The 230686-nt window shown below is 44.4% G+C and carries 239 protein-coding genes, 4 pseudogenes, 1 riboswitch and 2 other annotated features (1 of these 246 only partly in view); of the genes and pseudogenes, 185 read left to right on the forward strand and 58 right to left on the reverse strand.

The genetic code is table 11. From position 1 onward, the window contains the following. The first annotated feature begins 148 nt into the window (after window positions 1-148). The 7 genes from ACXAFV_RS10705 (at window position 149) to ACXAFV_RS10735 (ending at window position 6557) form a co-directional block, all read left to right on the forward strand. On the forward strand, window positions 149-694 hold the full coding sequence (locus ACXAFV_RS10705) for a sigma-70 family RNA polymerase sigma factor (RefSeq protein WP_475126394.1): 546 nt from the start codon (window positions 149-151) through the stop codon (window positions 692-694). Next, window positions 687-1313 carry a hypothetical protein gene (locus ACXAFV_RS10710; RefSeq protein WP_475126396.1) on the forward strand — a complete coding sequence of 209 codons (627 nt, stop codon included), beginning with the start codon at window positions 687-689 and terminating at the stop codon, window positions 1311-1313. The genes ACXAFV_RS10705 and ACXAFV_RS10710 overlap by 8 nt, the downstream gene beginning before the upstream one ends. Window positions 1314-1361: 48 nt before the next feature. Next, window positions 1362-1607, forward strand: a binding site (T-box leader). Window positions 1608-1722: 115 nt separating this feature from the next. Then, window positions 1723-2940 (forward strand): MFS transporter, encoded by a 1218-nt coding sequence (locus ACXAFV_RS10715; RefSeq protein ID WP_475126398.1) that lies wholly within the window; start codon window positions 1723-1725, stop codon window positions 2938-2940. Window positions 2941-2989: 49 nt separating this feature from the next. Beyond that, window positions 2990-3183: a binding site (T-box leader), on the forward strand. 74 nt (window positions 3184-3257) lie between these two features. Beyond that, entirely contained in the window at window positions 3258-4688 is a 1431-nt protein-coding gene (proS, locus tag ACXAFV_RS10720; protein ID WP_475126400.1) for a proline--tRNA ligase, read from the forward strand. Between the two features lie 407 nt (window positions 4689-5095). Further along, the gene (locus tag ACXAFV_RS10725; RefSeq protein ID WP_446245325.1) at window positions 5096-5278 is read left to right on the forward strand and encodes a hypothetical protein; all 183 of its coding nucleotides are present in this window, start codon (window positions 5096-5098) and stop codon (window positions 5276-5278) included. Window positions 5279-5412: 134 nt separating this feature from the next. Next, on the forward strand, window positions 5413-5904 hold the full coding sequence (locus ACXAFV_RS10730) for a hypothetical protein (protein ID WP_475126401.1): 492 nt from the start codon (window positions 5413-5415) through the stop codon (window positions 5902-5904). Window positions 5905-5993: 89 nt separating this feature from the next. Continuing rightward, complete coding sequence (locus ACXAFV_RS10735) at window positions 5994-6557, forward strand: GNAT family N-acetyltransferase (protein WP_475126403.1); 564 nt, start codon at window positions 5994-5996, stop codon at window positions 6555-6557. Window positions 6558-6565: 8 nt separating this feature from the next. Here ACXAFV_RS10735 and ACXAFV_RS10740 read toward each other — a convergent pair whose 3' ends face one another. The 11 genes from ACXAFV_RS10740 to ACXAFV_RS10790 form a co-directional block, all read right to left on the reverse strand. Continuing rightward, entirely contained in the window at window positions 6566-7045 is a 480-nt protein-coding gene (locus tag ACXAFV_RS10740) for a DinB family protein (protein WP_475126404.1), read from the reverse strand. Between the two features lie 174 nt (window positions 7046-7219). Then, window positions 7220-8899 (reverse strand): hypothetical protein, encoded by a 1680-nt coding sequence (locus tag ACXAFV_RS10745; protein ID WP_475126405.1) that lies wholly within the window; start codon window positions 8897-8899, stop codon window positions 7220-7222. A 519-nt stretch (window positions 8900-9418) separates the two neighbouring features. Next, on the reverse strand, window positions 9419-10219 hold the full coding sequence (locus ACXAFV_RS10750) for an endonuclease/exonuclease/phosphatase family protein (RefSeq protein ID WP_475126407.1): 801 nt from the start codon (window positions 10217-10219) through the stop codon (window positions 9419-9421). 3 nt (window positions 10220-10222) lie between these two features. Continuing rightward, window positions 10223-11860: a PTS transporter subunit IIBC gene (locus ACXAFV_RS10755; protein ID WP_475126408.1), complete on the reverse strand. Its 1638-nt coding sequence runs from the start codon at window positions 11858-11860 to the stop codon at window positions 10223-10225. Window positions 11861-12530: 670 nt separating this feature from the next. Then, entirely contained in the window at window positions 12531-13451 is a 921-nt protein-coding gene (locus ACXAFV_RS10760) for an NAD-dependent epimerase/dehydratase family protein (RefSeq protein WP_475126410.1), read from the reverse strand. 45 nt (window positions 13452-13496) lie between these two features. Continuing rightward, a complete protein-coding gene (locus ACXAFV_RS10765) occupies window positions 13497-14768 on the reverse strand; it encodes a glycosyltransferase family 4 protein (protein ID WP_475126920.1) in 1272 nt (423 codons plus the stop codon). A gap of 31 nt (window positions 14769-14799) precedes the next feature. Continuing rightward, window positions 14800-15861 (reverse strand): phosphotransferase, encoded by a 1062-nt coding sequence (locus ACXAFV_RS10770; RefSeq protein ID WP_475126412.1) that lies wholly within the window; start codon window positions 15859-15861, stop codon window positions 14800-14802. A 6-nt stretch (window positions 15862-15867) separates the two neighbouring features. Beyond that, window positions 15868-17040: a carboxylate--amine ligase gene (locus tag ACXAFV_RS10775; RefSeq protein ID WP_475126414.1), complete on the reverse strand. Its 1173-nt coding sequence runs from the start codon at window positions 17038-17040 to the stop codon at window positions 15868-15870. Window position 17041: 1 nt separating this feature from the next. Continuing rightward, window positions 17042-18382, reverse strand: a complete 1341-nt coding sequence (locus ACXAFV_RS10780) for a glycosyltransferase family 4 protein (protein WP_475126415.1) — start codon at window positions 18380-18382, stop codon at window positions 17042-17044. Beyond that, the gene (locus ACXAFV_RS10785) at window positions 18379-19035 is read right to left on the reverse strand and encodes a PIG-L deacetylase family protein (RefSeq protein ID WP_475126416.1); all 657 of its coding nucleotides are present in this window, start codon (window positions 19033-19035) and stop codon (window positions 18379-18381) included. The genes ACXAFV_RS10780 and ACXAFV_RS10785 overlap by 4 nt, the downstream gene beginning before the upstream one ends. Window positions 19036-19134: 99 nt before the next feature. Then, window positions 19135-22407 carry a hypothetical protein gene (locus ACXAFV_RS10790; RefSeq protein WP_475126418.1) on the reverse strand — a complete coding sequence of 1091 codons (3273 nt, stop codon included), beginning with the start codon at window positions 22405-22407 and terminating at the stop codon, window positions 19135-19137. 220 nt (window positions 22408-22627) lie between these two features. On the opposite strand from ACXAFV_RS10790, the gene ACXAFV_RS10795 reads away from it, so the two are divergent. The 3 genes from ACXAFV_RS10795 to ACXAFV_RS10805 all read left to right on the forward strand — a co-directional run bounded on the left by ACXAFV_RS10795 (window position 22628) and on the right by ACXAFV_RS10805 (window position 24319). Further along, window positions 22628-23653, forward strand: coding sequence for a hypothetical protein (locus ACXAFV_RS10795; RefSeq protein WP_475126419.1), 1026 nt, complete (start codon window positions 22628-22630; stop codon window positions 23651-23653). Window positions 23654-23765: 112 nt separating this feature from the next. Next, window positions 23766-23975: a hypothetical protein gene (locus ACXAFV_RS10800; RefSeq protein ID WP_475126421.1), complete on the forward strand. Its 210-nt coding sequence runs from the start codon at window positions 23766-23768 to the stop codon at window positions 23973-23975. A 155-nt stretch (window positions 23976-24130) separates the two neighbouring features. After that, window positions 24131-24319, forward strand: a complete 189-nt coding sequence (locus tag ACXAFV_RS10805) for a hypothetical protein (protein WP_175987007.1) — start codon at window positions 24131-24133, stop codon at window positions 24317-24319. 333 nt (window positions 24320-24652) lie between these two features. Here ACXAFV_RS10805 and ACXAFV_RS10810 read toward each other — a convergent pair whose 3' ends face one another. The 5 genes from ACXAFV_RS10810 to ACXAFV_RS10830 form a co-directional block, all read right to left on the reverse strand. After that, window positions 24653-25207 carry a kinase gene (locus ACXAFV_RS10810; protein WP_475126423.1) on the reverse strand — a complete coding sequence of 185 codons (555 nt, stop codon included), beginning with the start codon at window positions 25205-25207 and terminating at the stop codon, window positions 24653-24655. A 422-nt stretch (window positions 25208-25629) separates the two neighbouring features. Further along, window positions 25630-25926 carry a putative quinol monooxygenase gene (locus ACXAFV_RS10815; protein ID WP_475126425.1) on the reverse strand — a complete coding sequence of 99 codons (297 nt, stop codon included), beginning with the start codon at window positions 25924-25926 and terminating at the stop codon, window positions 25630-25632. 114 nt (window positions 25927-26040) lie between these two features. After that, the gene (locus tag ACXAFV_RS10820) at window positions 26041-26676 is read right to left on the reverse strand and encodes a nitroreductase family protein (RefSeq protein ID WP_475126426.1); all 636 of its coding nucleotides are present in this window, start codon (window positions 26674-26676) and stop codon (window positions 26041-26043) included. Window positions 26677-26696: 20 nt separating this feature from the next. Next, complete coding sequence (locus tag ACXAFV_RS10825; protein WP_475126428.1) at window positions 26697-27119, reverse strand: MarR family winged helix-turn-helix transcriptional regulator; 423 nt, start codon at window positions 27117-27119, stop codon at window positions 26697-26699. A 178-nt stretch (window positions 27120-27297) separates the two neighbouring features. Further along, the gene (locus ACXAFV_RS10830; protein ID WP_446245344.1) at window positions 27298-27657 is read right to left on the reverse strand and encodes a winged helix-turn-helix transcriptional regulator; all 360 of its coding nucleotides are present in this window, start codon (window positions 27655-27657) and stop codon (window positions 27298-27300) included. Window positions 27658-28333: 676 nt separating this feature from the next. Between ACXAFV_RS10830 and ACXAFV_RS10835 the strand changes: the two genes are divergently transcribed. The 5 genes from ACXAFV_RS10835 (at window position 28334) to ACXAFV_RS10855 (ending at window position 31762) form a co-directional block, all read left to right on the forward strand. After that, on the forward strand, window positions 28334-29539 hold the full coding sequence (locus ACXAFV_RS10835; RefSeq protein ID WP_475126429.1) for an MFS transporter: 1206 nt from the start codon (window positions 28334-28336) through the stop codon (window positions 29537-29539). 285 nt (window positions 29540-29824) lie between these two features. Beyond that, on the forward strand, window positions 29825-30391 hold the full coding sequence (locus ACXAFV_RS10840; protein WP_475126430.1) for an ATP-binding protein: 567 nt from the start codon (window positions 29825-29827) through the stop codon (window positions 30389-30391). A 21-nt stretch (window positions 30392-30412) separates the two neighbouring features. After that, on the forward strand, window positions 30413-30841 hold the full coding sequence (locus tag ACXAFV_RS10845) for an ester cyclase (RefSeq protein ID WP_475126432.1): 429 nt from the start codon (window positions 30413-30415) through the stop codon (window positions 30839-30841). Between the two features lie 35 nt (window positions 30842-30876). After that, on the forward strand, window positions 30877-31161 hold the full coding sequence (locus ACXAFV_RS10850; protein ID WP_475126433.1) for a hypothetical protein: 285 nt from the start codon (window positions 30877-30879) through the stop codon (window positions 31159-31161). 61 nt (window positions 31162-31222) lie between these two features. Next, window positions 31223-31762: a DUF1572 family protein gene (locus tag ACXAFV_RS10855; protein ID WP_475126435.1), complete on the forward strand. Its 540-nt coding sequence runs from the start codon at window positions 31223-31225 to the stop codon at window positions 31760-31762. Window positions 31763-31862: 100 nt separating this feature from the next. Here the strand turns inward: ACXAFV_RS10855 and ACXAFV_RS10860 are convergent, their stop codons facing one another. After that, window positions 31863-33785 (reverse strand): heavy metal translocating P-type ATPase, encoded by a 1923-nt coding sequence (locus ACXAFV_RS10860; protein WP_475126436.1) that lies wholly within the window; start codon window positions 33783-33785, stop codon window positions 31863-31865. Between the two features lie 219 nt (window positions 33786-34004). Then, the gene (locus ACXAFV_RS10865) at window positions 34005-35186 is read right to left on the reverse strand and encodes an MFS transporter (RefSeq protein ID WP_475126438.1); all 1182 of its coding nucleotides are present in this window, start codon (window positions 35184-35186) and stop codon (window positions 34005-34007) included. Between the two features lie 126 nt (window positions 35187-35312). Between ACXAFV_RS10865 and ACXAFV_RS10870 the strand changes: the two genes are divergently transcribed. After that, window positions 35313-35699: an OsmC family protein gene (locus ACXAFV_RS10870; protein WP_475126439.1), complete on the forward strand. Its 387-nt coding sequence runs from the start codon at window positions 35313-35315 to the stop codon at window positions 35697-35699. Between the two features lie 231 nt (window positions 35700-35930). On the opposite strand, the gene ACXAFV_RS10875 is transcribed toward ACXAFV_RS10870, so the two are convergent. Next, on the reverse strand, window positions 35931-36350 hold the full coding sequence (locus tag ACXAFV_RS10875) for a pyridoxamine 5'-phosphate oxidase family protein (protein ID WP_475126441.1): 420 nt from the start codon (window positions 36348-36350) through the stop codon (window positions 35931-35933). Between the two features lie 140 nt (window positions 36351-36490). On the opposite strand from ACXAFV_RS10875, the gene cax reads away from it, so the two are divergent. The 3 genes from cax to ACXAFV_RS10890 all read left to right on the forward strand — a co-directional run bounded on the left by cax (window position 36491) and on the right by ACXAFV_RS10890 (window position 39090). After that, a complete protein-coding gene (gene cax, locus ACXAFV_RS10880) occupies window positions 36491-37549 on the forward strand; it encodes a calcium/proton exchanger (RefSeq protein ID WP_475126443.1) in 1059 nt (352 codons plus the stop codon). 356 nt (window positions 37550-37905) lie between these two features. Beyond that, window positions 37906-38721, forward strand: coding sequence for a YfkD family protein (locus ACXAFV_RS10885; protein WP_475126445.1), 816 nt, complete (start codon window positions 37906-37908; stop codon window positions 38719-38721). Window positions 38722-38907: 186 nt separating this feature from the next. Next, window positions 38908-39090, forward strand: coding sequence for a hypothetical protein (locus ACXAFV_RS10890; RefSeq protein WP_475126447.1), 183 nt, complete (start codon window positions 38908-38910; stop codon window positions 39088-39090). A gap of 165 nt (window positions 39091-39255) precedes the next feature. Here the strand turns inward: ACXAFV_RS10890 and yfkAB are convergent, their stop codons facing one another. Continuing rightward, complete coding sequence (yfkAB, locus tag ACXAFV_RS10895) at window positions 39256-40383, reverse strand: radical SAM/CxCxxxxC motif protein YfkAB (protein ID WP_475126448.1); 1128 nt, start codon at window positions 40381-40383, stop codon at window positions 39256-39258. A 116-nt stretch (window positions 40384-40499) separates the two neighbouring features. Between yfkAB and ACXAFV_RS10900 the strand changes: the two genes are divergently transcribed. The 8 genes from ACXAFV_RS10900 (at window position 40500) to pdaA (ending at window position 46072) form a co-directional block, all read left to right on the forward strand. Then, entirely contained in the window at window positions 40500-40682 is a 183-nt protein-coding gene (locus ACXAFV_RS10900) for an SE1561 family protein (RefSeq protein ID WP_032085683.1), read from the forward strand. Between the two features lie 322 nt (window positions 40683-41004). After that, window positions 41005-41451: a GNAT family N-acetyltransferase gene (locus tag ACXAFV_RS10905; RefSeq protein WP_475126450.1), complete on the forward strand. Its 447-nt coding sequence runs from the start codon at window positions 41005-41007 to the stop codon at window positions 41449-41451. 97 nt (window positions 41452-41548) lie between these two features. Further along, entirely contained in the window at window positions 41549-43102 is a 1554-nt protein-coding gene (locus ACXAFV_RS10910) for a fumarate hydratase (RefSeq protein WP_475126922.1), read from the forward strand. A 154-nt stretch (window positions 43103-43256) separates the two neighbouring features. Continuing rightward, window positions 43257-43694 carry an NUDIX hydrolase gene (locus ACXAFV_RS10915; RefSeq protein ID WP_475126451.1) on the forward strand — a complete coding sequence of 146 codons (438 nt, stop codon included), beginning with the start codon at window positions 43257-43259 and terminating at the stop codon, window positions 43692-43694. Window positions 43695-43737: 43 nt separating this feature from the next. Further along, the gene (locus ACXAFV_RS10920) at window positions 43738-43920 is read left to right on the forward strand and encodes a hypothetical protein (RefSeq protein ID WP_475126452.1); all 183 of its coding nucleotides are present in this window, start codon (window positions 43738-43740) and stop codon (window positions 43918-43920) included. 24 nt (window positions 43921-43944) lie between these two features. Next, the gene (locus tag ACXAFV_RS10925; protein ID WP_475126454.1) at window positions 43945-44322 is read left to right on the forward strand and encodes a DUF4181 domain-containing protein; all 378 of its coding nucleotides are present in this window, start codon (window positions 43945-43947) and stop codon (window positions 44320-44322) included. A gap of 153 nt (window positions 44323-44475) precedes the next feature. After that, window positions 44476-45036 carry a DUF4825 domain-containing protein gene (locus ACXAFV_RS10930; RefSeq protein ID WP_475126455.1) on the forward strand — a complete coding sequence of 187 codons (561 nt, stop codon included), beginning with the start codon at window positions 44476-44478 and terminating at the stop codon, window positions 45034-45036. Window positions 45037-45298: 262 nt separating this feature from the next. Continuing rightward, window positions 45299-46072 (forward strand): delta-lactam-biosynthetic de-N-acetylase, encoded by a 774-nt coding sequence (pdaA, locus tag ACXAFV_RS10935; protein WP_475126457.1) that lies wholly within the window; start codon window positions 45299-45301, stop codon window positions 46070-46072. 68 nt (window positions 46073-46140) lie between these two features. Here the strand turns inward: pdaA and ACXAFV_RS10940 are convergent, their stop codons facing one another. Further along, window positions 46141-46584, reverse strand: coding sequence for a DUF4362 domain-containing protein (locus ACXAFV_RS10940; protein WP_475126458.1), 444 nt, complete (start codon window positions 46582-46584; stop codon window positions 46141-46143). 116 nt (window positions 46585-46700) lie between these two features. On the opposite strand from ACXAFV_RS10940, the gene ACXAFV_RS10945 reads away from it, so the two are divergent. From ACXAFV_RS10945 to ACXAFV_RS10970, 6 genes are all read left to right on the forward strand, one after another. After that, window positions 46701-47570 (forward strand): DNA-3-methyladenine glycosylase family protein, encoded by an 870-nt coding sequence (locus ACXAFV_RS10945; RefSeq protein WP_475126459.1) that lies wholly within the window; start codon window positions 46701-46703, stop codon window positions 47568-47570. A gap of 15 nt (window positions 47571-47585) precedes the next feature. Further along, the gene (gene rlmD, locus ACXAFV_RS10950; protein WP_475126460.1) at window positions 47586-48992 is read left to right on the forward strand and encodes a 23S rRNA (uracil(1939)-C(5))-methyltransferase RlmD; all 1407 of its coding nucleotides are present in this window, start codon (window positions 47586-47588) and stop codon (window positions 48990-48992) included. Between the two features lie 135 nt (window positions 48993-49127). Then, window positions 49128-49667, forward strand: coding sequence for a sigma-70 family RNA polymerase sigma factor (locus tag ACXAFV_RS10955; RefSeq protein WP_475126461.1), 540 nt, complete (start codon window positions 49128-49130; stop codon window positions 49665-49667). Then, complete coding sequence (locus ACXAFV_RS10960; RefSeq protein ID WP_475126462.1) at window positions 49660-51075, forward strand: DUF4179 domain-containing protein; 1416 nt, start codon at window positions 49660-49662, stop codon at window positions 51073-51075. The genes ACXAFV_RS10955 and ACXAFV_RS10960 overlap by 8 nt, the downstream gene beginning before the upstream one ends. 349 nt (window positions 51076-51424) lie before the next feature. After that, complete coding sequence (locus tag ACXAFV_RS10965; RefSeq protein ID WP_475126464.1) at window positions 51425-52390, forward strand: quinone oxidoreductase family protein; 966 nt, start codon at window positions 51425-51427, stop codon at window positions 52388-52390. A gap of 33 nt (window positions 52391-52423) precedes the next feature. After that, window positions 52424-53083: a YdbC family protein gene (locus ACXAFV_RS10970; RefSeq protein WP_475126465.1), complete on the forward strand. Its 660-nt coding sequence runs from the start codon at window positions 52424-52426 to the stop codon at window positions 53081-53083. Between the two features lie 38 nt (window positions 53084-53121). Here the strand turns inward: ACXAFV_RS10970 and ACXAFV_RS10975 are convergent, their stop codons facing one another. After that, on the reverse strand, window positions 53122-54489 hold the full coding sequence (locus ACXAFV_RS10975; protein WP_475126466.1) for a YjiH family protein: 1368 nt from the start codon (window positions 54487-54489) through the stop codon (window positions 53122-53124). A gap of 15 nt (window positions 54490-54504) precedes the next feature. After that, window positions 54505-55833: an aspartate aminotransferase family protein gene (locus ACXAFV_RS10980; protein ID WP_475126467.1), complete on the reverse strand. Its 1329-nt coding sequence runs from the start codon at window positions 55831-55833 to the stop codon at window positions 54505-54507. Window positions 55834-56153: 320 nt separating this feature from the next. On the opposite strand from ACXAFV_RS10980, the gene ACXAFV_RS10985 reads away from it, so the two are divergent. Then, entirely contained in the window at window positions 56154-57053 is a 900-nt protein-coding gene (locus ACXAFV_RS10985) for a LysR family transcriptional regulator (protein ID WP_475126468.1), read from the forward strand. Window positions 57054-57447: 394 nt separating this feature from the next. Here the strand turns inward: ACXAFV_RS10985 and ACXAFV_RS10990 are convergent, their stop codons facing one another. After that, the gene (locus ACXAFV_RS10990) at window positions 57448-58002 is read right to left on the reverse strand and encodes a TetR/AcrR family transcriptional regulator (protein ID WP_475126470.1); all 555 of its coding nucleotides are present in this window, start codon (window positions 58000-58002) and stop codon (window positions 57448-57450) included. Window positions 58003-58183: 181 nt separating this feature from the next. On the opposite strand from ACXAFV_RS10990, the gene ACXAFV_RS10995 reads away from it, so the two are divergent. From ACXAFV_RS10995 to ACXAFV_RS11010, 4 genes are all read left to right on the forward strand, one after another. Continuing rightward, complete coding sequence (locus tag ACXAFV_RS10995; protein WP_475126471.1) at window positions 58184-60241, forward strand: efflux RND transporter permease subunit; 2058 nt, start codon at window positions 58184-58186, stop codon at window positions 60239-60241. A gap of 1 nt (window position 60242) precedes the next feature. Next, window positions 60243-62033 carry a YhgE/Pip domain-containing protein gene (locus ACXAFV_RS11000; protein ID WP_475126473.1) on the forward strand — a complete coding sequence of 597 codons (1791 nt, stop codon included), beginning with the start codon at window positions 60243-60245 and terminating at the stop codon, window positions 62031-62033. A gap of 353 nt (window positions 62034-62386) precedes the next feature. Beyond that, window positions 62387-62722 carry an ArsR/SmtB family transcription factor gene (locus tag ACXAFV_RS11005; protein ID WP_475126474.1) on the forward strand — a complete coding sequence of 112 codons (336 nt, stop codon included), beginning with the start codon at window positions 62387-62389 and terminating at the stop codon, window positions 62720-62722. A 234-nt stretch (window positions 62723-62956) separates the two neighbouring features. Beyond that, the gene (locus tag ACXAFV_RS11010; RefSeq protein ID WP_475126924.1) at window positions 62957-65407 is read left to right on the forward strand and encodes a heavy metal translocating P-type ATPase; all 2451 of its coding nucleotides are present in this window, start codon (window positions 62957-62959) and stop codon (window positions 65405-65407) included. 83 nt (window positions 65408-65490) lie between these two features. Here ACXAFV_RS11010 and ACXAFV_RS11015 read toward each other — a convergent pair whose 3' ends face one another. Further along, window positions 65491-66048: a CBO0543 family protein gene (locus ACXAFV_RS11015; protein ID WP_475126475.1), complete on the reverse strand. Its 558-nt coding sequence runs from the start codon at window positions 66046-66048 to the stop codon at window positions 65491-65493. 272 nt (window positions 66049-66320) lie between these two features. On the opposite strand from ACXAFV_RS11015, the gene ACXAFV_RS11020 reads away from it, so the two are divergent. From ACXAFV_RS11020 to ACXAFV_RS11055, 8 genes are all read left to right on the forward strand, one after another. Beyond that, the gene (locus ACXAFV_RS11020) at window positions 66321-66584 is read left to right on the forward strand and encodes a hypothetical protein (protein ID WP_475126476.1); all 264 of its coding nucleotides are present in this window, start codon (window positions 66321-66323) and stop codon (window positions 66582-66584) included. Window positions 66585-66829: 245 nt separating this feature from the next. Then, window positions 66830-67270, forward strand: a complete 441-nt coding sequence (locus tag ACXAFV_RS11025; protein ID WP_475126477.1) for a cell wall hydrolase — start codon at window positions 66830-66832, stop codon at window positions 67268-67270. Window positions 67271-67511: 241 nt separating this feature from the next. After that, window positions 67512-67817 (forward strand): PadR family transcriptional regulator, encoded by a 306-nt coding sequence (locus ACXAFV_RS11030; RefSeq protein ID WP_475126478.1) that lies wholly within the window; start codon window positions 67512-67514, stop codon window positions 67815-67817. An 11-nt stretch (window positions 67818-67828) separates the two neighbouring features. Further along, on the forward strand, window positions 67829-69037 hold the full coding sequence (gene chrA, locus ACXAFV_RS11035) for a chromate efflux transporter (RefSeq protein WP_475126480.1): 1209 nt from the start codon (window positions 67829-67831) through the stop codon (window positions 69035-69037). Window positions 69038-69363: 326 nt separating this feature from the next. After that, a complete protein-coding gene (locus ACXAFV_RS11040; protein WP_475126481.1) occupies window positions 69364-69762 on the forward strand; it encodes a DoxX family protein in 399 nt (132 codons plus the stop codon). A 49-nt stretch (window positions 69763-69811) separates the two neighbouring features. Beyond that, the gene (locus ACXAFV_RS11045) at window positions 69812-70750 is read left to right on the forward strand and encodes a ring-cleaving dioxygenase (RefSeq protein WP_475126483.1); all 939 of its coding nucleotides are present in this window, start codon (window positions 69812-69814) and stop codon (window positions 70748-70750) included. A 482-nt stretch (window positions 70751-71232) separates the two neighbouring features. Beyond that, a complete protein-coding gene (locus ACXAFV_RS11050) occupies window positions 71233-72354 on the forward strand; it encodes an NADH-dependent flavin oxidoreductase (protein WP_475126485.1) in 1122 nt (373 codons plus the stop codon). Between the two features lie 169 nt (window positions 72355-72523). Next, window positions 72524-72790: a hypothetical protein gene (locus ACXAFV_RS11055; RefSeq protein WP_475126486.1), complete on the forward strand. Its 267-nt coding sequence runs from the start codon at window positions 72524-72526 to the stop codon at window positions 72788-72790. Between the two features lie 195 nt (window positions 72791-72985). Here the strand turns inward: ACXAFV_RS11055 and ACXAFV_RS11060 are convergent, their stop codons facing one another. Next, entirely contained in the window at window positions 72986-73762 is a 777-nt protein-coding gene (locus ACXAFV_RS11060; RefSeq protein WP_475126488.1) for a TerC family protein, read from the reverse strand. A gap of 854 nt (window positions 73763-74616) precedes the next feature. On the opposite strand from ACXAFV_RS11060, the gene abc-f reads away from it, so the two are divergent. Continuing rightward, window positions 74617-76248, forward strand: coding sequence for a ribosomal protection-like ABC-F family protein (gene abc-f, locus ACXAFV_RS11065; protein ID WP_475126489.1), 1632 nt, complete (start codon window positions 74617-74619; stop codon window positions 76246-76248). Between the two features lie 330 nt (window positions 76249-76578). Then, window positions 76579-77418, forward strand: a complete 840-nt coding sequence (locus ACXAFV_RS11070) for an aldo/keto reductase (protein ID WP_475126491.1) — start codon at window positions 76579-76581, stop codon at window positions 77416-77418. A gap of 302 nt (window positions 77419-77720) precedes the next feature. Here the strand turns inward: ACXAFV_RS11070 and ACXAFV_RS11075 are convergent, their stop codons facing one another. The 4 genes from ACXAFV_RS11075 to ACXAFV_RS11090 form a co-directional block, all read right to left on the reverse strand. Continuing rightward, complete coding sequence (locus tag ACXAFV_RS11075) at window positions 77721-77945, reverse strand: hypothetical protein (RefSeq protein ID WP_475126492.1); 225 nt, start codon at window positions 77943-77945, stop codon at window positions 77721-77723. Window positions 77946-78059: 114 nt separating this feature from the next. Beyond that, window positions 78060-78413, reverse strand: coding sequence for a Fe3+-siderophore ABC transporter permease (locus ACXAFV_RS11080; protein ID WP_475126494.1), 354 nt, complete (start codon window positions 78411-78413; stop codon window positions 78060-78062). 365 nt (window positions 78414-78778) lie between these two features. Continuing rightward, on the reverse strand, window positions 78779-79144 hold the full coding sequence (locus ACXAFV_RS11085; protein ID WP_475126495.1) for a hypothetical protein: 366 nt from the start codon (window positions 79142-79144) through the stop codon (window positions 78779-78781). A gap of 413 nt (window positions 79145-79557) precedes the next feature. Further along, window positions 79558-80265 (reverse strand): DNA alkylation repair protein, encoded by a 708-nt coding sequence (locus tag ACXAFV_RS11090; RefSeq protein ID WP_475126497.1) that lies wholly within the window; start codon window positions 80263-80265, stop codon window positions 79558-79560. A gap of 159 nt (window positions 80266-80424) precedes the next feature. Between ACXAFV_RS11090 and ACXAFV_RS11095 the strand changes: the two genes are divergently transcribed. Then, a complete protein-coding gene (locus ACXAFV_RS11095) occupies window positions 80425-80664 on the forward strand; it encodes a hypothetical protein (protein ID WP_475126498.1) in 240 nt (79 codons plus the stop codon). A gap of 530 nt (window positions 80665-81194) precedes the next feature. Here ACXAFV_RS11095 and ACXAFV_RS11100 read toward each other — a convergent pair. Next, the gene (locus tag ACXAFV_RS11100; protein WP_475126499.1) at window positions 81195-82163 is read right to left on the reverse strand and encodes a helix-turn-helix transcriptional regulator; all 969 of its coding nucleotides are present in this window, start codon (window positions 82161-82163) and stop codon (window positions 81195-81197) included. Window positions 82164-82274: 111 nt separating this feature from the next. On the opposite strand from ACXAFV_RS11100, the gene ACXAFV_RS11105 reads away from it, so the two are divergent. From ACXAFV_RS11105 to ACXAFV_RS11135, 7 genes are all read left to right on the forward strand, one after another. Further along, window positions 82275-83108 (forward strand): SDR family NAD(P)-dependent oxidoreductase, encoded by an 834-nt coding sequence (locus ACXAFV_RS11105; protein WP_475126501.1) that lies wholly within the window; start codon window positions 82275-82277, stop codon window positions 83106-83108. Between the two features lie 457 nt (window positions 83109-83565). After that, complete coding sequence (locus tag ACXAFV_RS11110; RefSeq protein ID WP_475126503.1) at window positions 83566-83994, forward strand: DUF6526 family protein; 429 nt, start codon at window positions 83566-83568, stop codon at window positions 83992-83994. Between the two features lie 159 nt (window positions 83995-84153). After that, window positions 84154-85080: an ABC transporter ATP-binding protein gene (locus ACXAFV_RS11115; RefSeq protein ID WP_475126504.1), complete on the forward strand. Its 927-nt coding sequence runs from the start codon at window positions 84154-84156 to the stop codon at window positions 85078-85080. After that, window positions 85077-86168, forward strand: coding sequence for an ABC transporter permease (locus ACXAFV_RS11120; RefSeq protein WP_475126506.1), 1092 nt, complete (start codon window positions 85077-85079; stop codon window positions 86166-86168). The genes ACXAFV_RS11115 and ACXAFV_RS11120 overlap by 4 nt, the downstream gene beginning before the upstream one ends. Window positions 86169-86295: 127 nt before the next feature. Beyond that, on the forward strand, window positions 86296-86973 hold the full coding sequence (locus ACXAFV_RS11125) for a YdeI/OmpD-associated family protein (RefSeq protein ID WP_475126508.1): 678 nt from the start codon (window positions 86296-86298) through the stop codon (window positions 86971-86973). Window positions 86974-87114: 141 nt separating this feature from the next. Continuing rightward, complete coding sequence (locus ACXAFV_RS11130) at window positions 87115-87369, forward strand: zinc ribbon domain-containing protein (RefSeq protein WP_475126509.1); 255 nt, start codon at window positions 87115-87117, stop codon at window positions 87367-87369. A 154-nt stretch (window positions 87370-87523) separates the two neighbouring features. Continuing rightward, complete coding sequence (locus ACXAFV_RS11135) at window positions 87524-89335, forward strand: sulfatase family protein (protein WP_475126511.1); 1812 nt, start codon at window positions 87524-87526, stop codon at window positions 89333-89335. 199 nt (window positions 89336-89534) lie between these two features. Here the strand turns inward: ACXAFV_RS11135 and ahpF are convergent, their stop codons facing one another. After that, complete coding sequence (ahpF, locus tag ACXAFV_RS11140) at window positions 89535-91067, reverse strand: alkyl hydroperoxide reductase subunit F (protein WP_475126926.1); 1533 nt, start codon at window positions 91065-91067, stop codon at window positions 89535-89537. 12 nt (window positions 91068-91079) lie between these two features. Beyond that, the gene (gene ahpC, locus ACXAFV_RS11145; protein ID WP_341984479.1) at window positions 91080-91643 is read right to left on the reverse strand and encodes an alkyl hydroperoxide reductase subunit C; all 564 of its coding nucleotides are present in this window, start codon (window positions 91641-91643) and stop codon (window positions 91080-91082) included. A gap of 848 nt (window positions 91644-92491) precedes the next feature. Between ahpC and ACXAFV_RS11150 the strand changes: the two genes are divergently transcribed. The 3 genes from ACXAFV_RS11150 (at window position 92492) to lysA (ending at window position 94585) form a co-directional block, all read left to right on the forward strand. Further along, a complete protein-coding gene (locus ACXAFV_RS11150; protein ID WP_475126513.1) occupies window positions 92492-92620 on the forward strand; it encodes a hypothetical protein in 129 nt (42 codons plus the stop codon). A gap of 59 nt (window positions 92621-92679) precedes the next feature. Beyond that, on the forward strand, window positions 92680-92886 hold the full coding sequence (locus ACXAFV_RS11155) for a hypothetical protein (RefSeq protein ID WP_475126515.1): 207 nt from the start codon (window positions 92680-92682) through the stop codon (window positions 92884-92886). A 119-nt stretch (window positions 92887-93005) separates the two neighbouring features. Next, window positions 93006-93181, forward strand: a riboswitch (Lysine riboswitch). 117 nt (window positions 93182-93298) lie between these two features. After that, window positions 93299-94585: a diaminopimelate decarboxylase gene (gene lysA / locus ACXAFV_RS11160; RefSeq protein ID WP_475126516.1), complete on the forward strand. Its 1287-nt coding sequence runs from the start codon at window positions 93299-93301 to the stop codon at window positions 94583-94585. A gap of 102 nt (window positions 94586-94687) precedes the next feature. On the opposite strand, the gene ACXAFV_RS11165 is transcribed toward lysA, so the two are convergent. Next, entirely contained in the window at window positions 94688-95479 is a 792-nt protein-coding gene (locus ACXAFV_RS11165; RefSeq protein ID WP_475126518.1) for a class I SAM-dependent methyltransferase, read from the reverse strand. A 324-nt stretch (window positions 95480-95803) separates the two neighbouring features. Here ACXAFV_RS11165 and ACXAFV_RS11170 point away from each other — a divergent pair, with 324 nt between their 5' ends. Then, window positions 95804-96199 (forward strand): VOC family protein, encoded by a 396-nt coding sequence (locus ACXAFV_RS11170; RefSeq protein WP_475126520.1) that lies wholly within the window; start codon window positions 95804-95806, stop codon window positions 96197-96199. A gap of 193 nt (window positions 96200-96392) precedes the next feature. Here the strand turns inward: ACXAFV_RS11170 and ACXAFV_RS11175 are convergent, their stop codons facing one another. Then, window positions 96393-96584: a hypothetical protein gene (locus tag ACXAFV_RS11175; RefSeq protein ID WP_475126521.1), complete on the reverse strand. Its 192-nt coding sequence runs from the start codon at window positions 96582-96584 to the stop codon at window positions 96393-96395. 165 nt (window positions 96585-96749) lie between these two features. Here ACXAFV_RS11175 and ACXAFV_RS11180 point away from each other — a divergent pair, with 165 nt between their 5' ends. The 11 genes from ACXAFV_RS11180 (at window position 96750) to ACXAFV_RS11230 (ending at window position 106048) form a co-directional block, all read left to right on the forward strand. Continuing rightward, window positions 96750-97997: a M24 family metallopeptidase gene (locus ACXAFV_RS11180; protein ID WP_475126523.1), complete on the forward strand. Its 1248-nt coding sequence runs from the start codon at window positions 96750-96752 to the stop codon at window positions 97995-97997. Between the two features lie 269 nt (window positions 97998-98266). After that, window positions 98267-99862: a sensor domain-containing diguanylate cyclase gene (locus ACXAFV_RS11185; protein ID WP_475126524.1), complete on the forward strand. Its 1596-nt coding sequence runs from the start codon at window positions 98267-98269 to the stop codon at window positions 99860-99862. A gap of 91 nt (window positions 99863-99953) precedes the next feature. After that, a complete protein-coding gene (locus ACXAFV_RS11190; RefSeq protein WP_475126526.1) occupies window positions 99954-100439 on the forward strand; it encodes a hypothetical protein in 486 nt (161 codons plus the stop codon). Continuing rightward, window positions 100432-100947, forward strand: a complete 516-nt coding sequence (locus tag ACXAFV_RS11195) for a hypothetical protein (protein ID WP_475126527.1) — start codon at window positions 100432-100434, stop codon at window positions 100945-100947. The genes ACXAFV_RS11190 and ACXAFV_RS11195 overlap by 8 nt, the downstream gene beginning before the upstream one ends. Before the next feature lie 153 nt (window positions 100948-101100). Then, on the forward strand, window positions 101101-102051 hold the full coding sequence (locus ACXAFV_RS11200; protein WP_475126528.1) for a cation diffusion facilitator family transporter: 951 nt from the start codon (window positions 101101-101103) through the stop codon (window positions 102049-102051). A gap of 244 nt (window positions 102052-102295) precedes the next feature. Further along, window positions 102296-103174 (forward strand): peptidoglycan-binding domain-containing protein, encoded by an 879-nt coding sequence (locus ACXAFV_RS11205; protein ID WP_475126529.1) that lies wholly within the window; start codon window positions 102296-102298, stop codon window positions 103172-103174. 244 nt (window positions 103175-103418) lie between these two features. Beyond that, window positions 103419-103778, forward strand: a complete 360-nt coding sequence (locus ACXAFV_RS11210) for a YkvA family protein (RefSeq protein WP_475126927.1) — start codon at window positions 103419-103421, stop codon at window positions 103776-103778. Between the two features lie 154 nt (window positions 103779-103932). Beyond that, the gene (locus tag ACXAFV_RS11215; protein ID WP_475126531.1) at window positions 103933-104358 is read left to right on the forward strand and encodes a DMT family transporter; all 426 of its coding nucleotides are present in this window, start codon (window positions 103933-103935) and stop codon (window positions 104356-104358) included. Between the two features lie 18 nt (window positions 104359-104376). Further along, window positions 104377-105072, forward strand: a complete 696-nt coding sequence (locus ACXAFV_RS11220; RefSeq protein ID WP_475126532.1) for a Crp/Fnr family transcriptional regulator — start codon at window positions 104377-104379, stop codon at window positions 105070-105072. Between the two features lie 12 nt (window positions 105073-105084). Then, window positions 105085-105567: a DMT family transporter gene (locus ACXAFV_RS11225; protein ID WP_475126534.1), complete on the forward strand. Its 483-nt coding sequence runs from the start codon at window positions 105085-105087 to the stop codon at window positions 105565-105567. A 151-nt stretch (window positions 105568-105718) separates the two neighbouring features. Further along, window positions 105719-106048 carry a hypothetical protein gene (locus ACXAFV_RS11230; protein ID WP_475126536.1) on the forward strand — a complete coding sequence of 110 codons (330 nt, stop codon included), beginning with the start codon at window positions 105719-105721 and terminating at the stop codon, window positions 106046-106048. A gap of 72 nt (window positions 106049-106120) precedes the next feature. Here ACXAFV_RS11230 and ACXAFV_RS11235 read toward each other — a convergent pair whose 3' ends face one another. Continuing rightward, a complete protein-coding gene (locus ACXAFV_RS11235; protein WP_475126929.1) occupies window positions 106121-106594 on the reverse strand; it encodes a GerAB/ArcD/ProY family transporter in 474 nt (157 codons plus the stop codon). Beyond that, a pseudogene (locus ACXAFV_RS11240) lies at window positions 106557-107186 on the reverse strand (spore germination protein); the annotation flags it as partial. The pseudogene ACXAFV_RS11240 and the gene ACXAFV_RS11235, both read right to left, overlap by 38 nt. 381 nt (window positions 107187-107567) lie before the next feature. On the opposite strand from ACXAFV_RS11240, the gene ACXAFV_RS11245 reads away from it, so the two are divergent. The 3 genes from ACXAFV_RS11245 (at window position 107568) to ACXAFV_RS11255 (ending at window position 109254) form a co-directional block, all read left to right on the forward strand. Beyond that, window positions 107568-108005: a DUF2975 domain-containing protein gene (locus ACXAFV_RS11245; protein WP_475126931.1), complete on the forward strand. Its 438-nt coding sequence runs from the start codon at window positions 107568-107570 to the stop codon at window positions 108003-108005. Window positions 108006-108015: 10 nt separating this feature from the next. Then, window positions 108016-108237, forward strand: coding sequence for a helix-turn-helix domain-containing protein (locus tag ACXAFV_RS11250; protein WP_475126538.1), 222 nt, complete (start codon window positions 108016-108018; stop codon window positions 108235-108237). 225 nt (window positions 108238-108462) lie between these two features. Then, window positions 108463-109254 (forward strand): DUF817 domain-containing protein, encoded by a 792-nt coding sequence (locus ACXAFV_RS11255; protein ID WP_475126540.1) that lies wholly within the window; start codon window positions 108463-108465, stop codon window positions 109252-109254. Window positions 109255-109298: 44 nt separating this feature from the next. Here ACXAFV_RS11255 and ACXAFV_RS11260 read toward each other — a convergent pair whose 3' ends face one another. The 3 genes from ACXAFV_RS11260 to ACXAFV_RS11270 form a co-directional block, all read right to left on the reverse strand. Then, window positions 109299-110060: a DUF3891 family protein gene (locus ACXAFV_RS11260; RefSeq protein WP_475126542.1), complete on the reverse strand. Its 762-nt coding sequence runs from the start codon at window positions 110058-110060 to the stop codon at window positions 109299-109301. A gap of 434 nt (window positions 110061-110494) precedes the next feature. Continuing rightward, entirely contained in the window at window positions 110495-110989 is a 495-nt protein-coding gene (locus ACXAFV_RS11265) for a DUF4367 domain-containing protein (RefSeq protein WP_475126544.1), read from the reverse strand. A gap of 3 nt (window positions 110990-110992) precedes the next feature. Further along, entirely contained in the window at window positions 110993-111676 is a 684-nt protein-coding gene (locus tag ACXAFV_RS11270) for a hypothetical protein (protein WP_475126545.1), read from the reverse strand. Between the two features lie 200 nt (window positions 111677-111876). On the opposite strand from ACXAFV_RS11270, the gene ACXAFV_RS11275 reads away from it, so the two are divergent. From ACXAFV_RS11275 to ACXAFV_RS11295, 5 genes are all read left to right on the forward strand, one after another. Then, window positions 111877-112095, forward strand: a complete 219-nt coding sequence (locus ACXAFV_RS11275) for a hypothetical protein (RefSeq protein ID WP_475126547.1) — start codon at window positions 111877-111879, stop codon at window positions 112093-112095. A gap of 219 nt (window positions 112096-112314) precedes the next feature. After that, on the forward strand, window positions 112315-112653 hold the full coding sequence (locus ACXAFV_RS11280; protein WP_475126548.1) for a Dph6-related ATP pyrophosphatase: 339 nt from the start codon (window positions 112315-112317) through the stop codon (window positions 112651-112653). Then, window positions 112650-112997: a Dph6-related ATP pyrophosphatase gene (locus tag ACXAFV_RS11285; RefSeq protein WP_475126550.1), complete on the forward strand. Its 348-nt coding sequence runs from the start codon at window positions 112650-112652 to the stop codon at window positions 112995-112997. Before ACXAFV_RS11280 ends, ACXAFV_RS11285 begins: the two co-directional genes overlap by 4 nt. 335 nt (window positions 112998-113332) lie before the next feature. Continuing rightward, window positions 113333-114379, forward strand: a complete 1047-nt coding sequence (locus tag ACXAFV_RS11290; RefSeq protein WP_475126551.1) for a lactonase family protein — start codon at window positions 113333-113335, stop codon at window positions 114377-114379. 177 nt (window positions 114380-114556) lie between these two features. Further along, complete coding sequence (locus tag ACXAFV_RS11295; RefSeq protein ID WP_475126553.1) at window positions 114557-115048, forward strand: hypothetical protein; 492 nt, start codon at window positions 114557-114559, stop codon at window positions 115046-115048. 706 nt (window positions 115049-115754) lie between these two features. Here ACXAFV_RS11295 and katG read toward each other — a convergent pair. Continuing rightward, window positions 115755-117971: a catalase/peroxidase HPI gene (gene katG / locus ACXAFV_RS11300; protein ID WP_475126554.1), complete on the reverse strand. Its 2217-nt coding sequence runs from the start codon at window positions 117969-117971 to the stop codon at window positions 115755-115757. 302 nt (window positions 117972-118273) lie between these two features. Here katG and ACXAFV_RS11305 point away from each other — a divergent pair, with 302 nt between their 5' ends. From ACXAFV_RS11305 to ACXAFV_RS11315, 3 genes are all read left to right on the forward strand, one after another. Continuing rightward, window positions 118274-118696: an SRPBCC family protein gene (locus tag ACXAFV_RS11305; RefSeq protein WP_475126555.1), complete on the forward strand. Its 423-nt coding sequence runs from the start codon at window positions 118274-118276 to the stop codon at window positions 118694-118696. 156 nt (window positions 118697-118852) lie between these two features. Continuing rightward, window positions 118853-119323, forward strand: coding sequence for an SRPBCC family protein (locus ACXAFV_RS11310; RefSeq protein WP_475126556.1), 471 nt, complete (start codon window positions 118853-118855; stop codon window positions 119321-119323). A gap of 111 nt (window positions 119324-119434) precedes the next feature. Beyond that, the gene (locus ACXAFV_RS11315; RefSeq protein WP_475126557.1) at window positions 119435-120019 is read left to right on the forward strand and encodes a Crp/Fnr family transcriptional regulator; all 585 of its coding nucleotides are present in this window, start codon (window positions 119435-119437) and stop codon (window positions 120017-120019) included. Here ACXAFV_RS11315 and ACXAFV_RS11320 read toward each other — a convergent pair. Next, entirely contained in the window at window positions 120016-120726 is a 711-nt protein-coding gene (locus ACXAFV_RS11320) for a DUF4386 domain-containing protein (RefSeq protein ID WP_475126559.1), read from the reverse strand. The genes ACXAFV_RS11315 and ACXAFV_RS11320 overlap by 4 nt on opposite strands. Window positions 120727-120974: 248 nt before the next feature. Here ACXAFV_RS11320 and ACXAFV_RS11325 point away from each other — a divergent pair, with 248 nt between their 5' ends. The 4 genes from ACXAFV_RS11325 (at window position 120975) to ACXAFV_RS11340 (ending at window position 123220) form a co-directional block, all read left to right on the forward strand. Continuing rightward, the gene (locus ACXAFV_RS11325) at window positions 120975-121514 is read left to right on the forward strand and encodes a DinB family protein (protein WP_475126560.1); all 540 of its coding nucleotides are present in this window, start codon (window positions 120975-120977) and stop codon (window positions 121512-121514) included. Between the two features lie 100 nt (window positions 121515-121614). After that, window positions 121615-122109 carry a GNAT family N-acetyltransferase gene (locus tag ACXAFV_RS11330; RefSeq protein ID WP_475126562.1) on the forward strand — a complete coding sequence of 165 codons (495 nt, stop codon included), beginning with the start codon at window positions 121615-121617 and terminating at the stop codon, window positions 122107-122109. A gap of 132 nt (window positions 122110-122241) precedes the next feature. Beyond that, entirely contained in the window at window positions 122242-122664 is a 423-nt protein-coding gene (locus ACXAFV_RS11335; protein WP_475126563.1) for a hypothetical protein, read from the forward strand. Between the two features lie 49 nt (window positions 122665-122713). Continuing rightward, window positions 122714-123220, forward strand: a complete 507-nt coding sequence (locus ACXAFV_RS11340) for a DUF1648 domain-containing protein (protein WP_475126565.1) — start codon at window positions 122714-122716, stop codon at window positions 123218-123220. Window positions 123221-123280: 60 nt separating this feature from the next. Here ACXAFV_RS11340 and ACXAFV_RS11345 read toward each other — a convergent pair whose 3' ends face one another. Then, on the reverse strand, window positions 123281-123490 hold the full coding sequence (locus ACXAFV_RS11345; RefSeq protein ID WP_475126566.1) for a hypothetical protein: 210 nt from the start codon (window positions 123488-123490) through the stop codon (window positions 123281-123283). Between the two features lie 204 nt (window positions 123491-123694). Here ACXAFV_RS11345 and ACXAFV_RS11350 point away from each other — a divergent pair, with 204 nt between their 5' ends. Together ACXAFV_RS11350 and ACXAFV_RS11355 are read left to right on the forward strand one after the other, a co-directional pair. After that, window positions 123695-125266, forward strand: coding sequence for a fatty acid--CoA ligase (locus ACXAFV_RS11350; protein WP_475126568.1), 1572 nt, complete (start codon window positions 123695-123697; stop codon window positions 125264-125266). Window positions 125267-125638: 372 nt separating this feature from the next. Then, a complete protein-coding gene (locus tag ACXAFV_RS11355; RefSeq protein ID WP_475126570.1) occupies window positions 125639-127114 on the forward strand; it encodes an alkaline phosphatase family protein in 1476 nt (491 codons plus the stop codon). A 191-nt stretch (window positions 127115-127305) separates the two neighbouring features. Here ACXAFV_RS11355 and ACXAFV_RS11360 read toward each other — a convergent pair whose 3' ends face one another. Beyond that, a complete protein-coding gene (locus ACXAFV_RS11360; RefSeq protein ID WP_475126571.1) occupies window positions 127306-128088 on the reverse strand; it encodes an alpha/beta fold hydrolase in 783 nt (260 codons plus the stop codon). A 499-nt stretch (window positions 128089-128587) separates the two neighbouring features. Here ACXAFV_RS11360 and ACXAFV_RS11365 point away from each other — a divergent pair, with 499 nt between their 5' ends. From ACXAFV_RS11365 to ACXAFV_RS11375, 3 genes are all read left to right on the forward strand, one after another. Further along, window positions 128588-128947: a hypothetical protein gene (locus ACXAFV_RS11365; protein ID WP_475126572.1), complete on the forward strand. Its 360-nt coding sequence runs from the start codon at window positions 128588-128590 to the stop codon at window positions 128945-128947. A 330-nt stretch (window positions 128948-129277) separates the two neighbouring features. After that, window positions 129278-129832, forward strand: coding sequence for a nitroreductase family protein (locus tag ACXAFV_RS11370; RefSeq protein WP_475126573.1), 555 nt, complete (start codon window positions 129278-129280; stop codon window positions 129830-129832). Window positions 129833-130145: 313 nt separating this feature from the next. Then, window positions 130146-130691 (forward strand): CBO0543 family protein, encoded by a 546-nt coding sequence (locus tag ACXAFV_RS11375; protein ID WP_475126574.1) that lies wholly within the window; start codon window positions 130146-130148, stop codon window positions 130689-130691. 364 nt (window positions 130692-131055) lie between these two features. Here ACXAFV_RS11375 and ACXAFV_RS11380 read toward each other — a convergent pair whose 3' ends face one another. Then, window positions 131056-131673 (reverse strand): GntR family transcriptional regulator, encoded by a 618-nt coding sequence (locus tag ACXAFV_RS11380; protein ID WP_475126576.1) that lies wholly within the window; start codon window positions 131671-131673, stop codon window positions 131056-131058. Between the two features lie 224 nt (window positions 131674-131897). On the opposite strand from ACXAFV_RS11380, the gene garR reads away from it, so the two are divergent. From garR to ACXAFV_RS11440, 12 genes are all read left to right on the forward strand, one after another. Then, entirely contained in the window at window positions 131898-132791 is an 894-nt protein-coding gene (gene garR, locus ACXAFV_RS11385) for a 2-hydroxy-3-oxopropionate reductase (RefSeq protein ID WP_475126578.1), read from the forward strand. Then, entirely contained in the window at window positions 132791-134221 is a 1431-nt protein-coding gene (locus ACXAFV_RS11390; RefSeq protein WP_475126933.1) for a four-carbon acid sugar kinase family protein, read from the forward strand. The genes garR and ACXAFV_RS11390 overlap by 1 nt, the downstream gene beginning before the upstream one ends. Before the next feature lie 100 nt (window positions 134222-134321). After that, window positions 134322-135665 (forward strand): GntP family permease, encoded by a 1344-nt coding sequence (locus ACXAFV_RS11395; protein WP_475126580.1) that lies wholly within the window; start codon window positions 134322-134324, stop codon window positions 135663-135665. Window positions 135666-135888: 223 nt separating this feature from the next. Beyond that, a complete protein-coding gene (locus tag ACXAFV_RS11400) occupies window positions 135889-136086 on the forward strand; it encodes a helix-turn-helix transcriptional regulator (protein WP_475126581.1) in 198 nt (65 codons plus the stop codon). Beyond that, the gene (locus tag ACXAFV_RS11405) at window positions 136086-136541 is read left to right on the forward strand and encodes a DUF3278 domain-containing protein (protein ID WP_475126582.1); all 456 of its coding nucleotides are present in this window, start codon (window positions 136086-136088) and stop codon (window positions 136539-136541) included. The genes ACXAFV_RS11400 and ACXAFV_RS11405 overlap by 1 nt, the downstream gene beginning before the upstream one ends. A gap of 54 nt (window positions 136542-136595) precedes the next feature. Further along, a complete protein-coding gene (locus tag ACXAFV_RS11410; protein ID WP_475126583.1) occupies window positions 136596-136937 on the forward strand; it encodes a hypothetical protein in 342 nt (113 codons plus the stop codon). A 155-nt stretch (window positions 136938-137092) separates the two neighbouring features. Next, window positions 137093-137596, forward strand: coding sequence for a phosphoribosylanthranilate isomerase (locus tag ACXAFV_RS11415; protein ID WP_475126584.1), 504 nt, complete (start codon window positions 137093-137095; stop codon window positions 137594-137596). 4 nt (window positions 137597-137600) lie between these two features. Further along, window positions 137601-138050, forward strand: coding sequence for an N-acetyltransferase family protein (locus tag ACXAFV_RS11420; RefSeq protein WP_475126934.1), 450 nt, complete (start codon window positions 137601-137603; stop codon window positions 138048-138050). A gap of 100 nt (window positions 138051-138150) precedes the next feature. After that, window positions 138151-138474 (forward strand): hypothetical protein, encoded by a 324-nt coding sequence (locus ACXAFV_RS11425; RefSeq protein ID WP_475126585.1) that lies wholly within the window; start codon window positions 138151-138153, stop codon window positions 138472-138474. A 24-nt stretch (window positions 138475-138498) separates the two neighbouring features. Beyond that, entirely contained in the window at window positions 138499-138696 is a 198-nt protein-coding gene (locus ACXAFV_RS11430; RefSeq protein WP_475126587.1) for a DUF6440 family protein, read from the forward strand. A gap of 210 nt (window positions 138697-138906) precedes the next feature. Beyond that, window positions 138907-139275 carry a PH domain-containing protein gene (locus ACXAFV_RS11435; protein WP_475126588.1) on the forward strand — a complete coding sequence of 123 codons (369 nt, stop codon included), beginning with the start codon at window positions 138907-138909 and terminating at the stop codon, window positions 139273-139275. A 15-nt stretch (window positions 139276-139290) separates the two neighbouring features. After that, the gene (locus ACXAFV_RS11440) at window positions 139291-139557 is read left to right on the forward strand and encodes a hypothetical protein (protein WP_475126589.1); all 267 of its coding nucleotides are present in this window, start codon (window positions 139291-139293) and stop codon (window positions 139555-139557) included. A gap of 98 nt (window positions 139558-139655) precedes the next feature. On the opposite strand, the gene ACXAFV_RS11445 is transcribed toward ACXAFV_RS11440, so the two are convergent. After that, window positions 139656-140765, reverse strand: coding sequence for an oxidoreductase (locus ACXAFV_RS11445; RefSeq protein ID WP_475126590.1), 1110 nt, complete (start codon window positions 140763-140765; stop codon window positions 139656-139658). Between the two features lie 261 nt (window positions 140766-141026). Continuing rightward, window positions 141027-141707, reverse strand: coding sequence for a Crp/Fnr family transcriptional regulator (locus ACXAFV_RS11450; RefSeq protein WP_475126591.1), 681 nt, complete (start codon window positions 141705-141707; stop codon window positions 141027-141029). A 91-nt stretch (window positions 141708-141798) separates the two neighbouring features. Between ACXAFV_RS11450 and ACXAFV_RS11455 the strand changes: the two genes are divergently transcribed. The 6 genes and pseudogenes from ACXAFV_RS11455 to ACXAFV_RS11480 all read left to right on the forward strand — a co-directional run bounded on the left by ACXAFV_RS11455 (window position 141799) and on the right by ACXAFV_RS11480 (window position 146674). Then, window positions 141799-142038, forward strand: coding sequence for a glutaredoxin family protein (locus tag ACXAFV_RS11455; protein WP_475126593.1), 240 nt, complete (start codon window positions 141799-141801; stop codon window positions 142036-142038). 186 nt (window positions 142039-142224) lie between these two features. Beyond that, window positions 142225-142652: pseudogene (locus ACXAFV_RS11460) on the forward strand (OsmC family protein). A 181-nt stretch (window positions 142653-142833) separates the two neighbouring features. Continuing rightward, complete coding sequence (locus ACXAFV_RS11465) at window positions 142834-144063, forward strand: ABC transporter substrate-binding protein (protein WP_475126594.1); 1230 nt, start codon at window positions 142834-142836, stop codon at window positions 144061-144063. Beyond that, the gene (locus tag ACXAFV_RS11470; protein WP_475126596.1) at window positions 144041-144907 is read left to right on the forward strand and encodes an ABC transporter permease; all 867 of its coding nucleotides are present in this window, start codon (window positions 144041-144043) and stop codon (window positions 144905-144907) included. Before ACXAFV_RS11465 ends, ACXAFV_RS11470 begins: the two co-directional genes overlap by 23 nt. A 12-nt stretch (window positions 144908-144919) precedes the next feature. Continuing rightward, window positions 144920-145708 carry an ABC transporter permease gene (locus ACXAFV_RS11475; RefSeq protein WP_475126598.1) on the forward strand — a complete coding sequence of 263 codons (789 nt, stop codon included), beginning with the start codon at window positions 144920-144922 and terminating at the stop codon, window positions 145706-145708. A gap of 6 nt (window positions 145709-145714) precedes the next feature. Continuing rightward, window positions 145715-146674, forward strand: coding sequence for an ABC transporter ATP-binding protein (locus ACXAFV_RS11480; protein ID WP_475126600.1), 960 nt, complete (start codon window positions 145715-145717; stop codon window positions 146672-146674). Window positions 146675-146697: 23 nt separating this feature from the next. Here the strand turns inward: ACXAFV_RS11480 and ACXAFV_RS11485 are convergent, their stop codons facing one another. Continuing rightward, window positions 146698-147771 carry an FAD-dependent oxidoreductase gene (locus tag ACXAFV_RS11485; protein ID WP_475126601.1) on the reverse strand — a complete coding sequence of 358 codons (1074 nt, stop codon included), beginning with the start codon at window positions 147769-147771 and terminating at the stop codon, window positions 146698-146700. Window positions 147772-147913: 142 nt separating this feature from the next. On the opposite strand from ACXAFV_RS11485, the gene ACXAFV_RS11490 reads away from it, so the two are divergent. The 16 genes from ACXAFV_RS11490 to ACXAFV_RS11565 all read left to right on the forward strand — a co-directional run bounded on the left by ACXAFV_RS11490 (window position 147914) and on the right by ACXAFV_RS11565 (window position 160152). Further along, entirely contained in the window at window positions 147914-148585 is a 672-nt protein-coding gene (locus ACXAFV_RS11490; RefSeq protein ID WP_475126602.1) for a TVP38/TMEM64 family protein, read from the forward strand. After that, a complete protein-coding gene (locus tag ACXAFV_RS11495; RefSeq protein ID WP_475126603.1) occupies window positions 148578-149171 on the forward strand; it encodes a CDP-alcohol phosphatidyltransferase family protein in 594 nt (197 codons plus the stop codon). The genes ACXAFV_RS11490 and ACXAFV_RS11495 overlap by 8 nt, the downstream gene beginning before the upstream one ends. Continuing rightward, complete coding sequence (locus ACXAFV_RS11500; protein WP_475126604.1) at window positions 149172-150596, forward strand: dihydrolipoyl dehydrogenase family protein; 1425 nt, start codon at window positions 149172-149174, stop codon at window positions 150594-150596. Window positions 150597-150783: 187 nt separating this feature from the next. Continuing rightward, the gene (locus ACXAFV_RS11505) at window positions 150784-151401 is read left to right on the forward strand and encodes an NUDIX hydrolase (RefSeq protein WP_475126605.1); all 618 of its coding nucleotides are present in this window, start codon (window positions 150784-150786) and stop codon (window positions 151399-151401) included. 99 nt (window positions 151402-151500) lie between these two features. After that, on the forward strand, window positions 151501-151950 hold the full coding sequence (locus ACXAFV_RS11510; RefSeq protein ID WP_475126606.1) for an NUDIX hydrolase: 450 nt from the start codon (window positions 151501-151503) through the stop codon (window positions 151948-151950). A gap of 239 nt (window positions 151951-152189) precedes the next feature. Continuing rightward, window positions 152190-152708 carry an N-acetyltransferase family protein gene (locus ACXAFV_RS11515; protein ID WP_475126608.1) on the forward strand — a complete coding sequence of 173 codons (519 nt, stop codon included), beginning with the start codon at window positions 152190-152192 and terminating at the stop codon, window positions 152706-152708. 397 nt (window positions 152709-153105) lie between these two features. Beyond that, window positions 153106-154248 carry a serine hydrolase domain-containing protein gene (locus ACXAFV_RS11520; protein WP_475126609.1) on the forward strand — a complete coding sequence of 381 codons (1143 nt, stop codon included), beginning with the start codon at window positions 153106-153108 and terminating at the stop codon, window positions 154246-154248. A gap of 175 nt (window positions 154249-154423) precedes the next feature. Continuing rightward, window positions 154424-154882: a DUF2306 domain-containing protein gene (locus ACXAFV_RS11525; RefSeq protein ID WP_475126610.1), complete on the forward strand. Its 459-nt coding sequence runs from the start codon at window positions 154424-154426 to the stop codon at window positions 154880-154882. A 213-nt stretch (window positions 154883-155095) separates the two neighbouring features. Next, window positions 155096-155530: a hypothetical protein gene (locus tag ACXAFV_RS11530; RefSeq protein WP_475126611.1), complete on the forward strand. Its 435-nt coding sequence runs from the start codon at window positions 155096-155098 to the stop codon at window positions 155528-155530. Window positions 155531-155569: 39 nt separating this feature from the next. Next, on the forward strand, window positions 155570-156271 hold the full coding sequence (locus ACXAFV_RS11535) for a Type 1 glutamine amidotransferase-like domain-containing protein (RefSeq protein ID WP_475126935.1): 702 nt from the start codon (window positions 155570-155572) through the stop codon (window positions 156269-156271). Window positions 156272-156338: 67 nt separating this feature from the next. Further along, window positions 156339-156761, forward strand: a complete 423-nt coding sequence (locus ACXAFV_RS11540) for a GNAT family N-acetyltransferase (RefSeq protein WP_475126612.1) — start codon at window positions 156339-156341, stop codon at window positions 156759-156761. A 62-nt stretch (window positions 156762-156823) separates the two neighbouring features. After that, window positions 156824-157357, forward strand: a complete 534-nt coding sequence (locus ACXAFV_RS11545; protein WP_475126613.1) for a cysteine hydrolase family protein — start codon at window positions 156824-156826, stop codon at window positions 157355-157357. Window positions 157358-157697: 340 nt separating this feature from the next. Next, window positions 157698-157913 (forward strand): hypothetical protein, encoded by a 216-nt coding sequence (locus ACXAFV_RS11550; protein WP_475126615.1) that lies wholly within the window; start codon window positions 157698-157700, stop codon window positions 157911-157913. Between the two features lie 91 nt (window positions 157914-158004). Next, window positions 158005-158226 carry a DUF3953 domain-containing protein gene (locus ACXAFV_RS11555; protein ID WP_475126616.1) on the forward strand — a complete coding sequence of 74 codons (222 nt, stop codon included), beginning with the start codon at window positions 158005-158007 and terminating at the stop codon, window positions 158224-158226. A gap of 105 nt (window positions 158227-158331) precedes the next feature. Continuing rightward, window positions 158332-159123, forward strand: coding sequence for a phosphotransferase (locus tag ACXAFV_RS11560; protein ID WP_475126618.1), 792 nt, complete (start codon window positions 158332-158334; stop codon window positions 159121-159123). Window positions 159124-159372: 249 nt separating this feature from the next. Further along, window positions 159373-160152: an alpha/beta fold hydrolase gene (locus ACXAFV_RS11565; RefSeq protein WP_475126620.1), complete on the forward strand. Its 780-nt coding sequence runs from the start codon at window positions 159373-159375 to the stop codon at window positions 160150-160152. 121 nt (window positions 160153-160273) lie between these two features. Here the strand turns inward: ACXAFV_RS11565 and ACXAFV_RS11570 are convergent, their stop codons facing one another. Continuing rightward, a complete protein-coding gene (locus ACXAFV_RS11570) occupies window positions 160274-160756 on the reverse strand; it encodes an N-acetyltransferase family protein (protein ID WP_475126621.1) in 483 nt (160 codons plus the stop codon). A 282-nt stretch (window positions 160757-161038) separates the two neighbouring features. Here ACXAFV_RS11570 and ACXAFV_RS11575 point away from each other — a divergent pair. The 4 genes and pseudogenes from ACXAFV_RS11575 to ACXAFV_RS11590 form a co-directional block, all read left to right on the forward strand. Further along, window positions 161039-161149: pseudogene (locus ACXAFV_RS11575) on the forward strand (histidine phosphatase family protein); the annotation flags it as partial. Between the two features lie 270 nt (window positions 161150-161419). Beyond that, a complete protein-coding gene (locus ACXAFV_RS11580) occupies window positions 161420-162259 on the forward strand; it encodes a MerR family transcriptional regulator (protein WP_475126623.1) in 840 nt (279 codons plus the stop codon). A 60-nt stretch (window positions 162260-162319) separates the two neighbouring features. Then, window positions 162320-163654, forward strand: a complete 1335-nt coding sequence (locus ACXAFV_RS11585; protein ID WP_475126625.1) for an MATE family efflux transporter — start codon at window positions 162320-162322, stop codon at window positions 163652-163654. A 377-nt stretch (window positions 163655-164031) separates the two neighbouring features. Next, window positions 164032-165063 (forward strand): Rossmann-fold NAD(P)-binding domain-containing protein, encoded by a 1032-nt coding sequence (locus ACXAFV_RS11590; protein WP_475126626.1) that lies wholly within the window; start codon window positions 164032-164034, stop codon window positions 165061-165063. A gap of 490 nt (window positions 165064-165553) precedes the next feature. Here the strand turns inward: ACXAFV_RS11590 and ACXAFV_RS11595 are convergent, their stop codons facing one another. Then, entirely contained in the window at window positions 165554-166186 is a 633-nt protein-coding gene (locus tag ACXAFV_RS11595; protein ID WP_475126628.1) for a LysE family translocator, read from the reverse strand. Between the two features lie 223 nt (window positions 166187-166409). Here ACXAFV_RS11595 and ACXAFV_RS11600 point away from each other — a divergent pair. After that, window positions 166410-166891 (forward strand): annotated as a pseudogene (locus ACXAFV_RS11600) (AraC family transcriptional regulator). A 387-nt stretch (window positions 166892-167278) separates the two neighbouring features. On the opposite strand, the gene ACXAFV_RS11605 reads toward ACXAFV_RS11600, so the two are convergent. Further along, the gene (locus ACXAFV_RS11605; protein ID WP_475126629.1) at window positions 167279-167704 is read right to left on the reverse strand and encodes an SRPBCC family protein; all 426 of its coding nucleotides are present in this window, start codon (window positions 167702-167704) and stop codon (window positions 167279-167281) included. A gap of 284 nt (window positions 167705-167988) precedes the next feature. On the opposite strand from ACXAFV_RS11605, the gene ACXAFV_RS11610 reads away from it, so the two are divergent. The 15 genes from ACXAFV_RS11610 (at window position 167989) to ACXAFV_RS11680 (ending at window position 184520) form a co-directional block, all read left to right on the forward strand. Continuing rightward, window positions 167989-169242 carry an ATP-binding protein gene (locus ACXAFV_RS11610; protein WP_475126630.1) on the forward strand — a complete coding sequence of 418 codons (1254 nt, stop codon included), beginning with the start codon at window positions 167989-167991 and terminating at the stop codon, window positions 169240-169242. Window positions 169243-169315: 73 nt separating this feature from the next. Then, window positions 169316-169849, forward strand: a complete 534-nt coding sequence (locus ACXAFV_RS11615) for a GNAT family N-acetyltransferase (RefSeq protein WP_475126632.1) — start codon at window positions 169316-169318, stop codon at window positions 169847-169849. A gap of 361 nt (window positions 169850-170210) precedes the next feature. Next, window positions 170211-170696, forward strand: a complete 486-nt coding sequence (locus tag ACXAFV_RS11620; RefSeq protein WP_475126634.1) for a hypothetical protein — start codon at window positions 170211-170213, stop codon at window positions 170694-170696. 201 nt (window positions 170697-170897) lie between these two features. Beyond that, window positions 170898-171344: a GyrI-like domain-containing protein gene (locus ACXAFV_RS11625; RefSeq protein WP_475126636.1), complete on the forward strand. Its 447-nt coding sequence runs from the start codon at window positions 170898-170900 to the stop codon at window positions 171342-171344. 165 nt (window positions 171345-171509) lie between these two features. Then, window positions 171510-171944, forward strand: coding sequence for a hypothetical protein (locus ACXAFV_RS11630; RefSeq protein ID WP_475126637.1), 435 nt, complete (start codon window positions 171510-171512; stop codon window positions 171942-171944). Window positions 171945-172129: 185 nt separating this feature from the next. After that, window positions 172130-173668, forward strand: a complete 1539-nt coding sequence (locus ACXAFV_RS11635) for a multicopper oxidase family protein (protein ID WP_475126638.1) — start codon at window positions 172130-172132, stop codon at window positions 173666-173668. Window positions 173669-174097: 429 nt separating this feature from the next. After that, window positions 174098-175834, forward strand: coding sequence for an aminoglycoside phosphotransferase family protein (locus tag ACXAFV_RS11640; RefSeq protein ID WP_475126639.1), 1737 nt, complete (start codon window positions 174098-174100; stop codon window positions 175832-175834). Window positions 175835-175879: 45 nt separating this feature from the next. After that, window positions 175880-176308 carry a YhfM domain-containing protein gene (locus tag ACXAFV_RS11645; protein WP_475126640.1) on the forward strand — a complete coding sequence of 143 codons (429 nt, stop codon included), beginning with the start codon at window positions 175880-175882 and terminating at the stop codon, window positions 176306-176308. 95 nt (window positions 176309-176403) lie between these two features. Further along, window positions 176404-177096: a helix-turn-helix domain-containing protein gene (locus ACXAFV_RS11650; protein WP_475126936.1), complete on the forward strand. Its 693-nt coding sequence runs from the start codon at window positions 176404-176406 to the stop codon at window positions 177094-177096. Between the two features lie 90 nt (window positions 177097-177186). Further along, the gene (locus ACXAFV_RS11655) at window positions 177187-178074 is read left to right on the forward strand and encodes an EamA family transporter (RefSeq protein WP_475126642.1); all 888 of its coding nucleotides are present in this window, start codon (window positions 177187-177189) and stop codon (window positions 178072-178074) included. A gap of 722 nt (window positions 178075-178796) precedes the next feature. Next, window positions 178797-180074, forward strand: coding sequence for a S1C family serine protease (locus tag ACXAFV_RS11660; protein WP_475126643.1), 1278 nt, complete (start codon window positions 178797-178799; stop codon window positions 180072-180074). 159 nt (window positions 180075-180233) lie between these two features. Beyond that, a complete protein-coding gene (locus ACXAFV_RS11665) occupies window positions 180234-181115 on the forward strand; it encodes a peptidylprolyl isomerase (protein ID WP_475126644.1) in 882 nt (293 codons plus the stop codon). 136 nt (window positions 181116-181251) lie between these two features. Further along, complete coding sequence (locus ACXAFV_RS11670) at window positions 181252-182130, forward strand: hypothetical protein (protein WP_475126646.1); 879 nt, start codon at window positions 181252-181254, stop codon at window positions 182128-182130. 292 nt (window positions 182131-182422) lie between these two features. Then, a complete protein-coding gene (locus ACXAFV_RS11675; protein ID WP_475126647.1) occupies window positions 182423-183127 on the forward strand; it encodes a winged helix-turn-helix domain-containing protein in 705 nt (234 codons plus the stop codon). Beyond that, window positions 183117-184520 (forward strand): sensor histidine kinase, encoded by a 1404-nt coding sequence (locus ACXAFV_RS11680; protein WP_475126649.1) that lies wholly within the window; start codon window positions 183117-183119, stop codon window positions 184518-184520. The genes ACXAFV_RS11675 and ACXAFV_RS11680 overlap by 11 nt, the downstream gene beginning before the upstream one ends. A gap of 73 nt (window positions 184521-184593) precedes the next feature. Here the strand turns inward: ACXAFV_RS11680 and ACXAFV_RS11685 are convergent, their stop codons facing one another. After that, window positions 184594-185076 (reverse strand): GNAT family N-acetyltransferase, encoded by a 483-nt coding sequence (locus ACXAFV_RS11685; protein WP_475126650.1) that lies wholly within the window; start codon window positions 185074-185076, stop codon window positions 184594-184596. Window positions 185077-185610: 534 nt separating this feature from the next. Then, on the reverse strand, window positions 185611-187263 hold the full coding sequence (locus ACXAFV_RS11690; protein WP_475126651.1) for an ABC transporter substrate-binding protein: 1653 nt from the start codon (window positions 187261-187263) through the stop codon (window positions 185611-185613). A 99-nt stretch (window positions 187264-187362) separates the two neighbouring features. Here ACXAFV_RS11690 and ACXAFV_RS11695 point away from each other — a divergent pair, with 99 nt between their 5' ends. From ACXAFV_RS11695 to ACXAFV_RS11730, 8 genes are all read left to right on the forward strand, one after another. Further along, window positions 187363-188628 (forward strand): MDR family MFS transporter, encoded by a 1266-nt coding sequence (locus ACXAFV_RS11695; protein ID WP_475126653.1) that lies wholly within the window; start codon window positions 187363-187365, stop codon window positions 188626-188628. 345 nt (window positions 188629-188973) lie between these two features. Next, on the forward strand, window positions 188974-189369 hold the full coding sequence (spxA, locus tag ACXAFV_RS11700; RefSeq protein WP_475126654.1) for a transcriptional regulator SpxA: 396 nt from the start codon (window positions 188974-188976) through the stop codon (window positions 189367-189369). 75 nt (window positions 189370-189444) lie between these two features. After that, window positions 189445-189858, forward strand: a complete 414-nt coding sequence (locus ACXAFV_RS11705; protein ID WP_175987489.1) for an RrF2 family transcriptional regulator — start codon at window positions 189445-189447, stop codon at window positions 189856-189858. Window positions 189859-189932: 74 nt separating this feature from the next. After that, the gene (locus ACXAFV_RS11710; RefSeq protein WP_475126656.1) at window positions 189933-190256 is read left to right on the forward strand and encodes an IDEAL domain-containing protein; all 324 of its coding nucleotides are present in this window, start codon (window positions 189933-189935) and stop codon (window positions 190254-190256) included. A 700-nt stretch (window positions 190257-190956) separates the two neighbouring features. Next, window positions 190957-191163 carry a hypothetical protein gene (locus ACXAFV_RS11715; RefSeq protein ID WP_475126657.1) on the forward strand — a complete coding sequence of 69 codons (207 nt, stop codon included), beginning with the start codon at window positions 190957-190959 and terminating at the stop codon, window positions 191161-191163. Window positions 191164-191263: 100 nt separating this feature from the next. Beyond that, on the forward strand, window positions 191264-191566 hold the full coding sequence (locus tag ACXAFV_RS11720; RefSeq protein WP_475126659.1) for a hypothetical protein: 303 nt from the start codon (window positions 191264-191266) through the stop codon (window positions 191564-191566). Window positions 191567-191599: 33 nt separating this feature from the next. Then, window positions 191600-191761, forward strand: a complete 162-nt coding sequence (locus ACXAFV_RS11725) for a hypothetical protein (protein WP_475126660.1) — start codon at window positions 191600-191602, stop codon at window positions 191759-191761. Window positions 191762-192133: 372 nt separating this feature from the next. Then, window positions 192134-192886 (forward strand): YdcF family protein, encoded by a 753-nt coding sequence (locus tag ACXAFV_RS11730; protein ID WP_475126661.1) that lies wholly within the window; start codon window positions 192134-192136, stop codon window positions 192884-192886. Between the two features lie 174 nt (window positions 192887-193060). On the opposite strand, the gene ACXAFV_RS11735 is transcribed toward ACXAFV_RS11730, so the two are convergent. Then, window positions 193061-194194, reverse strand: coding sequence for a metal ABC transporter solute-binding protein, Zn/Mn family (locus tag ACXAFV_RS11735; RefSeq protein ID WP_475126663.1), 1134 nt, complete (start codon window positions 194192-194194; stop codon window positions 193061-193063). 362 nt (window positions 194195-194556) lie between these two features. Here ACXAFV_RS11735 and ACXAFV_RS11740 point away from each other — a divergent pair, with 362 nt between their 5' ends. The 9 genes from ACXAFV_RS11740 to cntE all read left to right on the forward strand — a co-directional run bounded on the left by ACXAFV_RS11740 (window position 194557) and on the right by cntE (window position 204068). Continuing rightward, a complete protein-coding gene (locus ACXAFV_RS11740; RefSeq protein ID WP_475126665.1) occupies window positions 194557-195411 on the forward strand; it encodes a histidine racemase CntK family protein in 855 nt (284 codons plus the stop codon). Further along, entirely contained in the window at window positions 195408-196217 is an 810-nt protein-coding gene (locus tag ACXAFV_RS11745; RefSeq protein WP_475126667.1) for a nicotianamine synthase family protein, read from the forward strand. The genes ACXAFV_RS11740 and ACXAFV_RS11745 overlap by 4 nt, the downstream gene beginning before the upstream one ends. Further along, window positions 196214-197530, forward strand: a complete 1317-nt coding sequence (locus ACXAFV_RS11750) for an opine metallophore biosynthesis dehydrogenase (RefSeq protein ID WP_475126668.1) — start codon at window positions 196214-196216, stop codon at window positions 197528-197530. The genes ACXAFV_RS11745 and ACXAFV_RS11750 overlap by 4 nt, the downstream gene beginning before the upstream one ends. Window positions 197531-197559: 29 nt before the next feature. Continuing rightward, window positions 197560-199167 (forward strand): staphylopine-dependent metal ABC transporter substrate-binding lipoprotein, encoded by a 1608-nt coding sequence (gene cntA, locus ACXAFV_RS11755; protein ID WP_475126670.1) that lies wholly within the window; start codon window positions 197560-197562, stop codon window positions 199165-199167. Between the two features lie 164 nt (window positions 199168-199331). Next, window positions 199332-200264, forward strand: coding sequence for a nickel/cobalt ABC transporter permease (opp1B, locus tag ACXAFV_RS11760; RefSeq protein WP_475126672.1), 933 nt, complete (start codon window positions 199332-199334; stop codon window positions 200262-200264). After that, a complete protein-coding gene (gene cntC, locus ACXAFV_RS11765; protein WP_475126674.1) occupies window positions 200265-201143 on the forward strand; it encodes a staphylopine uptake ABC transporter permease subunit CntC in 879 nt (292 codons plus the stop codon). Next, entirely contained in the window at window positions 201140-201961 is an 822-nt protein-coding gene (gene cntD, locus ACXAFV_RS11770) for a staphylopine uptake ABC transporter ATP-binding protein CntD (protein WP_475126676.1), read from the forward strand. The genes cntC and cntD overlap by 4 nt, the downstream gene beginning before the upstream one ends. Next, a complete protein-coding gene (locus ACXAFV_RS11775; RefSeq protein ID WP_475126677.1) occupies window positions 201948-202679 on the forward strand; it encodes an ABC transporter ATP-binding protein in 732 nt (243 codons plus the stop codon). Before cntD ends, ACXAFV_RS11775 begins: the two co-directional genes overlap by 14 nt. Window positions 202680-202853: 174 nt before the next feature. Beyond that, window positions 202854-204068: a staphylopine family metallophore export MFS transporter CntE gene (gene cntE / locus ACXAFV_RS11780; RefSeq protein ID WP_475126679.1), complete on the forward strand. Its 1215-nt coding sequence runs from the start codon at window positions 202854-202856 to the stop codon at window positions 204066-204068. A 123-nt stretch (window positions 204069-204191) separates the two neighbouring features. Here the strand turns inward: cntE and ACXAFV_RS11785 are convergent, their stop codons facing one another. Both ACXAFV_RS11785 and ACXAFV_RS11790 read right to left on the reverse strand, forming a co-directional pair. Beyond that, window positions 204192-204992, reverse strand: a complete 801-nt coding sequence (locus ACXAFV_RS11785; RefSeq protein ID WP_475126680.1) for a YibE/F family protein — start codon at window positions 204990-204992, stop codon at window positions 204192-204194. After that, window positions 204989-206128, reverse strand: a complete 1140-nt coding sequence (locus tag ACXAFV_RS11790) for a YibE/F family protein (RefSeq protein WP_475126681.1) — start codon at window positions 206126-206128, stop codon at window positions 204989-204991. The genes ACXAFV_RS11785 and ACXAFV_RS11790 overlap by 4 nt, the downstream gene beginning before the upstream one ends. A gap of 220 nt (window positions 206129-206348) precedes the next feature. On the opposite strand from ACXAFV_RS11790, the gene ACXAFV_RS11795 reads away from it, so the two are divergent. The 8 genes from ACXAFV_RS11795 (at window position 206349) to ACXAFV_RS11830 (ending at window position 215924) form a co-directional block, all read left to right on the forward strand. Next, window positions 206349-206810, forward strand: a complete 462-nt coding sequence (locus ACXAFV_RS11795; RefSeq protein ID WP_475126682.1) for a DIP1984 family protein — start codon at window positions 206349-206351, stop codon at window positions 206808-206810. A gap of 483 nt (window positions 206811-207293) precedes the next feature. Then, entirely contained in the window at window positions 207294-208124 is an 831-nt protein-coding gene (locus ACXAFV_RS11800; RefSeq protein ID WP_475126683.1) for a bacteriochlorophyll 4-vinyl reductase, read from the forward strand. Window positions 208125-208181: 57 nt separating this feature from the next. Then, window positions 208182-210578: a hypothetical protein gene (locus ACXAFV_RS11805; protein ID WP_475126685.1), complete on the forward strand. Its 2397-nt coding sequence runs from the start codon at window positions 208182-208184 to the stop codon at window positions 210576-210578. Between the two features lie 240 nt (window positions 210579-210818). Then, on the forward strand, window positions 210819-211226 hold the full coding sequence (locus tag ACXAFV_RS11810) for a hypothetical protein (RefSeq protein ID WP_475126687.1): 408 nt from the start codon (window positions 210819-210821) through the stop codon (window positions 211224-211226). A gap of 33 nt (window positions 211227-211259) precedes the next feature. Continuing rightward, complete coding sequence (locus ACXAFV_RS11815; protein ID WP_475126688.1) at window positions 211260-211823, forward strand: AAA family ATPase; 564 nt, start codon at window positions 211260-211262, stop codon at window positions 211821-211823. 33 nt (window positions 211824-211856) lie between these two features. Then, entirely contained in the window at window positions 211857-212042 is a 186-nt protein-coding gene (locus ACXAFV_RS11820; RefSeq protein WP_475126689.1) for a hypothetical protein, read from the forward strand. A 372-nt stretch (window positions 212043-212414) separates the two neighbouring features. Then, on the forward strand, window positions 212415-214469 hold the full coding sequence (locus tag ACXAFV_RS11825) for a metallophosphoesterase family protein (RefSeq protein WP_475126691.1): 2055 nt from the start codon (window positions 212415-212417) through the stop codon (window positions 214467-214469). A gap of 213 nt (window positions 214470-214682) precedes the next feature. Next, window positions 214683-215924 carry an ATP-binding protein gene (locus tag ACXAFV_RS11830; protein ID WP_475126692.1) on the forward strand — a complete coding sequence of 414 codons (1242 nt, stop codon included), beginning with the start codon at window positions 214683-214685 and terminating at the stop codon, window positions 215922-215924. A gap of 167 nt (window positions 215925-216091) precedes the next feature. On the opposite strand, the gene ACXAFV_RS11835 is transcribed toward ACXAFV_RS11830, so the two are convergent. After that, window positions 216092-216364: a hypothetical protein gene (locus tag ACXAFV_RS11835; RefSeq protein WP_475126694.1), complete on the reverse strand. Its 273-nt coding sequence runs from the start codon at window positions 216362-216364 to the stop codon at window positions 216092-216094. Window positions 216365-216585: 221 nt separating this feature from the next. Here ACXAFV_RS11835 and ACXAFV_RS11840 point away from each other — a divergent pair, with 221 nt between their 5' ends. The 13 genes from ACXAFV_RS11840 to ACXAFV_RS11900 all read left to right on the forward strand — a co-directional run bounded on the left by ACXAFV_RS11840 (window position 216586) and on the right by ACXAFV_RS11900 (window position 228031). Next, window positions 216586-217044, forward strand: a complete 459-nt coding sequence (locus ACXAFV_RS11840; protein ID WP_475126696.1) for an SAM-dependent methyltransferase — start codon at window positions 216586-216588, stop codon at window positions 217042-217044. A 13-nt stretch (window positions 217045-217057) separates the two neighbouring features. Continuing rightward, window positions 217058-217303, forward strand: coding sequence for a DUF2651 family protein (locus tag ACXAFV_RS11845; protein WP_475126697.1), 246 nt, complete (start codon window positions 217058-217060; stop codon window positions 217301-217303). A 485-nt stretch (window positions 217304-217788) separates the two neighbouring features. Continuing rightward, the gene (locus ACXAFV_RS11850) at window positions 217789-218793 is read left to right on the forward strand and encodes a LacI family DNA-binding transcriptional regulator (protein WP_475126698.1); all 1005 of its coding nucleotides are present in this window, start codon (window positions 217789-217791) and stop codon (window positions 218791-218793) included. Window positions 218794-218823: 30 nt separating this feature from the next. Beyond that, a complete protein-coding gene (locus ACXAFV_RS11855) occupies window positions 218824-219774 on the forward strand; it encodes a sugar kinase (protein ID WP_475126700.1) in 951 nt (316 codons plus the stop codon). Between the two features lie 40 nt (window positions 219775-219814). Beyond that, on the forward strand, window positions 219815-220360 hold the full coding sequence (gene hxlB / locus ACXAFV_RS11860; RefSeq protein ID WP_475126701.1) for a 6-phospho-3-hexuloisomerase: 546 nt from the start codon (window positions 219815-219817) through the stop codon (window positions 220358-220360). Between the two features lie 34 nt (window positions 220361-220394). Continuing rightward, window positions 220395-221408 carry an ureidoglycolate dehydrogenase gene (allD, locus tag ACXAFV_RS11865; RefSeq protein WP_475126702.1) on the forward strand — a complete coding sequence of 338 codons (1014 nt, stop codon included), beginning with the start codon at window positions 220395-220397 and terminating at the stop codon, window positions 221406-221408. 117 nt (window positions 221409-221525) lie between these two features. Further along, the gene (locus tag ACXAFV_RS11870) at window positions 221526-222521 is read left to right on the forward strand and encodes a TRAP transporter substrate-binding protein (protein WP_475126703.1); all 996 of its coding nucleotides are present in this window, start codon (window positions 221526-221528) and stop codon (window positions 222519-222521) included. Window positions 222522-222594: 73 nt separating this feature from the next. Beyond that, window positions 222595-223071, forward strand: coding sequence for a TRAP transporter small permease (locus ACXAFV_RS11875; RefSeq protein WP_475126704.1), 477 nt, complete (start codon window positions 222595-222597; stop codon window positions 223069-223071). Further along, window positions 223071-224345 (forward strand): TRAP transporter large permease, encoded by a 1275-nt coding sequence (locus ACXAFV_RS11880; RefSeq protein WP_475126705.1) that lies wholly within the window; start codon window positions 223071-223073, stop codon window positions 224343-224345. The genes ACXAFV_RS11875 and ACXAFV_RS11880 overlap by 1 nt, the downstream gene beginning before the upstream one ends. Before the next feature lie 36 nt (window positions 224346-224381). Then, window positions 224382-225404 carry a zinc-binding alcohol dehydrogenase family protein gene (locus ACXAFV_RS11885; protein WP_475126706.1) on the forward strand — a complete coding sequence of 341 codons (1023 nt, stop codon included), beginning with the start codon at window positions 224382-224384 and terminating at the stop codon, window positions 225402-225404. Between the two features lie 33 nt (window positions 225405-225437). Continuing rightward, window positions 225438-226097, forward strand: coding sequence for a bifunctional 4-hydroxy-2-oxoglutarate aldolase/2-dehydro-3-deoxy-phosphogluconate aldolase (locus tag ACXAFV_RS11890; protein WP_475126707.1), 660 nt, complete (start codon window positions 225438-225440; stop codon window positions 226095-226097). Window positions 226098-226112: 15 nt separating this feature from the next. Further along, a complete protein-coding gene (uxuA, locus tag ACXAFV_RS11895; protein ID WP_475126708.1) occupies window positions 226113-227183 on the forward strand; it encodes a mannonate dehydratase in 1071 nt (356 codons plus the stop codon). Then, window positions 227183-228031: an SDR family oxidoreductase gene (locus ACXAFV_RS11900; protein ID WP_475126938.1), complete on the forward strand. Its 849-nt coding sequence runs from the start codon at window positions 227183-227185 to the stop codon at window positions 228029-228031. The genes uxuA and ACXAFV_RS11900 overlap by 1 nt, the downstream gene beginning before the upstream one ends. Before the next feature lie 76 nt (window positions 228032-228107). Here ACXAFV_RS11900 and ACXAFV_RS11905 read toward each other — a convergent pair whose 3' ends face one another. After that, a complete protein-coding gene (locus ACXAFV_RS11905; protein ID WP_475126710.1) occupies window positions 228108-228587 on the reverse strand; it encodes a DinB family protein in 480 nt (159 codons plus the stop codon). A gap of 472 nt (window positions 228588-229059) precedes the next feature. On the opposite strand from ACXAFV_RS11905, the gene ACXAFV_RS11910 reads away from it, so the two are divergent. Both ACXAFV_RS11910 and ACXAFV_RS11915 read left to right on the forward strand, forming a co-directional pair. After that, complete coding sequence (locus ACXAFV_RS11910) at window positions 229060-229503, forward strand: GNAT family N-acetyltransferase (RefSeq protein ID WP_475126711.1); 444 nt, start codon at window positions 229060-229062, stop codon at window positions 229501-229503. Window positions 229504-229832: 329 nt separating this feature from the next. Beyond that, window positions 229833-230686: the 5' portion of a LacI family DNA-binding transcriptional regulator gene (locus ACXAFV_RS11915; protein WP_475126712.1), read on the forward strand. The gene runs 124 nt beyond the window's last position; 854 of the gene's 978 nt are visible here — the first part of the coding sequence; its start codon is at window positions 229833-229835; its stop codon lies beyond the right edge, outside the window.

Here is a 230686-nt window from a genome sequence, read left to right on the forward strand (position 1 = left end):
ATCTCCTTACTTCCTCAGATTATCAAACCTTTTTTTAAGAAAGCCTCATTTGAATAGTTTTCCAGTACAATGAAAATAAACATAAAATTTATCAAACCATCTTACATAGTTTGTCGTCAAAGGAGTAGAGAGCTGAGGTGGGAACGTGTTGAGTGCAGAATGGCTGCAGGATGCTGAAATAGATAAGGATGTACTGCTTGAAAGAGCCATGGATGAATATGGGCAGGCGGTTTTGTATATGGCGTATTCGTATGTAAAGGATCATGGGCTGGCAGAGGATATTGCACAGGAAGTGTTTGTGAAGTTTTATGGGAAGATGGATTCGTTCAGGGGTGAATCGAGTCTGAAGACGTGGCTGATGCGGATCACAATCAATCAGTGCAAGGACTATTTGAAGCGTTGGGATACGCGGAAGATTCTTTTTACGAATAAGGTGAGTGAAATCCTTCATGAGCGTGGAAATCCAGAATCGAAGGCAATTGATGGAGAGAAGCGCAGTGAGCTGCATTCGAAGCTGCTCAAGCTGCCGGTTAAGTATCGTGAGGTCTTATTTTTACATTATTATCAAGATTTAAAGGTGAATGAGATGGCGAAGGCTTTGGAGCTGAACACGAGTACGGTCAAGACAAGACTGAAGACAGGCAGGGAGCGGCTGTACCGGATGTATGGAGAAGGGAGGAGGCACGATGGATAGGGAGCTGGAGCGTAAGATAAAGAGGATGACCGATGAAGGGCTGAGGGATCTTGAATTCAGTGCTGAGTTGAAGGGCAGGGTAAGGGAAAAAGTGAAGCGTGAGAAGCCTTACCGGAGACGGTGGTATGCTCCGTTGATCAGTTTTCTGATTGTGCTCTTGCTTGTGTTCATTTTTGCGGTGGTGAAGGGGGAGAAGCTTGGATTCATCGGGAGTGAGTGGCTGAGCGGTTTTTTTGAAAACAGTTCAAACTTTGATATTGAAATCATTACGGATCATGGGCAGGCGGTCAGTACATTCAATGGGACGATCACCCGAGGGGATGAAGTGAAGCCGATCTCGTTTACAAAAGAGGAACGTGATGAAATTTATGCGAAGATTGTAGAGATTAATTTTAAGGAAGAGAAGAATCTTTATTCTGGAGAAGGTTGTACCGTTTCCCCAGATGGAAGGCATATGATAAAGGTCAGACTGAACAAGGAGTACTATCAGTATCAGTATTCCGATTGCCGAACGACTAAGGATGGCAGGGAGCTAGATGGGTTGAGAGAAATGATCATGAAGATGATTAAAGAAAAGCCGGGATATGAGGAAATGGTCAACCCCTATCTAATTATGTAAAAAATTGGTTTACATTCCGGTAAATAGATGATAGTATTGAAAAAATTATCTAAAGCGATGACGAGAAGAGTAGCCAGCAGAATTCTTCATCAGAGAGCCCCGGGAGCTGAAAAGGGGCAGGGAGGCTGCAGGTGAACCAAGACTCTGAGCTGCACATCGGAACTTTTAGGGGATGGTGTGACAGGAGCTCCTGTTATAGAGCTAGGGTATATGCAAAAAGCCGTACCCGAAAAGGTTGATATGGTGACATATTGACGAACTGGGGTGGCACCGCGATCGAATCTCGCCCCCAAGACTGAGACGTCTTGGGGGTGGGATTTTTTTATTGGTCAAATTGAAGGCCCGTCCCTCGCTGCTTTAAAGCGACGAGGGACGGGCGTTGTAGGAATCGCGGGGAGGAGTGTTGAAGATGAGATGGAAGGATCCGTTTTTGATGTTGATGGGTATAGGGTTGTCGAATGTCGGAGCATGGATATTCTTGATTGCACTTAATTTGATTGTGCTGGATGAGTCGGGTTCGGCGCTTGCGGTCGGGATTCTTTATGTGCTGAAGCCGCTGGCTGCGCTGGTTACGAATGCATGGGCGGGGAGTTTGATCGATCGGCTGAATAAACGGGGATTGATGGTGTTTCTGGATATACTCAGGGCGGTGCTGGTAGCAGTGCTGCCGTTCATTTCTTCAATCCCGCTGATGTATGCTGTTGTATTTGTCATCAATATGGGGAGTGCGGTTTTTTATCCGGCCTCGATGACATATATGACGAAATTGATTCCGAGGGAGAAGCGGCAGCGGTTCAATGCGCTCCGGAGCTTGATCGGATCTGGTGCTTTTATCATCGGACCAGCGATTGCAGGGGTGTTATTCATCATCGGTACACCGGAGATGGCGCTTTATTTGAACGCGGCCGCGTTGTTTCTTTCGGGATTGATTACCCTCCTGCTTCCGGATTTGGAGGGAGATTCGCTTGCCAGTTCGGAGAAATTCTCTTTTGAATTGATCAAGGCAGACTGGCGGGTGGTCAAGGATTTTAGCCGCCGCTCCATCTATGTGATGGTGGTGTACCTATTGTTCAGCTGCATGATCGTCATGACCGCTGCGGTCGATTCACTGGAGGCCGCTTTTTCAAAAGAAGTGCTGGAGCTTTCAAACAGCACGTATGGATATTTGGTAAGCATTGCGGGGGCAGGTTTTCTTGTCGGGGCTCTCGTGAATATTGCGATTGCAGACAAAGTTCGTGATCTCCACCTGATTGCTTTCGGCTCAGTGATGGTTTCAGCCGGGTATATTGTGTATTCATTTTCAGGAGGTTTCGTCGCTGCCGCAGTGGGCTTTTCACTACTGTCCTTCTCGCTGGCATTTGCAGAGACAGGGTTTGATACGTTCATTCAGGAGCGGGTACCGGTTGAGGTGATGGGTCGCGTGAGCAGTATGTACGGCTGGCTTGAAGGAGTGCTTGTCATTGCCGCAACAGTATCCATCGGTGCAGGGGCAGAGCTTTTATCCATCCGGGGAGTGGTGATCGCAGGCGCTGTCGTGATGCTGATAGTGACTGTTTTCCTCTGTATCTATTCATTAAACAGTGGGAGGGTTAAGCCGCTTGAAAAGAAGCCGCTCGTATCACAGTGAAAATAAAATTGACACTACATGGGAATCTCTATATAATCATCTAAAATAATCAAAAACATTGAAGAGGATCAGTAAAGTGAACCTGTCTTTTCAGAGAGGGGGCCAGAGTGGTGCGAGGCTCCTATTGACAATCATTTGAACCTGCCTCTGAGTCTGAATATTCAGCGGTTGAATACCGTTATCATGTGTGAGTGTAAAGCTTTGCTTTGAATCAGGGTGGTACCGCCAGAGATGGTCCCTGATGATGAGCGGGGCTTTTTTTATTTATCAAAAAGGTGTGGGGACAAGCTTATATTTTAAAAAAGAGGGTGCTATGTATGGCTAAGGAATTTGTAAAAGACGTTACCGGGATGGATGAGGATTTCGCCCAGTGGTATACGGATGTAGTGAAGAAGGCGGAGCTGGTCGATTATTCGAGTGTGCGCGGGTCGATGATCATCCGTCCTTACGGATATGCGATTTGGGAAAATATAAAGAATGCGCTTGATGCGAAGATCAAGGAAACGGGGCATGAGAATGTGTATATGCCGCTGTTCATTCCGGAAAGTCTTTTGCAGCGGGAGAAGGATCATATCGAAGGTTTCGCGCCAGAGGTGGCGTGGGTGACACACGGCGGTGAAGAGGAGCTTTCGGAGAGACTATGTGTACGTCCGACTTCCGAGGTGCTGTTCGGTGAGCATTATAAAAATATCATCCATTCCTACCGCGATTTGCCGAAGCTGTATAACCAGTGGGCCAATGTTGTGCGCTGGGAGAAAACGACGAGGCCGTTCCTGCGGACGCTGGAGTTCCTATGGCAGGAAGGTCATACGTGCCATGAGACGGATGAGGATGCACATGAAGAAACAGTGAGGATGCTCGAAGTGTACGCAGAGCTTTGTGAAGAGCTGCTGGCAATCCCTGTGGTGAAGGGGCAGAAGACAGAGAAAGAAAAGTTTGCCGGTGCGAAGTATACGTACACAATCGAGAGCTTGATGCACGACGGAAAAGCTTTGCAGTCCGGGACATCGCACCATTTGGGTGATGGATTTGCGAAAGCGTTCGGCATTCAGTTCACCGACCGTGAAGGGAAGCTTCAACATGTGCAGCAGACGTCCTGGGGACTGACGACGCGCATCATCGGGGCGATGATCATGGTGCACGGGGATGACCGGGGTCTAGTTGTGCCTCCTCGTATGGCGCCGACTCAATTGATGATTGTGCCGATTGCGCAGCATAAGGAAGGCGTGCTTGATTTTGCCTATGAATTGAAAGACAAGTTGTCGGCTGTAGCGCGTGTCGGGATCGATGCGAGCGACAAGAAGCCGGGATGGAAGTTCAATGAGTATGAAATGAAGGGGATTCCACTTCGCCTTGAAGTCGGGCCTCGTGATATCGAGAACGGCCAGGTGATTTTGGCCCGCCGTGATACAGGTGAGAAGGTGACGGTGCCTGTCGGGGAACTAGAAACGAAGGTGCCAGCACTGCTTGAAGAGATTCAGAAGAACCTTTTTGAAAAAGCGAGGGAGCATCGCGAGGAGATGACGAGTATCGCTTCAGGGTTTGCTGAGTTTAAAGAGGTGATTGCCGGGAAAGGCGGTTTCGTGAAGGCGATGTGGTGCGGCGAGCTTGCTTGTGAGGATAAGATCAAGGAAGAAACGGGTGCGACTTCGCGCTGTATGCCGTTTGAGCAGAAGAAAGTGGCGGACACTTGTGTGTGCTGCGGGAAAGATGCGGAGAAGATGGTTTATTGGGCGAAAGCTTATTAGAGCGTTGAGACAGCGTTTATTATCCTTGTGACGATGGATGATCTTATTGCAAGTGAGAGATGCACAATGTGTACCTGGTATGGGTTGGTGAATTTGTACCAGGTACATATTTGTTTGTGGTGTACCAGGTACAAGTGGCTGGAATTGTACCTGGTACATTTTTCTGTAGGAGGGCTTTCAGGCACGATTGTGGGTAGTTGAGCCAGGCACAATGTGCGAAATCGAGCCTGGCTCAATTACCCGGATCTGAGCCGGGCACCCGGTAGTTACAACGTCCCGTTCCTGGTGAAAAAACAGGACAACGGACTCTTCCCCAAGTCCCGAACTAATTCTTCCTTCCCTACTTTCCGAACCCCCGTCTATTTAGGGATCCTCCCTAATATAAATAGGTAAGGAGGGGATTCGACGTGTTTATGGACTTCATTGTTATTCTTATTATTTCGTTCGTGGTGATCAGTCTTTGGATGATCAATGTGAAACTTAACCGCCTCGCCAATCATTTTGATATTAGTGACGGCCACGCCCTTTCGGATGAGGAAATTGAGAAGGAGCTTGAGGAAGAGTGGGAAAAGTGGTCTCAACAAAAATAATGAAATCGGAGCGTTTCTCTTGAGGGGGAACGCTTCTTTTCGTTTATGGGAAAATTTAGAACATTTAAGATAGGCACGTTTGGGGAAATTTTTTCGTAGGCTGAATGGAGAGGATAGCTGTGAGGTGAAACTCAGTGAATAAGATGGTGAAATGGATCATTGGAACTGCCGCGTTTCTCCTGGCATGTCTGGTGCTCTATTTAAAGTTGAACCCGCCGCTCGCGAGTGAAGGGTATGGGTGGAGTGCGGCACAACCCGGACTCGTTACGGTGGAACTGCAAAATAAAGGATTTCATAAAGTTAAATTGACTGAGGTATTGGTCAATGGCAGCGAGAAGCCCCATGAAGTGGAATTGGGTGTGAGCCGCTCCAATGCGCTGATCGGTCTATTTGCAGTGAAGGATGAAATCGAGGGAATCAGTTTTCATCATATACATGAGTATGATATTGAGCCAAGGCTGAGTCGTGAAGAAGTCATACAGCTTGACGAACTGGATATCAGAAGTACGATCCGTCATTATGGATTGGCAGTTGAGCATTGTAAAGAGATTGACACCGTGATGGTAAAGTACACGTATTTTGGCTTTCCTTTTACAAAAGAAATCGAGATTGAAAGAACGGAGTAGATTCTTCTGATAAACTGGTATAATAAGAGGAAAATAGTTACAAGGGTACACATAACCTGTTCCGTATGCCCTGGAAGTGAGGTGCCTCCGTGGATAAAAGGAGTTTAAGTATAGAAACAGCGCGGTTGATTGTCCGGCCGTTCATGAAGGGTGATTATCATAACTGGCTCAGTGAAAATATGAAGAAGCTGCCTTCACAGCACAAGTATGATCTGGGTCTGCAGGATATGAGTGAATGCACGGAATTCTGGTTCCATGACATGATCGAAAAACAGAATGAGATGATGGAAAACGACGAGGTTTATATTTTCGGTGTCTTCCTGAAGCAGACAGGCGCATACATCGGCAACATCGATTTCTCTACCCTGATGAGGCTGAGCTTTCATTGGGGCCGGGTAGGCTATACGCTGAATAATACTCATTGGGGAAAGGGCTACGGGAAAGAAGCAGTGCGGGGTGCGCTGAAGATCGCCTTTGAAAAAATCAATTATCACCGGGTGGAGGCTCATATCAATCTGGATAATGTCCCTTCGATCAAGCTTGCCGAAGGGGTCGGGATGAAGTATGAGTGCACAAGGAAAGGCTTTATCCACGAAAATGGGAAGTGGACGGATAATCACGTGTTTTATATGAATGCGGAGGATTATTATTAACGCTCAGATCAAATCTGAGCGTTTTGTTTTGCAAGGGCCTGTTCAATCTGCTGTTTATGGTGAAGGTCGTGTTCGGCCAAACCTTCTGCATAATCGGACAGGCTCATTTCTTTTTTCCCAAGCTTGAACGTTTGCCTCCATCCTTCATCAGGTATTTCTTGCAGGCTGGCGATCAACTGATTTCTTGAATCGATGAATGATTGGATGACGGCCGATTGTCCGCTGGAGCGGGCTAGGGAGGCAGACTGATCGTTTAAAATCTGTGGATCAGGCGCTGATGGAAGGGGCTTGCTGCTTCCAAGATAGGGGAGGCGGCTGCTGACGACAAAATCATCCCAAGGCGCAAAATGACTGATGATCTCAGCGATACTCCACTTGTTTTCTTCAATCGGAAGGAGCCATTCTTTCTTGGAAATCGAGTGCAGCGACTCGACCCACCTGAGCATTTCTTGATGGTGAAGGATAATTTTTTCTCTTTTTTCATTCACAACAATCACTTCTTTCGTTATTGGATGTTCAATATTTTACCATATTGATAGTGGAATCGTTTACTTAAATGGCCCGTCCATCGATGCTGAAACGCGTTGAAGCATCGATGGACGGGCGTTAAAAATCTACGCAGAAAAAAGGACGAAACCCACATCAGGTTTCGTCCTCTCTTTTTACTCTAATCCTTGAATCTTCAATCCCTTAACCGGCAGGAAGCTCTCACCGGTATCCATGTATGTGACGCTGACTTTATCATTTTCTTTCAAGTAAATCGCCAGCGGACTGATTTCGGAAGATACGAGATAGTTGTTTCCGTTGTCCAGCAGGAATGAAACGGCTGTGTAATCGCCGATTTTTTCTTTGTATACCCGGACGACTGTGCCGGCTGTTTGTTTTTCTTCAGCTTTCGAGCTGCCGTCCACTGTGCCGCCGCCTTTTTGGAGGGCGGTTTTGTATTTTTTGAGTGCCTGGTTCGGCGTGTCGGCATAGGCCGAGATTTCAGGATTCGCTGCTGATACGATAAAGTAATTTTGCAGGAAGCCGTTGGCATCCAGTACCGGTGTCAGCCAGCTTGCTTCACCGAAGAAATTGTAGAGAACCGGCATTTCACCGTCCCATTTTTTCTCGATGAATTTCTTCTGGATGATTTGCAGGGCCCCTTGTGAATCCATGTAGGATTCCTCGAGGTTTCCTGTGTAGAATGTTGCTTCACCCGTACGTGAGTTGGTCAGGGAGTACCCGAGCATCGAATCGACACCTTCTTTAGGAGATGTGAAATCCGTGAAGTAGTACATCTCACCATTTTCGTTGAAAATAGGGCTTACATTCGCTTCGGTTCCTTCGTCGGAAGGCAGTTTCACGTCCGATTTACCGAAAACGCTGTTCCAGAAGCCCTGCACATAGTTTCCGAAGTAACTGTTCTGCAGGCTCACCGTTTCTGGCGATACTGCCCCGTCGATGAAAGCAGGCACTTCACTCAGCTTATAGGATTTGGTCTCACCGTTCTGCGGATCAACAACGACAATTCCTTCCACTTCAAATCCGTTACGGGCCGAGATGAAGTCACCGTACGTGCGGATATAGAACGGTTTGCCTTCGTCATCGACTTCGAGTTGAACGTCCCCGTTAAAGATATGCTTCGGATAGTTCATCCGGATATGGCGTTCGATGTTTTTATTGAAGAAAGAGGATGGGGTGTAGACCATTTCTTCCTTCATGAATTTCGGATTTGCTGTTGAATCAGTTGCGCTCAACGTGAAGTAACCAGGCGTTTGATCCCCTTTGATCCATTTGAAGAATCCGGAAAATTCAACTGGAGCGATATACACATACTTCCCGTTCACCTTTTGGATCTGTAATTCACCAAGCTCATAATAACTGGTGTTCGGCACCTGGCCGAATGCTTTTTTCATTTTGTTGCGTGCAAACTGCGGAGGCACGCTCGCAGGTGTTTTCTCCTCGTCAAATGCTTCGATCTCCGTTTTGACGTCCATTTTGGCAGATTCATATTTTTCATCTGCGTTGAAGACGAATGCTGTCAGGAAGTAAGCTCCGACTCCAAGGGCGAACAGGAAAATCCCGCTTTTGACCACTCGTTCCTTGCCCGTGGCGAATGCAGCACCGGCGCCGGCCGCGACGATGAAGAGAATCCACATGGAAGTGAAGTTGCGGTCAAGATTCGTCATGTAATAGAAGGCAAACGCACCGATGACAGCAATGATCATCGTCGCTGCGATCATGCCGATAACGGATGGGCTCGCATTACCCTCTTTCTTTTTTGTAAAAGTGACCGGGACCAGGAGCAGTGCCATGATCAAACCGACAATCACTGAAAATAATAATATGTTACCCAATTTTGTGTTCCCCTTTCAAAGGTCTAGTTCTGTGTATGATTTATATACGGATGAGGAGTGGGGGAGGTTTCAAAATGTTTGTGGGGAAGGGAATGGGGCTATTTTGGGGAACAGGCTGAGGTTGAGGTATGAATCTGCTCCTGTGTGTGTTCTGCTCAAGAAATTTCGACAAAAGGCTCAATTATTGGAAATGTTGCGCAATTATTTAGAAAGTGGCTCAAATATTGATAAAGTAGCGCAATAACTAAAAAAGTAGCTCAATAACTAAAAAAGAGGCGCAATAATCCTGAAACTGGCGCAATTATTAAATCTAGCTCGGAATTTTTCTTTAAACAGAGTCAAGTCCTCAATACTGTGTAAAATTCCTTAATGCTGTTTACAACTCTCCATTCCATTTCATACTAATAAACACCCAAACTCATAAAATTTAGAAAAAAGGGTTTATCAAATCAGGTACTTAACTCAAAAAAAGTCCCGCCTACTAAATAGACGGGACTAGCAAAAGAACTTTCCTGCAAACTAAATCGACAAATCCTCAATGACCACTTCAACCCCATAATGATCCGAAACCACAGGTTTATTTTCACCATTAAATATCACCTGCGAAGAAGCAACCTCAAATTTCTCACTGGCCAAAACCAAATCAATCCGCAGATCGACTTTGTTCTCATCCCAGCCGGCAATCTTGCCTTCGACGGTCACGCCGTCATCCTTCTGAACAGCCAGATCATACGTATCGATAAGTCCCTTGGATAAGAGATAATCATAGCCTTCATCGCGGACATACGCGTTGTTGTTGAAGTCACCCATCAAAAATGACGGCGACTCGGCCGTGATCTGCTCCATCAGGGAATCGACCTGGTACTTGAACGGTTCTTCTTCGTCCTGCCACCAGCCGAGGTGACAGGAGTAGAAGGTGAGGGGACGACCTTTAAAAGAGATCGTGGCCCCGACGATTTTACGGGTTTTCCAGTAGGACTGGTCATGGCTTTTCGAAATGAAGAAGCGGTGTTCTTCCACGATGTCATGCTTGGTCAGCAGCGCGATGCCTTCTTCGTATACATCATAGCCGATATGGGCGAAATCCCACACGAGCTTATATTCGGTGATACCCAGCCGCTCTAGCTCCTCAAGCAAAACCAGGGCGAAATTGTCTTTTTTAACAAGACCGGTGACGGTTTCGCTCTCGATGAGCTGGCTGACTTCCTGGAGCGCGATGACGTCATAGGATTTCTCCACGATGTCGCGCGCCAGGATCGAGATTTTCTCTAGCTGGTTCTCTTCTTGCCACGAGTGGCAATTCAGTGTCAGCAGTTTCATGGATTATGCTCCAAGCAAGTCTTGGATATCAGATTTGATGACGTCTGCTTTCGGACCGTAGATGGCTTGGACGCCTTTATCTTTCAGGATCAGGCCAAGTGCGCCGTTCTTTTTCCATTCGGCTTCCGTGCCGACAAGGCTGGTGTCTTTAACTGTAACACGAAGGCGTGTCATACAGGCGTCCACGTCCACGATGTTTTCTTTTCCTCCAAGAAGGGCAACCACTTTTGGTGCAAGTGAATCTTTTTTAACAGAAGCATTTCCGGCTGCAGCTGCATCGTCTTCGATGTAGTTACCGTTGCGCCCCGGTGTCGGGAAGTTGAACTTCTTGATCAGGAAGTTGGCAACCGCGAAGTTCAGGAAGAAGAATACGAGACATGCAATCACAAAGTTTACAAGGTCCATCCAAAGTCCGGCTTTGACGATCATAGGGACACGCGTCAACAACTCGATGGAACCGAATGAGTGAACACGGATGTTGATGATATCAACGATCGCGAACGCCATACCCGTCATGATTGCGTACACGACATATAGAAGTGGTGCAGCGAACATGAACATGAATTCGATCGGCTCGGTCACTCCTGTCAAGAAGACAGCAAGACCAGCTGAGAAGAACATGGATTTATACTTTTTCTTCTTGTCTTTATCAACGTTTCTGTACATCGCGAATGCGATACCGATAAGGGCCGCTGAAGATAGAATCATCTGACCCACTTTGAATCGTGCAGGTGTTACGTCGTTCAATAATTGTTTGTAGCTTTCAGTGTCCCCTGCCTTCAGGAAGTTGTTCAAGTCGGCAATCCATGCCAGCCAAAGCGGATCTTGTCCGGCAACCGTTGAACCGGCGCCTGATCCAGTCAGGATCTTGTACGTTCCGCCAAGCTCCGTGTAGTTGATCGGAACCGTCAGCATATGGTGCAGTCCAAAAGGAAGTAATAGACGTTCCATGGCACCGAAAATGAATGGCGCGATGATTGGTGCGGTGTTGCGGGATGTTGCGATCCATTGACCGAAATCGTTCAGTGCTCCCTGGATGAATGGCCACACGATTGACAACGCGATAGCGGATACAATCGAGCCGACGATCACGACGAATGGTACGAAACGCTTACCGTTAAAGAACGAAAGAGCGTCTGGTAATTTATCATAGTTGTAATATTTGTTGAAAAGATTAGCTCCAAGGAAACCGGAGATGATACCGACGAATACTCCCATGTTCAAAGCAGGTGCACCTAGAACGGATGTGAAGTAATCAGATACAATCAGCGTTTGTCCAAAAAGGGAAGAGACGGTTGCTTCCGGGTCGGCAAGCATATCTCCGTTCACTCCGAAAATGGCGCCTGTGATACGGTTGATCAGGATGAATGCGATAAGTGCTGCAAATGCACCGCCTGCACGTTCCTTGGCCCATGATCCCCCGATGGCGACGGCGAAGAGAATATGTAAATTCGTGATGATTCCCCAACCGATATCTTCCATTACTCTTGCAATCGTTTGCACTAAGACGATGTCTCCGCCTGTCATTCCGATCAATTTACCGATTGAAATCATGATCCCTGCAGCTGGCATAACAGCGACAACGACCAATAATGCCTTACCGAATTTCTGCCAGAAATCAAATGACAATAAATTCTTCATAATCCTGTTTCCTCCTTTAATACCAATATCTATTGTGTATTCGTTTTCAAAAATGATTGTGTGCGTTTTCATTTTAAGTTTTAAAAAATGAGAAATCGACCAGCATCTCATTTTGTAATGAGTAATGAATGAAATGAGATGCAACCGTTTGCACTGTAAAATCATTTTAAAGCAACCCAACCTATAAATCAACACAAATATATTATGTTAGGAAAATATTATTATATGACTTTAACGCGGTGAGGGACGGGCATTAAAAAGCGGCGGTGTATGGGGAAGGTATGTGAGTAAATAGAACTAAGTGAGAGGGAATGGGGGAGTACTTCCCGCATGTGCTTATAAATTTGCGAGGATCTTAATTAAGCAAGTGATTTGAAAGGGAAACGCAGCGTGATTTTTCAAAAACAGAAATAATTTTTCAAAACCGGGTCGCTTTTTTTCAAAACACAAATAATTTTTCAAAACAGGTATTCTTTTTTTCAAAATCGATGTTATTTTTTCAAAATCAAAAATTTCTACCCCCTCGCAAGTGAAAATCCACAAACAAACAAAAAACACCCGCTTATATAAGTCGGGTGCTCCAACTGCTAAACGGCCATCAATAAGAAACGTACCAGTGTGACAGCCCCTCGCGTACCGCTATCTAGCCGTCACTTGGACCGGCCTCCACTCAACCTTTTGGGCCATCCTTAAAATATTCCACTGTCTTCTCCAACCCTGCAATCAAATCATACTTCGGTTCCCATTTCAAAATGTCAAGCGCTTTCATGTTCGGCAGATGGCTGTGCTTGATGTCCCCTTCACGGGCACCCTGGTAGACAGGTGTGCCGGTTTTATCAAGCTGGCTGGACAGCAGTGTATAAAGCAGATTGATGGATGTTTGGGTGTTTGTGCCGATATTGATGATTTCATTTTCTGCGTTGTCGATGGCAAGAAGATTGGCACGGGCGACGTCTTCAACATAGACAAAGTCGCGGGTCTGGGTGCCGTCTCCGTATATGACGGGTGTTTCGTCGTTTAAGAGCTGTTCGATAAAGATGCTGATGACGCCGCCTTCACCGTCGGATCTCTGTCTCGGTCCATACACATTGGCGTAGCGCAGGATGGTGTAAGGGAGGCCGTAGCTTGTTCCGAACAGTTTGATGTAGGATTCGGATACTAATTTGGACGTGCCGTAAAAGGATATCGGACTTGTAGCCGCTTCTTCGGTCAGGACTTCATCTGTCGTTCCGTAGACCGCACTGGAAGAAGAGAAGATGAATTTCTTGACCCCGTATTTAACAGAGTATCCCAACAGTTTGACGGTGCCGAGCACATTGACCGCAGCATCTTCTGCAGGGTTTTCCAGGGATTTCGCGACACTGACCTGTGCGGCAAGATGCATGACGATATCAGGCTTTTCTTTTTTGAAAATCTTTTCGACTTTGTCGGATAATAGATTTCGGCGGTAGCATGTAACGCCGTCAGGCAGGTTTTCTTCACGCCCATTCGAGAAGTTATCGAGAATGATCGGCGTGTGCCCTGCGGCGAGAAGGGTTTCAACAAGCTGGGAGCCGATGAAACCACCGCCGCCCGTGACTAGAATTTTCATAATCGATCATGAATCTGATTGTTCTCCCTCATGATGAGTCTCCTTTCAATCTGCGTACGTTTGATAAATCTTTTCGATTTTGCTCGTCATTACCTTGCTTGTTAAGTGCTGCCGGGCAAATGTTTCTGCCGCTCTTCCAAAAGCATCCCGTTCTTCTTTATTGATGATGAATCGTTTAATCGCTTGTGCGAGCTCTTTTACATTCCCGGGTTCACAAAGGATGCCGGTTTCCCCGTGCCGGACCATTTCAGGTAAGCCGCCGCATGTGGTCGAGATGACCGCCTGCCGTGAAAACATTGCCTCCATGACGGAAAGGGGAAAGTTGTCATTGACGGTCGCGAGCACATAGATGTCGGACATCGACAGGATCTCAGGTATGTCATGCCGCTTTCCGAAGAAGATCACATTGTACAGATTCAATTCTTCAGCTTGCTTCATGAGTGTTTCCTTCATGACCCCATCACCGACAATCCACACTTCTACATTGGTAAGATGTTCACGGATCATGGCCAATGCCTCTAACAGAATCCCGTGTCCTTTCCTAGGGGAAAGCCGGGAGACGCTGGTGAGGATGATATTTTCATGGGTTCTCGGAGGAATCGGTGTAAAGTCGATTCCCGTATGAACGGTGGTCATTTGTTCATCCTTTGCGCCAAAATCCTTCAAATTCGGCCGGAAAGAATCGGCGATCATTACGATTTCGGTACTTGCCCGTATGCCGTCTTTTTCAAGTTGAGTAAAATAAGCCTCTTCTATAGACCCTTTTTGCATCTTATTGAATTTAAGCCTGCTTTTTGTAAAGAAGCCGTGCGGTGTAAAGAGCAGCGGTTTTTGGAGTGTTTGGTTGAGGTGTCCTAGTATGAAGATGGCAAACAGGTCTTGGGCATGGATGATATCGTACGTGTCGAGATCTTTTTCTTTTAAGAACAGTTCGAATACATGAAGGAAGCTAAGGTTTTTGACGATTTTCTCATTCACGATGCCGTAGCGGCTGCGCATAAAGCTTCTCGCTTCATAGGCTGCCTGCGGAACCCATTTTTCAAGTTGAAGGGAAGACATCTGGTTTGGTGCGAAGACATCGACTTCATGTCCGAGCTGTTCAAATCCTTTTTGGATGGAGGTGATGTAATGAGACAAACCGCCTGTGTGAGGGTATTGAAAGAAAGTGACAAATAAGATCTTCATTTTTTTCTTTCCACCAACTTTTGATTTCTGACCGAATGCCTGAAGTGGGACCGGGTCCTCCATTACCCGGTCGACTCCATAAAAATCATCCATGGCGGCCAGAAGAGACGGATGTATGTTGAGAGGGGGCATTCTGCTCAAATCGTTTCATCCTTTCAGGCGGCTACTTGTAAATTCCGAGTTCGGTTCCCCAAGTGGCTATTTTTTCTAAATGATACGGAAGAAGTTCACCGCCGCGGTTTTCAAAGTATCGTCTGAACTGAGTGTGCAGGCCTTTTTCCAATGTGCGTTGAAGATAGGCCATTTTGTACAGGTCCATCGGATTCGTTTTGAATGTAATTCCATGTTTCTTCATTTCATTTGTATACACTTCGACGGCATGTGTGCGGATTTCTTCGGCATTACCCTGCCAATCCTTGCGAAAGGCCAGCAGGATTTCCACCAGGACTATCATGTCAAACCAGACCGGGGAGTATTTGGCGGACTCCCAATCGATGAATTGGATTTCCCACGCCTCATTTCTGCTCACGTCTTTTGAGCAGATGTTCTGCATATGAAGGTCTCCATGGGTGATGGAAGAGCCGCTTTGCATCAATTCAGGGAAAAAGTCGGGACCTTTGCTGTAAATGGTCTTCAATGCTTTGTAATGCGGCTTGATGAGGTCTTTCAATTGTTTATCCTTCTTGGCCTGATCCAGAAAGCTCATGGTGTTAGTGGTGAATTTTTCCCTGTCCTCTTTCATTTTGACCGAGCTGTATAGCGGGAACCAGGATTTGAAGGTGTCCTTTTCGTTCCTGAACCGGTCTTCAAAGGTGTGGGCATGGAGTTTTGCAAGGGTGGGGATGATGTAATCAAAGTGCTTTGGTGTAAAGGTCAGCTGCCCCCGGATTTGACGGACGAACTCCATGAATACCCATGTATCACTTCCGTGTTTCGCCATCAGATAGATTTCTGGAAGGAATTCCTTCAAAAAAGGGTAGGCTTTGCCGTATACATTGATTTCGACTTCGTTTTTATATTTGGTTGAATGGTAGATTTTAAAGATGATGGGGAAGGAGGTTGATAGGTTTTCAAGCTGCATCTGATAGATGCTGCTCCGTTTCGTTGATTTCAGGTTTTGAATGGATGCTTCATCGATCGTTACCTTTTTTCCGAGAGAAGCAGAGAGCTTCCCTTCGATATCAGTTTTTTGAAAAAGGGAATATAGTTCCTTTGGTGTGTGCAAACACAATCACTCCTTTCGTTTTCTTTTCCATGCATTCAATAAATGCGATGTGGTGCTCCTGATAAAGGGCATCGGGTCGTCTAAAGCGAGGAGGGCGAATACTTTCTTTCCTTTGAATCCACTGAGAAAGTCCCTCCATGTCATTTCCCCATTCCTGCGCTTTTCCAAAAAAGTAAGGAAATAGCGCACGAGGTAGATCCATTGGACGCCATCGATCTGCTCCAGCTGAGGGTCGGGGTTTTCTCCGGTGAGGTAGAGATAGTACGTATAGGCAAAATCGACTCCGGAATGACCTGTCAAACTATGAGTGAGCCAGAAGCGGGGATTGATTTCGATGAGCTTATACTGACCGTCGCGGGGATCCTTTTTATATTCAATCATGTTGACGCCCTTTAGTCCGAGCTCTTTCAAAAGAGGCACACCAAGTTCTACAAGCTCCGGGATCCGCTTGCTTACGATGTGTGCGCCCGTTCCGAATTCCGCTGGGAACTGGTGATTCTTCTGAAGCGTGAAGAGGGCCAGCAGATTCATATCGTCGTCGAAAAAGGTGGCAACTTTATAAAAGCTTTGGTTATCGCCCGGGATAAGCTCCTGGATGATCAATTCCCCATATTTGCTGTAAACGGGAAAGACTTTCTTTAATTGATTGGCGTCCCGGATTTTGATGGCTTTCTTATTGATGTGTTTTCTGAATTCATGGCCGAAAACCGGCTTTAGTATGCAAGGGAATTCCAGCTGGGAGATGGCTTCATCAAGCTGGGCATCCGTTTCAACGAAAAAGGTCTTAGCAGTTGGGATCGAATATTTCATGGCAAGGTCATAGGTTTTCTTTTTATCCAACAAATCTTCAATCATAGAATGTTCAGGATAAAGAAACAGGTAATACTCTGATAATTCTTCCCGGTATGTCGAAATGAACACGACGTAATCATCAGCCCCTGCATAAAGCACGGGCTTTTGGTCAAACTTCACCGCCACTCCCTTTAAAAAAGTGAGCAGCGCTTTTGGCTGCGTCAATGGACTGGGACATACCGCGCAAGCAGCGAGTCTTGATTTCCCTTTTGAGTATGGCCCTGCTGTGTCATATGCATATACCTCGATCCCTTTCCTGGCAAGGGCATGGATGATGCCCACTCCATTGGCACTTAAATCGAGTACAACGGCTGGGTGTGCTGGCATATCATTGTCCTCCCGGGGTTAACAAATGTTGATAGATGTGTTCGATCTTTTGCACCATCGCTTCACGTGTAAGATGGCTCTTGGCATATCGGGAAGCATTCTCTCCAAGCTGGCTTCTTAAGGTACCGTTTACAATTAATTGTTTCAGCTGTGTCGCCAGTTGGACGACATTGCCTGGCTGAACGATGAGGCCGGTTTCGTTATGATGGACGATTTCAGTGATCCCGCCGCAATCGGTCGTCAGTACTGCCGTGCCGCTGTGCATGGCTTCAATGATTGAAATCGGGAGGTTATCATTGACGGTCGGCATGACAAAGATATCTGTCTTGCTTAAAATGGCCGGTACATCATCCCGTTTCCCCAGGAACGTCACGTTTGTGAGGCGCAGTTCCTTCACCTGTGCTTCAAGTGCTTCACGCATTTCTCCATCACCCACGATTTGCACTTCCACATACTGGTTCAAAGATCTTAATTTTGATAGAGCCAGGAATAAATCGGAATGACCTTTCCTCGGCCCCAGTCTGGCAACACAGGATATGATGATTTTTTCATTCTTGCCCTTGCGTGGAACGTGAGTGAAATCGATTCCTGTATTCACCGTTGTCAGCTTAGAGGAGACCGCACCAAGCTGGCTGAGCGGTTCCCGGAATGAATCGCTCAGGATCACCATGTGTGTTGCATATTCAATGGCTTTTTTCTCAATTTCCTTATAGTAGGTTTCTTCTTCGGAGCCTTTCGCGATCCGGTTGAAGTTAACCCGGCTGAAGGTGAACATCCCGTGCGGAGTAAATAATAGCGGCTTCCCGAGACCTTCATTGAACCTTCCCAATATATTGGCAGTGAACAGATCCTGGGCATGCAGGATGTCATACTTTTCGAGCTTTACCGACTCCAGCATCTGTTCGTAAATATAGAGGAGACGGCAGCTTTGGATGATTTTGCTGGTGTAGGAGCCGTACCGGTTCTGGAACAGTGTCTTCAATTGCGGTACGACAGCTTCCCGCAGTGCTTCCGCTTTAGCAGCTGAAAACTGATTTGGGGAGATGACGTCTACTTTGTGTCCTAAAGCCTTTAATCCTGTTTTCAAAGTAGTGATGTAGTTTGATAGGCCGCCAGTGTGGGGGTAATCCCAGAACGTAGCGATGAGAATCGATAGTTTTTTTCCTGATTTACTTTTTCCTTTTTTTGATTTTGACTTTTTGTCTTTCTTTTTTCGCTTAGAATCCTTGTCCTTAGCTTTACCCGCACCCGTCTTTTTCAGAGTGACCGGTTTTGCCTTGACTCTATAATGTTTGTCTAAGGCAGTAATGACGTAAGGATAAGGAAAGTGCATTTCATTCATATCCAGACCCTCCTGATGACTTCGAATGCTTCGGCATACGGCACCCCGACCGTCATGCCCCTGACGCTTGCCAAATGTCTGACTCCCTCATAGGAACGCGGATGCGGAAAGTCTCTCATTTCCACATCATAGTGTTTTAAGGAAGCAATTTTTTCTTCAATCGTTGATGAGATATCAACAAAATAGTTCGGTTTAAATTGTTTATCATTTGTTTGAGTATTCCATTCACTTGAGGATACCGTTTCAAACGTGATCAATTCGATCGGCTGCGCATTCGGTACAGGACGGACAGCTGTCAGTACGGCTTGAAACGTAATTTGGTGGTCGCGGTTCACATCCCCGTAATGATGGGTAAAAATTTTAGCAGGCTGATAGATATTGATTAGTTTCTCGATTTCTTTGGTGAAAAGATGAAGCGGCATCATCTCAAGCTCAAGGTTCGGATGCTCTAGAAAAATCACTTCTTTGATGCCTATTTCTTTGTTTGCTTTTCGGGCAAGCTTCTGAATATGATGGGCTTCTTCTTTTCGTCCGTTCGCTGTAATGATCGAGATGACTCTATTACCTTGGTCTACTAGTCTTTTAAGTGTGCCTGCCGTACCTAGTAGTTCGTCATCCGGATGTGCGGCTATGACCAATACAGTTTCTTTCATTTCCCTTCACCCCATTCTTATCTCTATTACCTTAGTATATGTAGCTTGTAATATAGTCGAAACAGACATTAGCACAGGGCAAATGTCTGTTTCTCCAATCTATTTTTTCCTTTTCTTCTGACCGATGGTGATTCCACCGCTGATGACTTGCAGCCTTACATATCCATCCCCGTCGATCCAGATGAAGAAATCACGTCCAGCCGTTAAAAACGTCCCCTGTTTATCAAGCAGTTTGCTGCCCGCATACACATTGATCTTGTCACCGAGTGTGAAATATTTATTCAAGATCGTGGTATAAGACTCCTCAACAACCTGGTCCTGGGTGGAAGGTGGAGTGGTTTCTCCTGCAGATTCCTTTTCTTCTGCTTCGGAGCTTTGGTTCGATCCGCTGTTTATGTTCTTATCGTTGTTTGATTTGGCTGGTGCCGCTTCTTGAGTTTCCGACGATTCAACTGGTGTGATGGAGTGGACGTCTGTATCTTGTGCTGGTGAAACATCCGATCCTTCTTCAGTGATTTCTTCATTCTGTTCTTCATGAACAACGGATGGACTGTCACTGTCTAAGCCAGCGTAATCGTTTTCAACGATTGTTTCTTCTTGCTGCAGTTGATCCGTCGAGTCATCAACTGTTTCTTCCGGCTGAACGGATGGAGCATCCCCGATTCGACTATTGGATTCGTCTTCATAGATTGGTTGTTCATCCGGGATTTCTACATCAGTTACATCGGATTCTTCTTCAATGACAGTTTTTTTCTCTGAGATATCTACAAGCGGTGAATCAGTTTCTCCCTCTTCATCAGGTGTGATGATGTCTGATGAGAAGTCTTGCTCGAAATCAATGGTCGTGTCCGTTTCGGTTTCAAAGGGTTGGTGATCCTCCGTCTCTTCCAATTCAGCTGATGTGTCAGGATAAACGAATTCCAAGTCTGATTCCTGGGTGGAATCTGTTTTTTCCTGTGTGTGTTGATCAACAGGTTCGTCTTCGACTGCTTCTTCATGCTGGACGGATGGAGCATCCTCCATTTGGTTATCAGATTCATCTTCCTTGATGATATCTTCATGCGTGTTTTCAAATTCTTCCTCTTCATCCGGAGTGATGTTGTCTGATAAGAGCTCTTGGTCGAATTCAGTGGTCGCGTCCGTTCCTTCTTCAACGGAGTGGTCATACTCGGATTCTTCCATTTCATCCGATGTTTCAGAATCGATGAGGTCCAAGTAAGGTCCCTGGCTACTGTCTGTTTCTTCTGGTATATGGTGATCCGCTGAGTCTTCAACTATTTCTTCCGTCTGTACGGGTATAGTATCTTCCTTTTGGATATCGGATTCCTCTTCAATGATCGTTTTTTCCTCTGAGATATCTTCAAGCATCGTATCAGATTCTTCCTCTTCATCAAGCGTGGTGTTGTCTGATAAGAGGTCTTGATCGAATTCAGTGGTCGCGTCCGTTTCTTCTTCAACGGGGTGTTCATCCTCTGATTCTTCCATTTCATCCGATGTTTCAGAATGGATGAGGTCCAAGTCAGATTCCTGGCTGCTGTCTGTTTCTTTTGGTATATGGTGATCCGCTGAGTCTTCAACAATTTCTTCCTTCTGAACGGATGGAGTAGCTTCCGTTCCGTTATCGGATTCGTACTCAGGAATTGTTATTTCTTTTGAGGATTCTTCAAACACTGGTTCAGATGCTTCATCTTTTTCAGCTGTGATACTGTCTGTTAGAAGATCTTGCTCAACTTCAATTACGTTTATTTCGGTTTCAGTAGTGTCATCATCGAATGAATCTTCATGATCCTGAATTGTGCCGGAAGCGTGGATGTCGAAGTTCGCTTCTTGACTGACGAGTGTTTCTTCCGAAAAATCATCACCACTAAGCTCTGTTTCTTCCATTTCGATGGATGGCGTGTCGCTGTTTAGACTTGCGGATTCCATTTCAAAAGAATCATCTGATTCTTCCTTGAAAGAGTGGTCAGTTAATTCCTCCGTGTCAATGGTTGCTGTTTCACTGTTTAGGCTTGCAGATTCTTTATCAAAAGGAGCATCTGATTCTTCAATTGTTCCCTCCTCGATTGAGTGGGCATCTGCTATTTCAGTATCATTGGCAGCTGTGTCACTGTTTAGACTGTTGAATTGATCTTCAACTGGACCATTTAATTCTTCGACCGTTCCTTCCTCGATAGGGTCATAGTCCAATTCTTCTGTTTCATCGGTAAGGCTTTCGTATTCATTGGCCGCTTCTGATTCTTCAAAAGTGACTTCACTGATAGGGGTTTCATCTGTTTCCTCGGTGTCAGCGGTTGAATTGTCTTCAAGTAGTCCTTTTTCATAAATCACTGGGTCATCCTGTGAGATTTTGTCAGAAGTCTCAATAAGCTCTTGAACTTCACCATCTAAAATGTCATCTGAAGTGATGTCATCCTCATATTCATGGATATTATCCGATTCAGTAGCTAAAGAATGGTGATCGATGGATTCTTCAACATGTTCAGCTGCGGTAGAAGGTTCGACGGAACCGTGATCGATTTCTATCGTGAGTTCTGATTCCACTGCCTCAAAATCCTGTTCTGAGTCATCGGTTCCCTTATAGTGTGGTTCATCATTCAACATGTCGTCATAATCTGCATCCATTTTCGTATCTAGTGAAAAATGGTCTGAAGTTACTCCTTCATCGTTTTCCGTAATGTCTTCCTCAAGTGAGACAAAGGTTTCTTCGTCTCCCATTTCCTTAAGCTGGTCATCAGATAGACCATTCACATCTACTGTTGAAGACGGGGCAGGAAGGTCTTTCATTTCTTCATGCCCATGATTCAACAAGCTTGGATCAGGGGTTTGAACAGAATCCCCTGCTTGATGACGATCTGGAATGTACTCCGTTTCACTCAGATGATTGAATGGCTCCGTATGGTCGACTGTTTCCTTCGTCTTCTCGACTTTAGCTCCTTTTTGAGATGCAGACGGTTTTTTTGGCCTGTGTATTGGTTTAACGGCAGAATAGTTTAATTGGTGCAGACTTTTGCTGCGGTCTATATAGTTGATTCGTTTGAACGGTCCATCATCCCGTGGTGCAAGCCGCGGGCATTTTCCACGTCTTTTAGGGCGTTTATGCTTGGGGATTTTAGAAAGGATCACGCTTGGCTCTGCATCATTATCCAGTGTGATATCGAAGGCAGGCCTATCTGATCTTGGATGATGAGCAGCTGTTTGGTTAAGGCTGTTCACCATGCTGTGTATCAATTCAGAAACGTGGGCGTGGTCCATAAACGCATTCTGCTGCTGGAGCGGCGGAGGAAAGATGTACGGTTCTTTATCTTCCTTTAGGTAACGGATGAATATGGATTGATTGTGGCACGGAACGAGTAAGTCTTTGTAATAATACAAGGAAAAAATCCTTGGTAATAGGTGTTCATTTATAAAAAGAAAATTTTTGGGCATGGTTTTCTCACCTCCATGTCTCTCTATCTTCTTATAAATTATTCAAGAGCCCGATTTGAGTGAGTGGAATTTGCGATTCTACTGCAAAATAGGCTATACATTCTGATTTTTCATACATATATTGATTATGAATTGCAGACTAAAAAGCAAAGGAGTGTAAACGAATATGTCGAAGGAAATCAATGAGTCCTCTGGCGACAGAGGCCGCCTTGACAATCAAGGTCATTCAGAGCAATCACCTGCTGAGCAGGGAGCTGCTGAGCAGACTGGGGAGAACAGGAAGGAGAAATCCTCATCCGGTGGGGATTTCAATCAAATTCCAACCAAAACTCTTGCAGAAGTGCTTAATTCCATTTTCAGCTTAGGAGATCATCTTGAAATTTTATACGAAGATGACCAAATTGACGATAATGGAACATTTGTAGGTGCTTTCAACAAGACCCTCTTGTGGGCCGACCACGATGGCAATTTCAATGTGACCGATCTAAACGGTCCGCTTTCTGTAAAGAAGGTACCTTCAAAGAGGAGAAGGAAGAAGAAACGTAAAGAGAATAAGGATCCAAAGTCCGTGATGGAAGAAGCTTTGAACAATCTGGACAATGATAATGCAGAGGAAGAGACAGAAGAAAATGTGATTCTTAGAGTCATGCAAGAAGACAGTGAGAACGAAGAAACGTCTGAAATCACATTCGAAGTAATCGACGATTCCTCAGAAGATCCAGTGGATCAGGAGGAGACCTCGATCGAGGAAGAAAATCATGAGGAATCTGATTCTGATGAAGAAGAAATCATCATGGTTGTGGATGCAGAGGAAGAGGAAGAGGAAGATCACTCTGGTACAGATCCTGAATTATCTGTAGATGAGCTGGATACGGAAGTTGAAGAAGCAGAAGAAATCACTCTTCAAGAAATCATTGAAGATGAAATCGAAGAAGAAACGGAAGAAGCCGAAGAAGAAGCCTCAGAAGAACTGATTCTTGATGATGAAGTCCAATCTGAACCGGAAGAAGAGCTGGCCATTTCATTAGTAGAGGACGAACCAGAAAAAGACCAGGCTGTTTCACTAGTAGACGAATCACTAGAGACATCCGACACGGGGGAAGAGGAAATGATTACAGCCTCCGAGGAAGGGCCGGATACTACTGATAACACGCTTCCTGAAGATTCATCCCCAGAGGAAAAGAGAGATTAGTCTAGTAAAATCTTTTAAAAAAGCAGAAATTTTTTTGAAATCTAGTTATCTGCCTTTACGCATCAACGAATCCGGCATAAATATAGAGTAAACACCGAAAGGAGGAAACATAATGGGAAACTTATTTGGTAAGTGTGGAAATATGGCTGATTTCCTAAACAAAATTTTATCTATGGGTGACAAAATCGAAGTGTTGTCCGGTGACGACGAAATCGAAGAGGGTTCATTCATCGGTGCAAGCGATAACTTCGTGGTTTGGGTTGACGAAAACGGGGACATGAACACGTCTGACCTTGGCAGTGTGACTGTTCGTAAGGTATAGTCATCATCAATCTGACTTTAAAAATGACTGGAAACCATTCCAGTCATTTTTTTTTCTGAAAAAAATAAAATGATAGGTAAGAGCCCTATCAAATTTCGAATTATCTAATATAAATATATAGACTGATTGATTAAAGGAAGAAGGGAGGAGTCGCAATGGGACTTTCTGAAAAGTTGAATAGTGTACTGAAGCTTGGTGACAAAATAGAGGTATTATCAGGTTCTGATAAAATCGACTGCGATGGAACATTCATCAACGCAGAAGATCACTATCTGGTATGGTCTAATGGAGATGGAGACATTTTATTTACTCAGCTTGATAATGTAACGGTAAAAAAGGTGTAATGATATAGAAGGATCACTTGAAGGTGCAGTACTTTTGTGGCGAAAGTACTGCACTATTTTTATGGAGCGGGCGTTCTTGTTGACGGTTGAATCTTAATGAGAAAACGATCGGGTCTCTTCTTACGTAAATGAGCTGGAAGTCAAGATTCATTGCCGGCTTGTCCTGTTTTTAAGTATCATGCAAGATCCGCTTTCCTTCCCAAATTCTTATGAAAACAGGAATAGCAGCAATTTCCGGATATGTGAGCTATACTTGTCCCATTTTGAGACTCTTGGAAAACGGTCTTTCCCTTATATGTCACAGGAAAGACAGTCTTCTCAGGAAGCCGTCGTCTATTTATGTTTTTTCCAGGCCTCAAATAGCTTTGGGTTCACATTCTTCACATGTACAAGGAACTCTTTTGTTAATCCGAATTTATCCATCCCTTTTAACAGCTTCGTCGGAACCGGGGAATCAGAGGTGAATGCGCGTTTATGATCAATGACCTTGAAATCGCCATTCTCATCCATCAGCATATGGCGAACCTCCGTATCCCATCTTGTGAAGCCTAATTTCTTGAATTCATCCAGTACAAATAAAATTTTCTTGGTCATGTCTTCATCGATTGTCCCATGCCGCTTCATATGGCGGGCAAGGGAGATGCCTTTGATGAACTCCATCACGATATAATTGTCGCCGTATTCATACAGCCGGGGCATAATGGATGATGCCTGCCCAATTTGCATTGCCTCCAATTCCCTTTGATGCGTTTCTTCTTTAAAGAAGTATTTTACGACTTTATCGTCGGCTACTTTATAAATTTCCCCGTCTTTCCCATCACCAATCATATCAAAGGCTGCAAGATCCTTTTTCGTGATTTTCTTGCTTCCGTTAAAAAGATTCTCCACCGGTCTTCACTCCTTTGCATAGAATTCTTACACTTTTTCTATATTGTATGGAGATAGAAACGTTTTTGTAACCGAGCCAAACGTTGAAATTTACTAGAAAGGCTGCCAAGCTATCCTTCATCTGCCTCATAAAAGCCATTGTTTGAAATCTATCACTTTCGCTCTGTTAGGCAGGTTTGATTTCTTTACTGTGGGGATACTGAACGATTCATGGGGGAGGGCGATTGAGCTGCCGCAGAAAACAGCATCCGTCCGACCTTAAAGGGTGGGTACTTTTGGGGTTCGGGGGCATATATAAAAGGGTCCAAGAAGGAAATAGCCTTCTTGGACCTTTTGGGGCCGGTACCGGGGAAGCCGGGGCTTTCCTCAGCTTCCTCCGTTCATTTTTTTGTCAGTTTAAAGGTGTATCGTGTACCTGAGAGTTATCGTTCTACCTTATTTCCGTCGAATATCTGCACATTGATCGGGGCAGCCATATATTCGGGAGCTCTGCCTGCAAATGATGTGAAGTGTGCGCTTGTGTTGTGGGCTTCGACAGCGGCTGCGTCTTTCCAAATTTCCACCATGGTATAAGCCTGTTCGGTCTCTGTATCTTTCATGAGCTGATAAGAAATATTTCCTTCTTCAGCCCGGGAAGCCGCAACGAGTGAGTGCATTTCCTTAAGGAATGGCTGTTCTTTTTCAGGGTTGATTTGAAAATGTGCGTGTATGATGATCATGTTCTTACCTCATTTCTTAATCAATTAGGATAATGGGGATGAAAACCCTGGTACACTTCTGTTGTCTCTTTGAACGACTATTGGTGTATGTCAGGGAACATCCCCTTGCGAAATTTATTTCCATTCAGTGATTTTTTCGACTGGAAGCCTGACGGATTTATACCCTTCATCGGCTGCTTTTCCGATCGAAATCAGCATAACAGGATAATAGCGTTCTTTATCCATTCCGTATGCCCCTGCGATCTGGTCTTTTTCATAACCCCCGATTGGATTCGTGTCGTATCCATGAGCGCGGGCTGCCAGCATCAGCTGCATGGAGACAAGTCCGGCGTCAATCAGGTTCATTTCTTTGAATTGTTCTTTCGGCATCACTTCAAGAAGTCCTTTGATGGAAGGAAGCTGCCTGTCTCTCACATCTGCCGGCATATAGCCTTTTCTTACGGCTTCATCGTAGATTTCATCGGCAAAGTCGAGGCTGTTCATGTCAACAAATACAGCAATGACGGCTGCAGAAGTTTTGACCTGTGTCTGATTGAACTTTGCCAGCGGCGCAAGAGTTTCCTTGCCTTCCGGGCTGTCGATAACAAGGAAGCGCCACGGCTGAAGATTGACAGAAGAAGGGGCAAGCGTCGCTTCTTTTAGGATCTCCGTCATTTCTTCCTTGCTGATTTTGACGGTTGGATCATAGTTACGGATGGAACGGCGGCCTGTGATGATTTCCTGAAAGTCATTGATTCGTGTTGTATTCATGTTGAAAAACTCCTTTGTGTTTAGTATTGAATGTCTTTAACATTCTGCTGGATCCGCATGAGTAAATTTGAAAGCTGCACTTGTTCATCGGAACTGAAGTCCTTCAGCACCTGGGCGACGAACTCTTTTTTCTCTTGGCATGATGCCTTGATTCGTTCCCGTCCTTCATTCGTTAATCGAACAAACGTGATCCGGTTGTCGTCCGGATTCTTCCGGCGGGATACCATCCCTTTCACTTCCAGCTGCTTCAAGTGCCTGGTCACAGCCGCATGGTCTATATTCACTTCCCTCTGAAGGGCACGCTGGCTGATTTCCTCTACCTCCATCAGCTTGTGAAGAAGATCAAGTCTCGACTGGCTGATTCCAGTGCAGCGTTCAAACTTAGGGCTCAACTGCTTATAAATATCATTTATATGACGTAAAATCTTTTCCTCGTTGGACAAAGCATCTTCCTCCTTGAAAACTGTTAATTGAGGGGTCAATCATTGATATGTCAATTAATATAATATATTTGTATTTGTAAGTCAAAGAATTGAATTCAGTCCTGGTGACGAGGGACTCGCATTGGAAAAAGAAAAACACCCTGAGCCAATGGCACGGGGTGTTTTTAGCTTGTTTGGATTAGTCATTTTCTCCGGAAATGACGACCACATCTTCGCCTTCAGAGACCGTTTTTTCGATGTGCTGCTCTCCCCAAGTACAGAGCATCTGCAGGGCAGGGGCGAGTGAGGTACCGTATTCAGTCAGTTCGTATTCCACTTTCGGGGGCACCTGGTTATAAATAATCCGATTTACGACGCCATCCGCTTCGAGCTCCCTGAGCTGCTGAGTGAGCATTTTCTGCGTGATGTTCGGCATCATTCGTTTTAGCTGGCTGGTTCGAAGCGTGCCGTTGTCGATGAGGTGGCAGAGGATGACGACTTTCCATTTGCCCCCGATGACCTCAAGTGCCGCTTCTACTGGGATGTTGTATTTTTTCATTGGGGAACCCTCCTTGCTCGTATCTTTTCATGCGATCTATCTTGAAGTGCTGCTTTGATTAATTTATTTACAGATGAATATAACATAACCATTCTGCATTCGCCTAACAGCTGGACTGCTGGCTGTATGGTTACCCAGGGTTACCTATGCCACTTGAAAGTGCGTTCTTCCCATATATTCAGGAAGGATGCATAATCGACACTGTACCTTGATGGTACGACAAATTTCCGGATCATCCTATACGGTACTTTGAAGTGCCTATGGTACTTCAGGGTTCCTACAGCACTTTAAAGTGCGTAATTCCATTATGGATTCATACCCTTCATAATGTTGGGTACACGGGAAAGCGAAAGGCGCCTTCGTGATTACCGGCAGTTATGTTTTGAAGTTTAGATGATGGCAGATGAGCTGTATGGCAGTGAGTTTGATGCTTTTTGATAATAAAATTGGATTTTTGATAATAAACTACCCGTTTTTGATAATAAAATCTTATTTTTGATAATATAACGCCATTTTTTGATAATAAGTCCTTCTGGCGGGTTTCTAAGAGACACACATTATCTTGTAAAACAATCTCTTCAGCTATTTATAGCAAAAATCTGCTTTTAGAATCAGCAAACTGCCCTGTTATGGTTCGAAACATGTTTATTTTTTACTACTAAGGAGGAATTCTCTCATGAGTTCTCATGCACATACAATGAATCACTCAAAAACAAAAGGAGGCACGCCGGCATTATTGGCGCTCGCGATCTCCGCTTTTGGAATCGGGACGACGGAATTTGTCCCGGTCGGATTGCTGTCATCGATTGCGGATGACCTGTCGATATCAATCACCCTTGCCGGATTATTGATATCCGGATATGCAGTCGGAGTGGCGATCGGTGCTCCGATCCTTACCGCTTTGACTAGTAAAATGAATCGTAAGACGCTGCTTATGTCGCTGATGATTTTATTTATCGCCGGGAACTCGGTTTCTGCGATGTCATCGAGTTTCGGGCTGCTTCTTACGGCCCGGTTCATCACGGCCTTTTCACATGGTATCTTCTTTTCCATCGGTTCGACGATTGCTGCGGATTTAGTTCCTGCCCATAAACGGGCGAGTGCGATCGCGTTCATGTTTACCGGATTGACGGTCGCAACCGTTACTGGTGTACCGCTTGGAACGTTCATCGGACAAGCGTTTGGCTGGAGAGCGACGTTCTGGGGAGTGGCACTTCTCGGAGTCATCGGGATCATTGCAAGCTCCATCCTCGTACCGAAGGACTTAAAAGAATCTCCACCTGCGAAATTCGGTGAACAACTGAAGATTTTAAGCAATGGGAAATTATTATTGGCGTTCGCCATCACTGCACTTGGATATGGCGGGACGTTCGTTGCGTTTACGTATCTGACTCCGCTCTTGGAAAATGTCACAGGATTCAGTTCAAAATGGGTAAGCATCATCCTGTTGGTTTATGGAATTGCAGTTGCAATCGGGAACGTGGTCGGAGGGAAAGCCTCTGATAAAAATCCCCTTAAGGCATTATTCTGGATGTTCATCCTGCAGGCGGTCATTCTTGTTGCATTGACGTTTGCGGCACCATTCAAGATTGCCGGATTGATTGCGATCTTCCTGATGGGAATGTTTGCGTTCATGAACGTTCCGGGTCTTCAGGTCCTTGTTGTGAATCTGGCTGAAAAATATGTACCGTCAGCCGTTAACGTAGCTTCAGCCCTGAATATTGCGGCATTCAACGTCGGGATTGCCATCGGATCCTTTGTCGGAGGCATCATCGTGGATGGTATCGGACTGATCCATACACCTTGGATCGGGGCCCTGATGGTCAGTGGGGCTGTCCTCTTGACGGCATGGCTGCGCAGATTGGAGAGCGTTTCAGAGTAAAGGAGTCTAGAAAAGTGTAAAAGCGCCCCGTGTAATGGCACGTGGCGCTTTTTTGTCGCAAGAAATATCCTCCTAATAGTGTATGTTATGGTAAAATAAGGATAAACACATTAGCCGCGTTACCGATGAATTTATGGAAGGGGAGAGTTCCGGGAGAATACCCATACCATAAGATCCGGTAATGGTGATTCTTTTAAAATCAGTAATAACGGAAGCAGGAAGGAACTATTGAATATCTTAGATTGATAGATATACCGGCGTCTATTAAAAAATGGAGGCAAACAGATGAACCGTTTAGTCATCTTAACCGTCGGCAAAACCCATAGCGGGAAGTCGACATTTGCGAAAAGGCTCGAAGAAGAGCTGCAAAACTCCGTGGTCATCGACCAGGATAACCATGCTGAATTCATCAATACTTTTTATAGAAATCTGCTGCCTGAAAAGGGGCCGAACACGTTCAAGTACACCATCACTAAAACAATCGTGGATTATGCGGTGAATGAGACGGACTGTCATCTGATTATCTGCAACTCGAATCGAAGCCGGATTGGGCGCTTGAAACTGCTGGAATCTTTTCACCACAAGGGCTTTGCCAGTATCCTGATCTATTTCGATCTGCCTGAACAGGTTCTTGAGGAGCGTGTTGTGAATAGCTCGCGAAGTACAAATATACTCAGGAGTGCTTCTACTTTTGAAGAAGTACTGGTACGGCAAAATACAGAGTCTGACGTGACCGCTCCGGTGGAAGGGGAAGCGGATTATTTATTTACGGTTAGGGATGAAGATGATGTAGAGTCGGTGATTGATAAAATCATAGCCATTTCTCATGGTATGGGAAAGGTGAACGGATAGGATAAGGAAGGCGGAATACAAATGATTAGTGTTAATAAAAGAGAAACAGTTGAAAAGTGGTTTGCAGAATACTTCACTAAAGGGAATCTAGAGGTTTTGGACCAGCTGACAACAGACGATTTTGTTTATCATTCCCGTAATGGCGACAATACAAGAGAGAAGATGAAAGAGTTTATGGAATGGTACCGAACCGTTTTTCATGACGATGAATGGGAGATTGAAGATTTAATTGAACAAGAGAATAAGTTAGTAGTTCGTTATACGGGCTACATGACCTATAAGGGAGGATGGTTCGACATTCCTTCCAGCAATCAGAGAGTGAAAGAAACAGGTATCATGATTTTTTATTTTGAAAAGGGAAAAGTGAAAGAGATGTGGTGTGAAAACAGTGACGCTGGTATCCTTTACGAGTTAAATGCACTACAACAAAATACCCATCAGGTTTTTTAGTGCTTCGATATCCCATTTTGACAGGAGGAAGTAATTTGGGAAAGAAAGAGATGACCTACATTATTGGAGGTACACTGGGGTTGGTGCTTGGTTTCATCCTGGCAAAAGTTTATCAAATATGGGCTATTTTATATGAAACAGAAGGGCTCTCCTTACAAGGGGTTACCAGTTGGGAAGGAAAACCGCTTTGGAAATCCGTCAGTGAAAATCCTGGAATGGCAACATTTGTTATATCTTTTTCTCTGTTTCTCATCGGGTTATTCTTTTCATTTCTACTGACAAGAGGGGAAAAGCAAACACAGAAATTGAATATTAGTTAGTGGATGTAATCTAAATAGTTTGATACCTATAAAAGAATGATGATCAGTGAGGTGGGAAAGTGTGAATATTGGATCCGAATATTTAAAAATTGTCATGGAACGATTCAAAAGCGTAAAGAGTCTGGGAGATAAAACGATCGACCAATTATCTGAAGAGGACATCTTTTGGGCTTATAACAGCGAGTCAAATAGTGCAGCGATTATCGTGAAGCACATGAGTGGCAATATGATTTCAAGATGGACGGACTTTTTGACTTCGGACGGAGAGAAGGATTTTCGAAATCGAGAAGAAGAATTCATAAATGATCTATTTTCAAAATCAGAAGTGATGACCGTATGGGAAAAGGGCTGGCAAACACTTATGGAAACATTGACGGGATTGACTGAGCAAGATTTATTAAAAACAGTAACCATCCGGGGAGAACGTCACTTGGTGATGGAGGCCATCGAGAGGCAAATGGCTCATTATGCGTATCATGTGGGACAGCTCGTATATATCGGGAAACAGGTGAAAAATGATCGATGGGAAAGCCTCAGTATTCCGAAGGGAAAATCGGAGGAGTTTTTAAAAGAAATGCTCGATAAGCATCATGGCAGCTAAGCCAGGGAATTTCGGATCAGTTTCTCCAGGCTAAACCGATAAAATGAAAAGAAAAACTCGCCCCAGCAAGAGGCGAGTTTTTAAGTGCGATAAATTAAATTCAAGACTTCAACAAACGCAATCCATTCAATATAACCAATATCGTACTTCCTTCATGCCCGATGACTCCATATGGAAGGTCGAGGATCTGCAGGAAGTTGGAAGCGATCAGGATCATGATGACGCCGATGGAGAAGATGACGTTCTGCTGGACGATACGCTTCATTTTTTTCGATAGTTTGATAGCTTCAGCGATACGGGTGAGGTCGTTTTTCATCAGAACGACGTCCGCGGTTTCAAGGGCAACGTCTGTTCCTTCACCCATCGCGATGCCGACGTTTGCCGTTGCGAGAGCAGGGGCGTCGTTGATTCCGTCACCCACCATGGCGACCGTTCCGAAATGGTTCTTCAGTTTCTTCAATTCTTCCACTTTCGTCTCAGGAAGACATTCAGCAATAAAGGAAGTCACGCCTGCTTCCCCAGCGACGGCGTGTGCCGTCTTGTGGTTATCACCGGTGAGCATGATCGTTTCGACACCTTCTTTTTTCAGCAGTTCGAGGGCTTCGATCGTTTCCTTGCGAACAACGTCTTTCAATGCGATCAACGCAGTGATTTCACCATCTTTAGCGGCGAAAACCGTGGTTTTACCTTCTGATGCGAGTCCGCTGTATGCTCCGTTCATATAGCTTCCAGCCAAATCTTTTCCGACAAACTCTGCTTTCCCGATCTTCCATTCAGAACCGTTGACCACGGCTTTGACACCCCAGCCTGACACATCTTCTAAGGAATCCGGTTGGAAGAGACTGACCTTCAATTCCCTGCGGACGTGTCCGACGATTGCCTGAGCAAGAGGGTGATTCGATTGATTCTCAATGGAAGCAACAACGGTCATGATTTCGTCCTCGTCAAATTCTTCTCCAACAAGAACATCCGTCACGACAGGTTTTCCTTTCGTCAATGTTCCCGTTTTATCAAATGCAATGGCTTTCAGGTTGCTCAGATTCTCAAGGTGTGCGCCTCCTTTAAAAAGGATCCCGTGGCGGGCGCCGTTTGAGATGGCGGACAAGCTTGCCGGCATGATCGATGCTACAAGTGCGCAAGGGGAAGCGACAACGAGCATTACCATCGCACGGTAGAAGGTCTCCGTCCAGCTCCATCCGAGCAGGAAGTTAGGGATGAACATCATCAGGAAGACCACGGCAAGGACCACCTTGACATACGTACCTTCGAAGCGTTCGATGAACAACTGTGAAGGTGATTTCTCACTCTGGGCGGATTGCACAAGGTCGATGATTTTCTGGAATAATGTTTCGCTGCTCGGCTTTGTCATTTCGACGGTGATGGCACCGTTGATATTGACAGTGCCGGCGAATACTTCATCGTTTGCAGCTTTTGTGACCGGCACCGCTTCACCGGAAATCGCGGCTTCGTCAATGGTAGTCGTTCCTTTTACGACCATTCCGTCAGTCGGTACGCGCTCACCAGGCTTAATCAGAATGTGGTCACCGATATCAAGGGTCGATACATGGACTTTCTTTTCGCCAGAGGAAGTCACAAGCCAGGCTTCCTCTGGCTGCATTTCCATCAGCGCGGAGATTTCTTTCTGACTCTTGTTCATTGTGTACGTTTCAAGCGCTCCACTGACTGCGAAGATGAAGATGAGGATAGCGCCTTCCGTCCAATAACCGATGATGGCAGAGCCTACCGCTGCAAAGATCATCAGCATTTCGACATTGAGTTCCTTGTTCTCGATCGTTTCTTCGATTCCTTCCTTGGCTTTTGCGAATCCGCCTATGACGAATGCAAGCAGATAGAAGATGACACTAAGGGTGTCCGTGTCGCCATTTGAGTATATCCACCCGAGTAATATGAACACACCGCTTATTAGTGCTGCAATCAATTCAGCATGGGGCTTTATTTTTTCAAGAAAGTTGATTTGTTCTTTTGGTTTTCCGAGTGACAAGGCTTTGGATTGTGAGCTCATATGGTACTCCTCCTTTTGTGTAACTGAAAATAAGGATTTCTAATTGAGAATAATAATCAACGTCATTATCCCTATAAAACGACGAAAGCTGCCACCTGTTAAGGATGACAGCAAATCTATGTGTGTTTGGGTTGGACTTTTTAAATAATCTCTTAGTTTATAATTATTATAATCTGATAGTACCATATCTATATGAGAAAGAAAAGGATTTTGTGCAGATTAATTTTGTGTGACTTCCCGGCGCCTGCTTTGCAGGGAAAAGGTGAGCAGGCTCACAAAGATCATGAGCATCATCAAGCTGATCAGATAGAAAAAGCTTGGTCCGCTAAACCATTCGATCACGATTCCGCCGATGAACGGGCCCATCATGCTTCCGAAGCTGAAGAAGATGCCGCACATGATATTCCCGGCAGGAAGCAATTCCTTCGGAAGGAGATCGGTCATATAACTGATTCCGAGAGAGAAAGTCGATCCGACCGCCATGCCGGCAAGTGTGAAGCAGGTGAATAAACCGATCGTCGATTCAGAGACGAATCCAGCTGCGGTAAAGCATAGGAATCCAATCATCATGACGACGAGAAGGACGTTCTGCCTGCCGTATTTGTCACTCATTACACCGAGCGGTACTTGCGAAATGATACTTCCGACAGCGAATGCGGGAAGCAGGATCGAGACGGCTTCGACCGAAATTCCGTTTCGAAGGGCGAATACAGGGAAATTTCCGTTAAGCGATGCTTCAAGGAAGCCATAGCCGAGCGGAGGAAGAAGCGCGACCCAAGCAAATTTAAAGACTTTCCCGAAACGCTGGAATGATCCCAGGAACGAAGCACTCCCTATATTTTGCTGTTCGGGGAATTCGTTCTTCAGTTTAAAGACGAAGCTCCAGACGAGCAGGCTCAAGAATGATGAAATCATGAACGGCAGCGCCTGGCTGATTTCGATCAGCTGTGCCATCAGCGGACCGACTGCAAATCCGATTCCGAATGAAACCCCATAGATCGAAATGTTTCTTCCGCGATGTTCTTTCGGGGAAAAAGACGTGATCCATGTTTGGGTGGCGAAGTGCAGCATGTGGTCGCCGACCCCGATGAATAAACGAAGCGCAAACCAGAACCAGAATGATTTCCAAAATGGAAAAAGAAAGAGTGACAGTGCGACGACGATTCCGCCGATGATGATCATCGGTTTGTAGCCGATTTTATGCAGCGGTTTTTCCATAAGCGGTGAAGCAAGTAAAATCCCTATATAGAGGGCGGTGGCGTTCAGGCCGTTCAAGGAGGAGGAGAGGCCGTCCTGCTCAAAGATGATTGCGATCAGCGGCAGGAGCATCCCTTGAGAGAAGCCTGAAATCGCTACGATGGCCACCAGTACCCAGAAGCGGAATGATAACGATTGATTCATATGCAAAAACTCCTAAATTAGTAAATTTCCTTATTAGATGTTACCCCGGAATCGATTGTTTGGCAATGGGGATCGGATAGAGTAAAATTTAGAGAAATCACGGTTTGAAGAGAAAGGATGAGGTTAATGGAATTCAAGATGCAAGAAGGCGGATTTTATTCTGATCTGGGATTTGGGAAGCTTGAGGTGTCCGGTAACGAAGAGTATGGATTCCGTCCATTCCAGCTGCTCGTTTCGTCTGTGGCTGTCTGCAGCGGCGGTGTCCTGCGAAAGGTGCTCGAGAAAATGCGTATCGAATTCGATGATATCCATATTAAAGCGGATGTTGTCCGAAACGAAGACGAAGCGAACCGGGTGGAAGAAATTTCACTGCATTTCACGATCAAGGGTGAGAATCTGGATGAGAAGAAAATCGAAAAAGCCATGAAGCTTACACGCAAGAACTGCTCCATGGTCCAATCCGTTCAGGACTCCATCAAAATCGAAGAAAGCTTCGAGCTCATCGGGCAATAACGCATTGACGCCGACGAGGAACGGGCCTTCAGGAGGGAATTATCCCCTGAAGGCCCGTCTTTTTTAGGTTTCATTTATTGAGAAATATGGGAATAAGGTGGTAATAGCTGGTAAATCAAAGGCCCGTCCCAGACTGCGTTAATGCGCTAAAAGCCCGTCCCAGACCGCGTTAATGAGCTAAAGGTCCGTCCCAGACTGCATTAAAGTGTTAAAAGCCCGTCCTTCACTGTGTTAAAGTGTCAATTCCTGTGGTTCTTTGCCTGGTTTTTCGTAGTAGAGGATGGTGACCGGGCTTAGTTTCAGCAGCATGTATTCAGGGTCCTCGGGACTTACGATCCAGTGCTTGAGCTGTTCCGACCAGAATCTTTGCTTAAGTTCGGCCGATTCCTCGACGGTTGCCTTCGCCTCTATCTCTACATAATGCTCATGATCGGAGTCGCGGTCGTAGCCGAGCAGGATATGGACATTTGGATTCTGTGCGATGTCCTCCGCTTTGTGGGCGTGCTCATTTGTGGCTGTATAAAGCGTAAGATCGTCATTGTTGAACATCATGAAGCGTGAATACGGCTTGTTGTCGCGAATTGTAGCGAGTGTTCCTACTTTGTGATGGGAAAACAGCTCGGTTACTTTGTCTTTCAGCGTGTTTGTCATGAAAAGTACCTCCTGAAAATGTTCTATCTATTAATGTGTCTTTTCTGGGTGGATTCATGAGTTTCTTGGCAAAAAAAATTTCCCCCTCCATAGACTAGTAAGGGACCTTACAAATATTCTTAGGAAAAGAGGACTGCTCTGTGAATAAAATCTTCTTGATTCTCGTAATGGCCGGCGTTCCGTTATCGGTTATCGGAAGTCTGCTTCACTGGCCGACCGTCATGATGTTTGGCGTGTACTGCGTGACAATCATTGCACTCGCAGGATATATGGGAAGGGCGACGGAAAGCCTGGCCGTGATTTCAGGCCCCCGAATCGGCGGATTATTGAATGCGACCTTCGGAAATGCAGTTGAACTTATCATTTCTATCTTTGCGTTAAAAGCAGGTCTGATCGGCGTCGTGCTGGCGTCACTGACCGGGTCTGTCCTAGGAAATCTCCTGCTGGTGGCGGGACTTTCCTTCTTCGTCGGGGGAATCAAATTCAAACGCCAGAAATTCAATGTATTCGATGCCCGTCATAATTCCGGCCTCCTGATGTTCGCGGTCATCGTCGCGTTCGTGATTCCGGAAGTGTTTGCACAGGATATGGGCGAAGCGGCAACGATGACAATGAGTCTTGGAGTATCAGGTATTCTGATTGCACTTTATTTATTCGCGCTTTTCTTCAAGCTCGTCACGCATCGCGGGGTATATCAGCATGAAGAGGGTCATGGAGAACATGCTCATGAAGAAGAGCCTGAATGGGGCAAAGGGAAGGCACTTCTCATTCTAGCGGCTTCCACGGCAGCCGTTGCGTATGTATCAGAAAGCCTTGTGCACACATTTGAAGAGGTCGGGACTGCATTCGGCTGGAGTGAGCTGTTCATCGGTGTCATCATCGTCGCAATCGTCGGGAATGCCGCGGAGCATGCATCCGCCATCATCATGGCATATAAAAACAAGATGGACATCGCTGTCGAAATTGCAATCGGTTCCACCCTGCAGATTGCCATGTTCGTGGCACCGGTGCTCGTATTCATTTCATTGTTCTTCGATACGAACATGCCGCTCGTCTTTACCCTGCCCGAGCTTGTTGCAATGGTATCGGCCGTTCTTGTCACGATCGTCATTTCGAATGACGGGGAAACGAACTGGTTTGAAGGGCTCACATTGCTGGCAGCTTACTTTATCATGGGGATCGGGTTTTATCTATTGTAGGGAAGGATTGTTCATGAGGTCTTTTTGAGATTTATTTTAAAGGCTGAAAATATGTGCAATGCGAGGTTGCCATCGCGTGCAGCGGCAAGAATATAGATATCCGCTCCTAAGCAAAAAAACAGCGGTGTCCCGGAATGGGACCCGCTGCCTTTTTGGGAAATAGGAATTACTTATGAAAAACTGTCAGCATTCCAAGGTGTCTGACAACCCTCCAGGTACATTCATTATAAAATATTTATCGAATTTTGTAAATATTCTTTCAGTTAAGAGATTTTATTTTTTCGTGGATAAGCTCCTGCAACTAGGAAAAAACTAAGGGCAAACCCTTAAGTTAAAGTTGAAAGGAGTCTATCTAAATGAAATTAATGCGTACTGTTCTTATGTTCATTCTCGCATTTTTTGTGGCCGCTTCCGGCACACATGCTGAAAAAAGTCCCGCTCCGAAAAAAGAAGCGGATTCTGCAAAAGTATCCATTCCTAATTCCGTCCTGAACATTGCGAAGGAAAACACATACCCGAATTCCACGCAGGATCAGCCTTATCTGCAGCCGAGCGAATTCACTCAGGAGCTCTTGGATACCTCCAATGTGAAAATCGAAAACCCGAACCTGATCCGCATTCTAAATGAATCTTCCATTAACAAGGCGCCGACAATCGGATTACGTGCAACTATCTATTTAGGGGATTGGCCGTTGAATTACTCTTCAACCGAAACATCCCCGAACTGGGAATACCAGAAAATCAATACGAATTACTATGATAACCGCGGTGGTAAAGGAAACTACCAGATCCACTATGTTCAAGAAGCACAAAAAGTCGTCAAAGGCGGTCTGACGGCAAAAGTCCCTCACGCTGATGACGTCGAAAAAATGATGATGATCAGAGCGATGGACAACTCGCAGCTGCCGCTCGCCTTCCAGACGATCGTTGGGGCAGGCACAAAAAAGAACCAGGTGTATAACATCTCACCAAAACGCCTGGGCTATCTATACGCCTACGCACCTGCCATCAACGAAAAAGGGAAAGTGACGTACGGGGAAGTGTACCTGCAAATGAAGGGCACCAAGCGTTCGATTGTCGTTAAGAACGTTACATCCCAAGGAGTAGGGGCATGGATCCCGATTCAGGATCACGTGCACTTTGGATTCATGGCAAGCGAAGTACCGAGATAATGGATGAAAGTCAGGCCCGTACTTCGACGCTTTAACGTGTCGAGGGACGGGCCTTTACTAAATGTTTTCGAAAAATGTTTAGAGTGTGTCGAATGGTGGAATATAAATATCTCGCCAGTTATCTTTTAATTTTACTAGGCATATGTTATAATATTCAGAATACTCTAAACAAAGGAGGATATTTACATGGATTATTTGTTAATATTTGGAGCTGTTTTGGTTTTGGCGACAGGATTGAGAATCTGGTTCGGTTCAAGGAGAGCAAAGTATTATGCTGAAAGAATTACACGCTACGGATTAGGAGAACAGCCATTTGAGAAATCGGCCCGTGAAACTGCACAGATCAACAACAAAACGTCTACTAAATAAAACACTTCGGATTTCCTGTTCCGGGGTGTTTTTTTTGTTGCTTTAAATAAAGGGAATGAAGAGGGCTGCAGATGAGGTCTGTTGTTGGATAAAGGTTTCTTTCAAATGCTGATATATTCCTTTTAAAACAAAGAGCCCAGCTTCAAACGAAGCTGAGCCATATGATCAACGATGGATGAGGGCTTTCCTTTTAGAAAAATCGACATCTTTATAATACATGGATTTCACCAATACGTTAGGACCTAAACATCGTGCTGCCGGGCAGTGGCAGTTCAATTCCTGCGCAAGCTCCTGTTCCTGCCATTTATCAAAGATGTCAGGGAGGGAATCATTCGTGATATTGCCGAGCGGCGGTGTATCGCCGAAGTCGGTCACGATCACGTCGCCTGTAAAGATATTGACGTTCAATCGGGAGCGGCCGTCCGGGTCGTTGCGGACACTTACGTTTTTGGCAGCATACAGCTGCTTTAACAATTCACGGTCTTCCTCGGATGAACTGCAAGGATAGAATGGCAGCGTACCGAATAGCATCCACACATTTTCATCGCGGAACTCAAGGATATTTTTAATGGCCACACGAGTTTCATCCAATGATAATGTTTCGAGACTTGAAGCGAAATCTGAAGGATACATAGGATGAATCTCATGACGTCCGCACTTCATCTCATCGATGACCTGGCGATGGATCTTTTCCAGGTAAGGCAGTGTGTTCTTGTTCAGCATCGTTTCGGCAGATACGAGTACACCTGCTTCAGACAGTGCCCGGCTGTTTTCAATCATCCGGTCAAACAGCTTCTGACGCTGTTCGCGTGTCGGCTTTCTTTCCATATTGGCAAATCCGACATCGATAAACTCATCCGTCGTTCCCCAGTTATGGGAAATGTGTAATACATCCAAATACGGGGCAATTAATAAGTAGCGGTCAAGGTCGAGTGTCAGATTTGAATTGATCTGTGTATGTACACCTCTTGAATGTGCGTATTTCAATAGAGGAAGTACGACATGTTCCACTGATTTTTTTGAAAGCATAGGCTCGCCGCCGGTTATACTAAGTGAACGGAGCGTCGTAATTTCATCAAGTCGCTGAAAGACTGTATCCATAGGCAGGGTATCGGGATCCTTCGGCGTCAGCGTGTATCCTACAGCACAATGTTCACACCGCATATTGCAAAGGGTCGTCGTCGTGAATTCGATGTTGGAAAGCGTGATACCACCGTGCTCCTCAACATCCAGGTAAGCCTCCCAAGGGTCATGGTCAATCGACATTTTCTTGGAGAGAGTAGTTGGTTTCATATAATAAAAAAACTCCTTTTTAAATAAGTCACTACCTCATTATTGAATTCTGAGTACCCCTTGTCAATCCGTAAGTTATTGGTTACCATAAGATAGGTATGAAAGGAGAGATTCCGTTGGGCAAAGCAGTGAACGATAAGAACTCGCAGGTTGATTACCTAAAACAGCGTTTGAATCTGTTTGTCGATGTGTTAGATTCCATCGACCCTGAGCAGGCTGATGTAGAAGATATCGATCGTTTGATTTCAATGATCGATGATATAGAGACGAAGTGCGAACAGTTTAAGAAGAGTGAATGAGAGTCCTGGTGAAGGGCTCTTTTTTTGTTTTGTTGGTTTTGAGAATTTGAGCCAGGCTCGGTTTGGGGTTATTGAGCCAGGCTCGGTTATGGTGGTGGTCGGTGCCTGGCACGTTTTCAGTGAATTGTGCCAGGAACAATCCATCCACCCTATGCCTGGAACAATCCAGGCGATTTGTTCCAGGCACCGCAACGTAAAAGGCATACCATCGATATTTCCCGGAAAATGATGAATCCTGTCGCAAAATACCCTGCAGCTTGAAGGATTTTCTCAGTTTTAGTCAAATTCTTAACAGTGGTTCATATAAAAGGGAGAGATTCATATGCAAATCCAAGCAATCAGGAGAGAGCAGTGCGCCGAAGCGAAGGAGGTCATCCTTGCAGGTTTCCTCGAGCGATTCGGTTTCATCGATCACAGCCTGAACCCAGATATCCAGGATATTTGGACTGAGTACATGCAGGGTGATGCTTTATTTTATGTCGGTATGGACGGAGATAAAATGATCGGTACGGGGGCGATCAGAAGAGAGTCGGAAGCTACATTTCAGGTTGTGAGGATGTCGATGTTGAAACCTTATCGAAAGCACGGTCTCGGACGTCAGATGCTGGTCCATTTGGAAAATGAGGCACAGGCCCTCGGGGCACGCAGGCTCATTCTTGAAACGAATAAGCACTGGGCGGATGCCATCCATTTTTACAAGAAGAATGGGTATTCAGTCACTCATGAGGATGAGGTGTCCTGTTATTTCCAAAAGGAATTTCCTTTGTGAAATCCCTTTCAATCGGAATCTTATAGGAGTATAATGATGGGTGAAAATCATGAATCGTTTGATCAATTCGATTGTTAGAGGGGAAAGGGGAAGAACGATGAATAAAGAGACATTGCAGCAAAGTATGTATGACTTGATTGTGGAGACATCTACGAATTTACCAAAGGATGTGCGCCGGGCGATTCGTTCTGCAAAAGAGCGTGAGAACGCGGGGACGAGAGCGGCGATGAGTCTTGATACGATTTCGAACAACGTGAAAATGGCGGATGACAATGTATCTCCGATTTGTCAGGATACGGGTCTTCCTACATTTAAAATAAAAACTCCTGTCGGTGTGAATCAGCTGGAGATCAAAGAAGCGATCTATGCGGCGATGGTTCAGGCGACGAAGGACGGTAAGCTGCGTCCGAACTCTGTAGACTCCTTGACTGGGGCGAACTCAGGTGACAATCTCGGTTTAGGTACGCCTGTCATCAAGTTCGAGCAGTGGGAAAAAGAGTATGTAGACGCTCGTCTGATTTTGAAAGGCGGGGGCTGTGAAAATAAGAACATCCAGTACAGCCTTCCTTGTGAGCTTGAAGGGCTTGGCCGTGCCGGCCGCGACCTTGACGGGATCCGCAAGTGCGTGATGCATTCCGTGTACCAGGCACAGGGGCAGGGATGTAGCGCAGGTTTCATCGGAGTCGGTATCGGGGGAGACCGCTCTTCAGGGTACGACTTGGCGAAGGAACAGCTTTTCCGTTCCGTGGACGATGTGAATCCGAATGAAGATCTTCGTAAATTAGAAGAATATGTGATGGATAATGCGAACGAGCTTGGCATCGGTACAATGGGCTTCGGCGGGGAAACGACGCTCCTTGGCTGTAAGGTCGGCGTGATGAACCGCATCCCGGCTAGTTTCTTCGTATCGGTTGCGTATAACTGCTGGGCATTCAGACGCCTTGGTGTGAAGCTTGCTGCAGATGGAGGCATCGACGAGTGGTTCTATCAGGAAGGTGACAAGATCGATTTGACACAAGGTTCCGAGGCTGAACTTGAAACTGCAGCTGCCGATTCCGGTGAAAAGCCTAATGTGGTGACGCTTCAAGCACCGATCACGGAAGATCAGATCCGCGAGTTGAAAGTGGGAGACGTCGTTCAAATCAACGGCCGCATGTACACTGGCCGCGACGCGATCCACAAGCATTTGAGTGATAATGATGCACCGGTGGATTTAAATGGGCAGGTCATCTATCACTGCGGTCCGGTCATGCTGAAGGACGACGAAGGCAACTGGCACGTGAAAGCGGCAGGTCCTACGACGTCAATTCGTGAGGAGCCTTATCAAGGCGACATCATGAAGCGCTTCGGTATCCGCGCGGTCATCGGTAAAGGCGGAATGGGTCCTAAGACGCTTGCTGCACTGAAGGAGCACGGCGGTGTTTACTTGAATGCGATCGGCGGAGCGGCTCAGTATTATGCTGACTGCATCAAAGGTGTAGACGGTGTTGATTTGATGCAGTTTGGTATTCCTGAAGCAATGTGGCACTTGAATGTTGAAGGGTTTACTGCGGTCGTGACGATGGATTCTCATGGCAATTCCCTTCATGAAGAAGTGGATAAGTCATCATTGGAGAAGTTGGCACAGTTCAAGGAGCCGGTTTTTAAATAATTCAATAGCCATCTGTAAAGAGTGGTATCCAGGAAACGTCTCGTTTGTATGCACGAGGCGTTTTTTTATATGAATTTTCGGACAATTACTTTTGGTTGTATGGTAAAATAAGGGTGTTAGGTTTTCTAATACATATAGGATGGGGAATGTCGAAATGGGTTTAAATAAAAATACGAAACAAACATATACACCGCCAAAACACATTGTCTCTGCTGCCACGATTGTCATCAATGATCAAGGGGAGATGCTGTTGATTAAGGGGCCACGAATGGGATGGGAAATGCCCGGCGGACAAGTGGAAGAAGGAGAATCGCTGAAGGAGGCGGCAATCAGGGAGACCATTGAGGAATCCGGAATAGAAGTTGAAATCACTAAGTTCTGCGGTATTTTTCAAAATGTGAAACAGTCAATCTGTAACACGCTATTTTTGGCCAAACCGGTCGGCGGGACGTTGACCACTTCTGATGAGAGCCTGGAGGTTGGATATTTTCCTATTGAGCAAGCACTGGAAATGGTGACTTTTCCGAATTTCAGGGAGAGGATCAGATACTGTCTTGATGAAGGGACTCATCCGTTTTATGTAGAGTTTTAAGGGTCGCCGGGTTGTCATAGGATATGAAAAGGAGGCGATGGCCATGTGGTGGTTCTGGATCATGATCGCAGGGGTTTTGATATTTGCTTATTTCATCGATGTACGCAGGAAGAAAAGGAATAACGATAATCACCTGCCTGGGATCAATCCAGGTGCGAAGCCTGGGGAGGATCAGAATTATTCGATGGGGAGTCACAGGGATTCAGGCGGCAGCTCTGGACAGTGACTTTGAGTGGAGAAGGTGAACCATATGTTCGTTGATTACATTTTTATCATGCTGCTGGCAGCTTTTGTGGTGATTGCAGCTCTGGGCTTTTTAGCTGACCGCTGGCTGAGGAAAAAGCTGAAGATCCCCAAGAGGGAAGGGATATTGTATAAACCGGTGCACCCTGTTCAAGGTTGGATCGAAGCTTTCATCGTAATCGGGTCAATCATCATTTTATTTAATATCGAGTTTAAAAGCATTGGACCTGGGGTGCTGATGCCGTTTATTTTTTTCCTGTTGTTCAGCTTTAGAGCTTTTATGGAGTGGAAATTTGATCGGGAGAGAAGAGAGTATATTTTAACCGCTCTTTCTGTTTTGTTCCTGATTATAGTAATGCCTGTAATGATGTTTATTTATTTTTGATAGCGAAGGTCAGAACGCAGCGGGTTTTTCATCCGCTGCGTTTTTTAAAGGTGGGAGTGGTATAAATACCCCAGCAATCATGGAACGATAAGACCAAAGGAACTTTCCAAAAAACGCCATATCCATTATACTACGGGGGAGTGGAGGGATTGTATGAAACGGATTAAATCAATCATCATGATGATGGCCGCGGCGGCACTGGTAATGGCTGGATGCGGTGAACCTGCCAACAAGGTGAAGATCAAGACCATCGACAATGTAAATATAGAGAAATTGCAGGAAAAGACCGGTACATATGTCGGGGACAATACTGCAGTGTACAGCATCGTTCAAGATCTTGCCGGTGGTGAAACCGTGAAGGAGCTTGATTTGTCCCGTGAGTGGATCAAGGTTACATACGGATTTGAAGAGGGTTCCGAGATTTCTGAGGAACAATTGAACGAATACTGGTTCAATGGAAAAAATGTTGATAAACAGAACTTTTATTATAATGCTATTTATCTTGCGCTATTAGTGCCGAATGCAAAAGGGTTTGAGTTCACGATCGACGGAACCACTGTGGCTGTCACGAGACAGCAGGTGGAGAAGGAACTAAAAGAGGAATTCAAGGATTATCCTGATGTGAATGATGAGGAAGCGGTGAAGAAGTTCATTGAGAAGAATAAATCGAAGCTGAAGGAATTGGCGTCTGAGGAGTATCAGGCGTTTCAGTAGATGATGTGAAACAGACTGGTAGATCACAGTAAATAGCTTCTGAAATCATATGAAGATTTGAAGGGAGTTCGACACATCGAGCATAAAATCCTGATTTCGAGCAAAAAACAATTTATATCGAGCATATATTCAGGATTTCGAGCAAAAGATGGGAATTTCGCACGTGTCCCGCGCGCGCTGATTAAAATTTGGATACTTTTAGTAAGCATGAAACCATCAACTTCTCAAAAACTAAAGAAAACGAAGGAGAAGGAAGGTTATTATGGCCAAGTTACTGAAGATCCTATTGATTGCGTCCTTGTTTGTGTTGATCCTGCCGGCTAATGCGAAAGCCGTGTCCAATAATCCGATCGGCTGGGGATTCAAGAAGAGCCGCAATGAAGTGCCTGCTGAAGCGGGATCTGCCCACGACGCACTTCTTGAGAAATACGGGGCGTTTTATAAAGGTTCCACTGATAAAAAAGATATCTACCTCACATTTGATAACGGCTACGAAAATGGTTTCACAGAAAAGGTACTTGATGTCCTTAAAAAAGAAAAAGTCCCGGCGACGTTCTTCGTCACAGGGCACTATCTTCTCAGCGCTGAGGATCTCGTGAAAAGAATGGTGAAAGAAGGGCATATTGTCGGGAACCATTCCTGGCATCACCCTGATTTCACAGCCACGACCGACCAGCGGGTGCGGGAGGAACTTGAAAAGGTCAAAGTGAAAACAGCCGAACTGACAGGGCAAAAAGAAATGAAGTACCTCCGCCCTCCAAGAGGCGTATTCAGCGAGCGTACCCTCCAAATCGCCCAGCAGGAAGGATACCGCCACGTCTTCTGGTCACTCGCATTCGTCGACTGGAAAACAAACCAACAGCGTGGTTGGAAATACTCATACGACAACATCATGGCGCAAATCCATCCGGGAGCCATCATCCTGCTGCATACGGTCTCTAAAGACAATGCAGATGCTTTGGAAAAAGCAATCCAAGACCTGAAAAAACGCGGATACACATTCAAAAGCCTCGATGAACATCCAGCAATGAAATAGGAGGGACGGGCCTTTAGTTGACTAAAGGCCCGTCCCTCGGTGCGTTAATGGATTAAAGTATGTTTATTTTAGTACCAGAGTATAATTTCTTCAGGACGCTCATTATTGCAATCTGTAAGTTTGTACACATGGTCAGCCATATTACTATTTGTGGTGTATTCGATACCATTACAGGTCAAATTTTGAACGCTTCCTTTCCCGAACTTATCTCTCCTCGTATCGGTTCTGGATTTGAAAGATGTTCCATCAAAATTAATGTCCTGCAGAATGGGGTCACCTTCTTCTGTATAATAAACAACTCGAATATTGTCTTTCTTTCCATTCTGCGCATGTTCATAAAATGATTCGAATCGTTCAAGATTTTCTACATTCCCATGTGTATTCACAATATCCGTTTCTTTCGGTTCATAGTCCTCGACTGCTCTCCCCACTTCCACCTCAACTTGATCTCCCGGTTCATCACAACCGCCAGCCAGCATCAGCAGCAATAAGGCTGCCATCCACTTTTTCAAATCCATCAGCCCCTTTTACCTGATTCTACCATAATAGACGTGCAGCAACATTGAAGTGTTACACCCGCCATATGCTATAATACACATACGAGTTTTGACGCGAAGGGATGAGGACGATGGTAACGAGGAATGTTAGGATTGAAGGGCCGTATGATTTCGACAGGGTGCTGGAGAGGCTGTCGCTGGATCCGTTGAATGCAGTCGACAAGGAAGACCGCAGCGTGAAGGTTCCATATTATCTCCCACATGGAGAAGGAGAGGTCATCAAAGTACAGGCCACTGGCACTACGGACGATCCCGAGTTCACGATGACGTTTGAAAACGAAGATAATCTTGAACAGAAGCACAACCGGATCGCAGAGATTTTTCAGTGGCATATCGGTCTTCATGACGTGCACGATCACTTCCTGCAAACGGAGCTGAAGCCGATCTTCGAAGAGCATATCGGCACGCCGATCATCCTGGAATTCGATCCGTTTGCCACGATTGTGAAAAGCATTATCCATCAGCAGCTCAACCTGAAGTTCGCATTCACGCTGACCCATCGGTTTGTCACGACATATGGCTGGCAAAAGGACGGCGCCTGGTTTTATCCGTCGCCTGAAAAAGTCGCAGGACTGACAGTTGAGGAATTACGGGAGCTTCAATTTTCACAAAGAAAGGCGGAGTACGTCATCGGACTCGGACAGAAGGTTGCAAGCGGTGAGCTGAACCTGGACGCCCTTGCTCACGAAACGGACGAAGCCATCATCAAAGAGCTGACAAAAATCCGCGGCATCGGTCCATGGACGGCACAGAGCTATCTGCTATTTGGACTCGGCCGCCCGAACCTGTTCCCGACAGCGGACATCGGCATTCAGAACGCCATCAAAATCTTATTTAACATGGACCGGAAGCCCACCCAGGAAGAGCTTGAAAAATTCAGCTCGCAGTGGCATCCTTATTTAAGCTATGCATCCCTGTATTTATGGAGAAGTATCGAATAGAACGGACGTGAACCAATGAAAAAGCAATACCAGAAAAACCGCAGTGCTAATAAAAATGAAGTGAAAATAGAGCTGAAACAGCAGTTTCCTCTTACGATAAAAAAGATAGGAATCAACGGTGAGGGCATCGGTTTCTTTAAACGGAAAATTGTCTTCGTGCCCGGTGCGTTGACTGGCGAAGAAGTCGTCGTCGAAGTCACCAAGGTGCACCCGAAATTCACCGAAGCACGCATCAAGAAGATCCGCAAGAAGTCACCTCAGCGTACAAAGGCACCTTGCCTCGTCTACGAAGAATGTGGAGGCTGCCAGCTTCAGCACCTTACATACGAAGGTCAGCTAGAAGCAAAGCGTGATATCGTCCTGCAGTCACTTGAACGTCATACGAAATTGAATCTGAAAGAACTTGATGTCCGACCGACAATTGGCATGGAGAACCCTTGGCATTACCGAAACAAGAGCCAATTCCAAGTGGAATCCCATAAAGGAAAAGCATTCGCAGGCCTCTACAGCATGAACTCCAACAAGCTGATCAACATCGATGAATGCATCGTGCAGCACTCGGCAACGAACAAAGTCACAACCGAAATCAAGCGGATCATCAACGATTTCAACATCCCGGTTTTTGATGAGAAAAAGAAGAAGCCGATCCTGAGAACGATCGTGACACGTGTCGGTTTCGAAACGGGACAGGTTCAAGTGGTACTTGTTACGACAGAGAAAAAGATTCCGCGCAAGGATTTACTGATTTCAGAGATTGAAAAACGTCTTCCAGAAGTCGTTTCAATCGCACAGAACATCAATCCGAAGAAAACGGGAATCATTTTTGGTGACGAAACCATTCATCTTTCCGGAAAAGAAAGCATCGAAGAACGCCTCGATGAGTTCACTTATGAGCTTTCTGCACGGGCATTCTTCCAGCTGAACCCGATTCAGACTTCGAAGCTTTATAACGAAGCGAAGAAAGCAGCGGGGCTGACGGGTGAAGAGAAGGTAGTCGATGCATATTGCGGTGTCGGTACCATCGGGCTTTGGCTTGCAGATGGAGCGAAAGAAATCCGTGGAATGGACGTCGTTAAAGAAGGAGTCGATGACGCCAAGAAAAACGCAAAGCGATTCGGAGTCGATCATGCCGAGTACTTCGTCGGCAGTGCAGAAGAACTCATGCCGATGTGGAAGAAGGAAGGCTGGAGACCTGATGTGGTCGTTGTCGATCCGCCGAGAACAGGCTGTGATCAGAAGTTCCTTGATACGATCAAGGAAGTGAAGCCGAAGAAGTTTGTGTATGTGAGCTGTAATCCTTCTACTTTGGCGAAGGATATTGAGTATTTGAAGAAGCAGTATACGGTTGAGTATTTGCAGCCGGTGGATATGTTTCCGCAGACGGCGCATGTGGAGTGCGTGGCGAAACTGGTTTTAAAATAAGCAGAAACCTATTACGGTTTCTGTTTTTTTTTGGACTCTTCATTTAATTTGCATATTATTTTTTTGTAGAAATCCATAACTTTTGAAACTTTTCTTCATTGTAGTTGCCACTAATTAGTAAAGGAGGTTAAATAGATGAAAGCAGAGAGCCATCGGCTAGTTAAAAAAGCAATCAAAGGTAATAAGGTTGCGTTTGAAAAGTTAGCTCAAGAGCATTATGAGAGAATCTATCGAACGGCATATCTCTATGTACATAATGAAGAAGATGCGTTGGATGTTGTCCAGGAGGCAACATACCAGGCCTATACATCCATACATTCGTTGAAACATCCAGAGTATTTTATGACCTGGCTTACAAGGATTGTCATTCGATGTTCTAGCCAAGTACTTAAGAGGAAAAGCAATATTGTTCCCTTGAATGATGAAATATTGTCAAACCTGCCGGGTCAATCAAATCCAAACATTGAAGAATCCTTGCAACTCCTAACTGCCATTCAGCAGTTGAGAGAAAATTACCGTACTGTCATTATTCTATTTTACTATTATGATTACTCAATAAAAGCGATAAGCAGTGTTATGGAAATACCAGAAAACACAGTAAAGACGTATTTAAGCAGAGGGAAAATAGAACTAAAAAAGTACTTTAAAAGTGAGGAGGATAAATGCCATGGATAAAAAGGAATTCAATACAGCAATCGAACAAATACCTGTACCAAAAGAAAAAGTTTTTAGTGCCATCTCCAAAGGTATAAATAAGGATATGAAAGGTGGTCACAAAAAGAAAAAGAAGCTTCTTGCCGGTGTTGCGGCTGGAGCTGCTCTACTTGGGATCACTGTTGTCTCAGGGTTTGTTAATCCTGCAATGAATAACGTATTGGCTAATACCCCTTTGATAGGAGGGATTTTTCAAGAGTTCAATGATTCCATGGGAGTGGAATTAGCCAATCAGAATGCAGTCACAGAACTTAATAAATCAATGACGAAAAATCAGATAACTGTAAAACTGACCAGTGCCTATTTTGATGGCAATGTGGTATCAATAACAGGATTTGTAGATGAAGGTGTAGAAAACGGCAAGAACGAAACTGGGGAAGTAAGCTTTGATGTGAATTTTGAACACTATGAAGGGGATCACGATCCCTGGTTAAATGGAATGTCAAAAGACATTAAAAAAGTGAAAAATGGATATAACTTTCAATGGAAAATGAAATATCCCTACAAATCATTTAAAGAAAGCTCTACCCTTCCTATAATGATTCATAATATCAACGGGATAAAAGGGGAATGGAATTTTAATATTCCCATTCTGCAAGAAGAAAACAGTACCCTTGCAATTGATCATGAGCAGAGATACCGGGAAGATGAGGTCGCCATTTTTACAAAAGAAATTCTTTCTGCCAAGGCATCCTCTTCGCTTATCTATGAGACAGTGCAGAAATACAAGGGTGATGATATTCGTCTGACAAAAGCCATTGATGATAAAGGAAACGTATATAGATTTGGGAATGGAACATCACTTGAGAAATCTGAACAAGAAGATGGTTATCATACTACTACCCGAATAGAAATGAAAAAGTTAAAGCTGCCTGTAAAATCACTTACCTTTTATCCTCAGATGCATGTCGCAGATCCTAAAGTCGAACAACTACTGGACAAAAAATCGTTCACATTAGAAAGCGAGCGGCTTAAATTGGGACTGCAGGTAAACGACATAGTCCAAAAGGATAACAAGCTTATAGTCGATTATCAAATTAAGGGAATATCCGAGGGCTTAAGCAAGCATCAGCTTGAATTGATTGAAAATAATTTGCAATATGGATTCTTGCTGGTGGATAAAGAGTATATTGACAGTATCGATCCTGAAAATCCTGTACCACCTAAAAATCACAGCATCCGAATGAATGAAGTGAAAACTATCGATAAAAAGAAAGTGCACTTCCAATCTACATTTGACTTAAGCGGTGAAGAAAGAATAACAAACTATAAGCTAGAGAATACAGTTTTGCAATTTAATTTTTCAAAACTTGTCCCAGCTAAGGAATTAACACCTTTTACAATAGTAATGCCAGGGAATGACGAATAACTCACCAGGCAACTCTAGAGCTACTACATTGACTAGGAACTTTTAGAGAGTGTAGCATAATTGGCTTTAAAATAATTGTAAGGTGTCTGTCCCCAGAGTGTATTTTTATGCGTTGAGTGGCAGGCACCTTTTTTGATTGCATTGTAGTTACGGCACCATTTATTACGGTATTGACTGATTTGTTGTTCTAGGCCATATATTTTTCGGTTCAACTTCCAATCTATGAACTCAATAACTAAATTTAATGCTTCCCCATTCAATTTTCATATTATTCGGATTCGCCAATGTAAAGTAAAATGAGGAGTAGGTAATGGGAAAATGTGCTGGATGCATAGAGGGAGTGTAGATAATGAAGGCTGTCATTCAAAATGAATTTGGAAACGCCGGGGTACTGCATTTCACTGATGTCGAGATTCCAAAAATCAGTGAAAATGAAGTGCTGATAAAAACGGCATTTACGAGTGTGAATTATGCAGATATCAAGTCACGCAAAGGGGCTAAAGGTTCAGGGGATTTCCCGCTCATTCTTGGGTTGGATGCTGCCGGAACGATCGAAAAGGCAGGGAGCGATACCTCTTTTTCAGCGGGAGATCGGGTCATAGCCTTCCCGGCCGGTGGTTCATACGCAGAATATGTAAAGGCCAATGAAAAGTTGGTATTCAAAATCTCGGACAGCCTATTGTTTGAACAGGCTGCAGCGATGCCTACCGTATCTATCTTGTCATATATTCTCTACCATGAAATCGGCCAGGTGAAAAAGACCGATTCGATCGTCATTCATAGTGCGGCCGGTGGTGTGGGTTCGATGTTGATCCAATTAGCTAAACTGGCTGGCGTAGAATCAATTATCGCAACGGTTGGGAATCTGAATAAAGAAGTGTACGTGAAGAATTTAGGGGCGGATCTCGTTTACACGTATGATACATTCACAGAAGAAGTCCTGAAAAAAACCAATGGACAAGGAGCGAATGTCATTTTCGATTCAGTCGCGGGCGACGTCACTTCAAGGAGCATGGAGTGTTTAGCCTTATATGGCACCCTTGTTCAGTTCGGAAACAGCAGCGGGAAGGCGGGCAGCTTCAAAACGAGCGATGTCCATAGCTCCTGCAGGAATGTAAGAGGCTTCAGCTTGGGAACGACAAGGAAACATAGGCCTGAACTTTTAGCGCCTGTTGCTGATAAGGTGTTAGAATTATTTGTTTCTGAGGAAATCAGCCTGCCGATTGCACGAATTTTTGATTTAAGTGATGCGGCAAAAGCACATGAGTTGATTGAGAGCCGCCAGTATGAAGGGAAAGTGTTGTTAAAGATCTAAAAAGGATGTTTTCTGGGAGTCAGGGGTGGTTTTATGCTTATAAAAGTCATAACGTGTAAGGTGAAAAAAGAGTGCAGGCAAGCTTTTTATGAAGCGCAAAAAATATGGAGTGCAATTAGTCCGGTGAACGGTTTCCTGGGTCAAGTCGGCGGTTGGAGCATAAAGGATCCATTGACTGCCTATATATTTGCTTTCTGGGAAGATCAAGAGGCATATCAACATTTTATGGATCATGGTCATGATGACATTTTGATGGGCTCAAATCAGGGGAGTACGTATCAATCGATCGCTATTACTTTATATAAAGAGTACGTAAAGATTCCTGGTTCTGAAAAGAATATGATCCAGGCATTAGCAAAGGGTGAGTATGTACGTGCAGCCTTTTCTCAAGTGGAACCTGGGTGTGTGGATCGTTTTATTCAAATGCAGGAGACGGTTTGGAATCCAGGGATGGGGGAAGCGAAAGGGATGCTTGGTGGAATATTTGCTGTTTCTGAAAAAAAGGAGTCACATTTCTTAGTGCTTTCATGCTGGAAAGATGAGAGCTTTCATCGAGCGTATAGAGAAGAACTTTTTCCTGGATTAATCGCATCTGCTGAACCGCAAAATGATGTGGAGGAACTTGTTGGAGAAGAGATTAAGGTTGAAGAAGATTGGAGAGTTCTTCCTATGCAGAAAAGGGTGTCAAAGTAAAAACAAGCAGGAGTCCATTTCCTGCTTGTTTTTTAGCATCAAAATACGATGAAATGAGCAATCAGCACAATGACCGGCAGCGTTATGATCGTTCGTTGGATGAAGATGATAAAGAGATCCAGGAAGCTCAATGGGATGTTGGAACGCAGGATCAGGATCCCGATTTCAGACATGTAAACAAGTTGTGTTAAGGATAGGGCAGCCACGACAAAGCGTGTGAGTTCGCTTTCAATGCCGCTTCCAATGACAGGAGGCAGGAACATGTCGGCGAATCCGATGAGCATCGTTTTGGATGCTGCGGCTGCTTCCGGAAGCTGCATCCATTCCAGTACCGGTATGAACGGATACGAAATGATCTGGAACAAAGACGTGTATTCTGCGATGATCAAGGCAGCTGCTCCGAGGCTCATGACGAGCGGGATCAGGCCGAGCCAGATATCAAGTACGGTATGGACGCCATTCATAAGCAGTTTCTTTGGTGAAGGGGCATGCTGTGCTTTTTCAGCCGCTTTTTCCAGTCCCCACTTAAATTTCGACACGCCTTCAGGGATCGTTTCATCAATTTGCTGGCCGACGGGTTCATAATAAGTGTTCGGTTTTCTTGAAAGTGGCGGAATTCTTGGCATGATGACCGCTGCAACCACACAGGCGAGTGCGACCGTTAAGTAAAACGGTATGAAGAGATGACCAAGACCGACAATATTGGCCACAACCAGGCTGAACGCAACGGAGGCAATGGAGAACGTCGTGGCGATGACCGCTGCTTCTCTTTTTGTATAATATCCTTCGTCATATTGTTTCGTTGTGACGAGCACGCCGACGGTCCCGGCACCCATCCATGATGCCATGCAGTCGATGGAAGAGCGTCCCGGCAGGGTGAACATCGGCCTCATGAATTTATGGACGAGCGCACCGATGAATTCCATCAGGCCAAACTCGACTAATAGCGGCAGCAGGATCCCGGCAAACAGGAACCATGTGAGCAGCACCGGAGCTAAATCATAAAGGACGACTCCCCCTGTATTTCGGGACCAGATGAATTCAGGTCCGATTTCAAGAATGGTCATGAGACCAACGGCGAAGCCGAGGGTTCTTGCCGTGATCCCGATGACACCGATATCGAATAAGCCTTTTAAAAACTTGTTCGACAGGATAAAATTTGGTTTCAGTACTTTCGTGAAAATGGAGACGCTTGCGGATAAACCAAGGATGATGATGATGAGTGCAGGTATGAATTCACTGATCAGTCCGTTTAAAAGTGAAGCAAAGATGCCGACGCCGATGGTGACTTGCCCGTCAAATTTAATCGGTACGAGAAATAATAGGGCCCCGAGCAGGGAAGGAAGAATGAACTTCCAATATGCCCCCGTCATGACTTGTTCTTTTACTCTGACTTCCGTCTTCATTTGTGTTCCCCCTTTTTATATGGTTTGTTCCGCTTTTAGCGGCTCAAGCTTCCGCTCATACTCTGTCAACGCTTCATCAAGCATGGAGATGCCGGTGTCGAGATGTTCCTGGTCGATCGTGAGCGGCGGCATCATGCGGATGACTTCACCTTGGTTGCCGCTTAAGTAGAAGATGACGCCTTTTTCCAAACACTTTTCGAGGATGTTCATCAAGCCTTCACCATTCGGCTTTCCTGTGAATGGGTGGATGATTTCGATCCCCAGCATCAACCCGATGCCACGGACTTGTCCAATGGAAGGATGTTTGTCTTTCAGTTCAAGAAGCCGGGATAAAGCATAGTCGCCCATAAGCCTTGCATTTTCGATTAACCCTTCGTCCTGCATCACATCAATCGTGGCACACGCAGCTGCACAGGCGACAGGATTTCCGCCGAATGTTGTACTGTGGCTGCCGACGGTCCATTGTTCCATCAGCTCTCGAGAAGAAACGGTGGCACTGAGCGGTAATCCGCTCGCAATCCCTTTGGCGATCGCCATGATGTCTGGTGTCACGCCAAATCGGTTGGCGGCGAACCAGTCTCCGGTCCGGCCGAAGCCTGTCTGGACTTCATCAAAGATGAGCAGGATACCGTGGCGGTCACAGATTTCTCGGATTTTTTGAAGCCAGGCCCGAGGCGGGATGACATATCCGCCTTCACCGAGTACCGGTTCAAGAATGACGGCTGCGACTTCATCCGGTGCGACCTGGTGGTTGAATAATCGTTCGAAATCTTTCTCAACATGCTCAGACCAATACTCATCATGGTCTAGCCCATGGGGTGTTTCCGTCATTTGGGCATAGGGCAGTTGATAGGTCATGTTGGCCCCGACCGGCAAATGTCTGCGGTATTTGCTTTTCGAGGTGGTCAGGCTGAGAGCGCCCATCGTTCTTCCGTGAAACCCGCCAAGAAAGGAAACGACATACTGCCTTTTGGTCACATGTCTCGCTAACTTAACGGCTCCTTCAATCGCCTCAGCACCGCTGTTCCCGAAGAAAAAGCAATCCAGGGGCTCTGGTAAAAGCGCTTTCAATTTCTTAGCCAACTGAATGATCGACTCGTAATTGATGATCCCAATCGGACCATGAACCAAGTGGTCGACTTGATCTTTGATGGCGGCGATCACTTTCGGATGTCGGTGACCTGTGTTTTCCGTCGCGATGCCGGAGGTGAAATCGAGGTACTTTCGGCCATCGGCACCTATATAGAAATAACCGTCCGATTTTACGACAGGAAGGTTAGGGAAATCCTTGGCCATCGTAGGAGCCAGCAGCCCTTCTTCATTAATTGTTTTCCAATCTATCATACCATCAACCCCAATCTAGAAAATAATTAATGATTGAATTTTCCTACAATTCTTAAAAGTGGTCAAATCGCATCTATTAAAATTTTTAATAGTTAAAATAAGGAAGATTGGTATCGTAAGAGCCGTAAAAGGGAGGAAACGGTTGAAAACCTTGACCATTTGACAGAATCGGACGCTCAAGTGCTCCATCTTGTTGTATAGTAAGGGAAAGGGGTAAATAGAAGTATTTAAAAGATTTATAGATTTTTAGGCTATTTTTCATAAGGGGATTCCTTAAAGGGGCAATACCGAATAGATCTTATTGATAAGCGGTGATGGGGATGGAAATAAGAAAATTAAAGACGTTTCAAGTCGTGGCGGAAGAGTTGAATATGACAAAGGCAGCCAAGAGGCTTACCTATTCGCAGCCCACGATCACACTTCAGATACAATCTCTTGAAAAAGAACTGAATCATACCCTTTTCACGAGGGTAGGCAAGAAGACGATGTTGACGACGGCAGGGATCAAACTGAAAGGCCATGTGGATCAGTTAATTACATTGATGGACAAGATGGAAAAAGAGATGGAAGAATTGCGGGGGCCATCCGGTGTCCTCACGATTGCGGCGTCAGAATACTATTGTCAAAGGCATCTGGCAAAAGTGGTGAGGGAATATACCGATGTATACCCGGAAGTGAAGGTCAGCCTGCTCCCGCTGAACAGCATCCATGCCATTCAGAGTGTGAAAGATGAAGTGGCCGACATCGCAATCATTGCCAGTGAATGCGACGATATCCATATGAGAAAAACGTTTCTGGAAGAGGAACAGGCGTATGTAGTCGTATCGTCCGGGATTGGAGAACATCGAAGCTTCCAGGACATCCTGGGGGATTATGCCTTTATTTCGTATAATGAGGATTGCAGCTTCAGTACGATCATTGACCACTATTTCAAGAGAAGCGGTCAGCACCCTCGATCAACGATAACCGTCGGGGGGAGTGATGAGATGATCAAGCGGGCCGTCCTCAATGGAACGGGGTACGCAATCCTGGGGGAGAATGTGATCAAACAGGAGATAGTGAATGGATCCATCACCATCCTCGATCAAATATCCGAACCGATCATCACGTCAGCAATCAACTTGAAAGTCCGTTCAGAGGAACCGAATATCATGACGTTCTGTGAGTTTTTGCGGAACAGGTGGGACGCAGGGACAGGTTTGGTGTCCCGTCATTCATAAGGCTGTTTGTCCCGGAAAAGAAACTGACTATAATTGATTTGATAACTATAGGTTAAATTGAGCCAAGGGTTCTGATCCTTGGTTATTTTGTTGTGATTTCTTATCTTTACTGTACAAGTGCCTGGCTCATGGAGCTGGGTTTTGGTCGTGAAGGGCACAATTATTTAAATGAAAGGCACAATTAATTTGGCCAAGGGCACAATAAAAATATATAAGGCACAATTATTAAATGAAGGGCACAATTAGTCAAACATAAGGCACAATTAATCTCATCAAGGGGACAATCATCCGGCACTGCCCCCACCATTGCCGCTTGATCAGCGGATGGAGACCATTTTAAAGCCATAGTTCCCCATTGCGTACGTAATTCTCACGCTTTACGTTCAAAAAGCTTTCACCGCACCCCCGACAACCCCCGATTAATAAAATTATGCAAAATCCCCGCCATCTCCCCAGGCGTCTTTTCCATTCCATTCTCAATCCAATTTTTGATCACATGAATACTTCCACTCACTAAGAATATATTGATATATTCATACGTTTCCTGATCGATTTCGCTGTCGGTGATCCAATTTTTGAAGATGAATTCGTGGGTGATCCTCATCCCTTTTTTCAGAAAATACATATCGGTGTTTTCCCCCAGGAGGGTGTGGCAGATGCCGCTTTTTTCGGTGAGGTATTCGAATAATTTTTGGGTCATTTGCAGGGCTTCTTCTTCTTTTGAGAAGTTATATTGGCTCAGTGTTACGGTCAGGTCTTCGATAAATTCTTCTTCGATTGCTTCGAGCAGTTCGTATTGGTTTGAGTAATGGGCATAGAAGGTGGAGCGGTTGATGTCCGCCGTTTCGCAGATTTCTTTGATGGTGATGCTTGAGATCGATTTATCCTGCAGCAGTTTCAACAGGCTTTCTTTTAAAACCATTCGTGTATATTGTTTGCGTCTGTCCATTTTTGAGGTCACATTCCATGTTCCTTTCTTTCCATTTTTAGCCGCCCGGCAAGTTATCCAACATACTCAAATGAAGTGTTGTGTATAGAACATTCCCTACACAACTGTCCGTTGAATATCCAACACGGTGTTTATTATAATGATAAAGTGAAAATGTGATAGATACAAGTGAGGTTGAGAGATGATAAATATTGCATCGTGGATCATTAAGCATAAGAAGGCTGTGTTGATTGCATTCGTGCTGGTGACGATCCTGTCGACAGTGGCTCAGTTTTTTGTGAAGGTCAATTATAATATGGTCGATTATTTGCCGGATGATGCCCAGGCGACGAGGGCGATGGACATCATGGAGGAGGAGTTTACGGGTGCGGTGCCGGATACGCGGGTCATGGTGACCGATGTGTCGATACAGGAGGCACTTGCCTATAAGGAAAAATTAGAGGCCATTGACGGGGTTTCGGATGTCATGTGGCTGGATGATATGGTCGATTTGAAGACGCCGCTTGAAGTGGCGGATCAAGAGACGGTTGAGAATTACTATAAGGAGCGGAATGCTCTGTTTTCTATCAGTGTACGGACCGGGGATGAAGTCCGGATCACGGATGAGGTGTATGAGCTGATAGGAGAGGATGGTGCGATTGCCGGGGAGGCGGCCAATACGGCGAATTCCCAGAAGATGGCGGGGAACGAATCGATGTATGCGGGGATGCTTCTTGTTCCGCTGATCATTTTGATTCTTGTCATTTCGACGACTTCCTGGGTCGAGCCGCTGTTTTTCCTGACGGCGATCGGGGTGTCGGTTCTGATCAACCTGGGGACGAACATTTTCTTAGGTGAGGTGTCGTTCGTCACCCAGTCGGTGGCTCCTATTCTGCAGCTGGCGGTGTCGCTCGATTATGCAGTGTTCCTGCTTCACAGTTTTTCCGATTACCGGAAAGAGACGGATGATCCCGAGGAAGCGATGAAGCTTGCAATGAAGAAGTCGTTCCCGGCAATCACAGCGAGTGCAGCTACGACGTTCTTTGGGTTCATCGCGCTGACGTTCATGGAGTTCCAGATCGGTTCGGATCTCGGGGTGAACCTGGTGAAGGGGATCGTGCTGAGCTTCATCAGCGTGATGGTGTTCCTGCCGGCGCTGACTTTAGTTTTCTATAAATGGATGGATAAAACGAAGCATAGGAGCTTTGTACCGAGCTTCAAAGGGATCGGGAATAAGGTGCTGAAACTGAAGATCCCAAGCCTGGTACTGGTATTCGCTATCCTTGTTCCGGCTTTTCTTGGGCAGACGAATACGAAGTTCATCTACGGGTCGGGTGAAGCACCTGAGGATACGCGTGTAGGAAGTGACTTCAAGAAGGTTGAAGAGTCGTTCGGGGAGACGACGCCGATCGTGCTGCTTGTGCCTAAAGGGGATATGGCGAAAGAGAAAGAGTTGGTCGAGGATATTGAGAGTCTCGACTATGTGACTGGCGTTATGGCCTATGTAAATCAGGTAGGGACCGAAATCCCGCCTGACTATCTCGACAAGTCGATCACGGAAGAATTCTACTCTGAAAATTACAGCCGGATCGTCATTAACACGAATCAGGGAACGGAAGGCAAGGTCCCTTTTTCAATCGTAGAAAAGGTGAAAAAAGCAGCTTCAGATTATTACGGGGATGAAGCACTGGCACTCGGGGAAAGCGTGACGCTGTATGATATTAAAAATACGGTCACGAAGGATAATGTCGTCGTGAATGTGCTGACGGTCGTGACGATTGCGCTTGTACTGCTGTTCAGCTTCCGGTCGATTTCAATTCCTGTGGTGCTGCTCATTACAATCGAATCAGCCGTCTGGATCAACCTGTCGATTCCATACTTTACGAATACGTCACTCGTGTTCGTCGGGTATCTGATCATCAGTACGGTACAGCTGGCGGCGACGGTCGATTACGGAATTCTCTTTACGGAAGCGTATACCCATTATCGCAAGGAGATGCCTGCCAAAGAAGCGATGGTGAGGACACTTGATGAAAAGACGTTCTCGATTTCGATTTCGGCCGCGATCCTGTCCAGTGTCGGTTTTATTTTATGGATCACATCTTCCAATCCGATCGTTGGATCCATCGGATTGTTGATGGGAAGAGGGGCTCTGCTGGCCTTTGTGATGGTATTATTTGTCCTGCCGGCGATGCTCTTGGTATTTGATAAAGTCATTAAGAAAACAACCTATAAAGCAAATTATTATGAGGAGAAATGATATGGAAAAAAAACAACTGACGTATAGTGCAATCGCATTGCTGCTGTTCTTGCCTTCATTTCTAAGTGTGCCTGCCCAGGCGGCGACGGAAGGGAAGGTCTCGTCAAAGGATGAAGTGGTGTATGCGACATTGGACTCGGACGGAGGTCTTGATCATATCTACGTCGTGAACACGTTCGACGTGGCGCGTGCCGGGAGGATCCTCGATTACGGTCAGTACAGCAGCGTGAAGAACCTGACCGATTTGAAGGAGCTTGAGCAGGAAGGGCAGAAGATTGAGATGGAAGCCGCTGAAGGAAAGTTCACGTATCAAGGGAATATGAACGAGAATACAAAATTACCGTGGGATGTGAAGGTTTCGTATGTGCTTGATGGGCAGAAGATGGATCCTTCCGGGCTTGCCGGAAAGAGCGGGCATCTTGAAATCCACATTGATACGGCTGAGAATACGAACGGCGATTCTGTTTTCTATGAAAACTATTTATTGCAGGTGTCAATGAGCCTTCCGAATACGTATGAGAACATCGAAGCGGCTGACGGCATGGTGGCGAATGCGGGTAAGAATAAGCAAATCACGTTCACAGTCATGCCTGGAAAAGAGAAGAAGTTGAGTGTTGAGGCGGATGTGAAGGATTTTGAGTACAAGGGAGTCGAGATCGCAGCGGTTCCGTCAACACTCCCGATCGATACGACGGGGACTGAAGGAATGACCGGTGATATGTCGGAACTATCGAATGCCATCGGTCAGCTGAATGATGGCGTTGTAGAACTGGAGGACGGTGTGTCTAAGTTGAACAACGGGGCTGCCGGACTTCGTGACGGTTCTGCTCAATATAAAAATGGTGTGGCTGAATTAAACGGCTCTTCATCTCAGCTTGTCGGTGCGTCGGCCTCCATCCGAGATGCGCTGGGGTCCATCAATCAATCCCTTTCAGGGCAGTCTGCTGAAACGGACCTTTCCAGCCTGAATGAATTGCCTGCGGGGCTGAATCAGCTTGCAGGCGGTCTGAATGAAACGGCAGCAGGATTGACGAAGCTGAAGGAGAATTATTCACAAGCCTATGCGGCACTAAACGGGGCGATCAAGGAAATCCCGGCGAGTCAGGTGACGAAGGAGGAGATCGCTGCACTCCGTGAGAGTGCTGCTAATCCGGAAGTCGTGGATAAGCTGGCTGCATCACATGCTGCCGCGCAGAAGGTGAAAGGGACGTATGACAGTGTGAACTCTGCGTTCGCAGCAGTGGAACCGTCGTTGAACCAGATGAGCGGTGCAGTGACCGAGATCAGCGGACAGTTGACGTCGATTTCGAACAATCTATCTGCTTCACTGAAGGAAACGGATATGAGCGGACTGGCAGAGCTTCAAAAAGGCCTGAGTGAACTGTCAGCTAAATACGGTGAGTTCCACAGTGGAATGGTGAGCTATACTGAAGGTGTCGGTCAGCTATCCTCTTCTTACGGAAAATTGCATTCCGGAATCGTTGAGCTTGCCGGCGGAACAAGCAAATTAGCAGGCGGTGTCAGCGAGCTTCACGATGGAACGTCAGAGTTGCATCAGGAAACGAAAGACCTGCCTGATCAGATGCAGCAGGAAATCAATAAAATGATGGATGAGTATGATAAGTCTGATTTCGAACCTGTGTCGTTTGTTTCTGAGAAGAATGAAAAGGTTTCTTCCGTGCAGTTCGTGATCAAGACGAAGAGCATCGAGAAGGAAGAAGTGGAAGAGAAGAAGGCGGAACCTGAGAAGGAGAAAGGGTTCTGGGAGTTGTTTTTGGATTTGTTTAGGTAAGTTGGAGTGTTTAGGACGTGAATGATTCTGCCGGTTGAAGTGGTGTCATTGGCATGTGCCAGGAACAAACCGCGTGTTTTGTGCCTGGCACAATTAGCAGGAATGGTGCCAGACACAAATCGGTGTTTTTGTTCCAGGCACAATTCACAGGTATTGAGCCTGGCACCGCTAAAAGTGACCATTAACTTTGAAAAGGACAGGGATCACGGTTTCAAATGAAACCGTGATCCCTGTCCTTTTTGCATTATTATCTATGAAAGCCCTTTTAAATCTGATTTTGACACACATATTAGAAATTGCTAATATGATAGCTGTACGTATTAGAAATTCCTAATATGATGGAGGGGCATAAATTGGCCAACACGTTTGATTTAGATACAAAGGTAAAGTTCCTGCAAGGGTTCGCACATAAAATAAGAATTCAAATTTTGGAGTGTATTAGAGAAGAAGAAAAGACGGTTTCGCAGATCGTCGAGGACCTGGATGGGAATCAGTCGAGTATATCCCAGCATCTGGCATGCTTGAGGGGCTGCGGTCTGATTGTCGGACGGCAGGAAGGGAAGTATACGTTTTATAGCTTGAGTAATCAGCATGTCCGGGACCTGTTAAAGATGTTCGATGTGGTGCTGGACGAAGTGCAAAATGACGTTGCATGCTGCAAGAATCATATTGTTCAGGGGGTGGAATAATTGGCAGATTCATGCTGCAGTTCAAATAAAGGAGAACAACATGAGGATATAGTTAAAACAAACAGCTGCAGCGGGAATGAAGTTTCGCCTGTAACTGGCGAATCCAAGAGCTGTTGCAGTAGTCAGGAAGCAGTTGATGAGAAAGAAACAGATGAAGATTCATGCTGCAGTTCTAAAGTAGAACAAAAGGATAATGAGAAAACAAGTTCAATAGAAATTGAACAACAAAAGGGTATAGCGAAATCATCCTGCTGTAGTGGGAATGCGGAAGTAGATGCATCCCCTGAAGCTGGGAAATCAACAGGGTGCTGCGGCAGTCAGGAAGTCGCTGAAGCGAAAGAAGCAGCTGCTACATCCTGTTGCAGCAGTGAATCAGAATCTCCAAAAGGGGAGAAGGCTGTATATCGGATATACGGAATGGACTGCCCTTCTTGTGCTTTATCCATCGAAAAAGGGCTGAGCAAGTTAGCGAAGATAGAGGAAGCGAAGGTAAATTATAATTCTGCAAAGCTGCAAGTAGTGGGGATCGATTTTGAACAGGTAGAGTCTGAGGTTCAAAAGCTTGGATTTAAAATTGAACCCTTGAATCAAAACAAGAATATGAGGGTGTATACTGTCGAAGGAATGGATTGCGGCAGCTGTGCGAAAAGTATCGAGAACCATTTTAATACGATCCCGGCAGTCCAAAGTGTAAGTGTCAATTTTTCAACTGGGAAAATGAAAGTGGACCATGAGAACAGTGTGGAAGAAATCGTGTCCGAAGTGTCTAAAATCGGTTTCAAAGCGTCGCTGTTTTCAAAGAATACACCTTCATCAGAAGATGCATCAAAAGAAGGATACGGTGGTATCATCACTTCAGGGATCCTGATTGCATTAGGTTTCATCGGCTCTTTTACTGGTGTTACGACTTTTATTACCACGCTATTGTACGCAGCGGCCATGGTCATCAGCGGATATAAGCCGGTTAAGAGCGCGTATTATTCTGTTAAAAGCCGTTCATTGGACATGAATGTATTGATGTCCGCGGCGGCGATTGGTGCTGCCTTGATCGGTGAGTGGCTGGAAGGGGCTACGGTGGTCTGGCTGTTTGCTCTTGGAACCGCACTTCAAACAATGTCGATCGAAAAGACGAGAAGTTCCATCAGGAACCTGATGAATCTTGCTCCATCAGAAGCATGGATCAAAGTGGGATCTCAATTAACGAAAAAGCCTGTTGAAGAAGTGGCCGTAGGTGACATTTTAGTGGTGAAACCTGGAGACAGGATTCCGCTGGATGGAGAAATCACAAAGGGTGAATCGAGTATCAATCAAGCGCCGATTACAGGTGAATCCATCCCAGTGGATAAGGAAGCCGGGGATTCTGTCTATGCGGGAACGATCAACGAGAATGGGTCTCTTGAAATAAAAGTCACGAAATTAGCCGAAGATACAACCATCGCCAAGATCATTCACCTGGTGGAGGAAGCCCAGGACCAGAAGGCCCCTACCCAGGCGTTCATTGATAAGTTCGCGGCTGTTTATACGCCGATCGTATTCGTGCTGGCACTGGTTGTCATGGTGCTCCCGCCTCTAATAGGCTTTGGACCATGGGGAGAATGGTTTTATAAAGGGCTTGAATTGTTAGTCGTTGCATGCCCTTGTGCGCTGGTCATTTCCACTCCTGTTGCGATCGTTTCTGCAATTGGAAATGCTGCAAAGAACGGAGTCTTGATCAAAGGTGGTACGTTCCTTGAAAAAGCAGGGGCGATCACGGCCATAGCGTTTGATAAAACGGGCACCTTGACCGAAGGGAAGCCGAAGGTCTCTGAAATCAAGTCTTTCAACACGTCCGAAGATGAATTGTTATCCATCGCCCTTACATTGGAGGATTATTCGACGCACCCGATCGCACAAACGATTGTGGGGTTTGCAAATGAAAAAGGGATTGAATCTAAAGAAGGCGAGTTATATAAAAGCATAGTGGGGAAAGGCGTTCAGGCCACCATCGATGGAGTCATCCACTATGCAGGGAATGCAAGGCTATTTGAAGAGATGAACATCCCTTTAGGCGAGGCTGAAGCAGTTGTTCAAGACCTTCAAAGCACTGGGAAGACTGTTGTGATCATCGGTACAACACAAGAGATCATCGGAGTCATTTCTGTTGCTGACTCGATCCGGACAACGACTGTAACCGCATTGGATGGATTGAAAAATGTCGGTGTCGGCCAGGTCGTGATGCTGACAGGTGATAATGAAGGCACAGCCCGAATGATTTCTAAGGAAGCAAATGTGAATCGCTATTTTGCTGACCTTTTACCGGAAGATAAAGTGGATGCAATCAAGAAATTACAAAGCGAAGGCCATAAAGTGGCCATGGTGGGGGACGGCATAAATGATGCCCCTGCACTTGCGACAGCTGATTTGGGTATCGCGATGGGCGGGGCAGGAACTGACACCGCGATGGAAACGGCGGATGTCGTGTTAATGGCAGATAACCTTGAAAAGCTGCCGCACACGATCAATTTAAGCAGAAGAGCCCTGGGAATCATCAAACAGAACATCTGGTTCTCATTGATCGTAAAATTCGCGGCATTAGCCTTGATTTTTCCGGGTTGGCTCACGCTATGGCTGGCAGTACTGAGTGATACGGGAGCTGCTATCATCGTGATTTTGAATGCTCTGCGCCTTTTAAAAGTAGATCGATAATGAGAATATAAAAGGGCCTGGAACCGATATACTAATGATTAGTGTATCAAGGTCCAGGCCTTTATTTTATTGGAGGCTGCCTATCAATTCCCGCTGCTTTCATGTAGACTGTCAAAATGTGTTCTTGTGCTCAGGAAGTGACAGATCAAGTAAATCACTAAATAGATCGGGAAAGAATAAATGTATTCCCAATTCGTGTAAACAACAAAACCGCTCCAGACGAAAGCGGGCTCAGCAATGAATGCGATGAAAGCCGAATAGATGATTCCTTTGATTAAAGGATTGGCCGCAGGTTTAATTTGAATGAAAACGATGGTTAAGACAGGAATCAGGGTAATGTCCCAAGGTTTATAGGACGGTGAGAAGGGCAGAACCTCATAGTTGTAATGCCAGAGGTCCAACTGCACCCCAAGACTGTCGAGCCAAATCGCGATGACCATTACGAAAAAAGCGATATATAATAGGCGGTGGGTGCTTTGTCTTGGATGGAATTTTGCCCATATGACCCATGGGAGTAGCGTTAGCAATACCCCAAACCACCATTGCCATCCGAATACAATTTCTTGCTGCCATAATTCAAACTTTTCTAAGTAGGCGTGATGCATGTCCTCATAAATTTTTTGCATCTTTTGCTCTAACATCATGTTTTCCTCCTGATTTCTAACCATTTTGCCATCTGCTTGATCTGTGCATATTTTTACTGTATTTAGATTTGTACCACCGAACAGGTTTATCTTTTTAGTTTAAGAAAAAAATGGGATATTATTCATTCACATGTTTATTACCTTCTTATATAGAATTCAGATATAGATCCGGATTGTAGCAGGAAATGTTTAAAGCCGATATTGAACAGTGTATTTTGTTCCATGCAATGGGGATAAACTATCTTATACTGACATCGAGGAGTGAAATCATGTTCTTGCAGGGATCCATTATCACAGGCGAATTTGATTCATCGGTGAATGAATTTTCATTACAGAAAGTGAAGAGTTTTGATACAGAATCGGTCCTCAATAAAAACCAGATTGATCATATCTATCACTATTTAAAAAAACATCAGCATGAAGAGGAAGGACAGATCATTACGTTATATGATCAAATGCCTTTGCGATTATCTCATGCTGAAATTGATCAATTGATTTGTGATGTAGAGAAAGTAATGTCCATGTATCACTAGATAGGTGCACGTCTGTGCAAGTAGTCAGGCAGTTGAAATAGGTTTGGTGATAGGGTCTGACCCCTGGTGTGCTTTCGGACCGGGGGTCAGACCCTTTTAGTTAAATCGAAGTGACGAGCAGGCTCACGGGTTACCGGCGGAAAACGAAGTCTTGCACGGAAATCAAAGCGGAATTTAACAGCAAAATGAATAATTCAGGACATCAACGCATTCTTTTTTCATACACTTATTTTGAGGTGAAGAAAATGCCAAGAATTAAATACAAGGATTCAGATATTGCCCTGATGGCAAGGATGATGCGGGCGGAAGCCGAAGGTGAAGGAAAACAGGGAATGTTATATGTGGGAAACGTCATCGTAAATCGTGCGATAGCGGATTGTCTGGACTTTAAAAAAGTAAGGACCATTAATGATGTCATTTTTCAAGTGCAAGGTGGTAACTATTCGTTTGAAGCGGTTCAAAAGGGGAATCTCTTTTATAACAGAGCAAGATCGGTTGAAAAAAACTTAGCTAAAAAGAATTTGGATTATTGGAGACAGCACCCGGCGAAATATGCTCTTTGGTACTTTAATCCCTATGCTCCATGTCCTCCAACATGGTACAATCAGCCATTCTCCGGACAATTTAAAAATCATTGTTATTACGAACCAGCAGCTGGATCATGTGACAGTGTTTATATCGGTTAATAAAAAGGGAACTTCCTGGTCTTTAGCAGGTGTTCCCTTTTTGTATTTTCATACATAATCCATTGACTTAAACGAATGGGTGGCTGCTGACTACGTTAAATAGTTCTATGTGAGAATTTTTATAGAAATGTTAAGCCTATGTAAAGTTTAACGGCTGACCTTGATTCAAGAATGAGCTTGTTTTAAAATTATAATCGAAATTCGATATCGATATTAGATAATGTGATCGAGGAGGGTTCGTTTGGAAAATAAAGTGCTGCGAAAATTGTTTCTGGGCTTTATCCATATTCATATTCTCCATCATGCCAAAGAGGAGCCGATCTATGGATCATGGATGGTTGAGGAACTGCATGAACATGGATATGATATCAGCTCCGGAACGCTCTACCCGATTCTTCACGGTATGGAGAAAGATGGGCTCTTGAGCAGGGAAGAGGTCAATGTGGATGGGAAGATTCGAAAATATTATCGAACCACTGATAGAGGAGACGCCGTTCTGCAAGAAGCAAGAGCGAAGGCGTATGAGCTTTTTAAAGAGATTAAATAGAAGGAAGGTGTTTGAAGTTGAACCAACAGCTTAAACATAAAAGTCGTTTGGCAATATTACTAGAAATATTATTAACATCGACCAAACTGGGATTGACTTCGTTTGGGGGGCCGGTAGCACACTTGGCTTACTTTAAAGATGAATATGTGGACAGGAGAAAATGGTTGACGGATAAAACCTATGCAGACTTGATTGCTTTATGCCAGTTCCTTCCCGGACCTGCGAGCAGTCAGGTAGGGATATCGATCGGCATGCTTCGCGGGGGGATATTGGGAGGGGTCATCTCTTTCTTAGGGTTTACGCTTCCTTCTGTCATTGTCCTTGTGATTTTTGCTTTACTCTACCAGACCTTCACGCTTGGGGATGCCGGGTTTATCCACAGTCTGAAGGTCGTCGCAGCTGCCGTTGTCCTGCATGCCTTGATTGGACTCGGACAAAAGCTGACTCCGGATAAAAGCAGGATGGCGATCGCCCTTGGTGCAGCGTTGATCATGTTGTTGTATCCGTCGGCTTGGGTACAGATCTTGATTATCATTGCTGCCGGACTGCTTGGATGGAAGTTGTTCAAGGATAAAGCAGAATCAAAAATTGAACCGTTCCACGTCAGTATATCGAAAAAGACAGGTGTGGCATCTTTATCTGTTTTGATTGGGACGCTCATCTTATTGCCACTCTTGAATAATACATTCAACAGTTCACTGCTCAACATCTTTGATATCTTCTTCAGAGTCGGGTCGCTCGTATTCGGCGGCGGCCATGTGGTCCTGCCGATGATCGAGAGGGAACTGGTCCCGCAAGGCTTGCTGTCAGCCGATGAATTCCTGGCGGGATATGGAATGGCTCAAGCCGTCCCTGGTCCATTGTTCACCTTCTCCAGTTACCTGGGAACCATGATGGAAGGGATCACGGGAGCTGTAGTGGCAACGATCGCAATTTTCTTACCTTCATTCCTGCTTATTGTGGCTGCCTTGCCTTTCCTGAGTGAACTGCGAAAACGCGCCGCATTCCAAGGGATCCTTATGGGAGTGAACGCGAGTGTGGTCGGCATTCTGTTAGCGGCTTTCTATGATCCTGTGATTAAAAGCTCGATCCTTGATGGGTCTGATTTTGCACTGGGCGTAATTTTATTCGCTTTGCTGAATGTTTGGAAAGTACCTGCATGGCTGATTGTGATCATCGGAGTTGCGGGAGGATATGTTTTGCAATTTTTAGGATTTTAATTTTGGTGAACCCCTCATTTGGTTGAGGGGTTTATTTTTATTTTGGCCCTGTTGAAGCTCAGTACAAGCCCGATTTCAATAAAAATAGTATACGGCCATTGACAACTGTAAATAGATGATATATTATTATCTCATATTCAAGATATTTAAATTAAAGATAATTTTACAGGAGGCGATTGAGTGACAGCTAGGATGCGATTAGTCGGTAATAATCTGTTTTGTTCAAGTAAGGTATAAAGAAACTTTATTGAATAAAACAGTTCATAGATTTTTTTTGAATAAATATCTCGAATTCGAGATAAAAAATTAATTAGGAGGAATTTTAGGTGATAGATCTTGGTTTATTAATCATTCGTTTAGTCATTGGTGTGTTGTTCATTGGTCATGGGGCGCAGAAATTGTTTGGATGGTTCGGCGGTCATGGATTGAAAGGTACTGGAGGCTGGTTTGAGTCCATCGGGATGAAGCCTGGTGTGACGATGGCACTTGTGGCGGGACTCTCAGAGCTTGTCGGAGGAATCTTATTTGCACTAGGGCTTTTGACTCCGCTTGCGGCCATCCTGATTGCAGCGACAATGTTCATGGCGATCGTCAAGGTACACGGCCAGAATGGATTATGGGCGACATCCAATGGGTATGAATACAACTTGACGCTGCTTGCGGTGGCGATCGGGATTGCGTTGATCGGTCCAGGTCAATACGCAGTGGATGCATTTTTATTTTAAAAAACAAAAGGGTAAATACTAGTAGAAGCAGATAAAAGGAGTGATGAACATGAAAAAAAAGACAGCGGGTATCCACCATATAACAGCGATCGTCGGCCACCCCCAGGAAAATGTGGATTTCTACGCAGGGGTGCTCGGCTTAAGGCTGGTGAAGAAAACGGTGAATTTTGATGACCCTGGAACGTATCATCTTTATTTCGGCGATGAAGGCGGCAAACCGGGTACCATCATCACTTTCTTTCCGTGGGCAGGTGCCCAGCAAGGCGTCATCGGCGACGGCCAGGCAGGCGTGACTTCATATGTTGTTCCGAAGGGGGCGCTTCTGTTTTGGGAAAAGAGATTAGAGGCGTTCGATGTTCCTTTTACAAAAGTGGAGCGGTTTGGTGAAACGTATTTGGAATTCGATGATCCCCATGGCCTTCACTTGGAAATTGTGGAGCGGGAAGAAGGGGAACCCAGCATGTGGAGCTTCGGCGGGGTGACCCCCGAGGTTGCGATCAAAGGATTCGATGGAGCCACATTATTGTCAGCACAGCCTGACAAAACCGCTGGATTATTGGAAGACGTAATGGGACTTGAGTTTGTCGGAAGAGAAGGAGATATTGCCCGTTATCGTTCCGCTTCTGACATCGGAAACGTCATCGATTTGAAGATGACTCCGACCGGACGGGGCCGGATGGGTGCCGGTACCGTTCACCACATTGCATGGCGGGCCCAAGATGACAAGGATCAGCTGGAGTGGCAAAAGCTTGTTTCCGATAATGGATACGGGGTCACACCTGTCATCGACCGGAATTATTTTAATGCGATTTACTTCCGGGAGCAGGGCGAAATACTCTTTGAAATCGCGACGGATCCACCGGGGTTCGCTCATGATGAGTCACAGGAGAAGATGGGCGAGAAATTGATGCTGCCAGAGCAGTATGAAGCTCATCGTGAACAGTTGGAGCGGACGTTGATTCCGATTGAGGTTAGGGAATTGGGTTGATTTATGTATGGAAGGGGGATCGGATAGGTGTCGGGTCCTTCTTAGGTTGATCGGAGTTTTTTGTTGAAAATGGGCAAAAAAGAGGGGAAATCCAATGATTTTAGAGCGGTGAACATACTTAATACGATACACTGTGAGGATTTAACCGTTTTAGCTTGTCAAAAGCTTTTAAATTTTTGTTGATTGTCAAACGGACGTTAATCTTATTATCGATATTGAAAGATTTATTATCGAAAAAAGCCGTTCTTTTATCGAAAATGAACGTTTTATTATTGAAGTGAGCATGCCGGAAAAATATATGATCAAAAGAAACAGGACAAAATTGATTTCATGGTTTTTTAATCGATATGTCCTTCTTGTTATCAATTTACTTCAGGGGCAATTTAGATAAGTGATCAAAGAACATTCTATAAGCAGATAAATAGTCAAACACATTTTCATCTACTATGATAGCCCTTGAACACCGAGAAGGAGGCAGAATCATGAACGAACAATACAAGGAACTATTATCTCCATATACATTTAAAAACGGAGTCGAGCTGAAAAACCGGATTATCATGGCACCGATGACCAATTTTTCGTCTGATGAAAACGGGAACGTGACGGATGCTGAGGTGGAATACTATGCGCGTCGTTCGAACGATGTAAGTATGGTCATCACCGCGTGTACGTATGTGACACCAAACGGGAAAGGGTTCCCTGGAGAGTTCGGCGGAGATTCAGATGAGATGATCCCGAGCCTTGAGAGACTTGCAAAGGCGATCAAGGATCAGGGTGCAAAAGCTGTACTGCAGATTTTCCATGGCGGTGTGCAGTGCCCGCCGGATCTTGTTCCTGGCGGAGACGTTGTGAGTGCGAGCGATGTAAAAGGAGAAAACGGAGAAAAGAAAGCAAGGGAGCTGTCCGAAGCGGAGGTGGAGGAAATCATCGAAGCGTTCGGAGAGACGACCCGCCGTGCAATAGAGGCAGGGTATGACGGCGTCGAGATCCACGGAGCGAATGGGTACCTCATCCACCAATTCTTTTCTCCGATGACGAATCAGCGGGAAGACCGTTTTGGCGGAAGTCTTGAAAAACGCATGGGGTTTCCGATGGCGATTGTCGACAAAGTGAAGAGTGTGGTTGAAGAACATGCAGATTCTTCTTTCCTTGTCGGATACCGTTTTTCACCTGAAGAGCCTGAGGAGGAAGGGTTCTCTATGGGAGATACGCTGGCACTTGTGGATGCATTGGCAGACAAGGAACTCCATTATCTGCATGTATCCCTGTTCGATTTCTTCTCAACTCCAAGAAGAGGAGTGGAGGATACAGATAAGCCGAGAATGGAGTACCTGCTCGAAACAATCGGTGACCGTACACCTCTGATCGGGGTAGGTTCGATTTATTCTGCAGAGGACGCGCGTAAAGCATTCGAGACGGATGTCCCATTATTGGCACTCGGCCGCGAGCTCATCATCGATCCGGACTGGGTTAAGAAGATTGCTGAAGGAAGAGAAGATGAGATTGTGACGGAAATTGATAAAGAGAAGCAGGAGGAGCTTGTAGTTCCTGACCCGCTGTGGAAGGCGATCCTCAATACGCCGGGATGGTTTCCGGGGGTATAGCTGAGATGGGCTGAACTGCTTGAAGATACAAGGTGCAAAACGCCCTGTGCATTAGCGCGGGGCGTTTTTATAGTTGGGTGCGGAGATAGTTACCTTCATATAAACCATTGATGAACTTCCAGTCAAAGTAATATAATGGAAATATCATGAGGGGAAATGGGGTTATAAGATGAATAAATACGGTTTGATATCGGTTGTTTTCTTTGCCATAGCTGCTTTGCTATATTTTTTTACCATGTTTTCGGTTTCAGGGAATGAACTGCTGCCAGGCAGAGTGATGATTCTCTTCGTCATTATCCTCCCTTTGGCGGGGCTTTTGATGGCTTTCAAATCCAGGGGAGGGTTAAAAGCGGCCGGCATCATAGGTAATTCTTTGATTCTGGTGTTTTCGGCAGTGATCCCTCTTGCTTCCCTTCTTTTTTGGAACCAGCCATAACTGGCGTATAAAAAATGACTTCATTTTGGGAAGTCGTTTTTTTATTTATAAAATGATTTGGATTTATTAAATCTGTGCCCATAGAACGATTCGTTGCTCAATTATAAAAAGTTTCTGTCTGGAAGCACGGAGGCAAGGCGTTATAAAAAGAAGAAGTGCCTGTCCCAAACATGGGGCAGGCACATTTTTTGTGATTTACATCAGTTCTTTATCAGGTGTTCTCTTGTTGCTTGGCGCAAACCACCCAAGTAAAGCAATCGCCACCAGGACGCCATAGAAAATCAGGGTCCAGAGGGTGCTGTGCGGGAAATCGTGGGCTAGTATGTGAATGTCTTCATGAGCGAGTGTGATGACAGCAAGCTTCACTCCGACCCAGGCAACGATTGCATAAGCAGTCGTTTCTAATGCCGGACGTGTATCAAGCAGCTTCACAAACCAGGTTGCCGCATACTTGATCAAGATCAGTCCTGCGATTCCGCCGAGGACGACGATCAAGAATTTTCCTCCGTCCATACCGCCGAAATCCGGCAGCGGGGAATCCGGAAGACCAAGGGCAAGGGCCACTGCAGCTAGGATCGAATCAATCGCAAATGCAAGGTCGGCTAAAGCGATCTTGCTGACTGTCGGCCAGAAACCTTTTCCGGCAGCTTCTTCTTCTGTTTCTTCCCGTATATTTTCATTTTTCTTACCAAAGCGGGCCTTGATGACATGCTTCAATCCTAAGTAAAGGAGGTAAGCTGCACCGATCGCCTGAATCTGCCAGACGTTAGCGATGAAGGAAATGGCAAACAGTGCACCAAAACGGAAGGCAAAAGCCATTAGTATTCCGTAGCTGATGGCCTTTCTCTTTTGATCTTCAGGCAAGTGTTTCGCAATGACGGCAAGGACAAGTGCGTTATCAGCTGATAATAGTCCTTCAAGGCCGATAAGGACCAATAATGTCCATCCGTATTCTAACCAAATTGAATCCAAAATAACTCTCCTCTCAAATGAATATGCAGTCAGAAATGTGGGTCCCTTCTTACAAAAAGCCAGAGAAAGAAGTGAATAAAACGAGTGTCGTTTTACATCACACACAGTCATCCGACCAAGAATGGTCCCGTCTTTTCTGTACGTGTACTTATTCATCCCATAGGTTTTAAATACTAAACTTTTTGTAGGCAAGTCTCCAGTGTCTATCTTACCACTTATTGTGCGTCAAATCCTTTTTGAACATTACCTTTTTTGATTGGATAAAAAAATAGTGGAGCAGAGTGACATTCGGCAATTGAGAGGGAAGCCGTGGGAACAATGGGCTTTCTCTTTTGGGGAAACCGTGGTATAGTGAAATTACTAATAAATGACAGGAGTGATGGGTGGACGATGATTAACTAATCTTATTTTCCGTGTTTTGAAATGAATGATTTCAACTCAACCAAAATAGGATTAGTCTGCCCATTTTTATATGGCTGTTTTCTTGAAGCTTGTTGTTTTCCCAACGTTGACTTCTGACAGGAGTGTGTGCATGTGCTTTTTTCAGATAATCAATCATACTGACAACAAAGCTTGTGAAAAGAGCCAGAGCTATTGATAACCAATAGCTTTGTTTGCGTGCGCAGCAGGTACGGCTAATCCTTCCAGATATTCTGGGAGGATTTTTTTGTCCTCCTTTTTCGATAAAAGAGAGAATTAATTGCACTTCGAGAATCGTCCAGCTCCAGCGCCTAGCCCCTCGAGACGTTTAGGTCCGTCCAATGAATTCCAAAAGCGACTTCACCGGTCGGCCCTCCAACGCTTTTCGGGTCTGAACAAGGCGCTTGCGCTTTTCTAGGAAAGGGGAAGATTGTATGAGGGAACTATTGAAATTATTGAATTTGGAATATGAGTTTTTGGATCAGAAGATATTTGAAGAGGTGAATGGGAGTGTACAGGAAGGGGATGTCATCGGGATCATCGGCCGGAATGGTGCCGGGAAGTCGACTCTTCTGAATTTGATTCATGGCGATATCAAGCCTACAGAAGGAAGGGTTCAGTGGCTGCAGAGCGGGTTGAGCGTGGATATGGTCGTGCAGGAAACGGAGAAGTATTCTTCAGGAAGTGTGACGCCTGCTGAGGCTAAGCTTCTGGAAAAGTGGCAGGTGCCGTCGCATGAATTTTCGCAGCTGAGTGGCGGAGAAAAGCTGAAGGCGAGGCTTGCGAAGGGGTTTGCCCGGAATGCAGACCTGCTTCTCTTGGATGAACCGACGAACCATCTGGATCAGGAAAGTTTGGAACTTTTGACAGAACAGATCAAGGAATATAGAGGGACGATCATTCTCGTATCCCATGACCGGTATTTCTTAGATGAAGCAGTCACGAAGATTTGGTCGCTCGAACATGGCAGTCTGATCGAGCATAAGGGGAATTATTCTAGCTACATGGAAGCTCGGGAGAAGAAGCGGCTGACACAGCAGCGGGAATACGAGAAGCAGCAAAAAATGGTGAAGCGGATCGAAAGCCAAATGAAGGAGCTTGCTTCATGGTCGGAAAAAGCGCATGCCGAGTCTACGAAGCAGGATGGTTACAAAGAATATTACCGCGTACAGGCGAAACGGACGGACAGCCAGGTGAAATCGAAGCAAAAGCGGCTTGAAAAAGAGCTTGAGAAGGCGAAAATCGAGCGGGTGGAAGAGGATCATCAGGTAAAGTTCTCGATCAATTCCGCGCACAAAACGGGGAAGCGGTTCCTCGAAGTGAAGGATTTGGCGAAGACCTTTGACGGGCGGACATTATTCAGTGAAACCAATTTCACGATTCAGCATGGTGAAAAGGTATCGATTCTCGGTCCGAATGGGAGCGGTAAGACGACATTGTTGAAGGTGATCTTGGAAGAGGAAACGGCGGATGGAAAAGTATGGGTGTCGCCTTCTGCCGAAATCGGCTATCTGACGCAAGAGGTGTTCGACCTCCCTCTGGATGAGACACCGGAGGAGCTTTTCTATAAGGAAACGTTCGAGGAGAGGGGCAGAGTGCAAACGCTCATGAAGCACCTGGGGTTCATGGCTTCCCAGTGGCGGGAACCGATCCGGGATATGAGCATGGGCGAGCGTGTGAAGTGCAAGCTGATGAAGTATATATTAGAGGAAAGGGATGTGCTGATCCTCGATGAGCCGACGAACCACCTTGATCTGCCGTCGCGTGAACAGCTGGAGAAGACGCTGGCTCAATATAACGGTACATTGATCGTTGTGTCGCATGACCAGTATTTTGTGAATAAGACGACGGGTGTGAAGCTGGTGATTGAGCATGGGCAGGTTCGAAAGCAGCTGAGTGAGCAGGCTCCGGAGCGGGATGATATGGAAGAGCTGAGGATGAAGCTTGAGACGGAAAGGCAGGAAGTACTGGGCCGGCTTAGTTTCATGGTGCCGGGGGATGAGGCGTATGCGGACTTGGACAGGAAGTTTTTGGAGTTGACGAAGAGGATTAATGGGTTGAAGTAGTTTGCTTGTTTTGATGGATTAGTGTAGTCAGGATATATGTAATTGAATTCGACAGGAAAGTGCAATTAATCGGATGAAGGGCACAATTATATAATTGAAAGGTGTAATTGAGATTGGGAAAGGCACTAATAATAGAGTTTAGGGTGTAATCTTAAGGCACAATTCATTTTATGAGGCCATTATTTTTTCAAAAAAGACCACGTAACGTTACCCGGAAGTGCCTATCGCACAATAAAGTGCCTACTTCCCAATACCTCCTGCAGGGTTCATACTGATAAACAGGGTCGGCTGAGCCGAACCATCCACTTGAACTTTAAGGAGGAATGAATGATGAGTGTACCATCACTTACTTTAAATAATGGCATTGAGATGCCGCAGCTTGGATACGGTGTTTTCCGTGTAGAGGAAGGAAAAGAACTGGAGAAAGCGGTCGAGACGGCGATCCGTCTTGGATATAGAAGCATTGATACCGCAGCGATCTATGGGAATGAGAAGAGCGTGGGTAACGGTGTCCGCAGCGCGATCGAAGCGGGGCTTGTCACGAGGGAAGAACTGTTTATCACGTCCAAAGTGTGGAATGACGGCCTTTCTTATGACGAGACGATTGCAGCATACGAAGAAACCCTGGAGAAAATGGGGCTCGATTACCTTGATCTCTACCTGATTCACTGGCCAGGGAAAGATAAATATTTGGAATCCTGGAAGGCGCTCGAAGCTCTGTACAAAGAGGGACGGATCAAGGCGATCGGAGTGAGCAACTTCCAAGTTCACCATCTTGAAACATTGCTTGCCGAAGCTGAAATCAAACCGGTGGTGAATCAGGTTGAATTTCATCCTAAGCTGATCCAGGAGGAAGTGAGCGCGTTATGCGAACAGCATAATATCAAAGTTGAGGCTTGGTCACCGCTGATGAATGCGGAACTTCTTTCAAATGAGACGATCCAGGAGATTGCAAAGGTGGTTGACAGATCAGCAGCCCAAGTAATCCTGCGCTGGGATATTCAGCACGGGATCATCACGATTCCGAAATCGATGACCGAATCGCGGATGGTAGAAAACATCAGTCTATTTGACTTCAAATTGTCCCAAGATCAGATGATGCAGCTTGATGCTCTGAATGAAAACAAGCGCAGCGGTCCGGATCCGGATGAGTTTGACTTTAAGATGTAATGTAAAAAACACCTCCGATTTATATTAAGGGGTTCCGTTTAAGGAGAGAAAACCTAAAATCACACCCTAATTAGCAGCAGAAATAACAGTGCAAATAACACTATATTTAACAGCAAAAAACCCAGACCTAATGTTTCTGGGTTTTTACGATTCTTTAAACTTGTTATTCCGTTAAAGCCCCCTATAATGGAAGATAGTCTTCTACATCCTTTTCAAATGAGAGTTATTCGATATGACCACTATGTAATTATAACTTTACCCCAAATAGGGTTTTGTCTTTAAAGTATTTTTCGTAAATTGTTTTAGGTGTCATCCCCCATAAAATACCCAGAATCATAGGTATAAATATTAAATCCCAAGCATAAAGAAATCCAATCAATATCAAAATGGATATCGGTATTTCCCCATATAGAGTTATTACTAAACCCAAATCTACGAAATCTGCCAATCGATGGTTTCAGTTTGACTGTTTCTAATAAGAATCCTGTTCCCACTATTATAAAAGCAATTATATATGATACCAACATCAACCCCTCCTGAAATGTGCTTACTCGCTTATCTGTTCATTTCCAACTCTTTATTCAACTAAACTGCTCCTTAACTTGAACAAGTGGTGGCTGCCTGTTCAGCAAACGTGCCCGTTAGCTAAAATATAGGTAACCATAAGTAGCTATTCCAGAAATGTTCAACAAAATAAGTGCAGTACTTTTTCTAAAACCGGTCTTTCCTTTTTTCCAGCTTACGATACTTGTAGTTAGCCAACTAATAAACACCATAATTGCACCAATATGCTGAATCCATTCAATTGCTAGGATAATACCAAAAAAGGATAACAATAAGCCGATGATTATTAACCCCACACCAAAAAGTGCTAAAGGTTGTTTAAGCTCATTTTTAAATTTCTGTTGTTCTTCCTTATCCATTTTTAAAAAAGCATTTGTAAGAAAGAAAGTCGGCAAAATCCATATTAAAATTACCAATAAAACCTGTACCATATCCTATAACCCCTTTCAAACCTGTTTTTCAATCTACATCTTTTGGGGTGTTATTTACCACTTTGCTTCTTCCATTTGTATGGTATTTCAGTCCAATTAAAAAATAAATCAAACAAGAAAAAGAAAGATGTAATGCCAATAATATCAATCCATTTAACCTGTTTGTTAAAGATTAGTTGCCATATAGTGATTAGTACCAAAAATAATATCGATTTAGTTAAACTCTTTTTAAGCATATATCCCCCTTTAAGGTTTTGACGAAAGGCAACCCATTAAGGTTTCTTAATCTTCCGTTAACCTGCCCTTTACTTGAACAAAGGGCGGCTGATTGCTCAGCAACCGCCCCCTTTAGTGCAACAATTCAACTAATCTATTGGGAGAGTTGTATCAACGGTATACATAATTTCATTATCAATATCCATAAAACGACCTTCATTTTCAGTTTGGAATAACCCTAGTTCCATCAATATTTCAGTCTTGTTTTTAAATGTTATTTTGTATGGTGGTGCTGCAATATCAGAAGTATCTGATATTTCTTCACCTTTTGCATTATTTAATTTAGTAACGAGTGAGTCAATGAAGGCAGTATCTTCAAAGGATTTTATTAACTCTTCATTTTCCCAATTATATACTTCAACTTTGGTAACATCTTCATCTAGATTAAGGCTTTTATTCTGGCATCCTAATAGGATGAAGAATATAAGAGCAACTGAGACTATTCTGATTTTCACCATCACCCCCCCTTTTTTATAAAAGCAGACGTGAAAAATTAAACAAAATATTCAAGCCTCCTTCTTCAACTAAACTGCCCGTTAATGGAATATCCATTATTTACAATTGTATCACACAATTCCTTACAAGAGCTCATATCGGCAAGAACAGGGTGATAATTGACAAGTCATTTAACACCCTAATTAGCATCTCTTTTTTTAGCTTCACAATAATTATTGTCCGCTTGTTAATTAAGGTGCCATTCGAAGTGCTAATTCACCCTAGTATCGAACGAAAACATTGTTATAACAACAAATAAAGCAGGTCTAATTCCTATGCGAATTAGCCTGCTATTTATAATGTTATTTGTAATTTTCTCTCCCAAAACGGAACCCCTTTGATTTATATTCGGGGGTGTTTTTTTCTAGGAGGGTCAGCAGATACAAGTCTTCCTCTTCTTTCCGACACGATCTTTGTCCGCGATTTTCTTAATGTATGTTTTAGCAAGGGGCACCTTGCATGCGGTATTTCCTACATCCACATGAACTTTTCCAATCGATTCCGCAATATACATTGCCTCTTCATGCAGTGCCGGGATATAGCTTCCGACTGAAATGACAAACCCGTTCATCACATAGCGCACGCGGTTCCGTTCATCATGGACAGAATTCCTTACCCGTTTCAGCAGCCCGCTGATCTCATCCAGATCAAGCTCCTCATCAGGGGTAATCGATAAAAAATTCGCATATGTACTCCAGCCGCACACTGCAATCATCTCTTCATCCGAATCGATCCATTCGCGCGCAAGCTCCAGTGCATACTCACTCTCCGCCGCAACCCCGGCCACGGTATACTCTGCAGGCATATACCAATACGCCTTCCCTACCCAATCCATCAGCGTTTCCTTCGACATCAACTTAGGATTGATCGACAGACCCGCCAAGTACATTGCATCATGATTACCTGAATCATACAGCCGGAGAGCTAATTCATGATCCTTCTTCACATACTTTACAAGTTTTTTCATATCCCCGATCTTCACACCGAAAAACGGTTCCCTCACACCATGATTCATATAGACCCGCTTCGTCTGCTCTGTCCCTAGCTCCTCAAGCCTTTGCATAATTTCTTCGTACGTCATTTCACTCGCTCCTTTATTGGGTCTGGTATTTCTATTATAAAGGATACGGTAAAAATCCAGTAACTTTATTTGTCCACATACTTGGATATAGAGATCATTTATATAACGTGGTGTTTAAAGTTGGATGTAAAAAAGGTCATCACATAATAGCGATGCCTTTTGAAAATCTTTCTTTCATTAAAAGTCACTTCACCAAACGGGAGGGTTTTACCGGCCGCCCGTCCAGAACTTCAAATGTTTGCACTCCCCGGGGCAAACGGCGTCGTATTTTTCGCTTTTGTGAGTGTGGTAGCAGTCGCCGGAGAGGTAGCCCTGGGTGAAGAAGTCTTTGATGCTGCCGATGATGACGACTCCGGCCATGAAGGAAAGGGGAATCAGAACGAAACCAAACCATTGTGAAGACCCCCTTTCTTAAACCGATTTAGGTAAAAGCAGGTGTATGTCCAGTCGTGTGGGTAGCGCTTCTACTGTTATCATATCACTAAGAATGTGGGGCGATATAAATAATATTTCCAGTTTTTGTTGAGAGACTTCCCTGGTTCGTTAAATTGCTCATTTAAATTAGGTTAAGTAGCAGGCTCTCCTCCTTGAGGGTGTACATGGAGGTGGAGAACGAGGAAATTCGACAATTTGGCACAATAATTTAGGTTTCGGCACATTAAATTTGAAATTGGCACAATTATCCTGAAGCCGGCACAATTATTTGGGAATTGGCACAATAAAATGGATTTCGGCACAATTATTCGAGATGTGGCACAATCCCTATCGAAGTTCTGCCATCCAGCCAATGGAACAGCCCCCTGTTCGTGTGGGAAATAGGAAAATGGGTCTTTTCAATTAGCTGAAGGGGAAATTACCGATATTTTTAAACAAAACCTTCAAGCTTTCTTCCATTGTAGAGCTCGGGCACGGTGAAAACCCAAATCCATCTATTTCTCACCCCTGTAAAAAGCCACAGTCCTTCCTGCCATTTCAATGATTTTCCCACGCAGACCTTCAGGTTCGATGACTTTTATTTCGTCCGCGAAACCAAGGATGTAAGCTGCTGCTTCGTCCTCTGTATCGAACGAAAGCGTAACAGGTACCCAGCCTTCATTGTTTTCAGTTCCGACGTCAATCACCCGTGCAAAACGGCTGGTGAAGGTGAGTCTTGAAACGACGGCTCCAGCTGCCTCCACTTTCACTTCGTAGCTGGGCAGGTTCTTGATGAAGGCTTTGGTGGAAGAGCTCCAGTATTCAGCCAGATCAAAGTTTTCCGGTCGTTCAAATACTTCATTGAGTGGTTCGGCATGTTGAATGCGTGAAGCCCGGTAATTCCGGATATCGCCATTTTCTTTGACGGCGATCATGTACCAGAGATCTCCTTTGGCTACGAGGCCGAGCGGAGCCACGATGCGGTCGTCTGTTTGCCCGTCTGCACGCTGATAGGTGATGTTAAGTTTGTGTTCTTTCCAAATAGCTTGTTTAAGCACTTCGAACGATGCCGTTTTTTCTTTTTGCCTGCGCCATGATCGCGTGTCGATGTGGATGCGGTTCCAGACATCTTTGGCATTTTCGCGATAGGTGGAGGGGAGGGATGCGATCAGTTTGTTTCTGGCTTCTTCGGAGGTTCGGGTCAGCCCCAGATCTTCAAGCAAGTGCGCAGAGGGAGAAAGGAACAGAGCCCGTATCTCGGACTCCTTCAATCCGGTCAAGTCGGTCTTGTAGTCTTCCAATAGCGACCACCCTCCGTTTTTTCCGCGCTCTGCAACAACAGGGATGCCTGTGCCGCTTAAGGCTTCCATGTCCCTGTAGATGGTCCTTTCTGATACTTCGAGTTTCTCTGCCAATTCTTTAGCAGTCATTTGTCCGTGTGATTGCAATAATAGAAGGATGGAAATCAGCCGGTCGCCTCTCATTGATATCACCTTTTCATAAATTTATTAGTTTTATTTAATTAAATATGACACTTGATGTCAAGAATACAATCGTATAATGAGAGTATCTTGAACATGGGAGGAATGAACGGCATGAAATCATTAGCTGGAAAAGTTGCACTTGTCACCGGAGCAAGCAGAGGAGCGGGGCGCGGTATTGCAATTGAACTGGGAAAGGCAGGCGCGACCGTGTATGTGACAGGACGGAGTACGAGAGGGAACGCAACGAATAACTGGCCGGGAACGGTCGATGATACGGTTTCTGAGATTGAGGAGGCCGGCGGCAAAGGGGTTGCGGTGAGGTGTGATCATACGATTGATGCTGAAACGGATGCTGTCATCAAGCAGATTCGTGATGAACAGGGAAAGCTTGATATTCTAGTCAATAATGTGTGGGGAGCGCATGATATCAGGGTCGAACCGGGTGCTTTTGAGGAGCAGCCGCTTGCAAATTGGGACACGATGTTCACTGCTGGGGTGCGTGCGCAATTGGCGACGAATCATTTTGCCATGCCGCTGCTTCGTGAGAACCGTGAAGCTTTGATCGTTCACACGACATTTTGGGACGAAGGGAAGTATTCCGGGCAGTTTTATTATGACCTGGCCAAGAATGCACTCGTCCGCATGGCGTATGGTCTTTCGGAAGAAGTAAGAGATGGCGGCATTGCTGTCCTTGCGGTTTCGCCAGGATTTATGAGGACCGAACTTGTGTTGAAACATTTTGGAGCAGACGAGGAGAATTGGATGGAGTATGAGGACTTGAAGCAAACCGAGACGCCTCATTATATCGGTCGTGCCATCACGGCACTTGCAATGGATCCTGATGTGATGGAGAAAAGCGGAAAGGTGTTAAAAGCAGGGGATTTGGCAAAGGAATACGGATTCACGGATATTGACGGACGGTATATTCCGCCATTTACGGTGTAGAGCCGGCAGTGATTTAACTAAGAAACAGGGGCTCGTATAGAAGTATAAAGGTCTGTCTTTTATCATATTTCATGTGATAAAGGACAGGCCTTTTATTGATGAGATTGCAGTTGTGGAATTTTCGACAATATGCGCAATTATTTGGGGAAGTGGCGCAAATAGCAGGAAACCGGAGCAATAAATTCTGTATTGGCGCAATTATCTCCGAAGTGGCGCAATAATGTGGATTCCGGCGCAATTATTAATAATTGATGTTAATGCCTGTCCGAATCCACCTGTGAATTCAGGATCCATAGATGGATTCATCATGGTTTATCCATATTTTCATAAAAAACGAACCCGAATGGCCGCTTTATCAGAGATTTTGAACCGAACCAGTGTGTTCTTTTTTTGTCACATTTCTCCAAGCGCCGGTCAAGTAGTATATAATGAAACTATCACCTTCAGGGAGGTACATATGAAACAACAAACTTATGAAAATCATAGTAAGATCGACCCGGTCTATCATTATGGAATGGCCCTGTTAACAGTGGTCACGTTGATTTTGTCGATTACGTTTTTTGTGAAGAATGTCGGTACGGAGACGCTGCTCAGCTTCATCGTGCTGATCGCTGCGGTTACAATCCTATTAATCGTGGCTAAACTGAGATTATATGCGCTGCAGGTGCAGGACCGGATCATCCGGAATGAAGAGAATTTTCGTTATTATCGATTGACGGGGAAAGCGCTGGATCCTGGCCTTACCGTGAAGCAGGTGATTGCGCTGCGTTTTGCACCGGATGAAGAGTTTCCAGGCTTGGCGGAACGCACAGTATCAGAGAACTTATCACCGAAAGACATTAAGAAAGCTGTACAGAATTGGCGTGCTGATCATCATCGCGTATAAACAACTGAGAATGGACCGCTCAACGCCTGGGCGGTTACTTTTTTCATATTCCAGCTTAAGCGACGTTTAGGTTCGACCGATGAAGATAAAGAGGTTGGCCCAGAAGTTAGTGCCGGGGCTGATCGAGGCGCTTGCGCATTTTTTAAAAGGAGGCTCGTTATGCCTGTAGAAATAATGGTTGATGTAAAAAATCTAGTGAAAAAATACGGCACCTTTACGGCGGTGAATGGAGTCGCATTTCAAGTGGAAAAAGGAGAAATCTTCGGTTTGCTTGGCCCGAATGGTGCCGGGAAGACAACGACGATCGAGATGCTGGTCGGCCTCCGGAAGCCTGACGAGGGGACGGCAAGCCTGTCGGGACATGATGTCCGGAAAGACGTGAATAAGGTGAAAGAAGTGATTGGGGTTCAGCTTCAGTCGACCTCGTTGTTTGAGTTGTTGAAGGTGGAGGAGATCCTTCATTTATATGCGAGCTTTTATCCAAGCCATGTGGACATAGAAGGGCTGATCGGGGACATGCTTTTGACCGAGAAGCGGAAGGACCGCATCAAGGGGCTTTCGGGCGGCCAGAAGCAACGGCTCGCGATTGCGCTCGCGCTGATTCATGATCCTGCGATTGTGTTTCTCGATGAACCTACGACGGGACTAGATCCGCAGGCAAGGCGGACGCTGTGGGACATCGTGCTTCGCTTGAAGGAGCGGGGGAAGACGGTGATCCTCTCCACGCATTATATGGATGAAGCCCACGTACTCTGCGACCGCATCGGCATCATGGATCAGGGGGAGCTGATCGCGCTCGACACGCCGTCGAATCTGGTAAAAACCCTGCAGTCGGCGAGCACTGTAGAGTTTTATCTGAATGATCCCCCTGAACAGGAATGGTTCATGAAAATGGACGGGGTCAAAGAAGCGGCGGTCAAGGATACGTTCGTCCAGCTGTATACAGATGATTTACAGATGGCGCTGACGTCACTCATCGAAGTGTCTTCCGAGCATGGCCTGGAAATCAGGGATCTGCAAACCCGCCAGGCAACCCTGGAGGATGTATTCATCCATATGACAGGAAGGAGGCTGCGTGAATCATGAGAGCTTACTGGCAATTGACGCTGGCACAATTACGTATTTTTGCCCGGAACAAGCAGGTGCTGTTCTTCACGCTGCTCTTCCCGGTCATCCTGATGGTGGCGCTCGGGTCCTTCGTAGGCGGAGGGAATTCCCTTTCGCTGACGGCAGGGCTGGTCGACAAGGACAGAACAGATGCATCGAAAGAATTGAAAGACTTATTTTATGAAAATGAGGGTATCGAAACGGCTGACTACGACTCTGTTAAAGAGGGGAAAGAAGCTGTAGAAAACGGTGATATACAGCTTCTGATCGAGATTCCGCAAGGCTATGGTGAGAGCCTCGAGGATCGGGATGGCGCTTTCTCCGTCCCTGTCTATTATAACGAGAAAAATCTGACCACTGCCGAGCTCGGACTCACGGTGGTGAACGGGGTCATCGATCAATACAGCAAGGACCTTGTGGATTACAAGCCACTGGTGACGATTGAAAAAGTGGGGATCGAAGCGCTGAACATCCGCTACATCGACTTCCTTGTCCCGGGCATCGTCGCGATGATGATCATGAGCAACAACATGAATGGTGTCGCGGGTCAGATCTCGGCGTGGCGTGAGCGCGGAATCCTCCGCCGGATGCAGGGGACGAGATTGAAAGCTTCGACGTTCATCGCAGCCCAGATTTCGGCGCGCCTCTTGCTGAACGGAACACAGGCTTTATTGGTCGTACTCATCGCGAATCTCATTTTTGATATAAATGTCGCCGGCTCCTGGCTCGCATTGATTTTCTTTATTGTACTAGGGACGCTTGCGTTCATGGCGCTCGGCTTCATCATTGCCGGTATGGCGAAGAATCCGGAAAGTGCCGGGCCGATTGCAGGCTTTGTATCGTTTCCGCTCCTATTCCTCGGAGGAGTCTTTTTCCCGATCAACAATATGCCGGAACTCATCCAGCCGATCGTGAAAGTGCTGCCGATCGCTCATCTGACTTCTGCACTTAGGGAGACGATGAATATCGGTACCTCGATTTTCGCGCTGGGGACGGAGACTCTTATTTTAGGAGTATGGTTAATTGGCGGATTTGCGATTGCGAGCTGGGTGTTTAAGTGGGAGTAGAGATGTGTTTGCTTCCCTGAGCCAAGGGGACAGGTCCCTCGACCCAATCAACCAGTGGACCTGTCCCCATGGTTCACTCATAGTTCAGAAATAAAGAGTAGTAGATAAGATGAAAAGGAGCTATGTTATGAATTCTACCAAACCTGTTACTGAAAAATTGAATTTTAGCAAATATCCAGAGAAACTCATTCTTAACCTTCCGGAAGACATCGATGACTTTCGCTCAATTGAATATGACGCTTCTATTAAAAAAGAACGATATGATCTCGTCTTTATTTTTATCTTCAATCTAGAAGATTTTGCAGCTCAGTTGAAGGAAGTTGCTGAAAAGGAATTAGTGAAGGACAACGGGTATTTGTACTTCGCCTATCCTAAGAAAAATAATCCGAAATATGATGAATATATAGACCGCGACAGCATTTACAATGAGAAATATTATAATGAAGAAGGATTTGTTCATGGAAGCAACCTGAAGTTTTCGAGAATGATCAGCCTGAATGATGTGTTCACAGTGGTGGGCATGAAGGCAGCGCCGAAGAAAGCGAAAAAAGCAGCCAGTACAAAAAAGAGTCAGTGTGTGGATGACTACATTGTTCATATCGAGGACATCGAAAAATATTTGAGCGGAAATGATGAGATTTTATCACTTTATACGGGATTGACGCCAGGATACCGAAAGGATTGGGCACGATACGTCTATAGTGCGAAACGAAAAGAAACGCAGGAAAAACGATTAAAGGAAATGGAGACTGTCCTGGCTGAAGGCTATAAGTCGATGGATTTGTATAGAAGGAAGAATAAATAATAGAGCATGTGCCTGATACCGGTGGTTTTCGGAATCAGGCACTAGTTATATTCCAGAACGGGTTGGCTAGCTGCCATGTACCTATAAAGATAATTGGATATATGTGGTATATTTTAGAAAAGAGGAGAAGGAGGAGAGGTCATGAACGCTTATAAAAAATGTCAAAGCTGCGCAATGCCATTGAAAAAGGATGAGGACCGCGGAACTGAAAAGAATCTTGAAAAGAGTCCGATGTATTGTAAACACTGTTATCAAGAAGGAGAGTTTACACAGCAAGACATTTCCGTAGATGAGATGAAGCAGTTCGTGAAAGGGAAGTGTATTGAAATGGGAGTTCCGAAGTTTATGTCGGGGATGTTTGTGAGGAATTTACATAAGCTGGAGAGATGGAGATAGCAGGTGAGAATGGGTCGGGGGACTGTCCCCTTGGCTCACTTCATACTGGTTAGCCGCTCTGCTAGTTATACCGTCGATCCCCTCCGCATAGTAGTGGTAAAGGAGAGCATGCAGTTTGCTTCTCTCACTTCCCGAGGTTATTGGAGGTCATGATATGAAGAAGGAACGATCGGAGCAGAAGGAAAGCCGCCCATTTCATAAAAAGCCCAATTTCCTGATTCTCATGGTAGATCAAGAACGTTATCCGGTTGTCTATGAAAATGAAGAATTGAAAGAGTGGCAGAGAACCAACCTGGTTGCCCAGGAGTTATTGAAAAAGAACGGATTTGAGTTCACCAAACATTATGCTGGAAGTACGGCGTGTTCACCGAGCCGGGCCACGTTTTATACAGGGCAGTATCCTTCGCTTCATGGTGTCACTCAGACAAGCGGTGCTGCCAAAACAGCCTTTGACCCGGATATGTTTTGGCTTGACCCGAATACGGTTCCGACGTTTGGTGATTATTTCAGGACGGCAGGGTACCGTACGTATTGGAAGGGAAAATGGCATGCATCGGATGAGGACATCATCATTCCCGGTACCAATGATGCGTTTCCGAGCTACACGTCTACAGGCGTGCCGGAGCATGAAAGTGTAAAGAAGTATCAAGATGCCGACCGTTTGGGTGGTTACGGCTTTTCCGGATGGATCGGACCTGAGCCCCACGGTTCGTCCCCGCGGAATTCCGGCTCTTCGGCAGCGATCGGTGTGAGCGGGCGTGATGTCATTTACGCCGATGAAGCGGTTGATCTCCTCCGTTCTCTTGAAAAAGAGGCGGAAAGCTCAGACCCATCACCGTGGCTGATGATGTGTTCGTTTGTCAATCCGCATGATATCGCATTGTTCGGGGCTTTTTCAGAGCTGAGTCCGTTGTATCATTTTAAAGTCGATCCATCCGTCCCCGAGATCCCGCCAGCACCTACGGCCAAAGAGTCCCTCCATACGAAACCATCTGCCCAGGAAAGTTATCGGATTACCTACCAACAAGCGCTGCAGCCATTACGGGACAGCCTGTTTTACAGGCAATTGTATTACTCTCTGCAAAAGCAGGCCGACCAAGACATGCTGAAGGTATTCCAGGCTCTGCAGAATTCCTCTTTCTATGAAGACACCATCGTGATTTTTTTATCCGATCATGGTGAACTGTTGGGCGCACACGGCGGATTGTTCCAGAAATGGTACAACACCTATGAGGAATCCATTCATGTCCCCCTTATCATCCATAATCCAAAACTGTTCCCGGAAAGCCGTCAGACCGAGATGATCACGAGTCACGTCGACATCCTGCCAACGATGCTGGGCCTGGCAGAGATCGATCCGCATAGGGCACAAAGGAAAATGCGGAAGGACCACACCGAAGTGCATCATCTGGTCGGAAGGGATCTAACTCCTTTATTACGTGGGAAGGAAGCCTTCTTCCGGTCGGACGAACCGATTTATTTCATGAGTGATGATGACTTCACACGCGGGCTGAATCAAGTCAGTGCCACTGGAAGACCATACACATCAGTTGTCCAGCCGAACCATACAGAAGCGATCATCACGAATCTTTCAACAGGGAAAGGCGGAGCGTCAGAGATGTGGAAGCTTACCCGCTATTTTGATAACCCTCAATTTTGGAGTGATCCAGGCTGTGAGGATGTGACGACCACCCAAGTCTCCGGAGCAAGCGCCTCATCCGATACAGAATGCTCTTTATGCATTACCAAAACAAAGAAAATCCCTGTCGCTGAACAGTATGAGCTCTATAACTTATCGGCCGATCCTCTCGAAGAAAAAAACCTGGCGTATCCGGAATTCGAAACACCGGAATCTATTGCCGTTAAAAACTTATTGATTTCTGCGCTTGAAGAGCAGTGCCGCCAAAAACGGATCTATCCTTCGAGCGGGGATGTGCCGGGGAAGCCTTCTTGTGATTGTAAATAGGGGAGGGGTATAGTTCAGTAGTCAGAAGGTGTGGGATCTCAGCCCATGGTTCCTAGGAGGAATGGGACGAGTGACCTGTCCCTGTGGCTCACTTGTGGTTAACCAAGTGCATCAGATGAAAATGGGACAAGGGACCTGTCCCCATGACCCGCAAAAAAATCCGCAATCCTGCATCATTGCAGAATAGCGGATTTTTACATTAATTCCGAATGAGATAGTCAAACGCGCCTAAAGCGGCTGTTGCTCCCGATCCCATTGAAATGATGATTTGGTTGTATGCACTGTCTGTACAGTCTCCGGCTGCAAATACGCCTGGAAGGCTTGTAGAGCCGTGCTTATCGACTACAATTTCACCGAAGCGTGTGCGTTCGATGGTTTCGTCAAGCCAGTCTGTGTTTGGAACAAGACCGATTTGGACAAATACACCTTGCAGCTCGACATGGTGTTCTTCGTGTGTGTCACGATCAGTATAGGTGATCCCGTTCACTTTGTCGGTTCCGGTGATCTCCTGTGTCTGTGCGTTTGTGATGACCGTTACATTCGGCAGGCTGTGAAGACGTTTTTGCAGGACGTCGTCGGCTTTCAGTTCAGAGTTGAACTCGAGAACAGTTACATGGTTGACGATACCGGCAAGGTCGATCGCTGCTTCGATACCGGAGTTTCCGCCACCGATGACCGCCACGTCTTTTCCTTCGAATAATGGACCGTCACAGTGAGGGCAGTATGCCACACCTTTGTTCTTGAATTCCTGCTCGCCAGGGACGCCGATGTTTCTCCAGCGGGCACCTGTGGAGATGATCAGGCTTTTACTCTTAAGGACTGCGCCGTTTTCAAGTTCAAGTTCGATCAGGTCTTTCTTTTCCAGGCGCTTGGCACGCTGAAGGTTCATGACATCGATGCCGTAGTCCTTCACGTGTTCTTCAAGGCTAGCGACAAGCTTAGGGCCTTCTGTCTGCTTCACACTGATGAAGTTCTCGATGCTCATCGTGTCAAGGACCTGGCCGCCGAAGCGTTCGGCTACGATTCCCGTACGGATTCCTTTACGCGCTGCATAAATTGCCGCACTGGAACCGGCCGGTCCGCCTCCGACAACAAGGACGTCGTATGGATCCTTGCCGGAAAGTTCTTCAGCATCAGGGCCTTCAACGATTTTCGAAAGGATTTCTTCAAGCGTCGTACGTCCTCCGCTGAAGAATTCAGCATTCAGGTGTACGGATGGAACGGCCATGATGTTCTTGTATTCTGCTTCTTCTTTGTACGCGGCACCGTCAATCATCGTGTGAGTGATGTTCGGGTTGAGCACACTCATGATGTTCAGGGCTTGTACGACGTCAGGACAGTTGTGGCAGCTCAGGCTGACATACGTTTCAAAGTGATGTTCGCCTTTGATGCTCTTGATCTGATCGATGACGCTTTGGTCAACTTTCGGCGGTCTGCCGCTGACTTGAAGAAGGGCAAGCACCAATGATGTGAATTCGTGTCCGAGCGGGATACCGGCGAAATGGACCCCGGTATCTTCCTCTCCGGCACGATTCACGCTGAAGCTTGGCGTTCTTGGAAGTTCAGATTTTTCGACTGATATCTTAGAGGACATAGAAGCCAGCTCTTCTACGAGAGCCAGCATGTCCTTTGAAGTTTCATCTTCACCTGCTGAGACTTTCAGGACGATATCGCCTTCCATCATTTGCAGGTACTGTTCTAATTGTGCCTTAATATCTGCTTCGAGCATGATTTACTGCACTCCTTATAATTTACCAACTAAGTCAAGGCTTGGCTTAAGTGTTTCAGAACCTTCCTGCCATTTAGCCGGGCAAACTTCGCCTGGGTTTGTGCGCACATATTGTGCAGCCTTGATTTTGCTGATTAGGATATCTGCGTCACGGCCGATGCCGCCTGCATTGATTTCAACTGTTTGGATGACACCATCCGGATCGATGATGAATGTACCGCGGTCAGCAAGACCTTCTTCTTCGTTAAGTACTTCGAAGTTGCGAGTGATTGTTTGAGATGGATCCCCGATCATCGCATACTTGATTTTACCGATTTTTTCAGAGCTGTCGTGCCAGCCTTTATGTGTAAAGTGAGTATCTGTAGAAACGGAATATACTTCTACGCCAAGCTCTTTAAGAGCGTCGTAGTTATTTTGAAGGTCTTCAAGTTCTGTAGGGCATACGAATGTGAAGTCTGCAGGGTAGAAGCAGAAAATGCTCCATTGACCTTTCAGGCTTTCGTCAGTGACAGTGATGAACTCACCATCTTTGTATGCTTGTGCTGTGAATGGTTTTACTTCTGATCCGATTAAAGACATAATGTAAATTCCTCCTAAAAGTAGTATGTGGGATTGAGAATTATTAATAGTTTATAATAATTCTAATTCGATATTCATTATTATATAAGCTGGGGGAAATGTCAAGGAAGAAGATTTGATTATTTATATAAATAGACTATCGGTGTGGCTGGGGGAGGGACATCTTCCATTTTCGCTCTATATCGTTGTGGGGGAAAGTTTATCCGGATTGGAAGGTTGAATCTACGATATTGCGGACTTGGCGCAATTATATGGAATCCGGCTCAATTATTTTGAAAGTGGCGCAATTATATGGAATCCGGCGCAATAATTTTGAAAGTGGCGCAATTATATGGAAACCGGCGCAATTATTTTGAAAGTGGCACAATTATATGGAATCCGGCGCAATTATTTTGAAAGTGGCGCAATTATTTGGATTTCGGGGCAATTATTTTGAAAGTGGCACAATTATTTGGATTTCGGGGCAAATATTTTGAAAGTGGCGCAATTATATGGAATCCGGAGCAAATATTTTGAAAGTGGCGCAATTATATGGAAACCGGCGCAATTATTTTAAAAGTGGCGCAATTATATGGAAACCGGCGCAATTATTTTGAAAGTGGCGCAATTATTTGGATTTCGGCGCAATACCTGCAGAGAGAGTGGCTATGTTTCTCGTCTCAATAACTTATTTCTCAAAAAAGGCTAAACCTATTCTATAAATGAAGAATATGGTTTGTATCTTTACACTTAATTTATAGTATTCAACATAGTAAAAGGAATGTCCCTGCTATTACAAGTTTAAGAAGGGTTCTAATTAGTAGTGCTGAATATATTCTAGTATTCCTAATTGAGGGGCTGAGGTCGATATGAAATATGAACAAAATGATTTTGATGAAGAACTCAAAGTGAAAATAAAACGTATTGAATGGGCATTAATGGATTACTCTAAAGATTGGCGGATCAGTACATACCTGTTTTTGAAGAAAAGGATCTAGACTTTGAAGCTCGGTTCAATCAAGAGGGGGAGGACCATTTTAAGCCTGGATACAGTTCGTTGCTTTCAGTCGGCATTGCTGAAAAGGGAGGAGAGCTCATTGATTTGCATGTGATAAAAATATGGGTGTGTGAACGTTCTGTATTTGGTGTGCCGATATCAAAAGCGTTGCCGGGAAGTAAAATTACGGGTGAATTGTTAGATGAATCGATTGAAGAAGTGAAAGAGGAAATAATGGAATATGTGAAGGAAGCGCTCCTTGGATGAATGTATGAGTTACGGTCGAAGGGGTGGCCGCCTGAATGAAAGTAAGAATATAGCTTTAATAGATTGACAATTTTTCCACCATAGTGGTATAGTTGCCATACAAAACTATAAACATACTCTCTGATAATAGAGGCGCGAGAATGAGGAGTAGCTACCTTGAGGATGATGGATCCTGGGATGGGAAGTGAAAGGCAGATCGCCGAAACGGGAAACAGCCAATCGGTTTCCTGTTGGGCTGGCATTGAATAAGTGTCAGACTGTCACAATGGTCACGTTGTGGAGAACTATTGAAGAGATGTTAATACAGAATTCTTCAGAACGTTCTTCGTTTTGATCAGGAAACCGTATGAGCATCGCTTCATACGGTTTTTTTGTGTGGTTTTTTCGGAGGGATTTCAGGAGGAGATTCGATATGACAGCAATGGAAACGAATGTACAGGGACAGTTGGAGATCGGCGGGATGAGTACGGGCGAGCTTACCGCAGCGTACGGCACGCCGCTGATGGTATATGATGAGGAAATGATCCGGGGGAAGGCGCGCTCGTTCCGCGAGGCGTTCATCGAGAGCGGACTCGGGTTCCAGGTCGCGTATGCGAGCAAGGCGTTTTTGTGCAAGGAAATGGTAAGGCTTGCCGAAGAGGAGGACCTGTCGCTGGATGTCGTGTCCGGAGGGGAATTGTACACGGCGCTTAAAGCCGGGTTCCCGGCAGAGCGGATTCATTTTCACGGGAATAATAAGTCCGAGGAAGAGCTAATGATGGCGCTTGATGCGGAGATCGGCTGCTTTGTGGTTGACAGTTTCCTTGAGCTTGAACTCTTGCATGAGCTGGCGAAAGAGCGCGAGCAGCAGGTGAACATCCTGCTTCGTGTGACGCCGGGCGTTGAAGCACACACCCATGATTACATCATGACGGGGCAGGATGATTCGAAGTTCGGCTTCGGGATTTCGACCGGACAGGCTGACCGCGCGATGCAGATTGCCCTTTGCAAGCCGAATTATACGGTGCTCGGGATCCATTCCCATATCGGTTCGCAGATCTTTGAACTGGACGGATTCCAGCAGGCAATCACGGTGCTGTCTGATTTCCTTCAAGGGTTGAGACTGGAGTGCGACGTCACGCTGCCTGTCCTGAATATCGGCGGAGGATTCGGGGTCCGCTATACGGAAGAAGACAAGCCGCTTCCGATTTCCGAGTATGTCAGAGCAATCACGGACAGCGTGAAGGAAAGCTTCGGTGAGAACGGTTATCCGCTGCCGGAAGTATGGATCGAGCCGGGCCGCAGCATCGTGGCGGAAGCGGGTACCACTCTGTACAAGGTCGGATCGAAGAAAATCATTCCTGATGTGCGCACCTATGTGTCGGTGGATGGCGGCATGACCGATAATCTGCGCCCGGCTCTTTACGGAGCAAAATATCATGCAGTGCTGGCGAATCGTCCGAATGAAGAGTGCACGGAGCTTGTCAGCATCGCTGGTAAATGCTGCGAGTCCGGCGACATGCTCATCTGGGATCTGAAGCTGCCTCCGGTGAATTTCGGTGACACACTCGCTGTGTTCAGTACGGGTGCTTACGGGTATTCGATGGCGAACAATTATAACCGGATTCCGCGCCCTGCCGTTGTGTTTGTTAAGGACGGGGAGTCGCGTGTGGTGATTGAGCGTGAGAGTTATGCGGATTTGGTGAGGCTGGATCGGTAGGTAAATGGATTATTGCTGGTCAGCACCTCGGATGAAGCTGGATAGACCCTTATTTAAATAATAAAAAACGATCAGTGGCCATCTGATCGTTTTTTTGCATGGTCAGTTTGATGATTCAAACAATCCTGTCGACTTTGTGATCTTGATAGCCCCATTATTGGATTCTTTTACAGATGCCAGAAAATCAATAAACGATGATAATGTGTCATCGACCAGGGATTTATTTAACCCTGTGTTTGAAGAAAGCAGGTAATCTACAATTGCTTCTTCGTCTGTAATGTTCAACCCTCCAGGAAACCCTTTAAATACAATCTCGTTGAAAAAGCCCCCGAGCTGATCCCGCCCGTTTTCTATTCCAAATTTCAAGGCGTTCTTCCTGGCTGAAGGATAATCTAAATTTCGATCAAACTGTTTCAGCAGTTCTCCAAATTCTTTCATGTGATCGACCCCTATGGTAGAACAGTAAAATGTACCATCTGGTTTTAACACACGCCGGACTTCTTTCAATGCCTTTCGCCTATCAGAAACATGATACAGCATATGATTGGCGATGATGATATCAAAGCGGTTATCTTCAAAAGGAATATCCTCGATATTGAATTGCCGGTACTGGATTTCAGGCAGCCCTGTTAAATTCTTTTTAGCGGAATCGACCATACCTTCAGAATGGTCAGAGAGTGTGATGTTCCAACTGTCATTGATTCGTTCCCTGTTTTTAAGCCAAAAGGTGCCGTCTCCACATCCGATTTCAAGGATTCTGCTAGTTAGAGGAATTGTTAACTGTTCAAAGAGCCAGCTGTGCCAATCAACTTTATTTTCACTAAATTTTTCGTGAATGTTTATCCGTGTATTTAGTTTCGAGGAATTTTTATATTGATCTCCTAATGAACCCAAGGTTTCTCCCTCCAGTGATTTGTGAGTGATTCCTTAAAGAACAAGCAATGACAGCCCGCCAAGGAGCAGAAGTACAGTAACAGTCAATAGTGCTATTTTAGTGAATCTGCTTGATTTATGAAAAATCCTGAAATACATGTTCAACACCTCACTCAGTGTATTTATATAGCTACTATAGATACGATCGATGCAGGTGGGAAGTTTCATATTTATGCTAACGTTTCCAATCTATCATTGAACATTCAGGCAGACATCGTTTACTATAAAGAGGCAAACCAGAATTTATCAGAATTATTAAACGAATGAATTAGCGGAGGGGATCAAATGGGACGATTAGTGCATTTCGAAATTCATGTGGATGATGTGGAACGGGGAAAGGCGTTTTATGGTGAAGTATTCGGGTGGAAGTTTGAAGATTGGAGCGAATACGCAGGGATGCCTTATTTCGGGGCTGTGACGGGTGATGAGAGTGTGCCCGGGATCAATGGTGCGCTGATGAAGCGCAAAGGTCCTCGTCCTGAGGCTGGTCATCCGTTGAATGGGTATGCGTGTACGATGGGTGTTGAGGATTATGATGCAGTGGAGAAAAAGATCCTTGAACTTGGCGGCCAGGTAGGCGTGCCTAAATATGCCCTGCCTGGAATGGCTTGGCAGGGGTATTACACGGATCCTGAGGGGAATATTTTCGGGATTCATCAGCCGGATGAGAATGCGAAATAATTGTAGATGCTAAAAGGGTGCCTGTCCTTCTGTACGTGGTTTGTACATGGAGGCAGGCACCTTCTTTAAGTGACTACTTTTTATTGTTATAAATTGTGAATACCAAAAAGGATAGTAATAGTAAAAAGACAACACCCACTCCAAGGAGCATATCAATGATCATGTCCATAAAAACCCTCCAGTCAGGAAGTGACTACTGTTCATTATTCATCTCTTCTTCTTTCTTTTCATCGTGTCTCGAGAATAATAGAGTAAGAACAGCTGCTGATAATATGATACCTATGCATAAATAAAGCGGAAAATCCCACTTGAAATATAAGGCCGCTGATGCCCCAATGACGGTGATCCATTCTAAGGCTAAAAATGGTTTCAGATATTTTTTCAATTGTATTCCCCCATGTATCTTTGTTTCGATGGAAAATAGTAAATTCCTCCATGTGGATTAGACGTTCACGTCACCATGGAGGTTTTTACTTTTTAGACTGTTTAAAGGAAATCACCGGACTTTGTCGAAGGGTTATAGAAATAGATACGTGGAGGAGATATGACCGTGAAGAATGAATCGTTATCCTTGATTCTGCCGTTGAAAAAAAGGGAAGAAATCCAGAACCGCTGGCTTTTCCACCGCCTGAATGCGCTGTTGCCGGCATTGATGAAGAAGCATGGACTCGATATGTGGATTGTGGTCGGGCGGGAGTATCATGAGGATCCGGTGTTGAAAACGCTCTACCCCTCTGCAATCGACAGTTCGAGGAGATTGACCATATTGGTCTTTTGGCTGGATGAGGGTGAGCAATTAAAGCGCTGGGTCATCCATCCGAATCCAAGCTTCGAGCCTTTTTATGAAAGGATTTGGAACAGGGCAGAGGGGGACCAGTGGGAGTGTCTTAAGAACACGGTTGAGGAGTGCGATCCGGATAGGGTCGGGTTGAATTATTCCCATACGTTCGCTGCGAGTGATGGGCTGAGTCATTCTTATTTTGAACATTTGCAAATGGTCTTGAGTGATTATAGTGACCGGTTTGTGAGTGCACAGTATTTGATTGTCGATTGGCTTTCGAACAGGAGCGGTAAGGAAATGAAGGCGTATCCTGCGATTGCTGAACTCGCTAGGAAGATTTCAAAGGAGGCGTTATCGTCAAGGGTTATCCATCCGGGGATCACGACAACTGAAGATGTGGTGGACTGGATCCGGCAGCGGGTGCTGGACCTTGGACTGGAGACCTCTTTTTACCCAACAGTCGATCTTCAAAGAAAAGGCTCGGAGATGGATCGAATCGAGGGGGAAATCATTCGGCCCGGGGATATCGTCCATTTGGATTTCGGGATCGAGTATCTCGGGCTTGCCACCGATACGCAGCAGCTCGCCTATGTGTTGAAGCCTGGGGAAACGGAGGCTCCGGAAGGGCTTCAGTCTGCCTTCTTCACGGCTTTAAGGCTCGAGGATATTTTGAGTTATCATATGAAAGAAGGGAAAACGGGAAATGAAGTGTTCCGCGCGGCGATGGCGTCTGCGAAAAAGGAGCAGATCGATGCCATGATTTACTGTCATCCGGTCGGGCCACATTGCCATGAAGCGGGTGCGTTGATCGGCCTCTATGATCAGCAGGGGGATGTGCCGATCAAGGGTGATCTGCCGCTAACGGCAAATACGTGCTATGCGATGGAGTTCAATATCCGACAGTTTGTTCCTGAATGGGGGCAGGAGGTTCCGATTTATTTGGAGGAGCCGGTCGCGCTCTTGGATGGGAAGGTGGAGTATATGGCAAAGAGGCAAATGGGGTTTTATTTGATATAGGGAATTGGGTATGAGCCAAGGGGGCCCCCTCGGCTCATACCTTAATAGTCGAAGGTCCGTCCCTCGCTGCGGTAACGCTTTACCGTAACGAGGGACGGGCCTTCGGAAGTTCTGATTTAGAAGCTTGGCATCCAAATCTCTTCCTCTCTTTCTTGTGAATAAACGTTCACTATTTTAACCCATTAAAATGGTTACAAAGAAAAAATTTCCTGATAAGATAAATAATAGTAATATAGTACTATCTACTAAGTGTGTAAGGGGTATACTTCATGTTTAAACGCGGAATCAGACTACGGATTGCTATCGGGCTGCTCATCATGATGACAGTCATCAGCAGTACGTTAGTCAGCTGGTATGCGGCGACGAATGGAATGAAGGGTTCACTGGAAGAGAAATATTTAGACAGCAATTACAACTATTCTACTAAACTGGCTCAAAGCACAAATGACTTGCTCGGTCATATGCAAAAAAATATCATTGCGATGGCTGAAATTGTAGATAACAGCCAATTTGATCAGAAGGAACTGGATATATGGCATGATGCCAACAGTGACCATTTTAATTCCACATTTGTTACAGACGAAGATGGGGTCATTCAATTACTGAGTCCTTCGATTGTACAATATAAAAACGGTGCAAAAGTTAAAATAGGGACGAAAATACAATCGGATACGGTTAAAAAAGCCCTTAAGATTAAACAGGCGTTCATCTCCAAGCCTTACCGTGCGACATCAGGACAAATGATCATGCTGGTTTCAGCTCCAATTTTTAATGAACAAGGGGATTACCAAGGGTTGATCGGAGGCACTGTATACTTGGAAAGTGATAATGTCCTTAAGAATATTCTGATCAACCACGGACAAAGTGATGGATCTTATGTATATGTGGTCGATCGTGACGGCCGTTTAATCTACCATCCTGAAACGGACCGGCTGAATGAGATGGTTTCAGAAAATAAAGTGGTGCAGCAGTTGATGCAGGGGAAAAGCGGTTCCTCCATCGTAGTCAATACAAAAGGAATAGAATATTATGCAGGGTTTACGTACATAGAGAGCACTGGGTGGGGAGTGGTCAGTCAGACACCAACATCTGTCATTGAAACCCCGTTACAAGAATTGTTTGCTAAGATGGCCATACAATCCATCCCGATTTTACTGATCATCTTATTGATTGCTTGGATTCTTACGAATAATATTTCCAAGCCCCTGAATATGCTCGCTCAATATTCAGAAGAGGGCTTCAATAATAAACAGGTATCAGTCAACTTTAAAGAAGTAGAAATGAAGTCGAATATATACGAAGTCCGTCAGCTCTATTACCAGGTAAACAAGTACCTCAATAGGCTGAATGAAGAAATTCAAATCGACGGATTGACTGGTATCGCAAACCGAAAGACGTTCGATTCAGTCATTAAAGATTGGATTGGCAAAAAAGAAGCATTTTCGTTAATCATGCTGGATATTGACCGATTTAAACAAGTAAATGATACTTACGGACATTTAACCGGCGATGAAGTCCTGAAATTCCTATCATCCATCATCACTCAATATGTCGAAGGGGAGCATTTGGGGTTCCGTTATGGAGGGGAAGAGTTTGGACTATTGCTAAAAGACCGTACTGTTAAAGAAGCCATTACCGTTGCTGAAAGACTGCGCAAAGAATTAGCAGGAACCCCAAGCCCGACTGGAAAACCAATAACCATTTCATTAGGTGTCACCGAATTTCAGGAGAAAGATAACCATCCTGAAACCATCATCGAAAGGGCGGACTCTGCGCTCTATCAATCAAAGATGGCTGGAAGAAATCAGACTAGCATATATCATGAAGACGATGATAGCAACGAAAGAACCTCAGCTGCCCGCTGAGGTTCTTTGTTTTATATTTACCTTTGTCACATTACAGCGATAAATAGAGAAAAAGAGGGTAGTCTAAGAATAAAAAAGGATGAACATTTTTATGGTCATTGTCTTGTTCACGGTTTTTACTTCAATTTTATTATTGTACTCTCTAAAAGCAGTAGTAAAACGGTTTAGAGTGATTGAGGTAATCATTCTTTGTGTATTCAATTCCTTTTTATGCCAACATCTGAATTTTAAAATTTTTTCTGCATTTGAGCGTCTTTCCGTTAAGGAAGAGTTAATTCCAAGGGTAGAAAGTTATCTTCATTATGGCTTGTTTATCCCCCTTTTATTAATGTGGGTATTGTATTTTTTTCGTTCAGGGATGCCAACTTACATAAAACTGATCATTGCAGGGGCCTTCACTGGAATTGATGTAGGATCAAAATACCTCTTTTTGCAAACAGGAATGTTAAAATCGGATTCTTCTGAGTGGTATCCGGTGATAGACGTATGTATTACAGGTGGAATTCTTCTTCTGTCTTTTGTTTTCATGATTCGTTTTGCCTTAACCTTAAAAAAGGAGCTCGTTTTCGTTGACTGAGATCGCAAAGGTTTTAGAGCCTCTTACTCCTAAAACGTTCGATAAAAATGAAATGTTTGTTATTGGTATCCTCATACTGTGCTGGAGTATTTTGTTCTTGATACATCGTCTGGAACCACTCCTGCTTCGAACTGAACTCATAGCCTTGTATGTTTTTAACGTGTGGTTTGCAACAGTTGGGGATAGAATTTTTGCGGAGCCGCCGCTTGATTTTTACGACACACTGGATTATCCGCATGGGGAACTCTTTGATACTATTCTGCAAGTATGTGTTTACCCGGTTCCGATCGTCATTTTCTTCCATCTTTATCGGAAGTATAAACTGGGCAAAGCAGCTTTTGTTTTAGTTAACGCCCTCATTCTTGTTGTGCTCGAATGGATTTCAGAGAATTTCTTTGACTTGTTTCAATTTAAAGAGTGGAACGCGTTCTACTCCTATGTCTTTTATTGTTTTGCATTGTCGGTGAACTTGATATTTTTTGGACTAATTAAGAAATATTTAAAGTGAACCAAGGGCACAGGTCTCTTGGTTCACTTTAAATGGGAAGTGGAATGTTTGACACTGAATTTCAACACTCATATAATATTAATATATGATTACATATTCATATATATAATGTATTTAGAATAGTATATGAGGAGAATAGGAAAACAGGGAGGTATGAACTTGGGACACGATCACGGACATGGCCATACGCATGGCGCAAATAAAAAGGCATTATGGATAAGTTTTATCATCATCACCGGATATATGATCGTTGAAGCAGTCGGGGGATTTCTGACGAACAGTCTCGCTTTACTGTCTGATGCAGGACATATGCTGAGTGACTCGGTGTCACTCGGGATCGGGTTATTGGCCTTTACATTGGGTGAAAAAGTGGCTGACTATAGTAAGACGTATGGGTATAAACGTTTTGAGATATTGGCTGCTGTCTTTAACGGGGTGACTCTGGTACTGATTTCGCTTTATATTTTTTACGAAGCCTATCACCGCTTCATGGAACCGCCTGAAGTCGCATCGACCGGGATGCTTGTGATCGCATCGATCGGCTTGGTGGTGAATATCATTGTTGCATGGATATTGATGCGCGGTGATACGGAAGAAAATCTGAATTTACGTGCGGCATTTCTTCACGTATTGGGTGATCTGCTTGGCTCTGTCGGGGCGATTACGGCAGCATTATTGATTCTATTCTTCGACTGGGGATGGGCAGATCCGGTTGCGAGTGTAATCGTGGCACTGCTAGTATTGATAAGTGGATGGAGGGTCACGAAGGATGCGGTCCATGTATTGATGGAAGGCACTCCCAAAAATGTGGACTTGGATGATGTCATCGCTGCTATTGAAAGCGTTGAGGGTGTTGAAAAAATTCATGATCTCCACGTGTGGAGCATCACCAGCGGACAGAACGCCCTTTCTTGTCATGCAGTAGTAAATGGAGATGTAACGATACATGACAGTCAGGAGCTTTTAAGGAAGATAGAACATGATTTGGAGCATAAAGGGATTGGACATGTGACCATCCAGCTGGAAAGCAGTGATCATCCTCATGAAGATTCGCTGATGTGTGATGGTAATCGTGGATCTTCCCTGCACCACCATCGTCATTAATGATAAACTCATTTGTGATGGGTTCATAAACTATTAGAAATGGCAGGCTGATTCTAGGTGGATCAGGCCTGCTATTTTTTTGTTATGGAAAGTTCTTCAACCATTTTGATGAAAATTATTTACCTCATTTACCATGAAATGATTGGTAAATAGTGTTACTGACTTTCATTTATTGTTTACGTAACTGTTGCGAAAGTTTGGGGATAGTAAGTTTGTACTTACTATTAAAAGGAAGGTGTACTGTATGAAACGATGCAATGCAGGTGGAAGAATGATAAAAGGGATCGGAGCGTTTGTACTGGCAGCTTTTTTAATGGTGTCAATGTCATCAGTAACTAGTGCTGTAGGCAAGGATGCCAAGGGGCCTGATGTCTATGTCATTCAAGGGATGTTGAAATCGATCGGCAGCTACTCAGGCAAGATCACTGGAAATTTTGACAAGACGACTGTCCAAGGTGTGAAATATTTTCAAAAAAAACATGGACTGCCGGTTACTGGTTCAGTCGATAATAAAACATTCCAATCAATCACGTATTCTTATGCAAACTTGAAATTCCCATCGCCAGGTGAAGGCCCAGGAGCAGGTGAAGGTCCAGGAGCAGGTAAAGGCCCGGGAGCAGGTGAAGGCCCGGGAGCAGGTGAAGGCCCGGGAGCAGGTGAAGGTCCAGGAGCAGGTGAAGGCCCGGGAGCAGGTGAAGGCCCGGGAGCAGGTGAAGGTCCGGGAGCAGGTGAAGGTCCGGGAGCAGGTGAAGACCCAGGAGCAGGTGAAGGCCCGGGAGCAGGTGAAGGTCCAGGGGCAGGTGAAGGTCCAGGAGCAGGTGAAGGTCCGGGAGCAGGTGAAGGCCCGGGAGCAGTCGAAGAACAAGAAGCTGAAGAAGGCCCTGGAATAGAAGAAAAACAAGAGATTGAAAAAGAAGAGCCGGGTGAGGCAGAGGAGCCAAAAGAAGAACTTGAGGCGCCAAGTAAAATCAAAGAAGAACCTAAAAAGGAACCAGCGAAAGAGCCGGCGAAAGAGCCAAGCAAGGAACCGGTGAAGGAACCAGCAAAAGAGCCAATGAAAGAGCCGGTTAAAGAACCAAGCAAAGAACCAGTTAAAGAACCAAAGAAATACAAATCAGAATAAGTGATACAGAAGCTGCTGATTTTTTCAATCAGCAGCTGTCCATCTTTAAATCAAAATATAAATGTTGTAAAGGTTTTACTAGAAAAATCTGTCCTATTTCGCGTACGGGACATTGAATTGCCGCACAGCTTATTGATTGACGGTCACGATCATTTGTTTCTTTACTCCAAACCTTCTACAATGGAGGTAATAGAGTTGAGCAGCTAGGCATGCTCAATTTGGAGGTGGAAATAATTTGAATGAGATGGATAAGCACTATTCAGAGGGCAAGTTTTGGAACAAACTGAAAAAGTTCGGAGTGAAAGCAGGTCACTCAGTCGTTTACACAGCGCTGCTCCTTTACTTTGTCTTACAGAAGCCGGATGTTCCCAAGAAAGTAAAGATGGTGATCATCGGGGCTCTTGGCTATTTCATTCTGCCGACAGACCTCATTCCTGATTTTGCAGTAGGGGTAGGCTTCACGGATGACCTTGGTGCGCTGGGTGTCGCCTTATTGCAGGTGGCCATGTACATCGATGACGATGTGAAAGCGAAAGCCAAGGCGAAATTGAGCGACTGGTTCGGGGACGATGTGGATACGTCAGAGGTCGATAAGAAAATATAAATGTTGAAGGCCCGTCCCTCGCTGCGGTAATGCTGTACCGTGACGTGGGACGGGCCTTTGAAATTTTGGCTGGCATTGAGTAAGCTTAGGACATATGTCCTTTCGCAGAAATGGATTCTCCTATTTAATAAGTTTCAGAATAGGAGGATGTAAGATGAAGGGTGCAATATTCGCGCTGCTTGGGGGACTGTGCATCACCATGCAGGGCATTTTCAATGCAAGAATGAGCGACGCCATCGGAGGGTGGCATACGACGTCCATCGTTCATATCGTTGCTTTTACGATCGCGATGGCGATATATATGAAAGAAAGAGATGGAAAAGGGAAGAGCTTCAGGCAGGTGCCATTCCTTTATTTGATCGGTGGTTCGTTCGGTGTCGTTGTTGTTTTTTCTGAACTGACAGCGATTCATATGATTGGACCCGCATCGGCCATTGCCATCCTTCTTGTCGCACAGATCGGAACGGCTTTTGCCATAGAATCGAAAGGTTGGTTCGGGGAAAGGAAGGTCCCTGTTACGCTCAGGCAGGGTGTCGGTCTTGTTATGATGCTTGCCGGAGTGGTCCTTTTCCAATTGTAGAAGAAGGAGATTAATACGGTGAAAGAAAAACAAGCTGCCCAATCAGAACAGTATATAAGAGGAACTGAGCTGGAAGATTTATTTCCAGCGCATTTTAGAAAACATATCAAAGTCTACCAGTTTGAAAAGGGGGACGTCTTGTTTTCGACAGGGGATGAGCTCGACGAACTCTATTTTCTTATGAAAGGGAAAATCAAGATCTTCACGCATACCCCTGAAGGAAAGCTCTTGATCAACCGGTTCAAGCGTCCGCCCGCTTTGATTGGAGACGTGGAATATGCCAAGGGAAGTGCGGTCATCAATTCGGTTGAAGCCGTGACGGACGGGGTGTTCCTTGCCGTGCCTTTCGCTGATTTGGCGAGGGTTGAGAGTGAGCATCCGGCGATCATCCGCTTTTTGTTCGATACGGTGGCCCATAAGTTTTATACCGAATTACATGCGACGAGCATGCATATGCTGTATCCGGTCGAAGTACGGCTGGCGAGTTATCTGTTATCCATTTCCGAAGTCGGGGAAGGGACTGTCTTTCATGAAGAAATGCGTACGTCCAATCTGATGGAACTGGCAGAATGGATCGGAACAAGCTACCGGCACTTGAACAGGGTTTTAAAGAAAATGGCAGCTGAAGACATCATCGAACGTGTGAATGGTTCGATTAAAATAAAAAATCTCAAAAAACTCAGTACCCTTGCAAAAGGGAACATCTATGAATAAGGAGGTGCTCAGGTGATTGGAGTAATCTTAGCGGTGATCGCAGGTATCTTGATCAGCCTGCAAAATGTATTCAATGCCCGGGTAAGTGAGAAGACGGGTCCTTGGGCGACGACGAGTTTGGTCCTCGGGCTGGGGCTTGTCTGTTCACTACCGGTTTTTTATGGAATCGAACAGCGAAGTCTTTTTGAGTTTGGTAATATTAACCCCATCTTTTTATTCAGCGGAGTATTTGGTGTTGGAATCGTGTTCTTCCTGATGAGGGGCGTCACCCTGATCGGTCCGGCCTATGCCATCTCGATCGCGCTCATTTCCCAGATCCTGATTGCGTTCGTCATCAATACAGGCGGCTGGTTCGGTTTTGAAGCCACAGCCCTTTCCTGGCAGAAACTCGTTGGCATTGCGCTGCTGATTGGCGGGGTGCTTGTATACAAATTGGAGAAACGAACGGAAGGTAATGTTGATGTTATGGTGGAAGAGGAAAAAATGAGGGCGTGACTTCATTTCCCATCTGAAGGCCCGTCCCTCGGTGCTGTAACGCTTTACAGTGCCGAGGGACGGGCCTTTCTTATAAAGAAGAATATTTAAGCTTGTAAGTGCCTCTTTTTACCACTATAATTGGAATATGCTTTGGGAAGGAGGTCTTTATGTGGACTTAAGAAACTTAAGTGAAGAAGAAAAACTGTTAATCTTTAGTGCAGATCCTTTCCAAATGACACAATTTATTTTCAAGAAAAATTTACGAGGTCTGGAAAAAATCTCGATTGAATCGATAAAAAGTATGAATTTACTTTCCGTGGAAGTTGTGAATGTACTGCTGGTTTACTTTTACCAGGAGTTTTCCGGTCAGGTATATAATCGGAATGATTTAAAGAAACTGTACCATCTCTGGGCTGGGCAGGGGATTAAAACGTTTGAAGACGCACTGCTCATGACTGAGAGGGATATTCATTCTGAATTAGGTTATAAAAAAATTTAATTTTTCTAAATCCGGCTTATTAAAGAGCTGACGAAAAAAACGTGCAGACCATCCTGCACGTTTTTCTTTGTGTTAGGCTGCGGCTCTTTTCTTACGAGTCCTCCAAAAGACAACTACTCCCAACACAAATGGAAGGACAAACTGAATCGGGATATGAAGGTAGTATGGGACGAGCTTCAGCCCTACATGCAAGTGCTCGGCGATGTCTCCGCTTCGATGGAGGGAGAGCAGATAGACGGCAGCCATCAAGACGAAGACATGCCAGCTTTTTTGTTTCAATTTGAACAGCTGGTTCAGGACGGCCTGGGCCGCATAGATGAAAATCGCTACCTTCATGAATCCGCCTCCCAGTAATAGTAGGTAGGTGAAGATCTCCAGGTGCTCTATAATGCCTAGATACGTAACAAGTTCCATTGCTTTTGCAAAAGGAAAGTAAAAGGTATTTGCGAAGGGGGCATGGAGGATGCCGATGATAAGCTCCATTGTGACCATGATAATCACAGACTGAATCAAGCGAGATCTGTTCCAGTTTCCGTTTGATTTCATCGAGTATGTCCTTGTCGACCATATTATTTAAATACACCAGGGACACAGATGTGCTGGTCTCTTTTCCATAAGACTCCGTTTCAATGAACAGAGAGGGATTCTTGATGTATTTTCTGAGTAAGCCGATGTTCCCGCTGCGGCTCTCGGTGAAACCGATATCCGGCCCCTCGACTGACCGCTGGCCCTTTGGATTCGACAGGGACCTCTCCTGCCATTTGGCCGTATCGGCTAAAAGGATGTCACTCATCCCTTCAAACAGGATGATGGTGTGGCCATCAAGCAGATCAGTGATGACCTTTTCCAACTCGGTTGTCTTGGCCACGTCCGCAATCTCGAGTACAGAATAGATAATGAAGGGGATGAATAGGTCTTCATCCTCAGATAACGGCTTATTAAGCAGCGGGTCAATGATCTGTTCCTGAATGGACGACGCATCGACAATACCTTCAATGTAGAGAAGACAGGCGGTCCGGTCTCCACCAGCCAGCTGAAGTTTCCGGGTTTTAATATCCGCGCTGTCTCCCAAGGCAGAAAGGATCGCTGACACTCTGACCTCTAAGGCAGCAGATTGATCTATGTTCATTACGATCATCCTTTGGATTAGGCTTTTTCGTTTATTTCGTTCTTTACTTGGTGTTTTCAACCGTACAATCGATGACAGGTAAAGCTTGTATGATGTGGAAAGTGCGCCCGCTCATTCTGCTTTTTTAGACCATTAGAAAACATCCATACTTTCAATATGGTAGTATGCGCTATGTCTGCATGTTTATTCCACGCCGAATCGTGCGGATTGGTTGAATAAATTATGGGTAAGAAATTTAAAGAAAGATAATCTAGCAATAAAAATATAATTAAAATCAATAATAATTTATTGTAAAACAATAAATTTCATGGTACATTCAAATTGACAATAAATTGTGAGGTGGTTTGTGTGAAACAGGAAACACTCTTTTTAAAGATTGCTGTTTTTCTGATGGGACTTCCGGTTCTGGCTTTATGTTTATTTGTGCTGCCGGAGATCGCCGGATTTTTTGCAGAATTAAATCCGGCGCTGGATTATTTGCAATATCCCTTTTTAATCGGGTTGTATATAACCGCGATTGTGTTTTTCGCTGCTTTGTACCAAACATATAAGCTTTTAAGCTATATAGACAGGAACCAGGCTTTTTCGGAGTTATCTGTAAGGTCTTTGAAGAATATCAGGAACTGCGGCATCACAATCGGCGCATTTTATGTAGTCTTTATGCCGCTCATCTATCTCATGGCAGAGGTGGACGATGCACCGGGGATGATCCTGATTGGCATGGTTATTATTTTCGGATGTATGGTGATTGCGGTATTTGCCGCCGTTCTGCAGAAGTTATTGGAAAATGCCATCGAAATAAAATCAGAAAATGATTTAACGGTCTGAGGTGAATGAAATGGCGATTATAATCAATATTGACGTGATGCTGGCGAAAAGGAAAATGAGCGTGACAGAACTTTCGGAGAGGGTCGGAATCACGATGGCGAACCTGTCTATATTGAAAAATGGAAAGGCGAAAGCAATCCGATTTTCAACGTTGGAGGCGATTTGTAAGGCGCTGGACTGTCAGCCTGGGGATATTTTGGAGTATCGTGATGATGGCGAGGCGGAAGGCTGATGGAAATGAGTCACTGAGGGTGGCGCCATCGTTAATCTATGAGCTTTGAGCATTATTTTATGAGTTATCCCTGATAATCTTTGAGTTTTAAGGATTATTCTATGAGTTTTCCGTCATAATCTATGAGTTTCAGGCAATAATCTCTCGTTTTTACAATTAAATCCATTAATTACGCAGGCGGACCATCAGTAAAACAGGCACATACATTCCAAGGAGGCATAAATTATGAGAGCATTCAAACAACTTGTCCGTTTTGGCCGGGAACAGGCCCTGTCATGTTTGTTTCCTGTCGTCATTTTTGCCTCCTTGGCTTTGACGCAGGTGATCCCGCTCCCTTTTCTGCCGCGATATGACTGGCTGCTCGTCATCTGTCTGTTGATGCAATGGGGGATGCTGCGGTCAGGGCTTGAAACACGGGATGAATTGAAGGTCATCACCTTGTTCCACCTAATCGGCCTCGCGCTTGAGCTATACAAGGTACATATGGGGTCGTGGTCTTATCCGGACGAAGGGTATTCGAAAGTTTTCGGAGTGCCTTTGTACAGCGGATTCATGTACGCAAGTGTAGCGAGTTATCTTTGTCAGGCATGGAGGAGATTGAAGGTTGAGCTGGTTAAGTGGCCGCCGTTTTGGGTCGTAGTAGCTCTGGCAGCCGCGATTTATTTGAATTTCTTCACCCACCATTTTTGGATGGATATGCGCTGGTGGCTGTCCGCCCTGGTCATCATCGTTTTTTGGAAGTCATGGGTCTTGTACGAGGTCGGGGGCAGGCGCTACCGGATGCCGATCGCCCTTTCGTTTGTGCTTATCGGATTTTTTATCTGGATCGCCGAAAATATCGCTACGTTCTTTGGAGCCTGGGAATATCCAAATCAGACTGATGCCTGGAGTCTCGTTCACCTGGGGAAGGTGAGTTCTTGGCTGTTATTGGTGATTGTAAGTTTTCTAATTGTAGCGACGTTGAAGCGGGTTAAGGGGAGAGGGGCAGTCAGAGTTGGTGCTGGTCGGTTTTTATAGTTTCACCTCTCGGAAAAACATCCCCTTAACCGGTACGATTTCCCCTAATTACGCACTAGAAACATCCTCTCACGCAACTCACTAGTTTCATAGGCAGCCGCAATACCCATTTCTTCAACATCACTCGTCTCTATCTCTTTGTACTTCAATATTAAGGGGAATTCATGGTTAAAAGGAAACCTCTCTATCCTGATTTCCTCTGTATTGAGCCATTTTCCATATAGCCTCTGTTTACGATCATCGAATAACTCCGTATTTTTGAATCCTTCCTTGAACCAAGGGTGCTCTTCGGCTTTAGAGGCACCGGGTTCATTCAAACACAAATATAATGACAGGTCATCAGAAAATTGGAGCAGCCGGAAATGCTGCTGTAGGAGATCTTCATCAACGCTGGGCAGGATTTTCTTTAGTTTGGCTTGTCGTTTTGCTTCATCGTTCATAAACGCAATGCATTCATTCTTTTTCGATCTGGTGAAGAATGAGTAGAAATGGAGACTGCAAAGGAGAGCCGAGTATGGACTCACCTGCTCGATTTCATCCAGGCCGATTTTGTAAAATGCCATTTTAGGAAGCAGCGGATAATCTGAAAAGGTGTAGGGGATGTTATCTTGATCATTCCAGATCGGGGTGTCGTCCAGTCCGATCCAGCTGCGGTCGTGCTGATAGGCAGCGTAGGTCATCTCTTTGAAGTGTTGGTCTGACTTGAGAAGGTCAGGGTTGAAATGCTTGACGATTTCACCTGATAAATAGGCGTGGTCATGCTGTTTGATCATGATGAAGGAGTCTTGGTTTTGGCGGATGATCATGGTATGAACCCCTTTCTAAAAAAATGAGTGGCTTGTCGGAAATTTTTGGGTTTTGATACTTTGATTATATCAGATGGATCTTATAGGGTTCATGCTTTGTTAACACCAATTGCAGAGGAAATTTGACAACAGGCACAATAAATTTGATTTCGGCACAATTATGGGAAAACCGGCACAATAAATCCGAATCTCGCACAATTATCAGGAAAGAGGAGTGTAGGGGAGTGGGAGGTGCTGTGGTTTTGACTATACTGCTCGTTGAAAGTAGTGTTTTGATCAGTTTTTTTAAAAAAAATAGACAAATAAATGGTTTTTATAAGTGAGATTTTACTTTTTTAAGAGCATCGCAGTAAGTAAGGCATTGTGATCCTACCGTGAACAGCTGCTTGCCAGCGAATAATGGGGTCTGCCCCCAACTAAAAAAGTCACACATCTCATTCAGCAATTTTCATCGACCGAGCCATTTCGATCATTTCTTGTTTAGTTGCAGTGTGACTATCCATTTGTAGTAAAGTTCCGTCCTGCTCCCAGGAAAGCATACCGCCCGGAGCGTTACCGAAGGTCTTAAAGGATCCTTTATTTCCATTGATCAACAGTGTTTCAGCATCTTGAAACGTAAAGTCAGGCCGGGTATTTGATGCTTTTCTTTGTTCGATTCCAATCAAGAGAGCCGTATCTTCTTTATTCATATAGTGTAATCGGATGCTTTCAGGATACGTTTTTATCTCCAATGTATACTCCTGAGGTAATCGTTCAGGGATGAGAATGTTAAAGTCGGTCTTTTTTACGAGTTCTTCAATTTTGATGCTGTTGTGATTATATCTGATCTCTTTTGCCTGGACACGTAGGGGAATGTGAATCATGTCCTGCATTAGGTTTAAAGTGATAAATGATATTAAAAATAGTAAAAGCAGTCTTTTTAAACGCATTTCTTATCCTCCATTATTTACTGATGAGGTTGGTTGAAATTCAATTGATTTTGCTTGATACATGTTATCACGATATTCATAGACAATAACCATTTCGCCTATAAAACCTGCTGGTGAAATTTGGCCTGCAATTTTAGCGATCAAAGTATTGTCACTTACTTCAAAAGCGATAATGCTTCCAAAACTTATATCCTTAAATAAGTTAGCCGGATCAATTCCTAAAGGTTTTATATCAACTGTTGAGGTCTTATCTTCAATCTGGATGACAGCTTTGAAAGGTGATAATGTAGTCCTTACATTTTTCAATACGACCGCAACGGGATTATCGACCAGAGTCTCACGGAAATGATCATGAAAAACATGAACATCCTCTAATAAAACACCAGTACCATACCCTTTGTTCAAAATGATAATCAACTCTTTCTGGTCATCTTTGTTGATGTCTTTGGAGATGATTTGTGGAGCATAAGCAGGGCTGCTCGCAACGTTTGTCCAATGGGGTCTTGAAAAGGTCGTCCCTTTGATGTCAATTTTGAAATCATAATATAAATCATTCATTTCTTTCGCATACATGCTGATATTCTCACTTGGTGATTCTGCGACCTTTTTATATTCCACTTTTGCAATTGCTGTACTACAAGAATATGAAGTCAGGATTGCAAGGATCAACATAATGGATTTACTCATTCGTGAACACCTCAGGTTTAGTGTTCCCTAACTTGTTTTCTTATACTGAATTCTATGTTGCTTTGTAGATTCCAATGAAGATGGTTAGCATTAGGCCAGATTCCTGAAAATCAGCAATAACGTAAAACGAATAGGTAATTTATGTTAAACTCATGTTTAAAGAACCAATTCAGCATTGCTGGTAGGGAAAGGGATCAAATATGATGAAAATACTATTTGAAAAGATCATTTATTTTGCCTTAACGCTTTTTATCTTCATTTTGTTGTGGAAGGTTACGGCTGCGTTATGGGATGCTTTTGTGCCCTGGAATTATAAAACGGATCTGATTGGCATTTTTGTCGTGATACCGATACTCGCCGTAGCTGCCTTTATACTATCGAGCTTATCTTTTAAAGTGATCAGGGATTCTGGAAAATAGTAGTCTCTTAATCTGTGTTGCCTTCACATTTGCAGGGCAATGATAAAATTTTTTTGAAGATTAGACAAATTAATGATCTTATTAAGTAGGATTTCACTATTTTTAAGAGAATCGTAGTAAGTAAGGAAGCTTTCAATAAATTCAGCAAAGAACTGCCGCTTACTCGTGTAATAAAGGAGTTTCGATTCGTTTTAAATCTATCAACCACAGGAGGTTAACATGAAAACAGTGATCGGATTCAGCGGTGGAAAGGATTCCACCCTGGCATTATATAAAATACAACAAAATCCTGAATATGAAGTGGATTCCTTGCTGGTCACGCTGACAGAAGGATTCGGCCGGGTTTCGATTCACGGAGTCAGATATGAGCTCCTCAAGCAGCAGTCTGAGTCGTTGGGAATCCCGCTTAGAGAGGTGTGGATCCCGCAAGGATGCACGAATGAAGTGTATCAGGAACGGATGGAGAAGGCGGTCTCCGATATGAGGAATGACGGGGTCACTCATATCGTATTCGGGGATATCCACCTGAAGGATGTCCGGGAATACAGGGAACCATGATGACAGGGACGGGAATAACCCCGGTCTTTCCCTTATGGAACCGCCCCGTAGGAGAAATCTGCCTGGATTTTATCGACCTTGGATTTAAAACCGTCATCACCTGTGTGGACATGGATCAGATTCACAGGTCCTTCGCAGGAAGGGTCTATGATGAGTCGTTCATTAAGGACTATCCAGTCGATACCCGCGATATCTGCGGAGAAAATGGGGAGTTTCATTCGTTTGTGTTCGACGGTCCTAATTTTTCTTTTCCCATTGAATATGAGCTGGGGGAAGAAAGGGTAACGCCGGATCCTGGGACCGGACGGGATCGGTTTTTATATATTGATGTCATTCCGAAATAGGGGAAGCAGATGTTTGAAAACGCCCGCTAAGCTGCGGTTGTTTTTGAAAAGGATAGAAAATCAGGTGTGCTGTTTTTATGCTGCCTGATTTTTTTGTTATAGTGGTATAAGAGTAATCGAGGGTTTTTGATTAAAGAATAATATAGAGTTGAATCCATCAGTTGATTGGAGTGCAAGACGAAGACTCCTGCGGGAAAAGCGGAACAGGTGAGACCCCGCAGGAGCTTTAGCGACGAGGAGGCTCACCGGCCGCCCGCGGAAAGCGAAGTCTTGCACGGAAATCAACTGAGATGTTTGAAGGGATTTTTTAATAAGCTCAGAGGGAGTGTTTTACAATGACAAAATATATCGGGTATGTTGGTACATACACAAAACAAGAAAGCAAAGGCGTCTATCAGTTCTCTCTTGATACTGACAAAAAGGAAATCACGGATGTAAAGCTTGCCGCTGAAGTAGACAACCCTACATATGTGACGGTGAGTGGAGATAACAAGAATCTCTATGCTGTGTCAAAAGAGGGAGATAACGGCGGAGTCACCGCTTTTTCAATCGATCCTGGAACTGGAGAGCTGGCGAAATTGAACAGCGACAGTACTCCTGGCGCGAACCCTTGTCATGTAAGCGTGGATCATGAGAGTCTCACATTGGTGACTGCCAATTATCATACAACGATGATCGAATCCTACTTAACGAATAAAGATGGATCCCTGCAATCGCTGGTTTCCAGTATCGAGCATGCAGGCTCCGGGCCGCATGAAAGACAGGAGAAGCCTCATATGCATTATGCAGGTTTTACCCCGGATAGGAAATATGTGATCGCGGTCGATTTGGGGAGTGATCGTGTTTACACGTACGACGTTAAAGATGGTAAGTTAACTGAGGCAGGAGTTTTCGAAACGAAACCTGGAAGCGGTCCGAGGCATATTGCGTTTCATCCGAATGGAAAATTCGCTTATGTCATGACGGAGCTGAGCTCTGAAGTGCTTGTTCTGGATTATGATGAGAAGGATGGAAGTTTTTCAGAACAGCAGTATATTCCAACGATTCCTGATGATTTCAGCGAAACGAATGATGGCAGTGCGATTCATGTTTCTGCAGATGGAAGGTTCGTTTATGCGGGGAATCGCGGACATAATAGCATCGCAGTCTTCAAGGCAGATCAGGACTCCGGCCAATTGACATTTGTTGAATGGACGTCTACTGAAGGCAACTGGCCGCGTGATTTTGTAATGGATCCAACTGGTGACTTCCTTGTGGCGACCAATCAGAAATCCAACACGATGGCGTTGTTCGGCAGGGATAGTGAAACCGGCAAGCTTGAATTGCTGCAATCAGGCGTCAAGGTTCCTGAGCCGGTTTGTGTGAAGTTCTTGAATAGATAAGAGGTAAGTTTTTTGGGCCTGTCCCCGGTATGCTAAGCGTTCATACCGGGGGCAGGCCCTGATTTTTTTCACGAGAATTCATAACATGCTTACTTGGAAAAAAGGAAATAGGCTTCCAAAGAAGAATAAGTTACCAGAAGCTAGTAATCTCATAAATGAAGATGAGGAGGAAACGCTTTGACCAGTAAAGAAAATAAGGTGGCTTCCGCGCTCACCATTGTCGGTGCGGCCAGCATCGCGATCGGGATCATTTCGGGTTTGTATTACGGGATGAACGATATGTTTGCCCCATGGGGCTGGGGGGATATACAGGGTCTGTTGGGGTTCGGCGTGTTCATTAATGGAGTGGTATGGGGGATTGTGTTTTTGGGTTTTGCAGAAATCATTAAGCTTCTTCAAGGAATATTCAATCAAAGGGAACCATCCACATCACAGACATCGATGCCAGTACCTGTCGCAACATCTGCACAGGAAAAACCGAAAGTACATGAGGTATCCAGGTATGAACGAAGGGAAATTGAAGAATTTTATTCCGAAAAAGGATGGAGTGTCGAAAAGATTGAACGGGCGGAGCGGGAAGATTTCTTCCTAGTCACAGTTAATGGGAAGAAGGAATTGGTTGAGCTTGGCGGGTTCAAGCCGGTGGTTCATCCTTTTGAAGAGAAATGATTAGGTGTGGGATCCTGCTTGGTTTGTGGAGCGGGGTCTTTTTATTGTTGTTTTAATGATTGGACTCACTACTTGGATGATGAATTATGGTTTTGATAATAAATCTTTGTTTTTGATAATAAACGTGTTGTTTAGCCAAATCCGTTGTTGTTTTTAAAATGGAATAGAGCGACGGGAGAAATGGGCCTGCCCCCGGCAAGGACAAATATCCATGCGCCCGGGGGTCAGGCCCTGGTTTTATGATAGGGGCTGCACGATTTGAAGAAAAGCTGCACACGATTAGAAAATAACAGGACAAAGTCGATAGTAATGGGTAGTAGTCGATAAAAACACCACTTGATTGGTAATAGAAAAAAGCGTCTGGAGTCAACTCGATAATAAGATCGCAATTCTCGATAATAAGCGTTTAAAATTCGATAATAAATTTGAAGAAATCGATAATAAACATGAGGTCACATAGGTGGGGACGCTCAATTCTGTGTAAAATGGGGTAGAACCTCACATTTTCACTTGAAATTGGAGATGTGGAGTGTCTTATTTATTAGGTTCAGACTTTTTTTCGCTCATTCATTGGGGTTTTTCTTGTTTTAAAGCGATTTTTTGCAGTTTTTCAGTATCGTTTGTGGATGTTATAAAAATAGGGCCTGGCCCCGGCACAGAAACGTTCTTGCACCGAGGGACAGGCCCAAACCTTCAATTTACAGCTTTATTTCACATCAAACCGATCCGCATCCATCACCTTCACCCAGGCTGCCACAAAGTCACGGACAAATTTCTCTTTGTTGTCATCCTGTGCATAGACTTCGGCGAGGGCGCGCAGTTCTGAGTTCGAGCCGAAGACGAGGTCGAAGCGTGTGGCTGTGCGCACGACTTCGCCTGATTTTCGGTCGCGGCCTTCGTATTGGTTGAAGCCTGCCGGTTTCCATTCGATGCCCATGTCCAGAAGCTTCACGAAGAAGTCGTTGGTGAGTGCGCCGACACGGTCGGTGAAGACACCGTGATTCGTTCCGCCATGATTGGTGCCGAGGGCGCGCATACCGCCGAGAAGGACGGTCATTTCAGGCGGCGTCAGGCCCAAAAGCTGGGCTTTGTCTACGAGCATTTCTTCAGGGCTCGTCGCGTATTCTTGCTTCTGGTAGTTGCGGAATCCATCCGATACCGGCTCCAATACCGCGAAGCTGTCCACATCCGTCTGCTCGTGTGTGGCGTCGCCGCGGCCCGGGGTGAATGGAACCGACACTTCGAAGCCAGCATCTTTGGCCGCTTTTTCGACAGCGGCAGAGCCGCCGAGAACGATCAGATCGGCGAGGCTGACTTTCTTGTCCAGCCCGCTTTGGATATCTTCGTAGACACCCAGGACTTTTTCAAGCTGCTGTGGTTCGTTCGCTTCCCAGTCTTTCTGCGGGGCGAGGCGGATGCGTGCACCGTTCGCTCCTCCGCGCATATCGGAGCTGCGGAATGAGCTTGCGGAAGCCCAGGCTGTTTTCACAAGCTCGCTCACGGATAATCCGGAATCCAGGATTTTTTCTTTCAATTGAGCGATTTCGGCATCGGACAGGTCGTAATCGACTGCCGGTACCGGGTCCTGCCAGATCAGTTCTTCATCTGGAACCTCTGGCCCGATGTAGCGTGCTTTCGGCCCCATGTCACGATGGAGGAGCTTAAACCATGCACGTGAGAAGGCATCGGCGAATTCGTCCGGATTCTTATGGAATCGGCGGGCTATTTTTTCATAATCGGGATCCATACGCAGCGCCATATCGGCTGTTGTCATCATCGTCTTCACTTTAATGGATGGATCTTCGGCGTCCGGGGCCATGTGCTCTTCCGTCATATTGACCGGTGCCCACTGGGACGCGCCCGCAGGACTCTTCGTCTTCTCCCATTCATACCCGAACAACAGGTCGAAGTAGCCGTTGTCCCATTTCGTCGGATGCGTTGTCCATGCTCCTTCGACGCCGCTTGAGATCGTGTCGCGGCCTTTTCCGCTTCCGTGTGTGCTGTGCCAGCCCAGTCCTTGTTTATCCAAGGTAGCTGCTTCCGGATCGTCGCCGACCTGGGAAGCGTCGCCGGCACCGTGTGCCTTACCGAACGTATGCCCGCCGGCGATGAGGGCGACCGTTTCTTCGTCGTTCATGGCCATCCGTCCGAATGTATCACGGATGTCACGGGCACTGCCCAGTGGATCCGGCTCCCCGTTCGGTCCTTCAGGATTGACATAGATCAGCCCCATTTGAACGGCGGCAAGCGGATTCTCAAGCTCCCGGTCCCCTGAATACCGGTTGTCTGCCAGCCATTCCTTCTCGGTTCCCCAATACACATCTTTTTCAGAATGCCAAATATCTTCACGTCCCGCACCAAAACCGAATGTCTTCAAGCCCATCGATTCAAGCGCCACGTTACCTGTCAGTACAATCAGGTCAGCCCAGGAAATCTTGTTTCCGTACTTTTGCTTGATCGGCCATAACAGGCGGCGGGCTTTATCGAGATTGACGTTGTCCGGCCAGCTGTTGAGAGGTGCAAAGCGCTGTGAACCGGATGAACTGCCTCCTCGTCCGTCTCCTTCGCGGTATGTACCTGCTGCATGCCAAGACATGCGGATGAAAAATGGACCATAATGACCGTAATCGGCCGGCCACCAATCCTGGCTGTCCGTCATCAGCGAGTGGAGGTCTTTTTTCAATGCATCGTAATCAAGCTTCGAGAATTCTTCCCTATAGTTGAAGTCTTCCCCCATCGGATTCGATTTTCGGTCATGCTGACGGAGGATGTCCAGATTCAGCATATTCGGCCACCAATCTTTGTTCGTAGTACCTCGTGGATCCGTCGTCGTCGTGATCGCGCTGTCCTTGTGGTGTGTGACAGGGCACTCTCCTGAAGCAGCCGTGTGTTCTTTTTGGTCTGGTCTATTGTGGTTTTCCATATTCCATTCTCCCTTCTTTTCCTTTGGAATTTTTATATCTTGCAAAAGCAGAAGTAGGATAATTATGAAAATTCTTACTTTATATTATATTGGACTGAAACATAGATTGAAAGTGTGAAGCATTGGCACATGCTTTCTAGTATGTACAATGGGCAGGTTCGAATTTCGTGTTTCTGGTAGGAAGTTATACACTCCTTATAGAAATAATTAATGGAGCATTCTTTTTCTTAATTCATTTCCCTACTATATTCATAGGATCATATCGGAACCAACCAATAAACCATGAAAGAGGGTTAAGATAAGTGAACAATTTAACGAAAATGAACATACTGAAACCAGCAAGTGAAATTTATGAGGCTTTTGTAGATCCAGAAAAAATTGGGCATTTCTGGTTTTCATCGAGCTCTGAACGATGGGCAGAGGGAAAGACGATTACCCTAAGGTACGAAGAATATAATGCACAAGGTGAGATTCATATTAAAGAAATCCAGGAAAATGAAAAGATTGTATTCGAATGGGCAGCCAATCATATCGTCACCATCAACTTTCTCTCATCAGAAAAAGAAGGCACGATCGTAGAAGTCCGTGAAGAAGGATTTGATGAGAATGATGACAACTTCATTGAGCAATTATTGAACAACAAGGAAGGCTGGGTTTATATGTTGAGTTGTTTAAAGGGATACATGGAGTTCGGGGTTGATCTCAGGGCTGCGTTGGTTAAGTGAGAAGCGAGGAGCCTGAGATTTGATGACCTGCGGGGAGGATCTGCCTCTTAGGAAGCGCGAGAACGTTATTTTGAAATCATGATGAAAAAAGAAGGAAAGATGTCCAACTTGTCAAATACACATTTAATAGCATGAAATCTTAGGAGGTCGTTCAATTTGAGTATTCCATTTGAAGTGAAAAGAAACTTTCAGGTTTCCAAAGAAGAAGTCTATGCAAGCTTGCTGGACCTCGAGGCAGCCCAGATATGGATGAAAGGGTTAGTGGCAATCGAGCGCAAGGATGAAGGTCCTTTGCATGAGGGCAGCGAGTGGAAGGAAACGAGAAAGATGTTCGGCAAAGAGGCATCTGAATATTTTGAGGTAGTGGAGCTGAAAGAACCGGATAAGATTGTACTCAGGTGCGACGGTACGAAAGGAACGACAGGCAAAGGGGAATTTGTATTTACATATCTGTTGACTTCATCAGATAATCAAACTGAAGTTACTCTACTTGGTGAAATCAGAGGATTGACAGGCCTGTCAAAATTGCTGGGCAAATTGATTGTAGGCAGCTTTAAGAAGGCTTGCGCAAAAGATATGGATTCCTTGAAAGATTACTTGGAAAATACGAAAGTGGCAAGTCATTGAGAAGGGGCCTGCCCCCCGTTGTGGTAAAGCGATAGTGTACTTGGGGGCAGGCCCGAGTTTCCGTTCAGCTTCAACATGCAAAGTAAAAATAGTAGAGACGGAGGTTAAACGATGAAAGATGTCCTCATTCAATACATGAAACGTTTTTCAAACCTCAGCGAAGAAGAGCTTAGAAAACTGACTGAGAACGTTCCTGCCGCTGCCTTTAAGAAAGGCACGATCTTGTTGCAGCAAGGGGAAGTTCCCGATAAATGTTATTTTGTCTTGAAAGGGTGTGTGCGCCAATATGCGGTTGATGCGAATGGTAAAGAGACCACCTTCAATTTTTTCACAGAAGAACAGAGCGTTACGATTTTCAACCAGCATTCCATTGATAAAGCCTCCAAATACTCACTTAACTGTGTTGAAGACTGTACACTCATCGTAGGTGATTTACTTACAGAGCAGGACATGTATGATGTACATCCGGTTTTACAAACGATGACACGAAAAATGATGGAAGAAGACATCGGTGCCATGCATGATGATTTTGCTTCCTTTATCGCCTCGTCACCGGAAGAGCGATACAACGCACTGCTGGAAAAGAGGCCCGGTCTGATTAACAGAGTGCCTCAGTACCAATTGGCGAGTTATCTTGGAATTACACCAGAATCCCTCAGCCGCATTAAAAAGCGCCATCTTAGAATGGTAGATTAATTGGCAGACGTCAGTTTTCTTCCTTTCACGAGCAGCCAAATACCGAAAACCAGTTCACCAATAAACATCGGTACCATTAGAATTGTTTCCAATAGCACAGTTAAACGTTCAAATTGAGGCATGAACCGATACATGATATGAACCAGTGTGTAGCTAAATCCAGCTGCAATGACCAAGCTGCTGATTAATTTGGGGATTTGCTTTGACTTCCATGCTGCAAAACCTGCAGCCATGAGATGCAGACCGAAAATAATTAATCCCATTGACCAGATTGATTCAAACGATGCGAATGCTACCATCACTTTATGAGCAGCCATATCCGCCGATTTACTAAATGAAGCTTCTCCGGCGGTATTGCTGGCAATAACGAGATGTGATACGGCTATACCAAGCATGACAGTGTAAAGCAAGCGAAGCAAGCCAGCTACTAATGCATAGCCTTGATGGAACGGCATCAAAAACACATAAAATCCCCGTGACACCAATAAATCCATCAGAATAATGACGATCCAACCAAGGATCTCCAGTTCAAACAATGACCCGGATGTTTGAATGTTTTTTAGAGTAGTGATGCCATCCCCGCTGATAACGACCGAGCTGTGAACATAGCCATATGAGAAAAATGCCGCGATAGTCATGATCATTAAAGCCGTTCCTGAAATAATGGCCGCCTTTTGTTGTCTGTTTTGACCTATACTTGTTTCCATAAAGAACCTCCTTATAGTTGATTCATGAACGATTGTAACGTTGGTTGTGGAAGGCCTCATTGACTTAAGTCAAGAGAACGACATTTTATAAGAAAAATAGTATGCCGGGTCCAAGGTGCGGGTCAGGGGGACCGGTACCTTGACCCACTGAGTAAAGAGGAGGGCGTTTTTTTAACCATGCGGTCAGCAGGCTGAGATCGTGACATCGAGCTGAGTTTAAGTAAGAATTTTTACAAGGGGGAAATCCTGTGAACTTTGAATTAAAGGAAGCAATTGAAATTTTGGAGAGGACGCCGAAAACATTGGAGGGTTTGCTTTCAGGTTTGTCGGCAGGATGGCTGGAGTGTCATGAAGGGGTCGGGAGTTGGAATGCGGTTCAAGTCGTGGAGCATTTGATCGAAGGGGAAAAGCATAATTGGATTCCAAGGTTGAAGATGATCTTTCATAAAGGGGAAAGTATGGTGTTTCCCGTTTTTGATCGTTTTTCACATTTGGAAGAGAGTACACCAAATAGTCTTGAGGAGAAGCTGGCAGAGTTTGCTGCGATCAGATCAACGAATGTGAATGAGTTAAAAGAGTTAGTGGTTGATCAGCGCCATTTCCTTGAGGCGACAGGTATGCATCCTGCTTTCGGCAAGGTCAGTGCCCGGGAGTTGATCTCGACTTGGGTGGTCCATGATATGACGCACCTATCGCAGATTGCCAGGGTAATATCCAACCGTTATAGGGAAGATGTGGGGCCTTGGAAGGAATATTTGGGGATATTGAGTAGAACGGAGCCGTCATAAAAAGGGCCATGTGGACAGGTCCTGCGGTGCGTTGTGCCGGAGATCCCTTTCCATTTGTCTGGGAAAATTAATGATAGATTCATATATTGGAGGAACTAAGATGGAATCAACTTCACTTCAGTCGAAAGTCAGGCTGGCAAAGTACACAGAAAAATACATGAAGAAGCTATCCGAGTTTCAGCTGCCTGACCAACAGCTCGAATTCACCAGCATGCCGATGGAGAAAATTAACCATTCAAAAATTTCGAAGAACACTATCCATGTGTTGATCCTTGAGGACGACGAACCGGTTGGTTACTTTGCATTGGAAGACGGAGAAAAATTACATAAATATAGTGAAAATCGGCATGCTAGACTACTGACCTCCTTCTCGATCGATTCAAGGAAGCAAGGTAAGGGGTTCGCAAAGAAGGGACTAACTTTATTGCCGGGTTTCATTAAGGACAATCTTCCTGACGTCAATGAAGTGGTTCTTGGAGTAAACAAAAGGAACCAAGCGGCGATCAGTCTTTATCTGAAGACAGGATTTGTTGATGAGGATGAGATATATGAAGGGCCTAAGGGGCCTCAGCATGTTTTACATTTGAGTGTGTGATTGTGTGGAGCCGTGCAGGCTCTTTTTTTATGGAGTGAAATGAATCGTGGTGTGAAAACTATTGGATTAATATGGAATTAACTGTAAGATGAAGATAGGTGCAATACGGTTTTAAGACAAGGGGTGAAATCATTGAGCGCTAAAAAAGAAGTTCGAACAATTAACTGGACGGTACTCGCACTTTTTGCTTTAGCCGGGATGGTGTTTGCCGGGACCACATTCGGCAGTTTGATGAATGCCACGCCTGATGAGTATGATGGGATGCAATCACGAATCGAGATTCGGTGGGACCAGGAGCTTTTGATGTTTGCTGTGATCTTGTGTCTGTGCACCTTATTACTGGCTATCCTCTGGAAGCGATTGTTTCCACATAACGTACCGCTTGCCATCATACTCGGTGGATTCTGGTTCTTTTTTCTTTTTCAGGTCACGGTTGTTGGATGGGCAGGACTTGTGGGGATCATGGGGCTGGTGGTCGCGGTTGCTGGAGGGGTGATCATGATGTTGGTTTATGCGTTGGGGGAGCGGAGATGGAGGCTGCGGGGGCGTCGATAGACTAAAGCTCTACGGCAATCCTGATAATGAATAGGTGGTGCGGGGAAGGATGTTAAACTCAAGAAATAGACCGAAAATCAAATTATCAAAAACGAAGATTGAATGGATATGGGACATTATTGGTTACTCAATCTATTTAGGCTCGATTCTCTTTTTGATCTACAATTGGAATAAGATACCTGATGAAGTCCCGGCCCATTATAATGCACTGGGGGAAGTGGATCGAAGGGGATCGAAAATGGAGCTTCTCATCCTGCCGATAATAGGTGCATTCCTTGCGGTGTTGATGCAAGTTGTTGAGAGATTTCCGGAAACACATAATTATCCTGAGCGTTTAAATGAAGAGAATGCTGAAAAGTTTTATTTACTGAGCAGAAAAATGATCAACAGTTCAAAGAATATATGTTTACTTATTTTTTCCTTGATTTTATTTGAATCGGTTTCTATAGCTCTTGGATGGGGGGACGGGTTTGGAGCGTGGTTTATGCCGGTCCTATTACTTTCCGTGTTCATCCCGATCATAACAGGAATCATAAAACAGCAAAAAATAAGATAGCGGGTCATGGGGACAGGCACCATGACCCGGTTTGTCCGTGAGCGAAGGCTGACGGGTTTTTTACGTAATCAGCGCAAATATCTTCTGATACCCTAAAGGCAGAACAGATGCCACAATCAAACCGATCATGACGGCAGCTGTGGTATAAGTGATGAATTTTATGAGTGTCAGTTCTTTCCGTTTATAAGCGATTATCAGTACCTTAATTATGAAAAAGACAGTCATTGCGATGATGAGGGCTGAAAATGCGCTTGCGAGGATGACTTCCATGGTAACATCCTTTCAATTTTTAGTTATCTAAATTTTACCATATGAGCAAGGTTGAGCATGAGTCCAAAGTTTAAGTTTACTGTGAAAAAGGAAAAGGATTTGAAGTTAATTTGCAGAATATTCTAATAGATAGGTAATATCAACAAACAACACGAAGCAGTGGCAGGCATAGATCGTTCAAACTTACCTTTAGGAGGAATGTAAATGAGTACGACGATTGGCAAGATTTTTGACCTGACTGTAAAGAAGTTCCCGAACAAGGAAGCCCTCTATGATGTGCGGAAAGATCTCCGCTTTACATACAGTGAGTGGAACGATGAGGTGAACCGGCTGGCGAATGCTCTGATCGCTGAGGGCGTGAGGAAAGGTGACCGGGTGTCGACCTTTATGTTCAATACCGAGGAGCTCGGGACGGCGTTCTTCGCATGCGCAAAAATCGGGGCGGTGTTCAATCCGATCAATTTCCGGCTGCAGGCAGAAGAGGTGGGGTTCATCCTGAATGACGCGGCTCCGAAGGTCGTCCTGTTTGAAAAAGCGGTTGAGCCGGTGATTGCTTCGATTGAGAACCGATTCCCTCATACGGTCTTCTGGTTCATTGACGATGAGACGCCTGAGTATGCCACGAGCTATCATGAGAAAGTGAAGGCTGCAGAACCAAAAGCAGTGGATGCTGATGTCGATGAGAATGATCAATACGCAATCATGTATACAAGCGGGACGACCGGCCGTCCGAAGGGTGTCATGCATAAGCACCGGAATATGGTGGAGCAGAGCCTGATCGTAATTGGTGCTACGAAACTTGGGGCGGGCGACATCGGCCTCGTGACAGCACCGATGTTCCACTGTGCCGAGCTTCACTGTGCCTTCCTTCCGAGGATCCATGCCGGCGGGAGCAACGTCATCCTTCACCAGTTCCAGCCTAAGAAGGTGCTTGAACTGATACATTCCGAAAAAATCACAAAGTTCTTCGCGGCTCCGACGATGTGGAATATGATCCTGCAGGAAAATCTATCAGACTATAACATTGAAAGTCTGCGGATCGGACTGTACGGGGCAGCCCCGATGGCGCCGTCGCTCGTCCATGCGTGTCACGACCGACTTGGAATTAAGCTGGTACAGGCGTACGGTATGACGGAAATGGGTCCGGCAATCACCTTCTTATCAGAAGATGATCAGCTAAGTAAGGCAGGGGCAGCCGGACAGGCATGCTTAAATCATGAAATCAGGATTGTGAAGCCGAATGAAGACGGACCGAGTGATCCTGATGACATCTTGCCCCCGGGCGAAAGCGGGGAAATCATCGTTCAAGGTCCATGTATGATGTCCGGCTATTTTAACCGTGAAAAAGCCTCGGAAAAAGCGATGCATAAAGGCTGGTACCATTCAGGGGATATCGGCTACCTCGATGAAGACGGCTACCTTTGGGTCAAGGACAGGGTCGACGACATGATCATCTCAGGAGGGGAGAATATCTATCCGCGTGAGGTGGAGGATGTGCTTCATGCTCATGAGGGCGTGCTCGATGTCGCGATTGTCGGGCAGCCGGATGACCGGTGGGGAGAGAGTGTCACGGCTTTTGTGGTTAAGAAGGATCCTGGAGTTACGGAAGAAGCGCTTGATGAGTGGTGTAAGGATAGTGACAGCTTAGCTAATTATAAGCGGCCGAGGAAGTATGTGTTTGTAGAAGAGCTGCCGCGGAATGCGAGCGGGAAGATACAAAAGTTTATGCTGCGGAAGCGGATGGAGGAGCTGTTGACGGAAGGGCAGGCTAAGTAAGGAAGTGAATGAATAGTTGGAGGGGGCTGGGGCTCGGGTGTTAGAAATATAACATGTCGGGGATCGGCCCCTTTTTAGTTTTTTATGAAAAAACGTTCAAGAAATGTTTACTTATGTATGTAGGGGGGATTGGAAAGCATGACAAATACTCCAGCGGGAGAAGGGACCAATGTGAGACCATAAAATAACAAACTAAAAGGAGTGCCGAATCGTATTGATTTCGGCACTCCTTTTTTCCTGATTTAATGGGGATTATTCACCTTATACTAATGAATTGATATCACAAACCACACCAACAGGCAGAGTTGTATAAATAAAAATAGGGAAAACATTCCATAATAGAATTAAGTATGTTTTGAGAGGAGATACGTTATGCCATCAGATCAACCTCGGAAAAAAAGGGTGATTATGCTTGTGATTGATTCTTTGATGGATCCGTCTATCCAAGCTGCAATTAAGAGTGGGAAAGCTCCTGCCTTGAAATTTTTTATGAACAATGGCCGTTATTTTTCGAATCTTGTTAGTCCATTTCCAACGATGTCTGTCAATGTTGACAGCACATTATTAACAGGCGTGTATAGTGATCAACATAAAGTTCCAGGTTTGCTTTGGTACAATCAACAAGAAAAAAGGATCATTGACTACGGTGGTCATGCCCAAGAGCTATTTAAACTCGGAATAAAGAAAGCGATGATCGACATTTTTTATCGTCTAAACCATCAACACTTAAGTAACCAGCACAAAACGATTCATGAAATTTTAAATGAAAAGGGAATGCAAAGTGCATCTATAAATGCACTATTATATAGGGGGGATTATCCTACTCAAATCAAGATGCCGTTTTTAATGTCTTTGATAACAGGGGTAAAAAGACAGCTTGATTCGTATGCACCGAACACTTTCTCATATGGTTCCATGCATAAACTCAGCGGTTTAAAGAAGAACTCATTCTTTTGGCAAAGATATGGATTCAACGATAAATTTTCAGCAAATGAATTAAGGTATTTGATTAAACGAAATGAACTTCCTGATTTTACGATTGTTTATTTTCCGGATTTAGATCAAAGTGTTCATAAACATGGGAGAACGGATATAAAAGGAATTGAGAAGGTAGATCAGCAGCTTTGCAACATTTTAGATGAATATCCTTCCTGGGATGCTGCATTAAAGGACACAATTTGGATTGTTCTTGGTGATAATGGACAAGCATGGATTGATCAAAATCGAAAAGCTGCATTAATTGATCTTAGAAAAGTGTTAAGCTCGTATCAAATTGTGAAATTAAGAAAAGGTGTAACAGTGCAGGACGAAATCGTTCTTTGTGTAAATGAACGAATGTCTTTTATTTATACACTAAATAATCAAAAAGCTCCTTTAGAGGAATTAGCAAGTATCCTCCAAAAAGATAATCGAATTGATGTCATTGCCATCCAAAAAGACAATACCGTAATCGTGACATCTGGTATAAATGGAGGAGCGCTTCACTTTCATCCTAATGGAGATTTTGTTGATGAGTACGATCAAACGTGGTTTGTTGAAGGGGATACTGACATATTAGATCTTACAATAACAAATAATGCAATCAAATATGGGGACTATCCCGATGCTTTATCGAGACTTTATTCTTCTTTTTTCTCACATGATGGAGAATACTTAATTGTATGTGCTAAACCGGGTCATGAATTTAAAGGGGAAGGCTCTCCGACACATGTTGGCGGTGCGAGTCACGGTGGATTACATAAGCAAGATTCTTACGTATCAATGATTGTGAATGGAACGGAAACCACACCAAGGCATATGCGGATTTTAGAAATGAAGGATTGGATACTTGAACTGCTTACATCATAGCTGTTATTTCATTTTGGTGCCTGAGCCAAGGAACGAGTTAGGGCAGGCACCCTTCTATTTTTATTGTTGAATTTTGAAAAGATTGAAAAGCAGGATAGCTGTAAACCCGTGTTCTAAACCGTAATAGAAATCTTGAGGCCAGACCCCAGTACCCTGCTTCTTTGAAGTACTGGGATCTGGCCCCGTCTATTCTAGCTATTTTTCTCATGAGTGTTGATATATTGGCTTATTAGTGAATTTAATTCATTTGCCTTCTTTGTGGGGATTCGATGGTCTGATTTTTCAATGAATTCCAATTGATTAACAAATAATTTTTCATGTAAAATCTCGGCGTACTTGTGGAATTGATTATCCTTTTTACCGTATATCAATAGTGTTGGATGACTGATGTTTTGAAGACGATCTGTACAATTATAGAGCAAACTATAAGCATAGTATTGCTCAATGTTTCTCGAATCTCCTTGTTTCGCATCTGTGAACATTTTCTGAAATAACTCTTTCGTGTTCGAATTGCCCTTTGATATAGACCATGCCAAAACGGAAACCATTCCTTTCTTCGCAAGTTTCTGTGCAACCCGAATTCTATTCTTGAGAAGTTTATCACTCACTTCAGACATCCCACTGATTACACAGCCGCCTAAAGCCCTGTCTGAAGAAGTGAGTAAAAATTCCAATACAATAGACCCTCCTGTGGAATAGCCGCATACCCATGCTTTTTCAATATGTAAATGATTTAGTATCTTGATGATATCTTTAACAATAAGCTCATAGGTAATGGGTTCGTTTGAGTGCTGACTTTGTCCGTGACCTCTAATGTCAAAGGTGATGACTTGAAAACTTCGGGATAATTCCTCTAATTGATACTCGAAATTAACAGAGGTTAAAGTAGGGGGGTGGATAAAGACAATTGGAGTCCCTTCCCCTTTAACCGAAAAATGTATGCTGGTCCCATCATCAACGTCTAACAGCGGCATGTAAGTTTCACCTCATTTTATCTGGAAGATATGGTAATTTAATAACTTTTTTACCCTTTTTGCTTAGTTTTAACGTATCTACCTTTATGAATTCATGTAACAGTTGTCCTGATATTGCCAAATTCAAAGTGCGCTGTTGGTTGCATCTCGAAAATTTATCCATCAGCCCGGATGAATGATATAGAAAGATTTCCAGCCAATCAGTCGATCTGATTGCCATTACAGGAGATTTTCTAGACAGTAAATGCAGCAATCCGAAGCTTTCTTCTCTCCATGCTTTGGAAAGATCGAACCTAAATAATTTAGCTTCTGTATGAGCCTCAAAGGGAATCGGCCAGCAAATGGAGAATCGATAAGAAGTGAAGGAAATAAAAAACAAATGTTTTTTTAGTCGATTGCTGAGCATAGTAGTTCTCTAAAGGGGCAATTGCTGAGGGATCAGACGGCAGATTTTTCATGAACGGGCAGAATTGCAGAATAATTTTGTAGGGGGAATCAGTTGAAAAAGTTTCTATATCTAACCACGATGTTTATACTACTGGTCTCTGCTGGATGTGCTATCTCGTCTCCTGAAACCAATGTTTCTGTTGAATGGGCGGATGTTGTTGTGTGGAATGGCAATACATATTCCTTTCATCAAGAAAAAAATAAACTAGAAAAATACAGAGATGTAGATAAAGAAATAGGTGAAATTTCTTTCAGCGTTGCCGGTAGTAAAGAAGAGAGTAATCCACGATACCAATTGAAAGATGGAGAAGCTACATTTGCGGGGGAAGGAAGTAAAATCTATTCTTTAAAGGGACTGCCAGCTGAATACTATATCTTGGTAGAAAGCAAAGTATATGTTTCCAGGGAGTAAGGGATTGTTCCAGAAAACGGCGAGTTTAATTAGTGACTTGGTTAAAGAATGAATTCTTTAGTTGCTAACGGGATTGAATATCGAAAGCAGCCTTTCCTATGTGGAGGGGCTTATTTTATACCTTTTGAAAAACGGCCAGAGGCATATCCGCTGGCTTTTTTTGTGGGATATGGTGGTTAGTTAAAGAAATCTAGGGGCAAAGGCATGGATATATATTGGATTCTATATTAAAATATATAATTGAGAATGATAATCACAATCATTTATTTGGTGAAATGGAGCTGACTGCTCAACGGGTTCTTAATCATGATATGAAAAGGGGATTTTACAATGGAAATTACAAAATCAAGTGTAGCAAAAGTCATTCGTGAACGCCGTTCGATTAAAAGCGGATACACCGATAAAGAAGTGACACAGGAAACCGTCCTTGAAATATTGGATGATGCAATCTGCGCACCAAACCATGGGTTGCGCGAGCCTTGGCGTTTTATTTTTGTATCATCAGCCGAAAAGGAAGGCTTTGTGGAAGAGCTGGTAAAAACGTTTCCTCCTGACATGCAGGAGAACAGAAGGAATTATTTCAGTCAGCCTGCTGCCATTCTAATTGTAGTGATGGAAGAGGATCCGAGACAAAAGCAGTGGGAAGAGAATTTTGGTGCGGTCAGCTCTCTTATACAGAACTTCCAACTGCTTGCTTGGGAACAAAAACTAGGGGTTGTATGGAAAACGAATCCCCATATTTATGACCCTAAAGTGCGTGAGTTATTGGACGTGAAGCGTGGCGAGAAGATCGTCGGGTTCTTGCATATGGGTTATTTTGATAAGGTGCCCCCGATGAGGGAAAGGACATCAGCGGAAGAGAAGTTTACGGTTTATAAGAAGTAATGTTTTATAAGGGACATTAAGGGGAGAAACAAAACGGTCAGAGGCATAAGCCCCTGACCGTTTTTGTGCGAATTGCTAATTCCATTGAACATTACAAGTGGTTAAGAATATAAAGGATGATCCTAAGCGTTCGGGGTTGAATATTTTCTAACTTCTTCCATTGGATCTCCCGATTGTCGAATATCTTATTTCATGAACGCTATCAACGCATTGGTAAAGTAATCACAATTGGAGATTTACACTAAAAAAATTAAAACGACATTCGTATAAACCAATTATTTAAGGTGAAACTACATTTAAAAAGGAGGTAAGTATGAATAAGTATTCAGAGTCAACCAACAAGATGTTCAATGAATTATTAAAGGCTCACCAATTTAAGTTGGATATTTGGAAAGAACATGTTTTATTTGGCTGGCATTGGTGGTTTGGTGTCATAGTAGCCATTATTTCCAGTACGGTATGGATCATATATAGAAATAAATCAATGACCGCAAAATTATTACTTGCAGGGTTAACCTCTGCAATATTATCCGCATTTCTGGATTCCACATTTCTATTCTTTGGAATGTTTGATTATAGATATGAAGTTTCACCTATGGCCTCTAATTACATACCATGGAACTTTTTTGTTATTCCAGTATTAATAATGTTTACTATTCAATTATTTGAAAAAATAAACGTTTACTTGAAAGGGTTTATTCTTTCTATACTCGTCTCCTTTATTGGACTTCCGTTATTAAAATTTATAGGTATTTTCGAAATGATTAATTGGCATTATTTTTACTCGTTTATTGTTCTATTCTTTATTTATGTCGTTTCTTATCAAGTTAGTAAGGTTGCAGATGGTACTAATGATTAATTTAACATTATTGAGTGAGATGATTTTACATGGGGTACCAATGGGCAGCTGTACATTCGATGAGAAGGAAAAAGATATAAAGATGAGGTAGTAGGGGAAAAACGGAAAGAGCCAGCACTTAAAGCTCTTTCCGTTTTTTATCTATCCTTGTCAGGAGTGATATTCAGAGATTGTCATTCATAAATGAAAATAACTTATTCAGCCAAGGGGGATTTTATGGAACAAACATCATAATAGAGGTCAGAGGCATTAGCCACTGACCGTTTTAGTGCAAGTTATATCGATATTTCGAAACAAAATTGACATTTGTTTATTAATTACGTGTATATAAAAAATATAAATTTTTTATATACACGTTTTTACCCTACCGCATCATCACATGCAAACAAAACTCCAAATCCGCCTGAATATGCTCTTTCATCAACCGTTCTGCTTCATCTCCATTATGAGCAACAATCGCATCATAAATCTCCTGATGTTCATCAATCAAGAATGGCCGGTTATGATAAACGACCGTTTTTCTGAATAAATAGATGATGGACTGCATGCGTTCGATGGTGTCGACCATGACGGGGTTGTTGGTGGCGTTGACGATGATGTCGTGGAATTGTTTGTTGGCTTCCATGATTTCCTCGTTTGTGCCGTTTCGGCCGATGTCGATGCATTCTTTCAGTTGGTAAAGGTCCTTTTCGTTCATATAGGTAGCGGCCGACCGGGCTGCGAATCCTTCGAGGAGGATTCGGACCTGGAAGTAGTGGCGGAGGTCCATGTCGGTCGGGTTGACGACGCGTTTTTGTTTGACGAGCCCTTCCTGTTCGAGCTTCCGGATGGATTCGCGGATCGGTGTCCTGCTTACTCCAAGTTGCTCTGCGAGTTTTTCCTCAATCAGTTTTGTGCCACGTTCGAGTTCTCCGTTTAAAATCTTGTCGCGGATATATTCATATGATTGCAGATAGGCGTGCTGCTGTGTTTTCTTCTTCAACTAAATCGACTCCAATGAAAGACTTGCCATTTGTCTTTTTTACGTATTCGGCTTGTTAAAATAAAGCCCTTTCTAAAAGTATAGAACGAGTGGGAAGGATTTAAAAGTTCTAACTGAAAATAATTTTGTATACATTTTAAATAATTTTGTATACAAAATATAAATTATTGTGTACAATTGGTGACAACAAATGAAAACGCTTTATCATCAGGAGGGAATTTAAGATGAGACTTGGATTTATTGGTCTTGGCATCATGGGGAAACCGATGTCACTGAATCTAGTGAAAAGTGGCTTCGATGTCACCGTGTTCGATATTAATGAGTCAGCAGTGGAAGAGTTAGTGAGGTTGGGAGCCCGTGGAGCCCGTTCACCAAAAGAAGTAGGGGAAATGAGTGACATCATTTTCACAATGCTTCCGAAGGGAGAGCATGTAGAAAGTGTTGTCTTTGGTGAAAGCGGTGTCATATTCGGGGCGAATGATGGAGCGATCGTCGTCGATATGAGCTCGATCTCTCCGGTACAATCGAAGGGAATTGCCGAAGCACTTGCCGCAAGAGGGATAGAAATGCTCGATGCCCCGGTGAGCGGCGGTGAGCCGAAAGCGATTGATGGGACGCTTGCCATCATGGTCGGAGGAAAAGAAGAAATCTATGAAAAGGTGAAACCATACTTTGACGTGATGGGTCAGGATATCACGCTCGTTGGTGACAATGGATGCGGAACAACGGCGAAGCTTGCCAATCAGATCCTGGTGAATGTCCATATCGCTGCGATGTCAGAGGCACTGACGTTAGCGTCGAAAGCTGGAATCGATATCAAGAAGATGTACGAAGCGATCCGCGGAGGCTTGGCTGGAAGTGCTGTGCTTGATGCGAAGGTTCCGTTGATTCTGGAAAGGAACTTTGTTGCCGGCGGACGCATCGACATCAACGCGAAGGACTTGACTAATGTGATGGATACAGCCCACTCGATCGGAGTGCCGCTGCCATTGTCAAGCCAGGTGCTGGAGATGTATCACTCCTTGATGGCAGACGGCAAAGCAGCTGATGATCACGGGGGACTCATCCAATTTTACGAAAAGCTTGCGAATTTCGAAGTAAAGGGTGTCAGCCAGTGATGAAAACAAGGCATGCCGATGAAATCCTATCATCCTATCAATCTATCAATGAGGAGAAAGTAAACAAATGGTGGGAAAAAGTCAGACCCGGGTTTACGCACAAAATCATAGTCCTTGATGACGATCCGACAGGTGTCCAAACTGTCCACGGCGTTTCGGTATACACAGACTGGGAGGAAGAGACCATTGAGCTGGGCTTCCTGGAAGACCGGCAGATCTTCTTCATCCTGACGAACTCCAGAGCCTTCACGGCAAAAGAAACGGAGCAGGTCCATCGGGATATTGCAGAACGAACAGAGACCATCTCAAAGAAATTTGGCATTCCGTATTTGATCATCAGCCGCGGAGATTCAACGCTGAGAGGGCATTATCCTCTTGAGACGGATGTTCTCCGCCGTACGATGGAAGCAGAAAGCGGCGAACGTGTGGACGGAGAGGTCATCCTTCCATTTTTCAAAGAAGGCGGCCGATTGACTGTTGAGAACATTCACTTCGTTCAGCAGGAAAACGAACTTGTGCCGGCCGGTGAAACCGAATTCGCCAAAGACAGGACATTTGGCTACAAGTCGAGTCACTTAGGGGATTGGGTCGAAGAAAAGACAAAAGGCGCTTTCCCGAAAGAAGGCGTCACGTATATTTCACTGGAATTAATCCGAAGCCTGGACATTGACGGAATCACTGCACAGTTGCGTCAGGTGAAGGACTTCGGCAAGGTCGTCGTCAATGCTGTTGAAGAATCGGATGTGAGGGTATTCGCGACGGCACTGATCCTCGCCATCGCGGAAGGAAAACGATTCATCTTCCGGACGGCTGCTGCTTTTACCAAGGTGATCGGTGATATTTCTTCACGACCACTGTTAACGAGGGAAGAGCTGATCAGTGAGGAAAGGGAGAACGGAGGCTTGGTCATTGTCGGATCTCATGTCAAAAAGACGACGGATCAATTGGACACGCTGAAGGAACTGTCCTCTCTGCACTTCATTGAGTTCGACGCTCATCTGGTACTTGATAAAGAAGCGTTCCAACAGGAAATCGAGCGGGTGCGGCATGAAGCGGAAACAAAGGTGGCCGGCGGAATCAGTACGGTCATCTACACGAAGAGGAAGCGGCTTGATCTTGGTGACGGGATGGAAGAGCAGGAGCTTCAGATGTCCGTTGAGATTTCGAATGCGGTCACGAGCATCGTCCGTGATTTCTCTGTAAGGCCGAACTACCTGATTGCAAAGGGAGGAATCACTTCCAGTGATGTCGGGACAAAAGGGTTATGTGTGAAACGGGCGACCGTTGCGGGTCAAATCGCACCGGGGATTCCGGTTTGGCAGACAGGCGAAGAGAGCACGTTCCCATTCATCCCATACGTCATTTTTCCAGGGAATGTCGGAGCTGTCACCACGTTAAGAGATGTCGTTTCGACACTCGAGAGCACGTAATTGGTTTAGGGATCAATGCAGGGCCGCCTCTTTCTAAGGGGAATCCAGGCGGTTCTGCTTGTATAAAAAGAGTTTCATATAACAAAGGGGGTAATCTAACATGGTTACAGGGAATATGTTGATTGTAATTTTCTTACTAGCGTTAGCAGCACTTTTTTTCTTGATTTTAAAATTGAAGGTTGAACCATTTTTATCACTGATCGGTGTTGCATTTGCAACGGCTGTCGTGATCGGAATGCCGCTTAATGAAGTGGCAGCCACCGTGACCCAAGGGTTCGGGAACACATTGACCGGCGTCGGGATCCTGATCGGACTCGGTGTCATCTTTGGACAGTTTCTCGGAGCATCAGGTGCGATTGAAAAAATCGCAGCCGCTGTATTGAAAGCATTCGGTGTGAAAAAATCGCCGGCTGGTCTTGCCTTGACGGGTACGGCAGTTTCAATCCCGGTATTCTTCGATGCAGCATTCGTCATCCTAAGCGGATTGATTAAAAGCCTATCAAAGAAAACGGGCATCTCAGTCATTTCTTTTGTAACAGCACTCGGTGTCGGGTTGATTGTCTCCCATAACATGATCGCCCCAACGCCAGGCCCTCTAGTAGTAGCAGAAAACACGGGCTCAGATCTTGGCTTATTCATCCTTTACGGAATTCTTGTAGCAATCCCGGCAACACTTGTCGGAGGATATTTCTACGGATTATTCATCGGTAAGCGCATGAACCATTCTGGTGCCGTTGAAGAAGTTGCGGTAAGCCTTGAAGATGCACCGAAAAAAGAAATCAGCACTGGCCTGAGTTTCTTCATGCTGGCATTGCCAATTGCACTCATCTTGCTCAACACATTATCTCAGCTGCTGTTCCCGGATACGGGACTTGCAAGTGTATTAGGTTTTATCGGGGATAAGAACATTGCCCTGTTCATAAGTGTCATCGCAGCTATCATCATGCTTAGACCATATATCTCTGTTCCAAACAGCAGATTGTATGCTGAAGCGATCAACTCAGCGGGAATCATCATCCTGGTGACTGGTGCCGGTGGAGCATTCGGTGCAGTCATCAATAAGAGCGGAATCGGTGATTATCTCATCGCGACGATGCAAAGCTGGAGCATTCCGGTATTGTTGCTGGCGTTCATTTTTTCTCAAATCCTTCGTGCATCACTTGGTTCGGCGACAGTTGCCCTTGTGACAACGTCAAGCATCATGGGGCCGATGGCAGTGGATCTTGGAGTCTCACCGATTTTACTTGGGCTTGCCATCTGTGCCGGTGGAATTGGTCTTTCCCTTCCGAATGACTCTGGATTCTGGGTTGTGAATAGGTTCGGTAAACTGACTGTTCCACAGACGCTTAAAGCGTGGACGCTAGGTGGCTTTATTGCTGGATTGACAGCGATTACAACGGTTTTGATATTGAGTTTGTTCTCGGGGATTCTTCCCGGGTTGTAAGATATTGATGAAGTTCCCTTCCTCAGATAAGTGCTGAGGGAGGGATTTTTTTATGGTTAAACTGTTTTCATTGTAGAAGAAGGTGGACGATTCTTGGGCACTTAGATTAATTCTAGATATTTTAACAGGGAATAATTGACATAAAAAAGATTCGAATGTAATATATAACTTACAAATGCAACATATATATTGCGTAGGAGAAGGGTAGGAGAAGGATTGATTAATGAAGAATCATGTGAAGATCACAAGGATCCGGACGTCGATGACACAGGAACAATTAGCAAGGAATGTGGGTGTGACGAGGCAGACCATCGGGTTGATCGAGAAAGGGGAGTATAACCCGAGTCTGCAGCTGTGCATAGCCATCGCGAAAGAGTTGGGTAAAACGCTGGATGAATTATTTTGGGAGGTTGAAGGCTAATGAAATCATGGATATCTTTTTTGATTCCGAACGATGAATACAAGGAAAAGAGAATGCTGTATTTTCTAGCCGAGGGTGCTATTTTGCTTTTCGTTTTCTTATTGCTCATGGCCTTGGCCAATGACTATTTGAGCATAAGTTCCGAAGGGATATTATTATCGGCCATGGCCATCTTCCTTCTCTATGTATCAGCAAGATATATTTTTTCTGGAATTGAATATACAAGCGTCGCGACAGAACAGGATTATAAACATCAATTACGGGTGATCCTGGTGAGAACATTCGGGTTTGTCGTTATATTCACAGCTTTATATATCATCCTTGTCGAACTGCCATCCAGCGGAAATGAATGGACGGAATTGCTGGGGCTGTTACTGGCTGTCAGCTTCTTTATGTTTTTATCCAGTTACGTATCATTGAAGCGATCTTTTAAGAAAAATAAAGAGCTGTTGTAAATGAAGTTTTGTTGATAAATGTAGCCTTGAACTGATTTAGGGGGGTATCGTTGTATGCTTTGTTTATGTGAGCAAAAAGAAACCTGGGACTTAAAAATTGAAGGTGATGTTGGAGCAGATCCTATCTGGTGTGCTCAATGCGGTTGTAATGTGGATTTAGAAGATGTCCCTATATCAAAAGAGTTAAAGACAGAGTTGGCAGATTGGGTAGCGAAGTACGGGGAATGGATTGATTGGGATGCTGATAAAATAATTCCCAATGGAGTTGAAATGGAAGTAGCCCATAATAGAGAAGGTGAAATGTTAACTGATCGAACCAAGCAAGAGCTTAGAGGGAAATATCAAATGACATTTTATCCTTCAACTCTGGGACGAAGTTATGCAAGTAGATATTAAAAACGATTAAATAAGAACGGTCGTGGCTTTAGCCGCTGGCCGTTTTTTTGTTGGGGATTTTTCTTGATTATGCTGATTGGTATTGAAATAATTGGTAGTAAGTTAATGTACACGATTCTGAAATAGGGTCATGGTTCAAAAAAGTGGAGGGGAAAATGGATAATCACAAGTATGACACGTTTATGAAAATTGCAAAAAGACTAAATAATATTGAAATCATCCCATTGTTAATGGGGTCTGTTGGTTTGGAAATCGTTACAGGAAAGGACTGGGATGCTCAAGACTTAGATATTCATGTACCTGGTGATAAGCGAGGGTGGGAGGTACCACCGGAATTGTCTATACATAATTGGATGGATATCATGGAAATCATGAATTCAATGGGGTATAACCTGGTTGATTTGCATGAACATGAGTTCTCAAAAGACGGGTCATCAGTGGAGTTTGGAATTTCCGACACATTGCCTAGTTTCGCAGGCATACAATTAGAGGATTTAGACATTCACCAAAAGGGGGATGTGAAGTATTACTTACTGAATCCCGAGCAGTATTTATGTGTTTATGAGTCTTCATCAAAGGATAGTTATCGTGCAGATCAAAATAATAATAAAGATATCAAAAAAATAGAGTTTTTGAAAAGAATGATAGAAAATGGCTGATGGGATGTACCAACATAATATGATGATTATTCCATATGTTCCGAAGTATGCTGAACAAACAGTTAAGATGTGGCGGGATAGTAAGTACGAGGCGATTGGTCAAAAAGAAATTCATAGTTTTGAAAACCATGTATACTTTTTAAATCATATTTTACCTAAGGAATGTCAAATTGAAATAGCTCTTGTGGATGAAAAAGTGATCGGAATGATTGCATATAACGTATCGGAAATAAGCCAGCTATATATTCATAATGATTATCAAGGCAGAGGTATTGGTAGAAGATTACTTGAAAAAGCAAAAGAACAATCATCCGGAGGCCTGACGTTATACACATTCGAGATAAATAAAAAGGCCCAGCGCTTTTATGAGAATCATGGATTTACCATCATTGGCAGAGGGCATGAAAATGAAGAAAACTTGCCGGATATTCATTATGAATGGAAAGCAAAGTAAACGAAAATACTAGTCTTCCAGTAAGAGAGAAAAGCCTCAGAACTTTAGTTTTTCCTTTATTCATTTGGGAGGTTAAAGGAATTAGAAAGGAGGTTTTAATGTGAAAAAGAAAAAAAGACTTTTAATGGTTTTCTTGTTGGCATTAATGGTGATGATCATTTTTCCATCAGAATTAGCAGCCTTGGTACACGATAATGATTCGCCGAGGTCTGCATTAAGAGAAGCAATTTTCAAAGATGGGCATCCATATCAAAGTTTTTTTGCTTTCATAACTAAGGATGATTATAAAGATAAAGACTACGGAGAGCGATACAATGTATATTGGTATAACTACGACAGCCCTACTGGAGACACTGCAACGATATGCTATACAAAAGAGATAGAAAGTGAAAAGTATGAAGTCTCTTGCGGTACAGGTCCATAATAAATTTGTTCAAGGAGGTTTTCGATGATGTTTGGTAAAAGTTCAAAAAACAGATTTGAGGTTATACATAAAGAAAAAATGGGCGCTTTATCAGGTTGTAAAGTGTTAGTGGATAAAGAAACTGGAGTTCATTATTTATTTAGCTGGTACGGAGAAGGTGGAGGAATAACGCCGTTGCTGGATAAAGAAGGGAACCCGATTATTAGAGCTAATAATGAATAAGTTCCACCTTATCTTTTCTCATTGCAATGCTCATTCCACTGTTATTTTTATACCTGATAGAGGTGTGATATAAAGTTTCCCCCTGAACGGAACCCCGGTTTATATGCAGCGGAGGATTGAGAGAAAACCGCTTAAAACCAAGAAAAAAAGGGTTTTTGAATGAAAATATAGAATGATTATAATAGACCGTTTTTTAGAGGGGGATAACAAATGGCTGCAACAACAGGAATTTTAGAATGGACGCTGATATCCGAATGTCCGGTACCGGATGATGTGACGGCTCTCCTTGTCAATGGGGAAGAGGCGGTTGCTGCGTATAAGACATTTCGGGATAGTGCCATCTTTACAAATAAGAGGTTGATTGTGAGGGACTCACAAGGTCTTACGGGGAAGAAGGTTGAGATGTATTCCCTGCCGTATTCATCCATTACGATGTGGTCGACGGAGAATGCCGGGAGCTTCCTTGATGTGAACGCGGAGGTCGAGCTTTGGACCAAATCCGGTCATATTAAGGTGAAGCTTAAGAAGGGGATCGATGTCCGGAAGTTTGATAAGCTGATTGCGGAGGCACTCTTGTAGGGGGGCATCTTTCGATTGAAAAGAAAAGATGACAGGGGTGTTCGCATGTTAAAAAGGTTTTTTCTTGGAATCAAAATCATACTGATTGTTATAGGTTTTTTCCTGGCCGCAAACGATCATCTTGGTATTTCTTGGTTGATCATCGGTCTTTTTTGGCTGGTCACCGGAATTGAGACTGCCATTCGTTCTTATCGTGAAAAGGGCAAGATTCCGGTTGGATTTAGTGTTGTTTTTGTAGTGGCAACAGCTGTCTTGTTAACGGTAGGGTTCATTACTTTTTGACAATCACTTTGAAAGGCCCGTCCCTCGTCACGGTAACGCTTTACCGTGGTGAGGGACGGGCCTTTGTTTTGTGCAAATTATAATTTTTCTCTACAGTATTATTGGACGATTTCCATTTGTAACTCCAAGTCTTTTACTTTTGCTTGGGGTAAAAGGATTTTTTCAAAGTCAAAGGCGTTCAGTTCCATCCCTTTCGCCACCTTATTAGGCAGGTCTGGGTTGGCTAAGGCACTTGTCCCCAAGGATACTAAATCTGCATGATGATCTTTTAATAATGTTTCTGCCTTATCAGGGTCGCCTAACTGGCCATTAGCGATGACGGGAAGTTTTCCAAAGTCTTTTGCAGCCTGGGCCAACGTTCGTGTATTCTCTCCAAAAGCAGGATTGGCGGCATCTCCATCGGTCACATGAATATAGTCTAATGAAGATTGACCTAGTTGGGAGAAGATATACTCTGCTTCTTTTTCCCCTTCAGCCCATTTGTGATTTGGGTCGGCAACTTTAATTTGAGAGATGCGAATCCCGACAATGTAATCTGAACCTACGGCTTCACGGATATCTTGGATGATTTCAAGGAAGATCCGTAATCTGTTTTCTTTGGAACCGCCGTATTGGTCTTCACGATGATTAATATAGTCAGTTAAGAATTGGTCCAGTAAATACCCATTCGCTCCATGAATCTCAACGCCATCGAATCCAGCTTGTTTTGCACGGATGGCACTTCGGACAAAGGCGTCTTTCACCTGTTCTATGTCTTGTTCAGTCATGGCTTTAGGGGTTTGGAATGGCCCTGAGCCACCATAGAACCCTAATTGTTCTCCCTTCGGAGGAACATCTGAAGCGGAAATGGTTTCATTCGTGTACGCATTACCTTGAGCCTGTCCACCAGCGTGCATGAGTTGTGCAATCATTAGAGAGTCGTGTTTATGGACGGAATCTACCACAGGTTTCCACGCCTGAATGTGATCTTCCGTTGCAAGACCCGGTTGATCATCATACCCCTGACTGTAATGTTCGTCTAAATAAATCCCCTCAGAAATAATGGCACTGAAGCCGCCTTTGGCATAACGCTCGTAATATCTTTCCATCGTGTCATTGGCACGCCCATCTTGTTCTGCACTTATTCTTGTCATGGGAGCAACGACATAGCGGTTCTTAAATGTTTTATTTTTTACTACTGTATTTGAAAAAAGCTTTTCATTAGTCAATCAAGACACCCTTCCTTTTAGTTAATATAGTCGCATCATAACATGATAGAAATCTCGAATTAAGTATTCTGTCTTACACATAAGGGAAGGCATTTATAATATGTCTTGTTGTATGATAGTTATTCCACTCTCCGGCTTAAAACTAATATGTTGGTCAGAAATACCAAACCTGGGTAACTTTCCAATTCTGAAGCATACATAGCTGCTCAAAATGTAGCAAGCTGCCTCTGGATCCTACTTAGTTTGAGGGTAAGCGGGCGTTTATAATTCCTCGAGAAGGTCATATGCCCGGTCAGCATCTATTGAAAAACGCAGTCCTTTCTTGATCAAACCTTCCTTTTTCAATTGACTCAACATTGCACTTGTGGTTTCTCTGGTGGAGCCGATCATGTTGGCGATATCCGCATGGGTTAATTTCATATTGATCGTTTGCCATTCTTTTTTTCGTTTGCCAGTTTTCTCGCTCAATTTTAAGAGCAAGTAGATTATGCGGAGTTTCACATCGCTCAGGGCTATTTTTTCGCTCATGGAGTACACTTCTTTTAGGCGGTTGGAAAGAATATTGATGAGTTTCAAAGCGATTTTCGGGTTCTTTTCGATGAATCCCTCGAATTCCTCTACCCCGATAATACATAAATAGGTATCCATCATGGCCTCAGCATAAATTTGGTCATCCGTGAGCGAGAGCGTGGAGGTTTCCCCGAATATATTCCCGCCGGTCAAGATATCAACTGTGAATTGTTTACCTTGGGAATTCATTCTGTATAAGCGGACTTGCCCTTCTTTTAACAAGAAAAGAGCCTGGATGGGCATTTCGGGTGAAAGGATGACAGTTCCTTTCTTTACGGGCCGCATTTCGCTCAGTTCATCGATGATTTGCAATTCATTCATCGGAAGCTCATCAAATAAGGTAATTTGGGAAAGCAGCATGATTTTATCCAACGGTGAGTCTCCTTTCTATTTCTTAATGTAAGCTAGATTACGGTGAAAAATAGGTGATATTGATACGATTTGGGCGGGAGGCGCATTCAGTATGATCACACTTTATACCATTAATGGCTGCATCGATTGCTTTAAGGCAAAGGTGCTTCTTGATCAACTCGGGATTGAGTATATGGAAGTCAATCTTATGCATGAACCGGCAGCTGCCCGGAATTTAATAGAAGCAATCGGCGAAGTGAGGGCTCCTGGTGCCGCGACTGGACACTTTTTTCTTGCCGGTGAAGATTTGCTGAAACGATTAGAACATGGTGAGGTCCATTTGCTCGAATAGAATAGGGAAATCATATCACGGAATGATAAATGATAGAAGTGGAAAGACGTTTGGGAGCAATCAATAAAAATGTAAGATAGATTACTAAGGCAATCAGAATAATTGGCTAAGGAAAGTGCCCCTGCTAAATTGATTGTATCACCAAAAGCACTGGTGATAAAAAAGTGAAAACAGGAGGAATTCTTCATGATAGAAAAAATCAGTGCAGTATCAAAAGGAATGTATACAGAAGGTATTTCAGGTGATCACAAAGTGATCATTGATGAGCCTGCCAATATGGGCGGTACGGATAAAGGGGCGAATCACTTGCGACCCTGCTTTCTTCTCTGGCAGGCTGTGAAAATGCCATAGCAAACTTTGTGGCAAAGGAAATCAAGTTTGACTTGCAGGGGATTGAATTTGATATCCAGGGTGAACTTGATCCTCGCGGTATGATGGGCGACAAAAATGTACGACCGTATTTCCAGAAGATAACGGTGAACGCGAAAGTGAAGACGAGTGAATCAGAGGAACGTGTCAAAGAGCTGCAAACAATCGTGGACGAACGGTGTCCAGTGTATACTACGCTTGAAGCGGCGGATGTTGAGATGGTTGCGGACTGGGTAAAAGCATAAATCGGACCAGGGGGCGTGAGCAGGAAATGTTCATGTCCCCTTTTTTTCTTTGGAATGATGTTCATGCTCATCAACACATCGGTGAATGTAAGAGACCTTACATCTTCTTGTTTGTGGGGTATGATAGATTTTATAAGAAGGAATGACTGGCTAAAAATTGATTGTGAAAGGGGAGATGTTAATGAAGAAGCTTATCTTTCTCGTCCTGGTAATGCTGGTTCTGACGGCTTGTCAGTCTGAAAGCAGCCAACAGGATGCAAAACTGCTGGAGAAAGAATGGAGTGACATTGAAAAATCGGCTGATGGCACGACAGTCCGAATGTTCATGTGGGGGGGCGATGAGGGGATCAACCGCTACATCGATGAATGGGCAGCTCCGCGCTTGAAGGAAGAATACAACATCGATCTAGAGCGTGTGCCGATGGACACGAACGAAATCCTCCAAAAGCTGTTCAATGAAAAGAAGGCAGGAAAGGATACTGGCACAATCGATATCATATGGCTGAACGGGGAGAATTTTAAGAATGCGAAGGAAAATGATCTCTTGTTCGGGCCTTTTGTGAAGAAGCTGCCGAATGTTCAGGAGTACGTCGATATGGACAGTTTGGATGTCAAATATGATTTTGGCACCGAAGTGGATGGGATGGAAGCCCCGTGGGGGAAGGTGCAGTTTGTGTATTTTTATGATGAGGAAAAAATAGAGGATCCGCCCAGGGACTTTGATGAGTTGAAGGCATGGGTGGAGAAGAATCGAGGCAAGTTCACGTATCCTGAAGCGTCGGATTTCACCGGCAATGCGTTTTTGCGACAGCTGCTTTATGAGAAAGTGGCAGGGCCGGATACGCTGCTGGAAGAAGGCTATAACGAAGCGCTTGTCGAGAAAGGGCAGAAGGGGATGTGGTCCTATCTGAGGGAACTGAAGCCTGATTTATGGAGGGAAGGGAAGACGTATCCCTCCGATCTTGCGGAAATGGACCGGTTGTATAGCAAAGGCGAGGTATGGATAACGTTCGGATATAACGAAGCGAGGGCGGAGAGCCTGATTAAAGACGGATATTTTCCAGAGAGCACGAAGTCCTTCAAGATGGAATCGGGATCACTCGGGAACACACACTTTCTTGCCGTTCCGTTCAACAGCCCGAACAAGGCGGGGGCCGTGACGGCGATCAACGAGTTCCTTTCACCTGACGCGCAGCTAGCCAAATATGATCCGGAATATTGGGGAGAGAACATGTCTCTGGATCCGGAGAAGCTGTCTGAAGAAGACCGGAAAAAGCTTGAAGCGGTCGACCGGGGACGTTCTGTCCTCCCGGCTGATGTCCTCAGTGATAACATCCTGCCGGAAGTGGATTCTGGCTATGTGAACTGGATAAAGGAGAATTGGCTGGATGAAGTGGTTAAAGAAGAATAAACATTTGGCAGCGCTTCTGCCTCCGTTTTTGTTCATCGGCTTTGTGGTGATGTACGGGTTGATGGTATCCATTTGTGAAAGCTTGTCTTGTGCCACGGGATGGACATTCGAGCATTATACAGAGTTGTTCCATCAGAAGAGATTTCTTGATTCGCTCGGATACAGCCTGAAAATCGCCGGACTTTCGACGATTCTTTCCCTGCTGATCGGGCTGATCGTGACGAAATTTGCGATCCATCATCTCGTCCGTCAACAATCACGTCTTCTTGTTTGGATGCCGATGCTCTTTCCTCATTTCGTATGGGGATATATGATGATCCTCTTGTTTTCTCAATCAGGATGGGTGTCCTCCCTGTTCTCTGTACTTGGCATCATTAGCGATCCCTCCCAATTTCCAGTCCTGATTCAAGATGAAAACGGGATCGGAATCATTCTTACGTACGTATGGAAAGAAGTCCCTTTCGTGGTTCTGCTGCTGCTGCCGGTGTACATGGATATGCCTAAACAATTAACGCTGGTGGTGAGGACGCTTGGGGGAAGCAGATGGAATGTGTTCAAGACGGTAGAATGGCCCTGGGTGTTTCCAGTCCTTGTCGAAGCAGGGATCATCGTGTTTGCCTTCGTGATTGCGGCATTCGAGCTCCCGTATCTTCTTGGGACCACCTACCCCGAGATGGTTTCGGTGCTGGCATATGACTGGTTCTTCCAGGGCGACTGGAGTAAAAGGCCGCTCTCTTACGCGGTCATGATCAGTATAACGGTTCTTGTCTTTTTGTTAATGGCAACAGCTTCTGCGCTCATGAACAAGAGACGCTATCATATGATGAGAGGAACTAATCGATAGATGAATGTTTTGGTGAAAAAAGGATGGCAGGGGATTTGGATTTTATTCCTGTTGGCACCGATTGCAATATTGATACTGAATAGCTTTGCGTTTGACTGGAGGTGGGGAGAGATTTTCCCTCAGGGGCTGAGCATGAGGGGCTGGTCTGTGCTTCTGAATGAAACTCACTTGCTTCGTGCGCTGTCGACAACCTTGGTCATCGGGGGCAGTGTGATCGTGCTCAATTTCCTGATTGCCCTGCCGGCAGCAAGGGTGCTGGCGTTTCATTCATTTAAAGGGAAGGAATGGATCGAAACGCTTTTGACGCTTCCGATTCTGATTCCGAGCCTCGCCGTAGTGATGGGCATCCATCTCGCCATGATCCGGGCAGGCCTGAGCGATACAATCCTTGGGGTGATCCTGGTTCATCTGATCCCTACCGTCCCTTATTCGATTAAAATCCTGAGGGCAGGCTTTGAAAGGATCGGGCGGGTCTGGGAAGAGCAGGTAGTCACACTTGGAGGCAGCAAGCTATATGCGTTTTATTCGGTTTACTTTCCTGGATTGATCTCAAGCTTCAGGAGTACTGTGTTTCTGACTCTGGTGATTTCGATCAGTCAGTTTGCGCTGACAGCCATCATCGGGGGCGGGAATGTCGTCACGCTGGCGATTCTGTATTTCCCATTTTTGAATGGTGTGGACTCGGCAGTCGCGGCCAGCTTTTCGCTCTTGTTCGCAGTTCTCCCGATCGTGGTTGTCGTTGTATTCGAGGGATTGTTTTATCTTGTCCACCCATATAAAAAAAGGTTTTTCAGGAGGTGATGCTGCTTGATTTCCATTGAGCATATCAGCAAGTCGTTCCAGCATGAAATCATTTTTCATTCAGTGAGCTTCACGATGGAAAAAGGGGAAATCCTCAGTATCGTCGGTCCTTCAGGTACAGGTAAATCGACCTTCCTTAAATGTCTCGCTGGTCTTGAAGAGATGTCGGAAGGCTCACTATTCATTGAAGGAAAAGACATGACCGATATGCCTGCCAATCAACGGCCGGTCGTCATGATGTTTCAGCAGCCGCTTCTATTTCCCCATATGACGGTGCTTGAGAATGTCATGTATGGGCTGCAGTTTCAAAAGCTCCCGAAGACAGAGAAACAGAGGAAGGCGAAGGCGTTTCTTGAAAAAGTGAACCTGCTCCCCTTCGCGGATGTCATGCCCTATGAGCTCTCTGGCGGCCAGCAACAGCGTGTCGCTCTTGCCCGCGCATTGGTGACGCACCCGCGCCTTTTGCTCCTCGATGAGCCGTTCGCAAGCCTTGATAATGCGCTGCGACAGGAGATGAGGGACTGGGTGAAAGCACTCTTGAAAGAACAAGAGACAACCGCCATCTTCGTGACCCACGACATTGAGGAGGCGATGATCATCGGTGACAGGGCTGCTGTTTTCGGGGAGAAAAAGCTTCAGCAGATCGGTCCACCTTTAGATGTCTATTACCATCCTGACAGCTCATTTGTAGCGGATTTTTATTCGGATGGTTTTATGATGGACGCCCATTCGTTTGTGCATTCCTCGAAGCTTTTGGCCGCTCCATCCGGCAATGAAGGGGAATTCTGCTATCAATGGGAAGTGAAGGTCGTGAATAAGCGGGTGAAGCATGGAAAGATGTTTTATGACCTCGAGATTTCGTCTTCGGGGAAGAAAGTGACCCTTCTGTTGGAGGAGCACAAGGAGATCGGTGAGGAGATGCTTCTGGGTGTCATGAATGAAGAGGATATCATACACTTGGCGTGACAGAATGGAGGCATCCCATTCTGTCAAGTATATTGGTTCATAAACCCTGTATCAATCTTATTCTTCATCTTCCAGGGAAGTCTTCCGTGGAGATGGAATGGACCGTATAGGAGCATCGCTTCTTTTCCGCCTGTTGATAAGATGGAAAGAAATCGTTTTTGCGGACTGAATGGTTTCCCCGGCAGTTGAACGAGCGCCTGCTTGATGTTGTTCCATAGGACGGGTCCCTGGCGAACGGCATATACGCCGTTTTTAGGCAGATCCGGATGGGAAGCAAGGGTGATGCAATCGCCTGCCCCGAACAGGGAGGGGTCACTCTTGCTTTGAAGGCTGTCGCTCACGAGAAGGTAGCCGCCACCCGTGGTTTCAAGGCCGCTTTCTTTGAAAAGGGGAAAAGCGGACGGACCGGTCAGAATCAAGGCACCGCTGTGCGGGATGGTGCCTGATGCAGTGTGGACAATCGCGTCTGTAACGTCCTTCACGGTTTCACCTGTCACTAGCCGGATCCCTTTTCTCTGGGCGATGGCTTCAAGCTGCTTCGAGGCCGCTTCGGATTCTCCCGCGATCAGTCTGGAAGAGCTGATCAAGGTGACATTCCCTTCTTGTTTCAGGCGTTTTTTTCGTGCCAGGATGGACATGCTCAACTCAGCGCCAGCCGCTCCGCCGCCGATAATGACGGGTGAAGGGGAGTCCCGTAAAGTCCGGATCGCTTCAGGGAATGCGTAATTCGGCTTCACTGTCTTGACAGAGGATCCAGACCATTCCGTATTCGTACTTGAACCGATATCGAAGGAGGCAAAATGATAGGATTGCTCCTTACCGCTTGAAAGCAGCAGCTTCTTCCTCCTGGCGTCGACTTTGATCACCGTATCCTCCATGAACCGTACACGTGAAGTCCGGCACAGCTCCCCGAGGTCGACCCGGATGTCATCTTCCCCGTATAGGCCTTCTGTATACCCTGAAAACATACCGGAATAATATTGATATCGAAAGGAAGAAATCAGGATGAATTCTGTGTCAGGCAGCTTTTCTTTACCAGCCTGCTTGATGCAGTGAAGGTGCGCATGGCCGCCTCCTACTAAAATGACTGTTTGCAAAACAAAACACCTCGCAATCATGTGGTTTCAGTATAAGGGTATAACGGTGTAAAAAATGTAAGTGACATTACAGAAAAGAACAGACGAGTGGGATATGATGAAGTCATCATTCAATTAACAGTTCGACTAAAGGAAGGATCATATGAAAAAGAACGCTATCAAATGGATAATCGTACTGGCTGTGATCGGACTCTTGGTGTATGTGAACAACGAATATGTACACCTGAATCCTGGGATGATCAGAGAGTGGATTTTATCATTCGGGTTGTTTGCCCCTGTGGTGTACATCGCTCTCTACACGATCAGGCCGCTGGTCCTGTTCCCGGCCTCCATTCTTTCATTGGCAGCAGGGCTGGCCTTCGGGGCATGGTGGGGGACGGTTTACACCGTCGTCGGTGCCACACTTGGCGCAATCGTGTCATTTGCCCTATCCCGCAAGGTCGGAACAGGACTCATCAAGAAGAAAACAAGCGGTCCGAAGATGATGAAGATCCGAGAACAGATGGAGGCAAGGGGTTTTCTCTATGTGCTGCTGCTGCGTCTCGTCCCGCTATTCAATTTTGATCTCATCAGCTATGCAGCAGGTATCTCCAACGTGAGATTCGTGCACTTTGTAGTGGGGACATTCATCGGGATCATCCCCGGTACATTCGCCTACAATTATCTCGGGTCCAGTATCGTTGGCAATAATCTTTGGGTGATTGTGACCGCCGTCCTTGTTTTTATCATCATTACAGTTATTCCACTCACCGTCAGTTCTAAACTAAGGGAGAAGCTCGGGCTTAAGAAGACAGGAGGGAAAGTGGATGCTTGATACTCATGCAAGGAAATATGTCCAGCCGGGTATCGAACGAACAGCAAGCTTGTTTTTGAAATTCGGTTTGACAGCCAATCAAGTTACGTTTCTATCTTTTATGATAGGGTTATCGTCCGGCCTCTTCTATTATGCCGGATTTCCGTTGATTGCGGTCATTGTTTTATGGGTCTCTGGCTATCTGGACGCAGTCGACGGCACGATGGCACGGAGGACAAAGCCGTCTGCTTTCGGAACCGTCATGGATGTCACATTCGACCGCCTGGTGGAAATCAGTGTCATACTCGGGATTGCCTTTGCTGTACCTGATGTGCAGTGGGCACTATTGCTGTTGAGTGTGTCCATTATTTTCTCCATGACGGTATTTCTTACGGTGGGCGCCGTTTCAGAAAGGAAGGGCATCAAGTCATTTTATTATCAAGCAGGACTTGCGGAGAGGACGGAAGGATTCCTTTTCCTGACCTTCATGATGATCCTGCCGGGAATCGTATTATGGACGACGCTCCTGTTCTTTGTGGTGGAAACCATCACAGGACTTCAACGCCTGCTCGAGGCAAAGAGGATTCTCGACAAGGAGGAGAGTTAGATGAAGAACTATGATGTCATCGTCATCGGAGGCGGTGCCGGGGGGCTGACCGTCGCGGCAGGTGCCGCTTCATTGGGCGGGAAGGTGGCCCTGATCGAAAAAAATGACCAGCTGGGTGGGGATTGCCTTCATTATGGATGCGTCCCTTCCAAAGCTCTGATAGAAGTCGCCAACGGAGTACACGAAGCCCATTCCCTGCAGTCATTTGGTCTCTCAGTCTCCGGGACGGTTGATATGGGGAAAGTCATGGGCAGGGTGAAGGAGTCGATCGCCGTCATTCAGGAACATGATGATGCCGGACGTTTTCGGAAGCTGGGTGTGGATGTCTACTTCGGCGGAGGGAGGTTTGAATCCCCTCATGAAGTGAGGGTGAATGATACCGACGTGCTTCATGGCAAAAAAATCGTGGTGTCCACAGGCTCAAGGCCGTTTGTCCCTGAAGTGGAAGGGCTAGCCGATGCAGGCTTCCTCACGAATGAGAGCATCTTCCAACTCGAGGAAATGCCGGCGAAGCTTGCGGTCATCGGCGGAGGCCCGGTCGGTCTCGAATTGGCCCAAGCAATGTCGAGGCTTGGCAGCGACGTCACCGTGGTTGAGAGGTCGGGAAAGATTTTATCTCATGAGGACCATGAAGTGAGCGAGGCGGTCATGAAGAAGCTTGGAACAGAACTGACCATCATGACGGAAGCGAGCCTGATGAAAGTGGAGAAAACAGAATATGGCAAGATGCTGACCATTGACAAGGGCGTCGACCCGCTCACTATGCATGCTGATGAGATTCTCATGGCTTCCGGAAGAATGCCGAACACCGATTCACTGAGCCTCGACCTTGCAGGAGTGAACACGGATGAAAGAGGCTACATCAAGGTGAACGAGCGATTGGAAACATCGGCTTCCCACATCTATGCGATAGGGGATGTGAATGGTACGCTGCCATTTACTCATGTCGCGGGCATGGAAGGGAAGCAGGTCGTCCAGAACGCCCTGCTCGGACTTCGAAGGAAAATCAGTTATGCTGACGTTCCTTGGGTAATCTATACGTCACCCGAAGTCTTCCACCTTGGTCTGACTGAGCATGAAGCGAGGGAGGAGCATAAGGACGTCAAGGTGTTCAAGGTGGCGTTGTCGGAAGTGGACCGGTTTGTGACGGACCACCAGACTGACGGCTTCGTCAAGGTGATTACAGATAAAAAAGGCGGAATCCTCGGAGCCCACGCAGTCGGGAAACATGCAGGCGACTGGATGCAGGAAATCGTCTTTGCCAAGCAGTTTAATAAAAAGATCGGAGCCATCTCGAACGTCATCCACCCGTATCCGAATCACAGTTCAGCTGTCCAGCAGGCCGCGGACAGCTACTGGCGGAAAACGCTATTCGAAGGACGCATCCAAAAAGTGATCGAAAGATATGTCCGTTGGAAGAACTAAAAGTGAAGATGGTGAAGGCCCGTCCCTCGTTACGGTAACGCTTTACCGTAACGAGGGACGGGCCTTTTGTGTTGTTACATTTCCCAGGTTGCTGTCCCGTGTTATGGTGGAGCTTTTTTAAGAAATTTCTTATATTTCAAAAATCATCAGGTAATATTTGGTACAATCATAGTAGAGGTGATGCTAAATGGAACCAAAATGGCTCGAATGGGCGAAACAGCTGCAATCCATTTCGCAGGCGGGATTGACGTATTCCAAGGATGTATATGACTTGGAACGATTTGAATTGATCCGGGAAATCAGCGTTGAGATGTTGTCACAGCAGACAAATATGGATACCACAAAGATTAGGGATTTGTTTGCAAATGAAACGGGATATGCAACACCTAAAGTGGATATCCGGGCTGTCGTATTCAAGGACAACAAACTATTGATGGTCAGGGAAAATACAGATGGTGGCTGGTCGCTGCCGGGCGGCTGGGGTGACATAGGTCTGACGCCGGGCGAAGTGACGGTCAAGGAAGTAAAAGAAGAATCGGGGTTTGATGTGAAGGCAGTCAAATTGTTGGGCGTGCTTGATAAGAAGTGCCATCCGCATCCGCCTTCACCTTACCATGTTTATAAAATGTTTATCCGGTGCGAAATCATCGGCGGGCAGGCGGAGGAAGGGATTGAAACGAGCGCAGTCGGATTCTTTTCGGAAGATGAATTGCCGCCGTTATCGGTTGAGAGGAATACGGAGTCGCAGATTCGGATGATGTTCAGGCATTTACATAACCCGGGGGAAGTTGTTTATTTTGATTAATTAACCTCTTTTTCTTGAGGAGTTTATTTTGTTTTCGGATTATTTATCAGGGGTTAACCACTAGATGTATTACTCCACATTCTAAAAGGGTGGTTACATATGGATTACGTAAAAGATCTGCGAAAAGCAGTAGGAAGCAGGCCGTTGATCTTAACCGGCTCCGTGGTCTTGATCATAAATGAATTCAACGAACTGCTCTTGCAGCACAGGACGGACGGCGGCTGGGGACTCCCCGGCGGCCTGATGGAACTGGGTGAAAGCCTGGAGGATACTGCGAGGAGAGAAGTAAAAGAAGAAACAGGACTTGAACTGGGGGAACTCAAGTTATTAGGCGTATTTTCAGGTCCTGATTACTATTTTAAAGTAGCGAATGGTGATGAATTGTATTCAGTCACTGCTGTTTATGTTTCAACAGATGTTAGAGGAAAGATTGTAGTGAATGAAGAAGAATCGGTCGATGTACAGTATTTTAACCTGAATGAATTGCCGGAAGGGTTAACGGATGAATATAGGAGTTATATCATTCCGTATATAAATCAGTTGAAATAGACTGGCCGTTCGATTAATAGAGCCAGAGGAGCCAGAGGGACAGGTAACTTGACCCGATATGGACAATGAGCCCCGGTCCTGCCTTTTTTGTTTGTTAGATGATTTTTGGCTGTGCCGGCATTTATGGGTTGATTATTTTATGCTTTGGTTTGCTTGGTGTTTTATTTGATATTTTTTACAAATTAAATGTGGGGTAAGTGATTAACAACACAAAATCTAAGTGTAAGGGAAGAGTCAATGTGATCAGAGAAATGGAACTTGAAGAGTTACCGATAGCTGCTCAAGTTTATCGAACATCTTTTATAGTCACGCATAAGGATTTTTTGCCGAATCGTTTTATAGCCACAATATCAGATCATAACGCGCAGAATAGATTAGAACGTATTTTTGCCAGTAAGGAACGCAGGCCCTTTTGTTATGTAGCAGTGATAAACAATAGGATCATTGGATTTGCAATCGGTTCATTCGCCATTAATCCACCGCCAGGATATAAAGGCGAACTTAAAATGCTTTATGTTTTGCCTGGGTATCATGGGAGAGGCATTGGAAAGCAGTTAGTGAAGTCAGTGGTTCGATATTTTGTATTGAACAATGTCCATTCAATGTTCGCTGGATCATTTAAAGAAAACGATTTAGCAAGAAAATTTTATGAAGGAATCAAGGGTGTGGAGGTAAGCGAGCAAATCGTTGATATTAATGGTGATCATTTCGTTACAGTTAATTATGGATGGTCCTCGATAGATACCTTGTTCCGCTAACGGGGAAAATGGGGCGGGACCTGTATTCGTTATGGTGAAAACTTGTAATGAATAGATTCACTGAAAGGAAGAGAGGAATTGCTTAAGAAAATTATTTCTAAAGGGGTTTTGATTTTACTTCTTTATGCAGTCTATAACTTTATTAAAACGACTATTGATTTAGTAAGTAACTTATACATAATGAACTACATCTATTTTTTCTTATCATTAGGAACCCTCATCTCTGCGTCCTTTCTATTCATAATTGAAAAGAATTCCCCTACAAAAGGGGCCTGACCTTACATGTGTTTCAGGAATAGGTTTGTGGAGTTAGGAACTAATGTGGGCCGGGGGACCTGTCCCCGTGGCTCCACGCGGCTCCTCTGGAATCGCGGTTTTATAGAGAAAGGAGACAAGTATGAACCAATCAACTGACACATTAGACTACATAACAGACTATATCAATCAGATAATGGATGAGCAGGAAGGAACCGGCTTGAGCGTTGCAATTGTGAAAGGGTCTGAGATCATCTATTCTAAAGGATTTGGTTACTCGCAGATTCAACCTGTGAACCAACCGATTGATGGGGATACATGGATGAGCATTCAAAGTATTTCAAAGAATTTTATGGCACTTTCGATCATGCAGCTTGTAGAAAAGAACCTGCTATCATTGGATGGTTCTGTCGTTCAATACCTTCCATATTTCAGAACGAAAAATAAACAACAAAGCGATACGATCACGATACGCCATCTATTATCACATACGGCTGGTTTCCCTTCAGACTTAGGGATTGCCAATATGACGGCGCCTAATGTAAGAGATATATTTTCCGATACACCTACTGAATTTCAAGAAGCACTAGACTATTACAATCTTACAGAAGAAGAGATTGGAAGTGTGAAATCCAGAGAAGATATCACGAAATGGTTTCAAAAAGTAGAGTTGGAGTATCCGGCAGGGAAAGGATGGAATTACTGCACAGATTCGTATGTGATCCTTGCCGATTTGTTCGAAAAAGTGACAGGATCAAAGTGGGAAACACATCTTGAAAAGGAAATCCTCAGCCCCTTGAATATGAATCGAACAACGAGTGATTCTACTATTGTTGAAGGAGATCCGAACAGCGCCCGGTATTATATGGGGAAGGATAAAACAGAAACACCCTTTCCAAAAAATTCATTATCAGCTCCGATTGGATATTTGTATTCAACAGCAAATGATTTAGGGAAATATTTAGCCTTTCACTTAAAAAAAGACTCACGTATATTACATTCAAATTTAATTGAAGAAATGCAGCATCCCATTCATCCTGTCAGTGAAGAATGGCAGTTCGGAAGTGAAGTCAGAAGTTACGGACTTGCATGGTTTACAGACATGTACAGAGGGTTCAGGGTCGTCGAGCATGGAGGCGGTCAAATGGCTGTAAGATCCCTGATGTCAATGGTCCCTGAACTGGATCTCGGAGTGGTAGTCCTGCTCAATTTTGACGGGACCACTCACCATGACATTTGCGATAAGATCATAGACGTTTTCATTGATTCCCAGAGTAAGAATTGAAAAGATTGAGGCCAGTCCCCCGGCACGGTGAAGCTTAACATGCCGGGGATCAGTCCATGATTTCGAGAATGAAGAAGATAACTTATCTATTATTTATGTAACAGGCAGTTATCTGGAGTGAGAAATTGATTCATTGGGGGAGATTTGTATAAAACTAATGCTGGGAATACACATTATGGCTGGAGTAATTTGTTTAATTAGTGGATTGTTTGCAATGTCTTTCAAGAAAAAGAAAGGAAAACACTCAAACTTTGGTCAAGTTTATCATAGTTCATATTTTGTGGTTTTTTTAACCGCTGTTATGATGGCAATCATTCATTGGAAAGAGAGTCAATACCTCTTTTATATCGCAATATTTTCTTATGGGCTTGCTTTAATTGGTTTTCTGGCTGTGAAAAATAAGAAGAAATCCATTAGATGGTTAACTTTACATATAGGTGGAATGCTGGGGTCATATATTGGAATTGTGACAGCTGTCTTGGTAGTGAATGTGCAGAACATACCTTTACTTAATGAGCTTCCGACCATATATTATTGGTTCATACCTACCATAATTGGTTCACCAATTATATTTCTTGTAGGTCAAAAATATAACCCTGCTAAGATTTCTCAAAAACAAACAAAGGCTACTTGAGTGATTTTGCAAGACCCTGATATTTTATAAGACATATACTGGTGATATTAGTTTCGAGAGGTTAGTAGCTTTTAATATAAGTGTATGTTACTTCATTACCAACGAGGTTTAACCTGCCGGTGGGTATCCCAAGTTTTTATTGATTTTACGTCATTTAACAGGGCCAAGGGACCTGTCCCCGTGGCTCATCAAGCAGTCAGGGAGGAATCTGTTATGAACGTGAAACCCATTGTCTGTATTCTTTTTATGTTTATCATGATCTTTTTATCAGCCTGCAGTGGAGAAAAGGAAGAAGCTGCATGGGAGGTATCCAATCCTTTTGAACATGAGGGCATAACGATGCACGGAACAGAAGGGGAATTCGGATTGGTTAAGGTAAACGGTGAGCCCGATGAACCACCGTTTCCAGCTGGGGAAGGGAGACATTACGAGCTCTATTTTTTTGATGATTCGACCGACCTGAATGGGAAGACATACGACATGACTGCGACCCATAAGGATACCGAAGAGACTGTATCCCTTTATGAATCGGTCATAGACAATAACAGGAGTGGTGCCAAATTTGTCCTCGGGAGAGAAGGACTCTGGAAGATTGATGTATCCGTGGATGAAGAGCGTCTAACCAGTTTTGTGGTAGAGGCAGAATGAGTACACACAATATCTAGATGAAAGGCTGTGAAGTAAGTGGTGAAACAACTCATTACATTAGGAGGCGGAGGGTTCTCCATGGAACCTGAGAACCCTTTGCTCGATCGGTATATTCTCAAGCAGTCCGGTAAGTCAAATCCGAAGATCTGCTTTATTCCTACGGCAAGTGGCGACTCTGATACATACATCACGAGATTTTATGACTTCTTTGAAAAAGAAGATTGCCAGCCTTCTCACTTGTCATTGTTCAAACCGCCGACAAGAGATATCGAGGGCTTTTTACTAGATAAAGATATTCTATATGTTGGCGGCGGGAATACGAAGAATCTACTGGTCTTATGGAAAGAATGGGGTCTGGATAGTATGTTGAAAAAGGCCTGGGAGCAGGGGATCGTGCTGGCGGGGATCAGTGCAGGTTCCATTTGCTGGTTTGAAGAGGGAGTGACGGATTCATACGGTGACGGGCTGGAACCGTTACCGTGCTTGGGTTTCATATCAGGAAGCAATTGTCCCCATTACGACGGGGAAGCGGAAAGGCGACCGGCCTATCACCGACTCATCGAATCCGGTAAAATTCAATCCGGTATTGCAGCAGATGACGGGGCGGCTGTCCATTACATTGATCGGGACATCCACAAGGTTGTCAGCTCAAGACCGAATGCGAAAGCGTACAAGGTCTATTTTAAAGAGATGGTCCAAGAGGCAGAGCTAGAGACGACCTTCCTGGGGGCTGAAGCATAAGGGACGGACCTTTGTTACAGGGGAACCATCCCGTGTTTGCAAATTTAAAAGAAAGCAGGAAATACACATGCATGAATTATCATTAAAGGACGGAACGACCTATACAATGAGAGAGTTTGAAGAAGCGGATTTTGAACAAGTGGATCAATTAAACGCAGAAGAAGGATGGAGCAATCTCGTTAAGAAAAAGGAAGATACGAAGAATGCATGGCTGCATTCAACGATTCGATTCCTCGTTTTCGATGGCGACACTCTCGTCGGATATATAAGGGGATTCACGGATGAGAACGTGACGACGTACATTTGCGAACTGCTTGTCAACAAGTGCTATCGCGGCCAGGGGATAGGGACAGAGTTGATTAAATTTGTGCATCATCTCTATCCTAAAACCAGGGTTGAATTACTGGGTTCGCAAACGTCGAAATCTTTTTATGAAGTGAATGGTTACAGGGCGTTTTATGGATTTAGGAAGACGATTGAGGAGTATTGAAGATTAGACGTCGAAGGGGCCTATCTGCGGGTTTAAGGATAAAAAAGGGGAGATTTAGCACAATGAGAAATGCCTTATTCATTATAGATGTACAGAAAGGTATGTTTCAAGAGGGGGCAGCCGTGTATGAGGGAGACAGGCTGATTTCAACCCTGAAAAAATTAATTGAGAAGGCTCATTCTTCCAAGGTCCCTGTCATTTACGTACAGCATAATGCCCCGGCAGGAAAACCGCTGGAAGCTGGGAAAGAAGGGTGGGAAATTCACCCGGCCATTCAACCCCGCCCGGAGGATACCATCATTCAAAAAGCAACTCCGGATTCGTTCTTGCATACGGAATTAGATAAAGAACTGAGTGAAAAGGGGATAAACCATATACATATTGCAGGAATCCAGACAGAAGCGTGTGTTGACACAACTTGCCGCAGTGCTTTCAGTAAGGGGTATAACGTTACGTTGATTTCAGATGCTCACAGTACCTGGGATTCAGAAAAACTTACGGCTCAACAGATCATCGACCACCATAATGGAGTGTTGAGGTGGTTTGCTGATGTTTATTCATCTGAAGAAATAGAATTTGAGCAGCCGGCAACTTAGAGAGGGTTTTCACATAATGATGGGGTGGGTTTTTTTCATTATCTGCTTACCGACATTTCTGGTCTATATGTTTATTCCTTTTTTATCTTAAGTAAAATCGCCTACTTGCCGCAATCAGAATGTAAGCCTGAATTTATTTTTACACCAAAAGATGTTCAGTATTGCAGTGATATTTATCCCATTGATGTCTTCTTAATCGCCTTGAAGACCAGTCCAATTTCGTATCTATGTTTGTTTACAGGGATGTACATCATCGGGTTCCTGGGTTATAAAATTTTCACAAAAATAAATGGCAAAAAATAAGGGGAATGGGACCGGGCGAATCGAAGGGGCTGCTGAATTGAAAAATACAAGATTAAGACTCATATGGATTATTCCTAATGTCTTCTGTTACTTAATGTTCGCAGGCTTTTCGACTTTTATAGCGGTAAATGTAGGAGGCTTGCGGGAGATTAATAGACTGAGTATATGGGTGTTTGCAATGATCATCCTTTTATTGGTGTCCATTTTCGGCAGTTATCGAATCTGGTCATGGATGAAGGAAGGGAAGATGTAGCGGAATGTTAAAACTACGAGTGAAGTATGATGCATGGATCTATTGCTGCAGAAGCATAGAACCATATCATGCTGACTGAGGAGATCAATCTATGTTGAAGGCATTAAGAATTATTTTTTCATCAATCGCACTTATCATGGCAACTTACAGCCTCATAACAGACAGTCATTGGCTGCTGCCTTATACGTTATTCTTATTAGGTGTAATGCTGCTGATCATGGGACTTGAAGAATTTCAAAAAGGAAAAATCGTTTATGGCTATCTTAGTGTTGGGGTTTCTTTGTTTTTGATGGTAGTGTTATTTTTTCTTTGAATGGGAGATCAGGGACTTTTCTCTAAAGAGGCAATTGAGTTTACACTGGACGGGGAAGGTAAGGATAGATTTGTAGTGAATAGTTCATTGGGGGGAGACATCTAAATGCCAAATAACAAAAAAGAAGAAAAGCTCACCGGAGGAAACGTCTCAGCCGTCTATCGATTGGAAGATACCGTCCGCAGGGAATTAAAACTGGAAAGTGCCAAGGTTCATAAGCTATTAAAGCATTTGGAAACGAAAGGCTTCAGTCATGCTCCTGCGTTTTTAGGAATCGATGAGAAAGGCAGAGAGATCTTATCTTATATTGATGGGGAAGCGGGCAACTATCCACTGAAGGAATACATGTGGGCTGATGAAGCGCTGGAGGAGATAGCAAAAATGCTTCGTCTTTATCATGACGCGGTCACCGATTTTCCAATCGAAGAAAGCTGGCAATCAATCGATAACACTCCCGAGCCGCATGAGGTACTGTGCCATAATGATTTTGCGATTTACAACATTATTTTCAATCATAAAAAGCCGGTGGGCATCATCGATTTCGATGTCGCTGGTCCAGGTCCGAGAATGTGGGACATTGCCTACACGCTTTACACATGTGTGCCGTTAAGCAGGCATCATCATTCTGAGGAGGGGGAGGAAGTCCTCTATCAATCTGACAAAGATGCCGAGCGGATCAAACGACGAGTGCAATTGTTCTTTGAAGCTTACGGCAGGGAGATGGAAGGGGATTTTGTAGCCATGGTTTTATTACGGTTGGAAGGACTGTGTAAAACGATGAAACGAAAAGCTGGAGAAGGCGATGCTGCTTTTCAAAAGATGATCGATGAAGGGCATGTTGAGCATTATGAGAAGGATATTGCGTTTGTTCGGGAGCATGGGGAAGAGTGGAAATGAATAGAAGGGCTGAGAACCAGAGATCTGATTCTCAGTTTTTTTATGTTCTTTGCAAGTTGAAAATCAGATGGGGCCGGGCCACCGCCACTGAAGTTTTACTGTGCAGGGACTCATGCCCTAATTTCGGTGCGCAGGCCATTATTATTTCCAATAGCCCCCACTATGGACCTCAACAGGGAAAAGTACTCATGTATACTTACCAAAATGAATATCTTATGTTGAAACCATATTAGACACGGAGGCGTAAGCATGGGATATTTTGTTACTGTAGAACCGGGAGTGGATTTATATGTTGAAGATATTAACCCGGGGGGAGATAAGACCATCGTGTTTTTGCATGGGTGGCCGTTAAGCCATAAACAGTTTGAATATCAGTTCAATGTACTTCCTGCTTTGGGCTACCGCTGTATTGGTATAGACTGGAGGGGCTTTGGTAAATCGGATAAACCAATGAGCGGCTATACGTTTAACAGACTTGCAGATGATATCCGCACCATAGTAGGTACCCTTCAATTAGACGATTTTACTCTCGCGGGTCACTCTACCGGCGGGGCTATCGCCATTCGTTACATGTCCCGTCACAACGGTTTTGGGGTTTCAAAGCTTGTTCTTATTGATGCGGCCGCTCCGACTGGATTTACACCAGAAACGGCTGATGAACTTCTTACGGGAACTTTAAATGACCGTCCAAAAATGATGCAGGGAGTGACAGATACCTTTTTCTTTCAATATATTACTAAACCATTCTCGGACTGGTTTTTACAAATGGGATTAGAAGCAGCCAGTTGGTCGACCGCAGCGATTATTATTACATTGAGGGATGAGAAGCTGCATGCTGATCTTCCAAAAATTAATGTACCTACTTTAATCATTCACGGCATACACGATAAAGTTATTCCTTTTGCACAGGCTCACGAGCTAAACCAGAACATTAGAAATTCCCAGCTTGTCCCGTTTCAATATAGTGGTCATGGACCATTCTGGGAAGAACGTGATAAATTTAACCAGCTGATTACACAATTTGTTTAGGTATAACCTTTGCAAAATGACAGGTCGCCAACTCCAGCGGGCTAATGTAAAAAAAGGAGTTGTCGAGGCGACAGCTCCTTTGCTTTTTAGGGAAGGTGGAGTGAGTGTGAGAATAAAGACATTAAAAGTTTCTTTTTTGTTTATTGAATTTAATAATATATCCATTAATAAATCCAGAGAATTCTTTCTCGACTATTTTCCAATTATTTTTCTTGTAAAATTCAATAGTACTTGCGTTGTCTTCAAAAGTCTCCAGTTTTATTGAGTCATGATTCTTAAATAATTCTTTTTCCACGTACTTAAGAAGAACTCCTCCAAGACCATAACCTTGATAATTATGCTTCACCATCATCAAATGCAATAAATCTTCTTTCAAAATGGCTAAACCTATAATAGCGTCTTCATATTCTGCAACAATCAAATTTTCGATATTCTCATCTATTTCTTTGGATGATTCTCCGCTTTCAATGTAGGCTCTCGTATTATCAGCACCCAAGAATGGTGTGTAATTTTTTATGATAACCTCTTCCGCAATACGTTTTATTTCTTCTGCATCTTCCTCTGTTGCTTTTCTATAAGTTACCTTTGATAAATCAAGATTCATGATGTTATCTCCTTTCTTTTAAAACAGGATTCCACCACCACTTTAAATAATATTCTAACCTAAAAAAGTACTATGTTAAAAGGAAGCATCAAGATAGTCCTTGTCAAGGTCATGAGCTATGTCATTATTATAGAAGGTTGGGGCCAGCCCCTCGGCATGTGGAGGGAGAAGCGGGCAACAATCCTTTGAATGCATACAAGTGGTGGGATGTGTGTAAAAGGAAATCGCGAAGATCTCCGGCTTTACCATGATGGAGATCCGAGGAGACATGTACATTGGTGTAGCACTTATGCCTTGAATTTTTTACATAGAACTTCAAAACCTGATATTTATCGAATGGAATTCAAAGAAAAGGAATTAGTGAATGTTCAACGGCTATGGGGTATAAATTGAGCGATCTGATGAGATATTGATTGTGTGAAAAGTGTACAAACTAAGGGGATTTTCGAGGGAGCGCGGGGACGTTTTTTTGTTACGGAAGCACACGAACCCCTCCCTTGCGTTTCCCAGTGGAGAAATACGAAAACTGGATTATTATTAACATAATGTTGACTTTTAATAAATTGTATCGCTTTTAAAGCAATTCCGATTATAAGGAAAAATGAATAAGAAAGGTATAATAGTAAAATAAATCATTGTGGAAATGAAAAAGGTGGTATTCGAATGAAGCAGCGGTTCCGCGTCGGAGAAGTGGCAAACCTATTCCAACTCTCACCCTCGACGCTTCGTTATTATGATGAGATCGGTCTTTTCCAACCTAAATATACAGATACGGACACCAGATACCGTTACTATAGCATTGAACAATTTGTAGTACTCGATACAATCATCTTCCTGAAGAAAAACGGATTTTCCATAAAGGATATCCAGCAGCAGCTAGAGGAGCGGACCCCTGAGAATACGAAAGGTCTGTTAGAACGTAAGCTTGGTGAAGTGGAAGAAGAAATGGAGAGATTGAAGAAGGTATCCGAAAAAATCAAAAACAAAATCGCGACGATCGAAGAGGGTCTATCTCTTCGCGCAAACCCTTCGTTGACGTATCGTTGGCTTCCGGAACGCGCAGTTTCTTATTTATATAATGATGCACCGATTGATTTGAAGAAAGAATCGAATGCTTTGTATTTAAAGGACCTAGAGGAGCTTTCATCAGCCGGAGTCGGTTACGACGGATTTTTCACTGGTGATTTTGGGACTATCGTCGAGACAGATAGTCTCTATAAGGAAGGTCCTGTAAAATATCGTGCTGTCTTTGAATTGCTTCATCATGAGAAGAAAGGTGTAGAGACATCATATTTGGATGCGGGAACGTACGCATGTTATCCACATCGTGGACCATATGAAACGATCAAATTCAGTTATTTTTCTGTCTTAAAACAGATTCAGCAAGGTGGCTATTGCATAAGCGGGGCTCCTATCGAAATTGCGATGCTCGATGAGTCGGTCATCCAGAGCGAAACAGCTTATGTGACTTGGATTCAAATTCCGGTGAATATTAAAGATTGACCTTCAAGTAGCTTGAACGTTTATACTTTCTCTTGTAAGAAGTTGCAGGAGGAATCACAAATGAATGGAACACATGAAGGTTTAATACATCAACCAGTAAAAAAAGTATTTTTTCAATATTTTTTTCCATCTTTATTAGGAATGATGCTCATGTCAGTGAACATCCTGATTGATGGAGTTTTTGTCGGTAACGGGGTTGGAGCAGAAGGGCTTGCGGGCATCAACCTTGCTATGCCGGTGTTCTCACTGATATTCTCGATCGCGCTGTGGATCGGTATCGGTGGGGGAACAATCTATTCGATTCATATCGGAGAGGAAGATATGGATAAGGCAAGAAGTGTTTTTTCACTGGCTGTTGTCAGTACATTGGTGATTTTGTTCACCATCGGAGTCATTGGTTATTTCAACGTAGAGATAATTGCGAATGTACTTGGAGCAAACGCCGACACTTTTTCCCATACCGTCGACTATTTGACGGTACTGTTCCTGCTCGGCTGGCTGATTTCTTTACAGCAGATGCTTAGCATTTTCGTGCGAAATGATGGCAGTCCGGTTTTATCGATGGTTGCCCTCGGCGTGACTGCAATTGTCAATATTGGGTTGAACTACTATATGATTTTTATCTTGGAGCTAGGTGTTTTTGGCGCTGGACTAGCCACCGTCCTCGCAAGCTTGGTCGGGTTACTCGTTCTCTTGCTCCACTTCTTAAAAAAGCATACCAATTTGCGGAAACTTTCCTTCCAATGGTCATGGAACACGCTCGGCAGCCTTTTCTCTGTTGGATTCCCAAGCTTCCTTGCAGAAGCAGGAACCCTTGTCTTCGTTGCCGGTTACAACTTGGCGATTGTCGGTTTGCTTGGTACGGAAGGAGTCGCCGCATTTTCGGTCATCAATTATTTGCACGGCTTCATGTTCTTATCGTTCTTTGGTATTGAGTCAGCACTGCAGCCGATGATCAGCTACTATCACGGCGCAAAAGAAAAAATGCGCATCAAAGAGAGTGTGATGATTGGTGAGAAGGCTGCATTCACACTAGGCGTAATTCTTCTTATCGTCGGGCTGGTTGCTGCTCCTTTGCTTGTTTCGTTCTTTGGACTGGAATCGGAAGAAGTTCGAAAGTTGGCAGTACAGGGGATTCGGTTGTTTTTCATCGGTTATCTTTTCCTTGGTTTTAATTTCGTTTATATGACTTATTTTCAGTCCATTGGTGAAATCCGTCCATCGATCATCATCATTCTATTAAGAAGTTTTGTTTTCATCTTGATTCTGCTATGGGGGCTGCCAAAACTCGCAGGCATCACTGGTGTCTGGCTTGCACTCCCGCTTGCAGAAATGATGGTTGCGCTGCTGCTCTTCTTTTTTACAAGAAAACATGTGGTAAAGCAATCTTTATGAACCAAGGTATGCTTCGGTATAAATGATGCTGTAGTAAGCCGATTCCAAATTCAAGTATTTAAGAATAGGGGCGATTGCTAAAAGAGCAGTCGCTACTTATTTTTGATCAAGATAAAGCCGAATCTTTAGCCTGGAGGGCGGAGAGTTGAGTTGGTTGAAAGCATCTGGACGGTTCACTTGCTTTGGAAGGAAAAGAAACGTCCCAATCTTTCTGATTTTTGTGATCGCGAGATAGTGGATAAAATTATTCAATAATAGGTACAATGTGTTCACAACATTCCCATCTTTTTTTCATACTTCAGTATCTTTTTAAGAAGGAAAAACGTTAAAGTTAATGAATGTATTTAATGCAGGCTATTCCAGAACGGGGGAAAAGTATGAAGGTTCTAATACTGGGAGGTACTCGTTTTTTAGGTAAAGCAATGGTGGAAGAAGGGTTGAATAGAGGGCATGACCTCACTATATTCAACCGCGGGAACAATAAAGAAGCGTTTCTTGGAGTGGAACAACTGTTCGGTGATAGAGATGGTGATGTATCACAGCTCAAAAACAGGAAATGGGATGTCGTCATGGACACATGTGGATTCGCTCCGCACCAAATAAACAAAATAGCGGCTGTCCTCGGAGATAGAGTCGAACATTATACGTACATTTCAAGCATCTCTGTTTATAAAGATTGGATTTCTCCCAATATCGCGGAAGACTATCATGTACAGTCCATGCCGCATGATCGATTGAAAGATGTTGAGGAAGGAAAAATCTCTCCTTATGAATATTATGGCGCATTGAAAGTGCTATGCGAAGCTGAAGCAGAGAAAAATTGGCCGGGGCGGGTGCTGCATATCAGGGCAGGTCAGCTTGTTGGACCCTTTGACTATACGGACAGGCTTCCTTATTGGGTTCAACGAGTCGCAGAAGGTGGAAATATAATGGCGCCGGGACGTCCGGATCGTCCCATTCAATTGATCGACGTTAAGGACATAGCAGCTTGGGTGTTCGATATGGCGGAGAAAAGAAAAGCTGGTTTGTTCAATACTACAGGTCCTGATTATGAATTGACGATGGAAGAGCTTTTGAATACATGTAAAGCAGCTACAAAAAGCAATGCCAGATTTGTATGGACAGGTGAAGAATTTGTGCTGGATCATAACATACAGCCATGGACGGAAATGCCACTATGGGTTCCTGAACACTTCCCGCTAGACGGAGAAACAGAACCATGGAAAGGCTCGTTTGACATCAGCATAGAAAAAGCTGTGGGCGCCGGACTTTCCTTCCGACCACTAGAAGATACTATTCATGATGTATATCAATGGGAGAAGGCGAGAGGAGGTACAGAACGAAAAGCGGGGATATCATTAGAAAGAGAGAATGAGATATTGAAGACTTGGTTCAAAAAAATGAGATAGGGGACGTGTGATAGGTTATTAGTTACGTTGGAAAATATATTCGTAGAACTTCAGGAGTGAACAAGTTTCTTAAAGCGTTAACTCATGTAAACACACTAGTTTATGAACCTAATCAACATCACCATAGCCTCAACCTGAACGGAAATTAAAGGATCCCGGATATGAGTTCTTTTTCCTTCCATGCAATCCAGGCAACCCGACGATCTGTCTGCAAGAATGACTGTTCCTGCTCATTAAAGTTAATCCTCCAGGAATGGGAAAAAACTTATCTCCATTTACACAACCAAGTTTAAATAATGATGAAACTTCATGTTATTCACACTTTTCATTTATAGAGTCCATAAAACGAGGGGGGAGAGTATTAGTGGTCAGGATGAGGATCTATTTTGACTGCAGGCGTTAGGGACCACGCAAGATCAGGCGAGATCGTTGAACAAAAATTACAAGGGTGATACATATTAGTCATGACTAATATGTATCACCCTTTATTTTAATTATGGGACTTTTCCAAAGCCAGTTTTATACCAAAACCGATCAGAATAGTACCTGTGATTCCTTCAATCATATTTTGTGCTTTAGGTTTTTTCATAAAAGCACTAATCTGATTTATTAAATAGACATAAAGTAAAAACCATATGGAGGTCAATACAGTATAAGTAATCCCCATTATCAGAAACGGTATAAAGCTATTGCTTCCAGCGTCCACAAATTGAGGCAAAAAGGTTAAGAAAAAGACAGCTACTTTAGGATTCAGGATATTGGTGAGAAACCCTTGTTTAAAACAAGATGTGTTTTTAAATTGTTTTTTTGTATTCATCTCAACGCTTGCCGCGTCTTCTTTTTTCCTCAAAGACCATAATGTTTTAAAACCCAAATAAATTAAGTAAACCGCACCGACATATTTGAAAACAGAAAATAAGAACGCGGATTTAACAATGATTGCTGAAAGTCCCAGTACAGCAGCGGAAGTATGGATAAGAAGGGCGCAGCAAGTACCTAACGCTGTTTTAAGACCGCCGCTTCTTCCAACAGTGAGAGTATTTTTTGTAGCAATAGCAGTATCGGGACCGGGTAAAATAATGAGAAAAATACACATAAGGACAAACAGATAAAAGTTTTCCATTTTAGTATCACCTTTCTGATTATAATAAGAGACTTCTAAATATGTGATTCTTACACCTTATTATAAATAAACCGTGTTATTAATTGAATCTTAAAATTATTTTTTTGTTACTCTTAAGCGTAACGATCTTCAGCAATAGGGATGGAAGGCTAAAGAAGGAATTAAACAATTTGTAGAGATATTTGTAATAATGAAATGATTTCCATTTTGGGAGAAGATGAAAATGAATATTACAATAAATACTTTACCTGAATATGAAGTAGCTTTTATTAGGCGTCTTGGAAGTTATTTCGAACGACAAGACCATTGGGGCAAATTGATTCATTGGGCATTTAAGAATGAAATTATTCCACCTCAGCAATCATTTATTGGAGTATCCCTGGATAATCCGGATTTAGTTAAAACCGATGATTGTCGGCACGATGCGTGCGTTACAATTCCTGAAGTTTTGATAAAGAGAAACATGATGAAATGCAATTCAAAAAGATAGAAGGCGGGCAGTATGCTTTGTATCCATTTAATGATACGCCCGATAAGTTGAATGTTGCTTATCAATATATGTTTGGACAATGGCTGCCAAAAAGTGATTACGATGCAGATGACACAAGATTTTCTCTTGAATTTAATCTGAATAATCCTGCTGAAGATCCTGAAGGGAAATGTAAGGTCGATTTATTTGTACCTGTTAAAAAGAGAATATCTTGAATTGGATATCTATGTGAAAGTTAGATAAAGTGTTTATGAAGGTCTGTAATTTAACAAACGGAGTTTAGTTTAACACGTATAGTGTTATTATAATTATTGTCAAAAAATGAGGTGAATGGGATGGTAAGACGGAAATGAATAGCCTCCTGAAATAGATGTGGTATTCATTTTAGGAGGCTATCTTACTATATAGGAGATGTATGAATAATGAAACAAAACAAATATGATGATGCAAATTTCTTTTCTGCTTATGAAAAAATGCCACGATCGGTCGAACCAAATAGTAATATTTAAAAATTTTGAAGACTGGGGCCTGACCTCGTTACGTTAAGGCTTTTCTGTCCCACGGGTCATCAGGCCCTGATTTTTGCAGAGAACGCCCCTGATCTAAGCAGCCGTCCCCTCTACATATCTCTTAAAACGATCCAGAATGGCCTGCCATCCCTGGCGCTGCATGTCAACCGGGTTCTCGGAGTCTGCATCAAACGTTTCTACGATTTCAGTTTCGTTACCTTGGCCTTTAAACGTGATGGTGGCGGTTCTGCCATCACTCATTGAATAGGCGATGACTTCGTTCACCTTGACCTCATCATACGTGCCTCCAAAATCGAAACCGAAGCTGCCATCTTTCGCTTCCATCCTGGAAAGGAATTTCCCGCCTATCCGTAAATCATTCTCGGCAATGGGTGTGTGCCAGTCATCGGAAGCTGCATTCCATTTTGTGATATGGTTTGGTTCTGTCCAGTATTCCCAAACCTTTTCTACCGGTGCTTGAACGGTCGTTTGTACTGTGATTTTTTCATAAGTTCCCATTTTACTAAACTTCCTTTCTCATAAGAAAATTGCTGTTGTTCAAATAGGTGCCTGACTCTATCTCTATTGTACATGGTTCCGAAATTAGGTACTACTGATTTCTGAACTACTTTTCCTACCAATCTTCTATGATTTAAAAAACAGGGCCTGACCCCTGGTACGTTAATGCTTCACCGTGCAGTGGACCGGGCCCTGATTTTAGATATGAAAAGGATATTCAAGAAAAATGTCGAAGAAGTAGATAGATGATAAAAATCCTGCTTTTGTCCTAAAGGAGATCTTGTATGTTAGAGACCATCCATCATTTAGTTTTACATGTGGTATTTATATTGTTTACGATCCTGCTGTTTCAGATGTTCACCAGTGAATCGGGATGGGGTACGAAACGATTCAACCTGAAGTTTCTTGTAATGAATATTGTGATATTAGGGTTTACCATGCTGTTCCCCGTTGTGTACTCAAGCGGTTATGTTTACGATTTCAAAGTGATTCCCATCATCATTGCATTTATCTATGGCGGCAGGAGAGTGGGATTTGCTGCGTTTTTCGCGATGCTTTCCATCGGCTTCGTCACCAATCATGTATTCCTCAACCTACTTGTAAATTATACGATCTATTGTCTGCTGCTCATCCCCATATCCAAATGGTATAGAAGGTTTAAATGGAAGAACAAAGTTCTCTTGATTTCCCTTTTCTATCTTTTCGTCCCGGTTACAAGATCCCTTTTTTTACTTTATAAAAATGAAACAGAGCAGCTCCCTTTAGTGGTAAGCTCCACAATGGTCATATGGATTACATTGGTACTGATCATCTATCTGATTGAAAATAGACTGGAACAAATACGGATGAAAAAAGAGCTGATAAAAGCTGAGAAATTTAATGTCGTCAGTCAGTTAGCGGCATCCGTCGCACATGAAATCCGAAATCCAATGACGACGGTAAGGGGATTCATGCAGCTCCTACAGGGTGATAGCTTATCGAAGGAACAGAAGAGCTTCATTAATATATCAATCCAGGAACTCGACCGCGCACAAGAAGTCATCAATCAATATCTTTCCCTCGCCAAGCCGCAAACCGATGAATATGAAGTGTTCAGTTTGACCGACGCCATTCATGAATCCATTGACGTGATGTCGTCTTATGCGGTCATGAACAGTATTGAAATCAAGAAAGACATTGAAGAGAACCTGAGAATCAAAGGATTGAGCTTTGAACTAAAGCAAGTATTGATCAACATTCTTAAAAATGGTATCGAAGCGGTAAAAGAAAACGGCGAAATAACAGTTTCAGCCACTGAACATAAAGATGGCCAGGCTATGATCACCATTAAAGATAATGGCGCCGGCATGCCTAAAGAACAACTCGAAACATTAGGCAGACCTTATTATTCGACAAAAGAGAAAGGGACGGGCCTTGGGCTGACGGTCTGCTATCAGATTGTCGAACGGATGAAGGGCGAGATCCTTGTGGATAGTGAGTTGGGTGTCGGGACGACTTTTACTATTTTGCTGCCTAAGGATAAAAGGAGGGCAGTCTAATGCCAAGTATTTCGGTGACTGACCCTTGAAACGGTGCTGTTTTAAAATTTTGTAGAGTGGTGGAGTTATAAACATGATAGAAAAATTAGCTGATGTACCTAAAATAGAAACGGAACGTCTCATCCTTAGAAAAATCACTTTAGATGATGCAGAAGATATGTATAAATATGCTTCAGATGAAGAAGTAACGAGATATGTAACGTGGGATACTCATTCTTCAATATCAGATACAAGTGAGTTTATACATACGTTTTTACCTCGATACGAGGCTCCATGGGGGATTGAGCTTAAAGAGAACGGCAGATTCATTGGAACCGTTCACTTTGTCTGGTGGCAGCCGGAACACAATAGTGCTGAAATAGGATATGTCCTATCTAAAGAAAGCTGGGGCAAAGGGCTCATCACTGAAGCAGCAAGGGCAATCATTTCTTTTGGTTTCGAAAGTATGGACTTAGTCCGTATTCAGGCGAGATGCTTTTTAGAAAACAAGGGTTCAGAGCGTGTGATGGAAAAGGCAGGTATGTCTTTTGAAGGTATCAGTAGAAAGGTAATGTATGTTAAAGGGGAACATAAAGACTTAAAGGTGTACTCGATAATAAAGGGGTAGATATTTTTGGTGGGTCATGTGGGTCGAGGGGACAGGTGCCATGGCCCGTTTTTACCCGTCACATCGTTTCATAAGAGGGGAACTAAGTTGAATATACTAAAAAAGGTGAATTTAATCCTCGCCTTTATTGGCATAGGAATGGGTTTCACTCATTTTTTTATTGAAGATGTTCGGATACCTATATATATTTTTTTCTCCTACTTATTCGTTATGTTTTTACTAATGGGAATTGAACAAGTTAAGGATAAACAATATAAAATTGGTTACTTTTATATTGTTGCAGCTGTTGCCATGTCTTTTGTCTTCATGTGACTCTGATTTTTAATGAAATTTATACATCACAATGTAAAAGGGTGACGAAATGAAGAATGTGAAAGCTATTGTCATTTCAGTAATTATCATCAGTTTATTCGCGTTTATATATGTTCCTGGCCTCATAGATGAAAATCAATCAAGAAGAGCTGCTGAAGGCGTTCTGGAAAATGTGATCAATCAAAATTATGAAGAAGCGTTTGAACGTATTTATTATTTTGATAAAGCATCAGATTTAGAGCCGGACATTTCATATGAAGATGCTAAAAAGAAATGGATCAAACGAGTAACAGATTTAAGAGAGCAGGGCATTTACCTTGCAGAATACAATCAATTGCGTATTGACTTGGATGATACGTATCCCATTGGAAGTGTTAATTTAGTATTCATGGAAAATGGGGAAAGGAAAGTAAAAGAGAACGTTAGATTGTGGTTTGCTCCAATGGAAGATCATTGGAAACTGGGCAACTTCATGTATCATGATAGTGATATTGAGGAAGAATGGGAATTTGCATTGAGCGGTAAGTTTAACTAGGTTTATACAAGTTTTAGAGGAATTCATAAAGGGGTGCTCAATTAAATTTAATGTTATGTGAACAATAGCAAAAAAACTGATAATTCATTTCAAAAAGGTGGTAAGTAAATGGACCTGAGTAGTCAGAAAAGGTTGTACTATTAACATCAATATAGGAAGTAAATGTTCTAGGTGAATCAACTTCTAAAGGGGTAGAATGATATGGAATGTAAAAAAATCAACAAACATTTTAGATTAATAGGCATAAAAGACAATGGAGCTTTCTCAGATTTTGGCACAGAGGTTCCGAAAGCCGCCCAGCACTTTATGGAGAGGGCAGCCGAAATTGATAATCTTGCCGGTACTGAAATCGCCATTTTTGAACCAAAAAAAGATGAACATCATCTTGAAGGGAGCTATTATGTGGGGATGACTGTTAGTGGGACCCCTACTGAAGTGCCAAGCGGAATGGATTTTATTGAATTAAACGAAGAGTATGTGACAACGAGAGGGAACATCCAACAGATTGGCAGCCTGCATACCGAATTATTGAAATGGGCAGGTAGCAATGGATATAAAAGAAATCTGGACACATATATTGTTGAGACGTATCATCCGATGGAAAATGGTGAGGAGGAAGTGGAGATTTATTTGCCGGTTCATGTTTAAACTGTAACAATGGGCCTTCGAACAATACTTATTTAACGATTCTCTAGACTGGTCCCGCGGCTCACCATTAAAAGGGGAAGTGGGGGTATTTTTATAAAAAAAGAAATGATTTTCATAATAGGAATAAGTATCATAGCGGCACTGATCTTTTGGATATGTAATCGTATGAATCCAGATCCTGGTCAAACCTCAGGGAATGGCAACCCGGCCATTTTATTTGTGGGGGTTATCGTTATTTTGTTTTGCTGTTTAGTGTTTGTATGGACTAAAATATTCAACAATTTTGCGGTTGAACCGGTTGTATTTAAGGTTGGTATTGCTGCCACATTCATATATTTGGTGATTTCAATTTTCTATCAAATGAACTCCTTTCAAGAATATAAACATGTTTTGGCTGAAACGTACAAAAATGATTTTGGGTTTATAGACCGGGAATATATAGAGAGCATTACTTCATTTATGTCTATACATGTTAATAATCAATACTTTAATTTCAACACATACTTTATGTTTATATCTGCCTCCCTTTTTATCTCTCTTCTCAACTTCTCTTTTAGTAAAAGGAATATAAATTTCAGGGCTGATTCTATTAATAAGTGAGCTTTTGTTGAAGATCAATCAGGTTTGTCCTGAGTTTCGGATGTTTTCTGTTTGACGGTATGATCCAGGGTGCCTGGGGTCAGATCCCGATTTTTCAAAAAATCCAAGAATGAAATTGCGGGATAACGAGTGAAACCTAAGAATAGTATGTAATAGCATGTGATCGATTTTTACAAAGGGGAGGGATGTGCGTGCTTGAAAAATTTGTGGATCCACTGCCGATTATGAAACAGATTCAACCGACTGCGTTCCTAAACAATCGCCCTTATTATGAAGTGAACATGATCCAGACAATGAAAAAGCTTCACCGGGATTTACCACCAACGAAAATCTGGGGATACAATGGTGAGTATCCTGGTCCGACATTTCGAGTATGGAGAAATCAGCCAATCCACGTTTTGTGGAAAAATGAACTTCCACTAAAGCACTTCCTTCCGATCGATACGACGGTACACGGTGCTGAAAAAGACAAACCAGAAGTGCGGACCGTCGTCCATCTCCACGGAGGTGTGACCCCTGATACAAGTGATGGTTACCCTGAGGCATGGTTCACAAGGGGATTCAAAGAAGTTGGATCATATTTCATGAATAAGATCTATACCTATCCCAACCAACAGAAAGCAACAACTCTTTGGTACCATGATCACGCAATGGGTATCACCCGCTTAAACATTTATGCTGGTTTAACGGGGATGTATATTATCCAGGATGAAGAAGAACAATGCCTTGCCCTGCCAAAACACCCGTTCGAAATTCCTATGATCATTCAAGATCGTTCCTTTCATTCAGATGGCAGTCTCCTCTACCCTTCCCAGCCAGAAGTACCAGTACCTGGCGTTCATCCTTCCGTTCTCCCGGATTTTTTTGCTGAAACCATTTTGGTGAACGGGAAAGTATGGCCATATATTGAAGTGGAACCCCGCCTGTATCGCTTTAGAATATTAAATGGCTCGAATGCCCGGTTTTATCGATTATCTCTTTCAAATGGTTCCCCATTTATTCAAATCGGAACGGATCAAGGACTGTTGGCGTCGCCTGTCGAAGTTTCAAGCCTCCTTCTGGCACCTGCGGAGAGAGCGGATGTATTGGTGGATTTTAGTTCTTCTACTGGAGAAGTCATTACGATCTTGAACGATGCCGAATCCCCATTCCCTCAAGGCAGCAAGCCAGATCCCCTGACGGCAGGTTCTGTTATGCAAATCCGAGTCAGTTCTAAAGTGTCAATCCATCATGCCAGCAGCATACCCACCCAGTTAACCCAAATCCCAAAGTTAGAAGAAAAGCATAGCAATAAAGCAAGAAAACTACTGCTGAATACCCGACCCGATTCTTATGGGCGTTCTATCCACTTATTAAATGATCGATTATGGGTAGAACCCATTTCTGAAAATCCGCGTCTGTGGAGCGTGGAAGTTTGGAGTTTTATAAATGTTACACATGCCACACACCCGATTCACTTACACATGGTTCGGTTCCAAGTTCTTGATCGGCAGCCATTTGATGAAGGAAAGTATGAAGAAGAAGGGAAAATCGTACCGACTGGTCCACGTCGGCCCCCTGAGCCAAATGAGCAGGGATGGAAAGATACCGTTCGGGCAAACCCGAAAGAAATTACCCGCATAATCATCCCATTCGGACCTTATTCAGGCTTGTACGTATGGCATTGTCATATACTTGAACATGAGGATTATGAGATGATGCGTCCATATTATGTGATTTCGTGATTGGAAGAGTCAGGTAGCAGCACCCGGCAAGAAAAATGATTTTAATCACGTTCAAATTGAAAAAAGTGTATCTATAGCCATTTGAAGAAACGTATTGTATAAGTTTCACATTGAATTTCAACATGATTATCATTTGATTGGGGCTTTAGCTAATAACATCACACTTTGACTCAGTTCAAATGACTGAGTTTTTGTTCGTAAAAAATAATCCCCTAAAAGATGTGCGATTTATGGTCCCCCTATATCTTTAGGAATCATCTGCTGGTAAAATTAGGTTTATGAAGCTAGTAATCTCAAATCGGGTTAAACGTATATTAGGACCTGTCCCCTTTCCGGTAATACTTTAACATGACGGGGGTCAGGCACCGATTTACGTCTTTTATATCTGGGTCACGGGACCTGTCCCCATGGCTCATTGGAGGTGCCGCCATGATTGATATTAAAACGGACTATACATTTAAATCGATCGAACCGATCAACAAGGGCTGGTCGAGTGACAAAAAATACTATATAGAAACCGAGACGGGTGAAAAGCTGCTGCTTCGGACGGCGGATCGTTCAGAGTATGAAATGAAGAAGAACGAGTTCGAAATGATGAAGCAATTGGCTGCAAGCGGAATTCCGATGTCGAGACCGATTGATTTTGGTATGTGTGACGATGGCAATAGTGTCTATTCGCTCTTTTCATGGTGTGAGGGCGAAGATGCAGCCGTGGTTTTACCTAAATTAACCGATACAGAACAGTATGAGCTGGGTCTGAAATCGGGCTGTTATCTCCGGGAAATCCACTCGATCCCTTCACCGGTTGATCAAGAGGATTGGGAAACAAAGTTCAATCGCAAAGCGGACGGCAAGATCAAACAGTACAATGACTGTACGATAAAAATTGAAGGCGGCGACCGAATCATTGCGTACATAGAGGCAAACAGGCATCTTCTTCGCGGGAGACCTCAATCGTTTCATCACGGTGATTATCATGTTGGGAATATGGTCATTTCGTCTGATAAGGAGCTCTCCGTCATCGATTTCAATCGTCATGATTTCGGTGATCCGTGGGAAGAGTTCAACCGGATTGTGTGGAGTGCTTCTGCGAGTCCGCATTTCGCCACCGGGCAGCTCAACGGCTATTTCAATGGGAGACCGCCTGAAAAATTCTTTAAGCTCATGGCTTTTTACATAAGCAGCAATATGCTGTCGGCCATTCCCTGGGCCATTCATTTCGGTGAAGAAGAAGTTGAAGTCATGAAGGATCAGGCAAGGGAAGTGATGGGCTGGTTCGAGGGCATGGACAATCCAGTGCCGTCCTGGTATTTGGAGGATTTTTATATCCAGTACATCAATCAAATCCCATTCAAGTTAAAGTCTCCTTCTGACTTCTCGTTCATCGAGCGATATGGGGAGGTCTTCAAAGTTTATGACGATCAGGATTCGGGCAATATCTGCTTCGGCGTAAAGAACGGAGATGAGAGGTATTTTATAAAATTTGCCGGTGCACCGACGTCGAGATATGCAGGCAAACCTGAAGATGCTGTCGCAGGCCTCAAAGCCGCCGTTCAGGTTTATCAGGATTTGGCACACCCTCATTTGATAAAATTCATTCGTGCAGAGGAAGCCGGCGGAGGATTCGCCGCCATTTTTGAATGGACAGACGGGGAGTGCATGGGAAAAATGTATCCACTGTCCAGGGAGAAATTTTTAAAGATGACAGACAGCACAAGACTTGAGTTATTCAACGATATCCTCGACTTTCACATCCACGTGATCGAGCAGGGATATGTGGCCATCGACTTTTATGACGGAAGCATTCTATATGATTTTCACATGGAGAAGACCCTCATCTGTGACATCGATCTCTATTCCAAAAGGCCCTATATCAATGCGATGGGCAGGATGTGGGGTTCATCACGCTTCATGTCGCCGGAGGAATTCACAACCGATGCATCAATAGATGAAATCACGAATGTGTATCTGATGGGAGCTGTCGCCTTTGCCTTATTTGGCGGGGAAAAAGACCGGTCCATCGATAAATGGCAGTTGAGTGAGGAGTTATATAAAGTGGCGTTGAAAGCCGCCAATGATGACAGAGATAAGCGTCAGCAGTCGCTGGCGGAATTTAAGAGTGAGTGGGTCAGGGGGACAGGTACGTTGACCCAATATGCGAAATGAGCCACGGTACCTGTCCCCGCGGGCTTTAAGAGGAAGGCGATTCATTTGAAAACTGTATTTTCAGTAGTGTTGATTTTAGCGGCTGCCATTATCCTGGCAGCTTGTCAATCTGACCGACCAGAAACAATGGTTCTATTGGATGAAAAAATTTCAGCAGTCGATATTTCACAATCTGAAGGATTGGGAGGAATGAATGAGGAGATAATGTTATCCTTTCATGACAAGGAATCCTTGACTATTTTTGAAAAGGCCATTACTACCGCTCGTAAACAACCGGGAAAGGTCGATCTTACAGTCCCGGATTATGACGTAATGGTACAGTATGAGTCAGAACTGCCCACACATGGCATTCATTTGTGGCTGGGAGATGAAGGGGACAGGAGTAGTTTCGTATATATCGATGATGATACTGTCTATCATACATCTCCGGAGATAACGACAAAGTTGAGGGAAATGATCATAGCGGAGGAGTGAACGAGGGCATCTAAACTTCAGGGGGTCTATCCCAGTTTTGGAAGTGAGCCCGGTACCTGTCCCGGAGGTTCAAAACAGGAAGGAGGTAGAGTGAGCTGGAACATGTAATTTGTGAGAAAAGGACTTATTCCCAAGAGTTTCATTCCCATCATCATGAGTTTGGACAGTTTCTTTTTCCATTGCAGGGATCTCTGGATATCCAAACAAAGCGGCAAGAATTAAAACTGAACCCGGATCACTGTTTTTATCTTCCTCCAAAGTTTGAACATCATTACCGATCAATCGACCGGAATGAGTTTTTGATTTTAGATATCCCGGTGCACTATTTACCGGTCGATACAAACAGCATGTATATGCGCCTGGATGACAAGTGGGCTTCGATTCGGTATTTGCTGTTGCAGGAAGCAGAGAGTCCTGGAAATAGGACGTCTTTAATGAGTTTGGCCCGATATGTGACGACCAAACTTCAGCAATCTCATTCACCTTCTGTTGACTATATTCACAAACATTTCAAGGAGCAGATCAGGCTGGAAATATTAGCGGAATTGGAGCACTACCATCCAGTATATTATTCGGCATGGTTCAAGAAACAACACGGCAAGAGCCCGAAAGCTTATATATCGGAACTTCGTTTAAAAGAAGCTGAACATCTGTTGATTTCAACGGGATGGTCCATGTCGGGGATCAGTGAGGAATTGGGATTTGAGAATTCTTCATCGTTTACCAGATGGTTTGTAAGACAAAAGGGAGTTTCCCCGCAAAAATATAGAAATCTTAAAAATGGATAAAAGGGATATCAAACTTGGTAAAGAAAATTTCAATGAGATTTTCTATACTAAGTTTAGATATTCCTTTTATTTTTTATTGAGGTGAGCAGAATGAAGGGCCCTTTATTAATCTTACTTGCCGGCATCCTCTGGGGAACGACTGGTACAGCCCAGGCGTTTGCACCGGAATCGGCACATCCGATCTCCATCGGGGCTGCCCGCTTAGCAGTCGGGGGGCTTTTTTTGTTAGTTATTGTCCTGGCAGCAGGTAAATTGGACGTTTTAAATTGGCCGGTAAAGCCAACCATCCTTGCTTCTCTGAGTATGGCATTCTATCAACCACTATTTTTCACTGCCGTTACCCTAACAGGAGTAGCGATTGGAACAGTTGTGGCCATTGGAAGCGCCCCTATCTTATCCGGCGTCATTGAATGGCTTTTTTTAAAAAGACGTCCGGTCCTCATTTGGTGGTGCTCTACGTTCCTATCAATCTCGGGATGCTTACTGCTGTTCATGAATAATGGATCAGTGTATGTCGATCCGATCGGGATATTATTAGCTTTAGGTGCGGGTTTAACGTTCGCCGTCTACACGCTTGTCAGCAGAGAATTAGTTGAAAGCCAACCAGCATTATCAGTGGTTGCCGTCGTCTTTACCCTAAGTGCCATCTGTTTATCACCATTCCTTTTCATCTATGATTTGTCATGGATTGCGAGTTTAAGAGGTATGAGTGTAAGCCTCCATCTTGGAATCATGGCAACCGGGGCCGCCTACTTACTGTTCGCCAGAGGGCTGCTCCATGTTTCCTCTTCAACGGCAGTCACACTTGCGCTGGCAGAGCCAATGACGGCTGCGCTATTAGGCGTTTTCATCGTGGGAGAGTTTTTGAGCGTCATTTCTTGGCTGGGGATTGCGCTATTGATGCTGGGAATCGGCATTCTGGTGTGGTCGACGAGGGATCCGGGTGTTGAAGACGAAGTGAGGGTTAGTGTGGATTAATAGGAGAGTTACGGAACCAGGTGTGATTTAGTAAGTTGGTATTAAAAATGGTTTTGACAAATTAAAGGGTTTGGTTGAGGGGTTTGAAATCTCTTGGGTGACGCTGATGCAAAGGTGCAAAGGTTATTCGACAAGTGGATTGTATTTTTGAAAAGTGGCTTGTATATTGTGGATTTGGATTGTAAATCTGAAAAGTGGCTTGTATTTTTAAAAAGAGGCGCGAATATCGGTGATTTTGGCTTGAATTGAGTTCTGACGTGTTGAATTTTTTGTCTGCATAAGCTGGATACGTCTTATAACGCCTGGCCATCTTTTTATTTTATTAGTTTCGGGTATTATTCTATGAGATTTTGGCAAAATTCTATGAGTTTTTCGCGAAATTCTATGAGTTTTAGGAATTATTCTATGAGTATAGAAGAATAATCTATGAGTTTTGCTCATTAATCTCACGTTTTTCCACCTGCTTCCAAATTATAAGCGGAGGCGGGACACAGGATAGGTACGTTGTCACAATTCGGATCATATCCACCACGCCGGCTGTACCAGCAGCTCCCTATAATAATACTATTTTTTAGAACCACCATTTACTTGGCGGTTCTTTTTTTGCAAAAAAAAATTTCCCACCCTGTACATAGATTGTTAATAATTTCGTAATATTTTCCCTCTAAGATGAAATCAACAGCAAAGTTCAACTGAGCAAAATAATTAGAGGAGGAATCACAATGTTCGAACCTAACAATCGAAACGAAGAAATGACACATATAGAGTCAGACGATACAAAAGCCGCTAATAATGAAAATATGCAAAGGAGCGCAAAGCAGAAGAAGCCATTCAAAGGAAAGGGATTTCTATCTACTGTAAGCGCAGGGATCATCGGTTCGGTCCTGACACTTACGGTATTGCCTCACACTGATTACTATGAGAATCTGACCCAGCCAAGCATCGAACAATCGGCAGGGGATACCGCACAGGCAGATACTTCGGCTGATTCAGGAATCACACCCACAGCGGTTTCAAACGGGACCGGCGGCGATGTCGCGAATATCGTGGAGGACGCTTCTGAATCGATTGTCGGAATCGTGAATTACCAGCAGCAAAGCAACCGCTACTCTGGAGCTTCACAAGAAGGTCAGGCAGGAACAGGTTCAGGCGTTCTTTTTAAAAAAGAAGGTGACAATGCCTATATCATCACCAACAACCATGTCATTGAAGGTGCTTCAACAATCGAAGTCTCCCTCTATGACGGGCAAAAAACCAAAGCGGAGCTGATCGGTGCAGATCCCCTGACAGACCTAGCCGTGTTGAAAATCGACGGTAAATATGCGGACAACCTGTTGGAAGTCGGCGATTCCAGTGCACTGCGCGCAGGAGAACAGGTTATCGCGATTGGGAACCCGCTCGGCCTAGATCTTTCAAGGACCGTGACACAAGGGATTGTCAGTGCAGTCGACCGTACCATTTCTGTGGAAACATCTGCAGGTGAATCCGAATTGAATGTCATCCAGACGGACGCGGCAATCAATCCGGGTAACAGCGGAGGGGCGCTCTTGAATTCGAAAGGTGAGCTGATCGGAATCAACAGCTTGAAGATTTCCAACTCAGGTGTGGAAGGCCTCGGTTTTGCCATTCCAAGTAAAGATTTCATGCCGATCGTCAATGAAATCATCGAGACGGGGAAAGTGGAGCGTCCGTATATCGGAATCGGAATGACCAACCTTGGCGATGTTCCGCGCAACTACCTGGGGAATCTGCCTAATGAAGTGGAATCAGGTGTAATTGTCGCAAGCATTGACGGAAAATCAGCGGCAGCCGAAGCCGGAATCAAAGAAGGCGATGTAATAACAGAGCTTAATGGTCAGCCGGTTGAAAGTCCTGCAGATTTGAGAAGGCAGTTGTACGCTGACCTGAAGGTGGGGGATGAGATTGATTTGACCATCTTCCGCGGGGCTGAAGAAATGACGATCAGTTTGACGTTGACTAGTAATGCGATGGTAAATTAATTAGCTTGGAGTTCGGTGCCAGGCACAAACCGGGTGAATTGAGCCAGGCACAAATCGAGTGAATTGAGCCAGGCATAAATCGAGTGAATCGTGCCTGGCACCAGAAACCAGGCATCAAAACCTAGGCGCGGAAAAATAAAACTAAAGGAGAGCGGATAAGTGAATAAAAAGAAGTCAATCACATTATGGAGTGTAGTAGGAGGCATTGTCGTCATCGGCGCGCTGCTTGCAGCGTTTGGTTTTTCAAAAGAGGAAGTGGTGGCGAAGGTGGGCAGCCAGTCGATCAGTAAAGATGATTTGTATTCGGTGCTGGTGGACCAGTATGGTGAGGCTGCCCTGGAGACACTAATTGCCGAGAAGATAGTGGAGCTAGAGAGTGATGAAAATGATATCACGGTCAAGGAAAGTGAGATAGAAGCTGAACTGCAGACGATTATGGATTCATATGGTGACGAAGACGCGTTCAATGAAGCTTTAACATCAAGCGGCGCAAGTCTTGATACTGTCAAAGCGAATATCAAATCTTTTTTATTGACGGAAAAATTGCTTGAGGGCAGAATCTCGATTTCTGATGAGCAGATATATGAATACTTTGAAACGAATAAAGACTCGTTCGCTCAAGAAGAGCAAGTGGAAGCAAGCCATATTCTTGTAGAAGATGAGGAAACGGCACAAGAAGTGAAGGGAAAGCTTGATGACGGCGGAGATTTTGCGGAAATTGCCAAGGTATACTCCACCGATACGTCCAATGCGGAATCAGGCGGGGAGCTGGGCTTTTTTGCAAAAGGTGAAATGGTTTCGGAGTTTGAGGAGAAGGCGTTCGCCATGAAGGCAGGCGAAATCAGTGAACCTGTCAAGACGGAGTTCGGCTACCATATCATCAAAGTGACGGACAAAAAAGAAGCGGAAGAAGCAGTTCTTGACGATCATAAAGAGGAAATAAAGGACATTCTGTTTGATCAGGCACTTCAAACGGAGTATGGAGTTTGGCTTGATGAACTGAAATCGGAGTACACCATCGAAAATAGACTGAAAAGTTAATGAACCGGCAACTGTTTGTTCATAAATTGGCAATAACTTGTGGGGATAATGACATTGCAGGGGATTGAATCCCGACTTCATCGTCAGTTACATAAATGGATTCGATTGCTGCAACACCAAAAAAGGAGGAAATAAAATGAATAAGAAAAGAACACTCACGTATGTTTTGACAGGTGCATTATCTGTCGGGATCCTCGGGGCAATCCCAGCCTTCGCCGCTGAGGAGGAAACTGCGAACACAAACGACTCAGCGGTTGTCGATAAGGAGACTAAATCGGTCTTTGGTCATCGCGGCGGCGGACATGGGAAATTCCATCTGGATGAGGAACAGTTGAAGGAAAAAGCAGAAGAACTTGGAATCGACACCGCCGATAAGGACTCGCGGGAACTGGCCAAAGAGATCAGGGAAGCCGAACTCGAAAAAAGAGCGAAGGAATTAGGGATTGAAACTGAAGGGAAAGAACACCGTACTGTGATGGAAGAAATCCGAGCAGCCGAGCTTTCCCAGAAAGCGAAGGAACTGGGGATTTCAACGGATGGAAAAGACGGGGAGGAGCTGGCTCAAGAGATAAGGGAAACCCTGGTCAAGCAGAAAGCGAAAGAGCTTGGAATTGAAACCGAGGGCAAGGAATTTGAAGAACTTGCAAAAGAAGTCAGAGAAGCAGCGTTGGCAAAACAGGCGAAGGAACTTGGAATTGACACAGAAGGAAAAGATCATCTTGATTTGAAACGAGAAGTTTTTGAAGCTTCCATTTTAAAAGCAGCCAAAGAGCTGAGCATTGAAACAGAAGGTAAAACCTCAAAGGAACTGATGGAAGAAATCAAAACAGATCATGCTGATGAATCAAAAGAACTTGATGTCTTCCCTTTCAATAAGGAAGAGGGATTCTTTTTTCACAAAGGCGGTAAAGGCCATCACGGTGGGGATCATGGAAAAGGTCCTAAAGGATCTGCGCCTGATGCAGAACAGAGTGACGAACCATCATCAGCCGAAACTCAAGGTGACACATTATAGGACTACCCTGACAGGGAATCCCCGCCAAGCTGCGGGGGTTTTTTGAGTGGAGGAAATAAATAGAATCGATTGGTGAAAACGACTATAATTTAGGTAGAGTGAAATAGAAATCGCACGATATAAATCTTTAATAATTTAGGTGGAGTGAAATAGATCGATCGGTAAAGACGACTATGGTTTAAATAGAATGAATTAGAATCAACTGGTAAGAAAGCCTATAATTTAAATAGAAAGAATTACATCTGAGCGATAAACATATCCATTAAGAAAATTCGAGAAAGGAACGATGTCGATGAACGTGCTGGTAGTGGAAGACAATGAAAGTGTCACCTCCATGCTGGAGATGTTTTTTATAAAAGAAGGCATTCACGGGGAGTTTGTCCACGATGGGGCTGAAGGGTACAAGCGTTATAAGGAAGGCGACTGGGATGTCATCATCCTGGACTGGATGCTGCCGGGGATGGACGGGGTCACGATTTGCAGGAAGATCAGGGAGGAGCGGTCGCAGGTCCCGGTCATCATGCTGACGGCGAAGGACAGCGAATCCGATCAGGTGCTCGGGCTCGAGCTCGGTGCCGACGATTATGTGACCAAGCCTTTCTCGCCGCTTGCGTTGATGGCACGGATCCGGGCTGTTGCCCGCCGTTATCAAGGAGAGAAAAGCAGTGCTTCCGGAACTCAGGATGTGTCGACGGCTGACTTCCAGATCAGTAAGGAAACCCGCGAAGTCCTTCTGAAAGGCGTCCCTCTCACCAATCTGACTCCAAAGGAATTTGAATTGCTCTATTACCTTTCACGCCATCCGCGCCAAGTGTTCTCGAGGGAGCAGCTTCTCGAACGGGTATGGGGATATGATTTTTACGGGGATGAACGGACGGTCGATGTCCATATCAAGCGTCTTCGCAACAAGATCGGCAGCAAGGAGAAGCCGTATCTGCACACGGTCTGGGGCGTAGGGTATAAATTCGATGAGACGGCGGCCGGCGATGAAGGTTAGATACCTTTATCAGCTGCTACTCAGCCATACAAGCGTGCTCATCATCGCATTCTTGATCCTCGGCACCTTGTTTTCCCATTATGTCGAAAATCTTGTCTACGAAAATAAGGTCACGGAACTGCGATCGTATGGGGAGAAAATTTTATCAGACCTCGAACGGCCGAGTCCGAGAAGGCCTCTCTATCTGGAGGAATACGGCAACCTGCTTCAGGCACGGAACATCGATTTGATCACGTTCAACCGGCAAGGGGAGGTTTCCTTTTCACGGGGCGGTGTGTACCCGCGGATTGAGCTTTCCAAAGAGGAATGGCAAAAAATTGAACGCGGAGAAACCGTCCCTTTGAAGAAAGACTTTGGACGATTTGACCAGGCTGTATCGCTTGTCATCATGCCGCGCATCATCAATGATCAACTGGCCGGCGGGCTGATCTTGATTTCCCCGATCAGCGGTACGAGGGAAATGCTGACTGAAATCAATAAATATCTTTTATATATCGTGCTCCTGTCTTTGGCGATTTCACTGTTGATCTCATTGTTATTATCAAAGCTCCACGTAAAAAGAATTCAGCGGATCCGGGATGCCACATCCCTTGTGTCATCGGGGCAATACGATGTTCACGTTCCAAGCTCCAACTTCGATGAAATCGGGGACCTTGCCGAGGACTTCAATAATATGGTAACAAAACTACGGACATCCAAAGAGGAAATCGACGCCCTCGAGAACCGGAGAAGGCAGTTCATGGCTGATGTGTCGCACGAACTGAGAACACCGCTCACGACGATTCGCGGTGTCATCGAGGGAATTAGAAACGACATGATTCCAGAGGAACAGAAAGAAAAGAGCTTCGGTCTCGTCAGCCAGGAAACGAGGCGGCTGATCAGACTGGTGAATGAAAACCTGGACTATGAAAAAATCCGCTCCAATCAGGTGACGATCACGAAAGTAACCGTCCCGCTGCTTGATGTGTTCGAAGTCATCAAGGAGCAGCTTGATTTTCAGGCTGAAGAAAAGGGGAACGAAATCAGGATTCTTGCAGACCCTTCTTCAAAGGTACACGCAGACTATGACCGGCTCATCCAAATCCTGATCAACATCACGAAAAACAGCATTCAATTCACGAACGGCGGGACAATCACGTTAAGCGGCTCGTCTTCCGAGGAAGAAACCATCATCGAAATCGAAGATACAGGAATGGGCATGGACCCTGAAGAGATTCAATCGATTTGGCGGCGGTTTTATAAAGCAGACCTGTCTCGGACCAATAATCCTTATGGTGAGTTTGGCCTCGGGCTTTCGATCGTGAAGCAATTGGTGCTGATGCATGAGGGGACGATTGATGTGTTTAGTGAGAAGGGGAGAGGGGCGAGGTTTGTGATCGGGCTGCCTTTGTAGGTAGAGGTAATTCCAATGGGGCCTGACCCCTGCATGGTCTAGTTTTTACGTGCCGGGGGTCAGGCCCCGTTTTCTAACGCCTCAACATCTTCTCAAGTTCAATTTCATCCTTTAACGGAATCCCGTCATTTCCCATCAACGGGATTTCCGGTTTTATCTTCCTTGCCTTCACGACAGCATTTCTATGAATCTTCACTAATTCGAAGCCTCTCTTTTGATAGAACTTCAATGCTTGCAAGTTATCATTTGTCGTGATTAGTTTTACACGTGCACATTTATTTTGAATTGCTTTATTTTCAACTTCTTGAAGCAGGGCGAATCCAATGCCCCTGCATTCTTCTAAACTATCTAATGAAATAATTTCACATTCCTTTTCTTTTATTATGAAGGTTATCAATCCAATGATTTGCTCTTCCTCGTTTAGTGTGGCAAAACCATCTAACGTCGAGCAATCGAATATCCCGCTTGAAATCACCATCTGCGGGCTACCCCAGTGGGTGGTGAAGAATTCATTCAGTTTACTTTTAGATAAAATGTTAGTTGTGACGATCTTCATTTTCGTACCTCTCTTTTAATGAAGAAGTTGATTAGTTTGAACTATTTTAACATAAATTTCCTTGTTTTCGGATGTAATATCTTCAGTCGGGCAACTTTGAGAGAGACGGTGGGGCCTGAATGCCGTTGGATGATTTCATCATGATTGTAATGGGGTCACTGTTTTGTTTTTAAAAAGGTTTTGACAGAGAGTATGCAGATCTGTAAAGATTATTCGACAAGTGGGACGTAAATCTGGAATTTGGATTGAATATTAGAAAAGTGGCTTGTATTTTATTCTGCACGGTTACAATCAATGGTCGGTTGATCAGGAAACGGTCCCTAGAATCTCTAATCTAACAGTTTCGAACAAAAATCGATCAGTTTCCACCTATTTATCTCCATTAGAGCACTGGTTTTACAGTAACCTATGAGTTCTCATAAAGCCGTAACTAGAATTTGCTATTACAACAAAGGCCCGTCCCAACACACGTTAACGCGTTACCGCACGCTGGGACGGGCCTTCAAAATGGGCCTTCAAAATTGTCCGAACCCCTCACACTTCCGGACGCACCCACAACTTCGAAAAGTCCACATACCCGAAATGTTTAAATTCGATATTCATGATATCCGTAGAGAACGGGATGTACTTTTTCTCGTAATAAAGAGGGATCATGATTGATTCCTCGATGAGCATTTTCTCGATTTTGAGATTCAAGGCAGTCCAATTCTCGAATGGTGTATGAAGATATTCCTCGAGCTGATTCTTCCATTTTTCACTTTTTGCAAAAAGATGATAGAGAGGGGAAAAACCGTTTTTCAAAAAGTGATAGAATGAGAAGTTCTGGTTGGATTCAAAGATTTCCCCGTGAACGAATAGGTCGACATTCAATGTTTTTGGCTGCTTCGTCAATGTGTCGGCAAAGGAAAACCACTGGAGCTCGATCGGGATCTCCTCTTTTTCAAACATATCAACGAGCCACTCTGTCGTCTTGGCTGTGTGATTGGCACACCGAATCACGATTGGCTCTGTAAACGAGGGTCGCTCTGCTTTTTGGATGGTCAGGTGATGATCATGACCGATCAGGATGCTCTTGTCATTCGGTGTCATCCGCGGGTCGCATTCTTGAAGTGTGTGGCGGTTCTTCGCAATGACCCAATGGAGATAATCGCGGACTTCCTTCCTCTGGATCGCAGAATTCCGGTTGGGGCTGGCATTCATGATCACAACGCCGAACCCGGAATCACTCTCGACTTCAACCGATGAAGAATCACTCCGCTCGATGTGAGAATGATAGATTCCCTTAAAATCCTGTGGTACTTGGACGAACTCGACAGCATCAAGGAGCGGCCTCTCCTGAAAGTGTTCTTTGAATGCAGCGAGTGTCGTCTTTGAATCACTATTTTCCTCCAGGGAAAAGCAGCCCGTCCCAAGGATCCGGCCTTTATTTTCCTTGTAGATGCTTGCACACATCATACTGAGCATTGGCAGCATATAGCTGCAGCCTCCCGGGTGGACTAAGTCGATGATGAGGGGGGCCTTCACCTCAATGGTTTCAACTGGTGTCCAGAGATCCCGGTAATGCGGATACGTCCGAAGTTTCTCGAGACAGTACATGACATCCTTTGCCGTCAATATGGATCCGTCATGAAATTTGATATCCTTTTTTAAATAAAGTCGCAGTTTAGTAGATGAAACATCCCAGCTGTGCGCGAGTTCCGGGATGATATCTCCGTCTTCGGTAAGAGAGACAAGCCGGTTGAATACGTTTGCTGCTAAGTGAGCACTGAGGACGTCGGCTGCCTCCAAAGGGTGAATGGAGAAAAAGGGATATCTCTTCGGCACAATCAGCTTATCCTCTGTTTCCTGCACAAACCCGAGCTTCGTGTGAAATTTGTTCATCAGCCTCATCTTGCTGTCCGTCGACCAGTTGTACATCAGATACTTGCTGATCCGTTCAACAGGTTCCTGGTCGATGAGCTTCACGACCTCTTCTTCAAACACTTCCTCGACATCCTTTTTCCATTTCAGCGTCGATACATTCCCCCGTCCGCGACCGGGCGAAAAGCCAATCCATCCTTCTTCATTCCATTTTTTTAAATACCGGGTCGTCTGTTTGTGGCTTAACTGAAGCGTTTCAGAGATTTCCTCTACACGGATGCTGCCTGAGGGGTAATACCTCCAAAGGGTGAGTAATTTGTTCTCCATTGTGCTTCTCCTCCTAAAAGGGGACATCGTTTTGAAAAGTGTCTATTTTTAAAATAATTCGTCTAGTTTACTATACAGTAAATAGAGGAGGGGAACAACATGAAGTGGAAGGAATTACCTCGGAATATAAAAGTACGGATGATCACGTCATTCTTTAACCGTGCCGTTTCATCAGCCGTCATGCCGTTCATGGCGCTGTTCTTTGCGCAGGAAATGAATAAAATCTGGGCAGGGGCATTCCTGATCATCACCGTGGTGATCGGATTTTTCATCAACCTGGTAGGCGGGTATATTTCAGACCGCTTTCCGAGGAAAAAGGTACTGTTGACAACGTCTTGGCTGAACGCCTTGTTTTTCTTCATCATGACCATCAGTTTATTTCCTGAGGAGAATTTGATCCTGCTGTTTGCAGGTGCTTATATAGGATTCATCATCACCAGCAGCCTCGGCCGACCGGCGATGCATGCGATCATCATCGATTCGACGACACCTGAGAACAGGAAAGCCGTTTACGCCTTGGATTACTGGCTCGTCAACCTGTCGATGGCGATCGGGGCGGCCCTCGGGGGACTGCTCTATCTGAATCATAAGACAGAATTGTTCATGATGCTGACTTTCACTTCGACGATCATCCCGATTGCCTATGGCATCTGGCTGGAGGACAAGTTCAAGGACCAGCTGAAGAAAAAGCACGATAATGTATTCATCGACCTCGTCAACAATTACCGGATTGCCTTCCGGGATTCAGCTTTTGTAAAAGTGGTCGCAGGATCCACCTTCATTTTTGCAGCTGAATTCTCACTGAACAGCTATATCGGGATCCGACTTGCCGAAACATTCAAGTCGGTGAACATCGGGAGCTTCGAAATCGCCGGGGTAAGGATGCTGAGTATCCTGAATATCGAGAACATGCTTCTCGTCGTATGCTTCACATTCATCATCAACCGCTACACAGACCGCCTGAATAAAAAGAACGCTCTCTTGATCGGGCTCATCCTGTATGGCATCGGGTATGTGACCGTCACATCCGCCAACACATGGTACATCCTGATCGCGTTCAACCTGATTGCGACGTTGGGGGAACTAGTATACTCCCCAATCCGCAACACAGAGCAGGCAAACATGATCCCGAGCGACAAACGGGGCTCTTACTCCGCCTTTTCCAACCTATCCTTTAGCGGAGCGGACCTTGTCGCACGATCCACCATCATCATCGGTGCCTTCCTGATGCCGACGATGATGAGCGTCTACATCGGATTTATCGTGATGCTCGGTACGGTTCTTGTGTATACTGGTTTGTTTGCACGGGACTTTACAGCGGGCAAGGTAGTGGATGGCAGTGTAAGTGCGAGTGGGGGAAATTAAAGTAAAAGGGGATGCCTGGGTGATCAGGGATCCTCTTTTTTTGTTGGGTGTTGAGGGAAGACGGGTTCCTATTTATTATTTCTAGAAACTAGCGCTGGGTCTCTACGTTTATGTGATCTTTGAGAATCCCAAATGGAACCGGCGGCTGGAAAACAAAAACTGGTATTGACTTTTCTATCTGTAAATATTAATATTACAGTATGAAAGGCATTCCTTTTTTTCTGCACTTTGAATAAAGAGAATCCTTTTTTACCAACTAAACTGTAAAAATAATTGTTACATTTAATTGATTGCAACATAAAATGAATTATATATAATGGCGAAAGCCTCAAAGGAGTGAATGAAATGGTCACACTATACCTTACACCAAGCTGTACTTCTTGCCGGAAGGCCAGAGCTTGGTTTGAAGAACATGGAATTGAATATACGGAACGGAACATCTTGACGGAGCCGCTGACGGTGGATGAGATCAAAGCGATATTGCGCCTAACCGAGGAAGGAACCGAAGAAATCATCTCGAAAAATTCCAAAACGTATAAGGAATTGAACGTCGATCTTGATTCCCTGCCGCTAAAGTCATTGTACCAGCTCATCATGGAGAATCCGAAGATGCTGAAGAGACCGATCATGCTGGACGAAAAACGGATCCAGGTCGGCTATAATGATGAAGAAATCCGCAGTTTCCTGCCGCGCAAGCTTCGAACGTTTTCTTATCAGGAACTGATGAAGGAAGCAAATTAGGATGGGGTGGCAGACTTGACTAACTGATCTGTAACATCTACCATTACAGTGCAGATAGAACGTAGGAGGCAATCCATGAATAGTGATTTTACTTTAGCCATTCACAGTTTAACGTATCTCGCCCTGCAGCTTGACCGGATGTCCAAGAGCGACGCCATCGCCGAAAGTGCAGGGGTTCATGCCGTCCGCATCCGGAAGGTCCTGAGCTTGTTGAAAAAGCATGGGATCATCAAGTCGAAGGAAGGGAACGGCGGCGGATTCATCTTAGCCAGGGATTTGAGTGAAGTGAATCTCTTCGACATTTACATGCTCACATCGGAAGGCGCTCTGCAGCCGAAATGTCCTGAATCGAATGAAGCGTGTATGGTGGGGGCGAATATGCGGAATGTATTGTTCAACATCTTCCTCGGTGCGGAAGAGCATCTTGGCGACTATTTAAAACAGTACACCATTAAAGATATCGTTGATCTGATTTCAAAAGACAAATGACATGGGAAGGTTACGGCCTTCCATCTGACTTAAATGTAATAAAAAATATTTCAGTTTAAAAGAAGGTGGAAACTATGAAAACAATTTTAAAAACAGGCGATTGGGTAAAAGGGACATCACGCGACGGCGAATTGATCATCGGGTACATCGAGAACCTCGATCATCAATCATCCATTGTGAAAGCCAAAGTCATCACCAGCGATAACAGGGAAATCGAAAGAACGACCATTCCATTATTGACGAAAGATGTGAAAAAACTGCCCGATTCCAGAATAGCAAATAAAGGACAAATCCAGTTCCTGATTGATCTGGCCCTATCTACTGGGGATGAAGAATGGTTCCTTGAGCTGACTTCGAAGTTGAATTCGATGAGAGAGCTTGTGAAAAGTGTGGATTGAATTTGAAAATAGGTGCCCGATGTCTGCTGCGTTAAAACTTTGGCGTAGTGGGGCAGGCACCTTTTTCAATTTTAAAAATGGTTTTGACAAATTGAAAGGGTGGATTACTAGCTGCGATGCTGGTGCCTGATTCAAAGATTATTCGACAAGTTGCTTGTATTTTTGAAAAGTGGAACGTATTTCTGGAATCTGGCTTGTAAATTATAAAAGTGGCTCGTATTTTCAAAATGTGGAACGAATATCGCTCAAAGTGGCACGTATAATGGAATGTCTGCTTTTCGACCCCGCAAATTATTTGCCCAGGTACGATCTTTGACCGTAGTAGAGGACAAAATTGGGGTTATGGGACAGTCTTGGACACTCCTTGGTCAAGAAGATAGCGTTTTTCAAGGGTTGAATGATTCTTGCCTACTGCATTGAACTTCTTGTTTATTGAGGAATAGCAGTGATTATAGTTTTATTCCGGGTTCACGAAGAACATAAACAGTGGTATTCAACCATTCTACATAAATATTAAACCATGGGCAGCGTCTTTCCATATTGGGGCTGGCCATTTTTTAAAATCTCACAAATAAATAACATTTTATGGTAATATAAAAGTAGCTGGAAACACCGGATGAATCCTCATACAAACGATAATCGGGTTCTTAAATGCTACATTATTTGTAGTGTGAATATCATATAAAAAGGGGAGTCAAACATGGAACAAGCAGAAAAGAAAAAAGAAAGTCTGACGGCAATCAGTGCGTTTGCGGGAGGAGTGGCTGGATGGACAGCGAACACTTCATTGAACATGCTGACAGATACAGATATGACCAGCTTCTATGTTGTCTCGATTTCTCTTGGAGTGATTGTCGGGTTACTATGGGACATCGCTCATAAGGTTAATGAGATTAAGAGAGTATAAGAGGGCTCAGTCTACGTTGGTTTCGGTTTAATTCGAGCCTGAGGAAGATCTCTCGCGGCAGATCTCCAATAGAGTTCAAATGAAACGGGGGCAGAACCTTATGCAAAAAGAAAACTGGCAAGGCATATCGGTCATTGCCTGGCTGGCAGCCGCAACAGGCGGCGTGATGCTGTTTTGGAGCGGTACATTTGGTGTGGCTGCCGGGGAGAGGTGGCTCATGGATCGAGGAAGTGCGGATACAGGCCTCTATCATCTGGTCATCGAAGGTTACATGAATGCATTTCTGGCTGCCGGCTGCATCTTTTTATCATTTGGACTTCTCCTGATCGTCCTGTCATATTATAAGTTACAAATAATCAACAGTGAGAGGGATGGCAGAGGAAATAGTGATGAAGTTCTTTAATGAAAGTTATGAACTGGGTAAGGGGTGGTGACTGTGGCAATCACTTTACTAATCATTGGCATCATGATTTTCTTTCTTGGCTTTTTAACTCCTGTAAGCGGCTTCTACACAATTCCGATTTCCCTATTCATGCTCGTCTATGGGATGATCCGACTGCTTAAAAAAGAGAATGGGACCTCGCCCCCGGCACGGTAAAGTTTTACCCGCCGGAGCCTGGCCCCATCTTCATTTTTACAGTCTTATCAATTATTCTATGTATCTTAAATAGATAACAAGGATACCCCGACTAACAGGATGACCAGCAGCACCGACAATACGACCACTCTTCTATTAACCATGTTGTAACCTCCTAAGCTGAATGAAGTTACACCCATCTTATCATAGTTTCGTTGTTATTTTGCTGGACGCGTTCATATGGAAACTAGTGGGGGAATAGGTTCTTTTTATGAGACAGCGGGACAGGTACGGCGTCCCATTTTTCCTTATTGTTGCTAGAGGATGTGGTAAAATAAGGATATTATAAAGAGCATCCAGTTAGCTGCTCCAGATAGGACGGAAAGGACGTATATGAAAAATCTCAAACCTATTTACATACTCCCGATCCTAATCCTCGGGTTACTATTTATTCTTTTCGGGAGGACATTCGGTGTCCTGTTCATCGCAGTGAATGTTGTTGTCCTCCTCATTATTTTGTTTCTTTTTAAAAAGTACAGGACAACTCCTAGCCTTTATGCGGCCAGGATGGTCATGATCGTTTATGGACTGTTCCTCTTATCCTTTGTCGCGGTGGAAGCGTATCTCCTTTTCGAATTGGAGAAGTCGAATGATATCAATGCAGAAGAGATAGATGTCGTGGTCATCCTCGGTGCAGGGCTGAAAGGCGAGACTCCATCCAAGACCCTGGTTTCAAGGTTGGAAGCCGGAAAAGCATTTCTGCTGGATAACAAGGATCTGCCAGTCGTGGTTTCAGGCGGCCAGGGAGAAGGGGAGTCGATCCCGGAAGCTGAAGCAATGGGACTCTACCTGATGAAACACGGGATTTCAGAGGATAGAATCATCTACGAAAAAACGTCCACCACCACATATGAAAATCTTAGAAACTCGAGGGAAGTCTTCCTTGAACAGATAGGAATGAAGAATCCGAAGATCCTTATCGTGACAAGCGACTACCACGTGGTGAGGGCGGAGATGATCGCCGATGAACTTGGTATTGACAGCCAAGGACTGGCGGGACATTCACCTTTCTTAGTGAAAGTGAATTATTTCATTAGGGAGTATTTTGCGATCGTGAAGACGATGGGGGAGAAAGTATTATCCTAATGGAAGAAAAGGGATGGAATACAGAGACGATTATTTCACTTGAAAGCGGGAGCAGGCCTGCGCCAGCCCTACCGGATTTGTTAACGATTCATCATACAGGCGGTTTGGGAGGATAAATCGAAAAAGGGTGCCTGCCCCCCAGCACAGGGGGCAGGCACCTTTTTCCACGTTCCTTCATTCGTTTTCCAGTGCTTTTTCGATCGTCTCAATGTTCTCTTTCATCAATGATAGATAGTTTTTATTTTCTTTGATGTCTTCATCGGTTAACACCGAAAGGTTATGAATCTGCAGGGGTTCTGCATTGATTTCCTTTTGAACGATTTCTGCGATGCGCGGGGTTACATTTTGTTCGAAAATGACGTATTTGATTTTGTGTTCACTTGCTGTATCGATGATTCCCTTTAATTCTTTTTGAGAAGGTTCATCTGTAGGGGACAGTCCGGATACGGCCAATTGTTCGATTCCGTAAGTATCTTCCCAATAACCATACGCTGCATGGGAGACAAGGATTTCGGGATTTTCTTTCCCGCTTACTGCCTCAATGAATTCATGATGCAGGCTGACCAAGTCTTTTTGCAATTCTTTAAAATTCCTCTCAAATGTCTTCTTTTCTTCCGGTTTCAATTCAATCAGTGAATCCCGGATATTGGCTGCAAGCTGATCGGCTCTTGATGGGTCCAGCCAAACATGGGGGTCATAATCTCCATGCTCATGTTCATGATGAGTCTCTTCTTCATGGGAAGCGTCGTTTTGTTCGTCATGAGTCTCTTCTTCATGGTAAGCGTCGTTTTGTTCGTCATGAGTCTCTTCTTCGTGGGAAGCGTCATTTATTTCGTCATGGGTCTCATCTTCATGAGAAGCATCACCGCTTTCGGCATGTTCCTCTTCTTCATGTGAAGCATCACTGTGTTCATCGTGATCCCCTTCTTCCTCAAGGTGAGAGCTGGAAATTACATCTACCCCTTTCGTCGCTTCGAGCATCATGGTTTCTTCGTTTTTAAGAGATTCTGCTATTTTACTAGAATAGGACTCCATTCCGAGGCCGTTATAGATAAAAAGATCCGATTCTGCGATGGAGATCATGTCCTTTGTAGTAGGTTCGAAAGTATGGGCATCTGTACCCGGAGGCAGTAGAGTGCTCACTTCTACGTGCTCACCGCCGATTCTTTCCGCAAAGTAATGGAGTGGATAGATGGAGGTTTTGATGGAAAGAGTCTTCTCATCTGAAGAAGCTGGCACAGATTTATTTTGACATGCGGTTAAAGTGACTAAAGCACTGATAAGTATGAATATGGCTATTTTTTTCATCGTATGTCTCCTTTTCGTTTACTCAATAGGTAGTTTATCGTAATGATTACGATTTGTAAATAATAATCATTACGATTTAACTGGAAGAACAAATGATTTATGTAAGGAAGAAGTCGGGCGGGTTTTTGTGACATCCTGCCCTTTTTACGCTGGAACACATCTATCAATCTACCCATATTTACTTGAAAATGTGATTACACCAGCCTTTGAGTTGAAATGGAAAAAGAATTGACAGGTGCAGAAGAAAGGAATAATATTAGACGTGGAAATCGTAACCATTACGTTTTATTAAAGAAACAGACATATTTTTTTAAAAGATAAATCGTAATGATTACGATTAAAATGAATACAGAGGGATGCAGATGAAGCAGGAAGTCGATTTTATCAAGTTCAATCCGACAGAGAATATGACCGTTCTGGTGAAGACCGTGCACCCTCTGGAAGAATACGCTCATATCGCTTCGAAGCTTATGTCGTATGACAGTGTTCATGCAGAGCAGGTGGGATTCATCGGGAAGCCGATCACCGGGTGTGCCGATTCAACATTATGGATGGCCGGAGGGGAATTCTGCGGGAATGCATGCATGTCCCTGGCTGCTTTGATCGCTGATGAGAGAGGGATTCTGGAAGGAAGGTCAATCGATGTGACGGTTGAGGCTTCGGGGACGGATCAGTTGGTACAGTGTCAGGTCAGAAGAGAGATGGACCGGTATTGGTGCCGATTGACGATGCCGCTTCCCGAACGGATCGAGAAGCGGGAGTGGATAGGCGGACATCCGATTTCGAAGACCATGATTCACTATGAACAGGCTGTACACCTCGTTGTCGAAGTGGATGAAATGGATGCAGCAATGCGTCAGCAGGCAGAATCGATGGCGAGGAAGATCGGATCCGAGTATGAAGGGAAGCTTGTAGGTGTGTTGGTCTACAAGCCGCAAACAGGAGAACTTGCCCCGCTCATTTATGTACCCGATATCGGCAGCATGATCTGGGAACGCGGGTGCGGGTCGGGTACAGCTTCACTCGGTGCTTATCTTGCGTGGAAAAAGAAGGGAAGTATCGAGGTTTGGGTAAAGCAGCCTGGAGGGAAGATGGCGGTAGCTTGTGAATGGGATATGGATGCCGTAAATATGGTCAAAATCGAAGGGACCGTCGGAATCGTCGCAGAAGGAAAAGCGTTTATCGATCGAGAGCAGGAACAGGAGGGAATGGATTGAAACCAGTCAAGACATTCGAAGAAGAACTACATACGTTTTTGGAAAGATTCGAGCAGGCTGTAGAGGGATTTACACCTGAAGGCGGGCAGGCTGATGCATTGGAACAAGTAGTCGACGAGTATTCAGGGTTCATACTGAATGACGGTTACGTAGAAAGATGGGAACGATTTTATCAGGAAGACGTTTCTGGCGTTGTGAATCAATTAAGGAAGGTTTCAGCTTTAGCCGTTGCCGCCTTGGAAAAACATCGCGCCCACAAGCTCTTAAAGGGAGATGCGGAAAAAGCCGATTACTTTGAAAACATTGAATCTTGCATTGATAAGGAATTCGGCCGCTTTCATGTAACGCGGGACTCGGTGGTCCTCCTGGTGGGGTCTGGTTCGTTCCCGATGACTCCGCTTCTCATCGCCAAGCGTACGGGAGCAAAGGTCATCGGGATCGACATTGATGAAGAAGCGGTCTCCCTGGGGCAGCAGGTAGTGGAAAGGCTGGGTGCGGGACTTGAACTTGACATCAGGCTCGAACAGAAGCCGGCGGATAAGCTCGGGGAATTGAATGAAGTGACGCATATCATCTTTAGTTCAACGGTGGAAGTGAAATATGAGATCCTCGATCAACTGTACGATCTGACGGGTGATGGGGTTGTCGTCTCGATGCGTTATGGGAACGGGCTTAAGTCCCTGTTCAATTATCCATCAGAGGAAGTGGACGAAGGGAAATGGAGCACAGCAGAGAATGTCCTCCGACCGGATCAAATATTCGATGTGTTCATCTATGAGAAAGCATCCCTGGGAGGGGTACGATGAACAAGCGCGTATTACTTGCAGGGTCTGGACCTGCTTCGGTGCAGCTAGCCGTGTTGTTAAAAAACAGATTGGGCTGTGAAATCGGTCTGGCAGGGAGACAATCTGTCCGGTCGAACACATTTTTTCAATCACTTGAGGCGCAGCATCGCCGCCTCCGTGTCTCCGTTCAAAATCAAAAGAATGAGAGGATGCAAGGCGAGTGCAAGGCGGACCATGTATATCGGGGGTTCGAAAAGATAGAAGGAGAATGGGATGTCTTCGTCCTGGCGGTCACGACCGACGCTTATATCGAGGTCCTGAAAACCATCAAAAGGGACGTACTGAAAAAGGTCAAAAGCATCATCCTGATTTCCCCCACATTCGGGTCGAACTCTCTTGTGAAAAACTTCATGAGATCGATCAATCAGGAAGCAGAAGTCATCAGTTTTTCCACGTATCTCGGCGATACACGCTGGATGCAGGGTGAACCGGATCACCATGTCATCACCACGGCAGTCAAGAAAAAGCTGTACATCGGATCCAGCCAGCCGGAGGCAAAAACCGTTCAAACACTGGTCGAACTCGGCAAGGAGCTCGGCATTGAACTGGTTCAGGTACAATCGCCGCTTGAAGCAGAGACGAGAAACATTTCTCTTTACGTCCATCCGCCTCTCTTTATGAACGAGTTCACGTTACATGCTATCTTTGATGAAGGTGAACCAACGAAATATGTGTATAAGCTCTTTCCGGAAGGTCCGATCACCCAGCAGCTGATCCGGGATATGCGTTCTCAATGGAAGGAAATGATGGAGATCTTGGGAAGACTCGATATCTCACCTCTCAATCTCCTCCGATTCATGACGGACGATACCTATCCGGTAAGACTTGAAAGCCTGCCTCGCCAAGATATCGAAGGATTTGAACAACTGGAACCGATCCACCAGGAATATTTACTGTACATACGCTACACCTCCTTGCTGATAGATCCTTTTTCAACCCCGGACGAAGAAGGCAGATACTTCGACTTCTCCGCCGTCCCGATCAGAAAGATGTTCGTGAACAGGGAAGGGGAACTTGATATCCCAAGGATGCCGAAAGAAGACTATTACCGGATCAAGGTCATTCAGGGGATTGCACGCTCCCTGGAGGTAACGTGCCCTGCAATCGACAAACTGATCGCGGCATATGAGGTCAAATTAAATAAAGTGGCGGACGCCCATCAGGATGAAAAGCTTTCAGAAGCATTCGTCATCCGTGATTTTCGTGAAGATGTCGAACGGATCACGAGGGAACTTGGGATGGACATGTGCCAAAATGTGGAAATATCTTTATAAATGAAGAATCCAAAAAGGGAGAGAAAAAAATGAATATAAAACGAATGGCCTTGATGTCTCTGACATTAATATTACTGACAGTCCTGGCTGCCTGCTCCTCCAAGACGGGAAGCGATTCAGGGGAACTAAGCAAAAAAAGTGAGCTGGTATATGCGACAGCAAAGGATATCAATGACATGAACCCGCATCTTTACACAGGATCGATGCCTGCTCAAGGTAAGGTATATGAGTCACTGGTAGAAAACACGGAAGATGGCATCAAGCCTCTGCTTGCCAAGTCATGGGATATTTCAGAAGATGGCAAAGTGTATACCTTCCATCTCAGAGAGGGTGTCACCTTTCATGACGGGGAACCGTTCAATGCCGAGGCGGTGAAGAAAAACATTGAAGCCGTGCAGAGCAATGCCGAAAAACATTCGTGGATCAAGCTTTCATCGAAAATCGAAAGCATTCATGCGGTCGACGAGCATACTGTGGAAATGGTTCTATCGGAACCGTATGATCCTGCATTGGTAGAGCTATCCATGACAAGGCCGTACGTATTCCTGTCTCCGAATGATTTCAAGGATGGGGAAACGAAGAATGGAGTAAATGGTTATAACGGAACCGGTCCATATATGTTGAACGAACATAAGGTGGATGAATACGCCACGTTCGAAGCGAACAAGGACTATTGGGATGGAGAGCCATCTATAAAGAAAATCACAGCGAAAGTTCTTCCTGCGGGTGAAACGACCTTCCTGGCTTTTCAAAAGGGGGAAATCAATTTCGCCTTCACCGATGACCGCGGTGCTGACAGTTTGAATAAGGAAGCGATGGATCAGTTAGAAGAAGGCGGTGACTATCAAGTGGTGAGGAGCGATCCGATGAATACGAAAATGATCGTCGCCAATAGCAGCCGGACGGATAATCCGGTCAGTGAAAAGGCTGTTCGTGAGGCCATTTGGTATGCCATCGACCGTGAAACGATCACAGAAGGAATCCTGAACGGGACGGAAAGCGAAGCCCACTCTCTTTTTTCCTCGAATGTCAACTATGCAGACGTTGAATTGAAGAAGCGCGGGTTTGATTTGGAAAAAGCAAAGGAGCTCTTGGAAGAAGCGGGATGGAAGTCTTCAAGTGAAGGATCTGTGCGAATAAAAGACGGAAAGCCTTTAGCAATGGAATTATACTATGACACCAATTCCTCGTCACAGAAAACGCAAGCTGAGTTCATCCAGAGTTCCCTGAAGAAAATCGGAGTGGAGCTTGAAATCGTCGGGGAGGAATCCAATTCCATTGCGAATCGACGATCTACAGGAGAGTATGATCTATTGTTCAATCAGACATGGGGACTTGCCTATGATCCTCAGAGTACGATCGCTGCGTTCACATCGGAAGCTTCCTATCTTCATACGACGAAAGGCATAGATCAAGCGGACCAACTCTACAAGAAAATCGAAGAAGTGATGACTGCGACGGATCAAGAAAAAAAGAAAACCTTGTATAAGGATATCCTCACCATCGTCCACGAAGAAGCGGTCTTCATCCCGATCTCGAACGGGAGCGTGACCGTGGTGGCACCGGCTGATTTAAAGGAACTGTCGTTCAAGCAGACACAGTATGAACTTCCGTTTGAAAAGATGCAATTTGAATAAGGGCTGTTTTTGTGAATTTTGGTATCTCAACCGGGATAGGCCGTAATCGGTCACCCGGTTGTGGCAGTGCACATTATTTTTTTCGGGTGCGAAATTCAACATCTTTTAGAAAATAAGGGGGCTTCCCCCTTATTGTGTGTAAATCCGAGGAAAGGAGTGTTGATATGGTTCGCTATATGGTAAAAAGGCTGGTGATTTCCATTCCTGTGCTCTTTATCATTTCGTTTTTCACCTTCGTGTTGATCAATCTGTCCCCGATGGACCCGGCGAAAGTCGTCCTCCAGGCTCAGGGGGTCCCGGTCATTACAGAGGATTTGATGGAACAGACGAGGGAGGAACTCGGAATGGACCGGCCGTTTATCGTCCAGTACGCGGATTGGCTGTGGTCCTGTCTGCAATTGGACTTCGGGACTTCCTATGTGACGGGGCAGCCTGTTTGGTCACTGTTGGGACCGGCATTTTTTAATACGTTAAAGCTGACGCTCGTTTCCTCTTTTATGATCGTTCTCCTTTCCATCCTGCTCGGGGTCACTTGCGCCCTGCAGGAAGGGAAGGCGGTTGATCAGTCAGTCAGGGGGATTTCCTTTTTCTTGACGGCGATGCCTTCTTACCTGCTTGCAACGCTGTTGATTTGGTACTTTTCTGTGAAGCTCGATCTATTCCCGACGACCGGCATGAATTCGTATGAAAGCTACTTCCTGCCCGTAACCGTCATTTCGATCAGCTTTGCCGGCATCTATTTCAGGGTTGTCCGGAGTTCGATGATCAGCAACCTGCAGAAAGACTACGTGTTGTACGGGCGGGCCTGCGGGTTGAAGGAAAGGCACATCACCATGCGTATTTTACGCAATTCCCTGCAGGTCGCGATTTCAGTCTTCTGTATGGCGACCCCAATCATCTTAGGGAGTACGGTCGTGGTAGAGAATGTGTTCGCTTGGCCGGGGATGGGGACATTGAGTGTCAGGTCAATCGTAAGCAGGGATTTTCCAATCATCCAGGCATATGTGCTGATTGTAGCCGCGGCGTTTGTCGTTTTCAATGCACTATCGGATATCTTGAATGCTGCGATAAATCCAATGGTAAGGAATGATCTTTAAATGAGCAGGCTGAAGAATTTAAAGAACGACCCGCTGGCGATGGTGTCTTTTGTCATCATCTTACTGACAATCTTCAGCGGGATATTCGCACCTTTCATCGCCCCCCACGACCCGGAGGAAGTCAATATGAACATGCGCTATGCCCCTACTTCCTGGGAATACCTCCTCGGGAATGACCATTTGGGGCGATGCATTCTTTCGCGCATCATCTTTGGCATCCGGCCGAGTGTGCTATGGGTGCTTGCAGCACTATTCGCCTCTGTCCTGATCGGTGCTGTAATCGGTTTCGCTGCGGGATATTTCAGGGGGAAAGTGGATGCGTTTCTGATGAGGATCTGCGACATCGTGCTTTCTTTTCCTGGTTATGTGATGGCGCTCGCGATCATAGGGGTGCTCGGTGTCGGCCTTGAAAATATTTTGATTGCATTCATTTCGATAAAATGGGCCTGGTTCGCCCGGGTCATCCGAACCTCCGTCCGCCAGTTTGCGGATGCTGATTATGTGAAATATGCGAGAACGATCGGAAAAGGGCATGTCGGGATCATGATCAGGCATATCATCCCGGTTACATTCGCTGACATCGCCGTGATAACGAGCAGCTCGATTTCGTCGATGATCCTGCAGATCTCGGGCTTCTCCTTTCTTGGACTGGGGGTCCAGGCACCGACGGCAGAATGGGGGATGATGTTGAACGAAGCGCGTGAGGTCATGTTCACCCGTCCGGAACTCTTGCTGGCACCGGGTCTTGCGATCATCATCATCGTCATGGCATTTAACTTCTTCTCCGATGCCTTGCAGATTGCACTGGATCCGTCAACGCAACTGAAGAAGAAAGCACGTTATACATTCATCGGAAAAGAGGTGGCGGAATCGAAATGAAACTACTGGAGGTCAACGGACTGTACATCCAAGATGAAAAGACGGATAAATGGCTTGTGAAAGACAGTTCGTTTCATGTGGAAAAAGGAACATGCCTTGCCATCGCAGGGGAAAGCGGCAGCGGGAAATCATTGACGTGCCGATCCCTGATGAGGCTGAATAAACCGGGACTCAAGGAGAGTGGAACGATTCTCTTTAAAGGACAGGATATCCATCGCCTTTCAAAAGAAGCCATGAGGAAGAAACGCGGCAGGCAGATGTATATGATCATGCAGAACGGGATGACCGCCTTTGATCCTTCGCGTGTCATCGGCGTTCATATGAGACAGACAGCCGCCGAACATTTCAATTGGCCGGCTGCCCAAACGGAGCGTAATCTACATCGGGCACTCGAAAGCGTCCTGTTGAAGAATCCTGCAGAAGTGTTGAATCAGTATCCCCATCAGCTGTCGGGCGGGATGCTGCAGCGGGTGATGATTGCCCTTGCCCTCGTTCTGGAACCTGAGCTCATCATTGCGGACGAACCGACGACCGCACTTGATGCGATCACCCAATATGAAGTGATGAACGAGCTCGCCAGGCTGCGGGAAAATATCGGCTGTTCCATGATATTTGTCTCTCATGACCTTGCGATGGTCAGGAAAATCGCCGATGAGCTATTGGTGATGAAAGACGGGGAAATCGTCGAGCGAGGATCGGCTGAAGTTGTGTTCCGTCACCCGCAGAATGAATATACTTCCTTCCTGATTTCAACCAGGCGGGCCCTTAGCGATCATTTTACCAACATAATGGGGGTGGTTGGACATGCTGAAGGTTGAGAATGTATTCAAATCTTATAAGCAAGGCGGCCTCTTTTCAAAAGAGACGAAGCAGGTGCTGAACGGTGTCAGCTTTCAAAGCCGGCCCGGCGAATGTCTGGGGATCATCGGCGAGAGCGGCAGCGGCAAGTCGACATTGGGACGGCTCCTGATCGGGATTGAGAAACCGGACCGCGGCACTGTTTTACTGGATGATCTCCATGCATCCAGAAGAAAGAACCGTACCGGGAAGGTAAGCGTCGTATTTCAAGACTATAAATCGTCCATCAATCCTTTTTTTACAGTTGAGGAAGCGATCATGGAGCCACTCGAGGGCCGGGTAAAAAGAAAAAAGGTGGAAGAGTTGCTGACAGAAGTCGGTCTCTCCTCTTCATACATCGGGAGATATCCCCATGAATTGTCGGGCGGAGAAGTTCAGCGTGTCTGCATCGCAAGGGCGATCGCAACCGAACCGGCATACATCCTCTTGGATGAAGCCATCAGTTCGCTGGATGTGTCGGTCCAATTACAAATCCTGAATCTGTTACAGAAATTGAAGGATCGCCGCAGCATGAGTTACGTGTTCATCACGCATGATATTCAGGCGGCCGCCTATATTTGCGACCGGATCATTTTTTTTCGGGAAGGACAGATTGAAGAAATCGCTGAAACCGGGTCCCTGAAGGATGTGCAGTCCGATTATGCAAGGAAGCTGCTTGGTGCGCTGGTTACTCTTTAGAGACATGGAGTGGAAGCATTTGCGGAAGGATGCCAGGATTTTTTGAAAAAGGACGTCCAGGAGATGACCGGAGCTTTTGAAGGTATATTGGCTGGATAACCTGTGCAGACCAGTAAAAAAAAGTGGGGAGGCTGCGCCGCAGACGGACCTTACCCGTGTAAGGAGGTACCTGGATTGAGAGGAGCTTTATCATGGCCCTTTATCAGATTATACATATTAGTTCTATTTTACTTCAGCGCCAACGCCATCCTGAACGTGCTCATCCCGCTGCAGGGAAAAGAGTGGGGAGCGAGTAATACGACGATCGGGCTGGTGATGGGGGCGTATCTATTCACTACGATGTTCTTCCGGCCATGGGCTGGACGGATCATCCAGAAGCACGGACCGATCAAGGTGCTGCGCATTATCCTGATCCTGAATGGATTCGCCTTGGCGATTTACGCGGTATCGGGATTAGGGGGATATTTTCTGGCGCGGATTCTGCAAGGTGTATCGACGGCCTTCTTCTCGATGGCGCTGCAAATCGGCATCATTGACGCCCTTTCTGAGAAGGACCGGTCACAAGGGATCTCCCTTTATTCATTGTTTTCCTACATCCCCGGCATCCTTGGTCCTTTGGCTGCCATCGTGATCTGGCAGGGAGGGATGGATTCCTTCGGCTGGGTGATGATCGGAATCGCGATCGTAACAGGGGTTGCCGGCTACAGTGCCAAGATGGAATCTTCGGATTGGGACGGACAGATGGGGAAGACGGAAGGACAAGGAGGAAATGTGCTGGCGTCTTTCAGCCAGTTAGTGAAAAATTCTTTTCTATTTAAATGCAGTGTCCTCATGCTCGCATCGTCGATTGTATTCGGGGCAGTCACCACCTTTATTCCGCTTTACGCCCTTCAATTGGATGGTGGCAGTGCAGGGGTCTTCCTCATGCTGCAGGCGGCGACCGTCGTGTTGGCACGGTTTACGCTGAGAAAGCGTATCCCGTCGGACGGTAAGTGGCATCCGGCGTTTATCATGGGAACGATGCTCCTTCTTGCCCTGTCCGTCCAGAGTATCAGCTTTTCGCTCACTGGAGGAACCGCCTTTTTCTATGCAGCGGCTGTTGGAGTCGGTGCTGCACAGGCCCTGATCTACCCGACGCTGACGACCTACCTATCCTTTGTGCTGCCTAAAGCAGATCGGAATGTTTTACTTGGACTGTTCATAGCAACCGCCGATCTCGGCGTGTCCATGGGAGGCGTCATCATGGGGCCGATTGCCGACCTGACGTCGTACTCCACGATGTATATGGTGTGTGCCGGACTGGGGTTATTGATGGTTGTGTTTTCTTATCGGGGGCGTGTTGATCATGGGCATGGAATGGGCTGTGAAAATAAGAAATGTGCAGATTGATCGGCGGCATAGTATGAGGGGAGATCCGCAGTGAGGAGTGGTTGTTGTTTTGTAGATAATAATGGATAGTTGTAAGAACTCGATGATTGTCTATCCATGAAGATTTGGCCAGTCCCCGGCACGTTATGCTTCATCGTGCCGGGAGCTGGCCATTTTTTTATCGATGCGTTTATTACTTTTTACCAAAAAATAAGCTGTGATCCACGAAGTAATCGGAATGGCAAGGGCGACACCAATCCCGGCAGAACCGATGAAGATCATCTCGGAGCTGAATACTTTGGAGTTGATGATTTCGCCGAGGGAATAGGATAAATCCTTAAACCAGATCAATAGCGCCATGTATCCGCCGAAGAAGGCGAAGAACAGAGTATTCGTGCTCGTCCCAAGAATGTCCCTCCCGATGCTCAGCCCGCTTGTGAATAATTCCTTCCGGCTAATTTCGGGATGATGATAATGGATTTCCCTCATAGGGGATGAAATCGAGATGGATAAATCGATGATCGCCCCGATCGTACTCATGATGATCATCGAAGCCCCGATTTTGACATAATCGACACCGACGAAAAGGGAGAATGCCCCGATTTCCTCGATTTCTTCCTCACTGAATCCCTGGATCATGGCAGCATCGGTCAGCATCAAGATAAAGAAGAGCAATCCCCCTGTGGTGACGATCGTGGAGATGAAAGCAGTCACTGTCTTGATGTTGAATTCGCTGATGAAGAACAGGGATATGCAGCTGATCAGGACACATGCGACAATCGTCAGGATGATGGGGTTCATATTCGGATCGTTCATCATGATGATCGTAAGGAGAAGGACTCCGAAATTCAGGAACAAGGCTGCAAACGAACGTGCCCCTTTTTTTCCGCCGATCAATACCATTAAGATGAAAAGAATGGCTGCAAGCCACAGTTGTACAGTCATAATTTAGCCTTCTTTCGCTTGACAAAAAAGATGGAAATATAGATGCCGATCGGAATCGTCAGCACGATGCCGATTCCACCGGACAACGCCCTTGCCATCTCCAGTGAAAGGTTCATGGTGAGGGTGAATCCGAGCGGGGAAGCATTTTTGAAAAAAAGAATGAGCATTGGGATCGCCCCGCTGATATAGACGAAGAACAGGATATTGGTCATCGTCCCCATGATGTCCCGGCCGATTTCGAAACCGGACTTCGTCAATGCCTTGATGGAGATGTCGGGATTTTTCTCGTACAGCCCGTATATGGATGACGACAGGGTGATGGCGACATCCATCACGGCCCCGAGGCAGCCTACCAATATCCCTGCCATGAAGACCATTTCATATGGACGGGTCAGAAACTGCATCTCCTCATAGCGCAGGCCATTGCCAGCGTTGAGCTTCACGACCGCATAACTGATGAGAAGCGTGATGAACGTGGTAATCAGCGTGGCCACCACTGCAGCATAGGTCTTCTCATTGAATCCATTCACAAATAAAAGGGAAATCACCGTGAAGATGATCACCCCGATGCTGCATATCAGCAGCAGGCTGATCCCTTCGGATTGCAGATATACATCAAGCGCATACGAGAGGATCAGTGCGTTGACTCCGAGGGTGATCAGTGAAAACAACCCTTGTTTCTTACCGACAATCAGTAAAAGGAGGATGAAGACCCAAGCGATGATCATCAGGTACTTATCCCGTTTCACATCTTCAATGGACCCGGTCAATGCTTTCGGGCTCTTTTGATCCTTGTCAATCGAGACGAATAATTCATTTCCAGGCATGTAAGGCTGATCATAGGCACCAGAGATTGAGTATTCATTTGTTAAATGGATCGTTTTCCCTTTGTGCTCCCCGTTCTTCAATAGAGCCGTGATTTGCTGTGTGTGAAGGCGGTCTTTATTGCCGTTCATATCTTCCATATCAGTCGTCTGTTCGACTTTCGCACTCTTCACTTCCGCGATGGGACGGTCATAAAGACCCTGATTATGATCGGTGAAATAGAGCGAGCCGGCAAACAGGAGGCCGGCGATCAAGAAGATGAAAATCTGTATGTAAGAAGTGTGTTTGATTTTATCAATAATTGCAGGCAAGAATATACCTCCGATGATTCTCTTTGTTGCCAGCCTCAAAACGATTCCTCTACTGGCAAGTTTCATTATTTCATAACGTGTATGGTAAATCAAAGCTGGGGTGCTTTCCTTGGGGACAGGCCTTTTTCGCATTCAAATATTGGAATTAGTTATTGCTCAAACGACAATGATTTGAAATAATTGGTAGTAACTAGTGTCATATTGGTGGAGGGAGAATTCAATGAAAATAGCTGAAGCATTAATCCTGCGTTCTGATTATCAGAAGAGAGTGGAGCATGTAAAGAATCGGTTGGTGCAGAATGTAAGAATCCAAGAAGGCGACCTTCCTGATGAGGAACCAAAGGATTTAATGAAAGAAATGACAGTACTATTAGAGAAACTTAAGCATCTTATTCAACAGATCAATAGAACGAATTTACTTACAGAATATGATAAAGGGCAATCTCTCGCTGACGCGTTGACAAGCAGGGATCTGATCGGGCAGGAAAGAAAGATTTATAGTGACCTGCTCGAGCAGGCGACGATGCGGATTGACCGTTACTCAAGGACTGAAATCAAGACTGTCACGACGATCAATGTGAAGGACACGCAAAAGTATGTAGATGATTTGTCCAAAAAATACAGGCAGCTTGATGTAAAAATCCAAGAGTTGAATTGGAAGACAGATTTAATAGAATCATAATTTAATAAAGTTGGTAGCGAAATGAAAGGCGAATACCAAACCTTACAACAGGTAAATGTTGTACCAATGGCAGGGGTTGCGGGGTGACCCTGGAGGTTCAAGTCCTCCTTTCACAATTGAAACCCATTAATGTGACAGCATGACCATTTATGTAAACAATTTACAACCGGGTATTGATTTTATTTCGTGAGGGTGGTTAGGGGAGATATATTGGTGGCCGTTTTATTGGGGTCTGCCGCCGGAGCACTTAAGTGGGACGGGGGACAGGCCCCTTTTCCATTTTTGCGACCTGTACAAAAAACAATGAGGGCTCTGTATTATCTTAATAGAAATGGTAATTCCTAAATCATCCAATTAAAGGTACAATAGTCTCAAGGTTAATGCTGGAACGAATTCTTGATAAGTCTGTCACATTACCGGAATTGATATATATATATATAGATTCATTGTAAAAGGTTATGGTGCCAGATTAAAAGTTTTGGAGTGATAAGGTTGGAAAATAATAAATTGGAGTCCATTCTAGAAATATCATTGAACCTGCCTGGGGTAAAGGTTTCCAGAGATGACTTTTTAACCAGGGTATTTGAACAACGCAAAGACACGGTTCAATTAAAGAGAATCATTGAATTGGGTCCTTACACGGCTGGAGTGCCAATGAAGGAAATCGATAATATTGCTAAGTCCATGATTCAAAGACGGACATTGACGAGCAGCTCTCTTTCTTTTGGAGCAGGGCTGCCGGGCGGATTTGCCATGGCTGGGACCATTCCTGCCGATGTGATCCAATTCTTCGGTACTGCCATGAGGCTTGCTCAGGAATTAGCTTATTTATATGGCCACCAGGATTTATGGTTGGCCGAACATCTCGATACAGAGAAAGCCAGGGATAAAGTCCTCATCTTCTTAGGCGTCATGTTCGGAGTGGGAGGATCGGCTTCTGCCATCAAGTTCCTGTCTTCAAGCCTTTCGAAGCAGGTCTTGAAGAAACTGCCTCAGAAAGCTTTAACACAAACCTTGTACTACCCCATCCTAAAAAAAATACTGGGATTCATAGGAGTGAAGCTGACGAAGGATTCATTCGCCAAAGGAGTTTCCAAGGTCATCCCAGTAGTGGGAGGGGTTGTTTCCGGAGCCCTTACGTATTCCACCATGAGACCGATGGGGAAACGGCTGATGGAAACATTGTCTGAAACATTAGCCCTTACAGATGAAGAGCTTCAAAAAGAATACGCGGAATTACAAAAGGAATTCCCTGAGATCATTGATATTGAGTTTGAAGTGATGGAGGATACCGACAAAGCAGGTGTTCATTAGAAAGCTCTGTCGAAGCTAGATTGACACCCTAATAAATTCGTTAAGCAGGTGAAGTAGATGTTAAAAAAACTATTCGGAAATAAGGAAAAGACACCGGAAGAGCTGGTCTCATATAAAGGAACGGATTCATCCCACTTGTCCAATGGTGCAAGTTCAGTACTTGAAGAGAAAATCAAAATACTTGCATCGAGCTGTTTAACCGGGGCACCTCTCCATTTAATAGATATTCCTGAGAAGAAACTATCGAATGTTATGCAAACATACGGAATGAATGCAGGCGATATATTAGCGGTATACGATACTACGGTTTTGAAATCTGGAAAAGACGGAATGGTTATTGGGAAGGAGATGATAGGCGTTAAGCACAGCTTTGAATCCCCTCAGACCATCAATATGAAGGGAATTGTCCAGGCAGGGATACATCCCCAAACGAAATCCATTTACACAGACGGGAATATGGTCCTTAATGTGAAAAGAGACGAATATGTACAATTCTTCAAGGAGCTGAAAGAGCTATTAATTTCTGAAGATGAGGGACAAAGGGAGTTGTACGAGCAAACGGTGGATTCAATCCAAGAGGAGATTGAAGGGAAGATTAAATCAAAGGATTTCACATCCGCTTCAGAGGTGCTCGCCAGGCTGGAAAGAACGATGGTTAACAGTCATTCTGCAGACGATACCGCATTAGCTTATTACTATGGATCGGGGATTAAAAGCGAACTGCATGAATTTGAAGAAGCATACCGTTATCACTTGCTGTTAGAGAATTTACACATCTGGGAACCAGCAGATGTTGACAGGGTAAAAGTTGATATTGATTGTAAGAAGGCAGAGTATGAATTTGGTCTGCTTGAAGAAGAGAAAGAAGGTCTGATTCACAATCATCATTTTAATGAAGCCATCAGCATCGTCATGAAGCAAAAGGACTTGAACGTTAGGAAAGATGAAGAGTTGGAGGAAGAAAAACGACATATCCTGACATTGGAAAAGGAGTACATCCTTTCCCTCGAATCCTCTGTTGTCGATAAACTTGAACAGAAGGATTTTTCAACCGTATTGGAAATCATTGAAGAACTAAATTCAAGAAAACCAGGCAGCCAATATGAAGAATGGTATATCCGTGCCCAAATGGGACTATTGGCATTTGAGGAAGCTGAGAGAAGGGTCCATTCGCTTGCGGAAACAAATAGCCAGTTGGCTGAGACATTACTCACTGATCTTCAAACGGCCAGAGGAAATGTATCCGAAACGATATATGATGCTGTGTTGAATAAGAATTACAGCTTTTTTACAGATCATCAGGAATTATCCAGAACGAAGGATCGATGGGGAATGACGCCATTGATGTACTTTATCGTGGAGAAAGATATGAAAGGTGTACAGCTTTTGGCCCATACTTACAAACCAAATGAACGAAACATCCTTGGACACACAGCTATGAATCTGGCTTGTATGGACTTAGGGGATGGTTTTACAAATGAAGCTGTCCTCTGTCTGGATCAAAATCTCATCACGATGCTGAAACAACTAAAGAACAAAGAAACAAAGAACAAAGTGGGTAGTCTACTCATTAAAGGGGTGGATTCCATCAACAAAAATGTTGGCAGCTTTGCTGTCATGGAGGCAACAAGTGAGATTCAAGGCAAGATGGAATACTCCCTCGAAAGCTACATGGAGGAAGTAAAAGACTATGCTGATCAACTAAAAAAAGATAACAATGAGCGATATGTAAGATTATTGCTTCATCCACATGATTTTGAGAAGGAATACCATGAAATCATAACCATTCAGGACGACATCGAGAGAGAGTTAGCTCAGCATCTTGAGAAAAAATACCTCTTGGAGAAGTCTTTTGGTGAACAATTCAACTATATGAAGAACCTGCAAATAAAGAAGATTCTTTATGAAGCAGCTAGTTTAGATCTAGGTGAAAAGGATGAATTTGAAACGACTTCAGAATTTGAAGAACGTATTCTAAAAAAAGCCGAAGAACTTGAAACAGTCCAGGAAGAGCACGAATATGTTCGTGCTCAATTGCAGAAGTTGAAAGAAGAAACAAAAGCTTCCATAGAAAAAGAACGGTCTGTCAATCAAGGTGCCATTCATGCAACTGAGTCAAAGCTGAAGGCAGTTCAAAAGAAAATTTCGGAACTCACACCGTTTCTCGGACAAAAAGTGAATAAAAATGAATTGTTGGGACGTTTTTATCGTGCATATGCAGAAACGATAGAAGTGGGCAAGTACGATGCAGATTCAGAAACTTTCACAATGAACGTGAATCAAAATGAGAGAAGGGTCATTGTCCCAAGAACGATCGCAAAAACGTTTAAAACACAGTTCGACAGATTAAAGCCTGAATATGAGTTGAGTGTTGAAAAAGGAGAGGGACAAACAATCATTCGTCATATTTTCGTGTATGAAGTGGAAGGCGAAAAAGTAAGGATAGCTATTTAGTATTGGGTGGAAAGGAGACAGATACCTTTGTACCAATATGTCCGCTTACACATTAACGGTTCAGTGTACCGGGGGACAGCTCCTTTTCTATCATGAGATTACATTGATCAAGTTAGTGCCTGATCCCCAAGGTCTAAGCTAATTAGCAAGTAGGGATTCAGGCATTTTTTTGGCTTATGATTAGTCCGAGTATTGTGAACACGGAACGAACTGCGTCAATGTCTAAGGGGTGTTTCGAAAATGGAGTCATATATAAAAAATAACGAAGAAATGCTAATCATCATCTACTGCTTCATCATTTTGTGGCTGAATCTAGGCTACTTAAGGGAATATAGAAAAATTAAAAGAGGACTGGATGAAATCTCTTCTGTGGATGAACTCGAAATAAACCCATACTCCATGTCCCTGGACTTTATTGTATTGATCTTTAATTTTTTCCGGAGGTGGCTGATTTATACCCTGGCCGTGATGATGACAGGTAATGTGTTCGTCATCATTGTTTCAGTGATCTTATTCATTGTCAGCTTTTATGATTGCTTATTCAATTACAGCTTGGAAAGGCTGAGGAAATCGAATCTATTAATGTATCTGGCGGTCGCCGATACTATTTATATATCGATTTTTGTTGTTTATCTTTTTACGAATTAACACAGGGGAGAACTTGCAACGGGGGGAAGATTGATGAAACTGGTATTACTATTCGGTCCGCAAGCCGTAGGAAAGATGACGGTTGGACAGGAATTGGAGAAAGAGACGGGTTTGAAATTATTCCATAACCATATGACCATTGAATTGCTTCAGCCATTCTTTGGATTCACTGAAGAAATGTGGAGATTATCAAATATGATGAGGGAAGAGATCTTTGAAGCCTTCTCAAAAAGTGATCAAGACGGAATGATTTTCACCTTCATGTGGGCCTTTAATGAGCAAGAAGATTGGGACTGGGTTGATAAAGTGACGAATATCTTTGAATCCAAGGGAGCAGACGTTTATTTGGTTGAGCTGGAATCCGATCTGGAAGTACGGTTGGAACGAAATAAAACGCCGAACAGACTGAAACACAAACCTTCAAAGAGAAACATCGAAGACTCTGAGAAGAGGTTAATAGCTTCATTGGACAGACTCCGATTGAACTCCAATGAATGTGAAATAGATAAAGAGAATTATTTGAAGATCAATAATACATATTTGAGTCCGAAAGAGGTTTGTAACCGGATAATAGAAGAGTTCAAGTTGTTGAAATGATCCCTATCACGTCAATAAAATGGATGGTCGGACATGCCATATCGGAAACTCACGAAGCAAAGCAGCCTGACGGAAGAAATCATGGATAGTTTCAAGCTAATTAAGGACTACGACGGAGAAATGGTCGTCAAAAGTAAATCAGGCTGGGGGACTTCAGTTACCTTATGGCTTCCGGCAGGAAAAAAGTCTTTTATGAAACGTGAAGCAATTCATTTGTAAATTGGTGTATTGTTCATGTTCTTAGGAGATCATTCCAATAGTTGTTTTTCAGCCTAAAAAAGGTAGCGATTCGATTCTTCTGATCTGCGTAAAAAATAATCGCAGCTTGAATAGAGTTGTTTAGAGAATTTCCAGAAGTACGTTTCATGAAAATAATATGATTGTAGTACATCTGAGTAAGTAATGCCTGCCCTACGTGTATCCAAGGGACAGGCATTTTTTATGATGATTTCTTTTGAAATTGATTCTGCCACAGATTCATTCTTTGAGAAATTCCATGCACTTAGTTTTATAAATATGGCATTCATGTCCACACCGCCCCCAGTTCAGGTGAATACGATGATAGTAATACTATGAACGGGGGATGATCGAGTGGGTGTTCGTGAGCTGCCGGTGATATTGGGCGGGCCTATTTTACGGCGGGTTGATGCAAATCAGGCTTTCATTTGGATGGCATTAAGCAAGCCTTTTGGAATACAGGCTGAATTGTTTAAAGTTACGAGAGGTAAACATTCTGATGCATTTAAATATTCTCAAATGGATTGCGTTTCAGAAGTCCGGACGGTAAAGGCCGGTAAGCAATTATATATCAGTTTGATCAAAGTGTCTCCTTCATCAGGAACCTTTCCTGTCTATACCTTGATCGGATATAATTTGACTTTCAACAATACGAGCGGCGAGGTACTTGAACTTGGGGATTTTGGTTTGTTATCCTCGGAAAACCCTGAAGCAATCGTTTATGGGAACCTGACTTATCCGACTTTTTATATCAACGGAGGAAATAAAAACAAGATTCTATATGGATCATGCCGAAAATTGCACGGGAAAGGGAAAGACGTATTCCTGGATGCGGATCGGACGATCGCTTCGAACCCCATCAGCACGGAAAGGCCTTCGTCCCTCTTTTTAATGGGAGATCAAATTTATGCGGATGATGTCGCGGACCCTGTCATTCTTCCTATCATCAGGTTAGGGAGAGAGCTATTGGGAAGTGAGGAGGATCTGGGTTCAGTGGAACCACGACTGGAACATCCTCTTCTTAAGGAAGGAATCAAACAGATCAATGGCAGACAGTATATCAGTGAACAATTCTGTAAGTTCACCTCAAGAAAAGCTGCCAATCATTTGCTCACACTGGGTGAATACATGGCTATGTACTTATTGTCCTGGAGTCCGGCGCTTTGGGACATTTCCAAGGCATACGGATTGCACCGGCCATTTCATGAATTGGTCGAAGAGAATGAAGTGCATGTTGCTTTTAAAGACAGACATTCAAAGGAATACAAGACAGAGTATAGACAGCTTCAGGAACGATATGAAGAACAATGGATGGAAGTATCCAACACAATCGATGCACTGGGGGCCGTGAGAAGAGTGATGGCCAATACTCCCACGTATATGATGTTCGATGATCATGATATCACCGATGACTGGAATCTTTCGGAGGCTTGGAAAGCGAATGTATGGGAGGCACCGCTCGGAAGACATGTGATCAGTAACGGACTTGCTTCCTATTGGCTATGTCAGGGCTGGGGAAATGATCCAGCTTCCTTCAAATATTTTGGGAAAACGATGCGTGCCTATTTTGAATCCTTTCAACCGGGATTTTCCTCTCACACCAGATGGGTAAACCTTCTTTGGAAGTATGATTCCTGGCACTTCACTGCCCCGACAACCCCGGCAGCCGTCTTCCTGGATATCAGAACCCAGCGAGGTTATGAACATGAACCGAAGCCTGTCAAATTATTTGCGAAAATAAAAGAAGTCAGCAAGAGCCCCAATTTGATCAAGGAAGCTGCGTGGGATCATGTTAACGCCAAACTTCTTGATTCAGGGTGGATGGAAGGCGAGCCATTGATCATGGTTTCACCCACTCCGCTATACGGCATTGGGCTGATAGAAACATTCCTGCAAAAGTATATGCTTCCCCTTCATACGCTCGGTGTCCCGGTACAAACAAGTTTTGATCTGGAAGCCTGGAAATATAACGGGAAGGGTTTTAATGAATATATCCAAAGGGTGGCAGACTTGAATCCAAGCGATTGCATCATCCTGTCTGGGGACCTGCACTCTGCTTCAGCCGTCAAATCCGACATTACTTTTCATGATAGAGAAGGCAGCTTGACCATTCATCAATTTACGAGCAGTCCGATGAAGAACATGAGCTATACCGGTATTTGGGGCTCAGTGATGAAATGGATGATGTGGGTGAATGCCAGAAAGCGGACGAATCGATTGATTTCACGCAGTTGTGATGAGGAATGCACCCTTACTGTGGAATATTCAAAAGATGGCGGACGCTCCGATTTTAAATGGACTGAACGTATTCGGTATCAGCCCTTGAATGATGGCTCATTGATTGAGACGAGAAATAATTTGGGAGTGCTTACGTATGGTTCAGGGGAAATACGCAGTACGCTGATTTAGTGGCAAGGCAGTACGTGTTTATATACATCTCGACACATTTAGGCACATGGACGGTTTTTCCAGCTTTGAAAGCATATGGACCGTCCTTGTGTTTTTCTAAATTCCTTTTCAATGACATAAACCTGTGTCTAAACAGGCAAATATGCCTACTTCCCCTAGTCGTACTAAATTCCTTCATTTATAATTGTCTTAGAGGAGACAAGGAGGATTTCTTTGGACAGTATACAAAGTTTTTTGATTAATTTGTTTGGTATTGTAATCTCCATTCTTTTCATGCAGTTTTGGATGAATAAACGAGACATCAGCAGCAGGCAGTATGAGTATGTTGTGTTCATTACGTTTGGTTTGTCAATCATATTATGCATGCTCTTTCCTTTTAAAATCAGCGAAGGTTTTATTTTTGACCTGCGTTTTCTTTCCTTTATCCTTGCGTGCTTTTATGCGCATCCTTTAACGGCAGGAGTTTTAGGTGTTCTGATTGCAGTGATCAGGAGCATATATGGCGGTGATGGGGCATGGATCCCTATTGTCACCTTGCCTATCTTATTCACCCTGTGCATGTTATTACGTCCCATGTTTAACAAAAGCAAGGTGTACCTGCGCATTGTTATTCCCGCATTCCTGACCTTATTGACCTGTATAGCGATATTATTGAGTATTCATTACATATTTCATCACCCTCTTCCTATGACTTTTGTTTTTTCATTCATTATCATTCACGTTCTTGGTATGATCTTAGCCATTTATTTAGTCGAATTCTTCCGTTCACAGAACCTGATCCTTATGAGGCTGATCCGGATGGAAAAGGTTGAAGTAGTCAGTCATCTCGCAGCAAGCATCTCACACGAAATCAGGAACCCCCTAACATCATCCAGAGGTTTTGTTCAGATGGTACAAGAGTCACAGGACCTTCAGGAGAAAGAAAGAGAGTTTCTGAACATTGCGATTCAAGAAATGGACAGAGCAACAGCCATCATCCACGATTACCTCACTTTTGCCAAGCCGGCACCAGATAAAATTGATAGCATTTCTACAAAAGATACGATAGATAAAGCCATACAAGTCATACAGCCCCTTGCCAATATGAATAACGTCATCATTCATTCGAGCTTGTCCACTCATCATGTTGAAGGGAACACGGGGCTATTCCTGCAAGCAGTGGTCAATATATTGAAAAACAGCATAGAAGCCATGCCTCAAGGAGGAGAGATTCTTGTGACGTCAAGCTCTGACAGCAAAGAAATTCATATCCTCATAGAGGATGATGGCATTGGCATGACTCCGCTACAGATCACACGTTTGGGTGAACCCTACTTCTCAACCAAAGAAGGCAAAGGGACTGGCCTCGGTATGATGGTAGTATTCAGGGTAATAGAGTCCATGAACGGAGAAATACATATCGACAGCGAGCCCGGGGTCGGCACCAAGATCAACGTATGTCTTCCATTAGGATAGAGGAAAGAACATTGTTCAGTCTACCCAATGCATGAAATGTCGAGATGTTTAAGTGGGGGAGGGTTCCACGGTTTGTAAAAATGGAAAATTCACTTAGAGTGCCGTGGCATTCCAGTGAATTTTCCATTTCGATAGGAACAGATCTAATTTTTTGAATGACGAGTCATTTATCTGTGATAAAACATTTCATTAACTTCCCATGATTCGACCATTTGATAAGCGATATTTGGATCATATCCTTTACCGATCAAATAGGAAATCGCTGCAACTTCTCTCATTGCATGCGGATATGAGGTGGTTTGAGCTTCTTTGAGACCATACTGAACAAGCGGTTCCAGCATGGATAACGTGTGATGCTTTAATTGGTGATCCCGGGTGTCTTGATAATGGTATTGATTGTAATAAGGATACGATGGCCATTGATAATAATGAGAATTCATACTTTCATCTCCTTTTCATGATTCCACGTTTTAGCCTATGCGATTTAGGCGATATGAGTGTAGGAAATTTGAGAGCAGACCTTTTGGGAGCAAAAAGAAACAGTGACCTAATTGATGGTATTGTGTACTTTCAATATAGATGTAGTTAAAAAAGAGAGAATGATTCATTCAAATTAATATATAATGGTAAATAGACAAATTATGGGAAGGGGGATGGCCGCATGATTACATTAACGCCAATAGGATTCGCTTATAATGAACGACATGAAATTGAAGATGATTACTGGGGAAAAGTAGTTTCTAAGATTGTTTTACATGATTCTCTTCCGGAAGAATCGCTAAATGAAATCGAATCATTTTCCCATTTAGATATCATCTTTTATTTCCATAAGGTTGAAAAAAACAAGGTTATTACAGGTGCACGGCATCCCCGGAATGATGAAACCCTTCCTAAAGTCGGGATCTTTAGTCAACGTGGAAAAAATAGACCCAATCAATTAGGCTTAACCACTGTAAAAGTGATCAGAAGAGACGGAAGACATTTATTTGTAGCAGGCCTGGATTGTATCAATGAGACACCCATTCTAGACATAAAACCAGTAATGAAGGAGTTTCTTCCAGAAGAGCCGATCATCCAGCCTGAATGGACACATGATATTATGAAAAATAATTGGGGTTAACAGGGGGGATTTTATGAATGTTTTTTTTATGATTCTGATTTTCTTTCCATTTGTATCAGCCATACTTGGAGTGCTGGGATTCTTCATCTTTAAAAATATTTACGTCACACCGGCGTTTGTCTTTATTTCAGGTATGATCGCAATGTATCTACTATTCAATGAAACCTTCTTGATGTGGGTGTTTGTTTATACGATTGTCGCTTTGCTATCCGGTGTAATAGTGAAGGCCATCAGGACTAAATTGCAAAAACGCGCATAGAAAAAGCCCCCATCCAGTTTAAGCTGAATGGGGGCTTTGTTTTCATATTCCCCATATTAGTTTACCGACCGAACATTCTGCCCATAGTTTACTTGGTTGATTTTGTTTGTGAATTGAAAATAGGAAGATTAATAAGCTGAACTTGAAGATTAAGGGTGAAGTCTCAAAGATTTTTAAGCAAAATTATATTAACAAGAAGCATGTGCTGCTGATTCAGCCCAATAAAAATGTATATGATTGGGGTATGCCCACCGGTTTTAAGGGTTGAAATACCAAAAATAAGAAAAAGTTTATTAATTTTCAAATACCTCTTGTAAAACGCTTTCAATTTTCTTATAATTGAAAACAATAAATAACTAAACCGATTTAGTAAACCGATTTATCCCTTATGAATTACCTAAGGGAAAATGATTGACTTGTATAAGTCTATTATTTTTTCATTCTTTACTAAACCGATTTAGTAAAAGGTTACAAGGAAGGAATTTATGAAGAGGATAACGATTTCAGATGTGGCACAGCATGCCGAAGTATCAAAAAGTACAGTTTCTCAATTCTTGAATAAGCGTTTCGATTATATGGCGCCGAAGACGAAAGAGCGCATCAGCAAGGCGATTGAAGAGTTGGGGTATCAGCCCAATATCGTAGCAAGAAGCTTGAAGCAAAAATCGACTTCGACCATCGGAGTGATCGTCGCAAACATCTTGCACACTTTTTCGACACAAACGATGAGGGCAATAGAGGATATCTGCAATGAACAGGGGTTCCACGTGATTGTTTGTAATGCCGATGATAATCCTGAAAAAGAAAGAGAATATATAGAGATGCTAAGAGCAAAGCAAGTTGACGGCCTGATCATCTTTCCTACGGGAGGCAATATTGACTTGTACAAAAAGATGGTCAATGAGAAGTACCCACTAGTGTTTGTAGACCGGATCGTGGATGGTCTGGAGACGTCCTCCATCATGCTTGATAATGAAAGCGCTATAAAAATGGCGGTAAATCATTTTACCGATAGGGGCTATGAAAGAATCGGCATCATGACCACTTCACTGGAGAGGCACGTGACGCCTCGTGTGGAACGGATCAATGGTTTCAAGAAAGCGTTACTTGAAAAAGGGCTGCCTGTCCGGGAGGAATACATCAAGTCACTGGAGCTTGAGTTGATTCAGGACGGTCTTCACGACATGCTTTCTTCAGGAGAACCGCCTCAGGCATTAATTGCAGGAAATGACTTAACGTTAATTGAGATCTTAAGGTATATCAAATCAAATCAAATAAGCCTGCCAACCGATTTAGCTCTGATCGGGATTGACGATGTGTCATTTGCGAGTTTATTCACTCCTGAATTAACAACGATTGCTCAGCCGACCTTTGAAATGGGAAAACAAGCGGCAGAATTATTACTGAAAAAAATAAAAAATCCGGATTTATCCGAAGAAAAGACAGTTTATCGATTTGAACCGACGTTAATGGTTCGGCATTCATGCTGAAAAATGTAAATGAAAGCGGGGGATGGCTAAATGAAAGATGTAATCACCATTGGAGATGCCATGATCACAATGAATCCGGTATCAAAAGGACCGATGCGGTTTGTTCATTCATTTGAACGAAATGTAGGCGGGGCTGAACTGAATGTAGCCATCGGGTGTGCACGATTAGGGTTAGAGACCGGCTGGATCAGCAGATTGGGAAATGATGAATTCGGCCGTTATATACAGCATTTTGTAAGGGGAGAAGGTATCGATACATCTCAGGTAAAGCTTGTTGATGGATATCCTACCTCTGTCAACTTTAAAGAAGTGCTGGAGGATGGATCAGGCAGGACCTTTTACTACCGTTTGAATTCTCCGACGCTTACTTTAACACCTGGTTGTTTAGAAGAATCCTATATTCAGAATGCGAAAGTTTTACATATAACCGGTGTGTTTCCAGCAATCGATGCTCAGAATGTAGAGATTATCAAGCAGGCAATCACACTGGCAAAACGAAATGATGTTCTCATCTCCTTCGATCCCAACATCCGCTTGAAGCTGTGGAGTAAAGAACGAGCAAAGGAAGTGCTGTCAGAGATACTCCCTTTTGTGGATATCCTGCTTACGGGAGTGGATGAAGCAGAGCTATTATTTGATACAAGAGATGAAAAGGAAATCATCGAAAAATCCAAACTACTCGGGATCTCTTACACTGCCATAAAAAAAGGCGGTGAAGGTTCAGTGGGTCACCATGAGGGGAAAACGATTCATTCAGCTCCGGTCCCTCCTAAGAAGGTTGTTGATACAGTTGGTGCCGGAGACGGTTTCGATGCGGGCTTTATCTATGGTGTCCTTCAAAATTGGCCATTGGAGAAAATTTTAAGGTTCTCAAACACAATCGGCGCCATGGTGGTCAGTGTATCCGGTGATAATGAGGGGCTTCCATATTTGGAGGATGTCCTTATCCAGCTTGGGGAGAAAGAATATATCGAACGATGATTTTATTTACCTCAAATGATCAGGAAGGAGGACGGTTTCAATGATAAAAAAGCTGCTTGAAACGGTTCTTCAGGAAAATTCGCTTGTGTTATCTGGGATCAACGAAAAAGAAACCGATGAATTACTGGGAAAGATAAATGAAGCAAAGCGTATCTTTGTGTACGGCGAAGGACGTTCAGGGTTGATGGGGAAGGCTTTTGCGATGAGATTGATGCATTCCGGATATGAGGTTTATGTCATTGGGGAGACGATTACACCCAGCATAGAAAAAGGTGACTTGCTCATCGGCATAAGTGCTTCGGGCAATTCCAATTCCCTTAAGCATTATTTCTCTAAAACAAAAGAAGTGGATGGTTCCACGTTTTTAGTAACTGCTTCAAACGATCATCGTGTGATCACTGATGGAATACTGATGATTCCGGCAGCGACAAAACATCGACGCAAGGAAGAACCGGAAACCATCCAGCCGCTTGGAAGCCAATTTGATCAAAGCGCACATCTTATGCTGGATGCAATCATCCTTGCCCTTCTTCAAGGGGAGGATGGAAACGACGAACTACTTAAAAGACATGCGAATGTAGAGTGATATCCTGACTTTTTTATACATGGGGGTGAGAAAAATGGGTGAAGTGATTGTATCACATAAGGAGCTGCAGCAGTTAGCTGCTTCCAAGCTTGTTCAGGCAGGATTGGATCCAAAGCATGCCGAGACTGCAGCAAACGTCTTGGTGCACGCTGATTTAAGAGGCGTCAGCTCTCACGGTGTGTTACGAACGGAGCACTACGTCAAACGGTTAACTGAAGGAGGACTCAATAAGCACCCGTCCTTTTCGTTTGAACAGACAGGGCCGTGTTCAGGGATTTTCAACGGTGATGACGGCCTCGGCCATGTCGTCGCTAAAGAAGCAATGAATGAGGCGGTCACACTGGCCAAAGAGAGTGGTATCGGAATGATCACCGTCATGAACAGCAGCCATTGCGGGGCATTGTCCTATTTTGTGCAACAGGCAGCTGAACAAAGATTGATTGGCATAGCGATGACTCATACTGATAAAATTGTCGTCCCGTTTGGCGGAGCTGAGCCATTCCTGGGTACGAATCCGATCGCTTATGGTTTTCCGGCTAAAACAAATAAGCCCATTATATTGGATATGGCAACAAGTAACGTGGCACTTGGGAAAATTCTTTATGCACAAGAAGCAGGTAAAGACATTCCTGATGGCTGGGGAGTGGATGATGAGGGGAATTCCACAACTGATCCAAATAAGGTGAAGGCCCTGACCCCATTCGCAGGACCAAAAGGATATGGGCTAGGTATGGTGGTCGATGTCTTTTCAGGTTTATTGGCAGGAGCTGCATTTGGTCCTCATATTTCAAAAATGTATGGGGATTACCATAAAACAAGGAAACTTGGACACTATGTCTGTGCAATCAATCCTTCGTTTTTTACAAACAAGGAGGATTTTCTTTCTGGGATGGACCGGATGATTGATGAGATCCACCAGGTTAAACCTGCTGAAGGATTCGATAATGTACTGGTGCCAGGTGAGCCGGAACAGCTAAAGGAAGACAAGTATCTGAAAGAAGGAGTCCCAATAACTGAAACGGTATATCAGTATCTTCTATCAAACTAGTAAAGATTGACCTTGAAAGGAGTGATTCACTAGAGGGGAATTTTTCCAGGGGAAGAAAAGACTCTTAATGGTTTACGTCTAATAGGGAAATTTTTAAAAAACAAGGGGGAAACAAAAATGAAAAAAATTAAATGGATTGCCATGATCACTGCACTCATGTTACTTCTTACAGCCTGTGGCTCTGAATCTTCTTCAGGAAGCGGCGGCGAAGAAAAAATAAAGTGGAAATTCGGACATCTTGCGGATGAAAATCATATCTGGCACAAAACGGCTTTAGAGTTCGCTGATTTAGTGAAAGAAAAGACGGATGGTCAAATAGAAATCACGGTTTATCCTAGTAACCAATTAGGCGGGGAAACAGATACGATCAACAGCATCAAAGCCGGGACAGCTGACATGGTAATTTCAGGTGAAACGATGGCGAACTGGTCACCAAAAGCAGCGTTGATGGCGGTTCCTTACGCATTCAGAGATGAAGACCACCTTCAAAAGGTTGTAGAAGGAGACATCGGTAAGGAAATCCAGGAAGAAATCAAAGAGAAAGTCGGTTTGACACCGCTTTATTATCATACTCGCGCACCTAGGAACTTAACGTCGAAGGAACCAATCAGCACGCCTGAAGACCTGAATGGTTTCAGTATGCGTGTACCGAACGTACCTTTATTCCTTGATGCTTGGAAAGCTGCAGGGGCTAAACCGCAAGTAATGGACTTTAATGAAGTGTTCACAGGGTTGCAGCAAAACGTGATCGATGGACAAGAAAACCCGGTTGACCTTATTCACAGCGGTGGATTATATGAAGTTCAAAACTATGTGAATGAAACTGAACACGTGTATTCATGGATTTACATCTTAGTAGGAAATGAGCAGTATGAAAGTTTATCTGATGAAAACAAGAAAGCAGTCCAAGAAGCTTCGAAGCAAGCCCAAGCATTTGGTAAGGATCTTTTTGATAAGGAAATTAAAGAGTACGAGCAGAAATTAAAGGATGAAGGCATGAAATTCAACGAAGTCGATCAGGATGCTTTCCGTGAAGCGATGAAGCCTGCGATCAAAGAAAGCTTATCAGAAGAACAATACGGACTTTATGAGAAAATTCTAGAAGTGGAATAAAAACAGGGAAGGCATATGTGAAACGTTCAATGTTTGAAGCATATGCCTTCTTTTAAGAAAGGAGTGGGGAAGTATGAAGGGGACCAAGATACTGACACGTACACTGGAAATAGTGACAATCCTGTCTTTTCTCGGTGTCATCACAGTCGTGTTGATTCAAATCCTTTCCCGTTATTTACCATACACAGCTGTTTGGACAGAAGAACTAACCAGATTCCTGTTTATCTATTCAATCTCCTTTGGGGCTCCTCTTGCGTTGAAAAATAAAGAATTCATCAGCGTGGATATTTTAACGGGATTGTTACCCAAAAAAATACAAGAAACGTACGAAGCGTTTATCTATTTAATCATTGTCGTTCTTTCCTTTGTGATTGCCTATCATGGATATACATTCATTTCTGTAGGAAAAGGACAGACATCCGCGACAATGGCACTGGACATGTCGATTATTCATGCAAGTATATCGATTTCCTTTATTTTTATCGCGATCTATTCGATCTTACATGTCATCCATGCAATGAGCAGCTCTGGAGAAAGGAGTGAAAGGTAATGTTAGCAGCCATTCTATTTATATCATTTTTAATCTTAATTTTTATTAGTGTTCCAATCGCTTTCAGTCTAGGAATCTCTTCTATTATTTATCTGCTTATCGCTGATATCCCCCTTTCCATCGTCCCTCAAAAGATGTTTGCAGGGCTGAATTCCTTCGTATTGTTATGTATACCTGGTTTCATACTAGCAGGTAACTTAATGAATGCCGGAGGGATTACGGAACGGATTATCGGTTTCACGAATAATTTTGTCGGACATATCAGAGGGGGTCTGGGCTTGGCGAATGTCGGATCTTCCATGGGGTTTGCAGGTATTTCAGGTACTGCCCTCGCAGATACGGCAAGTATCGGGGCAGTCATGATACCGGCGATGAAAAAGGAAGGCTATGATGCAGACTTTTCAGCTGCCGTCACGTCATCCTCTTCAACTGTAGGTCCGATTATCCCTCCGTCACTTCCGATGATCATCGTTGGAACGCTTGCCAGTGTCTCGATCGGTGATCTCTTCTTGGCAGGGGCAGTGCCAGGTGTCCTATTGGGAGTCAGTTTAATGGCCGTCACTTATGTCATTTCTGTAAAACGTAATTATCCCAAAGGTGAGCGCCAGCCGATTGGGGTCATCGCTAAATCGTTTACAGGTGCTTTTTGGGCATTATTGATGACATTTGTTATATTGTTCGGAATCCTCGGAGGCTACTTCACTCCAACGGAGGCATCGATCGTAGCTGTAGTATACGCCTTGGTAGTCGGGATGTTCGTCTATAAAGAATTAAAGCTTAAGGATCTTCCTAAAATTTTATTGGATTCTATGGTAAATACAGCTTCCATTATGTTCTTGGTCGGTTTTGCGAATTTATTCGGATGGATTTTAGTGAGTGAGCAAATTCCGATTCTTGTAGCAGACGGTATTTTAGGGATTTCAGAGAATCCTATTGTTGTCATTCTATTAATCAACTTACTGCTGCTGTTTGTGGGAACGTTCATGGAAACCATCGCAGCGCTGGTCATTTTATTTCCGGTATTACTGCCGGTCGCATCGAGTGTCGGAATGGACCCGGTTCACTTTGGGGTTATGATGGTGCTGAATCTGGTCATAGGATTATCCACTCCCCCTGTTGGCGTGTGTCTATTCGTTGCATCCAGTATAGGGAAGGTATCGATTGGAAAAACATCCAAAGCATTGCTTCCATTCTTGGGAGCGAGTCTCGTAGTGTTATTACTGGTCGCCTTCATTCCAGAAATCACTCTATTCTTACCTAGCCTATTTGAATAAGGGAAATCAATCGTACGAAAAAGGAGTTGCTGATCAATGAAAGCCGTTCAAGTCACCGGACCGCATAAATTGAGCATTGTGGAAAGAGAGAAGCCAGTCATTACAAATGAAAATGAGGTTCTGATTAAAGTCAAAATGGTCGGGATCTGCGGATCGGATATTCATATCTATCACGGAACGAACCCGCTCGCCACATTACCCAGAGTCATAGGACATGAAGTCACTGGTGAAGTGGAGGCTGTCGGGGAAAATGTAGGGACGATTTCTGCAGGCGATAAAGTTGTCATTGAACCGATCAATCCCTGCGGTCATTGCTATGCATGCCGGTCCGGCAGAGGAAACGTGTGCAGCAGCCTTGAAGTGTATGGGGTTCATCGAGATGGCGGGATGCAGGAATATCTGGTCATGCCAGAGAAACTCGTTCACAAGGTGAACAAGGAATTGGATTGGACAGAATCTGTCTTGGTCGAACCTTTTACAATCGGTGCTCAAGCGAACTGGCGCGGGGATGTCAGGGATGGGGATACTGTCTTCATTATGGGGGCGGGGCCGATTGGGCTATGTTGTCTTAAACTTGCCAAAACCAAAGGTGCCACCGTCATCATCAGCGATTTAAATGAAAACCGCCTTGCATTCGCAAAAGAATGGGGCGCTGATTATACCATTGATGCATCACGATCAAATGTAATCGAAGAGGTTATGGATATGACGAATCAAGAAGGAGCAAACGTGGTCATTGATGCGGTTTGCATTCCTCAAACCTTTGAACAATCCATTGAAATTGCTTCTGCTGCCGGCCGTGTGGTTGTACTTGGGTTTGAAGAACGCCCTTCCCAGATTTCTCAATTACCAATCACTAAAAAGGAAGTCACGATCACAGGGTCCAGATTGCAGACGGACCAATTCCCCGGGGTCATCGAGATGTTCAATGAGAAGACGATCGATCCTTCTGGAATGGTTACTCAGGTATTCCCGTTAGTACAAATAAATGAGGCCATTCACTTAATAGAGACTTCTCCTGAGGAAGTCAGGAAAGTGGTCATTTCATTTGATCAATAAGAGCGAAGATTCTAATGAGGGAGGAGAGGTAAAATGATAAAAAAAATCGACTGTATAAACCGGATAGTCGAGTCCGGCGTAGTAGCCGTTGTACGTGCTGAAACGAAACAAGATGCCGAGCGAATATCAGATGCCTGCATCCAGGGCGGGATCAAAGCAATCGAAGTGACCCTTACAGTACCTGGAGCGGAAGAGGTTATACGTTCTCTTAAAAATACGTTCCGGGCGGAAGAGCTCATCTTGGGGGCAGGAAGTGTTCTCGATAGCGAGACTGCAAGAATTGCCATTTTAGCAGGAGCCGAATATATTGTGAGTCCTTGTTTCGATAAAGAAACGGCCAAACTTTGCAATCGATATGGAGTTCCGTATATGCCGGGGTGCATGACGATCACCGAAATGAAAATGGCCATGGAATATGGGGCCGACGTCGTCAAACTGTTCCCTGGAAATACGTTCGCTCCTTCCATTATCAAATCCATTAAAGGGCCGCTTCCACAAATCTCAGTCATGCCGACAGGCGGAGTCAACCTGAAAAATGCAGCAGAATGGATCAAAAACGGAGCGGTTGCAATCGGAATCGGCAGTGACCTCACAAAACCTGCATCACTTGGAAACTATGAGGAAGTGACAACACTTGCAAAAGAGTATTGTGAGATTGTGAGAGAAGCCAGAGCAGCTAAAATGTTTACATAAGAGGAGGTACAATCAATGAAGATGACATTCAGGTGGTATGGAGAAGGAAATGATAGTATTTCTCTGGAACACATCAAACAGATACCAGGTGTTGAGGGGATTGTCTGGGCACTTCACGATGTGCCGGCCGGGGAAGAATGGCCCGCAGACAAAATTGAAGAAGTAAAGAACGGGGCTGAACGACACGGTTTAAATATAGATGTCGTAGAAAGCGTAAACGTGCATGAAGATATCAAACTTGGTTTGCCCAGCCGTGATCACTATATTGAAAACTATAAACGAACAATTGAGAGATTGGCAGCTGCCGGGGTAAAAGTGATTTGCTATAATTTCATGCCGGTTTTTGATTGGACCAGAACCGACTTGTTCAAGGAAATGGAAGATGGTTCGACAGCCCTTTTCTTTGAAAAAGCAAAAGTGGAAGATATGGACCCGTTTGAATTAGTGGATAAGATCTCGAAAAACTCTGCTTTCACCATGCCTGGCTGGGAGCCTGAAAGGTTATCGAAACTAAAGGAATTGTTCGAAGCCTATAAAGATGTAACGGAAGAAGATTTATTCAATCATCTGGAATATTTCTTAAAAGAAATCATTCCTGTTGCTGAAGCAAACAACATTAAAATGGGCATCCATCCAGATGACCCTCCGTTCTCCATCTTTGGATTGCCAAGGATCATAACGAACAAAGAAAACATCAGAAGGGTCCTTTCGCTTGTGGACAGTCCTTCAAATGGCGTGACCCTTTGCAGCGGATCGCTTGGTGCCAATCCTGAAAACAATGTAGCCGATATGGTAAGGGAGTTCGCTGATCGAATTCCGTTCGCTCACATCAGGAATGTAAAGGTATTTGAAAATGGAGATTTCATTGAGACTTCCCACAGGTCAAGCGACGGGTCAGTCGATATCCTCGATATCATGAAAGCCTACCATGAAAAAGGCTTTACAGGATATGCGAGACCCGACCATGGAAGACATATCTGGGGAGAAGAGTGCAGACCAGGTTATGGCCTTTATGATCGCGGATTGGGGATCATGTACTTATGGGGAATATGGGATTCTTTAGAACGTGCAGGGAGGAATTCATGATGCTGCCTCAGCATAAAAGCTTGAAGGGAAAAGTAGCTGTAGTCACAGGAGGCAGCGGGGTTCTGTGCAGCTCGATGGCAAAGGAGCTCGCCAGGCAAGGAGTAAAGGTCGCCATCCTTAATCGAACGGCAGAAAAAGGAGAGGCTGTCGCTGCTGATATCAAAGAGGCAGGCGGCGAAGCCATTTCCGTCTCTTGTAATGTCCTTGATGTTGAAAGTGTAAAAACAGCTGAAAAGGTGATCTTGGAAAAATTGGGTGTTTGCGATATCTTAATTAACGGTGCCGGTGGTAATCATCCCCGCGGTACCACTTCCAATGAAACATTGAAGAAGGAAGACGTGAACACAGAAGGTATCCAAACATTCTTTGATCTTTCTCCGGAAGGCTTTGGATTTGTCTTTGATCTGAATATTCTTGGCACCCTGATCCCGACACAGGTTTTCTCGAAAAACATGATGAACCGTAAAGGTGCAGTCATCATTAACATGTCTTCCATGAGCTCACCTTCTCCGATGACGAAAGTACCCGCCTATAGTGCAGCAAAGGCAGCAATCGATAACTTTACAAAATGGCTTGCTGTTCACATGGCCGACTCTGGTATCCGCATCAACGCCATTGCTCCCGGATTCTTTTTGACAGAGCAAAACAAGGCATTGCTAACAAACGAAGACGGCAGCCTAACAGAGAGATCGAACAAAATCATCTCACATACCCCCATGCGCCGGTTCGGGAAACCCGAAGATTTATTGGGCACATTACTGTGGCTTGTGGATGAGGACACTTCAGGATTTGTAACAGGTATAACGGTCCCTGTTGATGGAGGGTTTATGTCTTATTCAGGGGTTTAATGAAGAGAGTTTGTAAAACCGAAGAAGCACCCATCCAGTTAAAGCTGAGTGGGTGTTTCTTTTCGTGCTTCCCTTATTAATTTGCCGGCATCGAATCCCTCAAACATTTCTTCAAATCAAGAATAGCCTGCATGTGCATGCCTTCATGAAATATCGTGCGGGTAAGCACCTGTTCGATCGTATGCATCCCCATTTCAGTTGGAGGATACTCAACCTCTAATTTCCCGCCGTACGTTTCTTTGATGAAAGAGGGCTGTTTTTTAAGAAGCTCTTTTAATTCATGCAGTGAAGGTGTTTCGGCGCTGAAGTCGGCAGGGGATGTCCCGAAGCCAAACCAGGAATTGAAGTCCTGAGGTACATGTGTTTTATCCTTTGTGACGGCGGCAATCCAGAGGAATTGATCCAAATAGATATGCCCCAAATTCCAGCGGATATTGTTTTTGAATCCGTCAGGGATTTTGTCCGCTTCCTCCTCCGAGACATCTTCGACCACTCCCAGCACATATTGCCGATAGGTCTCCAGTTGAGTGAATAATACTTCATGGCGTTTTTCCATTTGTTCTCCCCCTATATTTGCATTCAATATAAATGATTTCGACATTTATTTAGAGATTCCTTCGAGGGGGCTTACAGTAGTTAGACAAGTGCGAGTGAAGTTATCAAAGGAGAAAAGCTGCTATATATGATATTATTATGAAAAATTAATACGCTCTTCCGATAGGGAGGCTATCTATTCAGCCCGCTGTTCCGTTGAATGGTTTTGTGATTAATTGTAAAAACGGAAGATTATTAGGCTGATCTCGAAGATTATTTAGGGAAACTCGAAGAATAATGACTAAAAACTCGAAGATTAGGCGACTTTTCTCGAAAATTTCAGGCAAAAGTAAAAGATTCTTTGATGAGAAGGCTATTGAGGTTACAAAAGAGTGACAAAGTATGGAGGTCTGCCCTCCTTTCCACGAGGGGCTCTTACGTCCAAAACTATCACCAAAGACTGAGAAAAACATACATAAGAGGTGCACGATATAATGAGCTGGAAACTAAAAAGTTTTAATGAATTATCAACTATTGAATTGTACGCTATTTTAAAAGAAAGAACGCAGGTTTTTGTTGTGGAACAAAACTGTCCTTACCTTGAAGTCGATGGGAAAGATCTTCATTCATATCATCTTTACAAGGAGGAAAATGGGGAAGTGATCGCCTATTCAAGAATTTTGCCGCCGGGCATTTCGTATGAAGAAGCGTCCATAGGGAGAGTCTTTGTGAAGCGTGAATACAGAGGCAGGGGCCTCGCAGGCGAACTTTTACAAAAAGGATTGGACTTCATCCAGGGCGAACTGGAACAAAAGACGGTTAAAATTCAAGCACAGGAATATTTAAGGGACTTCTACGGATCCTTTGGATTCGAGGCGGTAACTGATTCATATTTGGATGATGGCATTCCGCATATTGATATGATATTTGAAAAGTAGATACTGCTCCCCGCTTCTGAAAGATTCCAGAAACGGTAGAAAAGAGAATGGGGGGTGCCTGCCCCCTGAACGGAAAGCTTCAGCGTTACAGGGGCAGGAACCTTTTTGAATAGTTTTACGGTGGTACGTGGCAAAAGCTCTTTCACTAGAAATTATTAGGAACAGTTCAACGTGAGGAATTCATGATGAGGCAAAAATGGGATTATAAGAGTTTGAGTTTGGAGTTACTACTTATAACTTTTTCCCTAAACTAAAAATCACTCTTGCAAACGATTACAAACCTATGATATTTTATGTGTAACCGGTTACACAACCTAGGAGTGAAGTGAATGGTAACGATTAAAGATGTAGCACGGGAAGCGGGCGTTTCTGTAGCGACTGTTTCACGTGTGTTGAATGATACAGGCTATGTAGGTGCCGATACGAGAAAGAAAGTGATGGATGCCATTGCCGCACTGAATTATAGCCCGAATGAAGTGGCGCGCTCTCTTTATAAACGGGAATCGAGGCTGATCGGGCTGCTTCTGCCGGATATTACGAATCCGTTTTTCCCGCAGCTGGCAAGGGGTGTGGAGGATGAACTCAGCCGGTCAGGATTCCGCCTTCTTCTGGGGAACAGTGATGAGAATGTCCAAAAGGAACTGGATTATATCCAGACCTTCGTGCAAAACAATGTGGTGGGCATCATATCGGCTACCAATCACGTTGATTATCAAATTTATAATGAAATGAAACTCCCTCTTGTGCTGTTGGACCGGACATCGGAAGACTACCCGGCCGTCTACGCGGATGGAAGGGAAGGCGGGCGGCTGGCAGCAAGGACGCTCATCGACAAGGGAGCGAAGAGGATCACACTCGTGAAAGGGCCCGCACATGTCAAGCCTGCCCAGGACCGGTACAAAGGAGCGATCGAGGAATTGAGTCAGGCGGACGTTGATTTCTCTGTCTTGTCCACTACGTCCTATTCTTTTGAGGATGCTCAAGGATGGGCAGAAGAATTGTTCGAGAAATTCTCTGATACCGATGGCGTGATTGCAAGTAATGATATAGTCGGGATCGCGATCATCCATGAAGCGCTGAAGCTTGGAAAAAGGATCCCCGAGGACCTGCAAATCATAGGATATGATGATATCCCACAAAGCAGTTTGTCATACCCGACCCTTTCGACCATCAGGCAGCCGGC

The organism is Rossellomorea sp. ABR4_012 (assembly GCF_056159545.1).

What these genes read in the sequence shown, in the direction of transcription:
- ACXAFV_RS11820 (WP_475126689.1), top strand. Translation starts at nt 211,857, where the DNA reads ATGCCATATCGGAAACTCACGAAGCAAAGCAGCCTGACGGAAGAAATC.
- ACXAFV_RS11630 (WP_475126637.1), top strand. Translation starts at nt 171,510, where the DNA reads ATGAATCCAGATCCTGGTCAAACCTCAGGGAATGGCAACCCGGCCATT.
- ACXAFV_RS11715 (WP_475126657.1), top strand. Translation starts at nt 190,957, where the DNA reads ATGGAACAAGCAGAAAAGAAAAAAGAAAGTCTGACGGCAATCAGTGCG.
- ACXAFV_RS11620 (WP_475126634.1), top strand. Translation starts at nt 170,211, where the DNA reads ATGAAGAATGTGAAAGCTATTGTCATTTCAGTAATTATCATCAGTTTA.
- ACXAFV_RS11670 (WP_475126646.1), top strand. Translation starts at nt 181,252, where the DNA reads ATGAATAAGAAAAGAACACTCACGTATGTTTTGACAGGTGCATTATCT.
- ACXAFV_RS10800 (WP_475126421.1), top strand. Translation starts at nt 23,766, where the DNA reads ATGGGAAACTTATTTGGTAAGTGTGGAAATATGGCTGATTTCCTAAAC.
- ACXAFV_RS11150 (WP_475126513.1), top strand. Translation starts at nt 92,492, where the DNA reads ATGAAATATGAACAAAATGATTTTGATGAAGAACTCAAAGTGAAAATA.
- ACXAFV_RS11320 (WP_475126559.1), bottom strand. Translation starts at nt 120,726, where the DNA reads ATGGAAACAAGTATAGGTCAAAACAGACAACAAAAGGCGGCCATTATT.
- ACXAFV_RS11075 (WP_475126492.1), bottom strand. Translation starts at nt 77,945, where the DNA reads ATGTTGGTATCATATATAATTGCTTTTATAATAGTGGGAACAGGATTC.
- ACXAFV_RS11070 (WP_475126491.1), top strand. Translation starts at nt 76,579, where the DNA reads ATGAGTGTACCATCACTTACTTTAAATAATGGCATTGAGATGCCGCAG.
- ACXAFV_RS11125 (WP_475126508.1), top strand. Translation starts at nt 86,296, where the DNA reads ATGAATTCTACCAAACCTGTTACTGAAAAATTGAATTTTAGCAAATAT.
- ACXAFV_RS11785 (WP_475126680.1), bottom strand. Translation starts at nt 204,992, where the DNA reads ATGACTGTACAACTGTGGCTTGCAGCCATTCTTTTCATCTTAATGGTA.
- ACXAFV_RS11590 (WP_475126626.1), top strand. Translation starts at nt 164,032, where the DNA reads ATGAAGGTTCTAATACTGGGAGGTACTCGTTTTTTAGGTAAAGCAATG.
- ACXAFV_RS11900 (WP_475126938.1), top strand. Translation starts at nt 227,183, where the DNA reads ATGCTGCCTCAGCATAAAAGCTTGAAGGGAAAAGTAGCTGTAGTCACA.
- ACXAFV_RS11280 (WP_475126548.1), top strand. Translation starts at nt 112,315, where the DNA reads ATGAAAACAGTGATCGGATTCAGCGGTGGAAAGGATTCCACCCTGGCA.
- ACXAFV_RS11390 (WP_475126933.1), top strand. Translation starts at nt 132,791, where the DNA reads ATGAAAACAAGGCATGCCGATGAAATCCTATCATCCTATCAATCTATC.
- ACXAFV_RS11490 (WP_475126602.1), top strand. Translation starts at nt 147,914, where the DNA reads ATGAAAAAGAACGCTATCAAATGGATAATCGTACTGGCTGTGATCGGA.
- cntD (WP_475126676.1), top strand. Translation starts at nt 201,140, where the DNA reads ATGAAACTACTGGAGGTCAACGGACTGTACATCCAAGATGAAAAGACG.
- ACXAFV_RS11090 (WP_475126497.1), bottom strand. Translation starts at nt 80,265, where the DNA reads ATGACGTACGAAGAAATTATGCAAAGGCTTGAGGAGCTAGGGACAGAG.
- ACXAFV_RS11505 (WP_475126605.1), top strand. Translation starts at nt 150,784, where the DNA reads ATGGAACCAAAATGGCTCGAATGGGCGAAACAGCTGCAATCCATTTCG.
- ACXAFV_RS10975 (WP_475126466.1), bottom strand. Translation starts at nt 54,489, where the DNA reads ATGAAGACGGAAGTCAGAGTAAAAGAACAAGTCATGACGGGGGCATAT.
- ACXAFV_RS11080 (WP_475126494.1), bottom strand. Translation starts at nt 78,413, where the DNA reads ATGGTACAGGTTTTATTGGTAATTTTAATATGGATTTTGCCGACTTTC.
- ACXAFV_RS10995 (WP_475126471.1), top strand. Translation starts at nt 58,184, where the DNA reads ATGATAAATATTGCATCGTGGATCATTAAGCATAAGAAGGCTGTGTTG.
- ACXAFV_RS11520 (WP_475126609.1), top strand. Translation starts at nt 153,106, where the DNA reads ATGAACCAATCAACTGACACATTAGACTACATAACAGACTATATCAAT.
- katG (WP_475126554.1), bottom strand. Translation starts at nt 117,971, where the DNA reads ATGGAAAACCACAATAGACCAGACCAAAAAGAACACACGGCTGCTTCA.
- ACXAFV_RS11565 (WP_475126620.1), top strand. Translation starts at nt 159,373, where the DNA reads ATGGGATATTTTGTTACTGTAGAACCGGGAGTGGATTTATATGTTGAA.
- ACXAFV_RS11625 (WP_475126636.1), top strand. Translation starts at nt 170,898, where the DNA reads ATGGAATGTAAAAAAATCAACAAACATTTTAGATTAATAGGCATAAAA.
- ACXAFV_RS11720 (WP_475126659.1), top strand. Translation starts at nt 191,264, where the DNA reads ATGCAAAAAGAAAACTGGCAAGGCATATCGGTCATTGCCTGGCTGGCA.
- ACXAFV_RS10785 (WP_475126416.1), bottom strand. Translation starts at nt 19,035, where the DNA reads ATGAAAGAAACTGTATTGGTCATAGCCGCACATCCGGATGACGAACTA.
- spxA (WP_475126654.1), top strand. Translation starts at nt 188,974, where the DNA reads ATGGTCACACTATACCTTACACCAAGCTGTACTTCTTGCCGGAAGGCC.
- ACXAFV_RS11685 (WP_475126650.1), bottom strand. Translation starts at nt 185,076, where the DNA reads ATGAAGATCGTCACAACTAACATTTTATCTAAAAGTAAACTGAATGAA.
- ACXAFV_RS11050 (WP_475126485.1), top strand. Translation starts at nt 71,233, where the DNA reads ATGAACGAACAATACAAGGAACTATTATCTCCATATACATTTAAAAAC.
- ACXAFV_RS11530 (WP_475126611.1), top strand. Translation starts at nt 155,096, where the DNA reads ATGAACGTGAAACCCATTGTCTGTATTCTTTTTATGTTTATCATGATC.
- ACXAFV_RS11855 (WP_475126700.1), top strand. Translation starts at nt 218,824, where the DNA reads ATGAAAGATGTAATCACCATTGGAGATGCCATGATCACAATGAATCCG.
- ACXAFV_RS10820 (WP_475126426.1), bottom strand. Translation starts at nt 26,676, where the DNA reads ATGAATACAACACGAATCAATGACTTTCAGGAAATCATCACAGGCCGC.
- ACXAFV_RS11880 (WP_475126705.1), top strand. Translation starts at nt 223,071, where the DNA reads ATGTTAGCAGCCATTCTATTTATATCATTTTTAATCTTAATTTTTATT.
- ACXAFV_RS10795 (WP_475126419.1), top strand. Translation starts at nt 22,628, where the DNA reads ATGTCGAAGGAAATCAATGAGTCCTCTGGCGACAGAGGCCGCCTTGAC.
- ACXAFV_RS11690 (WP_475126651.1), bottom strand. Translation starts at nt 187,263, where the DNA reads ATGGAGAACAAATTACTCACCCTTTGGAGGTATTACCCCTCAGGCAGC.
- ACXAFV_RS11400 (WP_475126581.1), top strand. Translation starts at nt 135,889, where the DNA reads ATGAAGAATCATGTGAAGATCACAAGGATCCGGACGTCGATGACACAG.
- hxlB (WP_475126701.1), top strand. Translation starts at nt 219,815, where the DNA reads ATGATAAAAAAGCTGCTTGAAACGGTTCTTCAGGAAAATTCGCTTGTG.
- ACXAFV_RS11595 (WP_475126628.1), bottom strand. Translation starts at nt 166,186, where the DNA reads ATGGAAAACTTTTATCTGTTTGTCCTTATGTGTATTTTTCTCATTATT.
- ACXAFV_RS11355 (WP_475126570.1), top strand. Translation starts at nt 125,639, where the DNA reads ATGCCATCAGATCAACCTCGGAAAAAAAGGGTGATTATGCTTGTGATT.
- ACXAFV_RS10985 (WP_475126468.1), top strand. Translation starts at nt 56,154, where the DNA reads ATGGAAATAAGAAAATTAAAGACGTTTCAAGTCGTGGCGGAAGAGTTG.
- ACXAFV_RS11695 (WP_475126653.1), top strand. Translation starts at nt 187,363, where the DNA reads ATGAAGTGGAAGGAATTACCTCGGAATATAAAAGTACGGATGATCACG.
- lysA (WP_475126516.1), top strand. Translation starts at nt 93,299, where the DNA reads ATGACAGCAATGGAAACGAATGTACAGGGACAGTTGGAGATCGGCGGG.
- ACXAFV_RS11430 (WP_475126587.1), top strand. Translation starts at nt 138,499, where the DNA reads ATGATGTTTGGTAAAAGTTCAAAAAACAGATTTGAGGTTATACATAAA.
- ACXAFV_RS10780 (WP_475126415.1), bottom strand. Translation starts at nt 18,382, where the DNA reads ATGAATGAAATGCACTTTCCTTATCCTTACGTCATTACTGCCTTAGAC.
- ACXAFV_RS11585 (WP_475126625.1), top strand. Translation starts at nt 162,320, where the DNA reads ATGAATGGAACACATGAAGGTTTAATACATCAACCAGTAAAAAAAGTA.
- ACXAFV_RS11540 (WP_475126612.1), top strand. Translation starts at nt 156,339, where the DNA reads ATGCATGAATTATCATTAAAGGACGGAACGACCTATACAATGAGAGAG.
- ACXAFV_RS11135 (WP_475126511.1), top strand. Translation starts at nt 87,524, where the DNA reads ATGAAGAAGGAACGATCGGAGCAGAAGGAAAGCCGCCCATTTCATAAA.
- ACXAFV_RS11205 (WP_475126529.1), top strand. Translation starts at nt 102,296, where the DNA reads ATGAAACGATGCAATGCAGGTGGAAGAATGATAAAAGGGATCGGAGCG.
- ACXAFV_RS11555 (WP_475126616.1), top strand. Translation starts at nt 158,005, where the DNA reads ATGTTGAAGGCATTAAGAATTATTTTTTCATCAATCGCACTTATCATG.
- ACXAFV_RS11775 (WP_475126677.1), top strand. Translation starts at nt 201,948, where the DNA reads ATGCTGAAGGTTGAGAATGTATTCAAATCTTATAAGCAAGGCGGCCTC.
- ACXAFV_RS11740 (WP_475126665.1), top strand. Translation starts at nt 194,557, where the DNA reads ATGAAGCAGGAAGTCGATTTTATCAAGTTCAATCCGACAGAGAATATG.
- ACXAFV_RS11750 (WP_475126668.1), top strand. Translation starts at nt 196,214, where the DNA reads ATGAACAAGCGCGTATTACTTGCAGGGTCTGGACCTGCTTCGGTGCAG.
- ACXAFV_RS11710 (WP_475126656.1), top strand. Translation starts at nt 189,933, where the DNA reads ATGAAAACAATTTTAAAAACAGGCGATTGGGTAAAAGGGACATCACGC.
- ACXAFV_RS11885 (WP_475126706.1), top strand. Translation starts at nt 224,382, where the DNA reads ATGAAAGCCGTTCAAGTCACCGGACCGCATAAATTGAGCATTGTGGAA.
- uxuA (WP_475126708.1), top strand. Translation starts at nt 226,113, where the DNA reads ATGAAGATGACATTCAGGTGGTATGGAGAAGGAAATGATAGTATTTCT.
- ACXAFV_RS10765 (WP_475126920.1), bottom strand. Translation starts at nt 14,768, where the DNA reads ATGCCCCCTCTCAACATACATCCGTCTCTTCTGGCCGCCATGGATGAT.
- ACXAFV_RS10865 (WP_475126438.1), bottom strand. Translation starts at nt 35,186, where the DNA reads ATGAATCAATCGTTATCATTCCGCTTCTGGGTACTGGTGGCCATCGTA.
- ahpC (WP_341984479.1), bottom strand. Translation starts at nt 91,643, where the DNA reads ATGTCTTTAATCGGATCAGAAGTAAAACCATTCACAGCACAAGCATAC.
- ACXAFV_RS11210 (WP_475126927.1), top strand. Translation starts at nt 103,419, where the DNA reads ATGGATAAGCACTATTCAGAGGGCAAGTTTTGGAACAAACTGAAAAAG.
- ACXAFV_RS10930 (WP_475126455.1), top strand. Translation starts at nt 44,476, where the DNA reads ATGAAACGGATTAAATCAATCATCATGATGATGGCCGCGGCGGCACTG.
- ACXAFV_RS11340 (WP_475126565.1), top strand. Translation starts at nt 122,714, where the DNA reads ATGTTAAACTCAAGAAATAGACCGAAAATCAAATTATCAAAAACGAAG.
- ACXAFV_RS10775 (WP_475126414.1), bottom strand. Translation starts at nt 17,040, where the DNA reads ATGCCAGCACACCCAGCCGTTGTACTCGATTTAAGTGCCAATGGAGTG.
- ACXAFV_RS11870 (WP_475126703.1), top strand. Translation starts at nt 221,526, where the DNA reads ATGAAAAAAATTAAATGGATTGCCATGATCACTGCACTCATGTTACTT.
- ACXAFV_RS11375 (WP_475126574.1), top strand. Translation starts at nt 130,146, where the DNA reads ATGAATAAGTATTCAGAGTCAACCAACAAGATGTTCAATGAATTATTA.
- ACXAFV_RS11455 (WP_475126593.1), top strand. Translation starts at nt 141,799, where the DNA reads ATGATCACACTTTATACCATTAATGGCTGCATCGATTGCTTTAAGGCA.
- ACXAFV_RS11215 (WP_475126531.1), top strand. Translation starts at nt 103,933, where the DNA reads ATGAAGGGTGCAATATTCGCGCTGCTTGGGGGACTGTGCATCACCATG.
- ACXAFV_RS11510 (WP_475126606.1), top strand. Translation starts at nt 151,501, where the DNA reads ATGGATTACGTAAAAGATCTGCGAAAAGCAGTAGGAAGCAGGCCGTTG.
- ACXAFV_RS11190 (WP_475126526.1), top strand. Translation starts at nt 99,954, where the DNA reads ATGGTCATTGTCTTGTTCACGGTTTTTACTTCAATTTTATTATTGTAC.
- ACXAFV_RS11875 (WP_475126704.1), top strand. Translation starts at nt 222,595, where the DNA reads ATGAAGGGGACCAAGATACTGACACGTACACTGGAAATAGTGACAATC.
- ACXAFV_RS11100 (WP_475126499.1), bottom strand. Translation starts at nt 82,163, where the DNA reads ATGAGAGGCGACCGGCTGATTTCCATCCTTCTATTATTGCAATCACAC.
- ACXAFV_RS11245 (WP_475126931.1), top strand. Translation starts at nt 107,568, where the DNA reads ATGGGACTTCCGGTTCTGGCTTTATGTTTATTTGTGCTGCCGGAGATC.
- ACXAFV_RS10890 (WP_475126447.1), top strand. Translation starts at nt 38,908, where the DNA reads ATGGATTATTTGTTAATATTTGGAGCTGTTTTGGTTTTGGCGACAGGA.
- ACXAFV_RS11055 (WP_475126486.1), top strand. Translation starts at nt 72,524, where the DNA reads ATGAATAAATACGGTTTGATATCGGTTGTTTTCTTTGCCATAGCTGCT.
- ACXAFV_RS11570 (WP_475126621.1), bottom strand. Translation starts at nt 160,756, where the DNA reads ATGAATCTTGATTTATCAAAGGTAACTTATAGAAAAGCAACAGAGGAA.
- ACXAFV_RS11525 (WP_475126610.1), top strand. Translation starts at nt 154,424, where the DNA reads ATGGCTGGAGTAATTTGTTTAATTAGTGGATTGTTTGCAATGTCTTTC.
- ACXAFV_RS11545 (WP_475126613.1), top strand. Translation starts at nt 156,824, where the DNA reads ATGAGAAATGCCTTATTCATTATAGATGTACAGAAAGGTATGTTTCAA.
- yfkAB (WP_475126448.1), bottom strand. Translation starts at nt 40,383, where the DNA reads ATGAAACCAACTACTCTCTCCAAGAAAATGTCGATTGACCATGACCCT.
- ACXAFV_RS11635 (WP_475126638.1), top strand. Translation starts at nt 172,130, where the DNA reads ATGTGCGTGCTTGAAAAATTTGTGGATCCACTGCCGATTATGAAACAG.
- ACXAFV_RS11815 (WP_475126688.1), top strand. Translation starts at nt 211,260, where the DNA reads ATGAAACTGGTATTACTATTCGGTCCGCAAGCCGTAGGAAAGATGACG.
- ACXAFV_RS11130 (WP_475126509.1), top strand. Translation starts at nt 87,115, where the DNA reads ATGAACGCTTATAAAAAATGTCAAAGCTGCGCAATGCCATTGAAAAAG.
- ACXAFV_RS10870 (WP_475126439.1), top strand. Translation starts at nt 35,313, where the DNA reads ATGGAATTCAAGATGCAAGAAGGCGGATTTTATTCTGATCTGGGATTT.
- cntA (WP_475126670.1), top strand. Translation starts at nt 197,560, where the DNA reads ATGAATATAAAACGAATGGCCTTGATGTCTCTGACATTAATATTACTG.
- ACXAFV_RS11275 (WP_475126547.1), top strand. Translation starts at nt 111,877, where the DNA reads ATGATGAAAATACTATTTGAAAAGATCATTTATTTTGCCTTAACGCTT.
- garR (WP_475126578.1), top strand. Translation starts at nt 131,898, where the DNA reads ATGAGACTTGGATTTATTGGTCTTGGCATCATGGGGAAACCGATGTCA.
- ACXAFV_RS11495 (WP_475126603.1), top strand. Translation starts at nt 148,578, where the DNA reads ATGCTTGATACTCATGCAAGGAAATATGTCCAGCCGGGTATCGAACGA.
- ACXAFV_RS11285 (WP_475126550.1), top strand. Translation starts at nt 112,650, where the DNA reads ATGATGACAGGGACGGGAATAACCCCGGTCTTTCCCTTATGGAACCGC.
- ACXAFV_RS10915 (WP_475126451.1), top strand. Translation starts at nt 43,257, where the DNA reads ATGGGTTTAAATAAAAATACGAAACAAACATATACACCGCCAAAACAC.
- ACXAFV_RS11255 (WP_475126540.1), top strand. Translation starts at nt 108,463, where the DNA reads ATGAGAGCATTCAAACAACTTGTCCGTTTTGGCCGGGAACAGGCCCTG.
- ACXAFV_RS11655 (WP_475126642.1), top strand. Translation starts at nt 177,187, where the DNA reads ATGAAGGGCCCTTTATTAATCTTACTTGCCGGCATCCTCTGGGGAACG.
- ACXAFV_RS10980 (WP_475126467.1), bottom strand. Translation starts at nt 55,833, where the DNA reads ATGATAGATTGGAAAACAATTAATGAAGAAGGGCTGCTGGCTCCTACG.
- ACXAFV_RS10755 (WP_475126408.1), bottom strand. Translation starts at nt 11,860, where the DNA reads ATGAAGAATTTATTGTCATTTGATTTCTGGCAGAAATTCGGTAAGGCA.
- rlmD (WP_475126460.1), top strand. Translation starts at nt 47,586, where the DNA reads ATGAAAAAGCAATACCAGAAAAACCGCAGTGCTAATAAAAATGAAGTG.
- ACXAFV_RS11735 (WP_475126663.1), bottom strand. Translation starts at nt 194,194, where the DNA reads ATGAAAAAAATAGCCATATTCATACTTATCAGTGCTTTAGTCACTTTA.
- ACXAFV_RS11470 (WP_475126596.1), top strand. Translation starts at nt 144,041, where the DNA reads ATGAAGTGGTTAAAGAAGAATAAACATTTGGCAGCGCTTCTGCCTCCG.
- ACXAFV_RS10965 (WP_475126464.1), top strand. Translation starts at nt 51,425, where the DNA reads ATGAAGGCTGTCATTCAAAATGAATTTGGAAACGCCGGGGTACTGCAT.
- ACXAFV_RS11270 (WP_475126545.1), bottom strand. Translation starts at nt 111,676, where the DNA reads ATGAGTAAATCCATTATGTTGATCCTTGCAATCCTGACTTCATATTCT.
- ACXAFV_RS10760 (WP_475126410.1), bottom strand. Translation starts at nt 13,451, where the DNA reads ATGAAAATTCTAGTCACGGGCGGCGGTGGTTTCATCGGCTCCCAGCTT.
- ACXAFV_RS11110 (WP_475126503.1), top strand. Translation starts at nt 83,566, where the DNA reads ATGAAACAACAAACTTATGAAAATCATAGTAAGATCGACCCGGTCTAT.
- ACXAFV_RS11290 (WP_475126551.1), top strand. Translation starts at nt 113,333, where the DNA reads ATGACAAAATATATCGGGTATGTTGGTACATACACAAAACAAGAAAGC.
- ACXAFV_RS10860 (WP_475126436.1), bottom strand. Translation starts at nt 33,785, where the DNA reads ATGAGCTCACAATCCAAAGCCTTGTCACTCGGAAAACCAAAAGAACAA.
- ACXAFV_RS11410 (WP_475126583.1), top strand. Translation starts at nt 136,596, where the DNA reads ATGCTTTGTTTATGTGAGCAAAAAGAAACCTGGGACTTAAAAATTGAA.
- ACXAFV_RS11045 (WP_475126483.1), top strand. Translation starts at nt 69,812, where the DNA reads ATGAAAAAAAAGACAGCGGGTATCCACCATATAACAGCGATCGTCGGC.
- ACXAFV_RS10830 (WP_446245344.1), bottom strand. Translation starts at nt 27,657, where the DNA reads ATGAAAAAATACAACATCCCAGTAGAAGCGGCACTTGAGGTCATCGGG.
- ACXAFV_RS11660 (WP_475126643.1), top strand. Translation starts at nt 178,797, where the DNA reads ATGTTCGAACCTAACAATCGAAACGAAGAAATGACACATATAGAGTCA.
- ACXAFV_RS11610 (WP_475126630.1), top strand. Translation starts at nt 167,989, where the DNA reads ATGTTAGAGACCATCCATCATTTAGTTTTACATGTGGTATTTATATTG.
- ACXAFV_RS11265 (WP_475126544.1), bottom strand. Translation starts at nt 110,989, where the DNA reads ATGCGTTTAAAAAGACTGCTTTTACTATTTTTAATATCATTTATCACT.
- ACXAFV_RS11170 (WP_475126520.1), top strand. Translation starts at nt 95,804, where the DNA reads ATGGGACGATTAGTGCATTTCGAAATTCATGTGGATGATGTGGAACGG.
- ACXAFV_RS10715 (WP_475126398.1), top strand. Translation starts at nt 1,723, where the DNA reads ATGAGATGGAAGGATCCGTTTTTGATGTTGATGGGTATAGGGTTGTCG.
- ACXAFV_RS11910 (WP_475126711.1), top strand. Translation starts at nt 229,060, where the DNA reads ATGAGCTGGAAACTAAAAAGTTTTAATGAATTATCAACTATTGAATTG.
- ACXAFV_RS11120 (WP_475126506.1), top strand. Translation starts at nt 85,077, where the DNA reads ATGAGAGCTTACTGGCAATTGACGCTGGCACAATTACGTATTTTTGCC.
- ACXAFV_RS10885 (WP_475126445.1), top strand. Translation starts at nt 37,906, where the DNA reads ATGAAATTAATGCGTACTGTTCTTATGTTCATTCTCGCATTTTTTGTG.
- ACXAFV_RS11840 (WP_475126696.1), top strand. Translation starts at nt 216,586, where the DNA reads ATGATTACATTAACGCCAATAGGATTCGCTTATAATGAACGACATGAA.
- ACXAFV_RS11680 (WP_475126649.1), top strand. Translation starts at nt 183,117, where the DNA reads ATGAAGGTTAGATACCTTTATCAGCTGCTACTCAGCCATACAAGCGTG.
- ACXAFV_RS11605 (WP_475126629.1), bottom strand. Translation starts at nt 167,704, where the DNA reads ATGGGAACTTATGAAAAAATCACAGTACAAACGACCGTTCAAGCACCG.
- ACXAFV_RS11020 (WP_475126476.1), top strand. Translation starts at nt 66,321, where the DNA reads ATGTTCTTGCAGGGATCCATTATCACAGGCGAATTTGATTCATCGGTG.
- ACXAFV_RS10955 (WP_475126461.1), top strand. Translation starts at nt 49,128, where the DNA reads ATGAAAGCAGAGAGCCATCGGCTAGTTAAAAAAGCAATCAAAGGTAAT.
- ACXAFV_RS11730 (WP_475126661.1), top strand. Translation starts at nt 192,134, where the DNA reads ATGAAAAATCTCAAACCTATTTACATACTCCCGATCCTAATCCTCGGG.
- opp1B (WP_475126672.1), top strand. Translation starts at nt 199,332, where the DNA reads ATGGTTCGCTATATGGTAAAAAGGCTGGTGATTTCCATTCCTGTGCTC.
- ACXAFV_RS10925 (WP_475126454.1), top strand. Translation starts at nt 43,945, where the DNA reads ATGTTCGTTGATTACATTTTTATCATGCTGCTGGCAGCTTTTGTGGTG.
- ACXAFV_RS11115 (WP_475126504.1), top strand. Translation starts at nt 84,154, where the DNA reads ATGCCTGTAGAAATAATGGTTGATGTAAAAAATCTAGTGAAAAAATAC.
- ACXAFV_RS10970 (WP_475126465.1), top strand. Translation starts at nt 52,424, where the DNA reads ATGCTTATAAAAGTCATAACGTGTAAGGTGAAAAAAGAGTGCAGGCAA.
- ACXAFV_RS11580 (WP_475126623.1), top strand. Translation starts at nt 161,420, where the DNA reads ATGAAGCAGCGGTTCCGCGTCGGAGAAGTGGCAAACCTATTCCAACTC.
- ACXAFV_RS10960 (WP_475126462.1), top strand. Translation starts at nt 49,660, where the DNA reads ATGGATAAAAAGGAATTCAATACAGCAATCGAACAAATACCTGTACCA.
- ACXAFV_RS10835 (WP_475126429.1), top strand. Translation starts at nt 28,334, where the DNA reads ATGAGTTCTCATGCACATACAATGAATCACTCAAAAACAAAAGGAGGC.
- ACXAFV_RS11640 (WP_475126639.1), top strand. Translation starts at nt 174,098, where the DNA reads ATGATTGATATTAAAACGGACTATACATTTAAATCGATCGAACCGATC.
- ACXAFV_RS10710 (WP_475126396.1), top strand. Translation starts at nt 687, where the DNA reads ATGGATAGGGAGCTGGAGCGTAAGATAAAGAGGATGACCGATGAAGGG.
- ACXAFV_RS11105 (WP_475126501.1), top strand. Translation starts at nt 82,275, where the DNA reads ATGAAATCATTAGCTGGAAAAGTTGCACTTGTCACCGGAGCAAGCAGA.
- proS (WP_475126400.1), top strand. Translation starts at nt 3,258, where the DNA reads ATGGCTAAGGAATTTGTAAAAGACGTTACCGGGATGGATGAGGATTTC.
- ACXAFV_RS10750 (WP_475126407.1), bottom strand. Translation starts at nt 10,219, where the DNA reads ATGAAACTGCTGACACTGAATTGCCACTCGTGGCAAGAAGAGAACCAG.
- ACXAFV_RS10905 (WP_475126450.1), top strand. Translation starts at nt 41,005, where the DNA reads ATGCAAATCCAAGCAATCAGGAGAGAGCAGTGCGCCGAAGCGAAGGAG.
- ACXAFV_RS11805 (WP_475126685.1), top strand. Translation starts at nt 208,182, where the DNA reads ATGTTAAAAAAACTATTCGGAAATAAGGAAAAGACACCGGAAGAGCTG.
- ACXAFV_RS11560 (WP_475126618.1), top strand. Translation starts at nt 158,332, where the DNA reads ATGCCAAATAACAAAAAAGAAGAAAAGCTCACCGGAGGAAACGTCTCA.
- ACXAFV_RS10805 (WP_175987007.1), top strand. Translation starts at nt 24,131, where the DNA reads ATGGGACTTTCTGAAAAGTTGAATAGTGTACTGAAGCTTGGTGACAAA.
- ACXAFV_RS11435 (WP_475126588.1), top strand. Translation starts at nt 138,907, where the DNA reads ATGGCTGCAACAACAGGAATTTTAGAATGGACGCTGATATCCGAATGT.
- ACXAFV_RS11905 (WP_475126710.1), bottom strand. Translation starts at nt 228,587, where the DNA reads ATGGAAAAACGCCATGAAGTATTATTCACTCAACTGGAGACCTATCGG.
- ACXAFV_RS11500 (WP_475126604.1), top strand. Translation starts at nt 149,172, where the DNA reads ATGAAGAACTATGATGTCATCGTCATCGGAGGCGGTGCCGGGGGGCTG.
- ACXAFV_RS11890 (WP_475126707.1), top strand. Translation starts at nt 225,438, where the DNA reads ATGATAAAAAAAATCGACTGTATAAACCGGATAGTCGAGTCCGGCGTA.
- ACXAFV_RS11705 (WP_175987489.1), top strand. Translation starts at nt 189,445, where the DNA reads ATGAATAGTGATTTTACTTTAGCCATTCACAGTTTAACGTATCTCGCC.
- cntC (WP_475126674.1), top strand. Translation starts at nt 200,265, where the DNA reads ATGAGCAGGCTGAAGAATTTAAAGAACGACCCGCTGGCGATGGTGTCT.
- ACXAFV_RS11845 (WP_475126697.1), top strand. Translation starts at nt 217,058, where the DNA reads ATGAATGTTTTTTTTATGATTCTGATTTTCTTTCCATTTGTATCAGCC.
- ACXAFV_RS11350 (WP_475126568.1), top strand. Translation starts at nt 123,695, where the DNA reads ATGAGTACGACGATTGGCAAGATTTTTGACCTGACTGTAAAGAAGTTC.
- ACXAFV_RS11260 (WP_475126542.1), bottom strand. Translation starts at nt 110,060, where the DNA reads ATGATCATCCGCCAAAACCAAGACTCCTTCATCATGATCAAACAGCAT.
- ACXAFV_RS11250 (WP_475126538.1), top strand. Translation starts at nt 108,016, where the DNA reads ATGGCGATTATAATCAATATTGACGTGATGCTGGCGAAAAGGAAAATG.
- ACXAFV_RS10845 (WP_475126432.1), top strand. Translation starts at nt 30,413, where the DNA reads ATGATTAGTGTTAATAAAAGAGAAACAGTTGAAAAGTGGTTTGCAGAA.
- ACXAFV_RS11465 (WP_475126594.1), top strand. Translation starts at nt 142,834, where the DNA reads ATGAAGAAGCTTATCTTTCTCGTCCTGGTAATGCTGGTTCTGACGGCT.
- ACXAFV_RS11835 (WP_475126694.1), bottom strand. Translation starts at nt 216,364, where the DNA reads ATGAATTCTCATTATTATCAATGGCCATCGTATCCTTATTACAATCAA.
- ACXAFV_RS11360 (WP_475126571.1), bottom strand. Translation starts at nt 128,088, where the DNA reads ATGCCGCTGTTAGACGTTGATGATGGGACCAGCATACATTTTTCGGTT.
- ACXAFV_RS11315 (WP_475126557.1), top strand. Translation starts at nt 119,435, where the DNA reads ATGAAAGATGTCCTCATTCAATACATGAAACGTTTTTCAAACCTCAGC.
- ACXAFV_RS11015 (WP_475126475.1), bottom strand. Translation starts at nt 66,048, where the DNA reads ATGTTAGAGCAAAAGATGCAAAAAATTTATGAGGACATGCATCACGCC.
- ACXAFV_RS11675 (WP_475126647.1), top strand. Translation starts at nt 182,423, where the DNA reads ATGAACGTGCTGGTAGTGGAAGACAATGAAAGTGTCACCTCCATGCTG.
- allD (WP_475126702.1), top strand. Translation starts at nt 220,395, where the DNA reads ATGGGTGAAGTGATTGTATCACATAAGGAGCTGCAGCAGTTAGCTGCT.
- ACXAFV_RS10910 (WP_475126922.1), top strand. Translation starts at nt 41,549, where the DNA reads ATGAATAAAGAGACATTGCAGCAAAGTATGTATGACTTGATTGTGGAG.
- ACXAFV_RS11795 (WP_475126682.1), top strand. Translation starts at nt 206,349, where the DNA reads ATGAAAATAGCTGAAGCATTAATCCTGCGTTCTGATTATCAGAAGAGA.
- ACXAFV_RS10920 (WP_475126452.1), top strand. Translation starts at nt 43,738, where the DNA reads ATGTGGTGGTTCTGGATCATGATCGCAGGGGTTTTGATATTTGCTTAT.
- ACXAFV_RS11370 (WP_475126573.1), top strand. Translation starts at nt 129,278, where the DNA reads ATGGAAATTACAAAATCAAGTGTAGCAAAAGTCATTCGTGAACGCCGT.
- ACXAFV_RS11420 (WP_475126934.1), top strand. Translation starts at nt 137,601, where the DNA reads ATGTACCAACATAATATGATGATTATTCCATATGTTCCGAAGTATGCT.
- ACXAFV_RS11415 (WP_475126584.1), top strand. Translation starts at nt 137,093, where the DNA reads ATGGATAATCACAAGTATGACACGTTTATGAAAATTGCAAAAAGACTA.
- ACXAFV_RS11000 (WP_475126473.1), top strand. Translation starts at nt 60,243, where the DNA reads ATGGAAAAAAAACAACTGACGTATAGTGCAATCGCATTGCTGCTGTTC.
- ACXAFV_RS11810 (WP_475126687.1), top strand. Translation starts at nt 210,819, where the DNA reads ATGGAGTCATATATAAAAAATAACGAAGAAATGCTAATCATCATCTAC.
- pdaA (WP_475126457.1), top strand. Translation starts at nt 45,299, where the DNA reads ATGGCCAAGTTACTGAAGATCCTATTGATTGCGTCCTTGTTTGTGTTG.
- ACXAFV_RS11405 (WP_475126582.1), top strand. Translation starts at nt 136,086, where the DNA reads ATGAAATCATGGATATCTTTTTTGATTCCGAACGATGAATACAAGGAA.
- ACXAFV_RS11330 (WP_475126562.1), top strand. Translation starts at nt 121,615, where the DNA reads ATGGAATCAACTTCACTTCAGTCGAAAGTCAGGCTGGCAAAGTACACA.
- ACXAFV_RS10990 (WP_475126470.1), bottom strand. Translation starts at nt 58,002, where the DNA reads ATGGACAGACGCAAACAATATACACGAATGGTTTTAAAAGAAAGCCTG.
- ACXAFV_RS11345 (WP_475126566.1), bottom strand. Translation starts at nt 123,490, where the DNA reads ATGGAAGTCATCCTCGCAAGCGCATTTTCAGCCCTCATCATCGCAATG.
- ACXAFV_RS11850 (WP_475126698.1), top strand. Translation starts at nt 217,789, where the DNA reads ATGAAGAGGATAACGATTTCAGATGTGGCACAGCATGCCGAAGTATCA.
- ACXAFV_RS11025 (WP_475126477.1), top strand. Translation starts at nt 66,830, where the DNA reads ATGCCAAGAATTAAATACAAGGATTCAGATATTGCCCTGATGGCAAGG.
- ACXAFV_RS11235 (WP_475126929.1), bottom strand. Translation starts at nt 106,594, where the DNA reads ATGAAATCAAACGGAAACTGGAACAGATCTCGCTTGATTCAGTCTGTG.
- ACXAFV_RS10815 (WP_475126425.1), bottom strand. Translation starts at nt 25,926, where the DNA reads ATGATCATCATACACGCACATTTTCAAATCAACCCTGAAAAAGAACAG.
- abc-f (WP_475126489.1), top strand. Translation starts at nt 74,617, where the DNA reads ATGAGGGAACTATTGAAATTATTGAATTTGGAATATGAGTTTTTGGAT.
- ACXAFV_RS11395 (WP_475126580.1), top strand. Translation starts at nt 134,322, where the DNA reads ATGGTTACAGGGAATATGTTGATTGTAATTTTCTTACTAGCGTTAGCA.
- ACXAFV_RS10875 (WP_475126441.1), bottom strand. Translation starts at nt 36,350, where the DNA reads ATGACAAACACGCTGAAAGACAAAGTAACCGAGCTGTTTTCCCATCAC.
- ACXAFV_RS11185 (WP_475126524.1), top strand. Translation starts at nt 98,267, where the DNA reads ATGTTTAAACGCGGAATCAGACTACGGATTGCTATCGGGCTGCTCATC.
- ACXAFV_RS10945 (WP_475126459.1), top strand. Translation starts at nt 46,701, where the DNA reads ATGGTAACGAGGAATGTTAGGATTGAAGGGCCGTATGATTTCGACAGG.
- ACXAFV_RS10840 (WP_475126430.1), top strand. Translation starts at nt 29,825, where the DNA reads ATGAACCGTTTAGTCATCTTAACCGTCGGCAAAACCCATAGCGGGAAG.
- ACXAFV_RS11200 (WP_475126528.1), top strand. Translation starts at nt 101,101, where the DNA reads ATGAACTTGGGACACGATCACGGACATGGCCATACGCATGGCGCAAAT.
- ACXAFV_RS11615 (WP_475126632.1), top strand. Translation starts at nt 169,316, where the DNA reads ATGATAGAAAAATTAGCTGATGTACCTAAAATAGAAACGGAACGTCTC.